This window comes from Nocardia sp. NPDC059691, assembly GCF_042733915.1.
Taxonomy (GTDB): domain Bacteria; phylum Actinomycetota; class Actinomycetes; order Mycobacteriales; family Mycobacteriaceae; genus Nocardia; species Nocardia sichangensis.
In genome coordinates, this window is record NZ_JBHWFB010000002.1 from 1 (window position 1) to 226,276 (window position 226,276).

Below are 226,276 nucleotides of genomic sequence, written 5' to 3' on the forward strand. Positions count from 1 at the left end.
GCGAAGACGACGGAGTGGGTCAGCCCGAGGCGAGCGCAGGCGAGCATGGCGACGATGGCTTCCGGCACCATCGGCATGTAGATCGCCACCCGGTCACCGGTCTCCAGGCCCAGGTCGGTGAACGCGTTGGCGGCCCGGCAGACCTCGTCCCGCAGTTGTTCGTAGGTGATGGCGCGTGAGTCGCCGGGTTCGCCTTCCCAGTGGATGGCGACCTGGTCGCCGTGTCCGTCCAGGACGTGGCGGTCCACGCAGTTGTAGGCGACGTTGAGCTTTCCGCCGACGAACCATTTCGCCACCGGAGCCTCGCTCCAGTCCAGCACCTGGGTGAACGGTTCGTGCCAGTGCAGCCGCCCGGCCTGTTCGGCCCAGAACGCGTCGCGATCGGCCGCCGCCCGCTCGTAGAGTCCGGCGTCGGCGTTCGCCTGGGCGGTGAACTCCGCGTTCGGCGGATACGAGTCCCTGTGTTCGGCGCTGGTTTCGGTCATCTCGTCTCTTCTTTCCACGTAGCCTGAGCGCACGATTCGACGCAGCCGAGTTCGACAGTAATCAACTGTGACCCATGCCGCGTGCGGTGTGTCGATCGGGTTTCGCCCGCGTCACGCCGCCGCGCCTGCCTCCCGCGGCGAACGCGATGCTCCGGCCGCGCGGCCGTTTCCGCACGAAACTCGGGGTGTTTCGGCGATGTTGCCGGATCGGTAACAAGTACAACGAACTCGGATCAATCAGGTGACAGTGCCCGCGCCGGTGGTTACTCTGCCAACCACACAGGGGGATCGCGTCGGCATGCGCTGACGGGCCTCCTGCGGGTGCCGATCGGCTACCCCCTTCTCGCACCGGGAGGACGCGTTGAAATTCCACAGAGCGATGGCGCTGACCGCGGCGGTCGTACTGGCCACGAGCCTCGGGCTGTCCGCATGTTCCTCGGGCGACGGCGCCGATGCCGACCTCGTCACGGTCAACGGTGGCGAGCCGCAGAATCCGCTGGTGCCTACCAACACCAACGAGAATATGGGCGGCCGCGTGGTCGACCGGCTGTTCGCGGGCCTGAAGTACTACGACGGGAGCGGCAAGGCGCACGACGAGATGGCGGAGTCGATCCAGACCACGGATCGGAAGAGCTACCGGGTGACCATCAAACCCGGCTGGAAGTTCACCGACGGCACCCCGGTGACGGCGAAGTCGTTCGTCGACGCGTGGAACTACGGCGCGCTCGGCACCAACGCCCAGTTGCAGAGCTATGTGTTCAGTCCCATCGTCGGTTTCGACGAGGTGTCCGCGGAAAAGCCTACGGCACAGACGATGTCGGGCTTGAAGGTGATCGACGACCGCACCTTCACCATCGAGCTGAAGGCGCCCTCGATCGATTTCGAGACCGAGCTCGGGTACGCGCCGTTCTATCCGCTGCCGGAGGCCGCGTTCAAGGACGTGAAAGCGTTCGGAGAGAACCCGATCGGCAACGGCCCCTACAAGTTCGCCCGGTCCGGGGCGTGGGAGCACAACGTCAAGATCGATCTGGCGCCCAACCCGGACTATCCCGGCGGCCGCCCGGCCAAGAACAAAGGGCTGCGATTCGTGATGTATCAGTCCTTCGACACCGCCTACGCCGACCTGCAAGCGGGCAATCTGGACGCGCTCGACACCGTGCCCGACAGCGCGCTCACCTCCTACGAACGGGATCTCGGTGACCGCGCGATCACCAAGCCGACCGCCCAGAACCAGCACATCGGCATCCAGTCCAACGTCGCGCACTTCGCCGGCCAGGAAGGGCTGTTGCGGCGCCGGGCGATCTCGATGGCGATCAACCGGGAACAGATCGCGCAGAACATCTTCCACGGCACCCGGATCCCGGCGCGCGACTTCACCGCGAGCACGCTGCCCGGCTTCGACCCGAACCTGCCCGGCTCGGAGGTGTTGAAGTACAACCCCGACGAGGCCAAGAAGGTCTGGGCACAGGCCGACGCGATCTCGCCGTGGTCGGGCCGCTACGAGATCGCCTACAACTCCGACGGCGGCCACCAGGCCTGGGTGGAGGCGGTGGCCAACAGCGTGAAGAACACCCTCGGTGTCGACGCCATCGGCGTGCCGTACCCGACGTTCAAGAACATCCGCGACGAAGTGAACGCGCGCACCATCAACAAGGCCTTCCGCTACGGCTGGCAGGGTGACTACCCGACCATGCTGCAGTTCCTCACTTCGCAGTACTACAGCTACTCCGACACCAACAACGTCGACTACAAGAACCCGGAATTCGATCGCCTGCTCGATGCCGCCTTGGCCGCGCCGAGCCAGGACGAGTCCTACAAGATCATCGCGCAGGCCCAGTCCCTGCTGATCAAGGACCTGGCCGACGTCCCGGTGTTCGACTATGTGGCCGCCGCGGGCCGCTCCGACCGGGTGCGCAAGGCCGAACTCGCCTGGAACGGACTGTTCGACTTCGAGAACATCGAGAAGTAGCCGCCGGCCGCCGGGCGTCCGGGTGACGCTCGGCGGTCCTGTTCAGGAGGCGAAATGGCCTGGTATGTCGGGCGGCGTCTGCTCCAGATGATCCCCGTGTTCCTCGGTGCGACCCTGCTCGTCTACGCACTGGTGTTCCTCGTCCCTGGCGACCCGATCCACGCGCTGGCGGGTGACAAACCCATGACGCCCGCGGTGGAGGCGCAACTGCGGGCGCGCTACCACCTCGACGAGCCGTTCCTCGTGCAGTACCTGTTGTATCTGAAAGGCATCGTCACGCTGGACTTCGGCACGGCCTTCTCCGGCAGGCCTGTGCGGGACGAACTCGCGCGCGCGTTCCCGATCACGATCAAGTTGGCCTTCATGGCGGTGCTGATCGAGTCGGTCTTCGGCGTGCTGTTCGGCCTGATCGCCGGACTGCGCAAAGGCAAGCTGTTCGACTCCGCGATGCTCGTGATCAGCCTGGTCGTGATCGCGGTCCCGGTCTTCGTGGTGGGCTTTCTCGCCCAATTCCTGCTCGGCGTGAAGTGGGGCATCGCGCCCGTGACGGTCTCCGGGAAGGCGACCGTCGGCGAACTGCTGGTGCCCGCGATCGTGCTCGGCTCGCTGTCGTTCGCCTACGTCCTGCGCTTGACCCGGAATTCGGTGGCGGAGAACATGTCCGCCGACTACGTGCGCACCGCGACCGCCAAAGGCCTGCGCAGGCCACGCGTGGTGACCGTGCACATCCTGCGCAACTCGATGATTCCGGTGGTCACGTTCGTCGGCGCTGATCTGGGCGCCCTGATGGGCGGCGCGATCGTCACCGAGGGCATCTTCAACATTCCCGGCGTGGGCGGCACGCTCTACCAGGCCATCACCAGGGGGGAGCCGCCGACCGTCGTCTCCTTCGTCACGGTGCTGATCGTCATCTTCCTGCTCACCAATCTGCTCGTGGACCTGCTCTACGCCGCACTCGACCCGAGGATCCGCTATGCCTGACCGCACCGAGGCCGCGAGTCCGCGCCGCGGCCAGGAGCATTTCGTCGCGCCGCCCGACGAGGTCGAGGTGCTCGCCACCGACGCCGTGCTGGATGCGGGCGCGCCGACCAGCATCTGGCGCGACGCGTGGCGGCAGCTGCGGCGCAACCCGATCTTCATCGTCGCGGCGGTGCTGATCGTGTTCGTGCTGATCGTGGTGATCTGGCCGGGGCTGTTCACCGATCAGGACCCGCGGTACTGCAACGGCGACTTCAGCATGGACCCGCGCGGCGCGGGGCACCCGTTCGGTTTCGACAAGCAGGGGTGCGACATCTACGCCCGCACCGTCTACGGAGCGCGGGCTTCCGTGCTCGCCGGAGTCGGCGCGACGCTGCTGTTCGTGCTGATCGGGGGAACGCTCGGCGCGCTGGCGGGCTTCTACGGCGGGCCGCTGGACTCGATCGTCTCGCGGGTCGCGGAGGTCTTCTACGCGATTCCGTTGATGCTGGCCGCCATCGTGATCATGCAGCTGCTGGACGCAAGGACGATCTGGACCGTGATCGTCATCCTCGCCTCGTTCACCTGGCCGCAGGCGGCGCGGATCGCCCGTAGCGCGGTGATCCAAGCGAAGAACAGTGACTATGTCACGGCCGCGAAAGCATTGGGCGTCTCTCGACCGCAGACGCTTGTGCGCCACGTGTTGCCCAACGCGGCGGGGCCGCTGATCGTGGTGACCACGCTGTGGCTGGGCGTCTTCATCGTCACCGAGGCGACGCTGTCCTATCTCGGCGTCGGTCTCCCGCGCACCGTGGTGTCCTGGGGCGCGGACATCGCCACGGGGCAGAAGGAGATCCGCACTTCCGCCATCCTGTTCTATCCGGCGACGGCGCTGGCGCTGACCGTGCTGAGCTTCATCATGCTGGGCGACGCCGTGCGCGACGCCCTCGATCCGAAGGCGAGGAAGCGATGAGCGAGGCCGACCGGCCGTTGCTGGAGATCACCGATCTGAACGTGAGCTTCACCGCCGACGGCAAGCCGGTGCCCGCGGTCCGGGACGTGAGCCTGTCGGTGTATCCGGGGCAGACCGTGGCCATCGTCGGGGAATCGGGCTCGGGAAAGTCGACCACCGCGCACGCGATCATCGACTTGCTGCCCGGCACGGGCCGGGTCACCTCCGGTTCGATCAGGTTCGACGGCAAGGAACTCACGGCGGCCTCGAAACGAGAGATCGTCGCGGTCCGCGGCAGCGGCATCGGCCTGGTCCCGCAGGACCCGATGTCGAATCTGAATCCGGTGTGGAAGATCGGTTTCCAGATCCGCGAGACGCTCGAAGCCAACGGCATCGCGAAGGGCAAGGCCGCCGAGAAGCGAGCGGTGGAACTGCTCGAGGAAGCGGGCATGCCCGACGCCGAACGCCGGGTGAACCAGTATCCGCACGAGTTCTCCGGCGGCATGCGCCAGCGTGCGTTGATCGCGATCGGCCTGTCCTGCCGGCCGCAACTGCTCATCGCCGACGAGCCGACCTCGGCGCTCGACGTGACCGTACAGCGGCAGATCCTCGATCATCTCGAGCGGCTCACCGCCGAACTCGGCACCGCGGTGCTGCTGATCACCCATGACTTGGGTTTGGCGGCGGAGCGTGCCGAACACCTGGTGGTGATGTATCGCGGCCGTGTCGTGGAGTCCGGGCCCGCTTTGCGGATTCTGCGTGATCCGCAGCACCTGTACACCAAACGGCTGGTGAGTTCGGCGCCGTCGCTGGCCGCGCAGCGGCGGTCGGCGGTGCGGCGTCGGGCCGAGATCCACGCGCAAGCCGTGCAGGTGGCGGCAGCCGAAACGGTGGTGCCGGACGACGTGCTGGTAGCCGAGCATCTGACGAAGACGTTTCACATCCGCGATCGCACGCCGTGGAAGTCGACCGAGTTCGTCGCGGTGGACGATGTGTCGTTCCGGCTGCGGCGCGGGTCGACCACGGCGATCGTCGGCGAATCCGGCTCGGGCAAGACCACGGTGGCGCAGATGGTCCTCGGACTGCTCGCGCCCACCTCCGGCGCCGTCACATTCGACGGCAAGGACGTGACCACCCTGGACCGTAAGGAATCCTTCGCCTTCCGCCGCCGGGTGCAGCCGATCTTCCAGGATCCCTACGGCTCGCTCGATCCGATGTACACGATCTACCGCACCATCGAGGAGCCGTTGCGCACCCACCGGATCGGTACCGCCGAGGAAAGGGAGGCGACCGTGCGGGAACTGCTCGACAAGGTCGCGCTGCCTGCCGGTGTGCTGCGGCGCTACCCCAACGAACTGTCCGGTGGACAGCGTCAGCGCGTGGCGGTCGCGCGGGCGCTCGCCCTACGGCCCGAAGTGGTGGTGTGCGACGAGGCGGTGTCCGCGCTCGACGTGCTGGTGCAGGCCCAGATCCTCCGCCTGCTCAACGAGCTGCAAGCCGAGCTCGGGCTGGCGTATCTATTCATCACCCACGATCTGGCCGTGGTGCGGCAGATCGCCGACGACGTGCTCGTCATGCAGCGCGGCAAGGTGGTCGAGGCGGCGACGACCGACGAGGTGTTCGACGATCCCCGGCAGGAGTACACGCGCAAACTGCTCGACGCGATACCGGGACGCGATCTGCTGGCCGGATAGCGAGCCGGGCGCGCGGATCGGTCCGCGCGAGCGCAAGTAGCCTCGTATGCCGTGACCGATCCGCTACAGCCCCTCGTCGATCTTCCCGGTGTCCGGGACGCGGCCGACCGTGCCCGCGACGCGCTCGCCGAGGTGCACCGGCACAAGGCGAACCGCCGTGGGTGGCCCACCACGGCGGCCGAGGCCGCGGTGCGTGCGGCCCGGTCCTCGGCGGCCATCGACGGCGGCAGCACGGATATTCCCGCCGACGGCCGGGTAGCCGACCCGATCCTGGCCGGCTCGCTGCGCGTCGGGCAGGCGTTGGACGGGGACGCGCTGCGGAATCTGGTGGGCACCTGGCAGCGTGCCCCGCTGCAGGCGCTGGCGCGGCTGCATCTGCTCGCCGCGGCCGATCTGATCCCGGAGCAAGAGGCGCTCGGCAGGCCGCGCGGCGACTCGGGCGTCGCGCAGCGGCTCGATCTGCTGGCGCAGACGGTGCTCGGTTCGCGAGCGCCCGCGCCGGTGCTCGCCGCCGTAGTACACGGTGAGCTACTGGCGCTGCGGCCGTTCGGCACGGCCGATGGCGTAGTCGCGCGGGCGGCCTCCCGGCTGGTCGCGGTGTCGAGTGGGCTGGATCCGCACAGCCTCGGCGTACCGGAGGTGTTCTGGTTGCGCAGGCGTCAGGCGTATCTGGACGCGGCCGCGGGATTCGGAACCGGGCAGGCGGAGGCGGTCGGCGGCTGGGTGATCCTCTGTTGCGGGGCGTTCGAGGACGGCGCGCGCGAGGCCACGTCGATCGCAGACTCGGCGGCGGGATAACCCCGTACACGTCAAAGCGGGCGGCGTTGTCTCTCGACCTCACCGCCCGCTAGCACGGACTACCCGGTTACCAAGCGTGCTAGGTGGGTTGTGTTCTGCGGCCTCGGCGACAATCCGGACATCGGCCGGTTCATCCCCGCAACCTGTGCGAGGCCTTCGCCGTCGACTATCCGAATTTCGCAGGCCCACAACGCTTCTGCCCTTGTCGCGGCGCGCTCCGCGTGGGTGCCTGGTGCCCGTGCTGGGAAGAAGGGTCGGGAGACAGTGCCTTCTCTTCCGGTGCTGCCTTGGCCTTCCGTCCTTCCGTAGTTACCTTTCTACACCTGTGACTGCACTCACATCAAGGGATGCGAGAACATTGAACAATCGGCGTTTTTCTCGGCGTTTCGTGGTTAAATGCCTGGTCCGCAGCGCCATCGGTCAAGTTGGCTGAGTTAACGGCAAGCCGCTGGCGACCCGGATGGGACGGGCTGCTCGAGCGTCCGATCTCAGCGTCGGCGGCGCAGCATCCGGTAGCTGATCGCGCCGGCCACGACCGCGCTCAAGCCGACCGCCGCGGTGGCCGCGAGCGTCGTCGAGGACGGCGCTTGGAAGCGCGCCCACAGCGACACCGGGTTGGAGAAGGTCAGGATCGGCCAGCCCCGCGTGGTGGCCTCACGGCGCAGATTGCGATCCGGATTGACCGCAGTGGGGTGGCCCACCGCGCCGAGCAGCGGCAGGTCGGTGATCGAGTCGGAGTAGGCGTAGCAGCGGGACAGGTCGTACCCCTCGTCTGCGGCGAGTTTCTCGATGGCGGCGACCTTGCCCTCGCCGTAGCAGTAGAACTCGACCTCGCCGGTGTACTTTCCGTCCGCCACGACCATCTGGGTGGCGGCGGTATGTGAGGCGCCGAGCGCTTCGGCGATCGGGCCGACGATTTCCTCGCCGGAGGCCGAGACGATCACCACATCGTGCCCCCGGATCTTGTGGTCGGCGATCAAGTCGGCCGCCTCCGCGTAGATCAGCGGATCGACCAACTCGTGCAACGTCTCTGCCACAATGGATTTCACCTGCTCGACGTCCCAGCCCGCGCACATGCTGGTCAGGTGGGCGCGCATCCGTTCCATCTGATCGTGATCGGCTCCCGACAGCAGGAACAGGAAGTGGGCGTAACTGCTTTCCAGTACGGCGCGGCGGTTCAAAAGCCCCTGCGCGTAGAAGGGCTTGCTGAATACGAACGTGCTCGACTTCGCGATCACGGTCTTGTCCAGATCGAAGAAGGCCGCGACGCGTCCACCCGCAGTGGCTGACTTGTCCACCCGACCAGGATAGGCGGCGGTATGGTCTCCGCTCGGCCAGGCGTCAGGTGTGGTGCGGCTGCTGTGTCCCCGTGGTCGGTCCGACCGCGGGTTGTGGCAGCGCTCTCCGGCCACCGCGCCTGTTGTGTGGCCGTCCTGCCTTCGATCGGCCGCAGCTGGGCGGCGACTGCACCACGGCTGCCGCTGGTCGGCACGCGTGTTCCCCGCCGTGGCGCGGCTGCGGCCGGTGCGGCGATGAAGTTTGCCCCGCAGACGCCGAAGCCACGACGGCCACAAAGATGTCCGTCGGCAGACTTGCGTGGTGGCCGGGGCTTAGGTGTAGTATTGCTGGCACCTGGACATGGTCCAGGCGCGTTCAGCCCGACCCCCCGGGGCTGAACCCCGACGGCCCCAGCCTCCTCCCCCCCCGGCTGGGGCCGTCCTCTATTTCAGGGACAGTGCGGTACGGCATCGGGTTCGGATAGCTGTCCACAACCCCGGAGTTGTCCACATTCGGCATATCGCCCCTTCTGTCCCTGCTTTCGTTCCGCGACGCTGACCTGCATGAACCTCGATGCATCGGAGCCGATCGGGCCGACGCCCGCCCTTGTGCTCATCGATGACGACCGTCTGCGCGACGAAGTCCGGCGTATCGCGGCGGCCGCCGAACGGCCACTCGATGAGCGGACGCGACTCGTCGGCCGACATGCCTGGACCGGCGCTCCACTGGTCATCCTGGACACCGACAAGGCGCGCGAAGCGGCCGCCGCGGGCTACCTGCGCCGCGCCGGCGTCGTGGTGGTAACCGATGGTGAGCCAGGTTTGCTCGACTGGCAGGCCGCCGCCGCGGTCGGCGCGGAGCGGGCTATCGCCTTGCCCGGCGCGGCGGTGGGGCTCATCGAGATGTTTGCTGAATACGGCGAGCGGCGTGCGGATGACGGCGTGGTGCTCGCCGTCGTCGGCGCGGGCGGCGGGGCCGGCGCGTCCACCCTCGCCGTCGCGGTCGCGCTGCGCGCCGCCGCGGAGGGGTTCCGGCGCGAGACCTTGCTGGTCGATGGCGCACCCTTCGCGGGGGGTCTCGACCTGCTGCTCGGTGTCGAGAACGCGGCGGGCCTGCGCTGGCCCGACCTGGTGGTGGAGGACGGGCGCGTCTCAGCGACCGCGCTGCACGGCGCCCTACCCGTCGCGGCGCCCGGGCTCGCGGTGCTGTCCTGTGGGCGCTGCGGTGCGGGACGATTGCCACGTGAGCTCGGCGCGCCCGCGGTCCGCGCTGTCATCGAAGCGGGCCGTGTCGCAGGCGATTTCATAGTTTGCGATATTTCCGGTGAGCGCGGGCCGCATGCCGACCAGATGCTCGACTCCGCGGATCTCGTGGTTCTGGTCGTTCCGGCGCGGCTGCGTGCGGTCGCCGCCGCCGAAGCGGTGTCCGCCCATATCGCGCGGCGAAACCCGAACCAGGGCCTGGTCGTTCGCGGTCCGGCGCCCGGCGGCCTGCGCGGAGCCGAGGTCGCCGAAGTGCTCGATCTCCCGCTGCTCGCCGCCGTTCGCGCCCAGTCCGGTCTCGCGCACCGGCTGGAGCGCGGCGGGATGTCGGTAGGCCGCCGCGGGCCGCTGCGCGATGCGGCCGACGCCGTCCTCGGCGTACTGAGTGCACCACCGGGACAACGGCGGTGAGGAGGGGGCGATGAGCGCGATACTGACCAGCGAGCTGCTGGACCGGGTGCGGGAGCGCCTGGCTGGCGAGACCGGCGACCCGGATCCGGCGCAGGTCGCCGCCGCGATCCGGGCCGAAGCGGGCGGGGTGCTCGGCGACACCGACCTGCTGCGGGCTCTGCGACTGCTGCAGACCGAACTCACCGGCGCGGGTGTACTCGAACCGCTGTTGCACGATCCGCGAGTGGCCGATGTCCTGGTGACCGGTCCGGACGCGGTGTGGATCGATCGCGGGCACGGTCTGGAGAAGACCTCGATCACCTTCTCCGACGAGGCCGCGGTCCGGCGGCTGGCGCAGCGCCTGGCACTGTCGGCGGGTCGCCGACTCGACGACGCACAACCATGGGTGGACGGTCGGCTGTCCGGAATCGCTGCGGCATCAGGGGATTCGTTCGGGGTCCGCTTGCACGCGGTCCTCGCGCCGGTCGCGCACGGCGGCACTTGTCTGTCGTTGCGGGTACTCCGTCCGGCCACCCAAGGGCTGTCCGCGCTCGCCGTGGCGGGCTCGGTGCCCGCCGACGCGAAGCTCCTGCTGGAACGAATCATCCAGGCGAGGCTGGCGTTCCTGATCGTCGGCGGTACCGGAGCCGGGAAGACGACGCTGCTGTCGGCCCTGCTCGCCACGGTGGGCCCGTCCGAGCGGATCGTCTGCGTCGAGGACGCGGCGGAGCTCGCGCCACCGCATCCCCACGTGGTCCGGCTGGTGGCCAGGACCGCGAATGTGGAAGGCGTCGGCGAGGTCACCGTCCGTGACCTGGTCCGTCAAGCGCTGCGCATGCGGCCGGACCGGATCGTGGTCGGTGAGGTCAGGGGCGCCGAGGTGGTCGACCTGCTGACCGCGTTGAACACCGGACACGACGGCGGGGCGGGCACCGTGCACGCCAACTCGCCGCAAGAAGTCCCCGCCCGGCTGGAAGCCCTCGCCGCTCTGGGCGGCATGGATCGAGCGGCCTTGCACAGTCAACTGGCCGCCGCGGTGCAGGTTGTCCTGCACGTGCACCGCCGATCCGACGGCTCGCGGGGGCTGCGCGAGGTCGGCCTCGTGCACCGCAACGGCGATGGGGGCGTGCGGATCACGCCCGCCTGGCATACCACGGGTGCGGCCCCCGCCGCCGCGGACCTGTCCAACCTGCTCGCCGAACGGCTCGACCGTTGAGCGGCGCGGTGTTGTGTCTCGCGCTGGCGTTGGTCCTGGTTCCGGCGCCCCGGTCGCAGCGCCGGTTCGGGCAGCTGTTCACCGCGCGCGTCGAGTATCGAATACCGGACCGCGGCAGGCTGTTCCGCGTCTGTGCCTGCGTAGGCGTGGTGATCGTGCTCACCGTCTTCGGTACGGGTGCTTTCCTCGCGGCCGGCCTGGTCGCCGGAACAGCCGGGCTACGGGCTCGCCGGGCGGTACGGGACCGGCGCGGGAAAGCCGAGCAAGGGTACCTACTCGATGCCTTGGAGGCTGTGATCGCGGAATTGCGGGTGGGGGCGCATCCGAGCGCCGCCGCCGAGGCCGCCGCACATGAGGTGTGGGGCGAGTCGTCCCGCGCGTTCACCGTTGGCGCCGCCCGCAGCCGACTCGGTGGCTCGGTGGCCGAGGGCCTGCGCCGGCCGGATTCCCCGATCGCCGCGGAGCTCGCCCGGGTTGCCGGGGCGTGGCAAGTGGCCGAGCAGCACGGCTTGGCACTGGCGGAGTTGCTGTCCGCGGCCCGAACGGATCTCGCGGGACGCATCCGATTCCACGGCCGCACCACTGCCGCGCTGGCCGGCGCACGGGCCACCGCCGGTGTCCTGGCGTGTTTGCCGCTCCTCGGCATCGCTCTCGGCCAAATGATGGGCGCCGCGCCGCTGCACGTCCTGTTCGCCTCGTCCGCGGGGGCGGTGCTGTTGCCGGTAGGCGCGGGCCTGGCCTGCGCGGGCCTGCTGTGGACCGATGCCATCACCCGAAAGGTGCTGATATGAAGTCTTCTTCGATGGCTGGTCGCGGCCGGCCAAAGCAGTTGTCGAACTCGAAGCCGGTTGCGATCGGCGGGGAGATGCGGTTTGCGCGCACGCCGGTTCGAAGGGTTGTGTGTGCCGTAATCGCAGGCGGTGCGGCCCTGCGAAGCCGCCGCCCCGTCGGCGATCCAATCGGACTGCAGCGCATGGCGGATGCGCACCACCTCGACGGCGCGTTCAACCCTGGCCACCCGCAGACCGGCCGAATCTACGGTCGCGCTGCTGAGCGACGACGGGTCAGCCTCATCGGTTCGCTCTCCGGCGACGGCACGCAGGTGACGCGTGGTGTGCCGTCGCATGGCCCGACTGTGGGCCGTGCACGAGGTCATCGCACAACAGGATCGCTGAGGAAGGCTGCTGATGGCGTTCACTTCTGGTGCGGCACTGCCGTTGCTGCTGATGGCGGCCGCACTCGCATCGCTGCCGGGACGAGTGGCCGTGAGCAGGCGGTTGCATGCCCTCGGCCGGACGCGCAACGCACCGGCCGAGACGTCGCGCCGGGTGAACCGGGAGACCGATCCGCTGGCTGTCGCCTCGGTGCTCGACCTGCTGGCCGCCTGCCTGCGTGCTGGGCTTCCCATGGCAGGGGCGGCGCGCGCCGTGGCGCAGGAGGCGCCGGAACCACTCGGCGAAGCACTGCGACGGGCGGCGGACCTGCTCGCGCTCGGCGCCGACGCGGCCACGGCCTGGCACCAAGTGGCGCGGGATGCGAAGGGGCGCCCAAGAGCCGACGAGATCGAGTCGCTGGCCCGGATGGCGCGCCGTTCCGCGCGGTCCGGATCGTCGCTGGCGGCAGCGGTCATGGAACTGGCCGAGCAGCGCAGGGCCGCGGTGGAAGACATCGCGGCCGCGAAGGCGGAACGCGCGGGCGTCCTGATCGGCGGCCCCTTGGGGCTGTGCTTCCTCCCGGCCTTCGTCTGCCTCGGCATAGTGCCGGTGGTCATCGGCTTGGCGGGCCGAGTCCTAGGCGGTGGGCTGCTGTAACCCCGCACGGGGCAGTGGCCACGCCGCCCATGGTGTCCGCACGGAAGCGTTCACGCGGAGTTTTCGCGCAGGTTCGGCGGACCGTGACCGGGCGGCCCGCGCTCGCGGACCCGCCTGGAATCGCATCGGGAGAACGGCGGACGGCCGGGCCCACGTCGTTCACGAGAGCGCGTCAGGTGGATCGCTCGGAGCCCCCGCACCGTCGCTGCCGCCACCGGTCGGGAAGGCCGTCGCGGGGCTGGTCGGTCCGCCTATGGCCCGGCAGCTCGGCGGTGTGCCGCACACTCGGCGCTTCGGTGGCTGCTTTGCGTGCTGAGCCGTATCCAGCGTTCGGTCGCTCATGGAACCCGTCGCTGCCGCTGATCGGCACCCGCCGGCGGTTCGTCGTGGACCGCAGCGAAAGCGACCGTGCTCGGGCGGCAGCGTCGCGCACTGCATCGGAGGAAGCGTGCTCGTGCGGATCGGCCGCACGGGCCGGAAAGGAGGAATCGGGTGCGTATCCAGGGGGTTGTGAGGTCCGTGGGCCGCAGGGTGCGGGCTGTATATATAAGCCTGCGTGCGCGGGCGCTGCGGGCGATGGTCGCGGAGGACGGCATGAGCACGGCGGAGTACGCGATCGGCACGATCGCGGCGGCGGCCTTCGGCGCCGTGCTGTACGGGGTGGTGACGGGCGACAGCATCGTGAACGCGCTGACGAAGATCATCGACCGGGCACTGAACACATCGGTGTAGTTGTCGCCACACCGTGGCTCGGCGACGATCGGGGAGGGGTGACGATCGAGGCCGCGCTCGCCCTGACCTCGGTCGTCGCTACCGTCGTGCTCTGTCTCGGGGCCCTGCTGGCGGCATCGACCCAGGTCCGCTGTGTCGATGCCGCCGGCGAGGCCGCCCGCCTCGCCGCGCGGGGCGACCACGCGAACGCCCGCCCGGCGGCGGAGCGCATCGCCCCGCCGTCGGCCGACATCGCACTCCGCACCGAGGGCACTCGTGTGATCGCCGTGGTTTCCGCGCGGACCCCGCTTCTGCCGCTGCTCACCCTCCGCGCGGAGGCGGTCGCGACCATCGAGCCCGGAGCCACCGAATGAAGGCGGTGCCGATGGTGGTCTGGCTTCTCGCGGGCGGCGGTGCCCGTCACGGGCGGATTCCGGTTCGCGACGCTGCCCGGAGCGAGACATGACAGGGAACGGTGAGCGGGTTCGGATCAGCGAGCGCAGCCCGCGGCGTGTCCCTCGCATGCTGCGGGTTCGGGTAAGCGACGAACAGGGGTTGGCCACCGTTTTCGCTTGCTTGGCGCTCGTGGCCCTCATCGCGGTGACGCTCTTGATCGCGCAGGTGGGGGCCGTGGTGGTGGCGCGGCATCGGGCGCAGGCGGCCGCCGATTCGGCGGCGCTGACCGCGGCGGGAGCTTTGGTCGATGGCGTCGACGTCGCATGTGCTGAGGCGGACGAGGTGGCACGGCGGATGGGTGCGCGAATCCGTGTTTGCGAGGCGGTGGAGTGGGACGCCACGGTGGCTGTGGAAAGGAATGTACCAATAGGTCTGTACGGCGATCGGATCGTTCGGGCGAGCGCACGGGCCGGACCGGTTGAAGAGTGATGGAGTTCGATACACGGTCGGCCCCGCGTCGCTTCCAGTGGCGGAAATCGGAAACTTAACTGGCGGGTTTAAAAGCGGACTCAGGGAAATGCCCGCGTGGACCCGGGATATCTAAAAGGGAGGAATGCGCATGTCCACAAACTATGCAGTGGCAATAGTCTAGTTAACATGAATCTAATCCTCTTTATTCGGCCGGGGTGAAGCGGCGGCATTCCACTGGGAGGTCTCCCAACCTTCCCAGCGTGCGCGCTGGCAAGGTCGACAATTGGTCACGTGTCCGACTCTGCGCCGTCACGAATCGAGCGGTGCGTCCGCACCAGCGGACAGTTCGGCGAGTACGGCGGTGAGCAGGCGCGCCGCTGCCGCCTTGTCCAGTGGGTGGTTCCCGTTGCCGCACTTGGGTGATTGGACGCAGGAGGGGCAGCCCGCCGCGCAGCCGCACGACTCGATGGCCGACAAGGTCGCCGTAAGCCACTGGCGCAGTTGGGCGAACCCGCGCTCGGCGAATCCCGCCCCGCCGGCTTGGCCGTCGTAGACGAAGACGGTGGGCAGTCCGGTATCCGGGTGCTCGGCGGTGGAGACACCGCCGATGTCCCACCGGTCGCAGGTCGCCACCAGGGGCAACAGCCCGATCGCCGCGTGCTCGGCCGCGTGCAGCGCCCCGGGGACGTCCTGAGGCGCGATCCCCGCCAGCGCCAGCAATTCCGGTGTCACCGTGTACATGACCGCCTTGGTCGGCAGCGTCTGCGGCGGCAGGTCGAGTTCGACCAGGTCGAGCACTTCGCCGGTGAGCAGCGTGCGCAGATAGCCGATCACCTGGCTGGTGACCCGCACCCGGGCCAGGCCGGCCGTCACGTGACCGTGGGCACGGTGCTCGGTCACCGCGTCGATCACGACCGAGGTCACCTGGCGCGCGCTGGTGGTCCACCCGGGCTCGGCGGTGTGCACGAAGGCCACGCCGTCGACGAGATCCAGCTCGTCGACGACATAGGTCTCGCTCTGGTGCAGGTGCACGGCGCCCGGGTGCAGCGTCGCCCTGGCCCGCCCCGCATCGGCGGTGCCGAGCAGCCTGCCGGTCTCGCCGTCCACGATGGCCACCGGTGCGCCGATTCCGCCCCGGACGTCCACCGCGTCGTGCGGCTGCGTCTCCGCGGTCACGTACCAGCGCGCGCGATCTCCCGTTCCACGCCGCCTGATCAGTCCTTTCACGGTCAGCTCGGCCAGTACTTCGCGGGCGCCCAGTTCGTCCACCTCGGCGGCGGTGAGCGGCAACTCCAGCGCGGCGCACAGTAGTTGCGGACCCAGCACATAGGGGTTGCGCGGGTCGGTGATGGTGGCCTCGACGGGCTTGCCGAGCAGCGCTTCGGGGTGATGGACCAGGTAGGTGTCCAACGGATCGTCCCGCGCCACGAGCAGCACCAGTGACCCTTGGGTGCGCCGTCCCGCCCGCCCGGCCTGCTGCCAGAACGACGCGACCGTTCCGGGAAAACCCGAGATGACCACGGCATCCAGTCCCGCGATGTCGACGCCGAGTTCCAGTGCGCTGGTCGTCGCGGCGCCGAGCAGCGATCCGTCCGACAAGGCGGCTTCCAGCTCACGCCGATCCTCCGCGAGATAACCCGCCCGGTAGGACGCCACGCGTGCGGCGAGGTCCGGATCGACCTCGCCCAAGAGCCTTTTGGCATCCATCGCGGTCAGCTCCGCGGCTCGGCGGGAGCGCACGAAGGTCAAGGTCCGCGCGCCTTCGGCCACCAGATCCGCCATGATCCGCGCCGCCTCCGCGGTGGCGGACCTGCGTACCGGCGCACCGTTCTCGCCGGTCACGGCGGTGAGCAACGGTGGCTCCCAGAGCGCGATCGTCCGCGGTCCCTGCGGCGATCCGTCGCGAGTGACCGCGGTGCACGGCGCGCCGATCAGGCGCGACGCGGCCTCCGCCGGTTCGGCGGAGGTCGCCGAGCAGAGCACGAACACGGGATCGGCGCCGTATCGTGCGGCGATCCGCCGCAGCCTGCGCAACACCAGCGCGACGTGCGAGCCGAAAACACCGCGATAGGCGTGGCATTCGTCGACCACCACGTAACGCAGCCTGCGCAGCACCCGCGCCCAGCGCTGGTGCGATCGAAGTATGCCGAGGTGGAGCATGTCCGGATTGGTGAAGATCCAGCGCGCGTTGGCGCGTACCCACTGCCGGATCTCGGCAGGCGTATCGCCGTCGTAAGTGGCCGGATGTATATCGCGCAACGGACCTTCGTGGGTGAGCTCGCCGACCGCGCGCAGCTGATCGGCGCCGAGCGCCTTCGTCGGCGACAGATACAACGCGGTGGCCTTCGGATCGGCTTGCAGCGTCGTGAGCACCGGAAGCTGATAGCCGAGCGATTTGCCCGAGGCGGTCCCGGTGCTCACGACGACGTGCCGTCCGCGGAACGCCTGCTCCGCGGTGTCCACCTGATGCCGCCATGGCGCCGCCACACCCGTCTCACGCAATGCCGCAATCACTTCCGGCGATGCCCACACGGGCCATTCGGAGTGTTCGGCGGCTCGTGCGGGCAACTCGGCCACATGCGTGAGCCGGGGGTCGCCATCGAGGCCTCCGGCTAGGACACGATTCAGCAACGATGTCCCGTAGCCGAGCTCGGTCCCCGGCCGTCCGCGCAGCGCGAAGTCGGGCGGATTCACGATCGGAACCCCGCAACACGCTCGGGGAGTGTGAAACGTGTGTGTCCGGGAACCTCCACCTGCCTTTTCGATACCAAATAGCGACCTGGGTCACAGCTTCTTTGCTGAACGTCGACTCGGTTATCACCAGGCAAACGAACCCCAAGTCTGGATTCCGCCATTGTGTCCCTCACCTGCGCATTCGCAAGATCAACTTTTTTGCAAATTGTCGGTAACTCGACTGTTGAATTGCCCGAAGACATGGTTCACTGGTTCCTGGTCGCAAGCTTCTGTGTTCGAGGGACGGATCCAAAGTCCAAACCGTCAGCAGGATCGATGTTGCGAACGGTGTGCTTGGTGCTTTCCTGCAGGGGGAACCAACAGTACAGCGGTCACAACGGACCCGGTGGACGAACCCAGTTGTCCGCCGTTCCGGTAAGAAAAGAGAAGGAACAGAATGGCACAGGGAACTGTGAAGTGGTTCAACGCGGAGAAGGGGTTCGGCTTCATCGCGCCGGAGGACGGCTCCGCTGACGTCTTCGTCCACTACTCCGAGATCCAGGGTTCGGGTTTCCGCACCCTCGAGGAGAACCAGAAGGTCGAGTTCGAGGTCGGCCAGGGCACCAAGGGCCCGCAGGCCACCGGAGTGCGTGCGCTCAGCTGAGCGGCGCAAGGATCCACAGCTCGTCCCTCACCACCGGCAACGGGGTGAGGGACGAGCTATATCTGGGGTAGTCACGGCCCGTGTGCGCCGGCGGAAGGGTCCGCCGAGCATGCCGCGGCGCAGGTGTGGCGAAACGGCAAGGCATACTGATTCGAACTCACGGGCGTACGCTCGGTGGTTCGAGTCGCAAGCACTCGACCACACGCGGCGTCACGGTATAAACGTGTCTGGTGCGATGTTCAGCCGTCGCAGCCGCTCACCCCAGCCGCGCGCAGCGGGAAAAGACGCAGCGCGGGTCGATCAGGAAAGGTGTATTCGCCGGTGGCAACACGAGACCTCGGTGCAGCCGACCAGGGCCGTCCCCTGCGTCGTCTCGTGATCGTCGAGTCCCCGACCAAGGCCCGCAAGATCGCGCCGTACCTCGGTCGTAACTACACGGTCGAGGCGTCGGTCGGCCATATCCGGGATCTGCCGCGTGGTGCGGCCGATGTCCCGGCCAAGTACAAGGGCCAGTCCTGGGCGCGTCTCGGCGTGGACGTCGACAACGACTTCGAACCCATCTACGTCGTGAGCCCGGACAAGAAGGCCAAGGTCACCGAGCTCAAGAGTCTGCTGAAGGACGCCGACGAGCTCTACCTGGCCACCGACCCCGACCGCGAGGGCGAGGCGATCGCCTGGCACCTGCTGGAGACGCTCAAACCCAAGGTGCCGGTCCGGCGGATGGTCTTCCACGAGATCACCGAACCCGCCATCCAAGCCGCCGCCGCGGACACCCGTGACCTCGACAACGATCTGGTCGACGCCCAGGAGACCCGCCGCATCCTGGACCGGCTCTACGGCTACGAGGTCAGTCCCGTGCTGTGGAAGAAGGTCATGCCGCGGCTGTCGGCCGGTCGCGTGCAGTCGGTGGCCACCCGGGTGATCGTGCAGCGTGAACGCGAGCGGATGTCGTTCCGTTCGGCCGAGTACTGGGACATCGCCGCCAAGCTCGACGCGGGCAACGGCCAGGCGAGCGACGCCACCAACCCGAGAACCTTCGGCGCGCGACTGGTCACCGTCGACGGCGCGCGGGTCGCCACCGGACGCGATTTCGGATCGGACGGACGGCTCAAGTCCACCAACGGCGTCGTCGTGCTGGACGAGGGCTACGCGCGGCGGCTGGCCGAGGCGCTGGACGGCGCCGACCTGGTGGTCTCCTCGGCGGAGGCCAAGCCGTACACCCGCAAGCCCTATCCGCCGTTCATGACCTCGACGTTGCAGCAGGAGGCGGGGCGCAAACTCCGTTTCACCTCCGAGCGGACCATGCGGGTGGCGCAGCGACTGTACGAGAACGGCTATATCACCTATATGCGCACCGACTCGACGACGCTGTCGGAGTCGGCCATCGCGGCGGCGCGCGCGCAGGCGACCCAGCTCTACGGCTCGGAGTACGTGCACCCGACCGCGCGGCAATACAACCGCAAGGTGAAGAACGCGCAGGAGGCGCACGAGGCCATCCGCCCAGCGGGCGACACCTTCGCCACGCCCGGCCAACTGCACGCGCGGTTGGACAACGACGAGTTCCGCCTCTACGAACTCATCTGGCAGCGCACGGTCGCCTCCCAGATGGCCGACGCCAGGGGCACCACGCTGACGTTGCGCATAACCGGCGTCGCTGGCACCGGCGAAGAGTGCGTGTTCTCCGCTTCCGGCCGCACCATCACGTTCCCCGGCTTCCTGAAGGCCTATGTGGAGAGCGTCGACGAGGAGGCGGGCGGCCAGTCCGACGACGCCGAGTCCAGGCTGCCCGCACTCGAGGAAGGCCAGGCGGTCACCGCGGTCGAGCTGAATCCCGATGGGCACAGCACGAATCCGCCCGCGCGCTACACCGAGGCGTCGCTGATCAAGACGCTCGAAGAGCTCGGCATCGGCCGCCCGTCGACGTATTCGTCGATCATCAAGACGATCCTCGATCGCGGCTACGTCTACAAGCGCGGCAGCGCACTGGTGCCGTCGTGGGTGGCGTTCGCGGTGATCGGCCTGCTCGAAGAGCATTTCGGCCGACTGGTCGATTTCGACTTCACCGCCGCCATGGAGGACGACCTCGACGCCATCGCCGGCGGCCGCGAGCAGCGCGGAAACTGGTTGTCCAGCTTCTACTTCGGCGGCGATCACGGCGTGGAGGGCTCGGTCGCGCGGTCCGGCGGTCTGAAGAAGATGGTGGGGGAGCGGCTCGATGACATCGACGCCCGCGAGATCAACTCCATCAAGCTGTTCAGCGATGCCGCCGATCGAGACGTCGTCGTCCGGGTCGGCAAGTATGGGCCCTATCTGGAGCGGATGGTCACCGATCCCGATGACCCAGAAGGCAATGCGGTGTCTCAGCGGGCCAATCTCCCCGACGATCTCCCGCCGGACGAGCTGACCCCTGAGGTCGCCGAAAAGCTGTTCGCCACTCCGCAGGAGGGCCGTTCGCTCGGCGTCGATCCCGAGTCGGGGCACGAGATCGTCGCCAAGGAAGGACGTTTCGGTCCGTACGTCACCGAGGTCCTGCCCGAACCGCAGGCCGAGGAGGGACAAGAGCCCGCCAAGAAGACCGCGAAGAAGGCCGCGGCGCCCAAGCCGCGCACCGGTTCGCTGTTCAAGTCCATGGATCTGGCCACCATCACACTCGACGACGCGCTGAAGTTGCTGTCGTTGCCGCGTGTGGTCGGCACCGACCCGGCCAGCGGCGAGGAAATCACCGCGCAGAACGGACGTTACGGGCCGTACCTGAAGAAGGGCACCGACTCGCGTTCGCTGAACACCGAGGATCAGATCTTCACCGTCACGCTGGACGAGGCGCTGAAGATCTACGCCGAGCCGAAGCGCCGTGGACGGCAGGCATCGAGCGCCGCTCCGCTGCGGGAACTCGGAAACGATTCCGCCACCGGCAAGCCGATGGTGATCAAGGACGGCCGCTTCGGCCCGTACGTCACCGACGGCGAGACCAACGCGACACTGCGCAAGGGTGACGAGATCGAATCGATCACCCCGGAGCGGGCGATGGAACTGCTCGCCGACCGGCGTGCGCGGGGACCGGTGAAGAAGACCGCGAAGAAGGCCGCGGCGAAGAAGGCGCCCGCCAAGAAGACCGCGGCGAAGAAGACCGCCGCCAAGAAGGCGACCACCACCAAGACGGTGGCCAAGAAGACCACGGCGCAGAAGGCGGCGGCGAAGAAGACCGGCGTCGGGAAGTCGTGAGTTCCCGGCTCGTGGCCACAGCCGTAGCCTGAGCGCCATGAGTACCGAACAGGAGCGCGAGGATCTGATCGCGATGCTCGCCGACCAGCGCGAGCTTTTCCGGATCACGCTGCGCGGCATCGATGACGAGCAGGCGCGGCGGCGGACCACGGTCAGCGAGCTGACCCTCGGCGGGCTGTTGCACCACTTGGTCAGCTGCGAACGGCACTGGACCTCGGTGATCGTGCGACGGGACGAGAACGCGGAGCTGGATGTCTCGAAGTTCGGCGGCGAGTACGTCATGGCGGAAGCGGAGACCGTGACCGGCCTGCTGGCCAGCTGGGACGAGGTGGCGGCGGAGACGGCCGAGCTGATCCGTTCGGTGGACAGTCTCGACACCTCGATTCCCACGCCCACGGCGCCGTGGGCTCCGGAGCGGATCTGGCAGTCGGTGCGCTACACGGTGCTGCACATCTTGCGGGAGATCGCGCATCACTCCGGGCACGCCGACATCATCCGGGAGGAGCTGGACGGGGCGAACAGCACGCAGCAGCGCGCCTCCTAGTTCCGGAACAGGGCTTGCGGCCGCATGGGCCGACAAGTAGATAGCGGTCCGACTCAGCCCGCTCCCGCCGAGCTGCGTGTGCACGGCTCAGTCGGACAGCGTGTGACCGGCCGAGCGGTGCGTGGCGGAGTCGGGTGGTGTGGGCTGGCCGGGCCGTGCGGGGGCGAGCCGGACGGTGTGTCCGGGCCTGGTGTATGTGGGCCGTCGACGGTGGCGAGCGTGGTGTCCGAGACCGTCCGGGATCTGTCGGGAGGGGCGGCTAGGGTGTACGACGTGGCGGGAGTCTTCGATCGGTTGGTCGGCCAGGAGGCGGTCGAGTCCGAGTTGACGGCTGCCGCGGTCGCTGCGCGCGGGGGCGTGGTCGAGGGCGCGATGACGCACTCCTGGTTGTTCACCGGCCCGCCCGGATCGGGCAGATCCGTTGCCGCGCTGTGTTTCGCGGCGGCGCTGCAGTGCACGGATCCGGCGACGCCCGGGTGCGGTAGGTGTCACGCCTGCACCACGACTATGGCGGGCACGCACGGCGACGTTCGCCGGGTGGTGCCGGAGGGGCTGAGCATCAGTACCAAGGAGATGCGCGAGATCGTGCAGGTGGCCTCGCGCAGGCCCAGCACGGGGCGCTGGCAGGTGGTGGTCATCGAGGATGCCGACCGCTTGACCGAGGCGGCGGGCAACGTGCTGCTCAAGGTCGTCGAGGAGCCGCCGGACCGGACGGTGTTCCTGCTCTGTGCACCCTCGGTGGACCCGGAGGACATCTCGATCACGTTGCGTTCCCGCTGCCGCCACGTGCATCTGGTGACGCCATCGGTGCCCGCCATCGCGCGAGTGCTCCGCGAGCGCGACAACCTCGACGAGAAGACCGCTACCTGGGCCGCGTCCATCAGCGGCGGACATGTCGGCCGTGCCCGCAGGCTCGCCACCGACGAGGAGGCACGCGCCCGCCGTCAGCGTGCCCTGGCCTTGGTCACCGCGGCCGGGAAGCCCGGTGCGGCCTATGCCGCCGCCGACGAACTGGTGCGCGCGGCCGACGACGAGGCCAAGCAGATGAGCGCGGCCCGCGACGAACGCGAGCGCGAGGAACTCGCGACCGCGCTGGGCGCGGGCGGCACCGGCAAGGGCGCGGCGAGCGCCACCCGCGGTTCCGCGGGCGTACTCAAGGATCTCGAGCGGCGGCAGAAGTCCCGCGCGACCCGCACCGGCCGCGACGCCCTCGATCGTGCCCTGATCGATGTCGCGGGCGTCTATCGGGACGCGCTGGCCGTGCGGTTCGGGGCCACCCGGCTCGGCTCCGGCGTCGCGCTCACCCACCCCGACCTGTCCGACGAGATTCACGATCTGGCCGACCGCGTGCGCCCGGAGGGCCTGCTGAAGTCCATCGAGGCCGTTCTGGCCTGCCGTACCGCGCTCGACCAGAACGTCAAACCCCGTTTCGCCCTCGCGGCCATGGCCGCCGCGCTCATCGCGGCCCGCGCCCAGTGACCGTGACCACCCGTTTTCGCGATCGGGCCCGCGAGACGATAGACTTCCCTGGCCGAAAGGCACGCCGCCTTAGCTCAGTCGGTAGAGCGCTTCACTCGTAATGAAAAGGTCGGGGGTTCGATTCCCCCAGGCGGCTCCATCATTCCAGGTACAAGACGTTTTCTTCGCTTGCGGGATCAACCCTGACTGCCTCGACCCGAATGGCCGTGCCGCAGCCAACACGGCCTCGTTGCCCGAGAACCGTTGTGGTCCTGGTTCGGTCGTCGCCGTACGTCGAGCTTCTGCGCAGTGCGGGGTGAGGAAGCAGCCAGCTGCTGCGGGTACCGAGCAGCCGCCGAATAACCTCGGGTACACCGACGATACCGCCTGACTATCGAGCCTCGGCCTGGCTGAATCGATTAGTGTGGAGCTACCTGCTCGCGGGTGCAACTGCAAGCGAGTACGCCGTTAGCCAGACAAGTGGTCACGGGACGGCATCATGGATGACACGTCAGTGAATGGCGGGGACACCGCCCGGGGGTCGGGGCCAGCCGAGGTGTTCGGGCGCTATCGGCTGTTATCGCTGCTGGGTCAGGGCGGCATGGGTCAGGTGTGGCGGGCGCATGATTCGCTGACCAATCGGGTGGTGGCGCTGAAGGTGTTGCCCGAGCGCTTCGCCGATGACGAGCAGCTGCGCGAGCGGTTCCGCCGGGAGTGCCGGGCGGTGGCGCAGTTGACCGAGCCGCATGTGATACCCATCCACGACTTCGGCGATATCGACGGTCGGCTCTATCTGAATATGCGCTTGATCGAGGGCACCGACCTGCGCACGTTGATCGCGCGGGAAGGCGCCTTGTCGCCGCGGCGGGCAGTGGCGATCATCGTCCAGGTGGCCGGTGCGCTGCAGGCGGCTCACGACGCCGGGCTGGTCCACCGCGATGTCAAACCCACCAATATCCTGCTCGGGACCGATGAGTTCGCCTCCCTGATCGACTTCGGGATCGCCCACGCCGCCGATGACCGTACGCTGACCGCGACCGGCGAGACCATCGGCACCCTCGCCTACATGGCGCCGGAGGAGATCGATGCCCAGGTCAAGGCCGACGCCCGAGTGGACGTGTACGCGTTGACGTGCGTGTTGTTCGAATGCCTGACCGGCAGGCCGCCGTTCGCGAGCGAATTCGGGATGCAGGGTGTGATCGCCCATCACCTGCACAGCCCGCCGCCGCGTCCCAGCGCCACCACACCCGACGTACCGACTGCGTTCGATGCGGTCATCGCGAAGGGGATGGCCAAGAACCCCCGCGATCGTTACCAGACTGTGCGTGAACTGGCCGCGGCCGCCCGCGCCGCGCTGGGCGATTCGCTTGTCAGTCCCACCGTGGGCGTGGCTACGCGCCATGGGCGGCGAATCAGGTTGTCGCGCCAGACCGCCGGACTGCTCGCGGTCGCGGTCGCCGTGGTGGTGGCCGCCGTAGCTGTCGTCGTCGGTGTCCAACGGGGATCAGGCGGCGGTGGCAACTCGCCCACACCTATCGCCCCGGGCTATTCAGCACAGACTGTGCTGCCGTTCACCGGCGTCAGCCTGCCTACCGGTGTGGCGGTCGACCCGGCGGGCAACGTATACGTCACCGACATGGGTAGCGATCGGGTGCTGAAATTGGCGGTGGGGGCGTCGACGCCGACCCCGCTGCCCATCACCGGCCTGAAGAATCCCCAGGATGTGGCGGTCGACCCGGCGGGCAATGTATACGTCAGCGACACGAGTAACGATCGGGTGCTGAAATTGGCGGTGGGCGCGTCGACACCTGCCCCGCTGCCGTTCACCGGGCTGAAGGATCCCCATGGTGTGGCGGTCGACAACGCTGGCGACGTATACGTCGCCGACCGGGGGAATGATCGGGTGCTGAAATTGGCGGCGGGCGCGGCGGCGCCGACGACGCTGCCGTTGACGGGGCTCCAAGGTCCCGATGGTGTGGCGGTCGACCCGGCGGGCAACCTATACGTCACCGAATTGGGTACCGAGCAGGTGAGGATGTTGGCCGCGGGCGCGTCGGCACCGACCATGTTGCCATTCACCGGTCTCAAAGATCCCCAGGGCTTGGCGGTCGACACGGCGGGAGATGTGTACGTCGTGGACTGGGGTAACAAATGGGTGGTGAGGTTGGCGGCCGGCGCGTCGACGCCCACCCCACTGCCGTTCACCGGCTTGAAGAATCCCCAGGGCGTGGCGGTCGATTCGGCGGGCAACGTATACATCACCGATCTGGGCCTCGATCCGGTGGTGAAACTTCAGGCCGGCTGACCCCCAGACCGTCCAACGCGGATTCCACCAACCAGAAGCCGAAGCGCCTCACTCCTTCGACGACCCCGCCGGACAGGACCGACGCCGTCGCAGAACCCGGTATCTAGTCGACAAGGAGCTTGGCGGGCATGGAGCGGTAGGCGTGCAGATTCCGCAAGGGATGGGGGACCGGCGGGCCGTCCAGGCTCAAATTCGGGTACCTCTCGAAAAGGGTTCGCAGCGCGACGGCGCCTTCCAGCCGGGCCAGCCTGGCTCCCAGGCAGCCGTGTATCCCGCTGCTGAACGCGAGATGTTCCGTGGCGTTGTCCCTGGTCACGTCGAATTGCTGGGGATATGGGAAGACCGCGGGGTCGTTGTTGGCGCCGGCCAACGACAGCAGGACCAGGGAACCCGATTTGATGCGCTCACCGGCGATGTCGACGTCGCAGTTCGCAACCCGGCCGGTCATCCGCACGGGACCGTCGTAGCGCAGGATTTCCTCGACTGCGTTAGGCCACAAGTCCGGCTGCGCGATGAGCGATTCCAGCTGGTCTGGATGGCCTGTCAGTAGGACGATTCCGTTGCCGAGCATGTTCACTGTCGTCAAGAAGCCGGCGTCCAGCAGCAGGGCCGCGTTGGCCACCTGCTCGCGACGGGTGGTTTCGCCGTCTGTCGCCAGCATGCTGAGTACGTCGTTGTTCGGTTCGGCGGCGAGTTCGTCGAGGTAGTGGTCGAAGTACTGATTGACCTCGACCAAGTCTTCGATGGCGTGGCGGTAGGTGTTCCAGCTCAGGCCACGTTCGAGCAGTGGCGCACCCGTGTCTCCCCATTTCAGCAGGGTCGGATGCATGTCGGCGGGCAATCCGAGGATCTCGGCGATGACCGTGACGGGCAGCTGTGCGGAAAAGTCCTCGATCAGATCAGGGTGAGGCTTCGATTCCAGGCGATCGAGTAAGTCGTTGGTCGCTTCGGTGACTCGTCCCTCCAGCGCCGCGATCGCCTTCGGACCGAATGCGTGCCGGACCAGGCGTCGGTACCGGGTGTGATCCGGCGGATCGGTCACGAGCATCGAAGGCGGCTCCCCGAGGTTGGGAAGCCCCAGATCCGTTTTGTCCAGCGCCCGGCGGATCGGCTTCGGCAGGGCTGGATGGAATGGGGTGACCACACCGAAGCGTCGATCGCGCAAGATGAGGCGGCACAGTTCGTAGTCTGCCGTCACGTGTACGCCCGACATGCTGGGAATACGGCCGCGCCGCCGGATCTCCTCGATATATGGCGATGAGCCGAGCAAGCGATCCTGGCCGACAGCGATTTGCCCGAGCGGGTCACCCCGGCGTGCCGCCCATCGGAGATAGGTCCGTAACAGGCCATGAGTGAGTAGCCACCGAATCCAGGCGCGAGTCAACATCGCCACCTCCTCACTCCCGACCCACTCCTCATGATAAAGAGTAGCTATTACATTGCTGAACTATTAGCGTTAACGGATGTCGCCGACTAGGCGGTGCCGATGAGCTGGGCCAGGAACGTACTGCGCATGGTCGTCCATGCGGATGCTGAAGTGTTGTGGAGCGACGTTCGGATCGAACGAGGGGCACGATGGACCGGCGTGGTTTCGTCAAGAGTGCCGGCTTGGCCGCGACGATGCTCGGTGTCGCCGGTGCGAGCACGGCCGCGTCTGCGGCGTGGGCCGACGATTTCAGCCCGAGCCCGAGAACATCGATGTACCGCATGTTGGTGCCGGAGATCTTCGCGCCGTTGCCGGATCCCGCCGATCATGTGCCCGCGATAGTCATCGGATCGGGGTTCGGGGCGTCGGTCACCGCGCTGCGTCTGGCGCAGTCGGGGATCGAGGTCGCGGTGCTCGAGCGCGGGTCGCGCTGGCCGAACGATCCGTGGCGTGACATCTTCGCCACCGACACGATTCCCGATGGCCGCGGCTTCTGGCATCGCACGACCTTTACCGGGGTGAACCGGATCCCACTGCAGATCGATCCGTTCGGTGGGGTCCTCGATGTCACGAATTACCCGGGCATCGACGTGTGGCGCGGTGCGTGTGTGGGCGGTGGCTCGGTGGTGTTCACCGGGGTGATGATCGAGCCGGAGCAGCGATTCTTCGACCATGTGTTCCGCGGCGTGGTCGACTATCGCGAGATGCACGACGTCTATTACCCCAAGGTCCGAGAAGTATTGCGGCCCAGCGTGATACCCGACGATGTCTACAACTCTTTCGCGTTCGTGCACTCGCGGGCCTGGGACGAACAGGTCCGCGTGGCCGGTTATACGCCGCAACGCATCGACGGCACCTGGAATTGGGATGTCATCCGCGCCGAACTGGCCGGGCGATCGAGGCCGTCGGCGACGGTCGGCTGCTCGAACCTGGGCAACTCCAACGGCGCGAAATTCGATCTGAACCAGAATTACCTGCGCTACGCCGAGGGCACCGGCCGTGCCCGGATCTACCCCGGCCATCGCGTGGATGCCATCGCCGAGGAACCGGGAGCGTCGGGTCGCTATAGCGTCGCGGTGACCAAACTGGACCCGACCGGTGAAGTGCTCCGCACCCGGACGCTGACCTGCGACATGCTGTTCCTGGCCGCGGGCTCCATCGGCACCTCCGAACTGCTGGTGCGTGCGCGGGAAACCGGCGCGCTGCCGAACCTGAACGAGCACGTCGGGGAAGGCTGGGGCAGCAACGGCGATGTCGCCTTGGCGCGGCCGCTCAGCACGCTCGAGGTGGGCACGCAGGGCACACCGTCGGCGAGCCGAATTCTGGACGAGGCGGGCACACCCGTGTCGCTGGAGAACTGGTACATCCCCGGCACGACGCCCTTCGACACCACCCTTCTCGCATCGTTGGGCATCGTGCTCGACGACACCCGCGGCCGGTTCGTCTGCGACCCGGCCGACGGGCGCGTGGATCTGCGGTGGCCGGCCGACGGCGCTGCCGGCTATCTCGCGCGAGCGAGGGAAGTCAACAACAACGCGGCCTGCAACTGTCAGCCCATCTCTCGACCCGCCTTCGACGCGGACGCCTCGTTCACCTCCCATCCGTTGGGCGGAGCGGTGATCGGGCGCGCAACGGACGGATACGGCCGGGTGCGTGGCTATCGGAACCTGTACGTAATGGACGGAGCAGCAGTGCCGGGTAGCACCGGAACGGTGAATCCTTCATTGACGATCAGCGCGCTGGCTGAGCGCAATATCGAAGAGATCATTCGTTCCGGCGGGTAAAGGGCGAGCGCGCCTATCGACGCCGACTCGGGTCCAGTTCGCCATGACACGTGAGTTCTCGGATCAGCCCTTATACAGTCGAGCTGTGAACGAGACTCCGGCCACGAACAGTGGACGGTCACTCGCCGAACGGCTGGCGATCCGGTTGCTGTATCCGACAGCCCGGCCCACCGAGGAAGCGCTGCGGGCGGCTGTCGCAGGCAAGGTGGTGCTGGTGACCGGGGCCTCGCACGGTATCGGCAAGGCCAGTGCGCGGAAGCTGGCCGCGGCGGGCGCGGTGGTGCCGCTGGTGGCCCGGTCCCGCCCGGAACTGGAACAGCTGGCCGCCGACATCGCGGCCGACGGTGGCACGGCCCACGCGTACACGACCGACCTGACCGACCTGGATGCCGTCGACCTGCTCGGCCGCACACTGCTGACCGAGTACGGACGCATAGATGCCGTGATCAGCAATGCGGGAAAGTCGATTCGGCGCCCCATCGCCGAGTCCTACGATCGCTTCCACGATTTCACCCGCACCATCGACATCAACTATCTCGGCCCGGTGCGGCTGCTGCTTACTCTGTTGCCCCATATGCGTGCACGCAAGCAGGGGCATATCGTGAATATCTCCACTTGGGGCGTGCTCCTGCCGCCGAGTCCACGCTGGTCGGCCTACATCGCCTCGAAAGCGGCCTTCGACGTCTGGCTGCGCAGCGTGGCCGCCGAAATCGCCTGCGACGATGTCACCACTACATCGATCTACATGCCCCTGGTCCACACCAGGATGAGCGCCCCCACCGACTTCAGCCGTACTCCCGGTCTGACCGTCGACGAAGCCTCCGACCTCGTCTCGCACGCCGTCACGACCAAACCCCGCGACATCGCCCCCTGGTGGGCGATCCGGGTCCAAGCCTGGTCTGCCGTCCACCGCAACCAAGCCCAGCGCATTCTGGAACGTAGGTTCCGCCGCTGAACACCGGACCGGAGGTGCGGGCCGGGCCTCGGGTGCTACGAACGGGTCACCGAGATCTCGCCCTGGTCGCTGATCACTTCGACAAGCACATCCTTCGAGTGAAGGTACGTCCAGGCCTGACATTTGAACTGGTTGCCTACCTGGACCACAACAGAACCGGGGCAGGTCACTCGACCGGCAGGTTGATCCCCCACGCCTTGCAGCCTGTTCGCCACCTGCTGCTCCAACGCTGTCTGATCGAACACCCGCGGTTGTTGGACCGGGTCGAGATCGGCGCCCATCAGCTTCACCGTTACCGCCACCGCGCAGACGGCGACCACGGCCGAGGAAACCGCCATGACAGTGCGGGCTACGTTCTGTTGATCAACCACGCCGATAGTCCTATCCACCCCTGAAGGACTTGGCAAGACCATCGATTGATCAGTCAGAAAGCGGCCGATCGCGCCAGTGCGCGAGGCGGCGGTCCGCCGTGCCGGATGTCATCCACTCCGCTGCTGCCCGGGAGCCTCACCCGAGCGGGAAAGTATTCCGGCAACCCGGCAAATGATCGGTGCTGGGCGTCAGCGCAGATTTTCTGCGAAGGTGTCTGTGTGGCGGTGTTGAGCAGGAACCACGTGATCGTGCGCGGCAAGATCGGCGCACCGGTGGTCGTGCTCGCCCACGGATTCGGGTGTGACCAGCACATGTGGCGCCTGGTCACACCGGTTCTGGAGCGTGACTTCACCGTCGTCCTGTTCGACCACGTGGGTGCGGGCCGCTCGGATCTCTCGGCGTGGACGCCGTCGCGTTACTCCAGCATGGACGGCTACGTGGAGGATGTGCTGGCGCTACTTCGCGAGCTGGAACTGGGGCCGGTGGTCTTCGTAGGGCATTCGGTCAGTGCGACGATAGGAGTGCTGGCTGCCGCACGCGAGCCCGCGGCATTCGCCGGACTGGTACTGGTGACTCCCTCGCCGTGTTTCATCGATGATCCGGCCACCGGGTACCGAGGCGGTTTCAGCGCCGCCGACATCGAGGAACTGCTGGAGGCGCTCGATGCGAACTATCTGGGCTGGTCGGGCGCGATGGCGCCGGTAATCATGGGCAACCCGGACCGGCCGGAGCTGGCCGAGGAACTCACCAATAGTTTCTGCCGCACCGACCCCGAGATCGCGCGCGTCTTCGCACGCGTCACGTTCCTCTCCGACAACCGGGACGATCTGGACGCGGTGGGTGTACCCACGCTGGTTCTGCAGTGCTCGGCCGACGCCATCGCCCCACCCGAGGTCGGGGCGTTCGTCCATGAACGGATCAGGGGCAGTCGGCTGGTTACGCTCGCCGCGACCGGACACTGCCCGCAGCTCAGTTCTCCCGACGAGACCGCCGCCGCCATCGCCGCCTTCGCCGCGGAAACCGGATGACGAGCGCGGCGGGCGACCGAGACGGCGCCAGCGCTCTCGGAGCGGGGGCGGATGACGACGCGGTGTTCGCCGCGCTACTGGAGGACAGCGCCGAGGACCTGTACGAGAACGCCCCCTGCGGATACCTCTCCACCTCGCTGGACGGCCGCATCGCCAAAGTGAACGCCACGCTGCTGGACTGGCTTGGCTGGCGGCGCGACGAACTGGTGGGACGCAAACACTTCTCCGACCTGCTCACCGTGGGCGGTCGCCTCTATCACGAAACCCACTTCGCGCCTCTGCTGCGGATGCAGGGCGATATCAGTGGCATTGCCCTGGAAATGAAGACCGCCGACGGTCGGCGACTACCCGTCCTGGTGAGCTCACATGTCAAAACCGGCGGGGAGGGGCAACCGCTACTGATTCGCACCACCGTCTTCGACGCCCGCGAGCGCCGGGCTTATGAGACGGAGCTGCTGCGGGCACGGCGCGAAGCCGAGCAAGAGCGCGAACGCCTCCAGCGTCTGAACGCCACTTTGCAGACCACCCTGCTACCACCCGAACTGCCTCAGGTTCCCGGCGTCGAAGTCGCCGCGTACTACCACATCGCCTCTGCCGACGAGGTCGGCGGCGACTTCTACGATCTGTTCCCCATCACTGCCGACACCTGGGGAATGTTCCTGGGCGACGTCTGTGGCAAAGGAGCTCCTGCCGCGGCACTCACTTCACTGGCCCGTTACACACTCCGCACTGCCACCGCCTACACCCACGACCCGGCCGCAGTTCTCGACACGCTCAACACCACGCTCACCGAGCGATACCACGGTCACCGCCCCCGGTTCTGCACGATCATCTTCGGGCTCATCCGTCCCACTGCCGATCGCGGCGGTTGCGACATCACATTGGCAGGCGGCGGGCACCCGCCGGCGCTGCTCCTGCGTTCCGACGGCGATGTGGAAGAGATGCACACCCAGGGTGGCCAGCTGATCGGGGCGATCCCGCACGCCCGGATCGTCACAAGAAGCTTCCGGCTGGAGGCCGGGGACACGCTGCTGCTCTATACGGACGGACTCACCGAAGCTCGCGTCACGGAGAACGGCGGTCGTTACGGCGACCAAGCCCTCGTCGAATTCGTTCGCGCGCTGGCGCCCGTGACGGCGTCCGGCGGTATCGAAGCCATCCGGGAATTGCTCGACTCTTTCGGACCAGGGGTGGAGGACGACACCGCCCTCCTCGCCATCCACGCGCTACCTCCGCCCCAGGCGTGACGCACTGGAACGCTGCCGCACAGCGCCAGGAAAGTAGGGTCGGCACCGCAATGACAGAATGACGGGCCGGCCATTACAGACCAGAGGAGTTATCCCGGGTGGAACTGCCCGTCGAACTTGTCGAGGCCCTCGACCGGGCATGCGCGGGCGTTCCCCAGCGGCAGCTTGCCACCTCGGTCGACCGGCTGATCTCGCGCTACCGGGACCCGCGCCCGGCGGCGGCGCCGATTCTCGCTTCGACCGCAGATGTCACCGCCTACGCCGCCTATCGCATGCCCGCGACGTGGGCCGCTGTGCACAGTGCGCTCGAGCGGTTCGCCGAGCGGGCGCCCGGCTTTCGGCCGGAGACACTGCTCGACGTCGGCGGGGGCACCGGCGCGGCGCTATGGGCAGCGAGCGAACTGTTCCCCTCCCTGGCCGAGGCGACCGTACTGGATCAGGTGGACGAAGCACTGCTTTTAGGGCGCAAGCTCGCGTCCGACGCCACCGCCGCGGCGATGCGCTCCGCCGTGTGGCGGCGGACCTCCTTCGCCGCTCAGGAAGCATTCGGCGGGGCGGACCTCGTCACGATTTCCTATGTGCTGAGCGAACTCTCCGAGGCAGACCAAGCCGATCTGGTGGCCCGGGCGACCGAGGGGGCGGAAGTGGTGGCCGTCATCGAGCCGGGAACTCCGGACGGCCATCGCAGAATCCTCGCCGCCCGCGACGTCTTGATCGAAGCCGGTCTGACGGTCGTGGCCCCCTGCCCGCACCAACAGATGTGCCCGCTCGCCGCGGGGACGGACTGGTGCCATTTCAGCACGCGAATCAACCGGACGTCCCTGCACCGGCGGTTGAAGGGCGGCGAACTCGGCCATGAAGACGAGAAGTTCTCCTATGTGATCGCCTCTCGGACCGCGCACGCCCCCGCCGCGGGTCGAATCCTGCGACATCCGCTCAAACGTAAGGGCCTGGTCACGCTGGAAGTCTGCACGGCCGACGACGGCGTGCGGCAAACCCTCGTCTCGAAGCGACAGGGCGAGGCGTACCGCGAGGCAAGGGACGCGGAATGGGGCGACGCCTGGCCATCATCCCACCGCTCGGCGGACTGATCGCCACTGCCCGAAGATTGATCCCCGCCTGACCCACCGCTCGGCAAGCTGCGCCGAGCGTCGCCTGGGGGCGGGAAGGATGCCGGGCTTTAATGAGCCGCCAACTAGTGGCACAATTCACAACGATCCAATATTTACGTAAATCGGGCGTAACCGTGTTCCGCTCAGGCCGTTGAGGAGCGACACCAGTGCAGATGTCGAGGCGCGATCCCGGCTCACGACCGCGCTGTGCTGGGGCTTCCGCGTTCCGGGCGTCGGTCCCGCCCACTGGTCGAGTTCGTGAGGGGGCGAGGTGATCCCTATGTGGCGCTCGGTCGGGGGCTCGGCGCAGGCCCCTCGACGGTCCGGCCTTCTTCTGAAATCGAGGTGATCCGTCAAGTGCTGGAAACGCAAACCAAGGTCGTACGAAGTCTGGTTCCCGCTCGGATGGACCGGCTTCCGTGGACCAAGTTCCACTGGCTCATCGTCGTCGGGCTCGGGGTCTCCTGGGTCCTGGACGGAATCGAGATCCAGATCGTCAGCAGCATGGGTGGACCGCTGCAAGACGTCGAAACGCTGCATCTGACCTCCGGGCAGGTCGGCGCGATGGCCTCGTGGTACCTGGCCGGTCAGGTCGTCGGCGCACTCGTGTTCGGCAGGCTCACCGACCGGCTCGGTCGCAAGAAGCTGTTCATCCTGACCCTGGCGATCTATCTGATCGGTAGTGGGTTGGCCGGTTTCTCCTGGAACGCATGGTCGCTGTACTTGTTCCGCTTCATCGCGGGCACCGGAATCGGTGGCGAATACACGGCGATCAATTCGGCGATCGACGAGATCATGCCCTCCAGATATCGGGGCCGGGTCGACATCGCGATCAACGGCACCTACTGGGGTGGCGCGGCATTGGGAGCGGCGGCGAGCCTGATCCTGTTCAACGAGCGATTCGTCCCGACCGGCTTGGGATGGCGTATCGGATTCTTCATCGGACCCGTCCTCGGCTTCATCATCATCTTCCTGCGCAGGCACATTCCGGAGAGCCCGCGCTGGCTGCTCACCCACGGGCGGGCCGAGGAAGCGGAGCGGACCGTCGACGAGATCGAAGGGCAGTTGCGGAGTCGGGGGATCGAGCTCCCCGCGGTCGACGAGAGCAAAGCCTTGGACATCGTGGACGCGGATCGGCTCTCCTACCTGCGGATGGCCCGGATCTTCTTCGGACGATACCCATCGCGTTCCTTTCTCGGATTCACGATGATGGCTACGCAGGCTTTTCTCTACAATGCGATCTTCTTCACCGTCGGCCTGGTGCTGATCAATTTCTACAACGTGCCGGCCGATCACACGGGCTATTATTTCTTCCCGTTCGCGGTCGGCAATCTGATCGGCCCACTGGTACTCGGCCCGCTCTTCGACAGTATCGGCCGCCGGAAGATGATCTGTGCCACCTATGTGGGCTCCGGTTTGTTGCTCTTCGTTTCCGCGTGGGCATTCAATGCGGGCATTCTCAACGCCACCACCCAGACCATCTTCTGGTGTGTCATCTTCTTCTTCGCCTCGGCGGGCGCGTCGTCTGCTTATCTCACGGTCAGCGAGATCTTCCCGCTGGAACTGCGTGGTCAGGCCATCTCGTTCTTCTTCGCCATCGCGCAGGGCGCGGGCGGAGTCGTCGCGCCGTTCCTCTTCGGGCATCTGGTCGGCGGCGCGGACAACCCGAGCCCCGACCGGTTCCCGCTCACGGTGGGGTACCTCATCGGCGCCGGGTTCATGATCTTCGGTGGCCTGGTCGCCTGGTTCTTCGGAGTGAACGCCGAGGGGCAGTCCTTGGAGGACATCGCGGATCCGCTGTCCGTGGCGAAACCAACGGCGACTGCCCCAGGGGCGGCCGTCGACGGTCGACACGAGGAGCCGCCCACGCAAGAGCCGCTGCTCAGCGAGCCGATATCTGGCGGTCCATCAGTTGTCGAATCGATGAAGGGCGATTAGCGACATGGTGCAGCCAACTCCTTGGCGAGCGAACCGAGATCGGCACCAACAGGCGGCGGCGACGAGCCGCTCGCCGGGCGGTACTCGGAGACGCCGGGTAGACGTCGCCAAACTCCGGTCGCGGTTGCCGAAACTTCGGGGGCGGCCGCCGAAACTCCAGACCCGGTTGCCGCAAATCCGGGCGGCAGCGCAACCGCTGGTGGTCTTGCTCCGGGACAACTCGGGTTATCTGTGTGCCGCGGTCGGAAGCATCGTCACGTTCACCCTGCTGTTCAAGCCGTGGCTCGCCACCGGCGGACCGGATGGCACGATCTGGAGCAACGCCTTCGGCCAGACCCACATCACCACCACGCTCGTGGGGCTCTGGTCGAAGAATCCGCCCGCGCACTCCAATCTCAGCGGTACATGGGCCATTTTCGCCACCATCGCGATCTTCCTCACGGTGCTCGCGGCGTTGGCCAATCTATGGTCCCGCACCGAGGCACTCGCGCGTCTGACGACCGGTTCGGCGGTGGCGGTGGCGCTTTTCATCGCCTTCACGCTGGTCTATCTCAACAGCAAGGGGCCGGAGTTGCGCTCCATGATCGGCTCCGGCCCGCCCACCGACCTCGGCACGCAGGTCGGCTACGTGATCCGATGGGCTTCAGGCAACGGGCAATATCCGCTGCCAGGGCTGCGAAAGGTCGAGTTCGAGACCGCGAAACTCACCGGTACCGCGCTGTTCGCCGGTGCGACGGCGATGTTCTCGGCCGTGGCGGCCATCGCCCAATGGGTTCGGAAAATGAAGTCACGCCGCGGCACCGGCTGAGCCGCCGACTACGTCACGACGAAGACTCCCTTTCCGGGAACGTGGGGAGCGTCCGTCGCGATCAGGACTTCCACGCGGCCCAGACCGGAGGGAATGGGCACCGGTATCCATGAGCCTGCCGCGTTCTCCTCGGCCGGCGTGCTGTCGTCGACCCGGATCGGTGGCAGGGTGCCGTACACGCCGGTGTCGGAATTTCGCCAGGAAACCGTGACTTCCACGCCGCAGGAGCCGCCGGGCCGGTCGGGCGCGAAGACGAACTCGGGGCGGATCCACAGCGTGGGCAGACCGGAGTAGTTGCGGTCGGGGTCGTAGTAGGCGGCGATCATGCCGATGCCCGCGCCGCCGCCGTCGCAGAGCGTTCGTGCCGGGGGGACGCCGAGAGGAAGCGCGGATACCACCGGGGCGGTCACACCGAGTGTGCCGATGGCCAGAGCTATGACCGCTACACCATGCCGGACATCCACCGCTGCTCCCTTCGTCGGACTCGAACTGTCTGCCTGCTGTGTCGACATGAGTTCGCCGAGTGTTAACGGGAGCGTACGAAGGGTGCGGTGGGCGGCGGCGATCCGGTGTCGGCGCGCCGGAAATTCACGATGCGCGACAGCGTTTTTCGCGGGCGCGAGTCTCCGGGGTCAGCCAGCGGCTGCGGAGCGCAGGTGGGCGCGCTCGGCGATGGCGGCCAATTCCGCGTTGAAGCGGTCGGCGGCTTCGATATTGCCCAGATGCCCGGTGGGCCAGACGTGGTAGGCGGCCAAATGACCGGCTTCCGCGAGCGCGTCGGCGATGCGGCGCGACATGCGCTCGGGCAGCAAACGGTCGTGGGCGCCCGCGATCACCGTGGTGGGCACGGTGAGGGAGGCGGCCGCTTCGGCGAGATCCATGTCGGCGAGTGCGGCGGCGTGCCTGCCACGGGTGAGTGGTCGGCACGAGCGCACGATGCCGAGCGCGAATTCGACCTGGTCCGCGGTTGCGTGCGGGTTCATCACCCGCGCCTTGAGCAGCGCGCTCGTCGGCCAGCCGCCCGGCAGCGGGACGGGGGCGGTGAGCAGCGTCTCGGCGACGATCATGGGCATCCGTACCGTGGCGCCGAACACCGTGATCGGGCGGTCCGCCAAGGTCAACGGCTTGTTCAGCAGGGGAAGCAGATCGGTGTCGTAGCGGATGTTGCCCGACGTACTGTTCAACAGGACGGCGGCCGCAGCCTGCTTGCGGACCTGCTCCGGATAGCGAGCGGCCCACGCCTGCACGGTGATACCGCCCATGCTGTGGCCGACCAGCACGGCCCGCTGTCCGGGACGCAGCGTGGCGTTCAGCACGGCCGACAGATCGTCGGCCAGCGACTCCTTGCTGAGGACGGACTTGCCGAGTTCGCTCGCGCCGTGCCCGCGCTGGTCGTAGCAGACCACGCGGTACCGGTCGGCGAACGCGTTGATCTGCGGGTTCCAGTACTCGATGCTGCAACTCCAGCCGTGGATCAGGACGATGACATCGCCCTGTGCCGGGCCGTACGCGTGTACTCGCAAGCGAGCGCCGTCTTTGGTGGTGACCGGAATGACCGCGTGGCGAGCGGTCGGCGCGTTCAACGACGCGGTACGGAAGGTGCGGGACCGCAGTCCGGCACGGTAATCGGCGGTGAGCGCACCGTTATGCGCGTCCGCCAGCGTCCTCATCGACTTCACCAGCATCAGGCACTCCTTTGTGTCCACCGTCACCGTACAGTGCAAGCAGCGGTGCTTGCTAGTGTTAGCGCCGTACGACGGTATTCCTGGTCTATATCGGGGAGTACCCCCGGATTCGGTACGGCAAAAGATCATTTCGAAAGAAAAAGTCAGACGCGCTTCGTTTGGGATGTCGGACCGCGATGCCAAGATCGCGGCATGACCGCTATCGAGTTCGCCGCGCCGATTCCCGTGCTGCGCATGTTCGACGTCGTGCGGACCTACGAGTTCTACCGGGACTACCTGGGCTTCGCAGTGGACTGGGAGCATCGATTCGGTGCTGACTTCCCGCTCTACGCGCAGTTCTCCCGGGCCGAGGCGACCCTTCACCTGAGCGAACACCACGGGGACGGCACCCCGGGCAGCGTCGTGTGGATCGCGGTCGGCGATGTCTTCGCCTGGCATGCCGAGCTCGCCGCGAAGAGTTATCGCTACGCCGACCCTGGTCGTCCGGAAGACGGTCCGGGCGGTCCGGGATTCGACCTTGCCGACCCGTCCGGCAATGTGCTGCGGTTCGCGCAGCCGAAGTAGCGGGGCGCTGCCGTGGCGGCGCGCCTCATCGCCCGGTTACGGTTGACTCGTGGACATCGCGCACCCTGCCTCCGGGCCCGTGACGGACCCGGGAACCGAGCCGAAGACCGGGTGGCGCGGGGCGGCGCTTCCGCTGTTGGTGGCGGGTATCGGGGTGGGCGTCGGCGTATTGCTGCACCTGCGCGATCCGCACGTCGAGGGCTCCTACGGCACCTGTCCGGTGTACGCGCTGACCGGCTTTTACTGCCCCGGCTGCGGCGGGATGCGCGCCGTGCACAACCTCACCGACGGGCACGTCATCGATGCTCTGCACAGCAACTTGCTCGCGCTTCCGCTGGTTCTCGCGTTCGCGGTGTGGGTGCTGGACTGGACGGTTCAGGGGTGGCGCGGCCGGAAGATGCGGTTGCCGTCGATCAGCCGGACGACCATGTGGACGTTCTTCGCATTGCTGGCGATCTACACGGTGGTACGCAATACGCCGTGGGGAACCCTGTTCACACCGGTGTAACACGCGAATGTACGGGCAGCCCCCAGGTATGAGAGATTCGCTGAAGACCAGGGTGCAGCAGAAACTGCTGCGCCAGCTCATCGAGGACCCGCGCGACACCGAGCACGACGACCCCCGGCAGATCGCCGTGGAGACCGATCTGGACGCGCTGGCCAACGTGCCGGAGGACGATCCGCTGGTCGAGGAACTCGCCGCGCGTTATCTGGTCTTCTGATCAGGCCGTCGATGCGCCGCCGTAGGGAGGCAGCTGCGGTAGTCGCTCGGCGAGCAGCCAGCTGTCCCACAGTGGGCGTAGCGACACCAGGCTGTAGTGCCCGGCCAGGTCGGTGAATTCCTCGGTGGTCACCGACGAGTGGCGGTAGCGAATGGTCCATTCCCGGAGCAGGTCGAAGAAGGTCGAGTCGCCGAGTTCCAGGCGCAAAGCGTGCAGGGTGAGCGCACCCCGCTTGTAGACGCGGTCATCGAACATCCGCTGCGGTCCCGGATCGCCGATGACGATGTCCTGGGGCTCGCGGGCCAGGTTGTGCCGTGCGGCGCGGGCCAGCTGATCGGCGGTCGGCCCGCCTGCGGCCTCCGACCAGATCCATTCCGCGTAGCAGGCGAAGCCTTCGTGCAGCCAGATGTCCCGCCACTGCCGGATGGTCAGGCTGTTGCCGAACCACTGGTGGGCCAGCTCGTGCGCGACCAGCCGTTCCGCGCCGCGGCGGCCGTCGCAGTGGTTGGCGCCGAATATGGAGATGCCCTGCGCCTCGATCGGGATCTCCAGTTCGTCGTCGGTGACGACGACGGTGTAGTCCGCGAAAGGGTAGGGGCCGAATTTCTCGCTGAAGACCTCGAGCATCCTCGGCTGACGAGCGAAGTCGTGGTCGAAGTTGGCGCGCAGCCGCGCAGGCAGGATCGCCTGCATCGGCACCGCGTGCGAAGGACCGATGCGGTGCTTGCGATAGTGACCGATCTGGATGGTGGCCAGGTAGCTCGACATCGGCTCGGCCTGCTCGTACACCCACGTGGTCTGACTGGACTTCGTCTGCTTGCGCAGCAAGGTTCCGTTGGCCACCGCGTAGTAGGGCGAATCGGTGGTGATCGAGATCCGGTAGCTGGCCTTGGAACTCGGGTGGTCGTCACACGGGAACCAGGACGCCGCGCCATTGGGCTGACTGGCCACGATCGCGCCTTCGGTGAGTTCTTCCCACCCGACCTCGCCCCACGGCCCGCGCACCGGTTTCGGGGTGCCGCCGTACTGCACCACCAGCGCGAGCACGCCGCCCGCCGGAATCCGCTGTTGCGGCGTCACGACCAACTTGCCGTGCTGATGGGCGAATTTCGCGGCCTTGATCCCGTTGACGGACACCTTCGACACGCTCAGCGCCTGGCCGAGATCGAGTGCGAACCTGGTGCGCGCCTCGGTGGTCACGGCGGTGATCTCGGCGCGCCCGGTGAGCCGGTTGGCGGACACCCGATAGGCCAGTTCCAGCTCGTACCGGGAAACGCGATACCCCCGGTTGCCGTTCTGCGGGAGGTACTCGTCGATGGGGGCTTCGTAGAACTTGCCCGCCATCAGCGTGCCCCGGGATCGCCCGTGAACCAGGGCGCGATCGGGTTGCCCCACCAGCGCGTCGAGGCGGGCACCGCGTCGCCGCGCATGACCAGGGAAGCCGGGCCGATGGTCGCGCCGTCGCCGAGCGTCGAGGCGGGCAGTGCCACGCAGTGCGGACCGAGGGTGGCGCCCGCGCCGAGGGTGACGGTGTCCATGGCCATGATCCGGTCGTGGAACAGGTGGGTCTGCACCACACATCCGCGTTCCACGGTCGCGCCGTCGCCGAGAGTCACCAGGTCCGCCTCCGGTAGCCAGTAGGACTCGCACCATACCCCGCGCCCGATGCCTGCGCCGAGACCGCGAAGCCAGAGGTTCAGGACGGGCGTCCCGGTCGCCGCGCGCGCGAACCATGGTGCGGCAACCGTTTCCACGAACGTGTCGGAGACCTCGTTGCGCCAGACGAACGAACTCCACAGCGGATGCTCCTCGGCGCGGATCCGCCCCACCAGCAACCACTTGGCGGCCACCGAGGTCGCCCCCGCGACGCCGCCCGCCGCCAGCAGCACCAGTCCGCTGAGCAGCCCGGCGGTCAGGTGGCCGAAGGTTTGCGCGAGCCACGCGAGGGTGCACAGCACGCCGAGACCGATCGCGAAGGTCACCAGAACCGGGATCAAGCGGCACGTCTCGACGATGCCGCGGGCGACGCGCAGGCGGGCAGGCGGATCGAAGGTGCGCGCCGTGTCGGCGTTCTCCGCGGCGCGGCGCAGCCGGACCGGTGGGCTGCCCAGCCAGGACGAGCCGGGTTTCGCCTTGGACGGCGCCGCCGACAGCACCGCGACCAGCCCGTTCTTCGGGACCCGTCGCCCGGGGGCGGTCATGCCGGAGTTGCCGAGGAAGGCGCGCTTGCCGACCTTGGCCGCACCGATGTGCAGCCAGCCGCCGCCGAGTTCGTAACCGGCGATCATGGTGTCGTCGGCCAGGAACGCTCCGTCGGCGACGGTGGTGAACTTCGGCAGCAGCAGCACCGTGGAGGCCTCGACGCTCTTGCCCACCTTCGCGCCGAGCAAGCGCAGCCACAGCGGGGTGAGCAGGCTGGCATACAGCGGGAACAGGAAAGTGCGTGCGGAATCCAGCAGGCGCTCGGTGGCCCATGCCTGCCAGCCGACCCGGCTGCGCACCGGGTGATAGCCCTCGGTCAGGCCGATGCTCAGCAGCCGGACCGCGACGATGGTCGCCGCGGCGTAGACGCCCAGGCTGAGCAGGGTCGCGAAAGGAAGCACGGCGAATGCGCGCGCGACGCCGCCCGCGAGCGTGCGGGTGTCGCGAACGAACCAGGCGAGGAACGCGCCACCGGCGCCGATGCCGAGAATCGGCATGGCGGCCAGCGCCATCGATGTGACACCGAAGACGCCGACCCAGCGCCGGGCTCGAGCCGGCGTGTGCGCGGGCCAGCGGTGCTGGGCCTTGCCCACCTTCACCGCGGGCGAACCGGCCCACTCCTGTTCCGCCTTCACCTTGCCCGCCACCGCGGAGCCGGGCGCCACCTCGGCGTTCCTGCCGATCTTCGTGCCGGGCAACAAGATCGAGCGCGAGCCGACCACCGCGCCGGGGCCGACGGTGATCGGGCCGAGATGCACCACGTCGCCGTCGATCCAGTAGCCGGACAGGTCGACCTCCGGCTCCACGCTGCAACCGTCGCCCAGTTCGAGCATCCCCGTCACCGGCGGGAGGCTGTGCAGGTCGACCCCCTTGCCGATCTTCGCGCCGAGCGCGCGGGCGAACGGCACCATCCAGGGGGCGCCGGACAGATTCTCCGCGCCGCTGGCCTCGGACAGGCGCACGGCCGCCCACAACCGCAGATGCACCGAGCCCCCGCGCGGATAGCGCCCCGGCCGGACGCCGCGCAGCAGCAGCCGCGCGCCCGCCACGCAGATCGTCATCCGGCCGAGCGGCGAGATGAACAGCAGGAACGCGACCAGCGTCCACCACCAGGACAGCTGTGGCAGCCATGGCAGCGACCCGGACCAGGCCGCGATGTTGCCGACGATCGCCAGCCAGGTGAGCCACTGCAGGCCGGTGAGGGTGGTGAGCGGGATGGTGGCGAGTACCTGCGCGGCTTGCGCGAGCGGTGGCGTCGGCCGCACCGTCCGGTCGGCGACGGCCACGGTGGGCGTGGTCTGCTCCAGCAGCTCGGCGAGCGCGCCCAGGCGGGGATGGTCGTAGACGTCCGCGACGGCGATCTGCGGATACCGTTCGCGCAAGGCGGTGACCAGCTGGGCCGCCGCGAGTGAACCGCCGCCCAGGTCGAAGAAGTCCGCGTCGAGATCGCCGACCTCCGCGCCGAGGATGGCGTCCCAGAGTCCGGCGATCCACAGGGCCGTGCCGGTCAGGTCGTTGTCGTCGTCGTCCTCGGCGGCGTTGGGCAGCGGCCAGGGCAGCGCGTCGCGGTCGACCTTGCCGGAGGTGCGGGTGGGCAGTTCGTCGACCACCGCGAGCCGGGGCACCAGCGGTGCGGGCAACTGTCCGGCGAGGACCGCGCGCGCGGCCTTGGCATCGAAATCCGGTCCGGGTCCGGTCAGATAGCCGACCAGTAGCTTGTTGCCCGCTTTTGTGGTGCGGATGGCCGTCGCGGCGCCGGTGACTCCGGGCAGGCGTTGCAGAGCGTTATCGATCTCGCCGAGTTCGATGCGCCGCCCGCCCAGCTTGATCTGATCGTCGGCGCGGCCGAGGAAGACCAGACCTGCGCTGTCGTTGCGCACCAGGTCGCCGCTGCGATACGCGCGCTCCCAGCCGACGGAGGCCAGCGGCGCGTACTTCTCGGCGTCCTTGGCCGGGTCGAGGTAGCGGGCCAGCCCGACGCCGCCGATCACCAGTTCGCCGGATTCCCCCTCGGCCACCGGGTTACCCGCCGCATCGACGACGACCAGATCCCAGCCGTTGAGCGGCAATCCGATTCGGATCGGCCACTGACCGTCCAACCGCGCGGCGCAGGCGACGACCGTGGCTTCGGTGGGGCCGTAGGTGTTCCACACCTCGCGCGCCACATCACCGTTTCCGGCGAGACGCTCGGCGAGTTCCGGCGGGACGGCCTCGCCGCCGAAGATGAGCAGGCGCACCGCCTCCAGCGCCTCGACCGGCCAGGTCGCCGCCAGGGTCGGGACGGTCGAGACCACGGTGATCCGCCGCCGCACCAGCCAGGGACCGAGATCGGCGCCGGTGCGCACCAGCTCACGCGGGGCGGGCACCAAGCAGGCGCCGTTGCGCCAGGCCAGCCACATCTCCTCGCAGGACGCGTCGAAGGCGACCGACAATCCGGCGAGCACACGGTCACTCGGGCCGATCGGGGCGTCCTGAAGGAACAGGTCGGCTTCCGCGTCGACGAAGGCGGCCGCGTTGCGGTGGGTGACGGCAACGCCTTTCGGGGTGCCGGTGGAACCCGAGGTGAAGATGATCCAGGCGTCGTCGCGGGGAGTCGGCAGCGTCGACCAGCTTTCCTCGCGCTGCTCTTCCGCCGCGCGTATGCCCGCGGCGGTGGTCTCGATGCCCGCCGCGGTCACGATCGCGGTGACCTGCGCCTCGCCGAAGACCAGTTGGGCGCGCTCGTCCGGGTCGTCCGCGTCGACCGGCACGTAGGCCGCGCCGGAGTACAGGACGGCGAGGATGGTCACGTAGAGCTCACGGGTGCCCGACGGTATGCGTACGCCGACCCGGTCGCCCGGTCGCACACCAGCGGTGGCGAGACGGGCCATGGTCTTCTCGATCTCGACGACCAGCTCCAGGTAGGAGAGCACTACTCGGCCGTCATCGATGGCAGGGGCGTCGGGGTGGGCGAGCGCCGTCGCGGTCAGGATGTCGACCAGTGTCCTGGCCTCCGGCGCTCGGTCACCGCGCGACAACGGGCCCGCGGGCGCGTCGACGTCTATCTCGAGCATGGTGCTCTGCGCACCTCCCATCGACTCGCCTCACACTTTCCCGTTGTTGTGTCATAGCTGGGTTACCAAAGGGCAAACGCCACGATGGCCAGTTGTCCACGGTACCCGGGGTTGTCGTCGTTCGTTGTTCACCGGAGCGGACGCCGGATCGGCGGGCACCGTGCGCGTTGTTGCAGGTGGGATCGATATTCGCCGCCGCGACAGGGCAATCGCTGGTCGGTCCGTCGACCCTCGGGTTCGCCGGGAGATCGCTCGTGTGCGGGTGTGATTCCGCTCATCGAAGCGGTGCGGACCTCGGGATGGGCGCGTGCGGCGTCGAGGCTCGTGGCGCCTGCGACCGGTCCGCCGCCTCGGAGCGCGGTCGAAGGCGTCAGTTGCCGAGGGGCGGGTGGGATCCCGAGGCAGCGGCGCGCGTGCTGTCGTCGGGATGCTTGTAAAGGCGCACGCCTGGTGGTTATCTCCACGCGGTGCTCCTGGGGACTCGGGGTCGAACGTGGTTGACAGCGCCGGGGCGCTTCTGCCACCCTCGGGTCAGGTCATGAGTGCCAGCGCGAAGCCCCGGCTTGCTGGCCGGCAACCCTCCTCCGCGGTGGGGTGCTCCGGGTGACGACCCGGCCGCCGCCCGACCGGGCGCGGCAAGCGCGGACTCGACGAATCATGCGATTGCGGGTCCCTGAGCCGACGGGATTCACGTGATGACTACCACTGTCGACAACACCTGTGCCGCTCTCGCCCGGGTCTCCGGCGACGAATTGCTCGTTCCGCTGGTGCAAGGCGGAACGGCCACCTACGCCAACTTCGACTACGCGGCGAGCGCACCGGCGTTGACGCAGGTCACCGACCGGGTGCAGCAGTTGCTGCCGTACTACGCGAGCGTGCATCGCGGCGCGGGCTACGCCTCCCGGATCTCCACCGAGTGCTACGAGGCCGCCCGCGGATCGGTCTCCCGGTTCCTCGACGCCGCCGACGATCAAGTGGTGGTGTTCACCCGCAACACCACCGACTCGCTGAACCTGCTCGCGTCCTGCGTGCCCGGCGACACCGTGGTGCTCGACATCGAGCACCACGCCAACTTCCTGCCCTGGACCAGGCAGGGCAGACGGGTCGTGCAGGCCGCCGACACGGTGGAGGAGACCATCGGCAGGCTGGTGGCCGAACTGTGTAGCAGGCCCGCCGCACTGCTCGCGGTGACCGGTGCGTCGAATGTGACCGGCGAGGTGCTTCCGCTGGAGCGACTGGCCACCGTCGCGCACCAGTGCGGCGCCCGAATCCTGGTGGACGCGGCCCAGCTGGCTCCGCATCGTCGAATCAGCCTGCGCGCCAGCGGAATCGACTATCTGGCGTTCTCCGGCCACAAGCTGTACGCGCCGTTCGGCTCGGGTGTGCTGGTGGGCAGACGGGATTGGCTCGACACGGCGCGGCCCTACCTCGCGGGCGGGGGCGCGGTGCGTGAGGTGAGTACCGACGCGGCCGAGTGGGCGCCCGCTCCGCAGCGGCACGAAGCCGGGTCGCCGAACGTGCTCGGCGCCGCCGCGCTGGCCGCCGCCTGCGACGCGCTCAGCGCCATCGACGCCGAAACCCTTGCCGCGCACGAACATCGACTCGCCGACCGTCTCCGCGACGGCTTGGCCGAGATTCCTGGCGTTCGGCTGTTGCGCATTTGGGCCGACAGCCCCGACTCCGTCGGCATCGTCGCGTTCACGCTGGACGATTTCGCTCCCGGCCAGGTCGCCGCCTATCTTTCCGCCGAACACGGTATCGGTGTCCGCGACGGACGCTTCTGCGCCCACCCGCTGCTCACCCGCCTCGGCTTGGACGGCGCACTGCGCGCGAGCATCGGCCTCGGCACCACCTCCGCCGACGTGGACCGCCTGATCGATGCGATCGCCACCCTCGTGACGACGGGCCCCACCTGGGACTACGCCGCCGAGAACGGCGTATGGAACCCGACCCCGGAAACGCGCCCCTTCACCTCCACCGCCCCCACCGGCGCGGCTCCCTGCTTGGTGGGCTGAAACCACACCGCACCTGATCCGCGCGGTCACGGCGGATACTATCGCCGTATCCGGCAACCCGACCTCGAGGCGGACTCATGAGCACCCTGCCCGTGTGGGCCACCGATCCGGGCGCCCTTCTCATCACAGAGGAGGGCTACACCGCGCTCCCGGAGGACATCCAGCGGCAGATCGAGGTGGTGGACGGCCACGTGATCGTCTGCCGCAGCGGAACTTTCGAGCACAACAATGTGGCCAGGCGACTAGCGAACGCGTTGGAGCAGGCCGCCCCCGAGGAGCCGTGCACCGGTGTGGTGACCGACTTCGAGATGCATTACGTGCGGAGTCGTCCGGCGAGCCCCGGGTTCTCTTTTCGCCGCCCGGACGTCGCCTTACATCGCTGTATCGACGGGGACCGGAAATTGGCGACGGCGGATGTGCTGTTGGTGGTCGAGGTGGTCTCGCCCGGGTCCGAATACACCGACACCGTGGACAAGTGCGCGGAGTACGCGAACGAGGGAATCCCGATCTATCTGATCGTGCATTTGGCCGCTGATCGCAAGGTCAAGATCATCCAGGAATATCGCCTCGACTGGGCCAGCCGAAGCTATCGATTGGCGGAGACGCACCAGGAAGTGCTTCGTCTGACCGACCCGTTCCCGGTCAACGTCGATTTCGCCGTGCTGGACGGGGCCTGAGACGCCCGGCGAGCACAGCCCATCGATGCGTGAAATGGTGCCGAGTCTTCCTGTGGTGAATCGGCTGGCCCGTGTGCTCGACCCGGAGCCGACGGTGCAAGTACGCAAAGAGGGAGCGGAACTTCGGGATCAGTCGCCGAGGGCGGTCGGCCGGTAGTAGCGGCCGTTGTAGTACAGCAGCGGAGCGGCGGACGGCTTCTCGTCGGTGTTGTCGTGTACCCGGGTGACCAACCCGACTACGAAGGTGTGGTCGCCGATGGGGATCAGTTGGTGCACGGTGGCGCGCAGCCAGATCGGGGTGCCGTGCAGGACCGGTTCGCCGGTGTCGAGGGCGGTCCACAGAGACCGGTCGGTGAAGCGCTCCTCCGCGCTGCGGGAGAACCGGTGGGCGAGGTGCTGCTGGTGCTCGCCGAGGAAATGGATTACGACGGACTCGGCGTCCAATATGCCGGACAGGCTGGAGGAGGTGTGCGCGATGTTGAACGACACCAGCGGCGGGTCCAGCGACAGCGAGGCGAAGGAAGTCGCGGTGAAGCCGACCGGCCCCTGCGGAGAACGCAGCGTGACGACGGTGACGCCGGCCGGATAGTGGCGCATCGACGCGCGATATTGCTCCGCGGTGATGCCGCTCAGATCGTCCGGAACCTGTAGTTCCGTCTCGGGCCGCGGTGCTTCGGTCACAACACGAAACTACGCGGGTCTCACGGCCCGCGGCGGTGGCACATGTCGAACGCGACCCCGGTCGTCGCTGGACCGGGCGGACATCGAGTATCGAAGTTTCGCGGCCTCCGGCACGATCTCGCGACGCCGGCGCCAGTTAGTCGACGTCGATCGGCAAGCCCGCGGTGATCCGCAGCAATTCCGGGAACGACGTGCGGAAAATGGTGTTCGGATGCCCGCCCGCCGCCCATACCTCCCGATGGTGCGCCAGCGCGTTGTCGACCCAAGTGGGCAGGTTGGTCGGGTGGCCGACCGGCGCGACGCCGCCGATGGGCTGACCGGTCACCTGGCGCACCATGTCGGCGGGGGCGCGGGTCAGCGTCCCTTCCAGACGCGCGCCGGTCTTCACCAGGTCGACCTGGTGCGCCCCCGAGACCAGCAGCAACACCGGGTCGTCGTCGAGCAGGAACACCAGTGACTTCGTGATCGCGCCCACGTCGACGCCGAGCGCCCGCGCGGCGTCGTCGGCGGTGTGGGTGGGCTCCGGCTGGGCCACGATGAGACCGTGATGGCCCCGGGAGATGAGGGTGTCCGCGACCCGGCAGGCGACCGGTGGCAATGACGACCTGCGCATCCCACCAGGGTAGAGCGATTGCGGTCGGGACGCCGGGGAAGTCACGCGGTCGGCTCAGTATTCCGGATAGCCCTCGGCCGGGCCGAGCATCCCGTCGATCCGCCCACGGGTTATCCGCGCGAGTTCGGTCACGTCTCGCGCCGAGACCGGTTCGTGCGCAATCCCTTCGAAGGCGCGGTCGACGTCCCGCTGGGACAGCGCGAGCAGTTCGACATCGGCCTTGCTCAGCAGCGCGTCCCGATCGGAATAGGGGCGAGCGTCGGCCAGTGTCGCGGCCCACGTGACGTTGCAGCAGCACTCGTACAGCGCGTGCACCGCGCGGCCGCGTGGCATTTCGTTGAAGCGGTCGAGACCGATCCCGCGATGCATCAGCATGACGTCCTCCGAAGCCGGTGAATGAGGTTTGCTGACTTGCTCATGATCCGCTGTTCTGTCCACCGCGGACCAGTACACCATTGCGAATTTGCGCAGGGTTTACACGCGGCGGGGTTTTCTTTCCGAGTCGCGCATCACCGGGTCGGGACACGGGCTCCGATTTGTCTCGATACGCTGTACAAATGACAGATTGGCAGGCTTTCACCGTCGAAACGAAGGATCACGTCGCGCAGGTGACGTTGATCGGCCCCGGCAAGGGCAACGCGATGGGTCCCGACTTCTGGCGCGAGCTGCCGGAAGTGTTCCAGGCGCTGGACGCCGATCCGGAGGTGCGCGCGATCGTGCTGACCGGCTCCGGCAAACACTTCTCCTACGGTCTGGACCTGCCCGCGATGAGCGGCACGTTCGGCCCGTTGCTGGCCGATCGCGCGCTGGCCGCCCTTCGCACCGACTTCCTCGTCGACGTGCGCAAGATGCAGGCCGCGATCACGGCCGTGGCGGACTGCCGCAAGCCGGTGATCGCGGCGGTGTCCGGCTGGTGCATCGGAGGCGGGCTGGATCTCATCGCGGCGGCCGACATCCGCTACGCCAGCGCGGAGGCGAAGTTCAGTCTGCGCGAGGCGAAGGTCGCGATCGTCGCCGACGTCGGCTCGCTGCAACGGCTGCCCGGCATCATCGGTGAGGGACACCTGCGCGAACTCGCCTACACCGCCAAAGACATCGACGCCGCGCGCGCGGAGAAGATCGGCCTGGTCAACGACGTCTTCCCCGACCAAGAGGCGGTGCTGGACGCGGCGCACGCCACCGCGCGGGAGATCGCAGCGAACCCGCCGCTGGTGGTGCAGGGCGTCAAGGACGTGCTGGAGCAGCGGCGCAAGGACGAGATCGCCGCGGGCCTGCGCTACGTCTCCGCGTGGAACGCCGCGTTCCTGCCGTCGGAGGACCTCGCCGAGGCGGTCAAGGCCGTCTTCGAGAAGCGCGCGCCCGAATTCCGCGGCCACTGACACCGGCGGCGCGCTCGCATCCGGGCGAGTGCGCCGTCACCGACCCCAAGGGTGGGTATCGAGGGTGGGCAAGGTGATTCGCCTCAGGGTTGCGTTGCCCTCACCCTAGGGGTGGCTGTGCGAGATGCCGATCGCCCATATCGTTTGAGGTGTCAAAAATTTCATCTCGCATTCAGGAGCAAGAGCGATGCGTATCAAGTCCTTTTTCGCCGCTGGTCTGCTGGCCACCGCTGCCGTCGCCGGGGTGTCGACGGCCGCTTCGGCCTCCGCCGCACCGGTTTACCAGGAGGTCGCCTACGGCGGCACCTACGTCGGCACCTACGCCACGCTGAGCGCGTGCCGGGCCGACGGCGAGTCGCCGAGCACCGGCGGCTACTACTGGGAGTGCATCGAGACCTGGGACGGCTACGACCTGTACATCTACTACTGAGCCACCTGTCACAGAGAAGGGGCATCCGGATTCCGGGTGTCCCTTTTCGCCTTTCGTGACCCCGACCGCGAAGCGGGGAGTCCGGTATCTGCCGGACTCCCCGCTTTCGTTGTGCCCGAAGGGCTTCAGTGCCCGCCCTGGTCCTTCAACCGCTGGATGGACGCCTGCACCTCGGCCTCGGCCTCGGCCCGCCCGACCCACTCCGAGCCCTTGACGAACTTGCCGGGCTCGAGATCCTTGTAGCGCTCGAAGAAGTGCTTGATCGCGGCCAGCTCGAACTCCGGGACATCCTTCAGATCCTGGATGTGGTCCCAGCGCGGGTCGCCCGCGGGCACGCACAGGATCTTGTCGTCGCCGCCCGCCTCGTCGGTCATCTTGTACATGGCGACCGGCCTGGCCTCCACGATCACGCCGGGGAACACCGAATCGGGCAGCAGGACCAGCGCGTCCAGCGGGTCGCCGTCCTCGCCGAGGGTGTTCTCGATGTAGCCGTAGTCGGCGGGATAGACCATGGACGTGTACAGGAACCGGTCGAGCCGGACCCGGCCGGTCTCGTGATCGACCTCGTACTTGTTCCGGGAACCCTTGGGGATCTCGATCGTGACGTCGAACTCCACGCCATCTCCTTCGTGCATCGGTGCCGAGTTCTGCCACTCGGCTGCTATTCGGCGACTGCCGACTCGGCCGCTGCGGAGTGCGCCGACTCGCCAGGTTGTTCAGGGGAACGGTTGCGCAACGAGGATAGTGTGGTCGTCGGGGACATGGGTGCGGCAGGCGGCTGCTGCGGGAATCGGTCAGGAGAGCGGCGGCGACGTGTTTGGTGGCAACGAGAACATCGGTGGGCTGGCCGCCCGGCGGCGCCGCAACAGATGGCTGTTGATCTCGACCGTGCTTGTCGTGCTGGCCGTGGCCGCCGCGGTGGCACTGCTCGCGGTGCGGCCGTGGACCGAGGAGTTCCGGCACGGTGGCCTGACCATCGCCGCCCCGCCCGCGCCGACCGAGCCGTCCGGGCAGGTCGCCCCGGCCCGGCCCACCGGTTCCGCGCCGAGTTCCGCCGGGATCGCCGCCGCGCTGGCCCCGGTGATCGCCAATCCGGACCTCGGCGCGTTCGCGGGCCAGGTGACCGACGCCGACAGCGGGACGGTGCTGTGGAGCGGTGACGCGAACCGGCCGATGATCCCGTCGTCCACCGCCAAGATCCTCACCACCGCCGCCGCTCTGCTCACGCTGCCCGCCGAGCAACGGGTGACCACGAAGGTGGTCGCCGGTGCCGCGCCGAACGAACTGGTGCTGGTCGGCGGCGGCGATCCGACGCTCACCGCGCAGCCGGACGGCAAGGGGTACTACCCGAACGGACCGCGTCTGTCCGACCTGGTCGCCCAGATCAAGTCCGCGGGCCGCGCGGTGGACACGATCGTCGTCGACCTCTCCGCCTACACCGGCCCGACCATGGCGCAGGGCTGGGACCCGGTCGACATCCCCGAGGGTTCCATCGCCCCGATCGAGCCGGTGATGATCGACGGCGGCCGGTTGCAACCGCTCGTCGAGTACTCGCCGCGCACCGCGACGCCCGCTCTGGACGCGGGACGGCGGCTGGCCACCGAACTGGGGCTCGACCCGGCGCGGGTCCGGGCGGGCGCCGCACCCGCGGGCGCGGCCGAGGTCGCCTCGGTGCGTTCGGCGCCGCTGCGCGACCGGCTGCGCGACATGATGGTCTACTCCGACAACGTGCTCGCCGAGGCGATCGGCCGGGAGATCGCGACCGCCACCGGCGGCGAGGCCTCCTTCACCGGCGGGGTCACCGCGGTGCGCACGGCGCTGAGCCAGGCCGGTTTCGATCTGTCCGGCCTGGATATGCACGACAGCAGCGGGCTTTCGGTAGACGACCGGATTCCCGCGCGCTTGCTCGACCGGGTCGTGGCGACCGCGGCCCAGCCCACCGGCGCCACGGCGGTGCGACCGGCAGGCGCCAAGGCCCAGCCCGAGAACGGCCGGGTCGCGGCGACCTTGACGCCGATGCTCGACAACCTGCCGGTCGCCGGCGCCACGGGCTCGCTGACCAGCCGCTACGTCACCCGGGATCGTCAGGCGGCGGGCTGGGTGCGAGCCAAGACCGGAACTCTGTCGGTCTCCAGCGCGTTGGTCGGATATGTGCTGGACGCCGATGGGCGGGTGCTGACCTTCGCACTGATGTCGAACGATCGACCACCGGAGGTGAGCAGGCCCGCGTTGGACGCGATCGCAGGCACGCTGCGAAACTGTGGATGCTCGTGACGGGTGGTTGATCATGACCCAGCAAGGTTCCGAGACAGCCGATTTCGGCTCCGCCGGTGCGGTCGAGCGGCGAAAACTCCGCTCGGGCCTGTCCGGCGTGGTCGACTGGCGTTTGGCCGCGCGGACCGGCTCCGTTCTGGTGCCCGCGGGTCCGCGCACGTCGCGCTATTCGGCCGAGCAGGTGGTCGCCGAGCTCGCCGATGCCTCCGTGCGGGCCGAGGCGCCGGTGCGCGAGGTCAGCGGGTTGCTGGACGACCGGCCGGTCCCGGCGGCCAGAATCGTCGACCGGCCGGGGTGGATCACGGCCGCCGCCGACTCGATGGCCCAGCTCACCGGGGCGGATGAGGCACAGGGCGACCGCAAGCTCTTCGCGGGCAAACCCGCCGGGGTGCAGGCGGGCGCCATGCTCGCCTTCCTGTCCACCGCGATCCTCGGTCAATACGACCCGTTCACGGGGCCGGACGGCACTCTATTGCTTGTCGCGCCGAACATCGTCGCGGTGGAGCGGGCGCTCGGGGTGTCGGCGAGCGATTTCCGGCTGTGGGTGTGCTTGCACGAGGTGACCCACCGGGTGCAGTTCTCCTCCGCGCCCTGGCTCGGCGAATACATGCGCGCGAACGTCGAGGTACTCGGCGAGGCCGGTGACGAGCCGGTGAGCGACATGCTGTCCCGGCTGGTCGACGAGGTGCGCGACCGTCGTCGCGGAACCGCCCCCGACGATCCGGCCGCGCGCGGTGTGGTCGGGCTGCTGCGTGCCACCCAGGCGCCGCCGCAGCGTGCGGCGCTGGACCGGCTGCTCATGCTCGGCACCCTGTTGGAGGGGCACGCCGATCACGTCATGGACGCGGTCGGTCCCGCGGTCGTTCCGTCGGTCGAGCAGATCCGCACCGCGTTCGACCAGCGCCGCAGGCGTCCGACCAACCCGGTGCAGCGACTCCTGCGCGCGCTGCTCGGCGTGGACGCGAAGGTCGCCCAGTACGTGCGTGGCAAGAAATTCGTCGATGAGGTGGTCGCCACCGTCGGGATGACGCGGTTCAACACGGTGTGGACCGAAGCCGACACGCTGCCGCGCACCGACGAGATCGAGCAGCCGCAGCGCTGGATCGAACGAGTACTGGACTGAACGAGGGTTTCCGGCTCGGCGGCGACTCGCCGTGCGCGGTCGGCCGGTAGGCTGCGCCCATGGGGCGTGCGCCAGGAACGACACCCGGGCGCTTCGGGCCGGAGAGCGGGACATCCGGATCCGGGCGGCCGTCCGCCGCCCGGCGATTGCCCGAGACCGCCGCTGTGCTGGCCGTCCGTAGAGCGGTCCGGGATTGGCTGAGCAGGTTCGGGCCGCGTGAGACCGAGGAGCAGGCGGTCGCGGTGGCGCTGTCCGGCGGCGCGGATTCGCTGGCCCTCACCGCGGCGGCAGTGGTCGAGACGAGCGCGGTCGACGCCTTGGTGGTGGATCATCGCCTGCAACCCGGTTCCGGCGCCGTCGCCGCCGAGGCCGCGGCACACGCGCTCGCCCTCGGCTGCCGGTCCGCGCGCGTGCTCGCGGTCCGAGTCGGCACCGAGGGCGGTGTGGAAGCCGCCGCGCGCCGGGCGCGCTATGCCGCGCTGGACTCCGCGCGCCACGGTCTTCCGGTGCTGCTCGGGCACACCCTCGACGACCAGGCCGAAACGGTGCTGCTCGGGCTCGCACGCGGCTCCGGTGGCCGCTCGATCCAAGGGATGTCCGCGTACGCCGAGCCGTGGGGGCGGCCGTTGCTCGGCTTGCGCCGGGAGACCACCCGGCGCGTGTGCGCCGATCTGGGCGTGACGCCGCACGACGACCCGCACAACGCGGCGCCGGAGTTCACCAGGGTCCGGCTACGCACCGAGGCGTTGCCGCTGTTGGAGCAGATCCTCGGCGGCGGGGTGGCCCCGGCGCTGGCGCGTACGGCCGAACAACTGCGGGAGGACGGGGCGGTTCTCGACGCGCTCGCCGCCGAGCTGCGGCACACCGCCGGTGATGGGCGGGCGCTGGTGATCGAGACCCTCGCCACTGCACCCGCGGCTCTGCGGAAACGGGCGATTCGGGCATGGCTGCTCGAGCATGGTGCGAAAGCCCTGACCACCAAGCATTTACAGGCAGTCGACGAACTGGTTACGGCTTGGCGCGGGCAGGGCGGCGTCGCGGTCGGCGGCGGCAGGCCGGGTAGCAGGTTGGTCGCGGGGCGCGAACATGGCAGGCTGACACTGCGGCTGGGTGAGGCTGGCATCGGACCGATGACGCAGACCGAACCGGCCGAACGGGCTCACCACCACGGAAGGGAATCCAGCTGACGTGTACGGGGATGACATCGCGTCGGTGCTGATCACCGCGGAACAGATCGCCGCCAAGACCCAGGAGCTGGCCGAACTCATCGCCAAGCGGTATCCACCCGACGCTCCGGAGGGCGATCTGCTGTTGGTGGGCGTGCTCAAGGGCGCGATCTTCTTCATGACCGACCTGGCCAAGGCCCTGCCGATCCCGACCCAGATGGAGTTCATGGCCGTCTCGTCCTACGGGTCGTCGACCTCGTCCTCGGGTGTGGTGCGCATCATGAAGGACTTGGACAAGGACATCGCGGGCCGCAACGTCCTGATCGTCGAGGACATCATCGACTCCGGGCTCACGCTGTCGTGGCTCAAGCGCAACCTGTCCACCCGTAACCCGGCTTCGCTCGAGGTGGTCACTTTGCTACGCAAGCCCGACGCGCTACGCACGCCGGTGGAGGTCGCGCACGTCGGCTTCGACATCCCGAACGAATTCGTCGTCGGCTACGGCCTCGACTACGCGGAGCGCTACCGCGACCTGCCCTACATCGGCACCCTCAACCCCAAGGTCTACGGCGGCTGAGACCTCATCCGGGCAGGATGCCGAAAATCGTTGCCGGCGAACCGGAACCGCCGCGATAGAGCGGTCCGCCCACCAGCACCCACGCCCCGGTTGCGGGCAGTGCCGCCAGGTTCGCCAAGCATTCCAAGCTGATCCGGTGCTCGCCGTAGAGCAGCTTCGACACCGCGTACGTCTCGTCGGTGCCCACGTCGGGGCCGAACGTGTCGATGCCCAGCGCGCCGCGGCGACCGAGCCTGCCGCCGCGCAGCAGCCATTCCACCGTCTGCACCGCGAAACCGGGTTGCCGACCGGCTGATTCGCCCGTGCCGACGAACTCCGGCGTGCCCCACTTGGCGTCCCACCCGGTCCAGGCGACGATCGCGGCGCTGTCCGGGATCCGGCCGTGCTCGGCCTCCCACCGCTTCAGATCGTCGACCGTGATCGCGTAGTCGCGATCGTTCGCGCAGCGCTGCCGGAGATCGATCTTCACCGCGGGCAGCAGCAGATCGTCGAGGTCGAGTTCGTCGGCGGCCAGTCCGTCCGCACGGAAATGAATCGGCGCACCCCAATGGGTTCCGGTGTGTTCGCCCTGCCGGATATAGCGCAGGAGGTAGCCGTCGTTCGCGATCGTGGCCACGATGTCGGTGCGGAATTCCGGATCCTCCGGGTACAGCGGTGTGGTGACCGGATCGTGGACGTGCGACAGGTTCACCAGCCGTCCCAGCGGGCGGGGTGTGGTCATCGCGTCCGCTGGGGGATCGCCCTGGCCAGAGCGAGCAGATCTGCTTCCAGGAGCCGGAACAGTCGATAGGTCAGCACGAATGCCAGGATGCCACCCACGCTCAGCACACGCACCGGAACGATCACCAGCTCCAGGTCGTCGGCCTCGACGAAGGTCGCGCTCGCCACGCCGAGCAGCGGAACCGATGCCGCCACACCGAGGTAGAAGCTGCCGCGCCTGGCCAGCGCGCGGAGCTGGCGTTCGTCGTCGGGACCGATACCGCCGCGCACCAGCAACTGTGGATAGATCGCGCGCACCGAGTAGACCATGATCGGAAAGAACGGATAGGCGAGCGCGATCGCCGCGCACACGATCTGCGCGGCGAAGAAGTGCAAAAAGGTGCCGCGCGGCAGGTCGACACCGGAGAAAGCCAGCCCGAGCGGCCAGACGATGCCCGCGACCAGCCAGAAGCCGAAGGGTATCCACACCGCCCAGTCACCCATCAGCAAGGTGTCGCGGCGTGCTTTCGCGAGCGTGCGCGCGGAGTAGCCGTCGCCACGGCCGAGGCGGTAGGAGATGGCGAGCGGCCGCCGGGTCATGAACAACAGCAGCAGCGCGGCGACCGGGAACGCGATGAGGTTGTTGATCAATCCGACCGCCGTGAACTTCTCCTGGTCCGCAGTCGACATCCGGTCGATGATCAGGGTCTGGTTCAGCTGGATGTTGTAGAAGCTGGCCAGCACGTTCGGCACGCCGACGCACAGCGCCGCGACCGGAAGCAGCCACCCGCGGGCGCGATGGGCGAGACTGCCGGGCGGGGGATCGACCAGGTCGCGCGCGCGGGTGTCCAGGCAGAGGTCGAGTTGTCCCGCGAGTTCGGCGCCGCCGCGCCAGCGCCGCTGCGGGTCTTCGTGCAGACAGTCCAGCAGTACGCGACGCAGCGTGGCCGGCGTGTCTTCCGGCAGGCGCGCGAGCGCCGCGGCCGAGACGCCGCCGCGGCGCTCCGCGAGCATCCGCGTGTACGTCTCGGTGCCGGGGCCGCCCTGCTCCGGTGGCGGATCGTCGAAGGGGGTTGCGCCCGTCAGCATTTCCCAGAGCAGCACACCGAGGGAGTAGACGTCGCTGGCGTCGCCGGGGGCTGGCGCGTCGGGGTCGAGGTAGCGGCTCAGCTGCTCCGGAGAGCGGTAGACCAGTGCGTCGGTCCCGCCGGGACCGTGCGACGCGGTGCGCCCAGGTACCTCACCGAGGGCGAAATCGGCCAGCTTGGGAATGCCCTCCGCGGTGAACAGCACGTTCGCCGGTTTGATGTCGTGGTGCAGCACGCCATGGTGTGCGGCGTAATCCAGCGCGTCGGCCAGCCGCCTGCCCACCCACGCCACGGTCTCCGGCCAGTTCAGCCGCGCGATCTCGGCGCGCACGCTCGAATCCGACGGCCGGATCTCGCCCTTGGCCTCCATGGCGGTGTCCACCGCGCGCAGCAGCAGGGCGCCGCCGTCGGTCACGGGGCCGCGACGGCGTTGCTCGAGCAGGTCGACCGCCGTGCCGCCGGGGAGGTATTGCATGTAGACCAGACGCGGGAGGGCGGTCGTCCTGGAATCCGGTGCGAGGGGCGGTCGCGGGGGCGCGGATGCGATGTCGTCCGGAGGGACCGCGATGGTCGCGTCCGGATCGCTCGATCGCTCGGTCACCGCGTCCGGATGAGCCGGAACCGCGGCGGCGTCACGAGGTTCGGCCGATCGTCCGGAATCGGGAATCAGAGCACTGCGTGGGCGGACCGCAGCGGTCGTATCGGGCGCGCTGACCACGGTCTCGTCATCGATACCTTCTGGCGCGGTGGCTGTCGCATCACCCGTGACGGTCGGGGCGCGCCTCTCGGCGCCGTGCGTGCGCGGGCCGGGGACCGTTTCGTCGTCGCTGGGGTGGCTCGTCGTTCGGGTTGTCGGCGCCACGATGGTGTCGTCGTCGCCGGGGCGGCTCGTCCGGCTGGACGGGACGGCCGCGGCGTCGAGGTCGCGGCGCGGCGCGGCGATGGCGGCGTTCGCCGCGGTGTGGCGGCCGTTCGCGGGAGGACCCGCGATGGTCAGGGCCTGCGCGGCGTCGGCGCTGAGTACTCGCTGGTCGAAGACCCGCACGATGTGGGCGTGGTCGAGCTGGGCCATCGTGTGCGCCGCGCCCGCCCGGCCCGCCGAGAACCGGACGGCGACCAGCCGTTGCATGGAACGCTGCCTGGCCAGGAAGACCCGGCCGAGCAGTCCCGCGCCCAGGTCGGTGAGCAGGTCGAAGTCATCGATCCGCAGGCCCGGCGCGAGATCGGCGAGCGCGGCGACGGCTTCGCTCGAGTCGGCGTCCGGGTGGGCGTCGTCGGCGGCGAGATCGGCGAGGTGCTCGCGGACCGCGCCGGCGAGGTCCGGGTATTCGGCGAGGAAGTCCTCCAGCGCCAGCGGTCCGCGTCCGCGACGCGCCAGAAATTCCTCGCACAACAGATCGACCAACTCGGGGCTGGTCTCCACATCGGGGAATTCCTCGCGATAGTCGGCGATCCGTTTGCCGATCCCTTCGCGCTCCCAGCGTCGCCGCAGATCCACCCGGATCAGATCGACGAGTACCCCCAAGCGAACTTGCGTGCCGTCGGGTACGTAGTCGCGGATCTGCGGCGGCAAGCGATCACCATGGAGACTGCGCTGCCAGTCGGCGGAGAAACGGGCGACGGCATCGGTGCGGGGCAAACTCACCTGTCGGTCTCCACGACGGTCGCGTGAGCGGTCGATCGGGCGGATCGGCCCTCGTCGGCCCCCGATTCGGCGGATTCCGGATCGACCACCCGCTCCAGCGCCCGTAGGTCCGCTTCCAGCGCACGGAACAGCAGATAGGTGCCCACGAACGCGATTATGCCGCCCACACAGAGCAACCGAACCGCGACGATGACCGAGGGGATGTCGGACGGGGGCAGGAAGGTCACTCCGGTGACCGCGAGCAGCGGCACCGAGGCGGCCACCGCGAGGTAACCGTTGCAGCGCCGGTCCAGGCCGCGCAGCCAGACCGCGTCCTCAGGGCTGATGTCCCCGTGCCGGAGGAACAGGGGATAGACGCACCGCACCAGGTAGAACGTCAGCAGGAAGAAGGGATAGGCGAGCGCGATCGCGCCGCACACCACCAACGAGGAGAAGAAGTGCACCACGGCCTGTGCCGATATATCTCCCGTCGACACCTGTAGCGCGATCGGGAAGATCAGTCCCGCCAGCACCCACAGCGAGAAGGCCACGGCCACGGCCCGATCGCCCATCAGCAACGCGTCGCGTCTGGCGCGCCGCAGGGTTCCCGGATCGTATCTTCGTCCTTTGCGTAGACCGCGCGTCACCGTCAGCACGTATCTCGCCATATACAGCACGAGCGCGATGCCGGTCGGGAAGAAGATCGCGTTCACCACGCCGGTGATGATGAGGAAGGTCTGCTGGGCCTCCTCGGTCATCCGGCTGATGATCAGGTGCTGGTTGTGCTGGATGTTGTACAGCGAGGCGAGCACATTCGGCAGCGCCATCGCCACCAGCGCCACCGGAACGATGTAGGGGCGCAGCCGCAGCCGCCAGCTGTTCGGCGCGGGGTCGACCAATTCTCGCGCGCGTTCGTCCAGGCACATCTCCAGCTGCCTGGCCAGGATCGCGCCGCTGGACCACCGGTCGGCCCGCTCGGGGGCCAGGCAGGTCAGAAGGATGCGCCGCAACGCGGCGGGACAGTCGGCCGGAACCCGCTGCAGCGCGGCCTCGTCCACGCCGCTGCTGCGCCGCTCCAGCATGGCCTCCAGCGTGGTGTCGTCGCCTTGGTCACCCGCCCCCGCCGTGCGGTCGTCGAACGGCTTCGCACCGGTGAGCAGCTCCCACAGCACCACGCCGAGCGAATAGATGTCCGCACGGGTATCCAGGTCCGCGGCACTGCGGCCGAAACTGGGATGGCAGGCCTCCAGTTGTTCCGGTGACATGTAGGCCAGTGATCCGCCGAAGTAGGCCACCGGGCTGGTGCCCTCCACGTTGCGGCTGAAGCTGATATTGAAGTCGGCGAGTTTCGGCACGCCTTCGGCGGTGAGCAGGACATTGGCCGGTTTGACGTCGCGGTGCAACACGCCGTGCGAGGAGGCGTAGTCCAGCGCCTCGGCCAGCCTGCGGCCCAGCCACGCCACCGTCTCCGGCCAGCTCAGCGCCGCGATCTCGGCGCGCACGCTGGAGTCGGTCGGCCGGATCTCGCCCTTCTCCTCCATCGCCGCGTCCACGGCGTCCAGCAGAAGCCTGCCGCTGCGCTCCTCGGGTGGGGTCGCGCGCACCCAGCGCAGCACGCCGAGCAGCGTGCCTCCGGGCAGGAACTGCATGTAGAGCAGCCGCAGCCGGCGCGCGGCGCCCTCGGCGTCGTCCAGCAGCCGCTGGTCGAAGACCCGCACGATGTAGTCGTGGTCGAGCTGGGCCAGCGTCTGCGGCTCGGTGCCGTGATCGCTGGAGATCTTCACCGCGACCAGCCGTTGCAGCGAGCGCTGCCGCGCGAGGAAGACCCGGGCGAACGCACCGCTGCCCAGACCGGTCAGCAGATCGAAGTCGTCGATCCGCTGACCGATCTCGATCCGGTCGAGCGGGTCGGAGCGGCCCGGCCCGGTCCCGATCGTCGTGGGCACGGCGGTGGCCGTACCCGTCAGATCGGCGGCGGTCGTTCTGGTCACCTCGGAATCACGAGCAGACCCCGCGGTTCGGTTCAATACGGTGTCGGCGAGAACGGAGTCGCTGTGCGCGACCGCGGTCAAGACGGAATCCTCCGGCGTCGCGCGACGGGTGCTCTGGTCGATTTCGTCGGCGTTCAGCAACTCGCGCAGTTGCTCCGCCTGCCGCGGATATTCGCGCAGGCATTCGCGCGGATCGACCCGCTCGCCGCTCTGGCGGCGGATGACGAACTCCTCGTACACCAAGCCGGCCGGAATATCGTCGGAAGCGAGTTCGGGGAATTCGGCGCAGTAATCGGTCAGGCGCATGCGCGCGGCCGGTTCCGGCGCGGTGCCCGCGCCTTTACCGCGGCGAAGCAGCCAGCGATGGCGCAGGTCGACGCGGATCAGCTCCAGCAATGCCTCACGACGCAAGGTACTGGCGTCCGGTAGATATTCGGCGATCGCCGGTGGGCGCCGGGTGGATTCCCACTCCGCTGTGAACGCGGCCACCGCGTCGGATTCGGCACGCGACAGGTCGCCACTCCTCGGCCGGGTGGAAATACCCGTGTCGGGGTCGGACCTTCTCTCAGAGTTCGCACTCATGCTCGGACCTAGTGGCTCGGCGGACGCCGCGGAATCCGCACCGGTTGTCGTCCGATGTGCCGAAAATTTTCGCCACACCCGACACCATCATCCCCCGTGCCGTATTCGAAATGATAACTTGCGGCTCGACAGTGGATCACCCGATTTCGACAACGACGCGACGGGGGATGACCAGCACATGTCCGACGAGGCCGCAATCATGGCGGACGGCTCGATCTCAGCGGGAAACGCCGCTCCGCACACCGCCGTTCCGAACGCGAAGACCAGCGAGCCGATGCCCGCCCGACTGCTGGGAGCCGTCGCAGACGCGCGGCCCGACGGAGCTCCGGAAGCCGAGACCGCACTCGAACGAGGCCCGGCCGCCACGATCGCGGCGTGCGTGCGAGACGGCCTGCTGCACCCCGGGCAAGTGGCCGCGGATGCTGGGACGCGGATCGCGGCGGCGGACCGGAAACGACATGCCTTCAGCGTCCTGCGTGCCGAACAGGCGACGGCCGAGTCGGTCGGCCTGATGGAACGCGACGACCTCGACGTGCTGCCCCTGGCCGGTGTACCGGTCGTGGTCGAGCACGGTGTTCCCCTCGCGGGCGAGCCGATGCCGTGGGGGCCGGTGGCCGCCGCGGATCACCCCGTGGTGGCCAGGCTGCGCGCCGCGGGAGCGGTGGTCATGGGCCTCGTCGCGGCTCCCGAGCCGAGTCGGTGGGTGACCAGCGCGGGCACCGAGCGTGTCATCCGCAATCCGTGGAACCCCACGCGCTACGCGGGTAGCGCGGCCGGAGCCGCGATCGCGGCCGGACTGGTTCCGGTGGCGCACGGCTGCGACGGCCTCGGGGAGGTGCGGGTCGCGGCCGCGTGCTGTGGGATCTTCGGGATCAAGCCGGGGCAGTACACGGTCCCCGCTGCGGGCCCGTGGTCGAGCCTGGTCGAGCACGGTGTCCTCGCGACAAGCGTCGACGACGCCGCGCTGGCGTTGTCGGTCCTGGCGGCGCGACCGGACCTAGCCGAGGTGGATCCACCCGGCCGACTACGTATCGGGCTGGCGGTGGATCCACCTTCTCGCCTGTTGCGCGTCGACCGCCGCTGGACCGCCGCGGCGCGCAGGGCGGCCTCGGTGGCCGCGGCGGCAGGCCATTCGGTGGAACCGACCGCGCTACCTTACGGAAACGCCCTGCTCGCGGCCTCGCTACGCTGGCTGGCCCTCGGCGCCCGTGAGGCCCCCGCGCTACTCCAACCCGGCCGACTATCACGGAGAGCCCGGCACCGCCTGGCTCTGGGCCGGACGGTGCATCGGTTGAGGCTCGCGCGTCCCGCCCAGATCGACGGGGTGGAGGCGCGACTACTGGAGTTCTTCGAGCGTTACGACGTGGTGATCACTCCCACGCTCGCCGCCCCGCCGCCGACGGCGCGGGCCTGGCACTTCCGCAATCGTCCGGCCACTCTGCTCGCCGGCGCGCGGTTCGCACCCTTCACTCCGCTGTGGAATCTGGTCGGCTGGCCCGCCGCCTCCGTTCCCATGGGCATGCACTCCTGGTCGGGTACGCCGGTGGCCGCTCAGCTCGCGGGACCACCCGGTAGCGAATCCACCCTGCTACGGCTGGCCGCCCAATTGGAGACGCGCCGTCCGTGGCAGCGCACCGCCCCCGAGACCCCGCCGGGCCGGTTCAGACGCTGACCGGCGACTGCTGCGCCGCGAACCCGCCATCGACGGCCCGTCCGGCGAACTCCAGGATGGTCGGCCGGTTGTCGTCGGCCCGCCAGGCCACGGCGAGCTCGCACGGCGCCAACCCCGACACGGGACGCGCGGTCAGCCCGGGCCAGCGGTACATCGGCACGTTGTTCTCGGCGAGCAGGCACACGCCGAGGCCGAGGCTCACGGCTTCCAGTTTGTCCTCCGCGGTCGCGGCTTCGGCGCCGATCTTCGGCGGACGGCCGCCGCGTCCGTCGTTGCCGAGCCAGAAATCGCGCACCGCACCGGCTTCGGTGGGCAGTGCGACGAACGGTTCGTCGAGCAGATCGGCGAATTCGATGGTCTCCGAGATCGCCAGCGGGTGGTTTTCCGGAAGCAGCACCCAGCGCGGTTCGGTGCGCAGCACCTGCCACCGGTAGCGGCTCTGGTCCGGCAACGGCAGCCAGACCAGGGCGAGATCGGCCTGCCGACCCGCCAGGCCGCTGGAGGGATCGGTCCAGGAAGCCGCGTGCAGTGCGAGACGATGTCCGCTCGCGCTCTCCAGATCGCTGAGCAGACCGCGCCCGAGTGTGGATTGGATGCCGACGCGCAACACCTCGCCCGCCTCCTGCAGCGAGACGTTGGTGACCTCCCACAACTCCAGGATCTTGCGTGCGCCTTCGAGCAGTTCCTTGCCCGCGACGGTCAGCGCGACACTGCGCTGGTTGCGGTCGAACAGGACCACGTCGAGCTGACGTTCCAGCTGCCGGATCTGACGCGACAGGGTGGGTTGAGCGATGTGCAGCCGCTGGGCGGCGTTGGTGAAATGCAGTTCCTCAGCGACGGCGACGAAATACCGCAGGTCGCGCAAATGCGGGTCCATAGCCCCTTGCTATCAGAATCGGTCCGGAATTTCCAGCCTTATCAGGCCGAAAAGTTCGGATACGGGCGCCGAAACAGTCGGCAGGTTTGTTAGGGACAGCATATTGCCTGCGATGGTGCTGCGCACCAGGCGGATAGCGAATTTTCGGCATGCCGTGGCCGTTTACCGTCGGGTTCTTCGATTTGGGCAGTTGACCAGCATGAACGAGAGTGAACCGGGAGTCTTTGTGGCGGATTGTGGACGCGTTTGTGGCCGCCGAGTATGGGCTGAGAATTTGCCGCTGACCGGCTTCGGGATGTCAGCGAGTGCGCGCGTGATTTTCATCACAATGCCGTCGGTGTGTGGGGCTCCCGATGTGCCCCCGAACACGACGGGGCGCCGCGGCCGAGACGAATCCCAGCCGCGGCGCCCCTGCTTCCCGCCGCGCTCACGCGCCGCGCACGCGCTCCTCGTAGGCCTTGCGCTTCTCGGCGTCGACGTCGTCGAGGAAGGCGCGGCCGGATCCGAGCGCGCGGCCGATGCCGTCACCGAGCGATTCCGGCAGCAGGCCGACGAACTGTGCGATGAACCCGGCCACCGCGGTCACCCTGACCTTCGACTTCGGCGCGACGATCAGCTTCGCGACGGCGTCGGCGATCTCCTCCGGCTCCGCGGCCCGCAGCAGCTTGGGCGCGGTGACGCCGGATCCGAGCTCGGTGTTGGTCAGCGTGGGCAGTACCGAGGAGAAGCGCACGCCGGTGCCGCGGTACTCCTCCCGCAGCGTGTCGGTGAAGCCGAGCACCGCGTGCTTGCTGGCGTTGTACGTGGCCAGGCCGGGGATATGGGTCTCGCCGGCCAGTGAGGCGATGTTGATGATGTGCCCGCCGCCGCGCGGCAGCATCCGGCGCAGCGCCAGCTTGCAGCCCAGGATCACGCCGTAGACGTTGATGTCCAGGATCCGGCGGGTCAGCGGGTCCGGCTCGTCCACCAGCTTGCCGGTCGGCATGATGCCCGCGTTGTTGATCAGCACGTCGATCGGGCCGAGGGTGCGCTCCACCTCGTCGAGGAAGCCGTCGAACGACTCCTGATCGGTAACGTCGAGCTTGCCGTAGAGCTCGAAACCTCGTGCCGTGCCCGACTCCTTCACCATGGTCTCGTCGATATCGCCGATCGCGATCTGCGCGCCGAGAGCCTGTAGCGCGGTCGCGGTGGCGAGTCCGATGCCGCGTGCACCACCGGTGATCACCACGACCTTGCCGCGGATCTGCTTCGCTTCGGTCACTTGTCGCCCCCTTTGAGCTTCAGCAGGGCCGGAAGGTCGAGGCGGCGCAGCCCGCGGGCGCCTGCCGCGCGCATGGCGCCGAGCGCGAACAGCAGCTTCGGCATCGAGTACGGGTACCAGAACAGTTCCTTCTGCTGCGTCGGCAGGATCGGCGTGGTGATCGCCTGCTGGCGGCAGTACTTGCGCACGCCGTTCGCGCCGCCCCAGCGGGCGCCGACGCCGGACAGCCCCCAGCCGCCCATGGGCAGGGCGTAGCTGAACAGGTTGGCGAAGACGTCGTTGATGTTGACCGCGCCCGCGTTCAGCTGCCGTGCGATCCGTTCGCCGCGCTCTTTGTCGCCGGTCCACACGGAGGCCGACAGGCCGTACACCGAGTCGTTGGCCAGCCGGATCGCCTCGGACTCGTCGGCCACCTTCATCACCGGGAGCGTCGGGCCGAAGGTCTCCTCGGTGACGCAGGACATGGTGTGGTCGACATCGACCAGCACGGTCGGCTCGAAGGCGGTGCCGAATCCGGCCCGCTTGCCCCCGGTGAGCACCTTGGCGCCCGCCGCGACGGCCTCGTCGACGTGGCGCTGCACGATGGCCGCCTGATTCTCGTTGGCAAGCGCTCCCACGTCGTATTTCGACTCGCGCCCGTCCAGGCCTTGGCGTAGCGCCTGCACATTGGCGGTGAGTTTGGCGACGAACTCGTCGTACACCGGCGCTTCGACGTACACCCGCTCCACGGAGATGCAGACCTGGCCGGAGTTGAACATGCCACCGAAGGCGATGCCGTGCGCGGCGCGATCCAGGTCGGCGTCGGCCAGGACGATCGCCGGATCCTTGCCGCCGAGTTCCAGGCTGTAGGGCACCATCCGTTCCACGCAGGCGGCGGCGATCTTGCGGCCGGTCGCGGTGGAACCGGTGAACTGGATGTAGTCGGCGTTGCCCACCACGGCCGCTCCGGTCGCGCCCGCGCCGGTGACCACCGCGAAGATCGGCGGCGCGCCGATCTCCGCCCAGCCTTTGGCCAGTTCGATCGCGGAGAGCGGGGTCACCTCGGAGGGCTTGAGGATGACGGCCGCCCCGGCCGCGAGCGCCGGGATCACGTCCATCACCGGCATGGCCAGCGGGAAGTTCCACGGCGTGATGACGCCGACCACCGGATAGGGTCGGTAGACCGTGGTCAAGCGCTTGACGCGGGCCAGCGGGCTGTGCGGCGACGGGTGGTCGTCGGCGAGGAACTTGGCCGCGCGGCGGGCGTAGTAGCCGATCAGATCGGTCGCGAAACCCGGATCGATCAGGGCGTCCACCCGGGGCTTGGCGGTCTCCGACTGCAGCACGGCGGCAAGGCGGTCGGTGTTGTCGATCAACCAGTCCTGAAACTTCAGCAGCCAGACCTTGCGCCCTTCGGGGCCGATCGCCTCCCACTCCGGCTGGTACAGCCGCAGTTCGCGGACCTTGGCCGCGACCGCGTCCGCGGTCTCGTCCGGCACCGTGCCGACGACCTCGCCCGTGCCGGGATTGCGCACTTCGATGACGGCGGGACCGTCTTTCTTCGCGGTCGTTTCGCGTGCCCGCGCCTTCTCGGTCGCGGGCGCTGGTTCGGTGTTGGTCACTGCTGTTCTCCCACTGACGTCGTGTTGAACCGCGGTCTGCTGACTGCTGTGAGGCAGGCCACTGAACTATGATCGTGACACAATCCGAACAGACTTTCTTGGCCCAGATCGTCAAGGAAAACGGGTGATTTTGTGTCCATGAGACAAGCGGTGGTTCGGTATCCGCCGAGCCGAAGGAGAGGGCGATGACCGCTGGGCCTTCGCCGGGCGCCGCGGCCAGGCCGAGCCCCGCATCCGACGAAGTTCGCGACTGGCTCGCGGAGTACGTCTACGAGACGACGCGCGCCGAAGTGCTCGAACGCATCGTCACCCGGCTCGACGACGTGATCGTCGCGCGCATCCCCGAACTCGCCGATCGCGATATGCGCCGCGACCTCGCGGCCAGCACCAGGGCGCACGCCAGGATCGTGCTCAGCCGCCTGGCCAGCGATACCTTCGAGTTCTCACTCCCGGAGGAGGCGCACGCGTTCGCGCGCAGCGTGGCCAGGCGTGGTTTCGAGCTGCGGTTGCTGCTGCGGGTCTATCACGTGGGCATGGAGGCGGTGCTGGACTACATGACCGAGGTCGTCGAGCAGCGGCGGGCGACGCCGGAACTCGAACGCATGGTGCTGCTGCGGCTGTTCGAGCGGGCCACCAAGTGGATCAGCACGTCGGTCGAGTTGCTCACCGACACCTACATGGAGGAGCGCGAGCAGGTGCTGCGCGCCGCCTTCAACCGTCGCGCCGAGACCGTCCGAGCGCTGCTGGACGGCGAGCACGTGGACGTCGATCAGGCATCGGTGCGGCTCGGCTACCGGCTCTCCCAGCGGCACCTGGCCTTCGTGCTGTGGACCGACGAGCCGACCGGAGAACCCGCAGGCGCGGAGGCGGAGGCGACCGGACTGCTGGATCGGGTCGCGGCGCGGCTGGCCGCGGCACTTGGCAGCGCGCGGCTGCTCACCGTTCCCTCCGGCGCCAGCGCGATGTGGGCGTGGGCCGGATCGGACGACGGGGAACACGGCGCCGAACTCGCGGTGCCGGGCGAAGCGGAGCGGCTCACCGCGGCGCAGGTCGAGGCGCCGGTACGGGTGGCGTTCGGTGTGCCCGCCGCGGGGATCGCCGGTTTCCGTCGCAGTCATCGCGAAGCGGTCGCCGCGCGGCAGGTCGCGGAGCGCGCACCCGCGGGCGGGCTGCGCGTCACCGGGTATCGAACGGTGGAGATCGCCTATCTGGCCGGTGCGGACGAAGCGGCCATGCGAGGACTGGTCGAGCGGGAACTGGGCGCGCTGGCGGCGCGCGACGGGAACGCCGCACGGCTGCGCGAGACGCTGCACGCCTATCTGCGCAGCCAACGCAGCCCGGAGGCCACCGCGAAGGTGCTCGGCGTACACAAGAACACGGTCCGCTACCGCGTGCAGCGGATCGAACAGCTATTGGGATATCCGATCGAAGAGCGCGGGCTGCCGCTGGAGATCGCGCTGGTGTGCGTCGCCGTCTACGGCGCCGACGCACTGCCCTGAACCGGCCGCCTGTCTACTCTCCCGCCGCGGCCTCCCGTGCGGCGATCCGGCGCAGCGGCGGTTCGGTGGTCGGGGCCACCCTGCGGTCGGGTAACTCGGCGAGCAAGGTGGTGGTCGCGTTTGCGATGGCCGCGACGGCCTTGTCGACGGCCGGTTTGGTGGTCGAGCTCAGGCCGGACACGCCACCGACCTTGCGCACGTACTGCAGTGCGGCGGCATAGATTTCCTGCTCGGTTGCGGCAGGCTCCAGACCACGCAGGACGGTGATGTTTCTACACATGCGAGCACACTAGCCCCAGATCACGACATGCGTCAGCGCAAGAACCAACCGAGTCCGAAATCGATTCGCCCGGCGGACGCGCCCGCGGTCCGGCGTCGCGACCGACAAAGGTGGCCATCCGCGAATCCCGCGCGTACCCCGCGCGGGATGGGGAACAATCGGGGCATGTCTTCGCGCGGCGTACCCACCTTGACGACCTTTCCGTACGCGGAGCTGGACGAGCGGGAGGAAGACCACTGGTCCGGCGCCGCGGTATCCGACGACGAACTGCGGGCGCTGGCCCTCGGCGCCTTCTACTCCGCGCGCTGGGACGCCTTCCACGACGCGCTGCTGCTCGGCCCGGAACGCGCGCATCCGCTCGGTGACCGGCGTGAACTGGCCATCGACACACTCACCGGCGCGTGGGGCATCACCGATGGCACCGAGGCGCAGGCGTCGATGGAGCAGTTGCTCGACGGCATGCACGCCCCGCTCTACGCGCTGGTGCACCCGCTGGTGACGGCCTCGATCAACGCAAGTGAGCGCGATCGCTTCGGTGAGCGCGCCGACCGGCACCGGGCGTTCCTGCGGCAGGTCGGAGCGTTCCGGGGGATGGACAATCCCGAGGCGCTGGTCCGCGACTACGACATCTGGTCGCAGGCGATCAAGATCGGATTCACCGACCATCTGGCCCGGCCGCTGCCGGGTGACATCCACGCCTGGGATCTGGCCAGGGTCGTCGCGGTGGCCAGGATGGCCTACACGGCCGGGTACCTCGACGCCGACGTGGCCTGGAGTTATCTGGCGCGCGCCCTGCCACTGGCTCAGAGCAAGTACCGCAACTGGCGCCAGTTCGGCGACGCCTACCTCACCGGCTGGACCTATTGGCAGGCCTGCGAGGACTTGGCCGAGCTGAAGAACGGCGGCGTCGACCGCCGCAAGGAGCTGCTGCGGCTGTGGCTGCGTCCGACCAGCCCGTGGCGGCGGATCGCGCTGAACTCAGCTCCCGTCGGGGAGTGAACGCAGGATTCCGCGACCGTAACGTTGGAACTGCGCGTCGTCGACCATGCCGAGGGAGTGTCGCTCGACCAGCAGTTCCCACTCCGAATACAGCTGCGCCACACCGGGATCCGCAGGGCCCGCGGCGCCGTCGGCGGACTCCCGGCGTACCGCGAAGTTCACCGCGCAGATGACCCGCTCGGTGTCGGCGCGGTCGGCGCCCGCGAATTGCAGCGTGCGGCTGCCGTCGTGTACCTCGGCGCCGGTCGCGCCGCGCCCGGGGCCGATCTCGCCGCGCCCCGCGGTGGGGGTATCGGTCACGCGCGCCCATACGACCACGGGAATCGGGAGTTCGTACGCGTACCGGCTGTCGCCGATCGCGATGAACAGCAGCCGCGTCGTCGTGGCGGCGAGCAGGCCGGAGCCGCTGCCCGCCGGAGGGTGCGCGACCGCGACGGCGGTCTCCAGGACGTACTCGTCCGGCGTCACGTAACGATGCAGAGCCGCTATCGCATGCTTCGCCTCACGGCGCGGCGACATCCTGCGCGTCGCCCGTTCCACGTCCGCGCGGGTGGGGCCGCCACGTCCCCAGGTGGGGGTGGGCGGGCGCAGGTCCGGCGCCGCCACGTCGATGCGCTGGGTGGCCAGGATGTGCGCGTTGATGCGGTCGACGATCTCGGTGGCCGCGGGAACGTCGTGCTCGGCGATGATCACCGGAAGGGGCGTGCGGTCCGCGGGGACGCCGGTGAGCACGGGCGTCGGGTAGCGCAGATAGATCTCGATCACCACCGCGTCGTCCGCGCGCCGGTTCAGCCGGACCTTCAGCAGGTCGGAGACCGGGACATCGAGCACGCGCTCGCCGTCGGACCCGGGTCGCAAGACGATCAACCTGCCGCGGCCGTGACGCAGTATCGCTGTGGGTGTTCGTAACTCGACTATGTCCATACCCCCTGCGCTCGTGTCTGGTCTGCGGCGCTCCCGGGGCCTTTCGTGGTGTGCGAGCTACCGCCTACGTGCCCGTCGCTCGCGCCGCGATGTTGTGTCGTCGCTCACGATAGGCCGAACATGCCATGATTGTTGCCACTTGGAGGAAGCCGAACCGGAGACATCGGGAACCACCGTCGATCCCCGGCCGTTTACCTCTTTAACTGCACCTGCAGCCGAACTACGCGATGTATCGAGTAGACCGTACGCGGTAACGTGGCTTGTCCGCATCCGAACCCCTGCGGAACCGGACGCGCCAGACGCATCGCTAGGCAAGAACCGGAGACACCGGAAAGGACTGGCCGCCCCGGCCGACGCTCTATGAACCGCAAGACAGTGTTTCGCACCCTGGCCATAGTCTCGGGCATCTTGCTCGTGATCTATGCGTTCAGCTACTTCGGCAACGACACGCGGGGCTGGAAGAGCGTCGATACATCGGTTGCCCTGAGCCAGCTCGAGAACAAGAGCAACGTCCAGAACGTCCAGATCGATGATCGCGAGCAGCAGCTGCGCATCGAGCTGAAGGACGGCAACGACGCCACCGGCGGACAGAACAAGATCATCGCGAAGTATCCGGGCGGTAGCGAGACCTCCGCCCAGATCTTCTCGGCCGTGAAGAACTCCGGCGCCCCGTACAACACCGTGGTCAAGCAGGAGAGCTGGTTCACCCAGATCCTGCTGTTCGTGCTGCCGATGGTCATCCTGCTCGGCCTGTTCATCTTCGTGATGGCCCGCATGCAGGGCGGCGGCCGCGGCGGCATGATGGGCTTCGGCAAGTCGAAGGCCAAGCAGCTGTCCAAGGACATGCCCAAGACCACGTTCGCCGACGTGGCCGGAGCCGACGAGGCGGTCGAGGAACTCTACGAGATCAAGGACTTCCTGCAGAACCCGGTCCGCTACCAGGCCCTCGGCGCCAAGATCCCCAAGGGCGTCCTGCTCTACGGTCCGCCGGGCACCGGTAAGACCCTGCTGGCCCGTGCCGTCGCGGGCGAGGCAGGCGTGCCGTTCTTCACCATCTCCGGTTCGGACTTCGTGGAGATGTTCGTCGGCGTCGGCGCCTCCCGCGTGCGCGACCTGTTCGAGCAGGCCAAGCAGAACAGCCCCTGCATCATCTTCGTCGACGAGATCGACGCGGTCGGCCGCCAGCGCGGCGCGGGCCTCGGCGGCGGTCACGACGAGCGCGAGCAGACCCTCAACCAGCTGCTGGTGGAGATGGACGGCTTCGGCGACCGCACCGGCATCATCCTGATCGCCGCCACCAACCGCCCCGACATCCTCGACCCGGCGCTGCTGCGTCCCGGCCGTTTCGACCGGCAGATTCCGGTCGGCAATCCGGACCTCGCCGGTCGCCGCGCCATCCTGCGCGTGCACTCGCAGGGCAAGCCGATCTCCCCGGATGCCGATCTGGACGGCCTGGCCAAGCGCACCGTCGGCATGTCCGGCGCGGACCTCGCCAACGTCATCAACGAGGCCGCGCTGCTCACCGCCCGGGAGCACGGCGCGGTGATCACCGGCGAATCGCTGGAAGAGTCGGTCGACCGCGTGATCGGTGGCCCGCGCCGCAAGAGCCGGATCATCAGCGAGCACGAGAAGAAGATCACCGCTTATCACGAGGGCGGCCACACCTTGGCCGCCTGGGCGATGCCGGACATCGAGCCGGTCTACAAGGTCACCATCCTGGCGCGCGGTCGCACCGGCGGCCACGCCATGACGGTGCCCGAGGACGACAAGGGCCTGATGACCCGCTCGGAGATGATCGCCCGCCTGGTCATGGCGATGGGCGGCCGCGCGGCCGAGGAACTGGTGTTCCACGAGCCGACCACCGGCGCGTCCTCCGATATCGACCAGGCAACCAAGATCGCCCGGGCGATGGTCACCGAGTACGGCATGAGCGCCCGGCTCGGCGCGGTCCGCTACGGCCAGGAGCAGGGCGACCCGTTCCTCGGCCGCTCGATGGGCATGGGTTCGGAGTACTCGCACGAGGTGGCGGGCGCGATCGACGTGGAGGTGCGCAACCTGATCGAGGCCGCGCACACCGAGGCGTGGGCGATCCTGAACGAGTACCGCGACGTGCTCGACGACCTGGCCACCGCGTTGTTGGAGCGGGAGACGCTGCACCGCAAGGATCTCGAGCAGATCCTCGCCTCCGTGCAGAAGCGCCCGCGGATCACCGCGTTCAACGATTTCGGCGAGCGCGTCCCCTCGGACAAGCCGCCGGTGAAGACCCCGGGCGAGCTGGCCGCCGAGCGCGGCGAGTCGTGGCCGCCGGAGCCGGTGGTGAAACCGGTGGCCGCGTCCGCGCAGCGCGAGCCGCAGCCCGCCAACGGGTATCCGCCGCACGAGAGCGGTTACGGCGCTCCGCCGCAGTACCCCCGCCCGTCCGCGCCCGGCTACCCGCTGCCGCAGGCGCCCGCTCCGGCCTATCCGCGCCAGGGCACGCACGGTTCGCGGCCGGACTACGGCGCTCCGGCGGGCTGGTCCGCTCCCGGCTGGCCGCCGCGCGACGAGCCGCAGCAGGGTCAGCCCGGCTGGGGCGATCCGCAGCAGCCGCGGCACGGCTATCAGCCGTGGGGTCCGCAGGGTTCGCCCGAAGGCGGCTACGACAGGGACGGGTACGGCGACCACGGCGGTTACGACGAGCCGCGCCGGACGAATCCGAACGGCGAGGGCGACGGTGATTGGGATGGACCGAACGGTCGTCACTGACCTGTGACGATTAGGCTCGACCATCTGGGGTGCCGAGAGATTGCCGGCGCCCGGGGAGTTTGGAGGTGTCCTCGATTGTCGGCCAACGAGTATGGCGGTGGTCACACCCTCGCCGAACTGGACAGTGCGGAGCACAACGGCATCGACATCGGCCTGTCGGAGCCGGGCCTCGTGGCACTGGAAACGGGCAGGTCGTTCGATCAGGCGCGAGCCGAAGCGGCGGTACGGGAGTTGCTGATCGCCGTCGGTGAGGACCCGGACCGGCCCGGCCTGCTCGACACGCCCGCCCGGGTCGCGCGGGCCTACCGGGAGACGTTCGCCGGGCTCTATGTGGAACCGGATTCCGTGCTCAACACCACGTTCGACGAGGGCCATCAGGAACTCGTACTGGTCAGGGACATTCCGATGTACTCCACCTGTGAGCACCACTTGGTGTCCTTCCACGGTGTCGCCCATGTCGGGTACATCCCCGGTCCGCACGGCCGGGTCACCGGCCTGTCCAAACTCGCCCGCCTGGTCGACCTGTACGCCAAGCGCCCGCAGGTGCAGGAGCGGCTGACCAGCCAGATCGCCGACGCGGTGATGCGCAAGCTGGACCCGAGGGGAGCGATCGTCGTGGTCGAGGCCGAGCACCTCTGCATGGCGATGCGCGGCATCCGCAAGCCGGGCGCGAGCACGACCACCTCCGCGGTGCGTGGACTGCTGCAGTCCAACGCCGCCTCGCGCGCCGAGGCGCTCGATCTGATCCTGCGGAAGTGAGCGGGCCCGCGGTGTCCGAACCGAGGCGCTTCGAGAGCCTCGCCGCCCGCGACGGGCGCTCGTGTGTGGTGATGGGTGTGGTGAACGTCACCAGCGATTCGTTCTCCGACGGCGGGCGATACCTCGATCCCGAGCTGGCCATCGCGCACGGCGTTCGGCTGCACGCCGCGGGCGCGGACGTCATCGACGTCGGCGGCGAGTCGACCAGGCCGGGCGCGGTCCGCGTCGACGCGGCGACCGAGACCGCACGGGTGACACCGGTCATCCGCGGACTGGTCGCGGCGGGCGTGCCGACCAGCGTGGACACCATGCGCGCCGCCGTCGCCGAAGCCGCGATCGAAGCCGGGGTGTCGGTGGTGAACGACGTCTCCGGCGGCCGCGCCGATGCCGACATGGTGCGCGTGGTCGCCTCCGCGCGGGTCCCGTGGATCCTCATGCACTGGCGGGCGGGCGCCGACTACCGGCACACCGGACCGGCGGACCACTACGACGACGTGGTCGCGGAAGTGCTCGCCGAGTTGACCGCGCAAGTGGACTCGGCCGTCGCCGCGGGCGTGGAGTCGTCCCGGCTGATTCTCGACCCCGGCTTGGGCTTCGCGAAGAACGCCGAACACAACTGGGCTCTGCTCGGCGCGCTGCCGGAATTGGTCGCGCAGGGGCTCCCGGTCCTGATCGGGGCGTCTCGCAAGCGTTTTCTCGGCTCCCTGCTCGCCGACGAGGCGGGGCCGCGTCCACCGGACGGCAGGGAGACGGCCACCGCGACCATCTCGGCGCTCGCCGCGGTGCACGGCGCGTGGGGTGTGCGGGTGCACGACGTGCGCGCCTCGCTGGACGCCATCACGGTCACCGACGCGTGGCAGAATGCCGCACGGCAGCGCGCCGAACAGCACGACACCGCCCGATCCAGTGCGCAAGGAGCTCGACGATGAGCCGGTCCCCGATCCACGCCGAAGACGAGGCGCCGCCGGGTGATTCGGCGATCCGGCGCGGCGCCGACCGCATCGAGTTGCGCGGCCTGCGCGCCTACGGGCACCACGGCGTGTTCGAGCACGAGCGCCGCGACGGCCAGGAGTTCCTGGTCGACCTGACGGTATGGGTGGACTTCGACGTGGCCGCGGCGTCCGACGACCTGGCGGCCACCGTGGACTACGGCGCGTTGGCCGAACGCGCGGTGCGCATCGTCCAGGGTCCGCCGCGCAATCTCATCGAGACGGTGGTCTCGGAGATCGCCGACGATGTCATGACCGATCCGCGGATCCGGTCGGTCGAGGTGGTGTTGCACAAGCCGTCCGCGCCGATCCCGCACACGTTCGCCGATGTGCGGGTGATCACCTCGCGTCACCGGGGGGAGCCCGTCGGATGAGCGAGCGGAACTGCGGCGCGGTGTTTTTCACCGTGCCGGGCGCCGCGGAGGTGCGCCGATGACCCGTGCCGTGCTGTCCATCGGTTCCAATCTGGGTGATCGGCTCGCGCATCTGCGCAGCGTCCTGGACGGGTTCGGCCATCGCGTGCTGGCGGTCTCCGCCGTGTATTCGACCGCGCCCTGGGGTGGTGTCCCGCAGGGGGACTATCTCAATGCCGCTGTGCTGGTAGAGGATCCGGCCTTCGGCTGCGCCGACTGGCTGCGTCGCGGGCAGGAGCTGGAGCAGGCCTCGGGACGGGTGCGTGAAGTGCGCTGGGGCGCACGCACACTCGACGTGGACGTGGTGTGGTGCGCCGAACTGCGCGGCGGTGAGCCGGTCGCGTGCCGTAGCGCCGACCCGGATCTCATCCTGCCGCACCCGCAGGCGCATCGGCGCGCCTTCGTGCTGGCGCCGTGGCTGGACGTGATGCCGGACGCGGTGCTCGAGGTCGACGGCGTGCCGCACGCTGTCGCGGATCTGCTGGCCGGGCTCGATCCGGACGAACGCGCCGGGGTGCGTCGCACCGAGTTCTCGCTGACGGGCGCGCCGTCGTGAAACTGAAGCCGACTCGCGTACTCGACCTCGTGGCGAACGTGCTGATCGCCGCGATCGTCGCGTGGATCGCCACCCGGGTGGCCTATGACAGCTTCCCGCCGATCTCGATCTTCGCGGGCGCCTCGCTGTATCCGGTGGCCGCGATCGAAGCTGTGCTCGCTTTCGTCATCCGGGCGCGGGTCAACGATCACCAGATCGGCGATGGACGTCACCAGTTGCATCCGATCACGGCGGCCCGCGCCGTCGCGTTGGCCAAGGCGTCGGCGCAGGTCGGTTCGATCGCCGCGGGTATCTGGCTCGGATTCCTGTGCTGGGTCCTCCCGCAGCGCGGCACCTTGCGCGCGGCCGCGGCCGACAGTCCCGGCGCGATCGTCGGGATGCTGGCGGGCTTCGCTTTGGTTGCTGCGGCCCTCTGGCTGGAGTACTGCTGCCGGGCGCCGGAGGATCCCACCGACGATGCGGCAACTACATAGCTAGTTTCACGAACTTAATCACAAAACCGGAATCTGGGCGTGGCCGAAGCAATTGGCTACCCTGGCTGGCATGGTTTCACCCTCCCGTAGCAGCACTTACCGTGGACGGCGGGACGACGCGGGAAAATTATTCGTCGGCGTCCTGATCGTGCTCGGTCTGGTTGCCAGTGTTTTCCTGATCTTCAGCAACAGTGTCGAGTTCGTACGGGTAGGTCTGGTCGCGGCCCTGTGGGCCGCGGCGATCGGGGCTCTTGCTGCGACGAAGTACCGCAAAGAGGCGACGATCGACAAGGCGAAGGTCCGCGATCTGCAAACCGTCTACGCGTTGCAGCTGGAGCGTGAGGTCACCGCGCGCCGCGAGTACGAGCTCGGTGTGGAGGCGCGGGTCCGCGAGGAGGTGGGCGCCGACGCGACCGAACTCGCGGCCTTGCGCGCGGAGCTCACCGTGCTGCGGCAGAGCCTGCAGCGGCTGTTCGACGGCGATCTGCCGATGGATCGCCCCGCGTTGCGCGCCGACGCGACCAGGATCCAGGAGCTGACCAGCTCCGGCACGGAATCGGGGAACAATAGCTCCGCGAATGCCGGGATGTGGTCGATGTTCGCCGACCAGCAACCGCGTAGCAGTATGACGCCGATCTTCGAGCCCGACCATCCCGAGCCACCGGTCTTCGCCAGCCCCTTCGATGATCCGGTCACCGCGGAGACCGCCGTCGTCTCCCTCGACGACGCCGACCAGGCCGACGCTGAGCGGGCGCGCTACGCCGAGCCGCGCGGCTGGGCCGACGCCTTCACCGAGACGGTGGACGAGGAGCCGCTGGACGAGCCACCCACCCAGCCCGCCGCACGGCCCCAGCCGACGCCGGAACCGGCCTCTCGGCCGGCCTCAGCGCCCGCCATGGGCACGCCGAGCGCGCGCAGGCGCCGCCGGGCGGAAAGCGACGACGAGACGCCGTCGCGTCGTCTCTCGGTCGCGGAGATCATGGCCAACCTGCAATCGGAGGAGCGGGACCGCCGGTGAGCGGAGCCGGGGCCCGGCCCGGCACTGCGGCCTAGATCACGCGGACACCCCGTGGCGGCGGCGAAGCACCTGTAGATATCCTCTTGGCGTACCGTCCGGTACCCGCATGGCGGGACTGGAACGACATCGAGAGGACAACGTTGACCTCGAGAAGCGTGAATTCCGACAACGCTGATTCGGGCTACGACCCCGCGCCCGCACGCCTGACGGTGGGAATCGTCTCGGCGGGACGCGTGGGCTCGGCATTGGGCGTCGCACTCGAGCGAGCCGGACACGTCGTGTTCGGCGTCTGCGCGATCTCCGACGCGTCGGTGCGGCGTGCCCGGACCCGGCTGCCCGATTCGGAGATCCTGCCGATCGAACAGGTGGCCGCCCGCAGCGAGCTGCTGTTGCTGGCCGTGCCCGACGCCGAGCTTCCCGGCCTGGTTCGCGGTCTGGCCGGTGCGGAAGTCGTCCGTCCCGGCACCATCGTCGCGCACACGTCCGGCGCGAACGGCGTCGGCGTACTCGCGCCCCTGGCCGAGATCGGCGCGCTTCCGCTGGCCATCCACCCGGCCATGACCTTCACCGGGCACGACGAGGACGTGAACCGCCTCGGCAACGCGTGCTTCGGCATCACCGCCGCCGATGAGGTCGGCTACGCCATCGCGCAGTCGCTGGTGATCGAGATGGGCGGCGAGCCGGTGCGGGTGCCGGAGGAGAACCGGCCGCTGTACCACGCCGCGCTCGCGCACGGCAGCAATCACCTGGTCACGGTGATCGTCGACGCGGTGGCCGCGTTGCGCGCCGCCCTGGCCGGCCCCGGCTTGATGGGCCAGCAGCTGGTGGACGAGCAGCCCAACGGCCTGGCCGAGCGTCTGCTCGCGCCCCTGGCATCGGCGGCGCTGGACAACGCGTTGCGGCGCGGCCAGTCCGCGCTGACCGGCCCGGTCGCCCGTGGTGACGCGGACGCGGTGGCCGCGCACCTGACCGCGCTGGCGTCGGTCGACGCCAGGCTGGCCGAGGCGTATCGCGCGCTGTCGCTGCGCACGGCGGAACGCGCGGGCACCGCCCCCGCCGTCATCGAACTGCTGGAAGGACGCTGATGTTGGACCCGAAACTGCGCGGCGCCTACCGGCCCGGTGCGCTGACCGTCCACCACGATCCCGCCGTGCTCGGCGCGGTGTCCGCCGCGCTGCGCGGCGTCGGCCGTACCGTCGCGCTGGTGCCGACCATGGGTGCGCTGCACGAGGGCCACCTGGAGATCGTGCGGCTGGCCAAGCGGACCAACCAGGTGGTCATCGTCTCGATCTTCGTCAACCCGTTGCAGTTCGGGGCGAACGAAGACCTGGACAAGTACCCACGCACGCTGGACGCCGACGTCGAGTTGTTGCGCGCGGAGGGTGTCGAGCTGGTGTTCGCGCCCAGCGCGTCCGACATGTATCCGGACGGCCCGCGGACCACGGTGCAGCCAGGCCCGCTCGGCGCGGAGCTGGAAGGGGCGAGCCGCCCGACCCATTTCGCGGGCATGCTCACCGTGGTCGCCAAGCTCCTGCAGATCGCGCGGCCGACCGAGGCGTTCTTCGGCGAGAAGGACTACCAGCAGCTCACGTTGATCCGGCAGATGGTCCGCGACCTGAACTTCGACGTGAAGATCACGCCGGTGGTCACCGTCCGTGAGGCCGACGGCCTGGCCATGTCCTCACGGAACCGTTATCTCGACCCCGTGCAGCGCGAATCGGCGCTCGCCTTGTCGGCCGCCCTGTCGGCGGGCAAGCACGCGGGCGGACTCGGCGGCGACGCGGTGCTCGCGGCCGCCCGTCAGGTGCTCGACGCCGTGCCCGGCGTGGACGTCGACTACCTGGAATTGCGCTCGGCCACCCTGGGCCCCGCCCCGGCCGCGGGCAACGCCAGATTGCTGATCGCGGCCAGGGTGGGCACTACCCGGCTCATCGACAACATCGCCGTCACGCTCGGCGCTCCGATCGACGGCCATCCCAACGTCTCCGGTTCGCGGCCCGCCGTGGACCCCCGGTCCGTTCCGGCGGTGTCGAATCCCGCCCCGCTTCCTCCCGCGAACTAGAAAGGTCGACGCAATGCTGCGCACCATGATGAAGTCGAAGATCCACCGTGCCACCGTGACGCACGCCGACCTGCACTACGTCGGTTCGGTCACCGTGGACCAGGACCTGCTCGACGCCGCCGATCTGCTGGAAGGCGAGCAGGTCTGCATCGTCGACATCGACAACGGCGCCCGCCTGGAGACCTACGTGATCGCCGGTGAGCGGGGTTCGGGGGTGATCGGGATCAACGGCGCCGCGGCCCACCTGGTGCATCCCGGCGACCTCGTCATCCTGATCGCCTACGGCCAGCTGAACGAGCAGGAGCTGAAGGAATACGACCCCAAGGTCGTCTTCGTCGACGAGCGCAACCGCCCGGTCGAGCTCGGTTCGGACCCGGCGCACGCACCGGAGGGCTCGGGCCTGACCTCGCCGCGCTCGCTGTCGTTCGTCTGAACAGCGGCGACCGGACATGTTGCTGACCATCGATGTCCGCAATACGAGTATCGAACTCGGCTTGTTCTCCGGTTCCGGAGAGCATTCGAAACTGGTGCGCCACTGGCGTATCCACACCAATCCGTTGCTGACCGCCGACGAATTCGCCATGCAGGTGCGCGGGTTGGTCGGCGCGCAACTGGACGAGGTGATCGGCGTCTCGGCGCTTTCGACGGTGCCGCCCGTGCTGCGCGAACTGCGCGGCATGCTCGGCCAATACTGGGCACACGTTCCGCACGTGTTGGTGGAACCCGGTGTGCGCACCGGGATTCCGCTGCTGGTGGACAATCCGAAAGAAGTCGGCGCCGACCGCATCGTCAATTGCCTGGCCGCCTACCAGCGGTATTCCGGGCCCGCGATCGTCGTCGATTTCGGCACGGCGATCTGCGTCGATCTGGTGTCGAAGAAGGGTGAGTTTCTCGGCGGGATCATCGCACCCGGTGTGGAGATCTCCACGGAAGCCCTGGTAGAACGCAGTGCGCTGCGGCGGGCGGAGTTGACCAGGCCACGGTCGGTGCTGGGGAAGAACAGCATGGAATGCATGCAGTCCGGCGCGGTATTCGGTTTCGCCGGACTGGTCGACGGCCTGATCGATCGGATTCGTGACGAGTTCGACGCCTTTGCCGGCGACGATGTCGCGGTGGTGGCGACCGGCGCGACCGCGCCGCTGATCGTCCCGGAATCGGAAACGATCGACGACCACGATCCGCATCTCACGTTGACCGGGCTGCGGCTCGTATACGAACGCAACCAGCGGCGCAAGGGAAATGTCTGATATGCGCGGTGTTGGATTCGTCGCAGGCCAGGGACTTGTCGACACCGCGTCGCATGCTGTTAAACTCCCTCTCGTGACTTTCTTCGTGAGCACCCAGGAGTGTTGTCGAGGCTGACGTGCCTCGACCGATCGAGGCTGAGTTCCCGCCCTCGACCGTTACCTTCCTCCTGGAGATTCGCTCATGCGTTCTTCTGTTCTTTCCCTTTCTTCCGCGCGTACGGCGCTGTCGGCTACTCCGCCGGTGGAACGCTCGGTGGCACCCGCTCTGCCCACTCGGCTGCGCCCGGCCGATCTGCTGCGGCTGACCGACGAGGGCGCCGAGGACGTGCTCGCCGGTCGCTATGACCACCTGCTTCCAGCTGACGGGACATGGCCGCACGACGAGCGCTGGGCGACCAGGCTGCTCTCCGACGACGAGGTCGACGTCTGGTTGATCAGCTGGACGCCGGGCAAGTCGACCGAGCTGCACGACCATGCCGGGTCGCTCGGCGCGCTCACCGTGCTCAGCGGCGCGTTATCCGAATACCGCTGGAACGGAACGGAATTGCGTTGCCGTACGCTCGCGGCGGGTGACCAGGCCTCGTTCCCGATCGGCTGGGTGCACGACGTCATGCGGGCGCCCGCCGACGTGCCCGGCGCCGTCGAATCCGCGGGCCCGCTCGATCCGACGCTCAGCGTGCACGCCTATTCCCCGCCGCTCACCGCCATGTCGTATTACGAGGTGACCGGCCACGGCACCCTGCGGCGCACCCGAACCGTCCTCACCGACCAGCCCGAAGGTGACATGTGATGACCCGTTTGACCATCGATCAGATGCTCGAGAACGCACGGGCGCAACTCGACCGGATCTATGCCTTCGAATTGCCGGAAGCCATCGAGCGGGGCGCCATTCTGGTGGATATCCGGCCGCAGGCGCAACGCGGACGCGAGGGCACCTTGCCCGGCGCCTTGGTGATCGAGCGCAATGTCCTGGAATGGCGGCTGGACCCCACCAGTTCGGCCCGCTTGGCGCTGGCCGCCGATCACGACGTGGAATGGATCGTCGTCTGCTCCGAGGGCTATACCTCCAGCTTGGCCGCCGCCGCCCTGCAGCAACTCGGGCTGCACCGGGCGACCGATCTGGTGGGCGGTTACCAGGCGTTGAAGGCGGCCGGGCTGTTGAACGTCGCCGTCGGGGCGTCGCACTTCGTGCGTGAGGCCGAGGCGCTCGCCTCGCTGTAATTTCCCCGCCAACACTTCCATCTCGAAATAGCCGGGCGCGCAGGTGTTTTCGCACACACTATGATGCGCACCGGCTATTTCGGGTCTCCGGGACGTGGACCGGGACGTCCCGGGCGGTGCGCCGCATCGATACCGTTTCGTTACTCCGGGTCGGAGTCCGGGCGGCGCGCAAAACGATTTCCGGTGCACGCTAGGGTTGTTCGATGTGAGCACCCCGAACTCTGCCTCTTCGACCGCATCGACATCGGATTCGCGGCCCGCTGTGGCGCCCGCCGCCGACGATGCCCCGGAGCAGATACGGATTCGCCGGGAGAAGCGGGAGCGGCTGCTCGCGGCCGGTGGCGAGGCGTATCCCGTCGTCGTGCCGCGTACGCATACCCTGGCGGAAATTCGGGCCGCATATCCGGACCTGGCCGCCGACACCTCCACCGGACAAGAGGTGGGCGTCGCCGGGCGCGTCATATTCCTGCGTAATACCGGCAAGTTGTGTTTCGCGAGACTGCAGGAAGGCGACGGCACCAAGCTGCAGGCGATGATCAGTCTGAACGGGGTCGGCGCGGACGCGCTTGCCGCCTGGAAGGCGGACGTCGACCTCGGTGACTTCGTTTTCGTGCACGGTGAGGTCATCTCTTCGCGAACCGGGGAACTGAGCGTCATGGCCGATTCCTGGTTCATGGCGGCGAAGGCTCTGCGGCCGCTGCCGGTGGCGCACAAGGAGATGAACGAGGAGTCGCGGGTCCGGCAGCGTTATGTCGACTTGATCGTGCGCCCTGAGGCCAGGGAGATGGCCCGTACCCGCATCGCCGTGGTGCGCGCGCTGCGCAACGCGCTCGAGCGCAGGGGCTTTCTCGAGGTGGAGACGCCGATGCTGCAGACGCTGCACGGCGGCGCCGCGGCCCGGCCGTTCGTCACCCATTCCAATGCCCTCGACATGGACCTCTTCCTGCGCATCGCGCCCGAGTTGTTCCTGAAGCGCTGCGTGGTCGGCGGCATGGAGCGGGTCTTCGAGATCAACCGGAACTTCCGCAACGAGGGGGCGGACTCCACGCATTCCCCCGAGTTCGCGATGCTGGAGACGTACCAGGCTTACGGCACCTATGACGACTCGGCGGTGATGACCCGGGAATTGGTGCAGGAAGTGGCGCAGGAGGCGTTCGGCACGCAGGTGGTGACCCTGGCCGACGGCACCGAATACGATCTCCGTGGCGAGTGGGCCACCGTCGAGATGTACCCGTCGCTGTCCGATGCGCTGGGTGTGCAGGTCACTCCGGAAACATCGGTCGCCGAATTGCGCGCACTCGCGGATCGGGTCGGTCTGGAAATTCCGGAGGGCAAGGGCTACGGTCACGGGAAACTCGTCGAGGAACTTTGGGAACACCAGTATGGTGACAAGCTGTACGCACCGACTTTCGTGCGCGACTTCCCGGTGGAGACATCCCCGTTGACCAGGCAGCATCGCAGCACCGCCGGCGTCACGGAGAAGTGGGACCTCTATGTGCGCGGCTTCGAGTTGGCCACGGGCTATTCGGAGTTGGTCGACCCGGTGATCCAGCGGGAGCGGTTCGTCGACCAGGCCAGGTTGGCCGCGCAGGGTGACGACGAGGCGATGGTGCTGGACGAGGACTTCCTCGCCGCGATGGAGCACGGCATGCCGCCGACGACCGGAACGGGTATGGGAATCGATCGGTTGTTGATGGCGTTGACGGGTTTGGGAATCCGAGAAACGATACTGTTCCCAATTGTGCGTCCGGTCACCAGGTGACCACTGGATTGCAAAGCAGCGGCTCCGTCTTGGAATTTCCGGAATTCGAGGTATTCTTGCCTCGGGTAATCGGCCTAGTATGCGGGTCGCACGATTTCGAGAGGACGTTCATCTCATGGCAAAGAAGGTCACCGTTAGCCTGATCGACGATGTCGACGGTGAGTCCATCGCAGACGAGACCATCGAGTTTGCGATCGACGGTGTGTCGTACGAGATCGACCTGTCGTCGGCAAATGCGGCGAAGCTGCGCGACGGTTTGGAGGAGTGGGTTTCGAATGCGCGCCGGGTCAGCGGCCGGCGCCGGGTCAAGGCCGCCGCGGCCGCAACGGGCACTCCGAAGAGCCGGGTCTCGATCGATCGGGAACAAAGCGCCGCAATTCGTGAGTGGGCGCGCCGTAATGGACACAAGGTGTCCGCGCGGGGCCGCATCTCCGCCGACATCACCGACGCGTACAACAAGGCCGCGAAGGGATAGTTCTTTTTCCGGCCGCCGTCCCGGCGAATCGTGCGACGTCGGGACGGCGGTCTTGTTTGTGATAGGGCTTCGATATAGCAGCGAGACCGGTTCGCACGGTGGCCCGTCACGGCGGATGAATCGATCTTGCTCGTGGTACCGGGAAGCGGCACCATGGAAGCGTGCGAAGGTCACTGGCGGTATGGAGAGGTGAGGTATCGGCGCAGTGACAGGATTCGTCGGATCATTCTTGCGGTTCACCGATGACGCCGGTCGGCAGCAGGAGCTCACGCTCACGCCCGACCGCGGCCGCGTCACCATCGGTCGCTCCCCGCATGCCGATCTCGCCCTGAGCTGGGACGCAGAAGTGTCCCGGCTACACGCGGCGGTCGAATACCTGGGTGCGCACTGGACCATCGTGGACGACGGCCTCTCCCGCAACGGCACTTTCGTCAACGGGGACCGGCTGATCGGCCGCCGCAGACTGATGGCGGGCGACGTCATCCGGGTCGGTACGTCTCGGGTGTCCTTTCACGACTTCGGCGGCGTGTCCGACGACATCACCCGCACCTCCACCGGCTCGATACCCACCGCGCGGTCGCTCACCGAAACGCAGCGCTCGGTCCTGGTCGCGCTGTGCCGCCCGTACAAGCACGGCGCGGGTTTCGCCACTCCCGCCTCGAATCAGCAGATCGCCGAGGAGTTGTTCCTCAGCGTCGACGCGATCAAGACCCATCTACGCGCGTTGTTCGCCAAGTTCGGGGTGGAGGATCTGCCGCAGAACCAGAAGCGGGTGCGGCTGGCTGGACTGGCCATGCAGAGTGGGCTCATTTCCGATCGGGACCTGTGAGACGTCCACCGTAGACGCTCGCTCATCCGATCGAGCTTCTCGACCATGGAGAGTCACGGCGGCGACGGCTTGACTCGGAGACGAGCGACCGGGGCGATGGCTCCGGCCGGTTTCCGAAGCAGGAGGAAGTCATGACCGCCACACGTCTCGCCGCACTGGTGCTCGCCACACTGGCTACGGGCCTGGTCGCGGGCCTTTTCTACGCGTACGCCAATTCGGTGATGCCCGCGCTGGCCCGCACCGACGATCGCGCGATGATCGACGCGATGCAGAAGATCAACGTGGTGATCATCAATCCCTGGTTCATGATCGGCTTCCTCGGCACGGTGGGGTTCACCATCCTGGCCGCGGCGCTGCATCTGGGACGTGAGCACCGGAGCACGCTGATCTGGATCGGCCTGGCTCTGGTGCTCAACGTGATCGCCTTCGCCGTGACCTCCGGGCTGAATGTTCCGCTCAACGACCAACTGGCCGCCGCCGGCGACCCGGCGTCGATCGCCGACCCGGCGGCGGTGCGCGCCGATTTCGAATCCGCCTGGGTGCGTTGGAACATCGTGCGTGGCGTCTTCCACACGCTGGCCTTCCTGGTGCTGTGCGGTGCGCTGTTCGTCGCGGGAATCCAGCAGGGGAAGGCATCCGCCGCGGCGGCGCCGGGCCGGATCGCCGCAGGCGAGTACGCGGCGCCGTACCCGTCCGGCGCGTCGGCCTTCGGTCAGAGCTAGTTTCCGCAACGACCCGCCGGAATCTGCGCCGTCTGGGCCACTCCGTGCGGTAGCTTCCCCGAAGACGATCCGGACCGGGAGGCTATCGTGCGGCGTGTCCCAGGCTTTTCGTTGTTCATCGTTCTGCTCGCCGCGGTGTGCGCCACCGCGGGCGCTGCGCACGCGCAGGAGCGATATCCGGTCGAGTTCAACTTCTTCGCGGGCATTCCCGCCGAACTGTCCAATCCGGGTGGTTCGCTGCCCGGCACCAACGACTGGTCGTGCCGGCCGAACTCCGAGCACCCGAACCCCGTGGTCCTCGTCCACGGCACGGGCGGTGGCGCACAGACGAATTGGGGCGTGTACGCGCCGCTGCTGGCCAACGAGGGCTACTGCGTGTACTCGGCCACGTTCGGCGCTTACGACCTGCCGTGGCCCGCGTCGGCCATCGGGGGCATGCTCCCGATCGAGCAGAGCGCGGCCCAGCTCGCCGCCTTCGTAGACCGGGTGCGCGCCGCGACCGGTGCGCACAAGGTCGACCTCATCGGCCATTCCCAGGGCAACTTCATCGGCAACTACTTCGTCAAACGGCTCGCGGGCGCGGGCAAGGTGGACAAGATGGTCGGTCTGGCCCCGCCGTGGCAAGGCTCGAACGCGTACGGCATGGCGGACCTGAACGCGTTCGGCACACGCCTCGGCCTCGGTCCGCTGTTCGACGCCGTGGCCGGATCGCCGTGCAATGCCTGCAGGCAGGTGTTGCAAGGGTCGGAGTTCGTTCGCGAACTCAACGCGGACGGCGTCTACCACCCCGACGTGACCTACACCAATATCGCGACCCAGCTGGACGAACTGGTGGTGCCGTATACCTCCGGCCTGGTCACCGGCCCCCATGTGACCAACATCGTGGTTCAGGACGGCTGCGCGACGGACTACTCTGGGCATACGGGCATAGCGGGCAGCAAGAGGGCCGCGACCTACGTGCTCAACGCGCTCGATCCCGCTCATCAACGCCCGGTGCCCTGCGGTTTCGTCGACCCGTACACGGGGTAGGCAGCCGAGGTCGTACGTGTGCGGCGCAGATCCGGTCGGCGGACGGTTTGTTCGCTGAGGGCAAAACCCGGCCGGAAACGAATCCCGCGACGCCCACGTTATGAGTGAATGACCGTGCTGTCGCCGGTCGGCAATAGGGTGGACCGGCGGCGGTGGCATCCCCCGCCAACTAGAGTGGAGGCGGGGGCCGCAACCCCCGGGCTTCATGGCAGGCTGACGCCCACGGTTGTTGTACACAGCACACTGCGGCGTCTGTTGCCAGAATGTCGGAGCAGGAGAGTGAGGGAGCGATGTTCGAGAGGTTCACCGACCGCGCGAGGCGTGTCGTTGTCCTGGCCCAGGAAGAGGCCCGGATGCTCAACCACAACTACATCGGCACCGAGCACATCCTGCTGGGGCTGATTCACGAGGGTGAGGGCGTCGCGGCCAAGTCGCTGGAGTCGCTCGGCATTTCGCTGGAAGGCGTGCGTAGCCAGGTGGAGGAGATCATCGGCCAGGGCCAGCAGGCCCCGTCCGGTCATATCCCGTTCACCCCGCGCGCCAAGAAGGTGCTGGAGCTGAGCCTTCGCGAAGCGCTGCAGCTCGGCCACAACTACATCGGCACCGAGCACATCCTGCTCGGCCTCATCCGTGAGGGCGAGGGCGTGGCGGCGCAGGTGCTGGTGAAGCTGGGCGCCGATCTCAACCGTGTGCGCCAGCAGGTCATCCAGTTGCTGTCGGGATATCAGGGCAAGGAGCCGGTCGAATCCGGTTCGCGCGGCGAGGCGGGCACACCGTCGACCTCGCTCGTGCTCGACCAGTTCGGTCGCAACCTGACCCAGGCCGCGCTCGAGGGCAAGCTCGATCCGGTCATCGGCCGCTCGAAAGAGATCGAGCGGGTCATGCAGGTGCTCAGCCGCCGTACCAAGAACAACCCGGTGCTGATCGGCGAGCCCGGCGTCGGCAAGACCGCTGTCGTCGAAGGGCTCGCGCAGGCCATCGTCAACGGCGAGGTCCCCGAGACGCTGAAGGACAAGCAGCTCTACACCCTCGACCTGGGCTCCCTGGTCGCGGGCAGCCGCTACCGCGGTGACTTCGAAGAGCGCCTGAAGAAGGTGCTCAAGGAGATCAACACCCGCGGCGACATCATCCTGTTCATCGACGAGCTGCACACGCTGGTCGGTGCGGGCGCCGCCGAGGGCGCCATCGACGCGGCCTCGATCCTGAAGCCGAAGCTGGCCCGCGGCGAGCTGCAGACCATCGGCGCGACCACCCTCGACGAGTACCGCAAGTACATCGAGAAGGACGCCGCCCTGGAGCGCCGGTTCCAGCCGGTGCAGGTGGGTGAGCCGACCGTCGAGCACACCATCAACATCCTCAAGGGTCTGCGCGACCGCTACGAGGCGCACCACCGGGTCTCCATCACCGACGGCGCGTTGGTGGCCGCCGCCACCCTGGCCGACCGCTACATCAACGACCGGTTCCTGCCGGACAAGGCGATCGACCTGATCGACGAGGCGGGCGCGCGGATGCGCATCCGTCGCATGACCGCTCCGCCGGACCTGCGCGAGTTCGACGACAAGATCGCCGAGGCGCGCCGGGAGAAGGAGTCCGCGATCGACGCGCAGGACTTCGAGAAGGCCGCGCGGCTGCGCGACAAGGAGAAGCAGCTCGTCGCCAAGCGGGCAGAGCGGGAGAAGCAGTGGCGTTCGGGTGATCTGGACGTCGTGGCCGAGGTCGACGATGAGCAGATCGCCGAGGTGCTGGCGAACTGGACCGGTATTCCGGTGTTCAAGCTCACCGAGGAGGAGACCACCCGTCTGCTCCGTATGGAAGACGAGCTGCACAAGCGGATCATCGGCCAGGAGGACGCGGTCAAGGCCGTCTCCAAGGCCATCCGCCGCACTCGTGCCGGCCTGAAGGATCCGAAGCGTCCGTCCGGCTCGTTCATCTTCGCCGGCCCGTCCGGCGTCGGTAAGACCGAGCTGTCCAAGGCGCTGGCGAACTTCCTGTTCGGCGACGACGACGCGCTCATCCAGATCGACATGGGCGAGTTCCACGACCGCTTCACCGCTTCGCGGCTGTTCGGTGCCCCTCCGGGCTACGTCGGCTACGAAGAGGGCGGCCAGCTCACCGAGAAGGTGCGCCGCAAGCCGTTCTCGGTCGTGCTGTTCGACGAGATCGAGAAGGCCCACCAGGAGATCTACAACACCCTGTTGCAGGTCCTGGAGGATGGCCGCCTGACCGATGGCCAGGGCCGTACCGTGGACTTCAAGAACACGGTGCTGATCTTCACCTCGAACCTCGGCACCTCGGACATCTCGAAGGCCGTCGGTCTCGGCTTCACCCAGTCGAACAACGAGGGCTCGAACTACGAGCGGATGAAGCTCAAGGTCAACGACGAGCTGAAGAAGCACTTCCGGCCGGAGTTCCTCAACCGCATCGACGATGTGATCGTCTTCCACCAGCTCACCAACGAGCAGATCGTCGAGATGGTGGACCTGATGATCGGCCGCGTCGCCACGCAGCTGAAGAACAAGGACATGGCGATCGAGCTCACCCCGAACGCCAAGAACCTGCTGGCGAAGCGTGGCTTCGATCCCGTGCTCGGTGCCCGGCCGCTGCGCCGCACCATCCAGCGCGAGATCGAGGACCAGCTGTCGGAGAAGATCCTCTTCGGCGAGATCGGGCCGGGCCAGACCATCCAGGTCGACGTCGAGGGCTGGGACGGCGAGGGCTCCGGCGAAGACGCGAAGTTCACCTTCACCGGTAAGGCGAAGCTGACCAAGGCCGCGAGCGAGGAGAAGCCCGAAGTCGTGCTGACGGGCGCGACGGAAGGCTCCACCGAGGCCGCCTCGGGCGAGTAAGCCGCAACCGAAAAGCCCGTGCCCACCTGTGGGCACGGGCTTTTTCGTATTCGGTGTCGCTCGCTGCGCCGGGTCAGGAATCGTGGTCGGCGAAGTAGGCGAGGATCGGTGCGAAGTCAGCGGCGAGTTCAGCGGGCACGATCACCTCGTCGATGCCGTACTTTTCCCGGCGTCGCTCGAGGATTTCGGCGGCGGCGGACGGTTCCGCGGGAATCATGCCCGCTGCGCCCGCGTCCGCGAGGGCGGCGGCGGTCAGGCCGAGCTTCGTCGCGGTCCAGATCGGTAGCCGCTGCCCGATGCCGACCACCTGATGGGTGAAGCGCAGGGTGCGGTCGGTACCGTCCCGCGCGGTGCGGACCAGCTCGGCCAGCTCCGACTCGGTGGCCCCGGGTGCCGCGGCCAGCAGGATGCGGTCGGCGAATTCCGCCGCGGTCGCCAGCATTCTGGGTCCGTTGGCGGCGACCACGACCGGTGGGGTGGGGTTCACTCCAGCCCGCACGGCGGCGATGGTGGCGACCAGCTGCGCGCGCCGTTGCGCGGGCGAACCCCAGGACGTGCCGAGCCACTGTGCTTCGGCGGCGGCGTCCGGGCGTCCCGAGCCGATTCCGAGTTCGAAACGTCCGTCCGACAGCAGCTGCAATGCCGCGGTCTCCCTGACCGTGGCGGCCGCTGTGCGCAGCGGTGCGGCGAGTACGTTCGGGCGCAGCCGAATGGTGGTGGTGACGGCGGCCGCCGCGGCGAGGGCCGGAAACGGCGAGGGGGTGAACCGGGTGTCCGGCAACAGGATGGTCCGGTAGCCCTGCTGTTCGACGGCGGCTGCCTCGCGCGCCCAGTCCGCTCCCGAACGCGGAGTGAGAACGATGCCGAAGGTCATGCTCATGGTGGGATCTCCCGATCGTGAAGGCAGGCCGGTCAGCGCTTGCGTCGCGGTTCGCTCAGGACGGCGAGCCTGCTGCGGTACTGCTCCTCGGTGATCTCGCCACGGGCGAACGCGATGCGCAGCGCGCCGATACCGCTCACACCTCCGATGAACCGCCTCCGGGCGAAGACCAGCACTGTGACGACGGTCAGCCAGAACAACAGCGGGAAAATCCAGAAGAACGGCCAGGGGTGCCATCCGCCGTCGTAGTGGTCGGCCAGAAAACTCACGGCCTCGGGTCGAGTGAAAATATTCATGACGAAAGACTGCGCCGAAGGGCATGCCGGGGGCATCGGTCGCGCGTCGGCACTCGGAATACGCCTGGATACGTACGCCCAGAGCCCGAAGGCTCTGCCCGCGGTGATTTACCAGTTATTTGCTAATCGGCAGCAGGCTGGACAATTAGTGTTCGCTGAGAAATTGCTATCGGCTGATACCGGGAGAAGTCGGACCGTGTCGCCCTGCGCTGGCGCGCCGCGCGAGGAGGAAGAATCTCCGGCTGGGCTGCGGCTGCGCCTGGTCCTGGCCGTAGTCGCGCCGAAGAACACGCAAGAAGGGGCGGGACGTTCATTCTGCCGGATGGTCCTACCGCGAATCACGGAATTCGGCGCGGGTTTGCTCACTGACTGGTCGCCGTCCTGCGTCTTTATTCGGAGGATGGGTGCCTGGGTCGCTTGGTTCCCATGGCAGTGCTGCGAAGCAGTCCGGCTCCTGGGCAACGATCGGCGGCTCACTGCCAGCCTGGGCGGACGAGTCCGGATTCGTAGGCCATGACCACCAGTTGGGTGCGGTCTCTGGCGTGCAGTTTGGTGAGAATGCGGCTGACATGGGTACGGGCGGTCGCCGGGCTCATGTAGAGCCGTTCGCCGATCTCGGCGTTGGTGAGACCCTCGGCGACCAGCGTCATCACCTCGCGTTCGCGGTCGGTGAGTTCGGCGAGCGTGGCCGTCGGCGGCGTTTTCGCGCGTGTGGAGAATTCCGCGATCAGTGTGCGGGTCACGCCGGGGGACAGCAGCGCGTCGCCGGCGGCGACCACCCGGACGGCGCGAACCAGATCGGCCGGTTCGGTGTGCTTCACCAGGAACCCGGTCGCGCCGGAGCGCATCGCCTCGAAGACGTACTCGTCGAGTTCGAAAGTGGTCAGCACGACCACGCGCACCGCGGCCAGCAGGGGGTCCTCGGCGATCACGCGGGTGGCGGCCAAGCCGTCCAGGACGGGCATGCGGACGTCCATCAGCACCACGTCGGGACGCAGATCGCGGGTCATGCGCACGGCCTGCTCCCCGTTGTCCGCCTCGCCGACCACTTCGATGCCGTCCTGGGCATCCAGCAACGCCACGAACCCGCCACGCACCAACGCCTGGTCGTCGGCCACCAGCACCCGGATGCCGCCGGATGGAGCGTGGGCTGGAACCGAATCGTGGTGGTCGTGCATCGGATCTCCTCTGCCGTCGGCCGGCGATCCCGTCAGCGCTGCGCGCGACCGGCCGAGGTGCTCGGTCGTTCGGCCGTATCAGCGGGTCGGTCCGGTGTGGCACGCGACTCGCTCTCGCTCGGGCCGGTCGTGCTCGATGTGGCCTTGCCGGCAGTCTTCGATCCCGCGGCGCTCGATTCGGGTGCGTCTGATGTCGTGCCGCTCTGTTCGGTTTTCGTCGCAGCCGCGACGCCGCGTCTCGGCGTACTCGTCGTCGCGGTGTCCTGATCCGGTGCTTGCGCTGCCGCGTTTTTCCGGCTCGCTGCTGCCGCCCCGGCGCCTCGCACTCCCGGTGACGCCGTGGCCGCGTCGGGTCCGGGTGTTCGCGTGGGCAGCCGGGCGGCGACGCGGAACCCGCCGCTGGGGCGGGGGCCCGCGGTGAGGGCGCCGCCGAGGGCGTGCGTGCGCTCGCGCATGCCGATGATGCCGTTGCCGCCGCCGTTGCCGGAGCGCGACGGGGCACTGGTCGGGCGGCTGTTGTCGACGGTGATGTCGACCGAGTCCGGGGTGTAGCGCACGGTCACCGTTGCGTCGGCGCCGGGTGCGTGCCGGAGCACGTTGGTCAGCGACTCCTGGATGATTCGCGCCGCTGCCACGTCGATGACGCTGGGCAATTGCTGCGGGGTGCCGAGCACTCGCGTGGTGACGGTCAGTCCGGTGCTGCGCGGGCGCTGCAACAGGTCGTCCAAATCGCCGATGCTCGGCGCGGGGGTACGCGGGGCGGGTGGCGGCTCGGCCTCGGTCGTGCGGCCGGTCTCCTCGGCGTTCGCCTCGGCTGTGGGTGATTGCTCGCTGGGCGTCGCGGGTGCGCTTCCGGACCGAATCGTGTGCAGGAGCGCGTGCACCTCGGCGAGGGCGTCGCGACTGGCGTTCTTGATCGCCGTGAGCGCCGTCTCGGCCTGCTCCGGGCGCTTGTCGAGCAGTTCCAGCGCCACCGAGGACTGCACGTTGATCATCGACAGACTGTGCGCCAGCACGTCGTGCAGCTCGCGGGCGATGGCGAGCCGCTCTTCGCTGGCCCGCCGCTCACGCTGCGCTTCCTCGTCCCGGCGCGCGGCCTCGGCGCGCTGCCCGCGCGCGACGAGCACGGCCTTGCGCTGCCGGATGCCCTCGGCCACCAGCAGCAGCACGGCCAGCCACGCCATCAGCGCGAACACCTGCCACAGGTTGGCGGGGCGGTCGAGCAGTGCGGGCAGCGGCCAGACCAGCGCCAGGTACCCGAGCGGGACGAGCGGATAAGTCCACCATCGTGATCCGCTGCTCGCGGCGGTCAAGAAGGCGACGACCAACGAGACGAAGATCGGACCGTATCCGTAGCCGCGCAGGAAGTACGCCAGGCACACGGCGAGCACGACGATCAGCACGGGCAGTGGCTGCGCGCGCCGCCGGATCAGCGCCACCGGGCCGGCGAGCAACAGGAGGTAACCGAGCGCGTCGAGGGAGTGCACTCCGGTCTGCCGCATGTTCGCGAAAGTGCCTCCGACCAACTGAACCGCGGCGACGACGAGCGCGACGCCCCAATCCCAGCCGACCGAACTCCGATCTGTCATCCCTGCCACCCGCACCCACGTAGCCTATGCGGCTCGGTCGTGATTCGACGTCCGCCTGGAAACGTATTTCGCGGAAATTGCACCGATTCGGGTGTTCGCAGACCATGGAAGCGGCTGCGCACCAGCTGATCCGACACGGCCACGGATCGATCCGTCGTTCCAGCTACGTATGCGGATCGTCGCCCGGCGACGGATGTCCGCAGGGGGTCGGCGGCGGATTCTCGGTGCATGGCAGATTCGATCGTGGTCACCCGAGGGCTGACCAAACGCTACGGGGAGCACACCGCTGTCGACGACGTGAGCATGAGCGTCACGTACGGCGAGATCTATGGCTTCCTCGGCCCGAACGGTGCGGGCAAGACCACCACCCTGCGGATGCTGGCCGGGCTGATCCGTCCGAGCGAGGGTACGGCCACCGTCGCGGGGCATCGGCCCGGCGATCCAGCGGTGGTGCGCCGGATCGGCGTGCTCATCGAGGGTCCCGGGTTCTATCCCTACCTTTCCGGCCGGGACAACCTGCGCGTGCTCGCCGAATATCGCGGGCTCGGGCGCCCGGAGGTGGAGGACGCGCTCGAGCGAGTCGGGCTGGCGGGCCGCGCCGAGGACAAGTACCGGACCTACTCGCTGGGTATGAAACAGCGCCTCGGCGTGGGCGCGGCATTGCTGGGCAACCCCGACCTGCTCATCCTGGACGAGCCGACCAACGGCCTCGACCCCGCCGGTATGGCCGAGATGCGGGAGTTGATCACCGCTTTGGCCGCCGAGGGACGCACGGTGCTGCTGTCGAGTCACATGCTCAGCGAAGTCCAGGCGATCTGCGACCGGGTCGGCGTGATCTCGCAGGGCAGGCTGCGCACCGAGGCGACGGTCGCGCAGTTGCGCGGCAACTCGTCGCTGGTGGTGCGGGCCGAGCCGGTGAAGGTGGCCCTGCCCGCGGTGCGCGGGCTGGTGGGTGGACGTTCGGCGCTGTTGACCGCGAGCGGCATCCGGATCGAGTCGGACACCGTCACCGCGCCCGCCGTGGCGCGTGCGGTCGTGGCGGCGGGCGCGGATCTACTGGAGCTGCGGGTCGAGGAGAAGTCCTTGGAAGAAGTGTTCTTCGAGATGACGCGACGGGAGGCAGTGCGATGAACGGCATGGCGATCCGGGACCTGATCGCGAGCACGAATGCCGAAATGCTGCGGCTGCGAAAGTGGCCGGCATTCTGGATCGTTCTCGGAACCTGGATTCTGCTGAACCTCACGTTCGCGTATCTGTTCAACTATCTGGCCTACACCTCCGGGGAATCGAGCCGGATGTCCAACGGGCTGCCGCGCGAGGCATTGCTGCGACAGCTGCTGCCCGCGGCGGTTCCCGAAGTATTCACCCAAGGCATGGCCATGTTCGGCGGCGCGCTGATGCTCATCCTCGGCGCGCTGACCGTGGGTAGCGGATACGGCTGGGGAACCTGGAAAACCATTTACACCCAAGGGCCTTCGCGCGTGCAAGCGGTCGCCGCGGTGGTGGTGAGTCTCGCGACCGTGGTGGTGGCGCTGGTGTGTGCGGCATTCGTCGTCGACATCGCGGTCGCCGCGCTGATCGCGGCGTCCCAGTCGCAGGCGCTCACCATGCCCGCACTGGATCGGTCGCTGCTCGGAATTTCCACCGGCGTGGCCATTCTCGGTATGTGGACGTTGGCGGGGGCGCTGATCGGCGCGATCGCCCGTGGGCCCGCGCTCGCGGTGGGGCTCGGCCTGGTCTGGGTGCTGGTGGTGGAGAACCTGTTGCGCGGCGTGGCCGGGATCTTCGCGCCGATCCAGGTGGTGACCGATCATCTGCCCGGCACGGCGGCCGGGTCGCTGGCCGGAGCGATGCGCACCGTTGACGGTCCCGCCACGCCCGGTGTGCTGCAGATTCTTTCGCGGACGGAATCGCTGGTCGTGCTGGCCGTCTATTCGGTGCTGTTCGCGGTCGGCACGATTCGGCTGATGCGCAGACGCGATCTGGTGTGAGCGACGAGGGGTATCGAAACCGGTGGTTGTCCACCGCCGGTTTCGTCTTTCGTGGAATCACCCTGGACCGAGAACGGTTTCGGCGATCATTCGCAACGCGTGGGCGATCTGTCCGGAGGTCAAGCCGCGCTCACGTTGTTGCCGGTAGACCTCCGCTGCCAGCGGCGCGAGCAGCGGGTCGACCAATGCGTCCGGTTCGTGCAGGCCCGCCGCGACCAGCAGTCCTCGTACATGCGCGTACCAGAAGCCGTAAGCACCGGTCGTGAAGCGTGCGCCGCCGATCTCGGCGCCCAGCACCAGATGCGCGTGTGTGTCGAGCAATTCGACCATCGCGGCGTAGAACGCGGCCAGCCGCTGTGCGGGGGGAGCTCCGGGGCCGAGCGGCGGAGGACCGGAAAGCAGTTTCTCTTGCAACGCTCGTTCGTGTTCGTCCAGCAGGGCCACCGCCACCGAGTTGGTGTCCGGATAACGCCGGTAGAGGGTGCCTCGGCCGACGCAGGCGGCCTTCGCGATGTCGTCCATCGTCACCGTGCGGGGATCTCGGGCGGCGAACAACTCCGCGGCGGCGGCGAGCACTTTGGCCCGGTTGCGTGCGGCGTCCGCGCGTTCCGGCGGGGTCGCCGACCGGCCCGGCCCGTGACCGGCGAGCAGGTCGGATCGGGGTTCCATGCCCGTGACTGTAGCCGATCCGGCAATAAGTGGACAATCTGTCCACATTCACCGTATCGTCGATCCCGGAAGAAATCGGACGCTATGTCCACTTAATCGGAGGTCGGTCATGAGAACCTTGTTGCATCTGGATGCCAGCGCCCGGCGACGGTCGATCAGCCGGGAATTGAGCGCCGCCTTCGCGGACGCGTGGCGCGCACGGCACCCGGACGGCGGCTACCACTACCGTGACCTCGCGGCCGAGCCGGTGCCGTTCATCGGGGAGGGGTGGACTCAGCTGTGTGACGCTGTGCTCACCCTGCCGAACACGGATGTCGAACGTATCGGTGAATTGGTGCGCACTCCCGAACATGCCGCCGCGTGGGAGATCGTCGAGCCACTGCTTGCCGAGTTGCTTGCAGCGGATGTGATCCTGATCGGCACCCCGATGTACAACTACTCGATTCCGGCTTCGCTCAAGGCCTGGCTGGACCAGGTGACATTTCCGCGAATGTCGCTCGGCCACCGAAAGTTCGTCGTGACCAGCGCACGCGGCGGCGCCTACTCGCCCGGTGCGCCGAAAGCGGCCTACGACTATCAAGAGCGCTTCCTGCGCGACTTCTTCGCGGGCCATTTCGCGGTTTCCGACACCGTTTTCGTGCACGCGGAGCTAGCCAATTCCCGCCAGGACCCAGCGCTGGCACACCTGCGTGCCGAGCACGACACGTCCTACGCCCGCGCTCTGGCCGCCGCGCGCGCTCTGGCCGGGGAGCACTGACGTGAACTGGGTAGTCCTCGCCGCCGCCGGAGTGGTGGAGATCGTCTGGTCGCAGAGCATCAAACCGACCGAGAACTTCACCAGGCTCGTCCCGACCCTGATCTGCTTCGTTCTCGGCGTCACCGCCGTGTATCTGCTGTCGCGCGCCATGCAGACGTTGCCGGTGGGCACCGCCTACGCCGTGTTCACCGGCATCGGCGCGCTCGGCGCGATCACCCTCGGCATCGTCGTCCACAAGGACCCGCTCGGTGCGGGGCGCTTGCTGGCCCTGGCGTTGATCCTCGGCGGCATCGTGCTGGCGAGGATCACGAATCCGGAGTAGAACTCCGCGCGGATTCGTTTGGCGCGCCGCTGCTTTACCGCGCGGCGCGCGTGCCCGGAGCGTCGGGCGAACCCGATCGGCGAACAGGTGGGCCGGGACGAATCGGCCGGGGTAGGTTCGTGCTGAATCGTGAAACGATCATCGGCGAAAGGACCGTGATGCCCACACGTACCGCGCGTACCGCCTGGACCGGCACCCTGCAGGAGGGTTCGGGGCAGGTCGAACTGGCCAGTTCGGGGGTCGGTAAGTACGACGTGTCGTTCCCCAAGCGCTCCGCCGAGGAGGCCGACGGCACCACCAGCCCGGAGGAACTGATCGCGGCCGCGCACTCCTCGTGCTACGCGATGGCGCTGTCGGCGCAGATCGGCAACGCGGGCGGCACCCCGGACAGCCTGGACGTCACCGCCGACGTGACCCTCGGCCCCGATCCGGCGGGCGGCTTTCGGATCACCGGGATCAAGCTGACCGTTCGCGGTCGCGTCTCCGGCATCGACGCCGACGCCTTCCAGGCCGCCGCCGAGGCCGCCAAGGCGGGCTGTCCCGTCAGCAAGGCCCTCGCCGGCGTCGACCACATCACCCTCGACGCCGCCCTCGCGTAGTCCGCGCAGGTTTCGTGCCCCGCACTGTGACAGGTGCGGGGCACGAAACCGTTGGGGGCAGTCAGCGTTTGCGGAAGTAGCGCCGGGCGTGGCGGGTGTAGAGAGCCGGGATGGCGATCAGCACGGCTGTCACGTGCACGGTGCGGAACGTCGCGAGCAGCAAGGACGCGGGTGCGGCGTCCCGGACCAGATCGCGCAATTGGTTCGCCGACATAGCCGCGGCCAGCGGCTCGATGATCAGGGACAGCAGGCCGAACACGCCGATGCCGACGGTGATCAGCAGGCGTGCCCAGCGGTCGCCGTAGGTCATGCGCACCGCGACGGCCAGCACCAGAAGGTAGAGCGCCGCGCGGAACCCCAACCCCGTCGCGAGGCTCGCCGGGTCGGCAGTCGAGAAGGCGCGGACGGCTCGCGTGATCGCCTCGGCGCCACCCGCGACCAACGCGACGACCAGCGCGACGAACGCGACGCGGACGGCGCGCGGCGGTCCACCCGGGTGGACACGCGGCGAAGCGGGCCAGACGGAAAAGGCAGTGCCGGTCATGGGACCGACACTGCCTGAAGGTTTCCGGACGCGAATCACTCCCCGGTAGCGGCGGCTACCGGTACCCGGGTATCGGTCCGCGTCGCGAACTCGGTGAGCGCCGCGAAACCGAGAGCAAGGCAGGCCCACAGGGTCGCGGTCTCGGCCAGCGACGCCACCCGGAACTGCCACAGCAGGGTGGCCGGGAAATCCGCGCTCACCTCGTTCACGCCGGGCAGCAGGACATAGCCGAGGGTGGTGACCAGTACGAACGCGGCGACGCCACCGATCAGCCGGAAAGTGTGCAGTTGCGCGCGCAGCGCGGTGAACGCCGCCACCGCCGCACCGACCGCCACGATGCCGAGCACGACGGCCGCCACCCACAGCAGGGTGCGTTCGTTGATGGTGTCCGGGTCGCCCACCGCCGGTGGGTTGGCCGGGTACTTGAAGAAAGGCACCGCGACGATCGCGGCCCAACCGGCCACACCGAGCGTCAGCGCGAGCCGCGGCCCGGACAGCGTGGTGTGGCGCCGCGCGAAATGCGCGACCGAGGCGTAGATGGCGCCGAGAGCGAGACCGGCCAACCCCAGGGCGAGAAACTGTCCGAACTTCTGGCCGCCGCGGCTCACCAGCGGTTCTTCCTCGTCACCGTGGGAATGCCCGCCAGGAGATTCGGCGTGCTCGCCGTGAGAGTGCCCGTCAGGGGCTCCGGCGTGTTCGCTGTGCGCTTCCTCAATGGCGATGGCCGCTTCCACCTTGGGTTCGCCGACGAAATAACCGACTGTGGCGGCCAGCAGCCCGGCGATCAGACCGGCCAGCAGGCCGCGCAACAGCAGTGTTCGGAGTGAACCGATCAGTGGCACGGAAGCCCCAGCAGGTGGCGTCCGTCGTGCATCAGCTCATGCAGATACATCCCGCTGCGCGAGATGACGCCCTGGTCGAAACCGACCAGGTACAGCGTGAGCAGTGCGAGAAGAACGACACCGACCGTGACGAGCACGGTGGCCAGGGAACCGGTTGCCCGGCTGGGTGAATGCGCGATGGCCATTCGAGTCCTCCTTGGGATACGCGTCCCGTAGGGTGGTGGCGCGACGGTGCCGGTGTCTGGCTTTCCGGCACCGGACTCGGTGCGTGGAACACAGTGGCGCGACCGCTCCGGAATCGCACCGGAATTACCGCGTCACCCTCGCGTTTGTCCTTCGAACTGTGACACCCGCACACCCTCGGCGTCAACCGGGTCCGGCACGGGCGTACCACGGCGTCGGGCGAGTCGCCGGGCAGGCGGGCCTGCCCGGCGGTGAGCCCCGGACTCAGTCGGCGGGCTTCGCGTCCACGTCGAGCACGACCTCGAACTCGAGCAGCGAAGCACCCGTCGATACCGGCTTCTGGCGCTCGCCCGCGTGCGCCTCGCGCGCAGGTCCGTCCCGCCAGGCCGCGAAGGACTCTTCCGAATCCCATTGGGTGACCACGAAATACCGCTTCTCTCCGGCCACCGGGCGCAGCAGCTGGAAGCCGAGGAAGCCGGGGGAGTTCTCGACCGCGTGCGCACGGTGGGCGAACCGCTTCTCCAGCTCGGGGCCCGCGCCCTCGGGAACCTCGATCGCGTTGATCTTCACAACAGCCATGTGTCCAAGCTAGCGGCTGATGCCGAGCAGATGCTCGGTGCCTCGTATTGTCGAACCGATGTTGCACGACGAAGGCGGAGCAGGCGCGCCGATCCTGCTGTTGCACGGCCTGATGGGCAGCGCGCGCACCTGGCGCGATCAGCTGGACTGGCTGCGCGAGCACGGCCACGTCTACACCTTCGACGCCGCCGGGCACGGCAGGCCCGCACCCGAGGAACTGACGACCGAGGCCTTCATCGCGGACCTCGCCGCGGGCACCGCCGCGATCGCGGAACCGATGGTGGTGATCGGGCATTCGATGGGTGCGCTGCACGGCTGGGTGTTCGCGGCGACTCACCCCGACCGGGTGCGGGCGCTGGTGATCGAGGACATCGCGCCGGATTTCACCGGCCGCACCGCGACGCACTGGGCGGCGATGATCGAGGCCTGGCCGCAGCCGTTCCCTGACGACGAAGCCGTGCTGTCCTTCTTCGGGCCGGTCGCCGGGCGATATTTCCTGAACTCTTTCGAACGCGGGCCGGAGGGATACCGGCTGCACGGGCCGGTCGCCACTTTCCGCGATATCTCCGAGGAGTGGGGGACGCGGGATTTCTGGCAGCACTGGCATGCGGTGCGGGTGCCCGCCCTGCTGCTGGAGGGCGAGCACAGCATCACACCGCCGGGGCAGATGTGGCAGATGGCCGCCGCCCATCCGGGCGCCGACTATGTCTTGGTGCCCGGTGCGGGACACCTCGTGCACGACGACCAACCGGAGCGCTACCGAGCGGAGGTCGAGCGCTTCCTGCGGCGGGTCCTGGGCAGCTAGGGCAGGAACCCGTCTCGACGTTCAGCTGTCGGCCCCGGGAGTCCCGCCCTCGCCCGCCAGTGCGAACAACCCGCCGGGCGTTTGTTCGATCAGTCCGTCCACCAGCAGCGAGTCCAACGCGCGGTCGCGCTGGCCCGGGTCGCGAGTCCAGGCCAGATCCAGGCGCACCCGCTCCACCGGACCGCTCGCGGCGCGCAGCACGTCCAACAGCCGACCGCGCGCTTGGCGATCGGTGCCCTCGTACTTCTGCGTGCGGCGGACCACTTCGCTCACCGGCCGCCCGGCGGTGACCCACGCGCAGCTCGGCAGCGGGCAGCGCGAGCAATCGGGGGTGCGGGCGGTGCACACGGTCGCACCCAGTTCCATGAGGGCGGCGGAGAACACCGCGGCGCGATCGATCCGCAGCGGCAGCAGCGCCTCGGTCTCGGGGAGATCGCGCGACGACGGGTTGCCCGCTTCCGCGCGCCCGTGCACCGCCCTGGCAACCACCCGGCGGACGTTCGTGTCCACCACCGGAACGCGTTGTCCGTAGGCGAAACAGGCGACGGCGCGCGCGGTGTACGCGCCGATGCCCGGTAGCCCGAGCAGTACCTCCACGTCGGCGGGCACCTCGTCGCCGTGCTCGCTCGCCAGCACCCTCGCGCACTCGTGCAGCCGCAGCGCACGGCGCGGGTACCCGAGCTTGCCCCAGGCACGCAGCACTTCCGCCTGCGACGAGGCGGCCATCGCCGAAGGGACCGGCCAGCGCGCCACCCATTCCCGCCAGATCGGCTCGACCCGGACCACGGGCGTTTGCTGAAGCATGATCTCGCTCATCAGGATCTGCCACGCCGTGACGCCGGGGCGGCGCCACGGCAGATCCCGGGCGGTCTCCTGGTACCAGTCCAGCAACGTGTCGGCGTCGATGCCGTTCGGTGCGCCGTTCCGCACTGTCCTCACCATCCCCGTACTACTGCCGCCAGACGGTATTTGCCCGCCTGTAACCGGCCGAACTCGCTGGTAACCGTAACTGTCCTGCACAATGGTCGGTATGCCGGATTCCAACCCGATCAGTGCCTGGAAGTCCCTGCGCGAAGGCAACGAGCGCTTCGTCAGCGGTGCGCTGCTGCATCCTAGCCAGGGTGCCGCAGACCGGGCCAAACTCGTCAGCGGCCAGCACCCGCACGCGATCCTGTTCGGTTGCGGTGACTCCAGGGTCGCCGCCGAATTGATCTTCGACCAGGGCCTCGGCGACATGTTCGTGGTGCGTACCGCGGGCCATGTGGTCGACAGCTCGGTGCTCGGCTCGATCGAGTACGGGGTGCAGGTGCTCAACGTGCCGCTCATCGTAGTGCTCGGGCACGACAGCTGCGGAGCCGTGAAGGCCACCATCGACGCGCTCGACGGCGGCGAGGTGCCCGGCGGATTCATCCGCAGCGTGGTCGAGCGGGTCGCGCCGTCCATCCTGGTCGGACGGCGCGAAGGCCTGTCCACCGTCGACGAGATGGAGGCCAGGCACGTGGTGGAGACCAGCCGCCTGCTCATGCAGCGGTCGATGATCATCTCGCAGCGGGTCGCGACCGGTGAGTGCGCCATCGCCTGCGTGACCTACAAGCTGGCCGAGGGCAAAGTGCAGCTGCACCGGGTTGTCGGCAACATCGGCGAGGTGGTCTGAGGCTGCCGCGCGCCCGCCATCGGCCCAGCGTGCCGGCGGAATGTACTCGTCGCCCTCGGGTGCGGGCGGCCGACACGCCGTGCCCCTGAGACGATGCGCCCGATGGTGCCCTTACCGTTGAGGCGTGCTGGAACCGAATGGACCGCTGCCACCGGAGATCTACTGGCGTCGACGCGTGTTCGCCATCGGGATCCTGGTGGTGGCCCTGGCGCTGGTGATCTGGGTCGTGCTCGCGGTCGCGCGTGGCGGCGACTCGCCCGGTGACACCGCGGCCGCCGGGACCAGCTCGGTCGTGACCAAGTCCGCCGACGCGGCGGCCAAGCCGTCGGGCGAGTCCGGCGCGCCGAAGTCCTCCGCGGCGGCCACCAGCGTCGCGGCAGGCCCGTGCCCGGACCAATCGCTGGCGATCAAGGTGACCGTCGAGCAGCCCACCTACAAGACGGGCGAGCAGCCGGTGTTCGGGATCGTCATCACCAACATCTCGGCGGTGGCCTGCACCCGCGATATGGGTTCCGGCCTGCAACAGGTGTCGGTGCACACGCTAGACGGCCAGCGGCGCCTGTGGTCGAGCACCGACTGCTACCCGGACGGCCAGCCCGACGTCCGCACGATGAGCCGCGGCGAGCAGGCCGCGTTCACGGTGACCTGGTCGGGCACCACATCCCAGCCCAACTGCGCGGGCGAACGCGTCCAAGTCCCACCGGGTGCGTACAGCGTTGTCGCGCAATTGGGTTCGGTACGCAGCATGGCCGAGCCGTTCAACATCGCGTGAGAGGGTAGGTCAGCTGGCGGCCTCCTCAGGGGCGGCGCGTAGTTTGCGCAGGCCCGCTATGCGGATGGCGGAGCGGAGGTCGGTGACCTCGTGAATCTTCATGGTGCTTTTCACTGGGGCGAGGCCGGGGGGTACCAGGGCGGTGGTGAAGCCGAGGCGTTCGGCTTCGGCCAGTCTGCGGTTGAGGCCGGTTACCTTGCGGACCTCACCGGCGAGTCCGACCTCCCCGAGGATCACCCAGCCCGGGGGGATCGGGACGTCGGACTCGGCGCTGGCGATGGCGAGCGCGATGGCCAGGTCGGCGGACGGCTCGACCAGGCGCATGCCGCCGACCGTCGCGGCGTAGACGTCGCTCTTGCCGAGGAACACCCGGCCGCGGCTCTGCAGGACGGCCAGCACCATGGCGACCCGGTTGTAGTCCAGACCGCTCACCGCGCGGCGCGGCTGCGGAATCTCGGTCTTCACGGTCAGGCCCTGCACCTCGCCGACCAGTGGACGCTTGCCGTCCATCGCGACGGTCACCGCCGTGCCCGGCACGGAATCCGTTCGATGGTGCAGGAACAGGCCGGACGGGTCGTCGACACAGGCGATGCCGTCCTCGTGCAACTCGAAGCAGCCCACCTCGTCGGCGCTGCCGAAGCGGTTCTTGATGCCGCGCACCATGCGCAGCGTGGAGTTCTTGTCGCCTTCGAACTGGAGGACGACGTCGACCAGGTGCTCGAGCGTGCGCGGGCCCGCGACGTTGCCGTCCTTGGTGACGTGCCCGACCAGCAGCACCGCGATCCCGCTCGCCTTGGCCAGCGAGGTCAGCGCGGCGGTCACCTCGCGCACCTGGGTGACGCCGCCGATCACGCCGTCCACCTCCGGGGCGAGCATGGTCTGCACCGAGTCGACCACCAGGAGCGTCGGCCGCACCTGCTCGACGTGTCCCAGCACGATCGACAGGTCCGATTCCGCCGCCAGATAGACCCGGTCGTGCACCGCGCCGGTGCGATCGGCCCGCAGCCGGACCTGCCCCGCCGACTCCTCGGCGGTGACGTACAGCGACTTCTCGTCGCGCTGAGCCGCCCAGCGATGCGCCACCTCGAGCAGCAGCGTCGACTTGCCCACCCCCGGCTCGCCGGACAGCAACACCACCGATCCCGGCACCACCCCGCCGCCGAGCACGCGGTCCAACTCGGTGACGCCCGTCGGCCGCGCTCTGGTGACCTTGGAATCGATCTGCGTAATCGGCGCGGCCGCGGTGCTCGGCAACATCGCCTTGCGCCCAGGAGACCCGACCGCGCCCGCCGCGGCGACTACTTCGTCGACGGTGCCCCAAGCCCCGCATTCGGGGCACTTGCCCACCCATTTGGCGACTTCATGCGAACAGGCGGAGCAGCGGAAGGTCGGCTTGGTCTTTGCCACACGGGCACCATACGCACCAGGGCCGACAGTGTTGGATTTGCCGCGACTGCGTCGCGAACACGCAGCGCCGCAGGCGCTGCGAATCGGACACAGCCTCAGTGACCGCCGGTGTGCTCGGCTTCGGCCGGGCCCGACTTATCGGACTCGTGGCGCTCGGTGTGCTGGCCCGCGTCGACCGGGACCTGGACCTGGACGGTGCCGTTCTGCTTGAAGTTGAACGAGACGTTGTAGGTCAGGCCGGGGGCGATGTCCTTGGTCAGGCCGGTGATCTCGATCAGGATCGGGTTGGCCTCCGGGTCCTCGGCGGCGGCCGGGGAGCCGTGCGACTCGGCGGTGGTGGTCGGCGCGGCGGAGCGCGGCGCTGAGGTGGGCGCACCGGCGCTCGTGGTCGGCGCGGCGCTGGTGGTGGTCGACGCGGCCTCGCGCTTGACCGGCTGGCTCGCCGCGACGACGGTCTGCTGCGGGGCGAGTTCGACGACCGACTTGCCGGAGGCGGGGGTGATCTTGACGGTGCCGAGGTCGGTCGTGATGCTGGTCAGCTCGTCGGGGACGGACTCGCCGTTGTTGATGATGGACAGCGCGATGAGCGCCTTGCCGCCCTTGGCGTTGTTGTACGCGGTGCCCTCGGACGGGTACACGATGTGCACGTTGCGCAGCGCGATGCGGCCCACGTCGGCGTGGTTGCCGTTCACGGCGGCGACCTGTTCGGCGGTCTGCGCGATCTGGCCCGCGCCGCAGCCGGACAGCGCGATCGCCGCTCCGGCGGCGAGTGCGGCAACCGTCACCATGCGACGTCGCGCCCCCTTCGGGGCGGTCACAGCTTTCAGGGCAGTCACGGGTTGTCCCTCCATGTCGACCGGGCTCTGGCTCCGCGCGGGAGCGTAGTAACTAGGCAGCGTAGTAGTTCCCTCGAGAGCCCGGGCGCGGGGGCCGGGTCGAACTCGGGGTTCGGCCCGGGCGCATGCGACGGGGCCACGGGGGCGTCCGCGCCGACACCCGGCGTGTCGATAACGGTTCGATCGAACTTCGGAGGTTGCCACGAAGGTGCCGGCGTGTGGGCGGCGAGCGGCGCCGACTCCAGCCGGGAGATAACCCGTTCTGGCACAACGTAATGCACACAGCCTGGCATCTGTCAAGCCCCACGGTTGCCTCGTTGTGGCCCTGACCTGCACAGTTGATCGCGCCGTTATCGAGTCGCATGTTAAACTGTGAACATCGAAAGGGGCACGGGACACATGATTTTTAAGGTCGGAGACACCGTCGTTTACCCCCACCACGGAGCGGCGCTGATCGAAGCAATCGAGACTCGCACCATCAAGGGTGAGCAAAAAGAGTATCTGGTCCTGAAGGTCGCCCAAGGCGATCTCACTGTTCGGGTTCCCGCGGAGAACGCCGAATACGTCGGCGTGCGTGACGTCGTGGGTCAGGAGGGTCTCGATCGGGTCTTCCAGGTGCTTCGCGCGCCGCATACGGAGGAGCCGACCAACTGGTCCCGCCGCTACAAGGCCAACCTCGAGAAGCTCGCTTCCGGCGATGTGAACAAGGTGGCCGAGGTCGTCCGCGATCTGTGGCGCCGGGAACAGGACCGCGGCCTGTCCGCGGGTGAGAAGCGCATGCTCGCCAAGGCTCGGCAGATTCTTGTCGGTGAGCTCGCGCTGGCCGAAGGCACCGATGACGGCAAGGCCGAGACCCTGCTCGATGAGGTCCTCGCAGCGGCTTCCTGACCGTGAACACACCTGACAACGGTGTCCGTTCCACCGACGGACCCGTCGTTGCTCTGGTGCCTGCCGCCGGTCGTGGCGTGCGTCTGGGTGAATCCGCACCCAAGGCGTTCGTCCCGGTCGGCGGCACACCCATGGTCCGGCTCGCCGTCGAAGGCTTGATCGCCTCCGGCGCGGTCGAGCGGATCATCGTGATGGTTCCCGCCGAACTCGTCGACAGCGCCGTTGCCCTGCTGCCGCCCACGAATTCGGTCCAGGTGGTCGTCGGCGGCGCCGAACGCATCGACTCGGTGCGGGCGGGTATCGCCGCGGCGCCCGACGCCGCCTACTTTCTGGTGCACGACGCCGCCCGAGCTCTCACGCCGCCCGAGCTCATCGCCCGGGTCGCGGCGGAACTGCGGGCGGGCCGCCCCGCCGTGGTCCCCGGGCTCCCGGTGGCCGACACCATCAAGTCCGTCGACGCGGTCGGCGCGGTGACCGGCACGCCCGACCGCGCCCGGTTGCGCGCGATCCAGACGCCGCAGGGTTTCGCGGCCGACTTGCTGCGCTCCGCCTACGCGCCCGAGGGCATCCAGGCGACCGATGACGCGGGCCTGGTCGAGCGGCTGGGCGTCGCGGTCCACACCATTCCCGGCGATCCGCTCGCCTTCAAGATCACCACTCCACTCGACCTCCGGCTCGCTGACGCGGTACTCGACGGCGCGGGCATCGGACGGGCGGTGACGCCGTGACCATGCGTGTCGGCATCGGCAGCGACGTCCATCCGATCGAAGCGGGCAGGCCCTGCTGGATGGCCGGTCTTCTGTTCGACGGCGACGACGGCTGCGCGGGCCACTCGGACGGCGACGTCGCCGCGCACGCCCTCTGCGACGCGCTGCTGTCCGCGGCGGGCCTCGGCGATGTCGGCGCGGTATTCGGCACCGGACGCCCCGAATGGGCGGGCGTCTCCGGCGCGGCCATGCTGAAGGAAGTGCGCAGGCTGCTGGACGAGGCGGGCTTCGAGGTGGTCAATGCCGCGGTGCAGGTGATCGGCAATCGCCCCAAGATCGGGCCTCGGCGCGCCGAGGCGCAACAGGTACTCGGCGAGCTGCTCGACGCCCCGGTCTCGGTGTCCGGCACCACCACCGACGGGCTCGGCCTGACCGGTCGCGGCGAGGGCGTCGCTGCCGTGGCGACGGCCTTGCTGCAAGGCTGTCGTTGATCCAGCTCCGACGGACCCGAGCCGGTCCGTGAACGACCTTATACACCAGCTAGGATCGACTGCCGTGACGCTGCGCCTCTTTGACACCGACACGCGGACCGTGCGCGATTTCGCGCCCTTGGTCCCCGGCCGTGCTTCGGTGTACCTCTGTGGCGCTACCGTGCAGGGCGAGCCGCACATCGGCCATGTGCGTAGCGGAGTCGCGTTCGACGTGCTGCGACGCTGGCTGCTCGCGCATGACATCGACGTCTTCTTCATCCGCAACGTCACCGATATCGAGGACAAGATCCTCACCAAGGCCGCCGAGGCGGGCAGGCCGTGGTGGGAGTGGGCCGCCACGCACGAGCGCGCCTTCGATCGCGCCTACGAACGGCTCGGTGTGCTGCCGCCGTCCGCGGAGCCCAGGGCCACCGGCCACATCACGCAGATGGTCGAGATGATGCAGCGGCTGATCGATCGCGGTCACGCCTACGCTTCGGAGGGCAACGTCTACTTCGACGTGGTCAGTTACCCCGATTACGGCAAGCTGTCCGGCCACAAACTCGACGACGTGCATCAAGGCGAGAGCGCGGGCGAAGGCAAACGCGATCCGCGTGACTTCACCTTGTGGAAGGCGGCCAAGCCGGGCGAGCCGACCTGGCCGTCCCCGTGGGGCCCCGGCCGCCCCGGCTGGCACCTGGAGTGCTCCGCGATGGCCGAGTTCTATCTCGGTGCGGAGTTCGACATCCATTGCGGCGGAATGGATCTGGTGTTCCCGCACCACGAGAACGAGATCGCTCAGTCGAAGGGCGCCGGTGACGGCTTCGCCAGGTACTGGCTGCACAACGGCTGGGTGACCATGGGCGGGGAGAAGATGTCCAAGTCGCTGGGCAACGTGCTCTCCGTGCCGAACGTGCTGAAGCAGGTGCGGGCCGTCGAACTGCGGTTCTACCTGGGCAGCGCGCACTACCGCTCGATGCTGGAGTACTCGGACAAGGCGCTGCACGACGCGGCGCAGTCCTATCAGCGCATCGAGGCGTTCGTGAACCGGGTGGTGGACCGGGCCGGTGAGATCCCGGTGGGCAAGTGGACCGACGCGTTCGCCGCCGCACTCGACGACGATCTCGCGGTGCCGAAGGCGCTGGCGGAGATCCATCGCGCGGTGCACGAGGGCAACAAGGCGCTGGAGGTCGGCGCGATCGACTCCGCGCGCGACCTGGCGAGCCAGGTGCGCGCCATGCTCGCCATTCTCGGTGTCGACCCGCTCGATCCGCATTGGTACGCCCCGAGCGATTCCTCGGCCGCGCTCGGCGCTCTTGACGTGCTGGTGCGTGCGGAACTCGACCGCCGCCAGGAGGCGCGGGCCGCGAAGGACTGGGCGGCCGCCGACGCCGTGCGCGATCGTCTACAGTCCGCGGGGATCGAGGTCACCGACACGGCCGGCGGTCCCGAATGGGCGCTCGGTGCGCCGCAATCCGGAAAGGCCAAGTGATGGCAGGCAATTCACAGCGCCGCGGCGCGGTCCGCAAGAGCGGCAGCAAGAAGGGCGCCGTGGTCGGCTCCGGCGGCAAGCGCAGGCGCGGACTGGAGGGGCGTGGCGCGACCCCGCCCGCGGAGATGCGCACCAAGCATCCCGCCGCCAAGCGCGCGGCCGCGAAAACCAAAGCCGCGCAGGGCCGTCCGTCCGCTCGCGGCGCGGCGGCACGGCCCGCCGGACGCAAGACCGAGGACGGGCCGGAGTTGGTGCTCGGGCGCAACCCGGTGGTCGAGTGCTTGCGTGCCGGCGTGCCCGCGACGGCACTGTACGTCGCGGTCGGCACCGAGAACGACGACCGGCTGACCGAGAGCGTGCGGCTGGCCGCCGACACCGGTATCTCCATCCTGGAGGTGCCGCGCACCGACTTGGATCGGTTGAGCGCCAACGGTTTGCACCAGGGTGTGGCGCTCCAAGTGCCGCCGTATCGCTACGCCCACCCGGACGATCTGCTCGACCGGGTGCGCAACGCCGCCGAGCCCGCGTTGCTGGTGGCGCTGGACAACATCTCCGATCCGCGCAATCTGGGCGCGGTGGTGCGTTCCGTGGCGGCTTTCGGTGGCCACGGCGTCCTGATCCCGCAGCGGCGCAGCGCGAGCGTCACCGCGGTGGCCTGGCGCACCAGCGCGGGCGCCGCCGCTCGGCTTCCGGTCGCCCGCGCGACCAATCTCACTCGCACGCTGAAGGATTGGGCGGCCAAGGGCATTCAGGTCGTCGGCTTGGATGCCGGTGGCGATACCACGCTGGACGATTTCGACGGTCGCGAGCCGACCGTGATCGTGGTCGGCTCGGAGGGCAAGGGACTGTCCCGCCTGGTGCGGGAGTCCTGTGACTCGATCTTGTCGATTCCGATGGCGGGCCCGGTGGAATCGTTGAACGCGTCGGTCGCCGCCGGTGTGGTGCTGTCCGAAGTCGCCCGCCAACGCCGCGCCTGAGCACGTTCCCGTGCTGGACTCCCGTTGCCCGGCCCCGGGTATCCCACGTCGTACTGGCACGCTCCGAGCTGCGGACGGCTCGTGGTTCGCGACGAAAAACGCAGCGCAACAATTGATCTAGCCCGAACATGGGTAGCTCACCGGGCACGCCCGGAACCCGGGTACCGCTGAACGCAGGACCTGACCCCGAATCTCGCGACTCCCGACCCGTACGGCCTAAAAACCCGGAGAGGCGGAGGAGCCCAGTAGAATTCGGCTGGTGGTGATACCCAATCAGCCCATTGGCACGCCGGTCGAGCATCCGAATGCGACGGCGGTGTTGTTTCTCGGCGCGGCGAGCGTCCTCTGCTGCGGAGTGCTGGGGCCGGTGGCGTGGGCGCTGGGACGGCGCGCGCTCGACCAGATCGAGGAATCCGGCGGCGCGTACGGTGGTCGCGCTCAGGTGCTGGTCGGCTACATCCTCGGCGTCATCGGCACCGTCCTGATGATCGTCTTCGCGCTGCTGTTCCTGTTCATCGTGCTCGGCGGTAATGCTTGAGCGGCGCTGACCGAGTCCCGCGTGGGGCGAAGGGGCGCTACCGCCGGCGGTGACATTCGCGGCATCGCACTCAGCCGGGCGAGCCGCCTAGTCCAGACTGGGCCGTTCGCGCCCGGCGGTGTCCCAGGCGGGCCATTCCGTGCTGACGCTGCCCGACCAGCTGGGCTGCCTGCGATCCCGGAACGCGGCCATGGCCTCGCCGCCGTCGATGCTCTTGGTCGCGTGCTGGTTGAGATCGGTTTCCAGTTGACCGACCATGGCCGGGTTCATCCCGAGCCCCTCCCAGAGCAGCCGCTTGGACAGTGCCACCGGTAGCGGCGCCGAGCCGTTCGCGATGTCGTGCGCGACGGCCAGCGCCGTCGGTAGCACCTCGCCCGCGGGTAGCGAGCTGTTGGCCACGCCCATCGCCTTCGCCTCGTCGCCGTCGAAGGTGCGCCCCGTCAGCATGATGTCGGCGGCGTTGGCCATGCCGACCAGCCTGGGTAGCGTCCAGTGCGCGTAGCCGTCGGCCAGCACGCCGCGGCGGACCTGATTCAGCCCGTACACCGCGTCACGTGCCATGTACCGCAGATCGCACTGCAAGGCCAGGGCCAAGCCGATGCCGACCGCGTGGCCGTTGACGGCCGCGATCACCGGTTTGCGCACCCGCCACGGCGGCGGATCGATGGTGGCGCTGACCTCGCCCACCCGATTGGACAGGTCCGCGCCCGCGCAGAACGCGGGCGGGGTGCCGGTGATGATCACGGCACGGATGGCGTCTTCCGAATCGCAGCGCTGCAACGCGGCGCCCAACTCGGCGGCCATCGTGGGGGTGAAGGCGTTCTGCTGGGCGGGCCGGTTGAGCGTGAGCACGGCGACGCCCCGGGAGACGTCGACGTGCAGTTCCGAACTCATGCCACAGGATGTTAGCCGACGCGCGCGGAGCTGACCCGGGGCCGAAAGTCCTCGGCTATCCGCGCAGCACCTTGCGCCCGATGGCGTACTTGTGCACCTCGGTGGGCCCGTCGTAGAGGCGGAAGGCGCGCATGTCCCGGAAGATCATCTCGACGACTGTCTCGTCGCTGATGCCGATGCCGCCGAGCACCTGCACGCAGCGGTCGGCGACCTTGAACAACTCCTCGGACACGAACGATTTGGCGATCGAACTCTCGTGCCGTGCCTTCTCGCCGTTGTCCATCAGCCAGCACGCGTGCCAGATGGTCAGCCTGCACTGGTGCAGGGCGATCTCGTTGTCGGCGAGCATGAACGACACGCCCTCGTGTTCGCCGATCGGCTTGCCGAACGCGGTGCGGGTGCGCGCGTGCTCGACGGCGATGTGCTGGGCGCGTTCGGCCGCGCCGAGCCACCGCATGCAATGGGTCAGGCGGGCGGGGGCGAGCCGGAGCTGGGCGTAGCGCAGCGCCTGGCCCGCCTCGCCGAGCAGCGCTTCCCTGGGCAGAGTCAGGTTGTCGAAGCGGACCACACCGTGCCCGGCGACGTAGTTGCGGTCCATCGTGTTCATCGTGCGTTCGATGACGATGCCGGGTTCCGCGCCGTCGGCCAGGAACAGCGTTGGGCCCTCGGGCAGATGCGGGTTGGCGGCGAGGCGGGCCATGATGATCCAGGTCTTCGCGCCGTTCGCCCCCGTGATCAGCCATTTGCGGCCGTTGATGGTGAAGTTCTCGCCGTCGAAGGTGGCGCTGGTGGCCAGCTGGCCCGGGTCGGAGCCGGCCCCCTCGGGCTCGGTCATGGCGAAGACCGAACGCTGGTGGCCCGCGACCACGGGGGCCAGGTAACGCTGGACCTGGTCGGGATCGGCCACCTTGGACAGCAGGAACATGTTGCCCTCGTCGGGCGCCGCGCAGTTCATCGCGACCGGGCCGAGCGTTGACCAGCCCGCCGCCTCGTAGATCACCGCCTGCTCGATGTGGGTCAGTCCGCGTCCGCCGAGCGACTCGGGCGCCTGCACGGTGAGCAGCTTCTCGGCGCGAGCGAGTTCGACGAGTTCCTGCCGCAGCTCGTCGGTCGGCCCGTGCGCGGTCAGGCGCGGGTCGCGCTCGTAGGGGACGACCTTATCGATGACGAAGCGGCGCACTCGGTCGCGTTCGGCGGCGAGGTCGGCGGGAATCGCGAAGTCGATCATCGTTGGTCACCATTCGTTCGGGGGCGCGATGAGTCGAGCATACGAAAGCATTTGCCAATGACTGAAGGCGGCTGCCATCAAAATCGGTCCGGTTTGCGAGCTAGGCGCTGATCAGCACTGATAGCCGCTGGACTGGCGGTCGCGGCACCGCTGGCCGGCGTTGCGCTCGCCATGAGGTCACCGCCATCACCCGGACGTCGATCGCGAGAACTTTTCGACATGCCGGTGCACCGTCAGTAGACCGGCGCGCGACGCCTTCAGCGGGCGTGCGCGAGCCTGCGGTTGCGGGTGCCGAGCAGGCGGCAGGCGAGGTAGATCAGGAACGAGATCGTGGTGACGAAGGTCGAGACGGGGACGCCTGGCGCGAGCGACAGCAGGATGCCGCCGACGGCGGCGATCTCCGCGAACACCACGGCGAGCACGGTCGCTCGAACCGGGTCCGCGGTGAGCTGGGCGGCCGCGGCGGCCGGGGTGATCAGCAGGGCGAGGACCAGCAGCGCGCCGACGATCTGCACGCCGAACGCCGCCGTGATGCCCAGCAGGACGGCGAACACGATGGACAGCGCCCGCACCGGGACACCGCGCGCCACGGCCACTTCCGGGTCGGAACTGGCGAACAGTAGCGGCCGGTAGACGAAGGCCAGCACCGCGATCACTCCGGCGGTGCAGACGGCGAGCAGGCCGAGCCCGTTGTTGCCGACGCTGACCACTTGGCCGGTCAGCAGGGAGAATTTCGATCCCGCGCGATCGGGGCCCAACCACAGGAACAGCACCGAGAGTCCGAGCCCGAACGAGAGCACCACGGCGATCACCGAATCGCGTTCCCGCGCCCGCGCGCCGAGCAGGCCGAACAACACCGCCGCGACCACCGACCCCGCGATGGCGCCCAGACCGACGCCGACACCGGCCAGCAGCGCGGCGGCGGCTCCGGTCAACGAAAGCTCGCTGGTGCCGTGCACTGCGAACGACATCTGCCTGCTGATGATCAGCGGACCGATCACGCCGGACAGCAGCCCCAGCAGGGCCGCCGCGAGCAGCGCCTGCTGGACGAAACCGTAGGACAGCAGGTTCGCCGTGGTGCCGAAGTCGAGCATCTTGCCGAGGACGCTGGAGAGCTTGTCGGTCACGAACGCGCTCCGCTCTGCTCGGGATCCGCCGTCGGACGGTCGCCGTCGCCTTGGACACGCTCCGCCGACGAGAGGGCCGCCGTCGAACCGTTGCCGGGTATCGAGTGGCCGGACACCGCGTCGCCCGTTGGCGCATTGCCGTTCGCGGGGCTGGGCGAGGTGTCGACTGCGGATGCCAGGCCGCTCGATGTCGGTTCGGTCACCGACGCGCTGCGCATCGCCGGTTCGTTCGTCTTCGGGTCGATCGGCGTCGAGCCACCACTCGCCACCTCGGTGGTCGAGGGTGGGCCCGAGTTCGGGCGCATGGCGGTCGTCGGGACCGCCGGTGTTCGTTCGGCAGGAGCGGTGCCGTGGGTCGCCGCGCGGCCGACTCGTGTGCCGGTTCCCGTGTCGGTCGAGGTCGCATCGACGCGTGCCTCGTCGGTGGTCGATGATCGGCCTGAAGTGGGGGCGGCGGTCGTCGGGACTGCCGGTGTTCGTTCGGTTGCGGCGCTGCCGTTGGTTGCCGCGCGGCTGGTTCGTGTGCCGGTTTCCGTGTCGGTCGAGGTGGCGGCGACGGCGGCATGCGCTGATGACGGCGCTGCGGGGGTCGACTCTTCGACGGATCCCGTGGTCGAGGTGGAGTCATCGTCCGGTGCGGGGCTACCGGCGGAATCGCCGTGGGCGAACTCGTCGCCGGCCGGGCCGTGGCAGTGGCCGCCCGCGGTGCCGAGCGCGTCCATGGTGTCGCCGGTGCCGACGACCACCAGACGCCCGCGTACCCGTAGTACGTCCACCTGGGTGCGGTACAACTCCGACAGCACCGCCGAGGTCATCACCTCTTCCGGTGTCCCGATCCGGAACCTGCCGTCGACCAGGTACAGCACCCGGTCCACCAGGGGCAGGATCGGGTTGATCTCGTGCGTCACGAAGAGCACCGCGGTGTCGTGGGTGCGCCTGCGGCGATCGATGAGCTCGGCGACGAGTCGCTGATTCGCCAGGTCCAGGCTGAGCAACGGTTCGTCGCACAGCAGCACCTTCGGATCGCCGACCAGCGCCTGCGCCACCCGCAGTCGCTGCTGTTCCCCGCCGGACATGGATTCCAGTGGCGCGTGGGCGAATCGCTCGGCGCCCACGTCGGCGATGGCCGCGGCCACCTTCCGCCTGCGTTCGGCGCGGGAGCGCAGCCCGAGCCCCCAGCGATGCCCGTCGACGCCGAGGCCGACGAGATCGACGCCGCGCAACTGCACCCCGGCGTCGATCGTCTTCTGTTGCGGTATGTAGCCGATGTCGTGATTGCCGGTGCGCGCGGGAGAGCCCGCGATCCGAGCCGCGCCCGAACTCAGGCCGACCTGACCCAACAGCACCTTCAGCAGCGAGGTCTTGCCCGAACCGTTCGGCCCGAGGACCGCGACGAATTCACCCGGCGCGACAGTGAGATCCAGCCCCTCCCAAAGGGTTCGGTCTCCGAACGACAAGCGGGCGGCCTCCAGTCGCACCGCGGCCGATTCGCCGATGGTCGAGCGCCGTTCCACCTCGTCGGCGTGTGCGGTCAGCGCGGCTCCCTTGTTCATCTGCTCAGCCCAGCGCGGCGGCGAGCGCCTGCGCGTTCTTCGTCTGCCACTGAATGTAATCCACGCCGTCGGGCAGGGTCTCGGTCACCTCGACGACGGCGACGCCCGCGCTCCGCGCGGTCGCGCGCAGGTCTTTGGTGATCTTGTCCTCGGTCTGCACGTTGTAGATCAGGGCGCGGACCCGCTTGCCGGTGAGCAGGTCCTGCGTCGCCGCGACGGCCGCGGGGGCCGGGTCGGTCTCCTGCTCGATGGCTTCCTGGAACTCGTGCGGAGTCCGGTCGTCGGCTCCGGTGGCGACCAGGAGATAGTGCGCGAGGGGCTCGGTCTGCAGCACCGGCGTTTTCGGATGCTCGGCGGCGAGTGCGCCGGTGATGGCGGTAACCGCGGCGAGCCGGTTCTTGAACGTCGTCGCGCGCTCGGCGTAGGCCGCGGCCTTGCCCGGGTCCAGTTCGCCGAGTTGGGCGGCGATCCGGTCGGCGACCACGTCGACGGTGCGCACGTCGTACCAGACGTGCTCGTTGTCGTCGCTCTGATCGGCCCGCAGGGCGAACGCGTCCACGGTGCGCTTGTTCGTGCCCGCCACCGCCTTCTCGGCGAACCGGTCGTAGCCGCCGCCGTTGTAGACCACGAGGTCGGCATCGCTGAGCGCCGCCGACTCGACCGCGGAGGTCTCGTGCGAGTGCGGGTCGGCGGACGGATCGGTGATCAGCGACCGGACGGCGGCGTCGGGGCCCGCGACGGCGGCGGCGATATCGCCCCAGACGTCGGTGGAGGCGACGACGGTCGGGCGCCCGTCGTCGTTGGAGCCGCCGCAGGCGGTCAGCGTCAGGGCGGAGACGACTCCCACGGCGATACCTGCGCAACTGATGGCGAATCGGGTTCTCACGTGGGGTACTCCTGGCCGTGCTCTAGATCATAATGGAAATCGTTCCCGTTAACTCTAGCAGGGGCCGTCAAGCGTTCGGATGCGACGCCCACCTGGAAACCTAATGCGAAGGGCCCGTGAACGATTCCTCGTTCGCGGGCCCTCGGCTCCTACGTGGTCAGACCAGCGCGGCCTCCACCGGCTGCCCCAGCAGCTGCGCGCAGCGCAACAGGCCCAGATGGCTGTACGCCTGCGGATGGTTGCCGAGCGACCGTTCGGCCACCGGGTCGTATTCCTCGCTGAGCAGACCGGTCGGGCCCGCCACGTCGACCAGCTGGGCGAACAGCGCCTCGGCGTCGGAGCGCTTGCCGATCAGCAGGTACGCCTCGACCAGCCAGGCCGCACACAGATGGAATCCGCCCTCGCCGCCGGGCAGGCCGTCGTCGTGGTGGTAGCGGTATACCGTCGAGCCGCTGCGCAGCTCGGCCTCGGTCGCCACGACCGTCGCCGCGAAGCGCGGGTCGGACGGGTCGATCAGGCCGCTCAGCCCGATGTGCAGCGTCGCCGCGTCCAGGTCGGTGCCGTCGTACGCCGCGGTGTAGGACTGCACCTCGTCGTTCCAGCCCTTGGCCTTCACCTCGTCGGCGATGGTGTCGCGCAGCACCGGCCAGGCCGGATCGGCCTCGCGATCGAACTTCTGCGCCAGGGTGAGCGCCCGGTCGACGGTCAGCCAGCCCATCACCTTCGAGTACACGTGGTGGCGGGGGTTGCCGCGGATCTCCCAGATGCCGTGGTCGGGCTCTTGCCAGCGTCGCTGCACCGCCGAGACCATGGCGCACACCAGCTCCCAGTCGGCGTCGGGCAGCACGTTCGCCGGATCGGTGACGCCGCGCAACTCCCTGGCGTGCGCCAGGGTCGCGATGAGGTCCACGATCGGACCGAAGACGTCCAGCTGCACCTGCATGTTGGCCGCGTTGCCGACGCGCACCGGGCGGGAGCCTGCGTAGCCGGGTAGCTGGTCGATCGAGGCCTCCGGCGGCAGGGTCTCGCCGTACAGCGTGTACAGCGGGTGCAGCCGCTCGGGGCCGGGCAAGGTCTCCAGCACGCGGTGCACCCAGCCCAGGTAGTCCTCCGCCTCGGCGAGCGAGCCGAGCGAGACCAGCGACTGCGCGGTCAGCGCCGCGTCGCGCAGCCAGCAGTAGCGGTAGTCCCAGTTGCGCACGCCGCCGATGTCCTCGGGCAGCGAGGTGGTGGCGGCCGCGAGGATCGAGCCGGACGGCGCGTGCACCAGGCCGCGCAGGGTCAGCGCCGAGCGCTTCATCAGGTCGGGCTTGAGCGGCGGCAGTGTGAGCGTCCCCGCCCAATCCGACCAGTACCGCTGCGCCTCCCGCCGCCGCTCCGCCTCACTGGCCGGGGCGGGATCGAGATCGGCGGTGCCGCAGCGCAGTTCGAGCACGACCGGCCCCTTGGACGGATCCACGACGGCCCGCGCCGACTCGTGGGTACCGTCCGAGACGATCTCCCACCGCACGCCGGGTGAACGCAGCACGATCGGGTCGTTGGTGCCGTACACCCGCAGCCCGCCCTCCTGCGCCTCGAGATTCACCGGCACCTGGCCGAACTCCGGGCGCGGGGCGAAGGTGACCACGGCCTTCGCGTCGCCGGTGATCACCCGGGTGAGGTCGGTGCGGGTCGGGGCTACGTCGTGCGGCAGGTAGTCCGTGACTTGCAGTTTGGCCCAACGGGTTTCGACGGTCATCGTGCCGTCGACGTAACGCTGCGACAGCGGCAGGCCCGGCCGCTCCGGCTCGATGGTGAAGTGGCCGCCCTGCGGGCCGCCGAGCAGGTGGGCGAACACCGCGGCCGAATCGGGCTCCGGATGGCAGAACCAGGTCACCGTGGCGTCCGGGGTGAGCAGCGCGACCGAGCGCGGGCTGGCCAGCATGGTCAGCCGCTCGATGCGCGGCGCGCTCGCGCCCGCCAGCCAGGTCCGGCGCTCCTCCAGCAGGTAGGCCAGCGCGCACGCCACGGCCTCGGTGCTGTCCACCCGGAACTTGGCCAGGCTCTCGCCGTCGCCGACCTTGATGCCGACGTCCGGGCCGGACAGCACGCGGAACGCCTTCTCATCGGTGACGTCGTCACCGAAGAACACCGCGGCCGAGGCCCCCGCCTGATGCCGAACGGTGTCCAGTGCGGTGCCCTTGTCGGTCTGCACCACGGCCAGTTCGATGACCGCCTTGCCCTCGGTGACCTGCACGCCGAACCAGCACGCCGGACCGAGCCGGACCTGCGACAGCGCGCGATGACCGATCTCCGGGCTGGCGTTGCGCACATGCAACGCGACACTGGCCGGTTTGATCTCGACGGTGACGCCGGGGTTGTCCGCGGCGATCTGGTTCAGGGCCGTCTGCACCTCTTGGAGCAGATGCTTGGCGTCGTTGTCGATCGCGTGCACGAAGCCCACGTCGAATTCCGAGCCGTGACTGCCGATCAGTTGCACCTCGACCGGAAGGCGGGACAGCGCCGCGAGATCTCGCAGCGCGCGGCCGGAGATCACGGCGGCAGTGGTCCCGGTCAGGCCGGCGAGGGCTCGTAACGCGCTCACCGATTCCCGATGGGGAAAGGCTTTGGTCGGGTCGGACACGATGGGCGCGAGTGTCCCGTCGTAGTCCGATGCGACCAACAGCCGTGGCACGCGCGCGACCGTCGACAGTGCACGGCGAAGTTCCAGTGGCAGATCCTGTGCGCTCACGCATCCAACCTAGTGATCGGAGGAGTTTTTTCAGGGGGCGGGCAAAACAATACTGTGTTGAATTTGCCGCACAGAAGCGCGCCGGTTCGCGTGCGCACGATAACGCACACCTGAACCGGTGTCCGGTAGATCTGCCCAGCTAACGGCAACGGGATCCGAGCGGGTGAGCTTCGTCGCAGCACAACGAGCTATTCGGGCCCGGTGGGGTGACCGGGCGCTGATTCGCTCGCTGTGTGCTGAGAGATCCCGCTAGAGCTTACTGGTTGCGTTCGCCCAGGAGGAGGTCGACGGTCAGTTCCAGTCGTTCGGTCACGTCGGTGGCCGAGGCGCGCCGGGTCAGCCACGCGACCAGATTCGACAGCCACACGTCGCTGATCACCCGCGCGATGGCCAGCTGGCGTTCGGTGGGCTCGCCGTCGTTCATCGCGCGGGCGAAGACGCGATCCATCACCTTGCCGACCCGGTCCACCTCGGCGGCGGCCGAGGCGTCGGCGAACATGAACGCGCGGGTCATGGCCTCGGTGAGCAGCGGGTCGCGCTGCATCATCCGGGTGATCTGGGTGAGCAGCAGGTGCATGCGCTCCTGTGGGGACTGCCCGGCAAGCGGCTTTCGTTTGCCCTCGATCTGCTCGAACTCGCGCGACAGCGCCGAGACCAGCAGATGCACCTTCGACGGGAAGTAGCGGTACAGCGTGCCGACCGCGACATCGGCGCGCTCGGCCACCGCGCGCATCTGCACCGCGTCGTAACCGCCCTTGGACGCGAGCGCCAAGGTCGCGTCCAGGATCCGCTTGCGCCGCTCGCGCTGCGCCGCCGAGCTCAGCTCGTCCTCGCTGAGCGTGGTGACCGTGGCGGCGGGCCGTCCCGCGCTCGGGTCGGCTGGCTGCGATCGGGACGGACTGGCCATTGATGAAAGTCCTTTCCGGAAACGTCGTTTCGTCGGCTGCGTGCGCGGTGTGGCCGCGGCGGCGATGGTCTCTTGACTTCCGCCCGGCTAGGATATTAGAACATGTTCTAGGTGTGGGAGTCACGCCGGAAAGGCGGTATGGAGTGTGACCATCGCCACCACTGACGAGCATAAAGCCGTTCAGGAGTCGATGCGCGGATGGGCCGCTTCGGTCCGTCCGATTGCAACAATGCGGGCCGGCGCGGCCGACTTCTGGCGCGCCTACTGGCCCGCGCTGGCCGAGATCGGGATCTTCCGGGTCGCGGTGGCCGAGGACGCGGGAGGTGCGGGCGGGTCGGTCTCCGATCTGGCCGTGCTGGTGGAACAGGCGGCGCACGATCTCGTCGGCGGCCCGGTACTCACGACGGCTCTGGCCAATCTGCTCACCGCCGGACAGCTCGACGAGGACCTGCCGTGCGGTGTGGCGCTCGACTTCGTCGTCGGTTCGACGGTGAGCGTACCCGTCGCGAGCGACGGCGTGTTGCTCACGGGTACCTGGGATTCCGTCGTCGGCGCCGCCCCCGGCACCGCCGTGCTGCTGCCGATCGACCAACCGCAAGGACAGCGGTGGTGCCTGGTCGCGCCCGACGCCGATGGCCTGCGGGTGGAAGCGCTCGCGCCGCTGGATCCGAGCACGCCGCTCGCGCGGGTGCACTGCGCCGACCTGCGCGTGCCCGCCGAACGCGTATTCGTCGCGCCGCACGCGGCAGGGGACCTGCTGGTCGCGCTGGTCACCGCCGAACTGTCCGGCCTCGCGGGCTGGTGCCTCGAGACCGCGGTCGAGTACGCGAAGGTGCGCGAGCAGTTCGGCCGCAAGATCGGTTCGTTCCAAGCGGTCAAGCACATCTGTGCCTGGATGCTGTGCCGCACCGAACTCATCCGCGCCGCCGCGGCCGACGTCGCGGCTGCCGTGGACGACGGCGGAGCCGAACTGCCGATCGCGGCCGCCGTCGCGGCCGCCATCGCCCTGGACGCGGCGGTGGAGACCGCCAAGGACTGTATTCAGGTGCTCGGTGGCATCGGCTTCACCTGGGAGCACGACGCGCACCTGTATCTGCGCCGGGCCACGGCCTTGCGCCAACTGCTCGGCGGGTCGGCGCACTGGCGGGCGCGGGTCACCGAACTGACCCGCAGGGGCCTGCGGCGCACCACCGGGGCCGATCGGGTCTTCGCCGAGGAAGGCGTGGCCGCCGTGGACGGCGACAGCGCGCACGAACTCGCCGCCGAGGTCGCGCGGATCGCGGCGCTGCCCGCCGACCGGCAGCGTGCCGCGCTGGTGGACGCGGGCCTGGTCATGCCGCACTGGCCGCGGCCATACGGACGCGCCGCGGACCCGATGACCGGCCTGGTGATCTCCGAGGAGCTGCGCCGTGCCGGACTCACCGCGCCGGACCTGGCCATCGGCGGCTGGGCGATCCCCACGCTGTTGCAGCACGGGACGCCGGAACAGATCGAGCGCTTCGCCTGGCCGACCTTGCGCGGCGAAGTGGTCTGGTGCCAGCTGTTCAGCGAACCAGAGGCGGGTTCCGATTTGGCGGCGTTGCGCACCACCGCGAAAAAGGCCGACGGCGGCTGGGTGCTGCGCGGGCAAAAGGTGTGGACATCGCTGGGCGACAAGGCGAACTGGGCGATCTGCCTGGCGCGCACCGATCCCGACGCGCCCAAACACCGCGGCATCACGTACTTCTTGGTCGATATGCACAGCGCCGGGCTCGAGGTGCGCCCGCTGGTGCAGATCACCGGAGAGGCGCGTTTCAGCGAGGTCTTCCTCGACGATGTGTTCGTGCCGGACGATTGCGTGGTCGGCGCGCTGAACAACGGATGGAAGATCGCCCGCTCCACGCTGTCGACGGAGCGAGTCGCCATGGGCGGCAACGGCATCGGTCCGGTACTCGAAGAGCTGATCGCGAAATCGCCCGCCACCGGCCCGGGCACCGAGCTGGTGAACGACCGGCTCGGTGGATTCGTGGCCGAGGCGATCGCGGGTCTGCTGCTCGAGCAACGCGCCGCGGTGAAGATGCTCGCGGGCGGGGACCCCGGCGCGCAGAGCAGCGTGCGCAAGCTGGTCGGCGTGCGCCACCGCCAAGCGGTCGCGGAATTCGCCGCGGAGGCGGCGGGCCCGCTCGGCGCGCAGGACTCCGAGGTGACCAAGGAGTTCCTGCTCACGCGTTGCCTGTCGATCGCGGGCGGAACCGAGCAGATCCTGCTCACCGTGGCCGCCGAGCGGATTCTGGGGCTGCCTCGTGACGCGGACAGCTAGCCCTACAGCCAATCGGGAGACAAGCGTGGACTTCACCAGGGACGAGGGCCAGGACGCGGTGGCCGAGGTCGTCGTGAGCTTGCTGGAGCGCGAACCGGCGCGCGACATGCGATTGTGGCCGAAGCTGGCCGACTCCGGTCTGCTCGTCGTCGCGTTGCCGGAACGGTTCGGCGGCGATGGGATGGGGCTGCTCGAGGTGTCGGCGCTGCTCACCGAACTGGCCACCGACGCGGTGGCGGTGCCGGCGCTGTCGACGCTGGGGTTGGGCGTGCTGCCGCTGGTGGCCTGCGCGCCGGAGCGCGTGCAGTCGCTCGTGCTGCCGGGGGTCGCCGAGGGCGCGGTGCTCACCGCGGCGCTGAGCGAACCGGGGGCGCCGTTCGTCCTCGAGCCGGAGACCACCGCCGTCGTCAGCGGCGACACGGTGCGCATCACCGGGCACAAGGTGGCGGTGCCGTACGCGGAGGAGGCGAGCTGGCTGCTCGTGCCGACCGACGCCGGTATCGCCGTGGTGGACGCGCAGGCCGTCGGCCTGACCCGCACGCCGACGCCGGTCTCCGGCGGCATTCCCGAGTACACGGTCCGGCTGGACCAGGTGCAGATTCCGGCCGACCAGCTGTGGCCGGTCGGTCTCGCCGATCTGCACCGGCTGGCGCTCGCCTCGATCGGATCGGTGGCCGACGGATTGCTCAAAGGCGCGATCACGCTCACCGCCGAGCATCTGCGCACCCGGCATCAGTTCGGCAGGCCGCTGGCCGAGTTCCAGGCGGTGGCCCAGCAGATCGCGGACCTGTACGTCGTCTCGCGGACCCTGCACGTGGCCGCGGTCTCGGCGAACTGGGCGCTGGCGCAGCCCGACGCGAGCCGGGAGCATCGCGAGCGCACCGACGACGACCTGGAGATTCTCGCCTACACCGTCGCCGCGGAACTGCCCGCGGCCATGCAGAAGTGCCATCACCTGCACGGCGGCCTCGGTGTGGACGTGACCCACCCGATGCATCGCTACTACTCACAAGCCAAGGACATCGCTCGCTGGCTCGGCGGCGCGTCGTTCCGGCTCGACCGATTGGGGGCGAGATGTTCATCGACCTGACCACCGAGCAACGCGGGCTGCGCGACGAATTGCGTGCCTACTTCGCCGATCTCGTGACTCCCGAGGAGGAGGCCGAGATGGCGGTGAACCGGCACGGTGACGCCTATCGCGCCGTGGTGCGCCGGATGGGCCACGACGGCTGGCTCGGCGTCGGCTGGCCCAAGGAATACGGCGGCCAAGGCTTCGGGCCGGTCGAGCAGCAGATCTTCTTCAACGAGGCGGTCCGGGCCGACGTCCCGCTCCCGCTGGTGACGCTGCTGACCGTCGGACCGACTTTGCAGCAGTTCGGCACCGAGGAACAGAAGCGGCGGTTCTTGCCCGGAATCCTCTCCGGCGACGTCCATTTCGCGATCGGCTACTCCGAGCCGGACGCGGGCACCGACCTCGCCTCGCTGCGCACCTCGGCGGTGCGTGACGAGTCCGGTGACTGGATCGTCAACGGGCAGAAGATCTTCACCACGGGCGCGCACGAGGCCGACTTCGTCTGGCTGGCCTGCCGCACCGGCTCGACCGAGTCGCGCCACCGCGGCATCACGATCCTGATCGTGGACACCACCGACCCCGGCTACTCGTGGACGCCGATCATCACCTGCGACGGCGCTCACCACACCAACGCGACCTACTTCGACAACGTGCGCGTCCCGGCGAACATGCTGGTCGGCGAGGAGAACCGGGGCTGGAAGCTGATCACGACGCAGCTCAACCACGAGCGGGTGAGCCTGGGGCCGTCCGGCAAGATCGAGCAGCTCTACGACCGGGTGCGCGACTGGGCGCAACCGCGCGGCGTGCTCGCCGAACTCGACGTGCGCAGGGCGCTGGGCCGCATCCACGCCATGGTCCGGTTGAACGAACTGCTGAACTGGCAGGTCGCCGCGACTGTGGACGGCGACCAGGCGCAAGTGATCGCCGACGCGTCCGCGACCAAGGTCTACTCCACCGAATCGCTCCAGGAGGCGGGCAGGCTCGCCGAGGAGATCGTCGGCCGCTACGGCGACCCGGCCGACCCGGCCACCGGCGAGCTGCTGACCTGGCTGGACCGTAGGACCAAGCAGAACCTCGTGGTCACCTTCGGCGGTGGCGTCAACGAGGTGATGCGCGAACTGGTCGCCTCGTCCGGTCTGCGGTTGCCGCGAGTACCCCGATAACGAGTGAAGGAGCCGCGCGTGCCGGAAACCACTACTCCGGAAGCGATCGTCGCCGCAGCCGAGGCCATCAAGGCGGCGGGTGCGAGCGCGCCCCGTTTCGGGCGCGATCCGGTGAACCAGCCGATGATCAACAACTGGGTCGAGGCGCTCGGCGACGCCAATCCGATCTATGTCGACGAGGAGGCGGCGCGCGCGGCGGGACATCCAGGCATCGTCGCGCCGCCCGCCATGGCCCAGGTGTGGACCATGTTCGGGCTCAACGGTTCTCGTCCCGCCGACGACCCGATGGGGTCGGCCACGGAACTGCTCGACGCCGCGGGCTACACCTCCGTGGTCGCCACGGATTGTCAGCAGACCTACCACCGCTACCTCGCGGTCGGCGAACAGGTCTCGGTCACCAGCACGCTGTCGGACATCCGCGGCCCGAAGCGCACCGCGCTGGGTGAGGGATGGTTCGTCACCTTCCAGACCACCTGGCGGGTCGGCGACGAGGTGGTCGCCGAGATGCTGTTCCGGCTGCTGAAATTCGCTCCCGGCACCGCCGCGCCGAAAGCCGCGGAGGGCGCGCGGGTCAAGCCGCTGGTCTCCTGGGACACCGAATTCTTCTGGGAAGGGACGAAAGCGGGCGAGTTGCGCATCCAGCGGCTGCCGGACGGCTCGCTGCGGCATCCGCCCATTCCGGCCATCTGGCAGGACAAGTCGAAACCGACCGATTACGTCGTCGCCTCCGGGCGCGGCACCGTGTTCAGTTACGTCGTGCACCACGCGCCGAAGGTGCCGGGGCGGCAGTTGCCGTTCGTGGTGGCGCTGGTCGAACTGGAGGAAGGCGTGCGCATGCTCGGTGAACTGCGCGGCATCGACCCGGCCGAGGTGCGGATCGGTCTGCCGGTCGAGGTGGGCTTCGAGAAGCTCGACGACGAGGCGACACTGCCGGTCTGGCAGGTGGTCTCGTGAGCGCCGCCGTGCGCGTGGGCACGGTGCTGCCCGAGCTGGTGATCGACGCCGACCCCACGTTCGTGATCAGCACCGCCCTGGCCACCAGGGACTTCCAGGACGTGCACCACGACAGGGACAAGGCCGTCGCCCGCGGCTCGAAGGACATCTTCGTCAACATCCTCACCGACACCGGCTTGGTGCAGCGTTTCGTCACCGACTGGGCGGGCCCGCGCGCCGTCGTCAAGTCGATCGCGCTGCGCCTCGGCGTGCCGCTGTACGCCGGGGACACGCTGACGCTGACCGGCACGGTGACCGCGCTGGAGGGCGACGACGTACACATCGACGTGGTCGGCAAGGACAGCCTCGGCGACCACATCACGGCTACGGCCGTCATCGCGTTGCGGAGGGCCGATGTCTGAGCAGAAGATTTCCGGCCGTGCGGCCATCGTCGGCATCGGCGCCACGGATTTCTCCAAGGACTCCGGACGCAGCGAACTGCGCCTGGCCGCCGAGGCGGTCACCGCCGCACTGGCCGACGCGGGCCTGACGCCCGCCGACGTGGACGGCCTGACCACGTTCACCATGGACACCAACACCCAGGCCGCCGTGGCCAGGGCGGTCGGCATTCCGCAGCTGAAGTTCTTCAGCCACATCGGCTACGGCGGCGGCGCGGCCTGCGCCACCATTCAGCAGGCCGCCATGGCGGTGGCCACCGGCGTCGCGGACGTCGTGGTGGCCTACCGCGCGTTCAACGAGCGCTCGGTGTCGCGGTTCGGGCAGTTCTCCACGGCGCTGGCCACCGCGCCCACCTCGTCGGGCATCGACGCGGGCTGGTCCTACCCGCAGGGGCTGGGCACCCCGGCCGCGCAGGTCGCGATGGTCGCCCGGCGCTACATGCACGTCTACGGGGCCACCAGCGAGGACTTCGGCCGCGTGGCCGTCGCCGACCGCAAGCATGCCGCGGTGAACCCCGCGGCCTTCTTCTACGGCAAGCCGATCACACTGGCGGATCATCAGAATTCCCGCTGGATCGCCGAGCCGCTGCACCTGCTGGATTGCTGCCAGGAGTCCGACGGCGGCGTCGCGATCGTGGTCACCAGCGTCGAGCGGGCTCGCGACCTGCCGCAGCGGCCAGCCGTCATCGCCGCGGCCGCCCAGGGTTCCGGCGCCGACCAGTACGTGATGACCAGCTACTACCGCGACGCCATGACCGGCCTGCCGGAGATGGGCCTGGTCGGTGAGCAGCTGTGGGCGCAGAGCGGGTTGCGTCCGGAGGACATGCAGGCCGCCATCCTGTACGACCACTTCACCCCGTTCGTCCTCATGCAACTGGAGGAACTCGGGTTCTGCGGCCGGGGCGAGGCGAAGGAGTTCATCGCCGACGGCGCCATCGAGGTCGGCGGACGCCTGCCCCTCAACACGCACGGCGGCCAGCTCGGCGAGGCGTACATCCACGGCATGAACGGCATCGCCGAGGCGGTGCGTCAGATCCGCGGCGTCTCGGTCAACCCGGTCGCCGACCTGACCAACATCCTGGTCACCGCGGGCACCGGCGTGCCGACCTCCGGCCTCGTCCTCAGTGCGGACTGATCAGGTCGGCCGCGCCTGCCTGCTTCAGCACTCCGGCACCCGTCATGGTGGGTCCGGAGTGCTGACGGGTGTGCGAACCGCCGCCGGTGCGGGGGGTGGCGCGTAACTTGGGGCAAGTGGTGGCCAGGCATTTGGTGGATGTGCATGTGTTGCTGCTGCGCGGCGTGGAATTATTGCTGAGCAGGCGGCGCAGCGCGGACGAGTTCGACGGGCTGTGGCACCTGCCCGCCGGGAAGCTCGAGGTGGGGGAGTCGGTGCTCGCCGCGGTGGTCCGCGAAGCGCACGAAGAGGTCGGCGTGGTGATCGATCCGGCGGATCTGCGGCACGTCCATTCCGCGCATGTCGTCGAGTCCGAACGGGAAGCCCGGGTCGGGTTGTTCTTCGAGACGCGCCGCTGGTCGGGCGAGCCGGTCAACCGCGAGCCGGACAAGTCCTACGAGCTGCGGTGGTTCTCGCTCGCGAACCTTCCGGAAACCCTCATTCCGTATCCGGCCGCCGGTATCCACGGCTACCTCACCGGCGTGACCTACAGCCAGCGGGGCTGGCCCAGCTGATCACACACGCAAGTGCGCGGCGAGAACGCGGGCGAGCTGCTGGACGCTCTCCGGCGTGTCCGGGCGCAGGGCGGTGCGATTGCCCGCGAAGCGGTCGAAGACGGCTCCCTCGATGACAGCGACGAAATCCGCGGCCCGGATATCCGGATCGGGCGCGCCCATGGCGCGGAACAGGTCGCGGGCGCGGTCGACGGAGAACAGGCTGCGCACCAGCCGGGGATGCAGGTCGGGATCGTCCAGCAGATCGATCAGCAGAGCGTGCCGTGCGATCAGGTGACCGCGCCGTTGCGCGAGTAGCCGGTCCAGCCAGGCCGCGATGGCTTCCGCGACCGGTGGCCGGTCGGCGGTCGGCGTCAACGCGGCAGCGGCGAAATCGTCGCGGGAGCGGGTGGTGATCCGCTCCACGATGGCCTCGATGAGGGCGCGTTTGGTGCGGAAGTAATAGGAAGCCGAACCGGCGGGCAGGCCCAGTTCGGTGTCCAGCGCGCGGTGGGTGAGCGCGCGCAGGCCGCGTGCCGCGATCACTTCGATGGCCGTGTCGACGAGGAGCACGCGCCGGTCGCCTGTGGACATGATCACCCTTCCTGGCCGCCGCGCGGCCTCCTCCTCTACAAATGTAGAGGACTTTGGAGGTGCCGTGGAACTACGGTGGGATGCCGAGCAGGCGCGGGCGGCGGCGCGGTTGCGCGAGTTGGTCGATCGGCGCGGCAGGCCGAGCCGACGGAGCCGTGGCGTCTACCTCCACGGCAGGCCCGGGCGCGGCAAGACCATGCTCATGGACCGGTTCTTCGCCGAGGTGGCATCGGAACGCAAGCGGCGCTACCACTTTCACCAGTTCTTCGCGAGCCTGCACGCCGCGGCGCACGCGTCCGGCTCGATCGATGCCGCGGTGGACGCGCTGCTCGGCGACGCCCTGCTGGTCTGCTTCGACGAATTCCACGTCCACGACATCGGCGACGCGATGCTGTTCGCCCGGCTGCTCGACGCGCTGTTCGCCCGCCGCGTCGCGCTGGTGGTGACGTCGAACTATCCGCCCGCCGAGCTGCTGCCGAATCCGTTGTTCCACGACCGGTTCGTGCCGACGATCGAGCGAATTCTCGCGAACATGGACGTGGTCGCTGTCGACGGCGCGATCGACTATCGGACCCTCGGTTCCAGGGGCGCCGGTACCGGATTCGCGGCCGGGCGATACGTCGTGGCGCCCCGATGGCACATGGCCGTGGAAGCGTTGTCGGCTTCGTCCTCCCGCAATAATGATGCGGCACAACAGGAAATCGAATCGATCGTCGAGATATCTCTCGGTGCTAGAAGTTTGCGGGCGATTGCGACGGACGGAGGCGCACTCGTCATCGACTTCGCCGCATTGTGCGGGACCCCAACTTCCGCGGCGGATTATGTTGCGCTGGCCCAACGTTTTCCGCGGTGGGAAATCCGGGATGTACCACCGCTGCGTGCGGTTCCGCCCGACTGGACGATGCGTTTCGTGAACGTCGTCGACGTGCTCTACGACGCCGATCGTGCACTCACCGTCATCGCGTCCGCAGCGCTCGGCGAGCTGGTGCGGGAGGTGCGGGAAGTGCCGGATATCTCACGTTTGACGAGTCGGCTTTGTGCATTGTCCCAATCCTCGGCCGAAATCGTCCGGTAGTCACCGTCGCGATGGCCGACCCGCCGCCTCCCCGCACAGTTGCGGTTTAGGAGCAGGGACTGCGAAGTATTCCATTCCATCCCGAGCGGACCGCCCGGCATGTAACTATGTGGCTGTTTTGTGGAGTACTCAGATTTGGTGGTAACGCAGTGGCCAGGGCGCGAGCGCCGATATCGCGCGTGATCGTGCTGATCACGCTGCTGGCTTTTGCCGCCATCGCATTGCACGGATACATCCCAGGAATCACGGAGAGCGAGTCGCGCAGGCAAGTCCCGTCCGCGTTGTCGGTCGCTCTGATGCCCGTGTTGCTGACCGTATCGATCGTCATCCTGCTGGCGGGCGTCATCGCGAGCCAGCACCGGTTGCCGCTGGCCATGCCGGAGCCCGAACGCGCGGACGAGCGCAAGCAGTGGCGGCTGGGGCGCGTGGGCCTGGCAGTGCTCGGTGCGCTCGCGCTGCTCGGCGTGCTGTTCGCGGCCGTGACGGCGATCTACTTCATCGGCGCGGGCAGGCCGAGCGAACCCGCGCGCCCGGCGACCCCCGCCACCACCACGGGCGCCGCGCCGGAGCAGGGGACCCCGCCGCCCGCCGAACGCGAGCCCAGGTCGGCGGAGTTGACCGGAACGGCGCTGGTGCTGGCCGGAATCGCGGCCGCGGGCCTGGTGACGGTGGCGATGAGCGGTTTGGTCGTGGTCGCGGTGTCGTCCCGGCGCAAGCCCGTCCCGGCGCAGGCTCCCGGGGTCGCGCCGACGCCCACCGTGGCCGACTCGCTGGCCCGCGCGGCCGAGCTGGGCTTGGCCGCGATGAACGCCCCGGGCCAGGACCCGCGCACCGCGATCATCGCCTGCTACGTCGCGATGGAGCGCGGCCTCGCCTCCGACCGCGCCGCCGCTCCGCTCGCCTCGGACACCCCGATGGAAGTGCTGGCCCGCGCGTTCGAACGCGGCGCGCTGCACGACGCGTCCGCCCGCGAACTGGTCGCCTTGTTCGAGGAGGCCAGGTTCAGCCCGCACGCCATGCTCGAATGGCAGCGCATGCGAGCCGAGCAACTGCTGCGCATCGTGCTCGCCGATCTCCAAGGGGAGGTGCCCGCGTGACCGGCCGGGTGAGAAAGGACATCGCGTGAATCGGATGGGGGTGGTGATCACCGGGGTGATCGTCATCGCGGTGATCGAGCTGGTCGCCGTCGAGCGCGCCCGCGGGCTGCTGCTGATCGTCGCGGGCATCCCGGTCGCGGTGGCGCTGGGCTGGCTGATCTGGTCGCTGCTCGAGCGCGCCGAGGCCGGGGACGCCGACGAGTTCGACGACATGGAGAACGGCCCGGCCGAGATGTTGCAGCGCTGGCACGCCAGGGCGGAGATGCTCGCCGACCGGGCGGACGGCAGTCGTGCCGATTGGGACCGGCACCTGCGTCCTCTGCTGGCCAAGGAGTTCGAGCTGTCCAGCGGCCAGCGGGTGGCGAAGAACCGCAGAGCGGTCGAGGCGGCGGGTGTCCACCAGTTCGGGCCGGAACTGTGGCGCTGGGTGGACCCGGCCAATTCGGCCCTTCGTGATCAAGCCGGCAGGGCACCGGGACGTGCGGCGCTGGACGAGATCCTGAGCCGCCTGCAGAGAATGTGAAATGGGTTGAGGCAAGTGCGGGTACACACATGACCATGCCGATGGACATGACCATCCAGCGCAGCGAGGCCGTGCTCCGGGAGTTGTCCCGGGTCGTGGTCGGCAAGCAGGACGAGTTGCAGTTGATCATGATCGCGGTGCTGTCCGGTGGGCATGTGCTGATCGAGGACTTACCCGGTCTCGGCAAGACGCTCATCGCGAGATCGTTCGCGGCCGCGCTCGGGTTGCAGTTCACCCGGGTGCAGTTCACCCCGGACCTGCTGCCCGCGGATCTGCTCGGTTCGACGATCTACGACATGTCCTCGGGCCGGTTCACCTTCCGTCGCGGGCCGGTGTTCACCAACGTGCTGCTGGCCGACGAGGTGAACCGCACACCGCCGAAGACACAGGCCGCGCTGCTGGAGGCGATGGCCGAGGGACAGGTCAGCATCGACGGCGAGACGTTCCTGCTGCCGCAACCGTTCGTCGTGCTGGCCACCGACAACCCGATCGAGTACGAGGGCACCTACCCGCTGCCGGAAGCGCAGCTCGACCGCTTCGCCATCCAGCTGCGGTTGGGCTACCTGTCCGAGCACGACGAGACGCAGATGATCCGCCGCAGGCTGGAGCGCGGGGCGCAGGTGCCGCAGGTCAACCAGGTCGTCGACGCCAACGGTTTGCTGGAGATGCGGCAATCCGTCGAGTACGTGACCGTGCACCCCGACGTGGTGAGCTATGTCGTCGCGCTGGCGTCGGCGACCCGAGGGCATCCTCAGGTCGAGGTCGGCGCCAGCCCTCGCGCGGAACTGGACCTGGTGCAGATGTCCCGGGCGCGGGCTCTGCTGCTCGGCCGCGACTACGTGATTCCCGAAGACGTCAAGGCGCTGGCGATCCCGGCCATGGCGCACCGGATCACGCTGCGGCCGGAGATGTGGGTGCGCCGCATCCGCGGCGAGGACGTGATCACCGAACTGCTGCGCCGTCTGCCGGTACCGCGCGCCACCGTGACATGAGGCACCGCGACGCCAGCTCCGCGGTCGACGCCGAATTGCGGTGGCGACCCGCACCGCTGGTCTTCATGCTCGCGGGCTGCGCCGCCGCGGCCCTGGTGCTCGCGGTGGTCCTCGGCCGGTGGCAACTGCTCGTGTTCGCCGCGCCGCTGCTCGGCGTGCTGGCAACCGCGCCGTGGCAGCAGTCCTCGACCAGGATCCAGGTCGACGGCGGCGGCACGCTGCGCTGTTTCGAGACCGAGGAAGTGACGCTGACCGTCGCCGCCTTCGTGGAGAAAGGGCATGCGCTGCTGCGCTTGAAGCCGGAGCGTTCGGCCGGCTTGGAGATCCAGGTCGAGGAGGCCGGCGATTCCGGAATCGCGCCCGCCGGGTTGCGGCTCGCGCTCTCGGCGGCCAGGTGGGGGCGCTACCCGATGTCGGTGCGGGTCTCGGCCCTGAGCCCCGCCGGGCTCGCCGTCGCCACCGCGGTGCTGCCCGCGGGGCAGCTGTTCGTGTACCCGATCACCGATCCGCAGCGAATGCGGTTGCCGCGCACCGAACTTCCCGAGCGGCTCGGCACCCACCTGACCCGCAGGCACGGTCCCGGCGTCGAGTACGCGGACATCCGCGCCTACGCCCCCGGCGACCAGTTGCGCATCGTGAACTGGCCGGTGAGCGCGCGGCGCGGGCGGCTGTACGTCACCGAGCGGCTGACCAATCGTTCGGCGGACGTCGTTGTGCTGGTGGACACCTCGCAGCAAGCGCCGGGACCGGCGACCGATTCGCTGGAGCTGTCGGTGCGCGGCGCGGCGCAGGTGGTGCAGTCGACCTTGCAGGCGGGCGACCGGACCGCGGTGGTCTGCTTGGGCCAGGCGCCGCGCTGGCTGCGGCCGGACATCGGGCGGCGTCAGTTCTACCGCATCGTGGACACCGTGCTCGACGTGGGCGACGAACACATCCCGACCACCGGCACCCTCGCGCCGCACTCGGCCGTGCCGCTCGGCGCGATCGTCGTGGCCTTCTCCACCCTGCTGGACACACAGTTCGCGCTCGCGCTGATCGATCTGCGCAAGCGCGGGCACGTGGTGGTCGTGGTGGACGTCCTGCGCGGCACGCCGTTCCGCGAGGACCTCGACCCGATCCTGGCCAAGATGTGGCAGCTCGAGCGCGCGGCGATGTACCGGGACATGGGCACCGTCGGCGTCGACATCGTCGCGTGGCCGGAAGACGCGCGCCTGGACCAGATCATGCGGGTGCTGCCGGAGCACCGCAGGACCGTACGGGTGCGCCGATGACCAGATTCCTCGCCGTTCTCTCCGGGGTGCTGCTGGTGGCCTCGGTGGCGCTGCTCGAGCCGTGGATCGGCATTCCCGCCCTGGTCTTCGTCGCGCTCGGCTGGTGGCTGCGGCCGCTGGCGGTCTGCGCGGTGCTGCTCGCGCTCGCCGTGCTCGCGGTCGCCGACGCGGGTGTGCTCGCTTCCGCGGCGACGGGTCTGGTGGCCACGACCTATCTGCTCAACGCCGCCACGGTGACCGCGCCGCACGGCGTGGTGCCGACCACGATCCCGTCCGTGACCGGTGCGGTCGGTTTCACGGCGGTCGCCGTCGTCGCCGCTCTCGTCCCGCTGCGCTTGGCTTGGGCGCCGCTGGCCGCGCCGGTGCTCGTGCTGCTTTTGTACGCGCTGGTGATCCAGGGCGCCGCGGCCCGGCGCGGGCGCGGCGATCGCGAACTTCCGGCGACGGGCGAAACCTGACGCGGAGGCGACAGCCCTCGGCGCCGAGACCGTGCCGGTATGAACCGCGAAAGCCACACGGTCGTGCGCGTACCGTTCGGTAGTGCGAGGGCGGTCCCGACGGACGAGGTCCCCCCGCTGGGGCTCCGCAGGCGTGATCGAGGGAGATGGACAACCGCGGGAGGTCTTATGACGTTCGCCGAGTTCGATCGAATGACCGCCACGTCCACGACCTTGTGCGGGCCGCGTCGGTCGCCTGGGCGCGCAGCGCTGTCGGCTCGGCTTCGGAGCGGCTCGTGGTGACATTGGACCGGTTGGCGAACGTGCTGAGCGGCTACGGAATCCGCTTGCGGTTGGGTTCGGTGCCCCGGTCCACCCGATTGCGCAGCGTGGTGATCCACGGGGCCGATCAGGGGCCCGTGGAGGCGGGCGACGTGCTGCTGGGGATCGGGGCACGCTCGCTGTCGGAGGTGGTGGAATGGGCGGTCTCGGCGGGTGCTGTCGTCGCAGTCCTTCGTGGGGGTGCGGAGACCGAGCACGAGCCGGATATCGATGGCGTGGCGGTGCTTGTCGTCGATCCCGCGGTGGCCTGGAGCGAGCTGGCCGCGGTGGTTTACGGATTGGTGCTGGAAGGACGCGAGACCGAGGCCGGTCGCGGCCCGACCGATTTGTTCGCCTTGGCCGACAGCGTGGCCGACGCTGTCGGGGGCGCGGTGACGATCGAGGACCGGCGGTCTCGGGTGCTGGCGTATTCGAAGCCGAAGCAGCACCCCGATCCCGCCCGCGTCGAGACGATCCTCGGTAGGGAGATGCCGCCGTGGTTGCGGGCCCTGTTCGACGCGCGCGGTGTCTTCGCGCATTTGGCCGCCTCGGATGAGCCGTTGTTCGTCGCCGCGGACGCCGAACGCGGTGTGACGGGGCGGATGGTCGTGGCCGTGCGGGTGGGCGGGCAACTGCTGGGGTCGATATGGGTGTCGTGCCCGGCGCCGTTGCGCGGGGCCCGGCGCACGGCCTTGGCCGATGGTGCGCGCACGGTGGCCTTGCACCTGTTGCGGTCGCGAGCCAGCGCCGACCTGGAGCGTCAGGTGGAAGCCGATCTGGTCATTCGTCTACTGGAGGGTGCGGCGGACGCGGCGACGGTGGCCAGCAGACTGGGGCTGGCGCCGGAGAACTTGCGGGTGATCGCGCTGCGGGATCGAGACGCGCACGAGCGGCACGCCGCGCTGCTGTTGATCTTCGAGCGAGCGACGACCGGATTCGGCTGGTCCCGTTCGACCCGCAGCGCCTTGGTCGGCGACACGGTCTACACCGTGCTCCCCGCGGATTCCGCTGCGGCGGCACGCCGCTGGGTCGGTGAGTTACAGGCCGCGCTGCCCGTGGGAATGACATTGACGGCCGGCGTCAGCGGTCTCGCACGGGCCACGGAATTGGCGTCGGCGCGCCGAGAAGCCGACGAGTGCCTGGCGCTGCACGAGGCCCGGCCCGCGGCGGCCGAGCCTCCCGCCTACGACGAGTCGTGGGACGAGATCCTGCTACAGCGATTGCGCACCGCAGGACTTTCCGGACGCACCCCGGCGCGGGGACCGGTGTCGGAATTACGGCGCCACGACCGCGCGCACTCCACCCAGTACGTGGCTACGCTGCGCGCCTGGTTGCAGGCGCAGGGCGACTCGGCCCAGGCGAGCGCGCGGCTCGGCGTGCACGAGAACACCGTCCGCAACCGGCTGCGCAAGATGGCGGAGGTGACCGATCTCGGCTTGGACGATCCGCGCAAACGTCTCGCCATGATGATCGAACTCGCCGTCGCCGACACCGACTGACCCGGCCCGCTGTGCCGTCGCCACAAATCTCCGCCCTCCGATTGTCCGATCAGCGCAAGCGATCGCCTTGCCGCCACGCCACCATGGGGTTGAGCCGGAAAGGAGGTATCGGAGTGAGGAACATGCAGGTACGTGAGGTGATGCGGAGGCCGGTCACCACCGTCCGGCGCGAGGATACGGCGCGCGAGGCGGCGCTGATGCTCGCCGAACTGCGGTACGCGGCGCTGCCCGTGCTCGACGGGGACGACCGCCTCATCGGAATGCTCACCAGCGGTGACCTCTTGCGGTCCGGAGAACTCGACGACGCGGTCGGCGCGGTGATGACCACGCCGGCGGTCGCCCTGCCCCAGACCGCGGCACTGGCCGAGGGTATGAGCAGGCTGGTGACCCACGGACTGCGCAGCCTGCCGGTCGTCGACGCCGAGGACCGCGTGGTCGGCATGTTCAGCCGCGGCGACGCGCTGCGGCTCATGCTCACCCCGGACGACGCGCTCGCGGCCGATGCGCAGCGCCTGCTCGATCAATATCGCGGCGCGCGGCGCTGGCAGGTCACCGTCGACGACGGCGACGCCACCGTCTACGGCCGGTTCGCCGACGAATCCGAACGACGCATCGCCGTCGCCTTGACCCGCACCGTGCCCGGCATCCGCACCGCGAGCATCGCGGTCACACCCGCCGCGGCCGAGCATTGACCACCAACCAGCCCTGGAGTCGACGATGACCCACGCACACCCCGTTTCACGCGCAAGCCTCAGCGAACAGCTACCCGTGCTGCGCGCCGCCCTGTTGCAGCAACGCCGCTTCCGCCTGCAACAGCTGGCCGAACTCGAAGCCGCAATCGCCCGCGCAGGTGAACCCGCCGACACGGCTGAGGCGGCCAGACGCGAGGTCGACAGCAAACTGGCCGCGGCAGCACGGCAAGCGCTGGCGGACATCGAGGCAGCTCTGCTCATCGCCACCGGAGGTTACGGCCGCTGCCGCCGCTGTGACGCCGAGATCTCGGTTCGCCTGCTGCGCACCATTCCCACTACACAGTGGTGCTTGCGGTGCCGTCGGCATCTCCCTTCCGCCGACGGATCCCGCGTGATACGCGGACAGCGGCCGGGGCAACCCTCCCCAGCGCCGCGACGCGACCTGCCGACGAAACGTGAGACGCTCGCGTGCCGTTGACCGCCCGCCGTTCGGGCGAGTGCTGCCGGACGCGCCCCGCCGGGCGCCGCTCGAGTGAAGCTGTGTAGTGATTCCTCAGGCGGAGCGGAATCGCAGCTTGACGTCGCCGAGGACCGCTGCGTCGTCGCGTTCGACCACGGTGGCGGCGATGGTGAGTTCGTCGTCCTCCCGCCAGATCCGGGTGCGGATCGTCTCGCCCGGGTAGAGCACCCCGGCGAACCGGGCGCGGAAACCGGTGACGCGGCTCGTGTCGGAGTCGAGCACGATGTCGGTCGCGGTCTTGCAGACGATGCCGTAGGTGCACAACCCGTGCAGGATGGGCGCGGGAAATCCGGCGGCGCGGGCGAATTCGGGGTCGGAGTGCAGCGGGTTGCGGTCGCCGGACATCCGGTAGAGCAGCGCCTGCTGCGGCAGCGTCGGGGTGGTGACGTCGAAATCCGGGGCGCGGTCGGGCAGTTCGGTCTTGGTGCTCGGTCCGCGCTCGCCGCCGAAGCCGCCCTCGCCCTTGGCGAAGATCGAGGAGCGCTCGGTCCACAGCGGCGCTCCGTCGGAGCCGGTGACGGTGTGCTCCTGCACGATGACCGCGGCCGAGCCCTTGTCCCAGATCTCGGCGATCCGGCTGACCTTGGTCGCCTTGCCCGCGGCCGGGATCGGCCGGTGCACCTCGACCTCCTGATGACCGTGCACCACCTTCGCCAGATCGATCTCGACGCCGGGGAAGCTCACCCTGGGCGGCTCGGTCTCGTGCACGGTGGCCGCGACGGTGGCGAAGGTCGGCAGCACCTGGGGTTCCCGATCGTCGAGGTAGCGCAACTCGGCAGGCTCGGTCCAGCGCGTGCCGGCGCCGAGGCCCAGTTGGTAGAGCTGCACGTCCGACGGGGTCCAGGCGAACTCCCGACTCGGCAGTTCCGCGCCGAGCGCGATCTTCGGGTCGATGGGCATCAGTTCTCCTTGTGCATGAATGTGGATCGATCCGGATCTACCGCGCCGCGCCCGAGTCCGCGCCGGAAATAGCTGCGCCTTCGGTTCGATCCTGCTCGGCGCGCCCGCGGCTCGCCAGTGCGCCGTCCGGTCGGTGGGATGGGCGTCGCGGTATGGCTCGTGCTCGGCGCCCCAGTTGTGGCCGAGGGCGACCGTCAGGCCTCTGCCGCGGCGACTGCGGGCTGCTCCTTCTTGCGCTTGACGATGTCCAGCACCGCGAGGTAGCCGAAGGCGATCGCGGGACCGATGGTGGCGCCGGGCCCGGCATAGGTGTGGCCCATCACCGGTGTGGAGCAGTTGCCGGAGGCGTACAGCCCCTCGATGACGCTGCCGTCCTCGCGCAGCACCCGCCCGGCGGTGTCGGCCACCAGTCCGCCCTTGGTGCCCAGATCGCCCGGCACGATCTTGGCGGCGTAGTACGGGCCCTCCACCAGCGCGGCCAGGCACGGGTTGGGCCGCACGGTCGGATCGCCGTAGTACCGGTCGTAATGGCTGTCGCCGCGGCCGAAGTCCTCGTCCTTCCCGGTCTCGGCGAAGCCGTTGAAGCGGGTGACGGTAGCGGCCAACTCGTCGGCGGGCACGTCGATCTTGCCTGCCAATTCCTCGATGCTGTCGGCCTTGACGATGTAGTCGTTTTCCATCCACCGGGACGGAAAACGCTGACCGGGCTGTAGCCCGGCGAAGATGTAGCGGTTCCGGTAGCGCTGGTCGAACACCAGCCACGCGGGGATGTTCTCGCCCGGCCCCTCGCCCTGCCCGTACTCGCCGCCGTACATGGTGTGCACCGCCTCGACGTAAGGAGCGGACTCATTTCCGAATCGCTTGCCGTCGGCGTTCACCATGATGCTGCCGGGCAGGTTCCGTTCGGCCAGCGCGAACCACGGTTTGCCGCCCTTGAAGATGGTCGGCCCCCACCAGGCGTCCTCCATGAAACCGATGGCCGCGCCCGCCGCCATGCCCGCTTGGATGCCGTCTCCGGTATTGGCGGCCGCGCCGGTGGTCCACTCGGTGGTGATGGGCTGGCGCTGGTATTTGGTGCGCATTTCCGCGTTGTGCTCGAAACCGCCGCTGCCCAGGACGACGCCGTAGCGGGCGGTGAAGGTGACCGGCTCGCCGTCGTGCAGCGCGTTGACGCCGGTGACGACGCCGTTCGTCACCACGAGGTCGGTCATCGGGGTGTTCAGCAACAGCGGCACGTTCGCGTCCATGAGCCCCTTGCGCATGCCCGCGATGATGGCCTGCCCCATGCCGACGATGTGTTTGCGGGTGAACTTGGCCCAGTAGGTGCGCGCGCCGACGCGCATCGCCCGGAGCATGCCCTTCGGATGCCGCCGAATCAGATTGAGCCGGACGAAGTCGGCCTGCATGACCACCACGTTCAGCGGAGCCTTCGCGTACGGCGGCTCCAGGTTGAACCGCTCGTCGCCGAGGATCTTCGTGTCGAACGGCTTGGGCTCGCACGAGCGTCCCTCGGGCCGCCCGCCCGGCGCTTCGGGATGGTAGTCGGAGTAGCCGGGCACCCACGTCATCTTCAGGGGCGAGTGATCGAGCACGAAGTCCAGCGCTTCGGCCCCGCGATCGATGAAGGTGTCGACCCGTTCGGAGGGGACGACGTCGCCGATGATGCTGTGCAGGTAGGTCCGTGCGTCCTCGCGGTCGTCGGGCCGACCGGACGCGCGCAGCGCCTTGTTGCCCGGGATCCACACGCCGCCGCCGGAGCGCGCGGTCGACCCGCCGTAGTGCGCGGCCTTCTCGATGACCACCACGCTCAGGCCGTTGTGGGCCGCGGTGAGGGCGGCGGTCATGCCGGCGGCGCCGCTGCCGACCACCACCACGTCGTATTCCCGATCAGTCATGTAGAACACGTTATAGAATGGACGCGCCATTGGTCTATGTTGTGTGGCAGAAGACTTGCTCGACGTTCCGTTTGTCGAGGAAACTTGTTTCAGTTTCAGACCGGAGTTAAGAACATGGGCCTCGAATGGGACCTGGCCACCGACGTTGTCGTGGTCGGATACGGCGCCGCGGGGGCGGCGGCCGCGCTGGAAGCGACCGAGGCGGGCGCGCAGGTGCTCGTGCTCGAACGCTTCGCCGGAGGCGGGACGTCGGCGCTTTCGGGCGGCATCATCTACGCGGGCGGCGGCACCTCCGTGCAGCGGGAGGCCGGGGTGGAGGACACCCCGGAGGCCATGTACGCCTACCTCGAGCGCGAGGTCGGCGACGCGGTCGCCCCCGAGACGTTGCGCCGGTTCGTCGACGAGAGCCCGGAACTGATCGAGTGGCTGAAGGCGCACGGCGTTCCGTTCGAAGCCTCGCTGTGCCCGTACAAGACTTCCTACCCCAACGACCGCTACTACCTGTACTACTCCGGCAGCGAGATCTCCGGCGCGTTCCGCGACATCCCGCCCGCCCAGCGCGGACATCGGGTGAAGGGAAGGGGCACTTCGGGAAAGAAGCTCACCGGCCCGCTCGCCGCCGCCGCGTCCAGGGCGGGCGTGCGCGTGGAGACCCTCACCCGGGTGACCCGACTGATCACCGACGGCGCGGGCGCGGTGATCGGCGTCGAGTGCCGCACCCTGCGCGACGCGCCCGGCCGGGTCCGCGACCGTTACACCCGCATGGCGAAGGTCGCGGCAAAGCCCGGCATCTACTACCCGCCGCTGCGACGGGCACTGGAACAGCGGCTGGACCTGCTGGAACGCCGGTACGGCAGCACGATCCGGGTCCTCGCGCGGCGCGCAGTGGTGCTCAGCGCGGGCGGGTTCATCGCCAATCGCGAGTTGGTGCGGCAGTACGCGCCCGCCTTCCACGGCGGTCTCGCCCTCGGCACCACCGCCGACGACGGCAGCGGCATCCTGATGGCCGAGCAGGTCGGCGCGGCCGTGGATCACATGGACAACGTCTCCGCATGGCGATTCCTGCTCCCGCCCAGCGCGTTCACCGCGGCGCTGCTGGTGGACGCCGATGGCAGGCGGGTGATCGATGAGACGCGCTACGGCGCCGCGGTCGGCAACAAGCTGATCACCGAGCACGGCGGCAAGGGGTGGCTGCTGGCCGACAACCCACTCATGCGCACCGCGATCGGGCAGATCGGCAAGCAAGGAGCCTGGTTCCAGCGCGGGCAGTTCGAGACCATGCGTCGCACCGCGATTCGCGGCGGCACGCTGGAGGAAGCCGCGGCGAGGGCGGGCATCGACCCGGCCGGGCTGCGCGCGACGGTCGACGCGCACAACACCGCGATCGAGACCGGCGCCCCCGATCCGGTCGGGAAACCCGCCGAGTTCACCGAACCGGTCCTTACCGGCCCCTTCTGGTTGTTGGATGTGGGCATCAAACCGAGCCTGACCAACCCGTGCCCCATGCTCACCCTCGGCGGCGTCGTCGTGGACGAGCGCACCGGCGCGGTCAAGACGACCGAGGGCGCCGACATCCCTGGGCTCTTCGCGGCCGGGCGCACCGCGGTCGGCGTCTGCTCCAAGTCCTACGTCAGCGGGCTGTCGCTGGCCGACTGCGTCTTCTCCGGCCGCAGGGCGGGGCGGTCGGCCGCGGGCGAGCAGGTCTCGGCGCTGGAAAACGCAACAGTGGAAGGAAATTAGCGTGCTGTCCGACGCGGTACGAACCGAACTGGCCGACGAACTCGAGCGCGCCGAGCGCGACCGGGTGGCGATCGATCCGCTGATCGCCCGCCACCCCGACATCGACGTGGTCGACGCCTACGAGATCCAGCTGATCAACATCCGCCGCAGGCTCGACGCGGGCGCGCGCGTGGTCGGGCACAAGGTGGGCCTGTCCTCGAAGGCCATGCAGCAGATGATGGGCGTGGACGAGCCCGACTACGGGCATCTGCTCGCGGAAATGGAAGTCTACGAGGACGTTCCGGTGGAAGCGGGCCGGTATCTGTTCCCCCGGGTCGAGGTGGAGGTCGGGTTCGTGCTCGGCGCCGACCTGCCCGGCGCGGAGTGCACCGAGGAGGACGTGCTCGCCGCCACGGTCGCCTTCGCGCCCGCGATCGAGCTGATCGACTCGCGGATCAAGGACTGGAACATCGGCCTGGCCGACACCATCTCCGACAATGCGTCGTCGGCGGGCTTCGTGCTCGGCGCGCAGCGTGTCGCGCCGAGGGACATCGACATCAAGGCCATCGACGCGGTGCTCACCCGCAACGGCGAGGTGGTCGCCGAGGGCCGCAGCGACGCGGTGCTGGGTGATCCGGTGATCGCGGTGGCCTGGCTGGCGCGCAAGGTCGCGAGCTTCGGTGTCCGGTTGAAGGCAGGTGACATCGTGCTGCCCGGCTCGTGCACCCGCGCCATCGACGCCCGTCCGGGCGATGACTTCCACGCCGAGTTCGCCGGACTCGGCTCTGTCCGTTTGCAATTCACCTAGGGAGGCTGTCGTGTCCAACGGGACCGTCACCGCCGCGATCGTCGGGTCCGGCAACATCAGCACCGATCTGCTCTACAAACTGCTGCGCTCGCAGAAGATTCAGCCGCGCTGGATGATCGGGATCGACCCGGACAGCGAGGGGCTGAAGCGGGCGCGCGGGCTCGGGCTGGAGACCTCGCACGAAGGCGTGGACTGGCTGCTCGGACAATCCGAACTGCCCGACCTGATCTTCGAGGCGACCTCGGCGTATGTCCACCGCGCCGCCGCGCCGCGCTACGCCGAAGCGGGCATCCGCGCCGTCGACCTCACCCCCGCCGCCGTCGGCCCCGCCGTCGTGCCGCCGGTGAACCTGGGCGCGAATATCGACGCGCCGAACGTCAACATGATCACCTGCGGCGGCCAGGCCACGATCCCGATCGTCGCCGCGGTGTCGCGGGTCGTCCCGGTGCCGTACGCGGAGATCGTCGCGTCGGTGTCGTCGGTCTCCGCGGGCCCCGGCACCCGTGCGAACATCGACGAGTTCACCAAGACCACCAGTCGCGGCGTCGAGACCATCGGCGGGGCGCGGCGCGGCAAGGCCATCATCATCCTGAATCCGGCCGAGCCGCCGATGATCATGCGCGACACCATCTTCTGCGCCATCCCCGACGACGCCGACACCGACGCGATCGCCGACTCGATCCACCGGATGGTCGCCGACATCCAGCAGTACGTGCCCGGCTACCGGCTGCTCAACGAGCCGCAGTTCGACGAGCCCTCGGTGGTCTCCGGCGGCATGGCCAAGGTGTCGGTGTTCGTCGAGGTGGAGGGCGCGGGCGACTTCCTGCCCCCGTACGCGGGCAACCTCGACATCATGACCGCCGCCGCTACGCAGGTCGGCGAGGTCATCGCCGAGCAGATCGTCACGGCCCGGGTGTAAGGAGCTTTCGACATGGCCTACTCAGCAGAACTCGACATCCGCGTCACCGACACCTCGCTGCGCGACGGATCCCACCACAAGCGCCACCAGTTCACCGCCACCGAGGTCCGCGACATCGTGGCCGCGCTGGACGGCGCGGGCGTGCCGGTGATCGAGGTGACCCACGGCGACGGTCTCGGCGGTTCGTCGTTCAACTACGGCTTCTCCAAGACGCCGGAGCAGGAACTGGTCACCATCGCCGCCGAGACGGCGAAGCGGGCGAAGATCGCCGTGCTGATGCTGCCCGGCGTCGGGGTGAAGGAAGACATCAAGATCTCCCAGGACAACGGCGCGTCCATCTGCCGGATCGCCACACACTGCACCGAGGCCGACGTGTCGATCCAGCACTTCGGTCTGGCGCGGGAACTCGGTCTGGAGACGGTCGGGTTCCTGATGATGTCGCACACCCAGCCGCCGGAGGTGCTCGCCAAGCAGGCGCGCATCATGGCCGACGCCGGCTGCCAGTGCGTCTACATCGTCGACTCGGCCGGTGCGCTGGTGCTCGAGCAGGTTTCCGACCGCGTCGCGGCACTGGTGGCCGAACTCGGCGACGACGCGCAGGTCGGCTTCCACGGTCACGAGAACCTCGATTTGGCCGTCGCCAACTCGATCTACGCCATCCGCGCGGGCGCCAAGCAGATCGACGGCAGCGCACGGCGTTTCGGCGCGGGCGCGGGCAACACCCCGGTCGAGGCGCTGGTCGGCGTGTGCGACAAGCTGGGCGTGAAGACGGGCATCGATTTCTTCGCCATCGCCGACGCCGCCGAAGACGTCGTCCGCCCCGCCATGCCCCAGGAATGCCTGCTCGATCGCCAGGCCCTGATGATGGGCTACGCCGGCGTCTACTCCAGCTTCCTCAAGCACGCCGAACGGCAAGCCGAGCGCTACGGCGTCTCCGCCGCCGAGATGCTCGTGCGAGCGGGCAAGCGCAAACTGGTCGGCGGCCAGGAGGATCAGCTGATCGACATCGCGCTGGAATTGCAGCGGGAGAAGGCGACCGTCACCGCCTGAGCGGGCGAACGCAGCGGGGTCGCGGACGGAGGTTCGCGACCCCGTTCGTCTGCGCTCGAGTAAGGCTCTGCCGGTCGACGGCGGTCGAGTGGGTCGACTACGCGGGGCCGAGAACTGCGGCGACGAAGGAGAGCGCGTTCGGCCAAGCGGCGGCGACGATTCCTTCGTGATCGGTGTCGTAGCTGCGGAATTCGTATTTCGTTCCGGCGAGCGTGTATTGGGTGAGCAACAACCGGGTGAGCGCGATGGGGACGACGTTGTCGGCGGTGCCGTGCGCGATGAACAGCGGGCCGCGATACCCCGAGGTCGGTACCCTCAGGTAGCCGGTGAGGGCGTCGGCCAAAGGGCTGCCCGCCACAGGTCGCTGGAGCATCGATCCGATCGTTGTGCCGCGAACCGCCGATTGCCACTCCCGTTGGCACCGCTGGTCGATTCGAGCGACCACGTCCGCACCCACGGGTGTGAGTGCGGCCGTCACCGTGTCGGGTGCGGCGAGTCGCAACCCGTTCAGCATGGCGGCGAACAGGGCGGAGGAGCCTTCGAAGCCGGGGACCTCCGGCACATACGGCCCGGCGAGGGCGAGAACTCCTTCGATGTTCGACGGTGGCGCGAGCGCCGCGGTGCCACGGAATTCGAGTTCGGGAGCGTAGATGTCGGCGATGCCACCCGTGTTGAGCGCGGCGTGCCCGCCCTGGGACACACCCGTCACCGCCCACCTGCGCGCGAGCGCGGCATCGACGTGGCGGGCGGCGCGGACGAGGTCGACGGTCGCCGTGGCCTCGGTGCGCGACTGGAGATAGGGGTGCGTGGTGGCCGCGCCCGCGCCGAGGCCGACGTAGTCCGGCGCGACGACCGCGTACCCCTGGTCCAGCAGCCGCCGGACGATGGGCGCGTCGTAGCGCGGGTTCGTGCTGATCCCGCACGTCGCGCCGAGCCCGCTGGTCCCGTGCTCCCATGCGACGATCGGCCAGCCACCGGCGGGCGGTGTTCCATCAGGTGTCGCGAGCACGCCGGTCGCCGTGGTCGGCGCGCCGGTCGGTCCCTCGGTGATGTACTCGACGAAACGGGCGGACTCGATGCCACCCCATCCGCCCGGGAACCCGTGCGAGCTGACCACCGAGCCCGGTTCCGCTGTCGGCCAAGCGGTCTCGTCGGCGTGCGCGATCGTTCCCGCCGCGCCGGTGCACAGCACGGCGAGCGAGCAGAGCGCTACCGCCATCGCGCGCCGAGGCTTCGGGATGGCGGCGGCAGGACGGAACCAGTTGGCGAACATCGGCTTCCTTCGTCGACCAAGCCCGAATTGCTCTGCTGCATCATAAAGTCATCGGTCACCCAGAACGGTGATCAGCTCCTCGGCCGGAATGGTCCGTGGACGGTCGCTGACCTGGCTGTCACCGAGTTCGACCAAGCGCCAGCCTCCGTCGTCGCGCAGTGCGAAGTCGGCGGTGACGAAGGGAAGGCCGAGGGCGGCGATGCGGTCCTCGACGGTGGCCGGATCGAAGTCGGCGTCGGGCATCTCGTCCGGAGTGTCCGGGTGTGGGCCGATCAACCGGCACTTGCCGTCCGCCCACCAGGTGCGCACTTCGGCCGATCGGAAATGTTCGAAGCGGCGCAGGACGAATCCGCCGGTCAGGTCTTCGCCGCGGAGTTCACGGAATCTGCTCGCGACCCGCCAGGCGGCGTCCGGGTCCGCCGCGTCGGGGATGAACGCCGCTTCGTGCCAGTAGTGCTTCATCGACTTGGTGTAGTCGCGCAGGACGACGGGGCCGGTTCCCAGCTCCCGACGCGCGTGATCGAACGCGGCGCGATCGCCCCCGCTGGTCCATACCGATCGAGGCGTCATCTCGGCGAGTGCGGAATACCACCCCGGCAACTCGTGCGCCCGCCGGTATTGTTCGGCGCTCGTGCGCAGCGTGACGCCCCGCTGCCGCAAGCTACGTTCGAACGCGGCGTACTCAGCACTGCGCAACATCCAGCCGCGGTAGACAGCCACCCCGCTGGAACGGACGCATCGAACGGCCTCTTCCGCGCCGTCAGCGCGGGTCAGCGCGTCGTGATCGACCACGGCGACTTCCAATCCGACGGCACGAGCCGCGTCCGCCTCCGGGGCGAAATGCTCGTCGACGCGTTGGGGGCGAAGTACATCGGCCGGAAAAAGAAGCAGCACAACACATATCCTCGCGTCGGCACACACGATTCCCAACCGATTTTCGCCTCGCCGCTATCGGTGATCATCAATGCCGCAGTCGACTTGGACTACGCCGCTGGCTGATTCAACTCATCGAGCATGCGCCGCAGTTGCCCAGCCCGCTCGGCGGAACTCCGTGTCTTCATCAGCCGCAGGAAGCGCGCATACTGCGCGGTGCGGTCGAGCAGTTCGAATCTCCTCCGTGCGCGTGGATTCGCGCTGAGCGCTTCGAGCAAGTCGGCCGGACAGGTGGCGGTCCGCTGGGATTCATAGGCGGCCGCCCAGCGTCCATCGGACTGCGCGGCGGCGATGGCCGCGAAACCGGGGGCCCGCATGCGACCTGCGGCGACGAGAGCTTCGGCTTTGGCGACATTGATCTGCGACCACGGACTCCTCGGACGGCGCGGCGAGTATCGCTGCAGGTAGTGCTCGGCGTCGAGGCCGCGGCGGTGACTGTCGATCCAGCCGAAGCAGAGCGCGCCGTCGAGGGCCTCCCCGTTGCTGATCGTCCGGTCCGCTGCCCCCTTCTTGGCGATCTTCAGCCAGACATCGGAGGCCCCGTGATGATTGGCCGCCAGCCACTCCTCCCACTGCGCGCCGTCGGCACAAGTGAGGATTCCTGTCCCATCGAACTGACCCATGATGCCCTCCAAAAACGCGGTGCTGCCTGCGCACCTCATCCTCCGCCCCAAAGTGCTCATCAATTGAGCACTTCACGAGTGGCACATGAGCGTGTGGCGCTCTCGCGTTTCGCCGCGCTCATGTGCCACTCGCGAAGCCGCCATCTACCGCGGACGTCAGACGGGCCGTGGAGGCTGGGTCGGGGTGGCTGGAGTGGAAGGACTGTACGGTCGCTTGTGAGAGCACGACGTCGGATACCAGTCCGGATCGTCGCGGGCTTCTTCGCAACAGTCGAGAGGAGAGACGAATGACCATCGACATTCGCAAGGTGACCGTCCTGGGCACCGGGGTGCTTGGTTCGCAGATCGCCTTCCAGACGGCCTTCCACGGTTTCGAGGTGACGGCTTACGACATCGACGACAAGGCGCTGGCCGCGGCCAGGGAGCGACTCGACAAGCTGGTGGCGGTCTACCGTGAGCAGGTACCCGGCGGCGGGGACGGCAAGGCGGAGCAGACGGCGGCGGGCATCGCGCTGACTTCCGATCTGGCTCGCGCGGCGCAGGACGCGGATCTGGTCATCGAGGCCATTCCCGAGGTGCTGACCATCAAGCAGCAGACGTACGAGAAGCTCGGCCAGGTCGCACCGGAGCGCACCATCTTCGCCACCAACTCCTCCACCCTGCTGCCCAGCGCCATCAAAGACTTCACCGGCCGCCCGGACCGATTCCTCGCGCTGCACTTCGCGAATCAGGTGTGGCACTTCAACACCGCCGAGATCATGGGCACCGCCGACACCGACCCGAACGTGTACCAGGCCGTGGTCGACTTCGCCTCGAAGATCGGCATGGTACCGATCGAAATCCACAAGGAGAAGGCCGGTTACGTCCTGAACTCGCTACTGGTGCCGTTGCTCAACGCGGGCATGAACTTGGCGGCGGGCGGCTACGCCGATCCCGAAGCGGTGGACAAGACCTGGCAGATCGGCACCGGCGCACCGGCCGGGCCGTTCCGCATCCTCGACATCATCGGCCTGACCACGCCTTACAACATCCTCGTCAACAACGAGGACGAGGAGTCCCAACGGCTGGCCCAGTGGTTGAAGGAGAACTACATCGACAAGGGAAAGCTCGGCATCGCCACCGGCGAGGGTTTCTACAAGTACTGACCCGCGAGGGCGCCGAGCGCCACGGAATATGGAGGCGTCGAAGTGACAGCACTCGTCGGAGGTGTGTCATGACTTGGACCGTAATCGACCTCGATGTCCAGCTGGTGGCTGATGTCTCGAAGGTGCTGGGCACCGGAACGAAAACGGAGACGGTGAACGCGTCGCTTCGTGAGGTGCTGGAGACCCGCCGCCGCGCGCTTGCCCGCACCCGTCTGCAGGATGGGTAGTTTCCGCCGGCCCGGGTCGCTTACCACGGATCGATTCGGCTCGGTCAGCGCTGACCATCTGTTTCGCTGTCGGTATGTCCGACCAACCGGTCACGACCCATCTCCACTACGGCGCACGTCTTCAACAGCGGCACGATCTCGCAAAGATGCGCTGTGCACAGCTCGAGCAGCGCCGCGTTGGTGATGTTCCCGGTGGCGATGATAAGCAGCGACCGGGGGGACCCGCGCAGGACATGGCTGACCCAGAAATCACGGTCCTTCGTGACGACCACGCGGTCTTCCCGATCCGCTCGCATCGCGATCTGATGATCCGTAGTGCGATTTCCGAGCAGGAAGTCGGAAGTATGCACCGCATCGTGACCTGCCTCGGACAACAGCACGGCGAGCCGGCGCGGCAGCTGCGCATCGACCAGGAACTTCACGCTGCGTCGAAGGGGATCGTGGTCCGTTGCGCAGTCACCACGGCAGCGTATTCGAGCGCTGCCAGAATGTCCTCGTGTTCTAGATCCGGATAGTCGCCCAAGATCTCATCGGGCCGCATCCCTGAGGCGAGCAGTTCCAGCAGCATCTCGACCGGATACCGCAAACCCCGCACCACGGGCTTGCCGTGGCAAATTTCGGGGTCCGTGGTGATACGGCCTAATAGCGACATGTCTCTACTGTATCCAGTGCCCTCGATCAGCGCGTCCATTGCCGATCGCGGCGCGGGCGAAGGACGCGAGCCGCACCGGATTGCAGCTACAACCAGGTGTCCAACGTCGTCGTGGTGAGGAAGTGCTCCAGGTCCGCGCGCCACGGGGCAGGTGTGGTCTTCTCCGGTTCGATGGCGGTGTACTGGCCGCGGTAGAAGAGCAGGGGGCGGCCGGTAGTGGTCGATTCGGAGAGGGTTTGGACGCGGCCGATCACGATGTAGTGGTCGCCGCCGTCGATGACGTTGTCCACCTTGCACTCGATGGTGGCCAACGCTTCGTCCAGCACCGGGAGTTCCAGGTCGGAGGTGTGCCAGGCGGCGCCGGCGAACTTGTCGGGTTCGCGGGAGCCGAAGCGGGCGCACAGTTCGCGCTGCTGTTCGGCGAGGACGTTCACGCAGAAGCGTCCGGATTTCTCGATCGCCGCCCAGGACCGGGACGCCTTGGTGGGGCAGAACAGCACCAGCGGGGGTTCGAGGGAGAGGGCGGCGAAAGACTGGCACGCGAAGCCGATCGGCACTCCGTCGTCGCCGGAAGTGGTGATCACGGTGATGCCGGTGCAGAACTGCCCCAGCACATTCCGGAACTGCCGTGGATCGATCTCGGATCCGTCCGCGGTCATCGCTTCGCTCGCCCTCTCGGTCACTGCTGCCGTTGCCCGACGGTGAAGTCGTGGCCCCACAGGCTCACCGCGGTCGATTCTCGCGCGATCCAGTCGTGGTCGTCCACTTCCAAGCCCTCGCAGCCGAATTCGACGTCGAATCCGCCCGGCGTCTTCATGTAGAAGGAGAGCATCTTGTCGTTGACGTGCCGTCCGAGCGTCGCCGACATCTTGACCTTCTTGCGCAGCGCGCGGTCCAGGGTCAGGCCGACGTCGTCGGCGTTCTCCACCTCGAGCATCAGATGCACAATGCCGCTCGGCGTCGGCATGGGCAGGAACGCCAGCGAGTGGTGGCGCGGATTGCAGCCGAAGAAGCGCAGCCAGGCGGGCTCGCCGTCGGCCGGGCGACCGACCATCTGCGGTGGCAGCCGCATCGAGTCGCGCAGCCGGAAGCCCAGCACGTCGCGGTAGAACTCCAGTGCCGCTTTGTCGTCCTTGGTGCTGAGCACCACGTGCCCGAGCCCCTGCTCCTCGGTGACGAACCGGTGCCCGTATGGACTGACGACCCGGCGATGCTCCAGCGCCGCGCCGTGGAAAGCCTCGAGCGTGTTGCCGGACGGGTCGTCGAACTTGATCAGCTCGTACACCCGGCGATCGGCCAGTTCGGTGGCCGTGCCCTCCTTGTAGGGCACGCCCGCCGCGTCGAGTCGGTTGCGGACGTCCTGCAACTCCTCGGCGTTGGCGGTCTCCCAGCCCGAGACCTGTAGCCGGTCCTTCTCGCCGGGAACGATCACCAGCCGGGCCGGGAACTCGTCCATGCGCAAGTACAGCGCTTCGGGGTCGGTGCCCTTGCCCTCGACCATGCCGAGGACCTTCAGGCCGTACTCCCGCCAGGCGGCCATGTCGGTCGCCTCGATACGCAGATATCCCAGTGAGCGGATGCCCATCACTTCTCCTTGACGCCCGCGAGGAAATCGATCGCGAGCCGGTTGAATTCGTGGAACTTCTCCAGCTGTGCCCAGTGCCCGCAGCCACCGAAGACGTGCAGCTGCGCGCGCGGGATCACCTTGGTCGCCACCAGCGCGCCGTCGAGCGGGTTGACCCGGTCCTCCCGGCCCCAGATCAGCAGCACGGGCTGACGCAGTTTGTAGGCGTCGCGCCAGAGCATGCCCTTCTCGAAGTCCGGGCTCGCGAACGACTTGCCCATCGCCCTGGTCGCGGCCAGCGCCTCGGGCGTGCTCGCCGAGGCGAACCGCTCCTCGATCAGCTCCTCGGTGATGAGCGACTGGTCGAACACCATGATGCGCAGGAACGCCTCCAGGTTCTCCCTGGTCGGCTCGAAATTGAACTTGGAGAGCAGCTTCACGCCCTCGGTCGGGTCGGGCGCGAACAGGTTGGTGCTCAGCCCGCCCGGCCCCATCAGGATCAGCTTCCCGGCCCGATCCGGGTAGTCCAGTGCGAACCGGACCGCCGCGCCGCCGCCGAGCGAGTTGCCCAGCAGGTGCACCCGGGACGTGATCTCCAAATGGTCGAGCAGGTCCTTCAGCGCCGAGGCGCTGTGCACGAAGTACTGCGGATGCTCGGTGGGTTTGTCCGAGCGGCCGTAGCCCGGCTGGTCGACCGCGATCACGTGGAAGTGCTCGGCCAGCACCGGGATGTTGCGCGCGAAGTTCGACCAGGAGGACGCGCCAGGCCCGCCGCCGTGCAGCAGGACGATCGTCGGCCCGCTGCCGACGCCCGCCTCGTGGTAGTGCAGCCGCAGATCGGGCCGCACCTGCGCGTAGCGCGAGGTCGATTCGGCGGTGAGTTCCGCGGTAGAGGTCACGGTCGTCCTCCTAGACCATGCCGTCGGTGACGGGCAGGCCGAACTCGTGCGTGCCGTACATCAGGTAGGCGCGCTCGGGATCGTTGGCCGCGTGCACCCGGCCCGCGTGCGCGTCACGCCAGAAGCGTTGCAGCGGTGTGCCGTTGGCCAGTGCGGTGGCGCCGGAGCTCTCGAACAGCTTGTCGATCGCGGCGATCGAGCGGCCGGTGGCGCGCACCTGGTCGCGCCGCGCCCGCACGCGCAGGTCGAACGGGATCTCCTTGCCCGCCGCCAGCAGTGCGTACTCGTCGGCGACGTTGCCCGACAGCTGCCGCCACGCGGCGTCGATGTCGCTGGCGGCCTCCGCGATGCGCACCTTGGCGAACGGGTCCTCCTTGGCCTTCTCGCCCGCGTAGGCCGCGCGCACCCGCTTGCCCTGGTGCTCGACGTGCGCCGCGTAGGCGCCGTAGGCCATGCCGACGATCGGCGTGGAGATGGTAGTGGGATGGATTGTGCCCCAAGGCATCTTGTAGACCGGATCGGTATTCTGCTCCAGACCGGGCGATTTCAGTTCGCTCATGGCACGGAAGCTGAGGAACCGGTGCGAGGGCACGAAGACGTCCTTCACCACGACGGTGTTGGAGCCGGTGCCGCGCAGGCCGACCACGTTCCACACGTCGTCGATGCGGTAGTCGTCGCGCGGGATGAGGAAGCTGCCGAAGTCCACCGGCTTGCCGTCCTTGATCACCGGGCCGCCGAGCACCGCCCAGGTGGCGTGATCGCAGCCGGACGACCAGGCCCACGCGCCGTTGACGAGGTAGCCGCCGTCGACGACCGTGCCAGCGCCCATGGGCGCGTAGGAGGAGGAGATCCGCACTTCGGTGTCCTCGCCCCAGACGTCCTCCTGCGCCTGCTGCGCGAACAGCGCGAGGTGCCAGTTGTGCACGCCGACAATACCGGCCACCCAGCCGGTGGAGCCGCACGCGCCGGCGATCTTGCGCACGGTGTCGTAGAAGACCACCGGATCGGCGGCGTGACCGCCCCACTGCTTGGGCTGGAGCAACCGGAAGAAGCCGGTCTCCTGCAACGCCTTCATGCTTTCGTCGGGGATGCGCCGCAGGTCCTCGGCCTCCTGTGCGCGTTCGCGCAACGTCGGCAACAGCGCTTCGACCCGTTCGGTCACTTCTTGCGTCATCTCGGGACCTGCTCCTGCCTGGTCGGTTGATGTCCGGAATCTCATTTGCCTCTGAGACTAGAACACGTTCCTATTTATGTCGAGAACCGGTGTTCACCCTCGCGCGGACATGCGCTCATGCAGGAAGTGAGGTGAATCGCTGGCGTCGAGGACGCCAGTTTTGTAACGTGTTCTAGTACAGATGGAGGAGGAAACGCGATGGCAGTTACCCCACAGGGCGGCGCGAAGGTCCGGGAGCTGGATGTCGGCACCGCACCGACCCGCTATGCGCGGGGATGGCATTGCCTGGGTCTGGCCAAGACGTTCCGCGACGGCAAGCCGCACGCGGTGAACGTTTTCGGCACCAAGCTCGTCGTCTGGGCCGACAGCAGTGGTGAATTGCGGGTGCTCGACGCCTACTGCAGGCACATGGGCGGCGACCTGAGCATGGGTGAGGTCAAGGGCGACGACATCGCCTGTCCGTTCCACGACTGGCGCTGGTCGGGGACCAACGGCAAGTGCACCGCGATTCCGTACGCGCGGCGGGTGCCGCCGCTGGCGCGCACCAGGAAGTGGACCACGCTGGAGCGCAACGGCCAGCTGTTCGTCTGGCACGACCACGAGGGCAGCCAGCCGCCGCCCGAGGTCACGATCCCGCACATCAAGGGCCCCTACACCGACGCCGACGGCAACCCCAGCGAGCAACTCGACAGCGGGTGGACCGACTGGACCTGGAATTCGATGCTGATCGAGGGCGCCAACTGCCGCGAGATCATCGACAACGTGGTCGACATGGCCCACTTCTTCTACATCCATTTCGCCTTCCCGACGTACTTCAAGAACGTCTTCGAGGGTCACATCGCCACCCAGTTCCTGGAGACCAAGGGCAGGCCGGACATCGGCATGGCCTCCAAATACGGCGGTGACACGCTGCTGAAGTCCGAGGCCTCGTACTTCGGGCCCTCGTACATGATCAACCCGCTGATCAACATCTACAGCGGTTACGAGGTCAAAAGCGTCCTGATCAACTGCCACTACCCGGTCACGCAGGACTCCTTCGTCCTGCAATGGGGCATCACGCTGGAGAAGCCCAAGGGCGTCGAGGGCGAGATGGCGACCAAGCTGGCCGAGAAGATGACCGAGGGCATCAGCGTCGGCTTCCTGCAGGACGTCGAGATCTGGAAGCACAAGTCCAAGGTCGAGAACCCGCTGCTGTGCGAGGAGGACGGGCCGGTCTACCAGCTGCGTCGCTGGTACGACCAGTTCTACGTCGACCTGGCCGACGTCACCGAGAAGATGACCCAGCGCTTCGAGTTCGAGGTCGATACCACCAAGGCGAACGAGGCGTGGGAAGCCGAGGTCGCCGAGAACCTGCGGCGCAAGCGCGAGTCCGAGGAAGCCGAGGCGAGCGTCTGATGGCGGCCACCTGGGCGAAGGCACCCGATTTCGCCGATCAGCCCGCTCGGCGAGCCGAAGTGCGCGCCCAGACGGTGGTCGACAAGCAGCGGTATCTGGAGGACGGCCTGACACCCCTGCGGTGCCGGGCCTGCCAAAGTCATGTGCTGGTGCGCAAGAGCAGCACCCACCAGACGTCGGTGCAGTGGACCGGCAACCCCGCCGAGCACTGCCCGGTTTTCGCCGCACTGAGCGCGACCGGTCACGGGCCGGGTCGCCCTGACTCGTGTCCGGATCTCGAGCGCACCATCGCCTGGGCCGTGGACGAGGGCGTGCTCGAAATTCCTGAGTGATCAGGCTGTTCGGGATCGGCGGGCGGCGATCGATTCGCCCGCCGATTACCGCGGCGGTGACCGCGCTGTCGCGGCCGAGTCGTGCTCCGACTACGTTGACGGGAACAAAAGAGACCTTCGTGCCGAAACGGATCAGTCCGATTCGGCGCCGCAGGAGGGAGTTTCCGCGATGCTGGTGCGGCATCTGGACTGCGCGACCATGTGCCCGGTCGGCGGACGAGCGCTGCTCGGCAGCGGTGGTCTGCTGACCGGCGGGCTGGTCGGCCATTGCCTGCTCGTCGAGTCCGATGACGGGCTGGTGCTGGTGGACACGGGCTTCGGCATGGCCGACGTGCTCGACCGGGGCAGGCTCGGTTTCGGTACCTCGCGGTTGCTGCGTCCCCGGTTGCGCCCGGAACACACCGCGCTGCACCAGATCCGCGCGCTGGGCTATCGGCGCGAGGACGTCCGGCACATCGTGCTCACCCATCTCGATCTCGATCACGCGGGCGGGCTGTCCGACTTCCCCGACGCCACCGTGCACGTCTTCGCCGACGAACTCGACGCCGCGACCCAGCGCCCCACCCTCGGGGAGAAGATGCGGTATCAGCCGCGCCAGTGGGAACACGGCCCCCGCTGGCTGGCCCACGAGACCGGCGCGGACACCTGGTTCGGCTTCACCGCCGTCCCGGTGCTCGAGGACATCATGCTGATCCCGCTGGTCGGCCACACGCGCGGGCACAGCGGCGTCGCGGTCCGGCAGAGCGACGGATGGTTGCTGCACTGCGGCGACGCCTATTTCCACCACCGGCAGCTGGCGGCGGGGAAGGCGCGTCCCCCGGTCGGCCTCGGCGTGTTCGAGGTGTTCGCGAGCACGCTCGGACGAGAGCGGGTGGAGAACCTGGAACGGCTGCGCACGCTGCACGCCGACCATGGCGAGCGGGTGCGAATGTTCTGCGCGCACGATCCGCATGAGCTCGAGCGATTCGCCGCCGTGCCGGTGCGCTGAGCCCGGTCAGTCCAGCCGGAAATCCGCGAAGTCGAATCCCGGCGCGACGATGCAGCTGACCAGCACGTATTCCGCAGTCGCAGGCCGCGCCGACTGGCTGACCCCGCCCGGCACCACCGCTTGGAGCGCCTGACCGTGCTCCAGGTCGGGGCCGAGGATCACCTCCTCGCCGCCGATCTCCAGTGCCAGCGGTCCGCCACGGTGCCAGAGCCACAGCTCGTCGGAGCGCACCGTGTGCGGGGCGGACCGCTCGCCCGGCAGCAGCAGGAAATGGATCGCGGTGGCGGCGGCGCGCGGGCCCGGATAACCCTCCGGTGTGAATTCCACCGGGCTGCGCCAGGTTTGGCGGTACCAGCCGCCTTCGGGATGCGGCGCGAGATCGAGGGCGACAGCGAGCGGCGGTCGATTGTCGGTCATCGTTCGACTATGCCCGATCCTTCGCCGACGCTCGGCTTTCCTCGATACGCCAGGTGATACCGAAAGGCGCCAGCGCGTCCAGGAAATCGGCGGGGTCGAACGCCTCCGCCGGCGCGAGGGCGCCGGGCGCCGCGGCTCCGCCGGCCAAGCGGACCGCCGACTCCACCGCCATCAACGCCGAATCGCGGTAGGAGTCGACGCCGCTGAGCACGCCGCGGACCTGCCGCCCGTCCGCGCCGAACGCGTCGACGACGAGGTCGTAGCGCAGGTCCGCGCCGGGCGCGTCGGGCAGCGTGTCGATCAGTTCGGCGGTGAACCCGCTGAGTGTGTCGAGGATCGAGGTGGCGAGGACGCCCTCGACGTAGGAGACGTCCGAGTGCCGCGGGATGGTCAGGACCGGGGGCTGCGGGAATTTGGCGACGGTGGTCGGCTCGGTGTCACCGGGGAAGGTCATCTTCTCGCGGCGCGCCGTCGCGCCGGTGCGCAGTTCGCCGTCGGCGTAGTGCCAGCCGCCGCCGCGGAACCAATCCAAACTGGCGAGCACCGTCTTCGCGCTGCCTTTGGAACCATTGCCGCCGCTCTTGCTCAGATGGCTCAACACCACCTCGGCCGGCCCGGGCACCCGGCGCGTGATGAGGTGTGCCAGCAGGTCGCCGGGGAGGTTGCTGTCGGTGACGCCGGAGACCACGGTGACGCCGGCCGCCGCCACGCGCGGTCCGAACTCGTCGAGCACGCGCTTCAGGAAAAGCTGCTCGCCGGACATGTCGGTGTAGTGCGCACCCGCGTCGATCGCGGCGGCCAGCACCGCCGAGCCGTGCTCGACATAGGCGGGCAAGCTGCTGATCACCACATCCGCTCCGGTGAACGCGGTGACCAGAGCCGTGTGATCGGACAGGTCGGCTACCCGGATGTCGGCTTCGGGCAGGTCCGCGGCATCGGCAGCGGCTCGGACGCGATCGGCGTCGCGGCCCACGAGGATCGGGTCGACGCCGCGGCGGCGCAGTTCGGCGAGCAGGTAGCCGCCGGTGTGTCCGGTCGCGCCGTAGACGGCGATGGTGGCGGTGGTTTCGGTCGATGTCATGAATAGAAAGCTATTGGCTTCTTGTGAGCCGGACAATGCGTAGAGCGCTCGATACTTTGTCCGAAACACTCAAATGTAGAGTGCTACGGTGAACGGGTGGATATTCTCAGCGAGACCATCGCGGCCATCCGCACCGGCAGTCCCACCTCCGGCCTGTTCATCCGGCACGCTCCGTGGGGTCGGCGGTACCCGGTAGTGCCGGGCGCGGGTTTCCACGTGGTCTTACAGGGCTCTTGCTGGGTGGTGCCGCCGGACGGCGAACCCATTGCACTCGGCGTGGGGGACGTGCTGTTCATGCCGCGCGGGGCCGACCACGACTTGGTGGACAGTCTGGACACCCCGGTCACCGAGAGCGCGCAGCCCGGTGAGCCACGGGAGATCGTAGGGCCGGGCGTGCGGACCGCCTTGCTTTGCGGCGCTTATGAACTCGGCCGCAGCCGCACCCATCCGATCCTCGACGAGCTGCCCGAGTTCATCCATCTGCCCGCGCGTCCGGGGCGACATCCCGCGCTGCGCGGCGCGGTCGACCTGCTGGCCGCGGAGATCGCCGAGCCCCGTCCGGGCAGCGACGCGGCCGTGCCCGCGATCCTCGAGACGTTGCTGCTGTTCATCCTGCGCGCCTGGTTCGACGAGCAGTCCGACCTGTGCTCCTCCGGCTGGGCGGGCGCCTTCGCCGATCCCGCGGTCGCGGCGGCGCTGCGCGCGGTGCACGAGGAACCCGCCCGCGCCTGGACCGTCGCCGACCTCGGTGACATCGCGGGCGTCTCCCGCGCCACCCTCGCGCGTCGCTTCATCGCGACGGTCGGCGAACCGCCGCTGGCTTACGTGACCCGCTGGCGCATGCTGACCGCCGCTCGCCTGCTCCGCGACACCGACAGCAGTCTCGGCGCGCTGGCGCGGCGGGTCGGATACACCTCGGAGTTCGCCTTCGCGAAGGCCTTCAAACGCGAATACGGCGTGGCGCCGGGCCAATACCGCCGTGCGGCCGACAGTCCGCCATTGGTCGCGGTCTGACCGGGCCGCCGCCGCATATCGCTCGACCGGACCGGCAAGTGCGCGGTCACGGCGCGAGGACTGATCCCTGCCCGCGCCGTATGACGTGGTGACCGAGGGGAACGCCGCCGAAAGGGGCGAGACTCGCGGGCTGTCGCCGAACTCAGCTGAACGGCGAGCGTGGCCTTTCCTGGAGTTCACCGTCGACGTAGATGTCGACCTTCTCGTTGTAGAAGCAGACCAGCCCGGCGACCTTCTGGCTCTCCGGAAGCGGCGTGCGGTAGCCCCACACATAGTCGGGATACTCGTTGCCGCCGACGCGGACGGTCCAGTAGTCGGCGGTGCCCTTGTACGGGCAGCTGGTGTGGGTGGCCGACGGATACAGCAGATCCATGCGGACGTCCGTCATCGGCAGGTAGTACCGCGCGGGCAGACCCGTTTCGAAGAGGATGCGCGGCCCGTGCGAGTCGGCCACGGTGACCCCGTCGATCTCCACCCGCACATGCCGGGAGCTGGCCAGGATGTCGACGCGCGAGTACGGGTTGCGCGGGTGGACGTAGATCGGTTCGTCCTCCTCGAACCACTCGTCCATCGCGCCCCACTCCAAGCGAACCAGCTCGCGCAATTCGGTCAGCGGCGAGTCGTGGTAGCGCAGCGCCGCCCCGCCCGCTGTCGTGCCGTCGACCACGAGGTCGTAGACCGTCGCGTCGCCGCGGCTGGTGGAGTGCTGGGTCTGCCCGTTCGGTTCGAGCTTGGCGCGCAGGTCGGTGACGGGCAGATAGTAGGTCGGATAGTGCGGGTTCTCCCAGACCAGCACCGGCCGCACGCTGTCGGCCACCAAGTGCCCGCCCAGATAGACGCGCACACGCTTCTGGCTGGTCTCGACGCTGACGCGCCCCCGCTTCGCTTCGGTCATATCTCCTGACCGTACTCCTCGCACCGGCCCGCGCCAGGGTGCGGAAACGGCGAAGGCAGCCACGCTGGCGGCTGCCTTCGGTGCGCTCGGGGATCAGTCGTCGCCGACCGTGATGGCCTGGGCTTCCTCGACGCTGTGCGGTGCGGGATCGTGGTCGTCGAGGTGGGCCAAGGCGGCGCGCCCGGCGAGCAGGACGACGACCGCGGCGGCGGTGCACGCCGCGCCCACCCAGAACGGCAGCGAGACGCTGTGCTCGCCGAGCTTGCCCGCGAGGTAGGGCGCCGCGGCGCCGCCCGCGAAGCGGACGAAGCTGTAGGCCGCCGAGGCGGTGGACCGCTCCACCGGCGCGGAGATCATCACGGCCTCGGTGATCAGCGTGTTGTTCACGCCGAGGAACAGGCCTGCCAGCACGGTGCCGACGATCAACACCGGCTTGTGCTCGGCGAACACGGCCATCATCGCCAGGTCGGCGGCGAACAGGCCCAGGGAGAGTCCCATCATCGGCAGCGAACCGAACCGGCGCTGCAACCGGGGAGCGAGGAAGACCGACGCGATCGCCAGCAGTACACCCCAGCCGCAGAAGATGAAGCCGATCGCATAGGTGCCCATATCCAGCGGGAACGGGGTGTAGGCGAGCAGGGTGAAGAAGCCGAAGTTGTACAGCAGGGCGGTGATGCTCACGATCAGCAGCCCCCGATAACGCAAGGCGCGGAACGGCGCGGCGATCGAGGTGTGATGCGTCGGCTTGGGCCCGTCCGGCAGCAGGACGACGATGCTCACCAGCGCGATGGCCATCAGCACCGATACGCCGAAGAACGGTCCGCGCCAGCTGATTCCGCCGAGCACGCCGCCGACCAGCGGGCCGGTCGCGATGCCGATGCCGAGCGCCGCCTCGTAGAGGATGATCGCGCGGGCCACGCCGCCGCTGGCCGCGCCGACGATGGTGGCCAGCGCCGTGGCGATGAACAGCGCGTTGCCCAGGCCCCAGCCCGCGCGGAAGCCGACGATCTGCGCCACCGTATTCGACATACCGGCCAGCGCCGCGAACACGATGATGATCGTCAACCCTGCCAGCAGCGTCTTCTTCGCGCCGAAGCGGCTGGACACCACGCCGGTGACCAGCATGGCCACGCCGGTCACCAGCATGTAGCTGGTGAACAGCAGCGACACCTGGGACGGGGACGCGTTCAGTTGCTCGCCGATCGGTTTGAGAATGGGATCGACCAGGCCGATGCCCATGAACGCGATCACGCTCGCGAACGCGACCGCCCAGACGGCTTTCGGTTGCTTGGTGTTGTCCGCGACCGGTGCGCGGGTGGGAGCCAAAGTGCTCATCAGTGTTCCCTCGAGATCGGATCGTGCTGTCGCGTAGCCGTTTTCAGGGCCTCCAGCAGGTCGTGCAGTTCGGTGTCCAGCCGGGCCAGTCGCTCGGTGTCGAAGCCGGGCAGGTGTTCGCCGATCGCGGTGGCGAATGCGCGGCGGAACTCGGCCAGCCGGGTCCGCCCGGCCGGGGTGAGTTCGACGATCACGGCCCGGAAGTCCTCCGGGTCCTTGCGCCGGGTCGCGTAGCCTTCCGCGACCAGCTTGCCGATCAGCGCCGTTGCCGCCGGCTGTGAACATCGGTCGATCCTGGCGAATTCGCTGACGCGCAGCGCGCCGTGTTCGTCGAGCACCGCCAGCGCCCGCAACATGGCCCGCGGCAGGTCGTCGCCGCTGATCACCCCGGCCAGCCGAGTGAGCCTGCCCGCGGTGACGAGGAGGTCGACGACGATGTCATCCGCTACGTTCACCTGAGCTTGCCGCACGAGGAATATTATTACATAGGCTAACTATCTATTTACGGTGAAGTCGGCCACATGAGGTGGATCCCGGCGGAACGGTGGGTTCGGCCGGGTTGCCCAAGTCGGCGGTGAGGGAGTCAATCCACCTGTCCAGCAACGGTATTCGTCGATTCTTCGTAGTGGATGTCATATGCCGCCGCGATGGGATTGATCTTCACCGGATCCAGCACGCCCTCGGTCAGCACCGATGCTCCGGCTTCGAAAAGGTCCTCCAGATAGCACTCCCAGCCGCCGGGTGAGGAGATCTGCAGCACTCGTGGCGGCGGCTGCGATCCGCAGCGCAGGGCATGCGGCACGCCGTGTGGCAGCAACACGAACATGCCTTCCGTCGCGGAAAGGGTTCGGTCGTCGAACTCGACGTCGAGGGTTCCTTCGAGCACGTAGACGCATTCGTCCGCGATGTGGTGTGTGTGCCGGGGGATATCGCGCGCGAGGGTCACTTCCAGCAGGGAGAACCTGCCCTCGGTGTCGGCGGTGGTGGCCTTCACCGCGAACGCGGGCGGCAGCGGCACTCGGCCGGGCCGTGCCTCGCCGGGGGTCAGAACGCGGAAACGATTGTGGGACATGAAGTGCTACCCTTCGAAGCGATGAAACGGAACCGGAATCCGATTCCGTTTGAAGCGTAAACACGGAGGGATCGTCAGTGTCAAGGCCACCATCGGCCCGCAAGCAGCGCGCCGACGCCACGCTCAACCGCGCCCGCATCGTGTCCGTGGCGCGCACGCTGTTCGCCGAGCACGGCAGTGCCGTGCCACTGACCGAGATCGCGCGCGCCGCCGGAGTCGGCGTCGGAACCGTCTACCGTCATTTCCCCACCCATGCCGACCTCATCGAGGCCGCGGCCGAGCAGCGCTTCGCCGAGATCGAGGAGTTCGCCCGCACCGAATGCCTGCGCGCCGAGCCCGGCGAGGGGCTCGCACGCTACCTGCTTCATGTCGGCGAGGTGCTGGCGGCCGACCGGGGCTTGTCGGCGGCGATCGAGACGGCGCGGCAGTCGGCGGGCAGCGAGCCGAGGGGCGAATCCCGCGGCAGGCTCGAGGACGTGATCGGCGAGCTCGTCGAGCGGGACCGAGCCGCGGGAACATTGCGTGACGACTGCACGGTGGCGGACGTCTACATGATCGTCGGCGCGTTGTCCGCCACCATCGGCAGCGGCAGCGGTGATTGGCGCAGGCTCGTGCGGATCGTTCTGCACGGCCTGCGCCCCGATGCGGCCCGTGGACGCTCGGAGGAGTGAACTCGGAGGTCAGCCGGGGGCTATGTTGGCGTTGCGGTGGAAGACGTTGCCCGGGTCGTAGTCGGCTTTGATGTGCGCCAGCTTCGCGTATTTCGTGCGTCCGTACGATTCGCGAACCCGGGCATGGTCCGGGTCGGCCATGAAATTGACATACCCGCCCTGGTTGGAAGCCAATGGACGCAGCGCATCCCACGTCGTACGCACCCATTCCCGGTCCAGCGCGAGCGTCTCGGTGTCGGGAGTGATCGCGGTGATGTTGCACTCGTAATGCGAACGGCGCGTGCCGCCGAATGCCGTGTCGTCCTCACCGACAGTGCTGAACGTGCCGCTGAGCGGGAAGATCGGCATGAACGACAGCGGCGCGGTTTTCCTGGCCGCGTTCGCGATCAGCACCGCGATGGCGTCGTTGGAGAAATCGTCGAGGTCGAGCGCCTTCTCGTAGCCGTACAGGCCCCACGGCGCTGCCGCGTCGAGCATTCGCTGCAATCCGGCATACGGCATCGGGGTGCGGAATTCGAACAGCGGCGGCAGGGCGTTCCGGATCGGCGCCACCGCGGCGGCGTGCTCCTCGGCCGTGCCGAAACCGGCGACGATCAGGGCATGGCCCGCGTGGCCGTGGTATCGCTCCGGGACGAAATGCGCGGGCGGCGCCGACATCGCCAGCGCGATCAACGCTCCCGACCGGCGCGGCAGAGTGGGGATGAACTCACGGATCAAGCGGAGTGCGTCGGTGCCGTCCGGCATGTCCCAGAAGAGCAAGCCGAGGTGGATTTCCGGCCCGACGTGATGCAGGCGGTACTCGAATTCGGTGACCACTCCGAAATTTCCGCCGCCGCCGCGCAACGCCCAGAACAATTCCGCGTTCTCGGTCTCCGACGCCCGTACCACCTGGCCGTCGGCGAGCACCACCTGCGCCGAGACGAGGTTGTCGATGGCCAGCCCCGCCATGCGGGTCAGCCAGCCCATGCCGCCGCCGAGGGTGAGGCCGCCGACGCCGGTATCGCTGATCACTCCGCCGGTCACCGCCAACCCGTACTTCTGGGTCGCGGCGTCCATGTCCGCCATCGTCGCTCCGCCGCCGACCCGGGCCCGCTCGGCTTCCGGATTCACCACGACGCCCTTGAGGGCGCTCAGGTTGATCATCAGGCCGCCTTCGCCGACCGCGGTCCCACTGTAGGAGTGGCCGCCGCCGCGAACGGATATCTCCAGCCCCCGGTCCCGGCCGAAGGCCAACGCCGCGGCCACGTCACGCGGTGACAGGCACTGGGCGATCACGGCGGGGTGCCGGTCTATGTCCCCGTTCCAGATGGCGCGGGCCCGGTCGTACCCGGTATCCGCTGGGCCGTACACCGGCCCGTCCATGGTGGACCGTAATGCTTCGAGATCGGAATGCACTGTTTGCGTCATGGCATCCTCCCGGCTGGTGGGCCCCGACGACTTTTGGGAGGCGAGCCGGCATATCGACTCGCTACGGCACCGATTCCGACCTGCGGTGCCACTCGAAAACGCATCCCCCGGCATGCGCGTGTGGCGCTTGTCACATCTTAGTGCATCGGGACCATGCCGGACAGCCTATCGAGGAAGGGCGCGCCGCCGACCAGGTCGGCGCGCCCTGACCCGGCTCAGGCGGGCTGCGTCATCGGGCGGTGCGCGGCCCCGAACAGCTGCGCGTCCGCGTGGGCGCGCTTGAAGAACAGATGCGCGTCGTGTTCCCAGGTGATCGCGATGCCACCGTGCAACTGGACGGTCTCGGCCGCGATGGCGGTGAGCGCCTCCGAGCAGTGCACGCGGGCGACCCAGACGTCCTCGGCGGCCGACGGGCTGTCCGCCGCCACCGCCGCGGTCGCCGCGACGGACGCGGACCGGGCCGATTCCAGCAGCACGTACATGTCCGCCATGCGGTGCTTGAGCGCCTGGAAACTGCCGATCACCCGGCCGAACTGCACGCGGGATTTGGCGTAGTCGACCGTCGTCTCCAGGCAGCGGTCGGCGGCGCCGACCTGCTCCGCCGCCACCGCCGCCCACGCGATCTCGCGCAGCCGGGCGACCGTCCCGGACTGGTCACCCGAGCCGAGCCGTCGCGCGTGCGCGTCGGCGAAACCGACTTCGGCCAGTTTGCGGGTGGGGTCCATGGTGGGCGCGGGCCTGCGGGTGACGCCCGGCGCGGTGGGTTCGATCTCGAACAGACCGGTCGGCGTGACGACGACGAAGGTGTCGGCCGACATACCGTCGAGCACGTAGTGCGCGGTCCCGGTGAGGGCGCCGTCCTTCTCGTGCACACCCGGCTCGTCCCAGCCGCGCTCGTCGGCCCAGCAGACCGCGATCGTGCGCGTGCCCTCCGCCACCTCGGGCAGTAGCCGTGCGCACGCTTCGTCGTCGCCCGAAAGCAGCACCGCCTGTCCACCGAGAACGGCGGAGCCGAGCATCGGAACCCCGGCGAGCGTGCGACCCAATTCGCCCACCACCAGCAGGGATTCGACCAGGCTCGCACCGAAGCCGCCGTATTCCTCGGGAATCGCCAGCGCCGCGACGCCGATCTGCTCGCACAGCAGCCGCCACAGCGCCGGGTCGTAGCCGAGTTCGCTGTCCATCGCGGCGCGCACCGCCGCGGACCCGGCGTGCTTGGTCAGCAGTGCACGCACCGAGGCGAGGAATTCCTGGTGTTCGGCGGTCATGCGATGCCTCGCTCGGCGCGTTCCCGGTCGGTGTCCTCCCGCAGCGCCCGTGCGATCCGGGCGCGATGCAGGTCCGGTGTGCCCCAGGCCGAACGCAGCGCGGTCACCTTGGTCAGCCACAGCGACAGGTCGTACTCGGCGGTGTAACCGATCGCGCCGTGTACCTGGAGCGCGGTGCGGGCCGCGCGGTAGGCGGCGTCGCCGCAGGCGATCACGGCGGCCGAGACGTCGCGGCTCCGAGTTGGTCCGGTCATGGTCAGCGCGGCCCGGTAGAGCAGCGGCTCGGCCAGGTCCAGCGCGATGAGCACGTCGGCCAGCTTCTGCTTCACAGCCTGGAACTCGCCGATCGGTTTACCGAATTGCTTGCGCTGCTTGGCGTATTCGGTGGACGCGTGCAGCAGGGCCTTTCCCGCGCCGAGCAGCTGGGCCGCGCAGGCCAGCGCGCCGGTGTCGAAACCGGCGGCCACGGCCGCGGCGACCTGCCCACCCTCGGCGACGGGCTCGGCCGCGGCGACCGTGAACAGGCGGCGGGCGGGATCGACCGATCGCACCAGGCCGCTGCGGTGCCCGAGGGACAGCTGCTCACCGGCCAGCAGGACCACCTCGGCGGTGTCGGCGTCCAGCGCGACACCGCTCGCGAAGGCGACGGTGCCCAGCGCCGTGCCCTCCGCGAAGCCGGGCAGCCAGCGCTCGGCCGGATCACGGTCAGGAAGCGCTTGCAGCAGAGCCGGAATCGCGGCGGCGGTCTCCAGCACCGGTCCCGGCACGGCTGCCCGGCCGATCTCCTGGAACGCCACGACCAGATCGATCGGTTCGGCGCCGATGCCGCCGTGCTCCTCCGCCACGGCCAGACCCAGCACACCGGCCTCGGCCAGTTGCCGGATCAACGCGCGACCGGGCCCGCTGTCGCCGGACGCCCACGCGCGCACGGCGGAGGGCGCGCGGCCCGCCTCCAGCAGTTTGCGCAGGCTGGCGGCGAAATCGAGTTGTTCGGGGCTGAGCGCGAATCTCATCGGCTGCTTCCTCTCGGTAGTCCGAGCAGCCGCTCGGCGATGATGTTGCGCTGGATCTCGTTGGTGCCCGCGTAGATCGGTCCCGACAGCGCGAACAGGTATCCGTCCGTCCACGGCCCGGAACGTTCCGCCGCCGGACCGAGCACCTCGAGCGCGGTCTCGTGCATGGCGATGTCGAGTTCGGACCAGAACACCTTCGTGATCGAGGATTCCGCGCCGAGCTTGCCGCCTTCGTTGAGCCGGGTGACCGTGCCGAACGTGTGCAGCCGGTAGGCCTCGCTGCCGATCCAGGCGTCCACCACCGCGTCGCGCTGCGCGGTGTTGTCCTCGTCGCCCGCCTCGCGCCACAAATCGATCAGCCGTCGCGCGGTGGCGCTGAACCGCCCGGGGCTGCGCAGCGAGAGGCCGCGTTCGTTGCTGGAGGTGCTCATCGCGACGCGCCAGCCCTCGCCGGGCGCGCCTATGACGTCGCGGTCGGGCACGAACACGTCGTCGAGGAAGATCTCCGCGAAGCCGGGTTCGCCGTCCAGCTGCGGGATCGGGCGCACCGAGACCCCGTCGGCGGTCAGCGGGAACATCACGTAGGTGAGGCCCTTGTGCCGCTCGGCCTCCGGGTCGCTGCGGAACAGTCCGAAGGCCCAGTCCGCGAAGGCGGCGCGCGAACTCCACGTCTTCTGGCCGCTCAGCAGCCAGCCGCCGTTGGTGCGCCGGGCGGTCGAGCGGATACCGGCCAGGTCGCTGCCCGCTTCGGGCTCCGACCACGCCTGCGCCCAGATGTCGTCGCCGCGCGCCATCCGCGGCATGATCCGTTCCAGCTGTTCCGTGGTGCCGTGCTCGAAAAGGGTTGGCGCCAGCAGGAATATGCCGTTCTGGCTGACCCGCCCCGGCGCGCCCGCCGCGTAGTACTCCTGCTCGAACAGCACCCACTCCAGCAGCGACGCATCGCGCCCGCCGAACTCCTCCGGCCATGCCACCACCGAGAGCCGGGCGTCGGCGAGGGTGCGCTCCCACGCGCGATGCGCCTCGAATCCCGCCTTGGTGTCCATGGAGGGCAGCGGTTTCGCGGGTTTGTTCGCGGCCAGGAATTCGCGGACCTCCCGCTGGAATTCCTGGGTCGTCAGATCGAGATCCAGATCCACTAGGTCGTTCCGTTCTGTTCTGCGGTGCTCGCGGAGGCCTTCATCGACTTGGCGTTCATGCCGCCCAGCGAGTCGGCGCCGACCTCGGCGTTGTGCGCGTGCGCGAAGTGGTGCAGGCCGAAGACCGAATCCATGCCCGAGCGCATGCCCATCAGGTCCTCGGCCTGATTGACCGCTTTCTTCGTCAGCGCGAGACCGAATTGCGGCATGGTGGCGATCTTCTCGGCCAGCGCGAGGGTTTCGGCCTCCAGTTCGGCGCGCGGCACCACCCGGTTGACCATGCCCCACTCCTTGGCCTGCGCGGCTCCGAACCGGTCGCCGGTGAACAGGAACTCCTTGGCCGCGCGCGGACCCATCACCCACGGGTGCGCGAAGTACTCGACGCCCGGAATGCCCATGCGGACCACGGGATCGGAGAAGAACGCGTCGTCGGAGGCGATGATCAGATCGCACACCCAGGCCAGCATGAGCCCGCCCGCGATGCAGGCGCCCTGCACCATGGCGATGGTCGGCTTGGGGATCTCCCGCCAGCGCCTGCACATGCCGAGGTAGACCTCGAGCTCGCGGGCGAAGCGCTGGTCGCCGCCGGCCCGGTCCACGTGGTCCCACCACAGCGCGGCCTTGTTCTGGTACCGCACGTGGTGGTCGCGGCCGGGCGTGCCGATGTCGTGCCCGGCGCTGAAGTGTTTGCCGTTGCCCGCGAGCACGATCACTCCGACCTCGGGGTCCTCCACGGCGCGCTCGAACGCGGCGTCGAGGGCGTAGGTCATCACCGAGTTCTGCGCGTTGCGGTAGTCCGGCCGGTTCAGCGTGACGATCGCGACGCGTCCGCGCCGCTCGTAGGTGACGACCTCACCTTCGTCCGGGATCGCCGGACCCTCGTCCGGGGTTGCCGGTTCCGACATTACGACTTCTCCTCACGTAGTTGACGCTTGAGCACTTTCCCGGCGGCGCTGTAGGGCAGCTGGTCGCGGAACTCGACGAACCGCGGCACTTTGAAATTGGCCAGCACGGTGGTGGCGTGGGCGAGCACCTGGTCCTCGGTGAGGCCCGAGCCGGGCTTGCGCACCACGTACGCCTTGCCCACCTCGCCCATCCTGGTGTCGGGCACGCCGATGACCGCCGACTCCGCGACGCCGTCCAGCCGGGCCAGCGCCTGTTCCACTTCGGCGGGGTAGACGTTGAAGCCGCCGGAGATGTACATGTCCTTGAGCCGGTCGGTGATCGTCAGGTATCCGCGGTCGTCGACCGTGCCGATGTCGCCGGTGTGCAGCCAGCCGTCCTCGTCGATCGTCTCCGCGGTGCTTTCCGGGTCGTCCAGGTATCCGAGCATCACGTTCGGCCCGCGCAGCAGGACCTCGCCCGCCTCGCCGAGGCGCAACTCGAAATCCGCGATCGGCCTGCCGCAGGTGTTCGCGATGGTCTCGGCGTCGTCGTCGACGCGGCACATGGTGCCGAAACCCGCGCTCTCGGACAGGCCGTAGGCGGTGATGACGACGTCGAAGGCCAGTTCCGAGCGCATCCGCTCGATCAGCACCACCGGCACCGTCGCCGCTCCGGTGACGGCCACGCGCAGGGAGCTCAAGTCGAATTCGGCGCGGCGCGGGAAATCCAGGATCGTCTGGTAGATCGTCGGCGGACCGGGCAGCACGGTGATCCGCTCCGCGCCGATCCGCCGCATCGTCTCCGGTACGTCGAAGGTGACCTGCGGGATGATCGTGGCGCCCGTGACCAGGCAGGCGAGGATGCCCGCCTTGTATCCGAAGTTGTGGAAGAACGGGTTCACCACCAGATACCGGTCGTCGCCCCGCAAGGTGGCGCACTCCGCCCAGGCCCGCACCACCGAAAGCGCCTGCCGGTGCGCGACCAGCGTGCCCTTGCTGCGGCCGGTGGTTCCGGAGGTGAACAGGATGTCGGAGATGTCGTCGGGGCGGACCGACTCGGCGCGTTCCTCGGCTTCGGCCACGGTGACCGGCGCGGCGACGGTCGCGAGTTCCGACCAGTCCAGCGCGGCGATGTCGGTGTTCTCCGTGCCGGGTTCGACCGGGATCACCACCACCGTGTCGATGGCCAGATCGGACGTGCGCAGTTCGGCCAAGCGGTCGCGGCCGAGGAAGGGCCCCGCGATGAACAGGGCTTTCGCGTCCACCCGTCCGAGCACGTCGGCGGCCTCGTCGGCCACGTAGCGGGTGTTCAGCGGCACCAGCGCCGCGCCCGCGTAGTGCGCGGCGAGCGCGGCGATCACCCAGTGGTGGGTATTGGGCGCCCACATGGCCACCCGGTCGCCCGTCCGCACCCCGCGTGCGATGAGCGCCCGTGCCACTTCCTGGACCGCCTCGAGCAACTGGGCCCAGTTCAGCCGCACCTCGCCGTCGGCGATCGCCGGGGCGTCGCCGAAGGTCCGAGCGGCGTGGTGCAGTGCCATCGGTGTCGTCTGTGCAGGGGTTGTCACGGTTGTCCTTACCGTCCGCGAGCGAGTTATGCGTGCACTCTACAAAGCAAGTGCTTGGTAGGTTATCCTACCGGCGTGGGTGCGATCCAGACCTCAGAATCCGACACCGCCGCTCCGGACGGGCGGTTTTCCGCTGTGCAGGACGAGCGATTCGCCGCCGAAGTGCGCGAGTGGCTGGAGGAGAACCTCAACGGCGAATTCCGCGCGCTGCGCGGCCTCGGCGGTCCCGGCCGCGAACACGAGGCGTTCGACGAACGCCTGGCCTGGGACCGGCACCTGGCCGCGGCCGGGTGGACCTGCCTGGGCTGGCCGAAGGAGTACGGCGGCCGCGAGGCCACGGTGCGCCAGCAGGTCATCTTCCACGAGGAGTACGCCAAGGCGAACGCCCCCGCGCGGGTGTCGCACGTCGGCGAGGAACTGCTCGGCCCGACCTTGCTCGCGTTCGGCACCCAGGCCCAGAAGGACCGCTTCCTGCCCGGCATCCGCAACGTCAGCGAACTGTGGTGCCAGGGTTATTCGGAGCCCGGCGCAGGCTCCGACCTGGCCGCCATCACCACCTCGGCGCACCTGGACGGCGACGAGTGGTCGATCAACGGGCAGAAGATCTGGACCTCGCTGGCTCACGTGGCCGACTGGTGCTTCGTCGTCGCCCGCACCGAGCGCGGCTCCGCCAGGCACAAGGGTCTGTCCTACCTGCTGGTCCCGATGCGGCAGCCGGGCATCGATGTGCGTCCGATCATTCAGCTGACCGGGACCTCGGAATTCAACGAGGTCTTCTTCGACAACGCCCGCACCGCGGCCGACCTGGTGGTCGGCGAGCCGGGCGACGGCTGGCGGATCGCCATGGGCACGCTCACCTTCGAGCGCGGCATCTCCACCTTGGGTCAGCAGATCCGGTTCGCCCGCGAACTGGCCGACATCGAGGCTCTGGCCCGCCGCACCGGCGCGGCCGACGACCCGCTGATCGCCGACCGGATCGACCGCGCCTGGGTCGGGTTGCGCGTGCTGCGCGCGCACGCCATGCGCACGATGGAGGGCGCGGGCGTGGACGACGGCGCTGGCCAGGCCTCGGTGGCGAAACTGCTGTGGGCCAATTGGCATCGCGGGCTGGGGGAGCTGGCGATGGCCGTGCTCGGCGCCCGCGGCCTGGTGGCGGGCGAGAACGATCTCAACGAATGGCAGCGGCTGTATCTGTTCACCCGCGCCGACACCATCTACGGAGGTTCGAACGAAGTGCAGCGCAACATCATCGCCGAGCGGGTGCTCGGCCTGCCGCGCGAGGCCCGCCCGTGACCGGGCCGCTGTCGGTCGCCCCCGCGCCCGTTCCTGGGCACGGCCTGCTGACCGGACGTTCGGCCGTGATCACCGCGGCGGCGGGCACCGGCATCGGCTCGGCCACCGCGCGCAGGCTGCTGGCCGAGGGCGCGGACGTGGTGGTCTCCGACTGGCACGAGCGGCGTCTGGCCGAGACCGCGACCGAGCTGGCCGCCGAGTTCCCGGACCGGCGGGTCGCCTCGATCCCGTGCGACGTGCAGAGCACCGAACAGGTGAACGCGCTGATCCGCGGCGCCGCCGAGGCCGTCGGCCGCATCGACGTCATGGTCAACAACGCCGGGCTGGGCGGGGAGACGCCCGTGGTCGACATGACCGACGAGCAGTGGGACCGCGTCCTCGACATCACCCTCAACGGCACCTTCCGCTGCACCAGGGCCGCCCTCGGTTACTTCCGCGACGCGGGCCACGGCGGCGTGATCGTGAACAACGCCAGCGTGCTCGGCTGGCGCGCGCAGTACGGCCAGGCGCACTACGCGGCGGCCAAGGCGGGCGTCATGGCGTTGACCAGGTGCAGCGCAATCGAGGCTGCCGAACTCGGCGTCCGGATCAATGCGGTGGCCCCGAGCATCGCCAGGCACGCCTTCCTGGACAAGGTCAGCTCGACCGAGCTGCTCGACCGGCTGTCGGAGCGCGAGGCGTTCGGCCGCGCGGCCGAGCCCTGGGAGGTCGCCGCCACGATCGCGATGCTGGCCAGTGGCTACACCACTTACCTGACCGGCGAGGTGGTCTCGATCAGCAGCCAACGCGCCTGAGCCACGGGCTTTTCGGGCTCGTCCGCTCTGCATGAGGCGGACGAGCGCACCCCGGCGACCATCGAGCAGCCGTTCGTCCGCCACGCCCGGAGAGATCTTCCACGCCGTATTGCGATCGCCTTCTCGCATCGCGGCTGCCGCGTGAAATGGGCGGCTGATCAGGTGGAAAAGGACGAGCCGGAGCGCGGCGCGGTGTGCCATGCTGGATGAGATCGGATCAGCGCTCTTCAAGGGGGCGATGGCTATGGGTCGCGATCGCCCACCTGCCCGCGAACAACTGGAACTCGATGTGGTGCGCGAAGTCGTGCTGGCCAGGCGACGGCTCGACAGCCTCGTCCTCTCGGCCCTCACCCTCGGCGCCGAGCTCATCGAGCACACCTCCGAAAGCGCGGTCGCCACGGCCGCCGAGCGGATTCTCGAGCAGCACGCCGTCGACGAGGGAGAGGTCGCCCGCGATCCGCGGGGCGCCCTGCGGGCCGATCTGGCGCGCGATCGCGAGCGCGCCCGGCGCATCGGACTCAGCGCCGACAGCACGGAGAGCGAGCAGGAGCAGCGCAGGCAGCGCCAGACGGACTTGCTGTGCGAGGTGCGCGCCGACTTGCTCGCGGTGGTCGCGAAATGCCGGAAATTCCGCTTCGACCAGGTGACCTTCTCGGACGAGATCGCGCAGGGCCTGTGCGCGGCCACCGACAAACTGGTGATCGGGGCCGACATGGACACCTACCACGCCTGGCAGCGCGGCATGGTGCTCAAGCTGAGCGAGGAGCCGGTGCGCGGCGGCCCGCCACGGGTGATGGCCACGGTGGACGCCGGTCCCGATCGCGGTCAGCTCACCGTGGAGTGGGACAGCTGCGAACGTCGTCTCGCGCTCGTCGCCAGGATGGCGCGCGCGGGCGTCTCGCCGGTGATCATCTGCGATCGCCTGCTCGCCGATCTCTCGGTGTCCTCGCCGCTGCGCTATTCGGCCCGTTGAACGGGGCCGCTGTACCAAGCAAATGCTTGGTTGTATGATGGCCGTGTGCCCGCACCAGACGCCTCTAAATCAGCACGGCGCAGCGAGTTGCTCGCCTTGGCGGCCGAATTGTTCGCCGAGCGGGGATTGCGCGCGACCACAGTGCGCGACATCGCCGACGCGGCCGGGATCCTATCGGGGAGCCTCTATCACCACTTCGATTCCAAGGAGTCGATGGTGGACGAGATCCTGCGCGGGTTCTTGGACGAACTGTTCGGCCGCTACCGCGAGATCGTCGCCTCCGGTCTGAGTTCGCGAGACACCTTGGAAGCCTTGGTGCTCGCGTCCTACGAGTCGTTCGACCGCTGGCACGCCGCGGTGGCGATCTACCAGGCCGAGGCGAAGCGGCTGCGCGACTCGGAGCGGTTCACCTACATCGCCGCGTACAACCGCGAATTCCGCGAGCTGTGGCACCGGGTGCTGACCAACGGCGTCCAGGACGGCAGTTTCCGGCCGGAGCTGGATGTCGAACTGGCCTACCGGTTCCTGCGTGACACGGTGTGGGTCGCGGTGCGGTGGTACCGCCCCGGCGGCTCGGTCACCGTCGAGAACCTCGCGAAGCAGTACCTGACCATCGTGCTCGACGGGCTCACCGCCGGCGAGCGCACCACGTAGGAGTCCTTACATGTCAGCACCTTCCGCGTCCCGTCGTCCGTATGCCCCGCTGCGGGACGCCTACGTGATCGATGCGGTACGCACCCCGGTCGGCAAGCGCGGCGGCGCACTGGCGGGCGTGCACCCGGCCGATCTGGGCGCGGCCGCGCTGCGCGGCCTGCTGGACCGCAACCCGATCGACCCGGGGAATGTGGACGACGTCATCGTCGGCTGCGTCGACAACGTCGGCCCCCAGGCGGGCAACATCGGCCGCACCATGTGGCTGGCCGCGGGCTATCCCGAAGAGGTGCCCGGCGTCACGGTGGACCGGCAGTGCGGATCCAGCCAGCAGGCCATCAATTTCGGCGCCCAAGCCATCATGAGCGGCACCGCCGAGGTGATCGTCGCGGGCGGCGTGCAGAACATGAGCGCGATCCCGATCTCCGCGGCCATGTTCGCGGGCAAGGAGTACGGCTTCGACTCGCCGTTCGTCGGATCGCAGGGCTGGGATCACCGCTACGGCACCGCCGAGGTGACCCAGTTCCGCGCCGCCCAGCTGATCGCCGAGAAGTGGGACATCAGCCGGGCGGAAATGGAACGATGGGCGCTGCGCAGCCACGAGCGGGCCCGCGACGCGATCAAGAACGGCCGCTTCGACAACGAGATCGTGCCGGTCGGCGATTTCTGGATCGACCAGGGCCCGCGCGAGACCAGCCTGGAGAAGATGGCTTCGCTGCCCCCGCTGGCCGAGGGCAGCCCGCTGACCGCCGCGGTGGCCAGCCAGATCTCCGACGGCGCCAGCGCCACCCTGCTCGCTTCGGACTGGGCGGTGCGGGAGTACGGCTTGACGCCGCGAGCGCGCATCCACCACGTGAGCGCGCGCGGCGCGGACCCGATCTACATGCTCACCGCGCCGATCCCGGCGACCAAGTGGGCGCTGGAGAAGTCCGGTCTCACCATCGATGACATCGACGTGATCGAGATCAACGAGGCGTTCGCGCCCGTGGTGCTGTCCTGGCTGAAGGAGACCGGCGCGAATCCCGAGAAGGTCAACGTCAACGGCGGCGCCATCGCCCTCGGTCACCCGCTCGGCGCGACCGGCGCGAAGCTTTTCGCGACGCTGCTCAACGAGCTCGAACGGATCGAGGGCCGCTACGGCCTGCTCACCATCTGCGAGGGCGGCGGCACCGCCAACGCCACCATCATCGAGCGCCTGCCGCGCTGATCCGCGCGAGCGAGCGGCACGCCGAGAAGTTCGACGTGCCGCTCGTATGTCGCGGATGGCGACGGGTCGTGGTCAGTCGGATTGCACCTCGTGATCCGACTGCCCCTGAGTCGACCCATCATTGATGGCGCCACGGCTCTGGTGGACCCGCCGTTCGCGCGGTCCTTATCGCTGTGAGCGCAGGTACTCGTCGTGTTCGCGGTCCTCGCGGTAGTAACGCTGGGTCAGCACGGTGAGACGGTTGATCTCGGCCGCCATAGCGGCGGGGGCGAGCGGTTTGGCGACGATGGGGTCGCCCGTTCTCACGTAGTAGCGGCCATCCGTGTAGTCCATCCACCAGAAACCGCGCCCGAAACTCGGGCGGGCGTCGACGGCCGGGCCGGCGAACACCGTGACCTCGCCCAGCCCGAGGCGTTCCCGCTTGAAGATCTGGTCCAGCCGCGCCACGGTGCCGACCTCGTACGGCTTGCGCACCGGCCGTTCCCGATCGGCGGTTACTTCTTCGCGGCGCACTTCGATCGGCGGATGCGTGCCCGCAGGCATCTTCGGCAGCGCGGCCACCGCTTTGGCGGCGACTCGCCCCGCGGCGCAATAACTCACGATCACGTCAGCTCCGGTGTCCGGTGCGTGGCCGGGGAGCTGGACCAGGGTGGCCCCGGCCTGCCCGCGTACCGCGCCGTGGAAACGGAACACGATCGACATGTCCGGGCCGCCCATGCCTTTGGACTCGACCCGTACCTCCGGCTCCAGCAATACGTCCAGCGCCTGTTCCAGCTCGACGGCGTATCGCCCGAGCAGCGCGTCGACCGCTTCCTCGCGTTGACGCTTCAGATCGGCGAAATCCATCTCTTCCGGACGATATTGCAGCGGGTACGGCAGACGGTCGCGACCATAGGCGGACCAAAGGATTTCGAATTCCTGCCCGGTGAAGCGCCAGTCAGCCATGCGGGTTGTCTCCGATGACCGGAGGAACGGCCTTCGGCAAGGAATCCAGACCGGTGAGTTCCTCGCCGTTGTGCTGGTTGACCAGGTAGTCCTTGACGCCCGATGTCTCGCGTTCGTCGTCCTTGCCGCGAGACCCCATCCCCGGGGCGATGCCGCTCGTTCCGGTCGTGCCGGTTCGCGCCGTCTGGGCTCCGGTCGCCGTGGCGGCCCGCAGCGCGTTCGGCTGCTGCGGACCGGCCGGGACGTTGCGGCCTGGTGCGGGAGTTCCGGTGATGTTCGGTGCGCCGGATACGACGGGGGTGCCCGGACGCCCGGGCGTATTCGGGCTCGTCGTCCCGGGCCGACCAGGCGTCGCCGGAGCGGTGGTGAAGTTCGGGCTCGGCGTAGTGGTGCTGCTCGGTGTCGTCGACGGCGTGTTCGATGTCGTCGGTTGTACGCCGGTCGACTGGTCCGCACCCGCCGGGGTGACTGCCTGCGGAGTGGTGGCGGGGTTGTTCTCGGGCGATTGTCGCGTGCCGCCGTCGGATCGGTCGGTGGTCTCCGGTTGCGCGGCTTCGGGCTGGTCCGACTCGGTAGTCGTCGTCTGCGGTGCGGAGGTATTCGGAGCGCCAGGTGACGAGATACCCGGCTGCTGCCCGGGATCTGCCACGATCTGCGGGGCCGTGGGCAGGACGGGCACACCGTGGTCGGTCTGATTCGCGACTTGGCCGTACACCGTCCGCAGGATCCGCCTCGCTTCCTGCGTCGCCTCCTCTTCGGTGTAATCGCCCGCCTTCATGACACCGTCTTGGGGCAGCGTCTTATCCCTCAGGTCCGGGCGTTCGGTGGCCTGCGGCATCAATGCCTGCGTCTGCTCGAGACCGGTATGCATCTCCGACAGCTTGAAACTCACCAGACACGCGGCATCCGCGAGATTCCCCGACTGATTCCGGTAGTTCGTCACCGCGTCCGCCGCCGCTTTCCCGGATTGCCCGGTCCAGCCCGGATTCGTGCCGTCCCCGGTCACGGTGCGGCCGAACTGCTCGTTGAACGCCTGAATCGCACCGGTCAGATTCATCCCGATGTTCAACCAGGCCTCCGACGCCTCGCGCACCGTACCCGGCCGCATCGCGTTCACGGCGTCGACCATCTGCGCCAACGTCATGCTGTCGTAGTTGTCCGGTCCCGGAATTCGCGGCGGTTCGTACTCCCCTTGAAACGATGTGCCCAACCGGCTGGTGAAGTCGTAGATCGTGTCGCGCTCCCGATTCCACTGCTCCTGCGCGGCGATGATCCGGGCGCGGTACTCCTCGTAGGTCATGGTTGCGCGTCCAAGCCGGTGAACTGGTCGGCTCTCGACTGGTCCAGCTCGACGAAGTTGGCGATTGCTTTGGAGACAACCTCTTTCGCGATCTTTACCGCGTCGATGTGCTGCATGAGTACGGCGTCCAAGGATTGCTCGGTGCCGGCAGCCTTGCTGGAGAATTTCTCCCGGAGAACCTGACCTGAGGGAAAGGGGCCGAAACCGTCGATAATCTTGACCCGGTCCGCCATTTGCAGGATGGCGTCCAGCCGATCCAAGTAGTCGTCGCAGGCTTTGTCCAACCCCTTGCCGATCTCGGGATGTAGCACTATCTCACCGGAATTGGCCAGGTCGAGAACTCTCCGCCACTCTGTTGCGTCGACTCCGACAGACACAACCCCTCCTTAGTTTTTCGGCAGGTACTGCGCCAGATCGGAGGCATGGCGACGGACCTCTGCGCATGGATCGCCTTGTTTGCCAACGGAGTAGCGAGTTACGACCCGGAACAAGACCGTGCCCTGTGCCGCTTCGACGGCGATGCTGCACTTGAGTTGCTTGGCGTCGCCCACATCGAGGAACTCGACGGCGTTGTGGGCACCGACCGGATGCGGTGTGAAGGACTCGAAATCACGACGCTTCTGAACGTCCTGAAGAGTGGGCGTACCGGAGAAGATCGTCAAGTCGTACCAGCGAGAGACGGCTCGCCACCCGCATACCTTCCATCCGGTGAAGTCCACGCCAGCCGCGTCCTTGTTCTTGCTGGCGGCATCCAGCCCAGTCCCCGATATCGCAGCTTCCGGCAGGTCACATGGATTCCAGAGTGCCGCGTCCGGGTCGGCAGACTTCGTGGCGGCGGTAGTCGCCGGGGCCGCCGCCGTTGTGGAGGCCGGTGTGCCCCTGGTGGTGTCACCACACCCAGCCAGCGCCACCACCGCACCGGTCGCGAGCACGGCACCGCGTAACAGCTTCCCCCAGCTCGTCATCGGTTCCTCACCGCCGGGGCCGTAACGCATCGACGGGGGCCGGACCGGCTCCTCCGCCCCCTGCAAGCTGGGATCGACGCTACTGGGCGGTTCACGGGGTCGCAACAGTCGCCGACGGGTGAGGCCGAGCGCGGCGGAAACCGGAGCATAGTGGCGCAGGTGAGCGGAATCCTGACACGCTCGCGCTTCCGGGCGGTCGATGACGCCGAATTGGAAGTTCCACGTATTCGAAATGTTCGTAACGTTCGACTGTTCAATTATTAGTGACCATCTTTTCTGTACAGTTCGGGGGTGGCGAACATCGTTGAGCTCGTGCTGCTTTGGCTCGATGATGCTGCCCTGCATCCGATCGGTGGCAGTGGAGCGCTGATTAGATGAGGGGTCCGGGGGCCAATGCTGTCAGGGAGTTGTTCAGGCGAGTCCGTGACGATCTGCGCGGAATGCTGCGGCGCCAAGCCGAGGGTCACAATGCCTGGATACACGGCAAAGCCGAAGGCGTCAGAGAAACCGACCGCGTCATCCGAAGAAGCGACCAGGACGGATACGACCGGATCGCGGGCACCCGAGAACCGAGCGAGGCCGCGGGCGGTTCGGCTCCTGTCGCCGCACGCTCCGGGCGGACACCGCTCACCGATCTGTCGCATATGCGGCCGCTGGGTGACCTCTTCGACGGCGCTCGGCGCGGCGATCTCGACGACTACGACCTGACCCGGGAGCTGGGAGGACTACAGCGCAAGTACGGTCCCTATCACCTCGAGGATCTCGGCGCCTGGTACGAACGGCCTTGGGAACGCGAGGACGGAAGCATTCACCCCGACAACGTGGGGTTCACCGCGAAGATCTCCGGTCCAGGCGGAGAAGACGCCGGCTCGCTGCTCTACAGCTTCACGCGCGACAACGACGGGAGGCTCGTAGTCACCCATGACCTCACCGAACTGAACGAAGGCTTCACGGGCAAGGGATTCTCCACTGCCTTCGCCGCATCCACAGAGGACTACTTCCGTCGATCGGGTGTGGACAGAATAGAGTTGACCGCCACGAGACTGCGGCAAGACGACTCACTCGACGGCGCGGTCGCCTGGGCCAAGGCCGGCTACGACTGGAACCCGGATCCGGTGAAACTGGCGAAGTCCGTCAACAGCATGAGATCGAGGATCGACTCACTGCTCGACGGGGAAATTGGCACGCTGAGCCCCGCCGACACAGCGCTACTTCAGGACATGCGCACACGATTCGACGGACCGCCGGTGGGATATCCCTCACCCCAGGAACTGGTCATGCTCACCGGTGACAAGCTGAAACTCGGCGAGGAACTGATGAAAGGATCGTCATGGCACGGGATGAAGAAACTGTGACTCCCACCCCGGAAGAACGTGAGTTCATCGAGGCCCGCGGCAAAGCCACCTCCACCCACTTCATGCGGTTCGTCACCGAACGTGGCCTCGACACCGACCCCGATACTTGGCCAGCGGCCGACCGGGAAGAATTCGACCGGCAAGCACGCCGACTCATCGAGGAATGGAAAAACCGCGCACGCGAAACCTTCGGCCTGTGAACGTCACCCGGCCCGCCTACAGCGCGGCGCCCCACCGTGGGTGACGCACGAGTTCGCTCACGGCACGGCGGTGAACAACTCGTAGCCGAGTACCCGGATCTGATGCTCCGGTTCACAGCGCACACATAGACACGGCCCAGCGCACACACGGCATGCAAGCCTCCGCTGTGGGCCTCTCGCGCCGATCGAAGGCGGAGAGCGCCGCAAGGTAGGCACCCGTCAGTCGAGTGGTACATGGCTGAGGCGAACCGCGAGTAGACCCTCCGTTATGTGCCACTCGACGAGGCGTCAGGCGGGGCGCACCCTCGCCTGGCGGGTGAGGTGGCTAGTCGACGGTATAGGTGCCGATGAGCTGGCCGTCTCCGATGCTCGCGTCGACGATCGCGGACCTCGCGTCGTTCGCCGACGTCCGCGCGTCCACCTTCACGGGACGCGAGAGCGCGTAGACGATGAATCGGTAATGGTGGACGCCGGTGCCCGCGGGTGGGCACGGTCCGAAGTATTCGGCGCGCTTCGCGCTGTTGAGGCTGACCACCCCGCCCGCGGGTGTCTGCCCCTCCGCGCTGGACGTGGTGGTCGTCGGTATATTGCTGACCACCCAATGGGTGAACAGGCCGCTCGGGGCGTCCGGGTCGTCGACGATCAGCGCCGAGGTGGCGGCTTCCGGGGGAATCGTCCAGTTCAGCGGCGGCGGCTCGTTCCTGCCCTTGCAGGTGTAGACCACTGGAATCGGGTCGCCATGGTCGAAAGCGGTACTGCGCACGGAGATCTCGTTCGTCGCGGGCATCGCGGCCTCCGCTCGAGTCGAGGGATGGTGATCGAGTCCGACGGTTCGCCTGTCGCACGGCGGGCCGGCGCAATGTGGCGATCGACAGGCGAACCCTTTTATGTCGTTGTCAGTCCAGCGTAAGACGCCGTTGCGGGACCATCCAGATTATGGGCAAATCAGCCGTTATCACTGCATGTAGGCGGTCGGCCACCGCGAGGTCGGCTTCGAGGTCATGGCTCGCTTCGCCCGGCCGGCTATGCGGGGGGTCGCCCGATGTCGGTCCCTTTCGAGTTGGACACGGGCAGGGCGGCACCAGGGCGAACCGGCGGCCGCCATCCCTCAGTCCGACCCTGTACCCGCCGACTGCTTGTCTCCGGCCAGCGCCGCAATCGTCTCGATCCGCTCCACCGCGTCGGTGACGATCCGATCGATCAGTTCCTTGCACGTGGGCAGGTCGTCGATGATCCCCGTGACCTGTCCCGCCGCGAGCACGCCCGCCTGGGTGTTGCCCTCGACCAATCCGGCGCGCAGGAGCATCGGCGTGTTCGCGGCCATGACGACCTGAGACCAGCTGAGGTCCTTGGTCTTTCGCATGGCCAAGCCGTCGCGGACCATCGTGGACCACTTCATGCCGGTCATGCTCTTGAACCGGGCCGCGTTGCCCACCGCGGCGGTGAGGCCGCGCCAACGGCCCGAATGCTCCAGCCGCTGAACCAGTTCGGTGTTCAGCACGCGGTGCGGCATGCCGTCGACCTTGAGCGACACCACCGTATCCTGGAGCTGTCGCCGCAGGTACTCCTGCTTGACCGCATCGGGGACGGTGCTCTCCTGGGTGAGCAGGAACCGCGTGCCCATCGCGACACCCGCCGCGCCGTAGGCCAGGGCGGCGGCCAGACCGCGCCCGTCGAAGAATCCGCCCGCGGCGACCACGGGAATGTCCACCGCGTCCAGCACCGAGGGCAGCAGCAGGGTGGTGGCCACCGGGCCCGTGTGTCCGCCGCCCTCGCCGCCCTGCACGATCACGGCGTCCGCACCCCACGATGCGACTTTGACCGCGTGCTTGGCCGCGCCGATCGACGGAATGACCACCATCCCGGCGTCTTTCAGCTTCGCGATCAGGTCCTGCTTCGGCGCGAGCGCGAACGACGCGACCGCCACCTTCTCCCGGATCAGCAGATCGATCCGCTCTGACGCGTCCGCGGCGTCGGCGCGGATGTTCACGCCGAACGGTTTCGCGGTGTGCGCTTTGGTCTTCGCGATGGCCGCCTCGAGCTCGGCGAAGGTCATGGTGGCGGAGGCGAGGATGCCGAGTCCGCCCGCTTCGGCGGTGGCCGACACCAGGCTCGGGCCCGCGACCCAGCCCATGCCGGTCTGCACGATCGGGTGTTCGATGCCGACCAGATCGGTCAGCGGGGTACGCAAGCGCGGGCTCATGACGGGACCTCGGTTTCGCGAATCTTCTTGGGGTCGAGCACCTCACGGATCAACCGCAGCTCCTCGGCCGTCGGCTGCCGCGTCTCGCCCGCTTCGGCGAGCCCGGCGATCTCGAACGAGGTGTTCTCCGCGACCTCGTCGGCGGTGACGCCGGGGTGCAGGCTGCGTGCGCGCATGGTGTGGCCTGGGCCTTCGAAATCGAAGACGCCCAGATTGGTCACCACGCGGTGCAGGTGATGGAAGCGGTAGGCCGGGTCGGCCGCGTCGACCTTGTCGTATCCCACCCCGGAGACGATGTCGACCTTCTCGGTGAACACGCGCTCGGTGTGCCGCGCGACCCAGTAGCTGGTGGCGTGATTGATCGTGTTTCCCGGCGCGCCCCGCACACCGAACATCTGCCGGGTCGGCTGCTGCAATGAGCCGAACGCCGAAAGGTTCTGGTTGCCGAACCGGTCGATCTGATTGGCGCCCATCACCACGTGCCTGCGCCCGGACGCCACCACGTCGAAGACTCTCCGGAACGGGATCCAGCCTTCGATCGGCGCTTTGCCGCCCAGCGGGGGAGTCTCGGCGAACAGCAGCGCCTCGCCGTCGGACAGCAGCAGATCCGGTTCGGTGGTGAGCTTGGCCAGCCGCGCGCCGATGATGGACATGGGCGACATGGGGCTGGCCATGATCTCGCCCGCGCCGCTGAAGATCTCCGCGCAGGCGATGGCGCAGATCTCGGCGCGGGTGACGGTCTCGGTGCTGGTCATCACGCCTCCTCGGCGAATCGGCGGACGGCGGCCTGGTACTGCTCCTCGGAGCCGGCCAGATAGGTGTCGACGAACCGCTGCCACGACTCCGGCGTCTTCGCGGACTCCACGTAGTGCTTTTGGAACTTCTCGTCCCGGCCGTAGTCGTCGGCCGCCAGGGTGAAGTGCGCGCCGCCGGGGGCCTCGACCACGCCGTCCACCATCATGCGGTTGAGCAGCAGCGATTGCAGCGGAACGGTTTTCACCAGTTCGTCGGTCTCTACGACGCGCTCGACCGAGACGTAGCGGCGCTGCGCCGCCAGGCAGAACAGATCGTCGAAGTAGGGGTCGACGCCGGTGTAGGCGGCGTTGCCGTGCGCGTCGCCGAGATTCAGATGTACCAGCGCCGCGTCGAGATTCAGGGCGGGCATGGCGATCAGGGTCTCCGGCGTGCCGTCGACGGGGTAGGGCGATTCGACCGTCTTCAACTCGCCCTCCCAGAAGTTCGGGACGTCCGAGCCGAGCCCGGCGCGGATCGGCAGGAACGGCAGTCGCGCCGCCGCGGCCTCCAGCCCGCACTTGAGCATGCCTTCGTCCATCTCGCGGGCGGCCAGCGCACCCGAGGTGCGCGCCTTGGCGAACCACGGGTCGTAGAACGGCGCCGAATCCAGCGACACGAAGCCGTAGTACGCCTTGCGCACCTTCCCCGCCGAACACAACAGCCCGAGATCTGGCCCGCCGTAACCGACCACGGTCAGGTCCGTGAGGTCCGAACGCAGAATGGCTCGCACCAGCGCCATCGGCTTGCGCCGTGACCCCCAGCCACCGATGCCGATGGTCATCCCGCTGCGCAGCTCGCCAACGACCTCGTCGAGCGACATCCGCTTGTCTCGCATGGGTAATTCCTCTCTCACTGCCCGCTCTTGCGCGCCGCGAGGTCGTCGTCGAACCGGGCGCGGATCTCGTCGGCGACGCCGGCGAGGTTGAGTTCGAAGGTGAATCCCTGCTCGTACCGGTAGCTGCGGTGCACGTCCTGCACGTCGATGCCGTTCAGCGCCCGCTTGGCCGCCCGGATCACCCGGCCGTCCTTGGCCGCGATGTTCTTGGCCAGCTCCAAGGCGGCGGCGTCGAGTTCGGCGCGCGGCACCACCTGGTACACCGAGCCGTAGTGGTGCAGCTGCTGGGCGGTGATGGTGCTCGCGGTGTAGAACAGCGCGCGCATCAGGTGCTGCGGCACCAGCCGTGCCAAGTGGGTGGCCGCGCCGAGCGCGCCGCGATCGACCTCGGGCAGCCCGAAGGTCGCGTCGTCGGAGGCGATCACGACATCCGCGTTGCCCACCAGGCCGATGCCGCCGCCGAGGCAGAAGCCCTGTACCACCGCGATCACCGGAACCTGGCACTCGTACACCGCCGCGAACGCCTCGAAGCAGCCGTGATTGGCGTCGATGAGCGCCTGATGGCCGGGCTTGCTCTGGATCTCCTTGATGTCCACACCCGCGTTGAAACCGCGGTTCTCCGCGCGCAGCACCACCACCTTGGTGTCCGGGTCGCGGCCCGCCGCGCGCACTTCGTCGGCGATGGCGAACCAACCGTCCGTGGGGATGGCGTTGACCGGCGGATAGTCGACCGTGACCACGCTGATTCCGGTCGATTCGGAGTGGCGGTTGATCCCCATGGCAAGTCCCATCGTGTGTGAACGCATTGGCAAAGCAAGCAGTTGCTTGGTAGGTTAGCACGGTGCCACTCGAAATCGATCTGTCCGGCCGCGTCGTTCTGGTGACGGGCGGTGTGCGCGGTGTGGGCGCGGGCGTGAGCAAGGCGTTCCTTGCCGCCGGCGCCACCGTCGTGGCCTGTGCGCGGCGACCGGCTGACGCGCCCGTCGAAGTCGACGGCCGCTCGATCGACTACGTGCCGTGCGATGTGCGGGACGAGGACGCGGTGCGCGCCCTGATCGACACGATCACCGAGCGCTACGGCCGCCTCGACCATCTGGTGAACAACGCGGGCGGCGCTCCGTTCGCACTCGCCGCCGAGGCGAGCAAGAAGTTCCACGCCAAGATCGTCGAGCTGAACCTGCTCGCTCCGCTGCTGCTGGCGCAGGCCGCCAACGCGGTGATGCAGCGGCAGGACGAGGGCGGTTCCATCGTGAACATCTCCAGCGTCAGCGGGCACCGTCCGTCGCCGGGCACCGCCGCCTACGGCGCGGCGAAAGCTGGCGTGGACAGTCTCACCGGCTCGCTCGCCGTCGAGTGGGCGCCGAGGGTTCGGGTGAACTCGCTGGTGGTGGGACCGGTCGACACCGAGCTGAGCCGACTGCACTACGGCGATCAGGACGGCGTCGACGCGGTGGGCCGGACCATTCCCCTGGGTCGCATGGCCCGACCCGACGACGTCGGCCGCTGCGCCGTCTTCCTGGCCTCGCCGCTGGCCGCATACGTCAGCGGCGCGACCCTGCTGGTGCACGGCGGCGGCGAACGGCCCGCCTTCCTCGCCGCTTCCAATGCCGACCAGCAGTCCTGAACAAGACCGCACACGAAGAAGGACACATATGGACACCGAGCAGATCTGCGCCGGGCGCGTCGTCATCGTCACCGGCGCGGGCCGGGGCATCGGCCGCGCGCACGCCCTCGCTTTCGCCGCGGCGGGCGCCAGCGTGGTGGTCAACGACATCGGTTCGACCCTCGACGGCGCGGCCACCGCGGAAACGCCCGCCGCGCAGGTGGTCGCCGAGATCGAGGCGCTGGGCGGCCGGGCGGTGGCCAACGGCGACGACGTCGCCGACTGGGAAGGCGCCCGCAGGCTCGTCCGCCAGGCCGTCGATACCTTCGGCAAGCTGGACGTGCTGGTCAACAACGCCGGGTTCGTGCGCGACCGGATGTTGGTCAATCTCAGCGAGGACGAGTGGGACGCGGTGGTCCGCGTGCACCTGAAAGGCCACTTCGCGACCATGCGGCACGCGATCGAATACTGGCGTGCGGAGGCCAAGGCGGGTCGTCCGGTCGACGGACGGATCATCAACACCAGCTCCGGCGCCGGACTGCAGGGCAGCGTCGGACAGAGCAATTACGGGGCGGCCAAGGCCGGTATCGCGGGCCTGACGCTGACCGCCGCCGCCGAATTCGCCCGCTACGGCGTGACGGTGAACGCGATCGCCCCGTCCGCGCGCACCAGGATGACCGAGACGGTGTTCGCGGACATGATGGCGGCGCCGGAAAGCGGCTTCGACGCGATGGCGCCGGAGAACGTGTCTCCGCTGGTCGTATGGCTGGGCAGTGCGCAGTCGGCGGCGGTGACGGGGCGGGTCTTCGAGGTGGAAGGCGGCAAGGTGGCGCTGGCCGACGGCTGGCGGCACGGTGAGCCCGCCGACCGCGGCGCCCGCTGGGATCCGGCCGAGCTCGGACCGGTCGTGGCCGACCTGATCGCCAAAGCGACTCCGCCGGAGCCGGTATACGGCGCCTGAGCGGCCTCGGCCCGTCGACGGGCGCGTTCGCGGGCCGGGGTCTAGTATGGGCACCCGTCCGTTCGGAAAGTCCCGTGTGAGAGTGGCGACCGGGCACAGAACTGCGCTTCGACTGATGAGGGGAAGGCTCGGCGCATGAGAGTAGGTCGCGCGTTCCGTGTGCAGGCAGCGTCCGGCGCCGTCGCGGGCCGCGCTCTGCGCGGCGGCAGGGTTTCCGCCCACGTGCCACTTTCCCGCCCATCGTGCGCGGTGGATCCCGAGTCGCTGCGCGACGACAGCGGCGATCCCTGGCTTCCGCTGGCCGTGCCGGGGCAGCGGTCGGAGGTCGATGCGGCCCCTGCCCGGTCGACCGCTGAAACGGGTTCGGCCGCAGGGGGTTCGGCGGCCGCCGGGTCGTCCGGTCTGGGCGTGCGCTCGGCAGCGGGTCGGCCGTGCAATCGCGCTCTACCCGGCGGGCATCGTGGTGCTCGCGGTACCGGCCGTGGATCGGATCCGGCGCGCGGCCCGGGTCGCGACCGGCAGTCCGGCCTTGGCTCGGCCCGCGTGGAAGGTCGCGAGCCTGCTCATCGCAGGTCGGCGACATGCTGACTCGCCGCCCGGCGGCGGCCTCGTGCTGGCGGAACGCGCACCGACCGCCTCGGTGGTGGTCCGGACCGACCGGGTGAGCGCGGTGGATTACTCCGTCCGAAGGCTTTAGTCCGGGCGGAGCGTGCAGGCACGTCTCGCGCGCCTATCGGACCACCGCGCCCGGCTGCGCTCGAAATTGATCGACCTCGCGCAAATACGATCAATCCGGCGCAATAGCCGAACGCGGACTATTCGGACAGACCGGTTGGGCCGGGAATCCTCTTCGACATGAACGACTGTCGGCGAACCGCGCCGAAAGTGCATATGTAAGCACATCATAGGGAGGGCGGCACTAACCGGCCTGCGGTGGCGGCCCCAATTTCTCTGGGCACGACCGCACGCCGGTTGCGTGCTTCGCCCGCTTACGCGTGCGCAAAACACAGCACAGTGCGACCCGATGGGTCGCACTGTGCTGCCGTGCAGAAGAACCTATTCGGTTCCATCCGGAGGAATTTCGGGCAAGCCCTCGCTTGCCCGCAACTTCTCCGCCATGGATGTGAGGAGGTTCTGTGATTCTTCGGACAAGTCGAACGCTCTACTCGACAGCCGTCGCAGTCCATAGCCCTGCAGCTGGGACAGCAGCTCCAGATCGTGATCGATCTTGGCGGCATAGATGTCGTTGAAGAAGTAGTCCGGCTTGACTTTGAAGAACTTCGCCAGGGCGGCCACCGTCTCATCGGACGGGTTCGTCCGTTGTCCCGACCGCAACTGCGACAGGTACGGTTTCGAGATCGGATGTCCGGAGGCCGTCAGCGCCGCCGCGACCTCCGCGTTGGTGTGCGGCTTACGCCCCGGGGGATGCACGGTTTCGAACAGCTTGTTCAGCCGCGCCGCGAAATCAGCCATTGTGAGCCGCCCAATTCCCTTCGCTGTACTAACAGTCGTTATCTCGGATACGTATCATTGATATTAGCGGCTCAGTAACTGAAAACCTACGCCTGATTCCGGATTTCCTTGAAGCTTCTAGGTCGGAAGGCGGCGAAGGCACTGGGACGGTCGCGTTTGCGGGTCACGCCAAGGCCTCTCGAGAAGCCGCGGTACGAACCGGTTCTGGCCCGTCGCTGCGGTCTCTACGCAAGGGGTCTTGATAGCCGCAAGATAGCTGACATCTCATGGACTCGGCGGTACATGGGTTTGTGTGGCGTACGACACGTTTGCGCGCCCAGGGGATGAACGTTCAACAAACGCGCATGAAATGGTTGAACTCACAAACGTTCGATGATCGTTCCTGTCGCGAGTGCGCCACCGGCGCACATGAGAACCATTGCGGTGCTGCGGTCGGAGCGCTCCAGTTCGTGCAAAGCCGTTGTGATCAGGCGGGATCCGGTGGAGCCGACCGGATGCCCGAGAGCGATGGCGCCGCCGTTGACATTAACCCGATCCATGTCCGGCTGGTGTACAGAAGCCCAGGAAAGTGCGACCGACGCGAACGCTTCGTTGATCTCGAAAAGGTCGATGTCGCCGATATTCATGCCGGACCGCTCCAGCAGCCTGGCGCACGCCTGCACAGGGCCGTCGAGGTGGAACTCCGGCTCCGCGCCGACCACCGCCTGTGTGACGATCCGCGCCCGCGGACGCAAACCCGCTCGCTGCGCGGCCTTCTCGTCCATCAGCAGCACCGCGGCGGCGCCGTCGGAGATCTGTGAGGAGGATCCGGCGGTGTGCACGCCGCCCTCCAGGACCGGCTTCAGCTTCGCCAGGCCTTCGACAGTGGTCTCGCGCAGGCCCTGATCCCGTGACACATCGAGCTTTTCGCCGGTGAGGTTGCCCTCTTTGTCGGCTGCGGGGGCGGTGACGGTGAGCACCTCGCGATCGAACCGGCCCTCTGCCCACGCCTGCGCGGCCAGGCGCTGCGAGCGTGCGCCGAACGCGTCCACGTCCGCGCGGGTGATGCCGCGCCGCTTGGCGATTCGCTCGGCCGCCTCGAACTGGTTGGGCAGGTCGATGTTCCACGACGCGGGCCTGCGCGGCCCCGCGTTCTCGCCGACATTGGCGCCCAGCGGAACCCGGCTCATCGCCTCCACGCCACAGGCCATGCCGATGTCGATGGCGCCGGCCGCGATCAGGCCCGCGATCAGATGATTGGCCTGCTGAGCGGAGCCGCACTGGGTGTCGATCGTGGTGGCGCCGACCTGCCACGGCAGGCCCGCGTGCAGCCACGCGACCCGGGTGACGTTGTTGGACTGCTCGCCCGCCTGGGTGACGCAGCCGCCGATGACCTGTTCGACCTGCGCGGGGTCCAGGTGTGCGCGCTCGAGCAGCCCGCGCTGGGCCGCGCCGAGCAGTTCGGCCGCGTGCAGGCCCGACAGCCAGCCGCCGCGCTTGCCGATCGGGGTCCGTGCGGCCTCGACGATCACGGGTGTGCCCATGTCCAACCTCTCTTTATGGGACAGAAAACTGAAACGCGTTCATAGCACTTGTCGGGGGCGGATCTATCCGGTTTCTTTCCTCGTTCTCCCGCCTGTGCTTCAATGATTATAGAACGTGTTTCAGTTTGTCGAAGGAGACATCTGGTGGTAGACACTCGGAATGCCCGGCCGAATCTTCCGGACGGGTTCGACGTCACGGACCCGGACATCTACGCCGAGCGTGTTCCGGTCGAGGAGTTCGCCGAACTGCGCCGGACGGCGCCGATCTGGTGGAACCCGCAGTCCCCGGACGTCAGCGGCTTCCACGACGACGGCTTCTGGGTGGTGAGCAAGCACGCCGACGTCAAAGAGGTCTCGCGGCGCAGCGACGTGTTCTCCAGTTACGAGAACACCGCCATCCCGCGGTTCAACGACGACATCGCCCGGGAGCAGATCGAGCTGCAGCGGATCGTTCTGCTGAACATGGACGCGCCGGAGCACACCAAGCTGCGCAAGATCATCTCGCGCGGCTTCACCCCGCGCGCCATCAACGGACTGCGCGCGGAGCTGTCGGCCCGTGCGGAGTCCATCGTGAAGGCGGCGGCCGAGTCGGGTTCCGGCGACTTCGTCACCCAGATCGCGTGCGAACTGCCGCTACAGGCCATCGCCGAGCTGATCGGCGTCCCGCAGGAAGACCGGATGAAGGTCTTCTCCTGGTCCAACGACATGACCGGCTACGACGACCCGGAGAGCACCGCCGACCCGGTCGCGGCTTCCGCCGAGATCCTGGGCTACGCCTACCAGATGGCGGCCGCGCGCAAGCAGTGCCCGGCCGACGACATCGTCACGACGCTGATCGAAGCCGATGTCGACGGTGACAAGCTCACCGAAGAGGAGTTCGGCTTCTTCGTGATCATGCTCGCCGTCGCGGGCAACGAGACCACGCGCAACGCCATCTCGCACGGCATGATCGCGTTCCTGGAGAACCCGGACCAGTGGGAGCTGTTCAAGAAGGAACGTCCCGCCACGGCCGCCGACGAGATCATCCGGTGGGCCACTCCGGTCACCTCGTTCCAGCGGACCGCGCTGGAGGACACGGAACTCGGCGGCGTGCAGATCAAGAAGGGCCAGCGGGTGGTCATGCTGTACCGCGCGGCCAACTTCGACGAAGAGGTCTTCGACCAGCCGGAGAAGTTCGACATCATGCGCGCGGACAACCCGCACCTGGCCTTCGGCGGCACCGGGGCGCACTTCTGCATCGGGGCGAACCTGGCCCGGCTGGAGATCGACCTGATCTTCAACGCCATCGCCGACCACCTGCCCGACATCACCAAGGTCGCCGACGCCAAGCGGCTGCGTTCGGGCTGGCTCAACGGGATCAAGGAGTTCCCGGTCGACTACAAGACCTGCCCGGTCGCGCACTGAGACATGGAAAAGGCCCTCGCACTTCGGTGCGAGGGCCTTTTCGTCCGGTACCGAGTCAGTCGACCGGACGCGCGGTCTTCATGGCGCGATCGACCTCCCAGAACGCCCGCAGCGCGGCGATCTTGCCGTCCTCGTTCACCCGGTACGTGAACACGCCGTCGGCGTCGATCCGGTGCCCGCCGAGGGTGCTGCGGATCGTGCCGGTGAAGGCGACCTCGTTGCCGCAGGCGAACGAGTCGCCGAAGAGGAACTCGATCAGATCGGTCTTCGCGATCGCCTTGTCCCAGAACGCGGCGATGGCCTCCGTGCCGCGGTGACCCTTGCCCTCCGGGTCGAAGCCCGACGGGCCGATGGGGTCCTCCACGATGCCGTCCTCGGCGAACAGCGCGACCCAGGCTCGCTTGTCCCGTGCTCGCACGGCGGCCTGTGACGCAAGGCCCGCGGCCCGGGCCGGATGCTCGGCGGTGGTCATACGGCCTCCTTCGACCGATTGAAGGGTCTCACCGCGCGGCGAGCACGGGTTCGGCTATGTACTGTCGCGCGAACTCGCGCAGCGAGTCCTGTTTGGCGGCGAGCTCACCGTCGAATCCGATGCCGTCGGCCAGCCAGGGCACCACGATCGCGTCGGTGACGCCCGCGTCCGCGAGGTCCTGATAGCCCGACCGTCCGAAGCGATCGACGCACACCGCCTGGATCTCGAACGGCTCGTCGGCCCGGTCGTACTCGGCGCGCAGCGTGCCGAGCTTGCCGATGGTGCTCCGGAGTTCGCCATAGGTCATCATGGCCGAGGTCCAGCCGTCGCCGACCCGTGCGGCGCGGCGCAATGCCGCGTCGGTGTGCCCGCCGATATAGAACGGCACCGGCTCGCTCGGGGCCGGGCTGATCTGCAGCGGATCGAAGTCGAAGAACTCGCCGTGGTATTCGACCATGCCACCGGCGAGCACCAGCTTGATCACCTCGATCATCTCGTCCACCCGCGCGCCGCGGCGTGCGAAGGGCACGCCGCACCACTCGAACTCCTCCGGCGCCCAGCCGATTCCGACGCCGAAACCGAAGCGGTTGCCCGACAGGTTGGCCACCGAGCCGACCTGCCGGGCCAGCAGCAGCGGATTGCGCGAACCCAGCTTCAGCACGTTCGTGTAGAAGCGGATGCGGCTGGTGACGGCCGCCATGGCGGTCGCGCCGATGAGCGGGTCGACCCACGGGGTCTCCGGCCCCCAGAACCGGCTGCCGTCGGCGGTGTAGGGGTACTTCGCCGCCGCCGACTTCATGTAGAACAACGAATCCGGCAGGGCGATGGACGAGAAACCGCACTCTTCGGCGGTTTTCGCGAGCTCCGGCAGCTGGTCCAGCGGACTCAGCGCGATGCCGACGGTGAACTTCAGCGCAGTCACCGCCGCTCCGATCCGACCACCCACATCGAGAAGTACTGCGAACCGCCGCCGTACGCGTGTCCCAGCGCCTTGCGCGCGCCCTCGACCTGGTAGTCCCCGGCCCGCTGCATGACCTGCTTGGCCGCCTCGGCGAACCGGATGAGCCCGGAGGCGCCGATCGGGTTGGACGACAGCACGCCGCCGGACGGATTGACCGGAAGAGTGCCGCCGATTTCGGTCTCGCCCTTGTCGGTGAGCTTCCACCCGTCGCCCTGCGGCACGAAGCCCAGGTTCTCCAGCCACATCGGTTCGAACCAGGAGAACGGGACGTAGATCTCGGCTACGTCGATCTCCTCGAGCGGGTTGGTGATGCCGGCCGCCTGCCACAGCGCCGCCGCCGCGTCGCGGCCCGCCTGCGGGTTGACCTGGTCGCGCCCGGAGAATGTGGTCGGTTCGGTACGCATCGCGGTGCCGTGCACCCAGGCGACCTTGCGGCCGGTGGCCTCGACCGCCTCGGCGGCGTCCGCGTCGCCCAGCACGATCGCGCACGCGCCGTCGGAAGAGGGGCAGGTCTCGTCGAAGCGGATCGGGTCCCACAGCATCTGCGAGGCGAGCACCGATTCCAGCGTGATGTCGGGCTGCTTCAGGTGGGCCAGCGGGTTCTTGGCGCCGTTGCGGCGATCCTTCACCGCCACCATGGCGCCGATGTGACCCGGGGCGTTGGAGCGCCGGATGTAGGAACGTACGTGCGGCGCGAAGTAGCCGCCCGCGCCCGCGCCGACCGGCATGGTGAACGGCACCGGAATCGACAACGCCCACATGGCGTTCGACTCCGACTGCTTCTCCCACGCCACCGCGAGCACGCGCTTGTGCACACCCGCCTGCACCAGATTGGTCGCGACGATGCCGGTGGAGCCGCCGACGGAACCGGCGGTGTGCACCCGCAGCAGCGGCTTGCCGGTGGCGCCGAGCGCGTCCGCCATGAACAGCTCGGGCATCATGACGCCCTCGAACCCGTCGGGCGCCTTGCCGACCACGACCGCGTCGATATCGGCGATGGTGAGACCGGCGTCGGCGAGGGCGCGATCGATGGCCTCGCGGCACATCCCCGACATGGAGACGTCGGTCCGTTTCGTCACGTGATGGGTCTGTCCGGTGCCGAGCACCGCAGCTGGCAAGCTCATCGGTTCTCCGATCCCAAGACGGTCACAAGGTTCTGCTGGAGCGCGGGGCCGCTGGTGGCGTGGGCCAGGGCGCGATTCGCCGAGCCCGCGATGATCGCCTCGGCCGCGAAGCCGATGCGCTCCAGGCCCGCGGCGAACATCGGGTTGGCCGCGAGCGCGCCGCCGGACGGATTCACCTTCGTACCGTTCTTCAGCCCGATCGCCTCGGCGAGGATCAGCTGCTGATGGCTGAACGGCGCGTGCAGCTCGGCGATGTCGAAGCCGCTGACGTCGCCGCCGGTGACCGCGCGGGCGGCGGCGGCCGTCGAAGGCGAGACGGTGAGGTCACGCGCACCGAGCACGGGAGTATCGATCCGATGCGCCATGCCGGTGATCCACGCGGGGCGTTCGCACAGTTCGCGGGCGCGGTCGCCCACGGCGAGCACGATGGCGGCCGCACCGTCGGTGATCGGCGCGATGTCGTGCGCGCGCAGCGGATCCGCGACGTAGGGCTGGTCGAGCAGGCTGTCGGCGTCACCGTCGCCTGCCACGACGGCCGCCATGTCCCGCTCGGTCCAGCGGCCCGCGTCCAGACCGGCGCGCGCCTGCAGGCCGGCGATGGACCAGGCGTCCGGCCACAGCGGCGCGACCAGGTAGGGGTCCAGCTGCATGGTGAGCACCTGGCGCTGCGTGCCCGCGGAGGACTTGCCGAAGCCGTACACCAGTGCCGTCGTCGCCTGCCCGGAGCGCAGTTTCACCCACGCCTCGTACAGCGCCCATGCGGCGTCCATCTCCACGTGCGATTCGTTGATCGGCGGCACCGCGCCGATGGCGTCGATCGCCGAGATGAACGAGAAGGCCCGTCCGGCAAGGTAATCGGACGAGCCGGAGCACCAGAAGTCGATATCGGACTTGGTGATGCCGAGTCGGTCGTAGAGCTGCTGGAAGCAGGGCACCAGCATCTCGACACCGTTGGTGGTGCCGAAGGTCTCCGGCACGTGCGGCGCGTGGGCGAAGCCCACGACCGCGATGTCGGTGGCGTTGTCAGTCAACGTGCGCCTCTCTCAGAGGTGGTGCTTATAGGTCTCGTAGTCGGCGTCCGGCTCGCCGGAGGGACGGAAGTGGTCCACGTTCTCCAGCCCGTAGCCCCACTCCTCGCGCGGCTTCCACACCGCCTGCACCCGCATGCCCATCCGCACCTCGCTCGCGTCGCAGCCGAGCACCAGGTGCAGCACCGGGATGTCCGCGCCGTCCAGCAGCACGTAGGCCGCGACGTAGGGCGGCTTGATCCGCTGGCCCATGAACGGCACATTGACGATGCAGAAGGTGGTCACGGTGCCGTGATCGGACAGTTCGATGAACTCGTCGGTCGGCCTGCCGTCGGTCGGATTCGCGCCGCGCGGCGGGAAGTACACCTTGCCCGCGGCGTCGGTGCGCGCGCCGATCAGCTTGCCTTCGGCGAGTCCGCGCAGGTACACGGTCTCCTGCGGCGAGGCGGTGTGCTTGTAGGACAGGTCGACCGGCGTCGTGATCATGGTGACCGGATCGGCCGAGGCGGACTCCACCGGTGCCGAAGCATGCTCGCCCGGCTCGAAGCAGAGGATGTCGCGAATGCTGCCCTCGGTCTGCTCGGCCCAGCGGGCGGTCACCCGTAAGCCTTTGCGGATGTCCTCGGGTGCGGCGACGTCGACGGCGTGCAGCAGCGTCGTGTCCGCGCCGTCCAACCGGATCAGCGCCCAGGCGAACGGGCGGTCGAACGGCTGGCCCGGCAGCGGCTCGCGCACCCAGGTCCAGGATTCGACGGTGCCGGTCTCGGCGACGTCGACGAACTCGGTCAGCGGTTCGGCGGTGATCGGATCGTATTCCGGCGGCGGCACGATCACCCGGCCGTCCGACCCGCGCGCGCCGACGATTTTGTGGTCGCGCAATCGGGTCAGAAAGGTTCCGATGGTGGTGCCGACGGAGCGGGTGTAATCGAAACGCACCCGCAGGGGCGCGCTGAGTACCTCGGGCACGGCGTCCGTGTTCAATGCCGTGCCGCTACCACCAGCGATTGCCGTGGATGCAGTATTCCCCTGAGTCACGATATCGAGTAGAACAGGTTCTAACTCTGGTGGCAAGCAGTTGATCGGAAAGGGGTCCGGCGTGAAGTTCGGATTGCAACTCGGGTACTGGATGGCCCAGCCGCCCGCGAACGCGGGGGAGCTGGTGGTGGCGGCCGAGGAAGCCGGATTCGACGCCGTCTTCGCCGCCGAGTCATGGGGGTCGGACGCCTTCGGGCCGCTCACCTGGTGGGGTTCGGCCACGCGTCGGGTGCGCCTGGGCACGTCGGTGGTGCAGATGTCGGCGCGCACGCCTGCGGCGACCGCCATGCACGCGCTCACCCTGGACCATCTCAGCGGTGGCCGCGCCATTCTCGGCTTGGGCGTCTCGGGTCCGCAGGTGGTGGAGGGCTGGTATGGCCAGCCGTTCGCCAAGCCGTTGCAGCGCACCCGTGAGTACGTCGGGATCGTGCGCCAGGTGCTGGCCAGGCAGGCGCCGGTCACCAGCGACGGCCCGCACTACCCGCTGCCCTACACCGGGCCGGGTTCGATCGGGCTCGGCAAGCCGCTGAAGCCGATCGTCCATCCGCTACGTGCGGATTTGCCGATCTGGCTTGGCGCGGAGGGGCCGAAGAACGTGGCGCTCACCGCCGAGATCGCCGACGGCTGGCTGGCCATCTACTACGCGCCCCGGCTGGCCGGTATGTACGACGAGTGGCTCGACGAGGGCTTCGCGCGGGCGGGCGCGCGGCGCAGTAGGGAGGACTTCGAGATCGCCGCGAGTTGTCAGGTGGTGATCACCGACGACCCGGCGGGCGAGCTGGAGCGGATGCGCTGGATCATGGCGCTCTACATCGGCGGCATGGGAGCGCCGGAGTTGAACTTCCACGCCCAGGTGTACCGGCGCATGGGGTACGACCGCGAGGTCGACGAGATCGGCAAGTTGTTCCAGTCGGGCAAGAAGGCGGAGGCCGCGGCGGCGGTGCCGGACGAGCTGATTCTGGACACCGCGATCATCGGAGACGAGGAGCATGTCCGCAAACAGCTGCGGGTCTGGGAGGCCGCGGGCGTCACGATGATGCTGGTGTCGGTTCCCGATGTCGCCCAATTGCATCGGCTCGCACCCCTTGTCGAACAGTAGAACACGTTCTAGATTCAATGGGGTGACTGCCTCACCCGCCCCGTCGGCTCCGCACAATCCCCCCGTACCGGAGCCAGTGAAAATTCTCGGTCTGTGGAACATCGCCGAAGCCGAACCCGATCGGATCGCGATGGTCGATCCCTGGGGCCGGGAGGTGACGTATCGCGAATTGGCCACGCTCGCCAATCGTTACGCCACCGGCTTGCGCGGGCTCGGCCTGAAAACCGGTGACGTGCTGGTGAGCATGGTGCACAACTGCGTGGAGGCGATCGCGGCGTACTTCGCGGCCTACCAGTCGGGGTTGTACATCGTCGCGGTGAACTGGCATCTCACCGGTCCGGAGGTCGCCTACATCCTGGCCGACAGCGAGGCGAAGGCGTTCATCGCCAGCGATCGTTTCGCCGCCGCCGCCAAGGCCGCCGCCGACGAGGCGGGGTTGCCCGCGACGGCGCGCTTCGCGGTGGGCGAGATCGAGGGCTTCAAGTCGGTGGCCTGGCTCGGCGCGGCCGACACCGGCCGTCCCTCCGACCGCAGCACCGGCGCGCCGATGCTCTACACCTCGGGAACCACCGGACGGCCCAAGGGCGTCCGGCGGCCGCTCACCGGCGCGGACCCGGACGTCGTCCCGCCGCACACCACCGCGTTCTTCGGCCTGTTCGAACTCGCGCCCTACGACGACCACGTGCACATCTGCGGCTCGCCGCTCTACCACACGGCGGTGCTGAACTTCGCCACCATCTCGATCAACCTGGGCCACAAGCTGGTTCTGATGGACCGCTGGGACGCCGAGGAGATGCTGCGGCTGATCGACAAGCACCGGGTGACGCACAGCCACATGGTGCCCACCCAGTTCCACCGGCTGCTGGCCTTGCCGGAGGAGGTGCGCGCCAAGTACGACGTGTCCTCCCTGCGCAGCATGGTGCACGGCGCAGCGCCCTGCCCGCAGGAGACCAAGCGGCAGATGCTCGAGTGGTGGGGGCCGACGGTCACCGAGTACTACGCGGCCACCGAGGGCGGCGGCACGGTGATCAACGGCACCGACTGGCTGCGCAAGCCGGGCTCGGTCGGCAAGGCGTGGCCGTGGTCGGTGATCAAGGTGCTCAGCGAGGAGGACGGCTCCGAGGTGCCCGCGGGCGAGACCGGCCTGGTCTACATGCGCATGGGCGCTTCGAGTTTCGAGTACCACCACGACAAGGCCAAGACCGAGGACTCGCGCGTCGGTGACCTGTTCACCGTCGGCGACATCGGGCACCTCGACGAGGACGGCTACCTCTACCTGCACGACCGGCGCTCGGACCTGATCCTGTCCGGCGGGGTGAACATCTACCCGGCGGAGGTCGAGAACGTCCTGATCACCCACCCGAAGGTCGCCGACGTCGCGGTCTTCGGCATCCCGCATCCGGATTGGGGCCAGGAGGTGAAGGCGGTCGTACAGCCCGCCGACGGAACCGAGGGCGACGACGCGCTCACCGAGGAACTGCTCGCCTTCGCCGCCACCCAATTGGCGAAGTACAAGATGCCCAAGTCGATCGATTATCTGCCCGAGCTGCCGCGCGATCCCAACGGCAAGCTCTACAAGCGCAAGCTGCGGGAGCGGTACATTCCCGCCTCCTGAGAGCCGCCGCCCGACGGACGGACGGCGCGACGCCCGCCCCAGGTCCGGCGGAGGCGAGGCTCGCCGTGTAACCGGGCCGCTGGGGCTGTGACCCGGCCACGCGACGACGCCGAAAGCGAGTGTACCGGTGCCCCCAGATCGGACTCTGGAGGATGCTCAAGCCTGTATGCCACCGACCAGGGCAGTTACATAGTCCAGGGTGGGAATCACCCCCACTGGGACGGTGGAGATTCCGCACCTTCTGACCGGGTTCGCCGAGCCGGATACGTTCATCAGCTCCACTATGACCGACACCGGCCGGGGTACCTTGACCGTATCCCGGTCGGTGTCGGTCACCGAGCCGGATGGTTTGGGCATGTTGACCTTGGCAGAGGACGAAACTGCTATCGAGGTCCCGAAGCTAGGAAGGACGTTCTACGGCAATGCTGCTGCGGCCCAATGATGAACCGGACCTGTGGCCGAATCTGTTCCGTGAGCTGAAATGGGACGCGTTCCATCTCGAAGTGCGGGACGAATATCACGTAGCCGACGAGGACACCCGGATACGTGCCTTCCTCGCTGGCGAACCAGCCCCGTACACCCGGACGCCGTGGCAAGACCTCATGCTGGAAACCACTAGCCGGGGCGTATCGGTGACCCGTGTTCGGGTGGTCACAGAACCACTGTCGGACTATCAGCGATGGTTGCTGTCGGTCACCGGGTACAACGTGGAAGCTGGGGACGACATCCGTTATGTGCCGAGAAATATCGCGGGAACGGTGCCACCAGACGACTGGTGGTTGATGGATGGCGAGAGGGTTGTTTACAACCTCACCGATCCGGCCGGGGCGCCGGCCGGTCTGGCAGTGACCACAGACCCCGGAATCGTGGCGTACTGCCAAGAGGTACGGGGGCGGCTCTGGAAGCTGGCTATCCCTTATGCGGAGTATGTTCAGCGGTGACCAACTCCGTTCATAAAGCGCGACAAGCCCTTGGGGCAACTCTCCGGGGGCTTCGTCATGATGCCGGGCTGTCCGGCTGTCAGCTTTCCTCTCTCGCGGTTGGCATGAGTCGGTGGTGTCGAAGATTGAAACCGGGGACCGTAGCCCACGGAGGCGCGGTTAACGAGGTTGCCTCAAATGACTCTCCACCGATTCGACTTTCGATGTGATCGCGTTTGTTGATCCAGGTCGGACATCGCCCTTGAGAACGATGCTGCATCGTGGCGCGACTTCCATTACGGCATCGACCGCTTGCTTGATCACCGCCATTACCTCATCCCATTCACCTTCGATGGTTGTGAACAGGGCGTTCGTCTCATTCGGCAATCCGCTGGCGCGTATAACGCGCACCGCTTCGGCCACTGCGGCACCGACGCTTTCGCCTACTCCAACCGGTGTTACCGAGAAGGCGATGATCACTATGACTCCTTTGTTAGAATATCTGAAATGCCCCGCCGTAATTCGGGCACGCCTGATGCATTCCTGATGCGGTCTTCGCCCGTCACCTGATAGATCTTTGCCAGCTCGTTCAGCACTCGCGCCGACGTTGTGCCCAAAGCGCCTTGGACGGCTCTGGTTCCCAGGGTGACCCCATCGTCCAAGTCTCCGTGTCGGAGCTGCAGCGCAGCAAGGCGCGCGGTGTTCAATTGCCGCGAGCGAGCGTGGTCGTCCGACAGCTTCAACGCGGCGTGGAGACGTTCAACCGTGTTGGCTATTCGGATGTTTCGCTGATATGCGAGCTCGAATAATCCATGTGTGGCGTCACTGTTCATCAGTTGCTCGTTGTAATAGCCTTTGAAGCCTTCGTACTCCGTATCGGGGTGTTCTTGCCCGGCGGCCTCCGCAAAGAGCTGCTCGGCTTGGCATACAGCTCGAATGCATTCGATATCGTTGCCTAGCTTGCCGAAGGCGCGGGCCTGCACTGCGGCAATATCTGCGCGGCGCAGCAGCGAAATACGATCGGACCGCACCGAGGCAAGGCCGAGCATGGTGAGTGCATCATCGGCATTGCCGAGGAATATTGCCTGACGCGCCATGCAGGTCAGGATTGCGGCGCGTAGCCACCATTCACCAGCCTGTTCCGCGCATTGCCAACCCATATGAAAGTGAGCTCTGGCCGGATCGTGCTGCCCGCGATCGAAATAGGCCCATCCGACGACCCTGAAGAACGTTCCGACCGCCGATTGCATCGCGGTGCGAACGTGTGATGGCATGTCGGCGCGGAGGAATAAGACTGCTGTCCGTAGTTGGGTGGTCATGGCGTCACCCACCCGCAGTCCCGCATCGTCCGCTGCACGGAACAGTCCCGCCCACGCCCGAACCTGATCGACGTGATCCATCCCCACCTTGGCCGGGGCGGATGGCTCCATAGGAGCGCTGGCCACCGTAATGAGATCGTTCGCAAGGGTAGCGGCGGGGAGAGCCAACAATCCGCGTAGGAATTCATTGCGGTTCACGTCGTCCTCAGCTTCCGCGTCAGGTATGCGAAGATCGCTACTGCCTTCGGCCGCGATGATAGGACGATCTTCCGGACCTTCGCTGGGTGCAATCGGCCGCACCGAAACAGCCAGTTCGGCTTGGAACCGTGCCGACTGGTCATCGTCCAGTCGCTTCAGCATGATGTCCATGGCAGCGGCGAAGTCACCAGACAGAGTGATCGTCTCGCCACGTCTTTCCCACTTGCTTACAACCGCTTCGGAGAAACCAGTCATCTCGGCGAACCGAGACTGACTGACTCGCAGAGCTACCCGGCGCAACGCTCGGACTTCCAAGCCGGTCCAACGGGTCACCACGAACATCGCGTACGCCCCTCCGTGTCTGTTGTTCGCGTATTGGAAGCGTAAGCGCTCCGTATGCACCGTGTGACTGCAACAACGTCAAGGGTGACGCCACGCTGATAACCAGCCCCGCCGCCGGGTTGATGCGGTGCCTACATCGACTCCCCGGCGTCGGGTGCTCACCAGCAAAAGCCGACAGACAGGGGTGAAGTGGTGGGGTTCAACTGGTGGAGGGAAGCCGAACCGGACGAGACATCGCCGCAGGCGATCATCGATCGCGTACAGGCCGAGTGGCGAGCCGAACGGCGACATGACCGTATCCGCGCCGCCCAGGCCGCCGAATCCGCCGACATGGGCCTATGGCCGACAGGCTGGCCGCATGAGGCACCAGAGCACCCGCTGAGCGTGCCCGAAGCGCACGCAACGATGCAGCGCCATCGCGGATGCCGCGCCGATGGCTGCCCCCGGAAGGCAGCCGCACGGCAAACCTTGATCGACGCCGGACGGATGGTGCCGGATACCGCGCGTCTGTATCCGGACTCGCCACGCATGCACTGAGCAGCGCTTTGAGCATCCCGCACGCAGTTCGCGTCTTCCGACGCTCACCGGTCGGCGTGCGGGAGGGGCCACCGCCCCCCCACAGCGTCAACTTCGGTCGGGGCGCAGAGATGCACCTCGACGTGGATCACACCGGCGATCACAGCGCACAGCACCGGGACCGCTGGAGTAGCCGCAGCTCCGGCTCCCCCACGCAAGCAGGGTTATCGGGTCTGCAACGACGAAACCCCCGGACCTTCTCGGCCCGGGGGGGTCGTGGTTCGCGAGTCGGGTCAGCGGGCCGACAGCGCGATATGTTCCTGCCGGATGTCGCCACTGACGACGGCGACGAGACGCTCCTGGTCATCGAGCGGCATCGCGAAAAATCGCATCCCATAGTGCGGTTCACCGAGCTCAGCGGCATCGACCTCGATGGACCGCCGCGTCGTCTCGACCAGGATGCCCGCCCGATCCTGCGCCACCCGGACGGCAACGATCTCAGGGAAACCGTCACGACCGCCGACGCAGTACCGCAGTTGCTCGCCGGGCTCGCGAACACCGCCGATGCCGCCGGAATCCAGGCGGCCCTCGCCGTTGGTGACCTCCACGAAGGTTGCCAGGAAATCTGCATCCTCCGGCCAGCCCATGAGATCGGCTTCCGGTGGCCGTCGTGCGTCGCACCAGACGCGCCATGTGAATTCACCGCGGGAACCAACCGGCGTGACCGGCTCCCAACCTTGATCGCGGAGGGTCATTCGTGCGTTCCGGATCAAACGTTCTCGCGCAGTTCAGGCGCGAGGCCGAACAGGGGGAACAGCTTCTCGGTGTCGAGGAAGAAGTTCAGTCCGGCGATGGTGTCGCCGTCGAGTTCCAGCACCGTGATCGACCACGGCACCCACACGCCCGGCTCGTCGCTCGGCTTGTAGTGGCCGAAGGCGGGCAGGCCGTTGGCGCCTTCCAGCCGGACCAGTCGCGAATCGCGGCAGGCGCTTCCGTGGCCGAGCATGAACGCGGCCACGTTCTCCGGGCCGGAGATCCACAGCTCGATCGGCGGCATGGACAGCGCCACATCGGCTTTCAGCAGCGAGGTGAGGGTGTCCATGTCGTAGGCCTCGAACGCCTTGACGAAACCGTCGACGAGTTTGCGCTGGTCCTCGTCGGTCTCGTCGTAGGTGTCGTTGGCCGCGGGCTGGACCTTCGACATGGTGGCGCGCGCTCGTTGCAGCGCGCTGTTGACCGACGCGGGCGACATGGTGAGCGCCTCGGCGGTCTCGTTGGCGGAGAAACGCAGCACCTCGCGCATGATCAGGATCGCGCGCTGGGTGGCGGGCAGGTGCTGGCAGGCGGCGACGAAGGCCAGGCGCAGCGTGTCCTTGGCGCTGGCGTGCTCGGCCGGATCGGCGCCGAAGGCCAGCGCGTTCGGGATCGGCTCGATCCAGACGTAATCCGGTTGGGGCGCGGGCAACGGCGAATCCGGCCGCGACGGACCGGACAGATCCATCGGCCGGGCGCGGCGCTGCGGACCGTCGAGCATGTCCAGGCAGACGTTCGTGGTGATCTTGTACAGCCAGGAGCGGAGGCTGGCGCGGCCCTCGAACGAGTCGTAGGACTTCCACGCCCTGGTGAGGGTCTCCTGCACCGCGTCCTCCGCTTCGAAGGACGAGCCGAGCATGCGGTAGGCGTACGCGCAGAGTTCCCTGCGATGGGTCTCGAACGCGGCGAGCAGATCGGGAGCGAGGCCGGCGGGGGAGGCTGGCGAGTCGGTCATGGGGGTCACCCTGCCACAGGCCACCGACAAGAAACAGGCTCTTCAACTCGAGCGCCGCGCTGATCAAGATCATTAAACCTGTGCGGCCTGTGGGACGTGTCACGGTCGTCGCGGCGATGAATCGACCGCTCGCGGACCGTCATATCCGGTGACACGAAAAGAATTTGCTCGAGAGGAAGAGGCCATGAGCAGCAAGATGATCTTCATCAATCTCCCGGTCGCCGATCTGCACCGATCGATGGCGTTCTACGAGGCGCTGGGCTGGAAGGTCAACCAGGAGTTCACCGACGACAACGCGGCCTGCATCGTGGTGGATGACAACATCTGCCTGATGCTGCTCATCAGGGATTTCTTCACCACGTTCAGCAAGCGTCCGGTGGCGGACACGAAGGCGGCGATCAACGCCGCGTACGCGCTCGCGCTGGGCAGCGCCGAGGAGGTCGACAGCCTGACCGAGGCCGCGCTGGCCGCGGGCGCGACCGAAGAGGTGAACGAGGACAAGCGGGCGCAGGAGGCGCAGGTGGGCATGCACGGCCGCACCTTCATCGACCCGGACGGTCACCAGTGGGAGCCGTTCTGGATGGATTACCCGGGCGCGAACTGAGCCCGGCGAGGGGTCGCCCCCGATGCGCGTGCACTGGTCGCGCATCGGGGGCGTAGGGCTCGATCCGGGAATTCAGTTCCCGGTGAAAGAGGGCTTGCGCTTCTCCGCGAACGCGCGCGGCCCTTCCTTGGCATCGGCCGAGCGGAATACGGACATGCCGAGCTTGGCGTCGATCTGGAAGGCGTCCTCCTCCGGCATGGCCTCCGTCTCGCGGATGGTGCGCAGGATGGCCTGCACGGCCAGCGGGCCGTTGGCGGCGATCTGCCCCGCGATCTCCAGCGCTTTGTCCAGCGCCGTGCCGTCCGGCACCACGTGCCCGATCAGGCCGATCTCCTTGGCCTCGGCGGCGGTCAGGTGCCGTCCGGTGAGCAGAATCTCGGCGGCGACGGTGTAAGGGATCTGGCGGACCAGCCGCACCGCCGAGCCGCCCAGCGGGAACAGGCCCCAACGCGCCTCGGACACGCCGAATTTCGCGCTCTCTCCGGCCACGCGGATGTCGGTGCCTTGCAGGATCTCGGTGCCGCCCGCGATGGCGGGGCCTTCGACCGCCGCGATCAGCGGCTTGGTCAGCCTGCGTCCTTTGAGCAGCGCCTCGAGCTTGGCCGGATTCCAGCCGCCGCCGTCGATGGTGTCGCCGGGGTGCTCGGAGGTCATGCCCTTGAGATCGGCGCCCGCGCAGAACGCGCCACCCGCGCCGGTCAGGATCGCGACCCGGATGTCCGGATCGTCGTCCACCTGGTTCCAGGCGTCTTTCATGATCGCCATCATCTCGCCGGACAGCGCGTTGCGCGCCTCGGGCCGGTTCATGGTGACGATGAGGACGTGGTCGCGCTTCTCGACGAGGCAGTGCGGCATCGCTGATTCTCCTGACTTCGAGCCTTGTCAGAAACAGTAACACGTTCTATTTTTATGGCTGTGAGCTACAACATAGCGGACCTTGTCGAACATGCCATCGACCTGATGCCCGACCGCGTCGCGCTGGCCGACGACGGCCGCGAGGTCACCTACGCCCAGTTGGAGGAGCGGGCCAACAGTCTCGCTCACTACCTGCAAGAACAGGGAGTCCAGCCGGGCGACAAGGTGGGTATCTACTCACGCAACACGATCGAGGCCGTCGAGGCCATGGTCGCGGTCTTCAAGGCGCGGGCCGTGATGATCAACGTGAACTTCCGTTACGTCGAGAACGAGTTGCAATACATCTTCGACAACTCGGACATGGTCGCGCTGATCCACGAGCGGCGCTACAGCGACCGGGTCGCCGCCGTTCGTTCCAAGACCCCGCAGCTGCGCACCGTCATCGTCGTCGACGACGATACGACCGGCACCATTCCCACCGCAGCCGATTCGGTGGAATACGAAGCGGTGATCGCGCAGTCCTCCGGCGAGCGCGACTTCGGTGAACGCTCCCCGGACGACCTGTACATGGTCTACACCGGCGGCACCACCGGCATGCCCAAAGGCGTGATGTGGCGTCAGGAGGACGTCTGGCGCGTGCTCGGCGCGGGCATCAACTTCATCACCGGTGAATACGTCCAGGACGAGTGGGAGCTGGCCAAGGTGGGTGCGGGCAGTCCGCCGATGGTGCGGTTCCCCATCCCGCCGATGATTCACGGCGGGGCGCAGTGGGCCACGTTTCACAGCCTGTTCGGCGGCGGCAAGGCCGTGATGCTCCCGGAGTTCTCCGGGCACGGCGTGTGGCGGGCCATCGACAAGCACAAGATCAACCTGATCTTCATCACCGGTGACGCCATGGCGCGCCCGATGCTCGACGCGCTGATCGAGGGCAATCCGGAAACCGGTCAGCCCTACGATCTTTCGAGCCTGTACGTGATGGCCAGCAGCGCGGCGCTGTTCTCGCCCGCGCTCAAGGACCAGTTCCTCGAGCTGCTGCCCAACCGGATGATCTCCGATTCGATCGGCTCCTCGGAGACCGGTTTCGGCGGTATCGCCATCGTCGCCAAGGGCGCGACGCACACCGGAGGGCCGCGCGTGAAGATCGACGCGTCCACCGAGGTGCTCGACGAGGACGGCAATCCCGTGCAGCCCGGCTCCGGTGCGGTCGGCATCCTGGCCCGGCGCGGGCACATCCCGCTCGGCTACTACAAGGACGAGGTCAAGACCGCGGCGACCTTCAAGGAGTTCAACGGCGTCCGCTACGCCATCCCCGGCGACTTCGCCCGCGTCGAGGAGGACGGCACGGTCACCATGCTCGGCCGCGGCTCGGTCAGCATCAACAGCGGCGGCGAGAAGATCTACCCCGAGGAGGTCGAGGGCGCGCTCAAGACCCACCCGGAGATCTTCGACGCGCTCGTGGTCGGCATCGACGACGAGCGCTGGGGCCAGCGCGTGGTCGCGGTCGTGCAGTGCCGCGGCGATTCCCGCCCCACCCTCGAGGAGCTGCGCCCCATGCTCACCCAGGAGATCGCGCCCTACAAACTCCCCCGCAGCCTGTGGTTCGTCGACGAGATCAAGCGCTCACCCGCGGGCAAGCCCGACTACCGCTGGGCCAAGGAACAGGCCCTCTCCCGTCCCGCCGACGACAACGCCGTGGCGAGCGGGAAGTAGGTTCATCCGCCCGGTCGGCCACCGTTGTCCGCAACGGTGGCCGACTACGTTTCGCGCCGAATCAGCGGTTGGCGAGTTCGGACAGTTGGTAGGCGAGGCGGTGGCGGAAGGTGGGGATGCGGGACAGAGTGCTGAGGACCAGGTTGCGCACGGTGCGGGCGGGGCGGGCGTGCAGCGTTGCCATCTTGGTCATGCGGTCGGTGAACGAGACGACGCCCAGCGCGACGGGGCGGCGGGTGGTTTCGTAGTCGTCCAGCAAGGTGTCCGGCTCGCCGGCCAGCACGCGGGTCAGGAGCGGGCCGAGGGTGGCGGCGTCCTGGATGCCGGTGTTCATGCCCTGGCCGCCCGCCGGGCTGTGCACGTGGGCGGCGTCGCCCGCGAGCAGGATGCGGCCGCTGCGGTAGTGGTCGGCGACGCGGTGGTGCACGCGGAAGCGCGAGCTCCACAGCACTTCGTGCACGCCCACCGTGCCGCCGGGGCCGCGGGCGTCCAGAAGCTTCTGGATGTCCTCCGCGGTCGAGTGCTCGGGCGCCGTTTCCAGGGTGGCGACCACGCGGAAGCGGTTCGGCTCCTTCTCGTCGGGCAGCGGCGCGACCACCATGACGCCCTCCGGTGAAAGGTGCAGGGCCACTTCGTCGCGCGCGATCGGCCAGTCCATCCGCACGTCGGCGAGGACGAAGGATTCCGGGTAGGTCGCGCCGGTGAATCCGATGCCCGCCTGCTCGCGGACGATGCTGTGCATGCCGTCGGTTCCGATGACGTAGTCCGCGCGGATGCTGCCCGGCGCGCCCGCCTCGTCGGTGTATTCGACCGTGACGCCGTCGTTCTCCTCCGCCACCCGGGTGACCTGGTATGGGCGCTGGACCTCCCCGCCCGCCTGCCGCAGTCGCTTCAGCAGCACCGCCTCGGTGGTGTCCTGCGGTGTCATCAAGGTGTAGGGGTAGCGGGTCGGCAGCCCGTCGAACCCGATGGTCGCCAGGGTGTGCCCGCCGTCGTGGACGGTGAAGCGCGCGACGATGTCGCCCGTCGCGACCAGTTCGTCCGCGATGCCGAGCTGCTCGAGTACTTCCAGCGTCCTGGCGTGCACGACCGCGGCGCGCGAGGTGTTCGCGCCTTCGCTCAGCCGGTCCAGCAGGACGAAATCCACCCCCGCGTCGGCCAGGGTGATGGCGGCGGTGAGTCCGGCGGGACCCGCGCCGACGATCACGACGGAGGTGGCGGCGGGCAGCGGGTTCGGGGTGGCGTTCATCGGAACTCCTCAGGTCAACGTTTGTAGGCCAACGTTTGTTGACATAACCGTAGCGCGGCTGGCGCTAGGAAGTCAACAGTTGTTGGCCTACACTTGTTGGCATGACCGTAGAGCCTGATCAACCCCCTGCTCGCCGCTCGGACGCGACGCGTGCGGCGATTCTGGAGGCGGCCCGCGCGCGGTTCGCCGCCGAAGGTTTCCGCAAGGCGACCATCCGCGCCATCGCCGCGGACGCGGACATAGACCCGTCCATGGTCATGCGGTACTTCGGCAGCAAAGACGGCCTCTTCGCGGCGGCGGTCGACGTCCGTCTCGATCTGCCCGACCTCGGCTCCGCGGACCCGGACACCCTGGGGGAGCAGTTGGTGCGCCGCTTCTTCGAGATCTGGGAAGAGCAGCCGAACAGGGAGGTGCTGCTGACGCTGCTGCGCTCGTCGATCACCGACGAGGCCGTGGCCGAACGCGTCCGCGCCATCTTCACCCAGCAGATACTGCCCGCCGTCCTGCGTTTCGGGGATCCCGCCGACGCTCCACGCAGGGGAGGTCTGATCGTCACGCAGATGCTCGGCCTCGCCCTGTGCCGCTATGTCCTGTGCCTGCCCCCGGTCGTAGCCTTGACCCGCGACCAGATCATCGCCGAGGTCGCGCCCACCCTCCAGCGCTACCTGACGTCCATCCCGACTGAGTGAAATCAGCTGGTACGGGGCGGTACGGTCGAATGACGGCCGACGATCCCTGCTGCTCCGCGACAGAGTGGCCGCATGTCCATGGCTGCGGCGCGAATGCGCTCGACCAGCGCCGAGCGGCGTTCGAAGACGCCGCCGACCACGTATTGCGGGTCAGCGCGGAGCTGAACCGGCGAGTCGCCTGAGGCGCAACGAAATCGGCCCGCACGACGTGCTGTCGTGCGGGCCGATCGGTCTGCCGTGCCGCGCTCAGCCTGCCAGCAACGCGCCGAGGGCGCGGAGGTGGTCGGTGCCCGCGCCGAGGGCGAACTCGTTGTGTTTGGCGGCGGTGAAGTAGTTGTGCGCGATGTGGTCGCGGTCGATGCCGACGCCGCCGTGCACGTGGACGACGGTGTGCGCGACGCGGTGGCCCGCGTCGGCGGCCCAGAACTTGGCGGTGTGCACCGCTTCGGCGGCGGGCAGGTCCTCCGACAGCAGCCATGCCGCTTGGGTGACCGCCAGGCGCAGGCCTTGGACGTCGATGTAGGCGTCGGCGAGCCGCTGCGCCACCGCCTGGAAGCTGCCGACCGCCTTGCCGAACTGCTCACGCTCCCTGGCGTAGTCGGCGACCAGCTCGAGCGCCCGTTCCAGAGTGCCGAGCTGTAGGGCGCTCAGACCGAGCCAGGCGCGAGTGAGGATCCAGTCCAGGATCTCCACGCCACTGTCCACCGTGCCGACGAGTTCGGCGGGGGTATCGGTGAGTTCGACCGCGAATTCGGGGCTACGGTCGACCACCTGCTGCGCGGTCACGGTCGCCGCCGCGGGATCGACCAGGAACACCGCGGTGATCCCTGAGACGGTGGCGGGCACCAGAATTCGCTCGGCCCGGTTCGCGAAGGGCACGGTGGTCTTCGCGCCGGTCAGCCGCCAGCCGTCCTCGGTCTCCACCGCGGTGGTGGTGGGTGCGGCGGGTTCCCAGTTGCGCTCCTCGGCCAGCGCGACCGTCAGGATGACGCTGCCCGCGCCCGCCCGGGTGGCCAGCTCCTGTTGCGCCGCGGAACCGAACCGCGCCAGCGCGCCCGCGCCGAGCGCGATCGACCACAGGTACGGCACGGCCGCGAGGTGCTTGCCCAGCTCGCGCAGGATGGCGGTCTGCTCGAGCGAGCCGAGGTCACTGCCGCCGACCGCCTCGGGCAGCGCGGCCGCGAGCACGCCGGTCTCGGCCAGCGAGTTCCACAGCTGCTGATCGAATCGCTCGTCTGCGGTGTCGAGTTCGCGCAGCCGGTCGGCGGTGACGAGCTTGCCGCACACCTCGCCGGTCAGCCGGCCGAGATCGAGTTGGGCTTCGGTGGGGGTGAAATCCATAGCGTTCTACCTGCTTTCGATCAGCGCGCCGCGGCAGGCTGCTTGAGGGCGGTCATGGCGATGATGTCGCGCTGCACCTCGTTGGTGCCGCCGCCGAAGGTCAGGATGAGCGCGGCGCGGTGCATGCGCTCCAGACGGCCGCGCAGTTCCGCGCCGGGGGAGTCCTGGCGCAGGTAGGCCTGCGGCCCGAGCACCTCCATGAGCAACCGGTACGCCTCGGTGGCCAGCTCGGTGCCGTACACCTTGCAGGTGGAGGCATCCCACGGGCGCGGAGCCGCGTCGCCGCCCGCGTCGGCCCGGCTGGCGATCTCCCAGTTCAGCAGCTTGAGGTACTCGACCTTGGCGTGCACCTTGGCCAGGTTGAGCTGCACCCATTCGCGATCGATCACGCGGGAGCCGTCACCGGCCTTGGTGTTGCTCGCCCACTCGACGGTCTGGCGCAGGGCCAGCGCGAGCGGCGCGGCCGAGGTGAGCGCGACGCGCTCGTGGTTGAGCTGATTGGTGATCAGCGCCCAGCCGCCGTTCTCCTGGCCGACCAGCGCGCTCGCGGGCACCCGCACGTCCTGGTAGTAGGTGGCGCTGGTGTCCGGCCCAGCCATGGTGTGCACGGGCGTCCAGGAGAAGCCCTCGGCGGTGGTCGGCACGATGAGCATGCTGATGCCCTTGTGCTTCTTGGCGGTCGGGTCGGTGCGCACCGCCAGCCAGACGTAGTCGGCGTAGGCGATCAGGCTGGTCCACATCTTCTGGCCGTTGATCACGTAGTCGTCGCCGTCGCGCACCGCGGTGGTGCGCAGGCTGGCCAGATCGGTGCCCGCGCCCGGCTCCGAGTAGCCGATGGAGAAGTGCAGTTCACCGGCCGCGATCTTGGGCAGGAAGAACTTCTTCTGCTCCTCACTGCCGTAGTGCATGATCGTGGGCGCCACCGAGTTGATGGTCAGGAACGGCACCGGCGCGCCCGCGATCGCGGCCTCGTCGGTGAAGATCAGCTGATCCATGGTGGGGCGATCCTGGCCGCCGTACTCCTTGGGCCAGCCCAGCGCCAGCCAGCCGTCGTGGCCCATCTGCTGGACCACCTCGCGGTAGACGTTGCCCTGCCCGTACTCGCCGGTCTGCGCGCTCAGGGCCTCCCGGCGCTCGGGGGTGATGAGCCGCGCGAAGTAGTCGCGCAGTTCCGCGCGCAGCTGCTCCTGTTGCGGCGTGTACGCAATGCGCATGGCTATACCTCATGCTTCGTTGGATCGGGTTCCCCCGATCATTGCATATGGACTGAAACATGTTCCAGTATTGATACTGAATCCTCCCGATGACGCCCCGGTGGAGCGGATCGGCTTGTTAGGCTTCGGCCAGAGTGGTGGTATAGGAGTTGCCATGAAGATCAGTGTCGATCCAGACCAGTGCGAAGCTAATGGAATATGTGTCGGAATCGCCCCCGACGTGTTCGAACTCGATGACGAGGACGTGCTGCACATCGCGAACGCCGATGTGCCCGCCGATCGGCTCGCCGATGTCCAGGATGCCGTCGCGCAGTGCCCCAAGGCGGCGCTGCGGCTGCAGTGAAGGACTCTTGCCGTAAGTTGGAACACGTTCTAGAGTCGGCCGCGTGAGCAATGATCTGAGCCTGGCGGGCCGAGTAGCGATCGTGACCGGCGGCGGCGCCGGACTTGGGCGGGCCGAAGCCCTCGCGCTGGCCGGGGCCGGCGCGTCCGTGGTGGTCAACGATCTCGCGGAGTCCGACGCGGTCGCCGACACGCTCGGCGCGATCCGGGCGCTCGGCGCCAAGGCGGAGTTCGTCGCGGGCAGCATCGCCGAGCGCGCCACCGCCGACGCGCTGATCCGCGCCGCGGAGGAGTCGTTCGGCTCGGTCGACATCGTGGTCAACAACGCGGGCATCACCCGCGACCGGATGCTGTTCAACATGTCCGACGAGGACTTCGACGCGGTGCTCGCGGTGCACCTGCGCGGCCATTTCCTGCTGTCGCGCAATGCCGCCGCCTACTGGCGCGGCAAGTCGAAGCAGGCGGGCGCGCCGGTCTACGGCAGGTTGGTCAACACCTCCTCGGAAGCCGGCTTGCTGGGCCCGGAGGGGCAGGCCAACTACGGCGCCGCGAAGGCGGGCATCACCGCGCTGACCCTTTCGGCAGCGCGGGCGCTGTCGCGCTACGGCGTGCGCGCCAACGCGATCGCGCCCCGGGCGCGCACGGCGATGACCGAGACGGTGTTCAGTCCCGCGCCGGAGGGGGAGCCCGATCCGCTGTCGCCCGATCACGTGGCCCGGCTCGTGGCCTATCTGGCCTCGCCCGCGGCCGACGCGGTCAATGGGCAACTGTTCGTCGTCTACGGGGGGATGGTGGCGCTCATGGCGGCGCCCGTCGTCGAGCATCGGTTCGACGCGGCCGCGGGGGAGTGGTCGCCGCGGGATCTGGCCGACACGCTGGGCGGCTACTTCGCCGATCGCCCCGATGGGCGGACCTTCTCGGCCTCTTCGCTGACCGAGTTGGGGTGAGCCGCGGCGGCTCGCCGCGAGCGCGCAACTGATCAGCTGTCCAACTGTTGATCATGGGATCGGTGCTTGGTAGACATAGGGACGGGTTATGTCTCACCTCACAAAGGTGGGATCATCACTCGCTGACACCGGTTCCAAATTTATATGCCGATCTTTCGAAAAATTGCACTTCAAATGTGTGAAAAGTGCTACCGGCAACACGGTGAACATGTTCTAATCGTTCCGGCGGTGCGGCCACGGTGAGATTCGCGCCGTGTGCTGTGTCGCCGGTGAGCAAGGAGGATCGCGGATGAACGAGGTCCTTGCCGTGCCGTTGCGGGCCGTCGGCGGATTCTTCGAACTCACCGCCGATGTCGCACGCGCCAGCGTGCGCAGACCCTTTCAATGGCGCGAGTTCATCGATCAGTCGTGGTTCATCGCGCGAGTATCGATCGTGCCGACATTGCTGGTGGCCATTCCGTTCACCGTTCTGGTGAGCTTCACGCTGAACATTCTGTTGCGGGAGATCGGCGCGGCCGACCTCAGCGGAGCGGGTGCGGCGTTCGGTGCGGTCACCCAGGTGGGGCCGATCGTCACCGTGCTCATTGTCGCGGGGGCGGGCGCGACCGCGATCTGCGCCGACCTCGGCGCACGCACCATCCGCGAGGAAATCGACGCCATGCGGGTGCTGGGCATCGATCCGGTGCACCGCTTGGTGGTGCCCCGAGTGCTCGCCTCGATGTTCGTCGCACTGATGCTCAACAGCCTGGTGTGCACCATCGGCATCGTCGGCGGATTTCTCTTCTCGGTGTTTCTGCAGGACGTGAACCCCGGCGCGTTCGTCAATGGCATCACGCTGCTCACCCATCTGCCCGAGCTGATCATTTCGGAGGTGAAAGCCGGATTGTTCGGGCTGATCGCCGGACTGGTCGCCTGCTATCTGGGCCTTAATGTCAAAGGCGGACCCAAGAGTGTCGGTGATGCGGTGAATCAGACCGTAGTCTTCGCTTTTATGGCCTTGTTCGTCGTGAACGTGGTGGTCACCGCCGTCGGCATCAAGTTCACGGCGCGGTGATCCGATGGCCTTCGTAATCGAATCCCGCTTCCCCCGTACCGTTCGACGGGTGCGTCGGATGTCGGACTCGCTCGATTCGGTGGGAAAGCATGCCGTTTTCTATGCCCAGGCGCTCGGCGCCATTCCACGGGCGCTGGTGCACTACCGGACCGAGACCATCCGGCTGATCGCCGAGATCAGCATGGGCACGGGCGCGCTGGCGGTGATCGGCGGCACGGTGGTGATCGTCGGGTTCCTGACCCTCTTCGCGGGCGGCACCATCGCCGTGCAGGGCTACAGTTCGCTGGGCAATATCGGCGTCGAGGCGCTGACCGGCTTCTTCGCGGCGTTCATCAATGTCAGGATCGCGGCGCCGGTGATCTCCGGCATCGGCCTGGCGGCCACCATCGGGGCCGGTTCGACCGCGCAATTGGGCGCGATGCGGGTCGCCGAGGAGATCGACGCGCTGGAGTCGATGGCGATCCGGCCGGTGCCCTACCTGGTGGGCACCCGCGTATTGGCCGGGATGATCGCGATCGTCCCGCTCTACGCGCTGGCGGTAATCGCCTCGTTCCTGGCCAGCCGGTTCGCCACCGTGGTGATCTACGGGCAGTCGGCGGGCGTCTACGACCACTACTTCTCCACGTTCCTCATCCCGAGCGACATCCTCTGGTCCTTCGCCCAGGCGATCTTCATGGCACTGGCGGTCATGTTGATCCACACCTACTACGGCTACAACGCCGCGGGCGGGCCGGTCGGCGTGGGTGTCGCGGTGGGCAACGCGGTGCGTACCTCGCTGGTCGCGGTGGTCACGGTGACCTTGTTGATCTCGCTGGCCATCTACGGCACCTCCGGCAACTTCCATCTCTCCGGATAAGACATGGCGGAATCGAAGCAAACGGAAAACCGCCTGGTGCGGGCGCTGCGCGGCGGGCTCGGCCTGAAACTGGCCGGGGCGGCGATGGTGCTGTCGCTGGTCGCGATCATGGCGGTCGCGCTGGTCATGTTCGTCGGCGGGTTCACGCCCACCGCCACCGTCACGGTGGACGCGCCGCGCAGCGGCCTGGTGCTGGACCCGGACGCCAAGGTGAAGGTGCGCGGTGTCGAGATCGGCCGGGTGGCCTCGGTCGACCACACCGACGAGGGCGCCAGGCTGAAGCTGGCCCTCGATCCGGAACTGCTGAAGCTGGTGCCCTCCAACGCGGACGTCGACATCAGGTCCACCACGGTGTTCGGCGCGAAGTACGTCAACTTCATCGTCCCGCAGCAGCCGGCGGCCACTTCGCTGCAACCTGGCGCGGTCGTCACCGCGCAGCGGGTGACCGTCGAGTTCAACACGCTGTTCCAGCACCTGTCCGACGTGCTCGCCAAGATCGAGCCGGAGAAGCTGAACGCGACGTTGTCCGCGCTGGGCACCGCGCTACAGGGCCGCGGGGAGAAACTGGGCGAACTGCTCGAGCAGAGCGACGCCTACCTGCGCGACATCAACCCGTATCTGCCGACGCTGCAACAGGATCTGGCGAAGACCGGCCAGGTCACCGACCTGTACGCGGACTCGGTGAACGACCTGCTGCGCACCGTGGACAACTTCACGGTCACCAGCAAGACCCTGACCCAGGAACAGGACAGCCTGGACAACGTGCTGGTGAATCTCACCGGCTTGGCCGACACCACCGGATCGGTCCTGCGCGACAACGAGAATCAGCTCGGCACGGCGCTGGATCTGCTGCGCCCGACCACCGGATTGCTCGACGAGTACGCGCCCGCGCTGTACTGCCTGATCGGCGGCCTTGGCAAGGCGCTGCCGATGGGTGAGGCGGTCTTCGGTGGCCTGCAGGAAGGCGTCGCGCTGAACACCGGCTTCATGTACGGCGCGAAGCCGTACACCTACCCGGAGGATCTGCCCAAGGTCAACGCGACCGGCGGCCCGCAGTGCGGAGGCATCCTGGACCGGGTGCCGGGCAGCCACTCGGACTATGTCGTCACCGACACCTCGGAGGGGCATGTGTACACACCGTCGACGACACTGAGTGTCAACCCGCCGAAGATCTTCCAGATCCTGTTCGCCGGACTACCGGGGGTGCCGCGCCCGTGAAGAACACCGCGACCACCGTCAAACTGGCCATCTTCACCCTGGTGATGACGCTGATCTTCGCAGGCCTGGCGGTCGTGTTCAGTCAGATGCGCTTCGCGCGGGAGAACGGCTACCACGCCGTGTTCACCAGTTCCTCCGGCATGCTGCCCGGGGCGAAGGTGCGCATCGCGGGCGTGCCGGTCGGCTCCGTCAAGTCGGTGAAGGTGGGCAAGGACTATCTCGCGCACGTCGAGTTCGATGTCGACCGCAAGTACCGGCTGCTCACCAGCACTCGTGCGGCGATCAAATACGAGAACCTGGTGGGCGACCGCTATCTCGAGCTGTCGGAGGGCCCCGGCTCCAACCGCGTCTTGCAGCCGGGCGGCACCATCGCCAAGGAACAGACCGCGCCCGCCCTCGATCTGGACATGTTGCTCGGCGGTTTCCGGCCGCTGCTGCGCGGACTCGACCCCGGCCAGGTGAACGACCTGACCAACGCGCTGCTGCAGATCTTCCAGGGCCAAGGCGGCACGCTGGTGTCGCTGCTCAACAGCGGCGGCTCGTTCGCCAAGACGCTCGCCGACCGGGACGCCCTGATCGGCAGCGTGATCAACAACCTCAACGCGGTCCTGCAGACCATCGATGAGCGCGGCGACCAGTTCGCCACCACGATCGCCGAATTACAGCGCTTGATCAGCGGATTGGCCGCCGACAAGGACCAGATCGGCGACGCGATCCCGCGCATCGCAGGCGCCACCGGTGACCTGACCGATCTGCTCTCCCAAGCCCGCCCCGATCTGCGGGGCACCATCGAGCAGACCGGGCGCCTGGCCACGAATCTCGACGCCGGGTCGGACACGGTCCAGTGGGTGCTGGACCGGCTGCCGTCGACCTATCGCCAGCTGATCCGCATCGGCTCATACGGCTCCTTCCTCCAGCTCTACGTCTGCTCGACGAACTTCCTGGTGGACGGCCCGAACGGCCAGACGATGAAGATCAACATGCCCGGGGCGCAGACGACCGGAAGGTGTGCGGACAACCGATGAAAGAGCAGCGATCACCCGCCATCACCATCGGCATCGTCGGCCTCGTGCTCGCGGTGGCGGTGGCGCTGTCGGCCCTGCAATTCGACCGGCTGCCGTTCATCCGTTCCGGCGCGACGTTCACCGCCTACTTCGCCGACGCGGGCGGCCTGCTGCCCGGCGACCCGGTCCAGGTGGCGGGCGTTCGATCCGGTCGCGTGGAGGACGTCAGCCTGGACGGCGCGAAAGTGCTCGTCCGGTTCACTCTCGCGGAGTCGATCGTGCTCGGTGAGAAGACTTCGGCGGCGATCAAGACCAACACGGTGCTCGGCCGCAAGTCGCTGGAGCTGACGCCGTCGGGCACCGGCGCGCTGCGCGTCGACGACACCATCCCGCTCGAGCGCACCACATCGCCGTATTCGCTCAACGAGGCGCTGAGCGACCTGGCGGGCACGGTGCACGACCTGGACCTGGACCGGGTCGACCAAACCCTCGACGCGCTCTCGGCGACCTTCGCCGACACGCCCGCGCCGTTGCGCTCGGCGCTGGACGGCGTCACCGCGCTCTCCCGCAGCATCAACGCGCGCGATCAAGCGCTGACGGACTTGCTGAAGCGGGCGCAGAACGTGACGAAGATCCTCGCCGACCGGGGCAACCAGATCAGCGCGCTGCTGCTGGACGGCAACGAGCTGCTCGGCGAGCTGGACCGGCGGCGCACCGCCCTCGGGCAGCTGATCGTCTACGTCAACGGACTCGCCCAGCAGCTCTCCGGCCTGGTCGCCGACAACGAGGCGCAGTTGAAACCCGCCCTGGACAAACTGAATTCGGTGCTGGCGCTGTTGCAGCGCAACAAGCAGAATCTCGCGGAGGCGCTGGACGGGCTCGGACCGTTCGCCGCGGCCCTGGGTGAGCAGGTCGGCAGCGGTCCCTACTTCCAGGCCTACGTGATCAACGCGGCGAGCAAGACGCTGCAACCGCTGGTGGACGCGCTGGTGTGGCCGCAGCACCTGCCGAGTGATCTGCAGAGCTACCTCACGCCGTCCCCATCGATCGAACCCGCGATACAGGAGCCGCCGCGGTGAATATCGTACGGAAACTACCTCGCTGGGCGTTGGTGCTGGCCGGAGTGGTCGTCGCGGCGCTCGTGGTCGCCGTCGCGTGGAACGGCATAACCCGGATCGGGACCACCAAGGTCACCGCCTATTTCACCTCCACATCCGGCCTGTACGCGGGCGACGACGTGCGGGTGCTCGGCGTCAAGGTCGGCCGCATCGACGCGATAGAGCCCGGCGCGGATCGGGTGAAGGTGTCCATGACCCTGAATCGCGGAGTCGACGTCCCCGCCGACCCGAAAGCGGTGATCATCTCGCCTTCGCTGGTCTCGGCGCGTTTCATCCAGATCGCGCCCGCCTACGTCGGCGGTCCGAAATTGAAGGACAACAGCGTGATCCCGGTCGAGCACACCGCGGTGCCGGTCGAATGGGACGACATCAAGGCCGAGCTGTCCAAGCTGGCCACCGCGCTCGGCCCGGTCGGCGACGACAAACAGGGGTCGTTCGGCCGCTTCGTCGACACCGCCGCGAACAACCTCGACGGCAACGGGCAGCGGTTCCGCGACACCCTGCGGGAGCTGTCGGCCACCTTGAACACGCTGTCGGACGGCCGCACCGACCTGTTCGGCACCGTGCGCAACCTGCAGAAGTTCGTCGACGTGCTGTCGGCGAGCAACGAGCAGATCGTGCAGTTCGAAGGCAGGCTCGCGTCGGTGTCCTCGGTGCTGGCCGGGGTCTCCTCGGATCTCGGCGCGGGCCTGGACAACCTGGACGCGGCGATCGTCGACGTGCGCCGGTTCATCGCGGGCAGCGGAGCGGAACTCACCGAGGGCGTGCAGCGGCTGGCCGACGCCACCCAAGTGCTGGTCGACAAGCGACCGGAATTGGAGCGCGTCCTGCACTCCGGCCCGACCGCGCTGGTGAACTTCTACCAGATCTACAAACCGGCCCAAGGCACCCTGACCGGCGCGATCGCGCTGAACAACCCGGCCGACCCGCTCGGCTTCCTGTGCGGCTCGGTCCGCGCGCTGGAGACCAACGACTCCGATCGCAGCGCCGACCTGTGCGCGCAATACCTCGCGCCGGTGATCAACAGCCTGAGCATGAACTACGTGCCGATCATGACGAACCCGGCCAGCGGCGTGACCGCGTTCCCCGACCAGCTGGTGTACTCCGATCCCAGCCTGGCCGGGCGGGTGGCGAGCCAGAATCCGGCGCAGCCGCAGCCCGCTCCGGTGAGCATCCCGGACGGCCTCGCCGGGCTGGCCATCCCTGGCCTGACAGGAGGAGGGCGATGATGCCGAGGCGGCGGATGCGCGGCACCGCCGCCGTCGCGGCGGGGCTGGCGGTGGCGCTCGGCGTCACGGGCTGTCAGTGGGACGGATTGAATTCGCTGCCCATGCCCGGCACCGAGGGCACCGCGCCCGGCTCCTACGAGGTGCGCGTCCAGATGCCGAACGTCACCACGCTGACCAGGAATTCGCCGGTGCGGGTGCACGACGTCGCGGTCGGCACCGTCTCGAGGATCGAGGTGGAGGACTGGCACGCGCTGGTCACCGTCTCGCTGAACCCGGACGTGCACCTGCCCGCGAACGCCGTCGCCAAGATCGGGCAGACCAGTCTGCTCGGCTCCAACCATCTCGAGCTCTCCGAGCCGACCGATCAGCCCCCCGAAGGCCAGTTGAAGGCGGGCGACGTCATCCCGCTCGCGCGCGCCGGAACCTATCCGACCACCGAGCAGGTGCTGTCCTCGCTGTCGGTGGTGCTCAACGGCGGTGGCGTCGCGCAATTGGAAACCATCACCCACGAGCTGAATTCCGCGCTCACCGGGCGGGAGGACGCCATCAGGGACCTGCTGCCGCAGCTGAACGAGCTGACCACGAACCTGGACCGCCAGACCGGCGACATCATCGCCGCGATGAGCGGACTGGACCGGCTCGGCGGTCAGCTCGCCGAGCAGCGCGACGTGGTGGCGGAGGCGATCGAGCAGATCCATCCGGCGTTGACCGTGCTGGCCGATCGCCGCGCGAACATCACCAGGGCGATCACCGCGCTGGGCGAGCTGAGCGACGTCGTGCGGCGCATCGTCGCGGCGAGCGGCGACGACTTGAAGGCCAACCTGCACAGCCTCGTGCCGGTGCTGAAGTCGCTGTCGGACACCGGCAGCGATCTGACCGAGGCGCTGAAGATCCTGGCCACCTTCCCGTTCCCGATGAAGAACCTGGACCACGCGATCAAGGGTGACTACCTCAACCTGTTCATGACCGTGGACATCACCGGCAAGCGGCTGGATTCGAACTTCCTCACCGGAACGCCGCTGGGCGGACGGTTCGGCGGCGTGGAAGGCGCGCTCGGCAGTTTCGCGCCCGGCACGGCAGCGCAGAACGGCGACCCGGCCACGGGTCCGTTGCAGGCGCCGCCGCCCGCGGCGAGCCAGCCCGCCCCGACCATCCCGGGACTCCCGCCGATCCCCGGCATTCCCGCCATTCCCGGGTTGACCGTGCCCATGCCGGGCAACACCGCGCCGCAAGGGGGTCCGGGACAGTGACACTCACCCGGTTCGTCCGTACCCAGCTGATCATCTTCTCCGTGCTGACGGTGATCGGCCTGGTGGTCATGGGCGGCACCTACGTCAAACTGCCCGCGATGTTCGGCATCGGGCGCTACGAGGTCACCGTGCGGCTGGCCGCGACCGGTGGTCTCTACCCGACGGCCAACGTCGCCTATCGCGGCACGAACGTCGGTGTGGTGAAGGAGGTCCGGCTGACGCCGGTCGGCGTGGACGCGAAGCTGTCCATCGCCAGCGACTACAAGATTCCCTCGGATGTCGACGCGTGGGTGCGCAGCGTCTCCGCGGTCGGCGAGCAGTACGTGGACCTGGTGCCCGCGCAGAACCGCACGGGCGGAAACCTGCGCGACGGCAGCGTGATCCCGGTGGAGCGCACCAAGCTGCCGCAAGACGTCGGCTCGCTGCTCGACCAGGCCGACCGGCTGCTGTCGAGCGTCGCGGACACCCGGCTGAAACAGGTCATCGACGAGGCGTTCCTCGCGTTCAACGGCGCGGGACCGGACCTGCAACGGTTCATCGATTCCGCGTCGTTGCTGGTGCAGGAAGCACAGGCCAACGCGGAACCGACGAAACAGCTGCTCGACCGGATCGGGCCGCTGCTGGACACCCAGACCCGCTCGGACGCCGCGATCCGTTCCTGGACCGCTGATCTCGCCACGGTCACCGACCAGTTACGCGGTCACGACCCCGCGCTGCGTGGAATCCTGCGCGAGGGCCCGTCCTCGATGCAGCGGGTGACCAACCTGTTCGAGGACCTGCGCCCGACGCTGCCGCTGCTGCTGTCGAATCTGGTCAGCGTCGGTCAGGTCGCCGTCACGTATCACGCGGGGCTGGAGCAGATCCTGGTGGTGTATCCGCCGCTGGTCGCCGCGCTGCTGACCGCCGTCCGCGGTCCGCTGGAATACGGCGCGCTGGTCGACTTCATGGCGCTGGTCAACGACCCGCCCGCGTGCACGACCGGCTTCCTCCCGCCCGACCAGCGGCGCTCGCCGAGCGAGCTCGACACCCCGGACACGCCGCCGGGCCTGTACTGCAAGGTGCCACAGGACGCACCCGAAGCGGTGCGCGGCATCCGCAACACGCCGTGCGCCGAGGTGCCCGGTGTGCGCGCCCCGACGCCGGAACTATGCCGCACGGGGTACGTTCCGATCGGTGACAACCCGCCGTTCGGGCCGCCGCGTCCGGTGGCGCCCGCCGCCGCGCCCGCGAGCGAGCCCCCGGTCGTCGCACCCGCGAGTTACGGTGGCGGCACACCAGCCGCCGCACGGTCGTACGACCCGGCCACCGGCGTGTACATCGGCACCGACGGGCGTACCTACCGACAGGGCGATATCGGACCGGGCGGTTCGGGCGCGGTACCGTCGAGCTGGCAGGCGATGCTCGAGGAGCAGCAACGATGAGTGAGAGCAACGGAGAAGGTCACCGCGCGCGACGGCGTGCGGTGCGCTCGGCCGGGCCGCCGGTCGAGGAGAACGCGACCGGTGGCGTGCGGACCGTGGTCGCGAAGGACCCTGCCGCCGCGACCGAAACCGGCGTCGCGGGCGGCGGTACGAGTTCGGTTGCGGCCGAGCCGGAGCTCTCGTCCGCTTCGGCGCCGGTCACGGACGACTCGAGCGTCGATGCGGCGAAGCTATCCGTGACGAAAACCGACGCCCAACCCGACTCCGAGGCAACACCGGCCGAGCCCGAAGGGAACAAACGGCGCGGAGTGCCGCGTGTCCTCGCCGCGGCCGCCGCGGCCTTGCTGGTCGTGGCGCTCGTGGCCGGTGCGGTCGTGTCGGTTGTCGCGATGCACGCGACCCACGAACGTGACCAGCGCCGAGCCGAATACGTGGAAACCGCCAGGCAGGCGATCGTCAACCTGACCACCATCCGCGCGGATACGGCCAAGCAGGACATCGACCGGATCCTCTCGCTGGCCTCGGGGGAGTTCAAGACCGAGTTCGACGGCCGGGTCGACCCGTTCACCAGCATCGTGCAGCAGGCCAAAGTGGTCTCCAGCGGCGAGATCGTCGAGGCCGCGCTGGAAAGCGACGACGATCGCTCCGGACGGGTGCTGGTCGCCGCCAAGCAGACGCTGACCAACGCGGGCCAGGCCGAGCCGCAGACCAGGTACTACCGGTTCCGGGTCACCGTGTCGCGCGGCGATTCGGGGCTGTCGGTGTCCAACGTGGAGTTCGTGGCATGAACGGTCAGGCCCGGAGGCGGCAGCGGAGCGTGACCACGGAGGGCCCCGTTCATGCCGGAGTCGGACACAGCATGAACGGTCAGGCCCGGAGGCGGCAGCGGAGCGTGACCACGGAGGGCCCCGTTCATGCCGGAGAGGACACAGCATGAGTATGAACGGCATTCGCGCCAAGATCCTGCTAGCGGTCCTCGGTGTGGTCGTCGCGGCGGCCGCTGTGGTCGGCGGCGTGAACGGCTACCGCTATTGGGATGACCGGCAGGCCGAGCAATCGCGCAAGGACGCGGTCGCGACGGCGGGCCGCACTCTCGAGGCCATGTTCACCTACAACCCGCAGACCGTGGACACCGAGCTGCGCAAATCCGCCGACAACCTCAGCGGCGACTTCCGCGCCGACTACCTGACGCTGATCGAGAAGCAGATCGCTCCCGGCGCCAAGGAGAAGCAGCTCACCGTCACTGCGACCACCCAGGCGGCCGGCGTCATCTCCGCCGACCGCTCGCACGCGCAGGTCCTGCTGTTCCTCAACCAGGTGATGACGAGCAAGGACACCCCGCAGGGCACCACCACGGGCAGCCGGGTACGTGTCTCCTTGACGAAGTCCGATTCGCACTGGTTGGTGTCGGCGGTGACGCCGGTCTGACGCCGGTCCGCTGGATTCGCTAGGCCGATTCCGATGACACTGTGCGCGGCAGCCGCACCGTGAACGTCGTCCCGGCCTCGGGCGCACTGCGCACGCCCACCTCGCCGCCGTGCGCCGTCACCAGCGCTTGCACGATGGACAAGCCGAGACCCGTGCCGCCGCTGCTGCGGGCGCGGGAGGTGTCGGCACGGTAGAAGCGCTCGAAGACGCGCTCGGCGTCCTCCGCTGTCAGTCCTGGACCGGTATCCGCCACCTCGAGCAGCACATCGTCGGGGCCGGGGGTGAGCGATACCGTCACCTTCGCGTCGGGCGCGGTGTGGGTGAGGGCGTTGTTCAGCAGATTGCTCAGCACCTGGCGCAGCCTCGCCTCGTCCCCGATCACCTCGAGCGTCCCCTCGCCCGGCTCGATCCGCAGCTCGATGGTGCGGACGGGCCCGTCGGAGTGCCCAGCGGAGACCACGGCGCGCGCGTTGTGCACTCCGTCGCTGGCGACGGCGAGCAGGTCCACCGGGCCGAGTTCCAGCGGGCGCTGCGCGTCCAGCCGCGCGAGCATCAGCAGGTCTTCCACGAGCACGCCCATCCGCTGGGATTCGCGCTCGATGCGGTCCATGAACGCGGCGGGATCGTCGGTCGCGCCCTGCCGATACAGCTCCGCGAACCCGCGGATCGTCGTCAACGGGGTGCGCAACTCGTGACTGGCGTCGGCGATGAAACGGCGCATGCGGTCCTCGGACCGGCGGGCCGCCTCCTCGGACGCGGCGGTCGCGGTGAACGCGCGCTGGATCTGCGTCAGCATCCCGTTCAGCGATCTGGACAGCCGGTCGACCTCGGTGTTGGTGTCGCGCACCGGCACCCGGCGGTGCAGGTCGCCTTGGGCGATGGCCGCGGCGGTGCTCTCCACTCGGCGTAGCGGCCGCAAGCTGCGCCGCACCATGAAGTACGCGAGCACCGCCAGCACGGCCAGGACGACCGCCCCGACGATCAGCTCCAGCACCACGAGCCGGTGCACCGTGTCGGTGTTCTGCGTGAGCGGCAGCGCCACTGTCGTCGTGCCCTCCGGTGTGCGCAGCGTCAGCACCCGCCACCGGATCGCTCCTCCGTTCGCGGAGTCGACGGTGTACGGGCCCGTCGGCGGCGTGGCAGGCAGCACCGGCTCCGCGTCGACGGCGAACGCCGGGATGAGGAACGCGCGCCCGTCGGTGCGTATCGAACGCACCCAGAACTGGCTCGGGGCGTGGCGCGGGTCGGGTGGCAGCACCGGTGGCGGCGGCCCACGCCGGGACCATTCCATCGCGCCTCCGCGCAACTGCTGGTCGGTACGGGCGGTCAGCTGCTGTTCCAGGGCCGAGGTGACCACCATGCCGGAGACGAGCAAGCCGAGCCCCGCCGTGAGCACCAACAGAACCATCAGCGTCACGCGCAGCGGGACGGCGGACAGCCAGCCGGAAACCTTCGCGCGCGCGCCGACGATCCGGCCCCGGCTCATGAACCGCTCTTGCGGTGGGGCGCGCGCATCACGTAGCCGACGCCGCGCAACGTGTGGATCAGCCGGGTATCGCCGGTGTCGACCTTCTTGCGCAGGTAGGAGACGTAGGTTTCCACGACGCCGACCTCGCCGCCGAAGTCGTAGCGCCAGACGTGGTCGAGGATGCGCGGTTTGCTCAGCACGGTGCCCGCGTTGACCATGAAGTAACGCAGCAGTGTGAACTCGGTGGGCGACAGCGCGACCGGCTCGCCCGCCTTCCACACCTCGTGGGTGTCGTCGTCGAGTTCGATGTCCTCGAAACGGAGGCGCGAGCTTTCCCGCTGCGGCGCGGCGTGCCCGGCGCGGCGCAGGATCACCCGCAGCCGGGCCACCACTTCCTCCAGGCTGAACGGCTTGGTGACGTAGTCGTCGGCCCCGAGGGTGAGGCCGGTGATCTTGTCCTGCACGTCGTCGCGCGCGGTCAGAAACAGCACGGGCGCGTCGATGCCGTCGGCCCGCAACCTGCGCAGCAGGCCGAAGCCGTCCATGCCGGGCATCATCACGTCCACGATCAGCGCCTGCGGACGGAAGCTGCGCGCCTTGTCCAGCGCCTGCGCGCCGTCGGCCGCGGTGTCGACTTCGAAGCCCTGATAGCGCAGACTCACCGCGAGCAGTTCGACGATCATCGGCTCGTCGTCGACCACCAGCACCCTGGCCTCGGGTGTCTGCTGCACGGGGGCGCCACTCATGGCTTCATCGTCCGCTGTTCGCCTGCGAACTTCCTGGACCGAAGCTGGGTGATTCCTGTGAACGTCGGACTCAGCGGTCCTCGGGATAGACGTCGTCGTCGGTCAGCAGCGCGCTGCCGGCGACCTGGTCCTGTGCCAGCGCGTCGAGGAAGGCCCGCGCCCAGCGATCCACATCGTGCGCAAGCACCTGCCTGCGCAGCGAGCGCATCCGCCTGCGTTTGACGTCGCGCTCGTCCTCCAACGCCGCGACGATGGCGTCCTTCACGTCGTCCAGGTCGTGCGGGTTGCACAGGTACGCCTGCCGCAGTTCCGACGCGGCGCCGGTGAACTCGCTCAGCACCAAGGCGCCGTTGAGCCCGCTGTGGCACGCGACGTACTCCTTGGCGACGAGGTTCATGCCGTCGCGCAGCGGCGTGACCAGCATCACGTCGGCGGCGACGAAGAACGCGACCAGCTCGTCGCGCGGGATCGGACGGTGCAGGTAGTGCACCACCGGGTAGCCGACCCGGGCGAACTCGCCGTTGATCCGGCCGACCTGGCGTTCGATGTCGCCGCGCATCTGGATGTAGCTCTCCACCCGCTCGCGACTGGGCGTGGCCAGCTGGATCATGACCGTGTCGGCGGGGTCGATCCGGCCCTCGACGAGCAGCTCCTCGAGCGCGTTGAGGCGGATATCGATGCCCTTGGTGTAGTCCAGCCGGTCGACGCCGAGCAGGATGTTCTTCGGGTTGCCCAGCTCGGCCCGGATCTTGGCGGCGCGCTCGCGCACCGATCTGCGCCTGGAGTGCTCGTCCAGCTCGGCGGAGGCGATGGAGATCGGGAACGCGCCGACGCGCACCGTGCGGAAACCGACCTGGACGACGCCGAGCTTGGAGCGCACGCCGACCGACCCGCGCGAGGTCGGCTGACCGGCCAGCCTGCGCGCCAGATAGAGGAAGTTCTGCGCGCCGCCGGGCAGGTGGAAGCCGATGAGATCGGCGCCGAGCAGGCCCTCCACGATCTCCGTGCGCCACGGCATCTGCATGAACAGCTCGACCGGCGGGAACGGGATGTGCAGGAAGAACCCGATGGTGAGGTCGGGGCGCAGCATGCGCAGCATCTTGGGCACCAGCTGGAGCTGGTAGTCCTGTACCCACACCGTCGCGCCCTCGGCGGCCACCTTGGCGGTGGCCTCGGCGAAGCGCCGGTTCACGGTGACGTAGGCGCTCCACCACCTGCGGTCGTAGACCGGCCGCACGATGACGTCGTGGTACAGCGGCCACAGCGTGCCGTTGGAGAAGCCCTCGTAGTAGTCGGCCACCTCGTCGGCCGACAACGGGACCGGATGCAGTTCGAGGCCGTCCTCGATGATCGGATCCACGTCGACGTTGGGGACGCCCGCCCAGCCGACCCACGCCCCCTTGTTGTTGCGCAGGACCGATTCCAGCGCGGTCACCAGACCGCCCGGGCTGCGTTTCCACCTGGTGCTGCCGTCGGGCAGTCGTTCGAGGTCGACCGGCAGCCGGTTGGCGACGACGACGAAACCGGAGCCAGTACCGGAGCCGGTGGTCTCCGCCGCGGCGTCAGCAGTCGAGGTGTCTCTGGCGTGCTCGGAGTCGTCGGACGGATTCATCTGGTCCACTCACGCATCCTTTGCGCGTTGCTGTATCCCGCTGGAGTTGTGTAGTCGACGTCGCCGTTGGCGTCGAGAACGAGATTATTCGCCTCGAGCGTTCGGTCCAATACCCAACATAGACAACAACATCCGGCATTCGTCCGCGTCCTCGGCGTAGGCCGCGACCACTCGCTGCGCCTGACGCGCCGTTTCGTCGGCGAGTGGTTCCAGATCGTCGTCCGCAATGTCGTTGGCGCTGCCCTTCGCGGCCATCGTCAAGTCCTCCCGGCTCGTGCGCTCTTACCCTGCGAAAAGTCAATGGTATGCGACGCTGGGAGGCGCGCCCGCCGGGGCGTTGGCGCAATGGCGGCGCGCGCCGCCAGGACCACCCCGGTCGACGTGCCTTCCTCGCTGGTCCCTATACCGTGGGGAGCGCAGCACCAACTCCACGAAAGGGTCGACATGCCGCTGGCCACGGTGAACGGGATTTCCCTCAACTATCAGGTGAAGGGTGACCGCGCCAAGGGCTCCGCGCCGCTGGTGGTCATGATCATGGGCACCGGCAGTCCCGGCCGGGTGTGGGAGCTGCACCAGGTTCCTGCCCTGGTCGCGGCCGGTTACCGGGTGTGCACGTTCGACAACCGCGGGATCGCGCCGTCCTTCGAGGCCGCCTCCGGCATGACCATCGACGAGCTGGTCGCCGACACCGCCGCCCTGATCGAATTCCTGGACGAGGGCCCGGCGCTGGTGGTGGGCACCTCGATGGGGGCGCGCGTGGCGCAGGAGTTGGCACTGGCCCGCCCCGACCTGGTCCGCAAGGCCGTGTTCATGGCCGGGCACGGGCGGCTGGACCAGTTCCAGAAGACGCTCTCGCTCGGTGAACACGAACTCGACGCGGGCGGGGTGACACTGCCGCCGAAATACGAGGCGGCGATCACCGCGGTCATGAATCTCTCGCCTGCGACCATGGCCGAGCCGAACGCCGCGCGCGACTGGCTCGACCTGTTCGAGTTCACCGGCGGGCCGGTCTCGCCAGGCATTCGCGCCCAGCGCAGGATGGATCACGATTTCGACCGGGTGCAGGCCTACCGGGCGATCCGGGTGCCATGTCTTTCGGTCGGATTCGCCGACGACCGGATGATTCCGCCGTATCTGTCCAGGGAGATCGCCGAGGTCATTCCGGGTGCGCGGTACCAGGAGGTACCGGACGCCGGGCATTTCGGATATTTGGAGCGGCCGGAGGCGGTGAACAAGATTCTCCTGGACTTCTTTGCGTCCTGATTGCGAGTCGGCCGAGGTGCGGGCATAGGTAACCGCCCAGGCGTAACGTCTTGCTTGCTAGTGTCGAAACAACGCTCGGGTCTGTCGGCGCCAGGGGTTGGAAGCAACCCGGCACCGTGCGAACCAGGAGCGATCCCGTACATAGCGCCAGTATCCAGTGAGGTGAAATTGAGCACCAACCCCTTCGATGATGAAGACGGCCGCTTCTTCGTCCTGGTCAACGACGAGGAACAGCATTCCCTGTGGCCGGCCTTCGCAGAGGTTCCAGCCGGATGG

General features: G+C 68.4%; 221 protein-coding genes, 1 tRNA gene, 1 pseudogene and 2 riboswitches (1 of these 225 cut by a window edge). Of the genes and pseudogenes, 131 read left to right on the plus strand and 92 right to left on the minus strand.

Annotation, left to right across the window (positions count from 1 at the left end; all coding sequences use genetic code 11):
• A partial coding sequence (locus ACFV2O_RS04325; RefSeq protein WP_379250162.1) for an acetyl-coenzyme A synthetase N-terminal domain-containing protein occupies positions 1-485 on the minus strand: 485 nt, incomplete at its 3' end.
• Between the two features lie 379 nt (positions 486-864).
• On the opposite strand from ACFV2O_RS04325, the gene ACFV2O_RS04330 reads away from it, so the two are divergent.
• The 5 genes from ACFV2O_RS04330 to ACFV2O_RS04350 are packed head-to-tail and all read left to right on the plus strand — an operon-like array spanning position 865 to position 6,855.
• The gene (locus ACFV2O_RS04330) at positions 865-2,454 is read left to right on the plus strand and encodes an ABC transporter substrate-binding protein (RefSeq protein ID WP_379250814.1); all 1,590 of its coding nucleotides are present in this window, start codon (positions 865-867) and stop codon (positions 2,452-2,454) included.
• A 54-nt stretch (positions 2,455-2,508) separates the two neighbouring features.
• The gene (locus tag ACFV2O_RS04335; protein WP_355079253.1) at positions 2,509-3,435 is read left to right on the plus strand and encodes an ABC transporter permease; all 927 of its coding nucleotides are present in this window, start codon (positions 2,509-2,511) and stop codon (positions 3,433-3,435) included.
• On the plus strand, positions 3,428-4,384 hold the full coding sequence (locus ACFV2O_RS04340; protein WP_355079251.1) for an ABC transporter permease: 957 nt from the start codon (positions 3,428-3,430) through the stop codon (positions 4,382-4,384). Before ACFV2O_RS04335 ends, ACFV2O_RS04340 begins: the two co-directional genes overlap by 8 nt.
• The gene (locus ACFV2O_RS04345) at positions 4,381-6,057 is read left to right on the plus strand and encodes a dipeptide ABC transporter ATP-binding protein (RefSeq protein WP_379250165.1); all 1,677 of its coding nucleotides are present in this window, start codon (positions 4,381-4,383) and stop codon (positions 6,055-6,057) included. The genes ACFV2O_RS04340 and ACFV2O_RS04345 overlap by 4 nt, the downstream gene beginning before the upstream one ends.
• 51 nt (positions 6,058-6,108) lie before the next feature.
• Entirely contained in the window at positions 6,109-6,855 is a 747-nt protein-coding gene (locus ACFV2O_RS04350; protein ID WP_379250167.1) for an oxidoreductase, read from the plus strand.
• A gap of 488 nt (positions 6,856-7,343) precedes the next feature.
• On the opposite strand, the gene ACFV2O_RS04355 is transcribed toward ACFV2O_RS04350, so the two are convergent.
• Positions 7,344-8,153 carry an HAD family hydrolase gene (locus ACFV2O_RS04355; protein WP_379250169.1) on the minus strand — a complete coding sequence of 270 codons (810 nt, stop codon included), beginning with the start codon at positions 8,151-8,153 and terminating at the stop codon, positions 7,344-7,346.
• Positions 8,154-8,696: 543 nt separating this feature from the next.
• Between ACFV2O_RS04355 and ssd the strand changes: the two genes are divergently transcribed.
• From ssd to ACFV2O_RS04390, 7 genes are all read left to right on the plus strand, one after another.
• Positions 8,697-9,806 carry a septum site-determining protein Ssd gene (gene ssd, locus ACFV2O_RS04360; RefSeq protein WP_379250171.1) on the plus strand — a complete coding sequence of 370 codons (1,110 nt, stop codon included), beginning with the start codon at positions 8,697-8,699 and terminating at the stop codon, positions 9,804-9,806.
• Between the two features lie 10 nt (positions 9,807-9,816).
• Positions 9,817-11,001: a TadA family conjugal transfer-associated ATPase gene (locus ACFV2O_RS04365; RefSeq protein ID WP_379250173.1), complete on the plus strand. Its 1,185-nt coding sequence runs from the start codon at positions 9,817-9,819 to the stop codon at positions 10,999-11,001.
• Entirely contained in the window at positions 10,998-11,792 is a 795-nt protein-coding gene (locus ACFV2O_RS04370; RefSeq protein ID WP_379250175.1) for a type II secretion system F family protein, read from the plus strand. The genes ACFV2O_RS04365 and ACFV2O_RS04370 overlap by 4 nt, the downstream gene beginning before the upstream one ends.
• A 396-nt stretch (positions 11,793-12,188) precedes the next feature.
• Entirely contained in the window at positions 12,189-12,812 is a 624-nt protein-coding gene (locus tag ACFV2O_RS04375) for a type II secretion system F family protein (protein WP_379250177.1), read from the plus strand.
• A gap of 546 nt (positions 12,813-13,358) precedes the next feature.
• The gene (locus ACFV2O_RS04380) at positions 13,359-13,544 is read left to right on the plus strand and encodes a DUF4244 domain-containing protein (RefSeq protein ID WP_355079276.1); all 186 of its coding nucleotides are present in this window, start codon (positions 13,359-13,361) and stop codon (positions 13,542-13,544) included.
• Between the two features lie 38 nt (positions 13,545-13,582).
• Positions 13,583-13,897: a TadE family type IV pilus minor pilin gene (locus ACFV2O_RS04385; RefSeq protein WP_379250179.1), complete on the plus strand. Its 315-nt coding sequence runs from the start codon at positions 13,583-13,585 to the stop codon at positions 13,895-13,897.
• Positions 13,898-14,078: 181 nt separating this feature from the next.
• Positions 14,079-14,408 (plus strand): Rv3654c family TadE-like protein, encoded by a 330-nt coding sequence (locus ACFV2O_RS04390; protein ID WP_379250181.1) that lies wholly within the window; start codon positions 14,079-14,081, stop codon positions 14,406-14,408.
• Positions 14,409-14,699: 291 nt separating this feature from the next.
• Here ACFV2O_RS04390 and ACFV2O_RS04395 read toward each other — a convergent pair whose 3' ends face one another.
• The gene (locus ACFV2O_RS04395) at positions 14,700-17,021 is read right to left on the minus strand and encodes a DEAD/DEAH box helicase (protein WP_379250816.1); all 2,322 of its coding nucleotides are present in this window, start codon (positions 17,019-17,021) and stop codon (positions 14,700-14,702) included.
• Between the two features lie 499 nt (positions 17,022-17,520).
• On the opposite strand from ACFV2O_RS04395, the gene ACFV2O_RS04400 reads away from it, so the two are divergent.
• From ACFV2O_RS04400 to ACFV2O_RS04425, 6 genes are all read left to right on the plus strand, one after another.
• Positions 17,521-17,727, plus strand: a complete 207-nt coding sequence (locus ACFV2O_RS04400) for a cold-shock protein (protein ID WP_011206895.1) — start codon at positions 17,521-17,523, stop codon at positions 17,725-17,727.
• 375 nt (positions 17,728-18,102) lie between these two features.
• Entirely contained in the window at positions 18,103-20,949 is a 2,847-nt protein-coding gene (gene topA, locus ACFV2O_RS04405; RefSeq protein ID WP_379250818.1) for a type I DNA topoisomerase, read from the plus strand.
• Between the two features lie 37 nt (positions 20,950-20,986).
• Entirely contained in the window at positions 20,987-21,493 is a 507-nt protein-coding gene (locus tag ACFV2O_RS04410) for a DUF664 domain-containing protein (RefSeq protein WP_379250183.1), read from the plus strand.
• 273 nt (positions 21,494-21,766) lie between these two features.
• A complete protein-coding gene (locus tag ACFV2O_RS04415; protein WP_364438381.1) occupies positions 21,767-22,972 on the plus strand; it encodes a DNA polymerase III subunit delta' in 1,206 nt (401 codons plus the stop codon).
• Positions 22,973-23,035: 63 nt separating this feature from the next.
• Positions 23,036-23,111: transfer RNA gene (locus ACFV2O_RS04420), tRNA-Thr, on the plus strand.
• 339 nt (positions 23,112-23,450) lie between these two features.
• Entirely contained in the window at positions 23,451-25,256 is a 1,806-nt protein-coding gene (locus ACFV2O_RS04425) for a serine/threonine-protein kinase PknD (RefSeq protein ID WP_379250185.1), read from the plus strand.
• 103 nt (positions 25,257-25,359) lie between these two features.
• Here ACFV2O_RS04425 and ACFV2O_RS04430 read toward each other — a convergent pair whose 3' ends face one another.
• Positions 25,360-26,643: a cytochrome P450 gene (locus ACFV2O_RS04430; RefSeq protein ID WP_379250187.1), complete on the minus strand. Its 1,284-nt coding sequence runs from the start codon at positions 26,641-26,643 to the stop codon at positions 25,360-25,362.
• A gap of 188 nt (positions 26,644-26,831) precedes the next feature.
• On the opposite strand from ACFV2O_RS04430, the gene ACFV2O_RS04435 reads away from it, so the two are divergent.
• Positions 26,832-28,466, plus strand: coding sequence for a GMC oxidoreductase (locus ACFV2O_RS04435; RefSeq protein ID WP_379250189.1), 1,635 nt, complete (start codon positions 26,832-26,834; stop codon positions 28,464-28,466).
• 85 nt (positions 28,467-28,551) lie between these two features.
• Positions 28,552-29,421, plus strand: coding sequence for an SDR family NAD(P)-dependent oxidoreductase (locus tag ACFV2O_RS04440; RefSeq protein WP_379250191.1), 870 nt, complete (start codon positions 28,552-28,554; stop codon positions 29,419-29,421).
• 35 nt (positions 29,422-29,456) lie between these two features.
• On the opposite strand, the gene ACFV2O_RS04445 is transcribed toward ACFV2O_RS04440, so the two are convergent.
• Complete coding sequence (locus ACFV2O_RS04445; protein ID WP_355079223.1) at positions 29,457-29,792, minus strand: DUF4333 domain-containing protein; 336 nt, start codon at positions 29,790-29,792, stop codon at positions 29,457-29,459.
• A gap of 219 nt (positions 29,793-30,011) precedes the next feature.
• Between ACFV2O_RS04445 and ACFV2O_RS04450 the strand changes: the two genes are divergently transcribed.
• From ACFV2O_RS04450 to ACFV2O_RS04470, 5 genes are all read left to right on the plus strand, one after another.
• Positions 30,012-30,821, plus strand: a complete 810-nt coding sequence (locus tag ACFV2O_RS04450) for an alpha/beta fold hydrolase (RefSeq protein ID WP_379250193.1) — start codon at positions 30,012-30,014, stop codon at positions 30,819-30,821.
• On the plus strand, positions 30,818-32,068 hold the full coding sequence (locus ACFV2O_RS04455; protein ID WP_379250195.1) for a PP2C family protein-serine/threonine phosphatase: 1,251 nt from the start codon (positions 30,818-30,820) through the stop codon (positions 32,066-32,068). The genes ACFV2O_RS04450 and ACFV2O_RS04455 overlap by 4 nt, the downstream gene beginning before the upstream one ends.
• A gap of 98 nt (positions 32,069-32,166) precedes the next feature.
• Positions 32,167-33,159 (plus strand): small ribosomal subunit Rsm22 family protein, encoded by a 993-nt coding sequence (locus tag ACFV2O_RS04460; protein WP_379250196.1) that lies wholly within the window; start codon positions 32,167-32,169, stop codon positions 33,157-33,159.
• Between the two features lie 378 nt (positions 33,160-33,537).
• Entirely contained in the window at positions 33,538-35,118 is a 1,581-nt protein-coding gene (locus ACFV2O_RS04465; protein WP_379250198.1) for an MFS transporter, read from the plus strand.
• A 166-nt stretch (positions 35,119-35,284) separates the two neighbouring features.
• On the plus strand, positions 35,285-35,926 hold the full coding sequence (locus ACFV2O_RS04470) for a hypothetical protein (protein ID WP_379250200.1): 642 nt from the start codon (positions 35,285-35,287) through the stop codon (positions 35,924-35,926).
• A gap of 8 nt (positions 35,927-35,934) precedes the next feature.
• On the opposite strand, the gene ACFV2O_RS04475 is transcribed toward ACFV2O_RS04470, so the two are convergent.
• Together ACFV2O_RS04475 and ACFV2O_RS04480 are read right to left on the minus strand one after the other, a co-directional pair.
• A complete protein-coding gene (locus ACFV2O_RS04475; RefSeq protein ID WP_379250202.1) occupies positions 35,935-36,390 on the minus strand; it encodes a hypothetical protein in 456 nt (151 codons plus the stop codon).
• A gap of 168 nt (positions 36,391-36,558) precedes the next feature.
• A complete protein-coding gene (locus tag ACFV2O_RS04480) occupies positions 36,559-37,611 on the minus strand; it encodes an alpha/beta fold hydrolase (protein WP_379250204.1) in 1,053 nt (350 codons plus the stop codon).
• Positions 37,612-37,803: 192 nt separating this feature from the next.
• Here ACFV2O_RS04480 and ACFV2O_RS04485 point away from each other — a divergent pair, with 192 nt between their 5' ends.
• From ACFV2O_RS04485 to ACFV2O_RS04495, 3 genes are read left to right on the plus strand one after another with little or no spacing between them, the layout of a single operon-like run.
• A complete protein-coding gene (locus tag ACFV2O_RS04485) occupies positions 37,804-38,175 on the plus strand; it encodes a glyoxalase superfamily protein (protein ID WP_355079207.1) in 372 nt (123 codons plus the stop codon).
• Between the two features lie 49 nt (positions 38,176-38,224).
• Positions 38,225-38,683 (plus strand): DUF2752 domain-containing protein, encoded by a 459-nt coding sequence (locus tag ACFV2O_RS04490; RefSeq protein WP_379250206.1) that lies wholly within the window; start codon positions 38,225-38,227, stop codon positions 38,681-38,683.
• Between the two features lie 28 nt (positions 38,684-38,711).
• On the plus strand, positions 38,712-38,897 hold the full coding sequence (locus tag ACFV2O_RS04495) for a hypothetical protein (RefSeq protein WP_355079203.1): 186 nt from the start codon (positions 38,712-38,714) through the stop codon (positions 38,895-38,897).
• Here the strand turns inward: ACFV2O_RS04495 and ACFV2O_RS04500 are convergent, their stop codons facing one another.
• Positions 38,898-40,241: a M1 family metallopeptidase gene (locus ACFV2O_RS04500; RefSeq protein ID WP_379250208.1), complete on the minus strand. Its 1,344-nt coding sequence runs from the start codon at positions 40,239-40,241 to the stop codon at positions 38,898-38,900.
• A complete protein-coding gene (locus tag ACFV2O_RS04505; RefSeq protein ID WP_379250820.1) occupies positions 40,241-44,152 on the minus strand; it encodes a Pls/PosA family non-ribosomal peptide synthetase in 3,912 nt (1,303 codons plus the stop codon). The genes ACFV2O_RS04500 and ACFV2O_RS04505 overlap by 1 nt, the downstream gene beginning before the upstream one ends.
• Positions 44,153-44,686: 534 nt before the next feature.
• A riboswitch (SAM riboswitch) is annotated at positions 44,687-44,800 on the plus strand.
• 47 nt (positions 44,801-44,847) lie between these two features.
• On the opposite strand from ACFV2O_RS04505, the gene ACFV2O_RS04510 reads away from it, so the two are divergent.
• Positions 44,848-46,167 (plus strand): aminotransferase class V-fold PLP-dependent enzyme, encoded by a 1,320-nt coding sequence (locus ACFV2O_RS04510; protein WP_379250210.1) that lies wholly within the window; start codon positions 44,848-44,850, stop codon positions 46,165-46,167.
• Between the two features lie 77 nt (positions 46,168-46,244).
• Entirely contained in the window at positions 46,245-46,844 is a 600-nt protein-coding gene (locus ACFV2O_RS04515; protein WP_379250212.1) for a Uma2 family endonuclease, read from the plus strand.
• A 129-nt stretch (positions 46,845-46,973) separates the two neighbouring features.
• Here ACFV2O_RS04515 and ACFV2O_RS04520 read toward each other — a convergent pair whose 3' ends face one another.
• From ACFV2O_RS04520 to ACFV2O_RS04530, 3 genes are all read right to left on the minus strand, one after another.
• Positions 46,974-47,525, minus strand: coding sequence for a flavin reductase family protein (locus tag ACFV2O_RS04520; protein ID WP_379250214.1), 552 nt, complete (start codon positions 47,523-47,525; stop codon positions 46,974-46,976).
• Positions 47,526-47,661: 136 nt separating this feature from the next.
• Positions 47,662-48,138, minus strand: coding sequence for a YbaK/EbsC family protein (locus ACFV2O_RS04525; RefSeq protein ID WP_379250216.1), 477 nt, complete (start codon positions 48,136-48,138; stop codon positions 47,662-47,664).
• A 54-nt stretch (positions 48,139-48,192) separates the two neighbouring features.
• Positions 48,193-48,513, minus strand: coding sequence for a 2-oxo-4-hydroxy-4-carboxy-5-ureidoimidazoline decarboxylase (locus ACFV2O_RS04530; protein WP_379250218.1), 321 nt, complete (start codon positions 48,511-48,513; stop codon positions 48,193-48,195).
• 182 nt (positions 48,514-48,695) lie between these two features.
• Between ACFV2O_RS04530 and ACFV2O_RS04535 the strand changes: the two genes are divergently transcribed.
• Positions 48,696-49,517: a crotonase/enoyl-CoA hydratase family protein gene (locus tag ACFV2O_RS04535; RefSeq protein ID WP_379250220.1), complete on the plus strand. Its 822-nt coding sequence runs from the start codon at positions 48,696-48,698 to the stop codon at positions 49,515-49,517.
• A 187-nt stretch (positions 49,518-49,704) separates the two neighbouring features.
• On the plus strand, positions 49,705-49,947 hold the full coding sequence (locus ACFV2O_RS04540) for a hypothetical protein (protein ID WP_067794586.1): 243 nt from the start codon (positions 49,705-49,707) through the stop codon (positions 49,945-49,947).
• Between the two features lie 125 nt (positions 49,948-50,072).
• Here the strand turns inward: ACFV2O_RS04540 and ACFV2O_RS04545 are convergent, their stop codons facing one another.
• Positions 50,073-50,564 (minus strand): inorganic diphosphatase, encoded by a 492-nt coding sequence (locus ACFV2O_RS04545; protein ID WP_355079184.1) that lies wholly within the window; start codon positions 50,562-50,564, stop codon positions 50,073-50,075.
• A 217-nt stretch (positions 50,565-50,781) separates the two neighbouring features.
• Between ACFV2O_RS04545 and ACFV2O_RS04550 the strand changes: the two genes are divergently transcribed.
• Genes ACFV2O_RS04550 through hpt form a run of 4 tightly spaced genes read left to right on the plus strand, consistent with a single transcriptional unit; the run spans position 50,782 to position 55,087 of the window.
• The gene (locus tag ACFV2O_RS04550) at positions 50,782-52,221 is read left to right on the plus strand and encodes a D-alanyl-D-alanine carboxypeptidase/D-alanyl-D-alanine-endopeptidase (RefSeq protein WP_379250822.1); all 1,440 of its coding nucleotides are present in this window, start codon (positions 50,782-50,784) and stop codon (positions 52,219-52,221) included.
• A 13-nt stretch (positions 52,222-52,234) separates the two neighbouring features.
• The gene (locus ACFV2O_RS04555; protein ID WP_379250223.1) at positions 52,235-53,344 is read left to right on the plus strand and encodes a zinc-dependent metalloprotease; all 1,110 of its coding nucleotides are present in this window, start codon (positions 52,235-52,237) and stop codon (positions 53,342-53,344) included.
• Between the two features lie 59 nt (positions 53,345-53,403).
• A complete protein-coding gene (gene tilS / locus ACFV2O_RS04560) occupies positions 53,404-54,531 on the plus strand; it encodes a tRNA lysidine(34) synthetase TilS (protein ID WP_379250225.1) in 1,128 nt (375 codons plus the stop codon).
• Between the two features lies 1 nt (position 54,532).
• Positions 54,533-55,087: a hypoxanthine phosphoribosyltransferase gene (gene hpt, locus ACFV2O_RS04565; protein WP_039794624.1), complete on the plus strand. Its 555-nt coding sequence runs from the start codon at positions 54,533-54,535 to the stop codon at positions 55,085-55,087.
• 4 nt (positions 55,088-55,091) lie between these two features.
• Here hpt and ACFV2O_RS04570 read toward each other — a convergent pair whose 3' ends face one another.
• From ACFV2O_RS04570 to ACFV2O_RS04580, 3 genes are read right to left on the minus strand one after another with little or no spacing between them, the layout of a single operon-like run.
• On the minus strand, positions 55,092-55,808 hold the full coding sequence (locus tag ACFV2O_RS04570) for a cyclase family protein (protein ID WP_379250227.1): 717 nt from the start codon (positions 55,806-55,808) through the stop codon (positions 55,092-55,094).
• The gene (locus tag ACFV2O_RS04575) at positions 55,805-58,519 is read right to left on the minus strand and encodes a protein kinase (RefSeq protein ID WP_379250229.1); all 2,715 of its coding nucleotides are present in this window, start codon (positions 58,517-58,519) and stop codon (positions 55,805-55,807) included. The genes ACFV2O_RS04570 and ACFV2O_RS04575 overlap by 4 nt, the downstream gene beginning before the upstream one ends.
• On the minus strand, positions 58,516-61,071 hold the full coding sequence (locus tag ACFV2O_RS04580) for a serine/threonine-protein kinase (protein WP_379250231.1): 2,556 nt from the start codon (positions 61,069-61,071) through the stop codon (positions 58,516-58,518). The genes ACFV2O_RS04575 and ACFV2O_RS04580 overlap by 4 nt, the downstream gene beginning before the upstream one ends.
• 178 nt (positions 61,072-61,249) lie before the next feature.
• On the opposite strand from ACFV2O_RS04580, the gene ACFV2O_RS04585 reads away from it, so the two are divergent.
• Positions 61,250-62,743 carry an amidase gene (locus ACFV2O_RS04585; protein ID WP_379250233.1) on the plus strand — a complete coding sequence of 498 codons (1,494 nt, stop codon included), beginning with the start codon at positions 61,250-61,252 and terminating at the stop codon, positions 62,741-62,743.
• On the opposite strand, the gene ACFV2O_RS04590 is transcribed toward ACFV2O_RS04585, so the two are convergent.
• From ACFV2O_RS04590 to ACFV2O_RS04600, 3 genes are all read right to left on the minus strand, one after another.
• The gene (locus ACFV2O_RS04590; protein WP_355079169.1) at positions 62,733-63,620 is read right to left on the minus strand and encodes a LysR family transcriptional regulator; all 888 of its coding nucleotides are present in this window, start codon (positions 63,618-63,620) and stop codon (positions 62,733-62,735) included. The genes ACFV2O_RS04585 and ACFV2O_RS04590 overlap by 11 nt on opposite strands.
• A gap of 427 nt (positions 63,621-64,047) precedes the next feature.
• Positions 64,048-64,881, minus strand: coding sequence for an SDR family oxidoreductase (locus ACFV2O_RS04595; RefSeq protein ID WP_379250235.1), 834 nt, complete (start codon positions 64,879-64,881; stop codon positions 64,048-64,050).
• Positions 64,878-66,482, minus strand: coding sequence for an aldehyde dehydrogenase family protein (locus tag ACFV2O_RS04600; protein WP_355079165.1), 1,605 nt, complete (start codon positions 66,480-66,482; stop codon positions 64,878-64,880). Before ACFV2O_RS04600 ends, ACFV2O_RS04595 begins: the two co-directional genes overlap by 4 nt.
• Before the next feature lie 185 nt (positions 66,483-66,667).
• Here ACFV2O_RS04600 and ACFV2O_RS04605 point away from each other — a divergent pair, with 185 nt between their 5' ends.
• Complete coding sequence (locus tag ACFV2O_RS04605; protein WP_379250237.1) at positions 66,668-67,981, plus strand: PucR family transcriptional regulator; 1,314 nt, start codon at positions 66,668-66,670, stop codon at positions 67,979-67,981.
• 13 nt (positions 67,982-67,994) lie between these two features.
• On the opposite strand, the gene ACFV2O_RS04610 is transcribed toward ACFV2O_RS04605, so the two are convergent.
• A complete protein-coding gene (locus ACFV2O_RS04610) occupies positions 67,995-68,261 on the minus strand; it encodes a DUF2277 domain-containing protein (RefSeq protein WP_067794607.1) in 267 nt (88 codons plus the stop codon).
• A 165-nt stretch (positions 68,262-68,426) separates the two neighbouring features.
• On the opposite strand from ACFV2O_RS04610, the gene ACFV2O_RS04615 reads away from it, so the two are divergent.
• Entirely contained in the window at positions 68,427-69,260 is an 834-nt protein-coding gene (locus ACFV2O_RS04615) for a DUF1266 domain-containing protein (RefSeq protein WP_355079160.1), read from the plus strand.
• Here the strand turns inward: ACFV2O_RS04615 and ACFV2O_RS04620 are convergent.
• The gene (locus ACFV2O_RS04620) at positions 69,240-70,184 is read right to left on the minus strand and encodes a hypothetical protein (RefSeq protein ID WP_379250239.1); all 945 of its coding nucleotides are present in this window, start codon (positions 70,182-70,184) and stop codon (positions 69,240-69,242) included. The genes ACFV2O_RS04615 and ACFV2O_RS04620 overlap by 21 nt on opposite strands.
• A 360-nt stretch (positions 70,185-70,544) precedes the next feature.
• On the opposite strand from ACFV2O_RS04620, the gene ftsH reads away from it, so the two are divergent.
• The 19 genes from ftsH (at position 70,545) to ACFV2O_RS04715 (ending at position 89,330) form a co-directional block, all read left to right on the plus strand.
• Entirely contained in the window at positions 70,545-72,929 is a 2,385-nt protein-coding gene (gene ftsH, locus ACFV2O_RS04625; RefSeq protein WP_355079156.1) for an ATP-dependent zinc metalloprotease FtsH, read from the plus strand.
• 117 nt (positions 72,930-73,046) lie between these two features.
• Complete coding sequence (gene folE, locus ACFV2O_RS04630; protein WP_379250824.1) at positions 73,047-73,688, plus strand: GTP cyclohydrolase I FolE; 642 nt, start codon at positions 73,047-73,049, stop codon at positions 73,686-73,688.
• A 71-nt stretch (positions 73,689-73,759) separates the two neighbouring features.
• Positions 73,760-74,617, plus strand: a complete 858-nt coding sequence (gene folP, locus ACFV2O_RS04635) for a dihydropteroate synthase (protein ID WP_355079264.1) — start codon at positions 73,760-73,762, stop codon at positions 74,615-74,617.
• On the plus strand, positions 74,614-75,051 hold the full coding sequence (gene folB, locus ACFV2O_RS04640; RefSeq protein WP_356963547.1) for a dihydroneopterin aldolase: 438 nt from the start codon (positions 74,614-74,616) through the stop codon (positions 75,049-75,051). Before folP ends, folB begins: the two co-directional genes overlap by 4 nt.
• 58 nt (positions 75,052-75,109) lie before the next feature.
• Positions 75,110-75,646: a 2-amino-4-hydroxy-6-hydroxymethyldihydropteridine diphosphokinase gene (folK, locus tag ACFV2O_RS04645; protein ID WP_355079152.1), complete on the plus strand. Its 537-nt coding sequence runs from the start codon at positions 75,110-75,112 to the stop codon at positions 75,644-75,646.
• A gap of 2 nt (positions 75,647-75,648) precedes the next feature.
• The gene (locus tag ACFV2O_RS04650; RefSeq protein WP_379250826.1) at positions 75,649-76,119 is read left to right on the plus strand and encodes a DUF3180 domain-containing protein; all 471 of its coding nucleotides are present in this window, start codon (positions 75,649-75,651) and stop codon (positions 76,117-76,119) included.
• A 70-nt stretch (positions 76,120-76,189) separates the two neighbouring features.
• Positions 76,190-77,137 (plus strand): DUF6779 domain-containing protein, encoded by a 948-nt coding sequence (locus ACFV2O_RS04655; RefSeq protein WP_379250242.1) that lies wholly within the window; start codon positions 76,190-76,192, stop codon positions 77,135-77,137.
• Positions 77,138-77,292: 155 nt separating this feature from the next.
• Positions 77,293-78,222 (plus strand): DUF2520 domain-containing protein, encoded by a 930-nt coding sequence (locus ACFV2O_RS04660; RefSeq protein WP_355079148.1) that lies wholly within the window; start codon positions 77,293-77,295, stop codon positions 78,220-78,222.
• Positions 78,222-79,199 (plus strand): pantoate--beta-alanine ligase, encoded by a 978-nt coding sequence (panC, locus tag ACFV2O_RS04665; protein WP_356963551.1) that lies wholly within the window; start codon positions 78,222-78,224, stop codon positions 79,197-79,199. Before ACFV2O_RS04660 ends, panC begins: the two co-directional genes overlap by 1 nt.
• Before the next feature lie 13 nt (positions 79,200-79,212).
• The gene (gene panD, locus ACFV2O_RS04670) at positions 79,213-79,632 is read left to right on the plus strand and encodes an aspartate 1-decarboxylase (protein WP_355079144.1); all 420 of its coding nucleotides are present in this window, start codon (positions 79,213-79,215) and stop codon (positions 79,630-79,632) included.
• Positions 79,633-79,648: 16 nt separating this feature from the next.
• The gene (locus ACFV2O_RS04675; protein ID WP_379250245.1) at positions 79,649-80,446 is read left to right on the plus strand and encodes a type III pantothenate kinase; all 798 of its coding nucleotides are present in this window, start codon (positions 79,649-79,651) and stop codon (positions 80,444-80,446) included.
• Positions 80,447-80,627: 181 nt separating this feature from the next.
• On the plus strand, positions 80,628-81,236 hold the full coding sequence (locus ACFV2O_RS04680) for a cysteine dioxygenase family protein (protein WP_356963552.1): 609 nt from the start codon (positions 80,628-80,630) through the stop codon (positions 81,234-81,236).
• Positions 81,237-81,244: 8 nt separating this feature from the next.
• On the plus strand, positions 81,245-81,667 hold the full coding sequence (locus tag ACFV2O_RS04685) for a rhodanese-like domain-containing protein (RefSeq protein ID WP_355079260.1): 423 nt from the start codon (positions 81,245-81,247) through the stop codon (positions 81,665-81,667).
• Between the two features lie 262 nt (positions 81,668-81,929).
• The gene (lysS, locus tag ACFV2O_RS04690; protein ID WP_379250828.1) at positions 81,930-83,429 is read left to right on the plus strand and encodes a lysine--tRNA ligase; all 1,500 of its coding nucleotides are present in this window, start codon (positions 81,930-81,932) and stop codon (positions 83,427-83,429) included.
• Between the two features lie 115 nt (positions 83,430-83,544).
• Entirely contained in the window at positions 83,545-83,904 is a 360-nt protein-coding gene (locus tag ACFV2O_RS04695) for an Lsr2 family protein (RefSeq protein WP_039794672.1), read from the plus strand.
• A gap of 229 nt (positions 83,905-84,133) precedes the next feature.
• A complete protein-coding gene (locus tag ACFV2O_RS04700; RefSeq protein WP_379250248.1) occupies positions 84,134-84,733 on the plus strand; it encodes an FHA domain-containing protein in 600 nt (199 codons plus the stop codon).
• A 131-nt stretch (positions 84,734-84,864) separates the two neighbouring features.
• Positions 84,865-85,455 (plus strand): anthrone oxygenase family protein, encoded by a 591-nt coding sequence (locus tag ACFV2O_RS04705; protein ID WP_364436058.1) that lies wholly within the window; start codon positions 84,865-84,867, stop codon positions 85,453-85,455.
• Between the two features lie 87 nt (positions 85,456-85,542).
• Positions 85,543-86,484, plus strand: coding sequence for an esterase/lipase family protein (locus ACFV2O_RS04710; RefSeq protein ID WP_379250250.1), 942 nt, complete (start codon positions 85,543-85,545; stop codon positions 86,482-86,484).
• Positions 86,485-86,774: 290 nt separating this feature from the next.
• Entirely contained in the window at positions 86,775-89,330 is a 2,556-nt protein-coding gene (locus ACFV2O_RS04715; protein WP_379250252.1) for an ATP-dependent Clp protease ATP-binding subunit, read from the plus strand.
• Between the two features lie 73 nt (positions 89,331-89,403).
• Here ACFV2O_RS04715 and ACFV2O_RS04720 read toward each other — a convergent pair whose 3' ends face one another.
• From ACFV2O_RS04720 to ACFV2O_RS04735, 4 genes are all read right to left on the minus strand, one after another.
• Positions 89,404-90,210, minus strand: coding sequence for an LLM class flavin-dependent oxidoreductase (locus ACFV2O_RS04720; RefSeq protein WP_379250254.1), 807 nt, complete (start codon positions 90,208-90,210; stop codon positions 89,404-89,406).
• A gap of 32 nt (positions 90,211-90,242) precedes the next feature.
• Positions 90,243-90,506, minus strand: coding sequence for a hypothetical protein (locus ACFV2O_RS04725; RefSeq protein WP_379250256.1), 264 nt, complete (start codon positions 90,504-90,506; stop codon positions 90,243-90,245).
• Positions 90,507-90,979: 473 nt separating this feature from the next.
• Positions 90,980-91,684, minus strand: coding sequence for a response regulator (locus ACFV2O_RS04730; protein WP_379250258.1), 705 nt, complete (start codon positions 91,682-91,684; stop codon positions 90,980-90,982).
• A gap of 32 nt (positions 91,685-91,716) precedes the next feature.
• Entirely contained in the window at positions 91,717-93,273 is a 1,557-nt protein-coding gene (locus ACFV2O_RS04735; RefSeq protein ID WP_379250260.1) for a histidine kinase, read from the minus strand.
• Positions 93,274-93,501: 228 nt separating this feature from the next.
• On the opposite strand from ACFV2O_RS04735, the gene ACFV2O_RS04740 reads away from it, so the two are divergent.
• Together ACFV2O_RS04740 and ACFV2O_RS04745 are read left to right on the plus strand one after the other, a co-directional pair.
• Complete coding sequence (locus ACFV2O_RS04740) at positions 93,502-94,404, plus strand: ABC transporter ATP-binding protein (RefSeq protein ID WP_379250262.1); 903 nt, start codon at positions 93,502-93,504, stop codon at positions 94,402-94,404.
• A gap of 5 nt (positions 94,405-94,409) precedes the next feature.
• The gene (locus ACFV2O_RS04745) at positions 94,410-95,264 is read left to right on the plus strand and encodes an ABC transporter permease (protein WP_379250264.1); all 855 of its coding nucleotides are present in this window, start codon (positions 94,410-94,412) and stop codon (positions 95,262-95,264) included.
• 57 nt (positions 95,265-95,321) lie between these two features.
• Here the strand turns inward: ACFV2O_RS04745 and ACFV2O_RS04750 are convergent, their stop codons facing one another.
• Positions 95,322-95,933, minus strand: coding sequence for a TetR/AcrR family transcriptional regulator (locus tag ACFV2O_RS04750; RefSeq protein ID WP_379250265.1), 612 nt, complete (start codon positions 95,931-95,933; stop codon positions 95,322-95,324).
• 109 nt (positions 95,934-96,042) lie between these two features.
• On the opposite strand from ACFV2O_RS04750, the gene ACFV2O_RS04755 reads away from it, so the two are divergent.
• From ACFV2O_RS04755 to ACFV2O_RS04765, 3 genes are all read left to right on the plus strand, one after another.
• Complete coding sequence (locus ACFV2O_RS04755; RefSeq protein WP_379250267.1) at positions 96,043-96,690, plus strand: FMN-dependent NADH-azoreductase; 648 nt, start codon at positions 96,043-96,045, stop codon at positions 96,688-96,690.
• Position 96,691: 1 nt separating this feature from the next.
• Positions 96,692-97,012, plus strand: coding sequence for a multidrug efflux SMR transporter (locus ACFV2O_RS04760; protein ID WP_355081674.1), 321 nt, complete (start codon positions 96,692-96,694; stop codon positions 97,010-97,012).
• Between the two features lie 158 nt (positions 97,013-97,170).
• Positions 97,171-97,611, plus strand: coding sequence for an OsmC family peroxiredoxin (locus ACFV2O_RS04765; RefSeq protein WP_355076714.1), 441 nt, complete (start codon positions 97,171-97,173; stop codon positions 97,609-97,611).
• Positions 97,612-97,672: 61 nt separating this feature from the next.
• Here ACFV2O_RS04765 and ACFV2O_RS04770 read toward each other — a convergent pair whose 3' ends face one another.
• The 4 genes from ACFV2O_RS04770 to mhuD form a co-directional block, all read right to left on the minus strand.
• Positions 97,673-98,155 carry a hypothetical protein gene (locus ACFV2O_RS04770; RefSeq protein WP_379250269.1) on the minus strand — a complete coding sequence of 161 codons (483 nt, stop codon included), beginning with the start codon at positions 98,153-98,155 and terminating at the stop codon, positions 97,673-97,675.
• A gap of 35 nt (positions 98,156-98,190) precedes the next feature.
• Positions 98,191-98,997 carry a CbtA family protein gene (locus ACFV2O_RS04775; protein WP_379250271.1) on the minus strand — a complete coding sequence of 269 codons (807 nt, stop codon included), beginning with the start codon at positions 98,995-98,997 and terminating at the stop codon, positions 98,191-98,193.
• A complete protein-coding gene (locus ACFV2O_RS04780; protein WP_379250273.1) occupies positions 98,988-99,182 on the minus strand; it encodes a CbtB-domain containing protein in 195 nt (64 codons plus the stop codon). Before ACFV2O_RS04780 ends, ACFV2O_RS04775 begins: the two co-directional genes overlap by 10 nt.
• A 29-nt stretch (positions 99,183-99,211) precedes the next feature.
• Positions 99,212-99,364: riboswitch (cobalamin riboswitch) on the minus strand.
• 80 nt (positions 99,365-99,444) lie between these two features.
• Complete coding sequence (gene mhuD, locus ACFV2O_RS04785; RefSeq protein WP_355076719.1) at positions 99,445-99,759, minus strand: mycobilin-forming heme oxygenase MhuD; 315 nt, start codon at positions 99,757-99,759, stop codon at positions 99,445-99,447.
• A gap of 58 nt (positions 99,760-99,817) precedes the next feature.
• On the opposite strand from mhuD, the gene ACFV2O_RS04790 reads away from it, so the two are divergent.
• The gene (locus tag ACFV2O_RS04790; RefSeq protein WP_379250275.1) at positions 99,818-100,564 is read left to right on the plus strand and encodes an alpha/beta fold hydrolase; all 747 of its coding nucleotides are present in this window, start codon (positions 99,818-99,820) and stop codon (positions 100,562-100,564) included.
• Between the two features lie 21 nt (positions 100,565-100,585).
• On the opposite strand, the gene ACFV2O_RS04795 is transcribed toward ACFV2O_RS04790, so the two are convergent.
• Positions 100,586-101,506, minus strand: a complete 921-nt coding sequence (locus tag ACFV2O_RS04795; protein WP_355076722.1) for an A/G-specific adenine glycosylase — start codon at positions 101,504-101,506, stop codon at positions 100,586-100,588.
• Between the two features lie 88 nt (positions 101,507-101,594).
• On the opposite strand from ACFV2O_RS04795, the gene ACFV2O_RS04800 reads away from it, so the two are divergent.
• Together ACFV2O_RS04800 and ACFV2O_RS04805 are read left to right on the plus strand one after the other, a co-directional pair.
• Complete coding sequence (locus ACFV2O_RS04800) at positions 101,595-102,218, plus strand: carbonic anhydrase (RefSeq protein ID WP_355076724.1); 624 nt, start codon at positions 101,595-101,597, stop codon at positions 102,216-102,218.
• Between the two features lie 124 nt (positions 102,219-102,342).
• Positions 102,343-102,990 (plus strand): hypothetical protein, encoded by a 648-nt coding sequence (locus tag ACFV2O_RS04805; RefSeq protein ID WP_379250278.1) that lies wholly within the window; start codon positions 102,343-102,345, stop codon positions 102,988-102,990.
• A gap of 9 nt (positions 102,991-102,999) precedes the next feature.
• Here the strand turns inward: ACFV2O_RS04805 and radA are convergent, their stop codons facing one another.
• Positions 103,000-104,397: a DNA repair protein RadA gene (gene radA, locus ACFV2O_RS04810; protein ID WP_379250280.1), complete on the minus strand. Its 1,398-nt coding sequence runs from the start codon at positions 104,395-104,397 to the stop codon at positions 103,000-103,002.
• A gap of 95 nt (positions 104,398-104,492) precedes the next feature.
• The gene (locus ACFV2O_RS04815) at positions 104,493-105,233 is read right to left on the minus strand and encodes a hypothetical protein (RefSeq protein WP_355076730.1); all 741 of its coding nucleotides are present in this window, start codon (positions 105,231-105,233) and stop codon (positions 104,493-104,495) included.
• Between the two features lie 399 nt (positions 105,234-105,632).
• On the opposite strand from ACFV2O_RS04815, the gene carD reads away from it, so the two are divergent.
• The 6 genes from carD (at position 105,633) to ACFV2O_RS04845 (ending at position 110,305) form a co-directional block, all read left to right on the plus strand.
• Positions 105,633-106,121 (plus strand): RNA polymerase-binding transcription factor CarD, encoded by a 489-nt coding sequence (carD, locus tag ACFV2O_RS04820; RefSeq protein ID WP_011206964.1) that lies wholly within the window; start codon positions 105,633-105,635, stop codon positions 106,119-106,121.
• A 2-nt stretch (positions 106,122-106,123) separates the two neighbouring features.
• A complete protein-coding gene (gene ispD, locus ACFV2O_RS04825) occupies positions 106,124-106,849 on the plus strand; it encodes a 2-C-methyl-D-erythritol 4-phosphate cytidylyltransferase (protein ID WP_355076732.1) in 726 nt (241 codons plus the stop codon).
• A gap of 2 nt (positions 106,850-106,851) precedes the next feature.
• Positions 106,852-107,319 carry a 2-C-methyl-D-erythritol 2,4-cyclodiphosphate synthase gene (gene ispF / locus ACFV2O_RS04830; protein ID WP_379250831.1) on the plus strand — a complete coding sequence of 156 codons (468 nt, stop codon included), beginning with the start codon at positions 106,852-106,854 and terminating at the stop codon, positions 107,317-107,319.
• A gap of 64 nt (positions 107,320-107,383) precedes the next feature.
• Positions 107,384-108,790 carry a cysteine--tRNA ligase gene (gene cysS, locus ACFV2O_RS04835; protein ID WP_379250282.1) on the plus strand — a complete coding sequence of 469 codons (1,407 nt, stop codon included), beginning with the start codon at positions 107,384-107,386 and terminating at the stop codon, positions 108,788-108,790.
• Complete coding sequence (rlmB, locus tag ACFV2O_RS04840) at positions 108,790-109,767, plus strand: 23S rRNA (guanosine(2251)-2'-O)-methyltransferase RlmB (protein ID WP_379250284.1); 978 nt, start codon at positions 108,790-108,792, stop codon at positions 109,765-109,767. Before cysS ends, rlmB begins: the two co-directional genes overlap by 1 nt.
• Positions 109,768-110,026: 259 nt before the next feature.
• Entirely contained in the window at positions 110,027-110,305 is a 279-nt protein-coding gene (locus ACFV2O_RS04845; protein ID WP_379250286.1) for a DUF4190 domain-containing protein, read from the plus strand.
• An 87-nt stretch (positions 110,306-110,392) separates the two neighbouring features.
• Here the strand turns inward: ACFV2O_RS04845 and ACFV2O_RS04850 are convergent, their stop codons facing one another.
• From ACFV2O_RS04850 to kstR, 7 genes and pseudogenes are all read right to left on the minus strand, one after another.
• On the minus strand, positions 110,393-111,199 hold the full coding sequence (locus ACFV2O_RS04850; protein ID WP_355076739.1) for an enoyl-CoA hydratase-related protein: 807 nt from the start codon (positions 111,197-111,199) through the stop codon (positions 110,393-110,395).
• Positions 111,200-111,254: 55 nt separating this feature from the next.
• Positions 111,255-112,427, minus strand: a complete 1,173-nt coding sequence (locus ACFV2O_RS04855; RefSeq protein ID WP_379250288.1) for an acyl-CoA dehydrogenase family protein — start codon at positions 112,425-112,427, stop codon at positions 111,255-111,257.
• Between the two features lie 257 nt (positions 112,428-112,684).
• The gene (locus tag ACFV2O_RS04860; protein WP_379250290.1) at positions 112,685-113,554 is read right to left on the minus strand and encodes a metal ABC transporter permease; all 870 of its coding nucleotides are present in this window, start codon (positions 113,552-113,554) and stop codon (positions 112,685-112,687) included.
• Between the two features lie 695 nt (positions 113,555-114,249).
• Positions 114,250-115,107: pseudogene (locus ACFV2O_RS04865) on the minus strand (metal ABC transporter ATP-binding protein); the annotation flags it as partial.
• 4 nt (positions 115,108-115,111) lie between these two features.
• Positions 115,112-115,993: a metal ABC transporter solute-binding protein, Zn/Mn family gene (locus ACFV2O_RS04870; RefSeq protein ID WP_355076745.1), complete on the minus strand. Its 882-nt coding sequence runs from the start codon at positions 115,991-115,993 to the stop codon at positions 115,112-115,114.
• A 157-nt stretch (positions 115,994-116,150) separates the two neighbouring features.
• Positions 116,151-118,724 carry a trehalose-phosphatase gene (gene otsB / locus ACFV2O_RS04875; protein ID WP_379250292.1) on the minus strand — a complete coding sequence of 858 codons (2,574 nt, stop codon included), beginning with the start codon at positions 118,722-118,724 and terminating at the stop codon, positions 116,151-116,153.
• A gap of 256 nt (positions 118,725-118,980) precedes the next feature.
• Positions 118,981-119,631 (minus strand): cholesterol catabolism transcriptional regulator KstR, encoded by a 651-nt coding sequence (gene kstR, locus ACFV2O_RS04880; protein WP_039794748.1) that lies wholly within the window; start codon positions 119,629-119,631, stop codon positions 118,981-118,983.
• Between the two features lie 145 nt (positions 119,632-119,776).
• Between kstR and ACFV2O_RS04885 the strand changes: the two genes are divergently transcribed.
• From ACFV2O_RS04885 to ACFV2O_RS04915, 7 genes are all read left to right on the plus strand, one after another.
• Positions 119,777-121,930 (plus strand): acyl-CoA dehydrogenase family protein, encoded by a 2,154-nt coding sequence (locus ACFV2O_RS04885; RefSeq protein WP_379250295.1) that lies wholly within the window; start codon positions 119,777-119,779, stop codon positions 121,928-121,930.
• A 25-nt stretch (positions 121,931-121,955) separates the two neighbouring features.
• The gene (locus tag ACFV2O_RS04890) at positions 121,956-123,020 is read left to right on the plus strand and encodes an acyl-CoA dehydrogenase family protein (protein WP_379250297.1); all 1,065 of its coding nucleotides are present in this window, start codon (positions 121,956-121,958) and stop codon (positions 123,018-123,020) included.
• Positions 123,005-124,165, plus strand: a complete 1,161-nt coding sequence (locus tag ACFV2O_RS04895; RefSeq protein ID WP_379250299.1) for an acyl-CoA dehydrogenase family protein — start codon at positions 123,005-123,007, stop codon at positions 124,163-124,165. The genes ACFV2O_RS04890 and ACFV2O_RS04895 overlap by 16 nt, the downstream gene beginning before the upstream one ends.
• Positions 124,166-124,183: 18 nt before the next feature.
• On the plus strand, positions 124,184-125,119 hold the full coding sequence (locus tag ACFV2O_RS04900; protein WP_364436125.1) for a MaoC family dehydratase N-terminal domain-containing protein: 936 nt from the start codon (positions 124,184-124,186) through the stop codon (positions 125,117-125,119).
• Complete coding sequence (locus tag ACFV2O_RS04905; RefSeq protein ID WP_379250301.1) at positions 125,116-125,520, plus strand: MaoC family dehydratase; 405 nt, start codon at positions 125,116-125,118, stop codon at positions 125,518-125,520. The genes ACFV2O_RS04900 and ACFV2O_RS04905 overlap by 4 nt, the downstream gene beginning before the upstream one ends.
• Positions 125,513-126,691: a lipid-transfer protein gene (locus ACFV2O_RS04910; protein WP_355076758.1), complete on the plus strand. Its 1,179-nt coding sequence runs from the start codon at positions 125,513-125,515 to the stop codon at positions 126,689-126,691. The genes ACFV2O_RS04905 and ACFV2O_RS04910 overlap by 8 nt, the downstream gene beginning before the upstream one ends.
• A 95-nt stretch (positions 126,692-126,786) precedes the next feature.
• Positions 126,787-127,245: an NUDIX domain-containing protein gene (locus ACFV2O_RS04915; protein ID WP_379250303.1), complete on the plus strand. Its 459-nt coding sequence runs from the start codon at positions 126,787-126,789 to the stop codon at positions 127,243-127,245.
• Here the strand turns inward: ACFV2O_RS04915 and ACFV2O_RS04920 are convergent, their stop codons facing one another.
• On the minus strand, positions 127,246-127,818 hold the full coding sequence (locus ACFV2O_RS04920) for a TetR/AcrR family transcriptional regulator (protein WP_379250305.1): 573 nt from the start codon (positions 127,816-127,818) through the stop codon (positions 127,246-127,248).
• Here ACFV2O_RS04920 and zapE point away from each other — a divergent pair.
• The 9 genes from zapE to ACFV2O_RS04965 all read left to right on the plus strand — a co-directional run bounded on the left by zapE (position 127,817) and on the right by ACFV2O_RS04965 (position 136,203).
• Positions 127,817-128,893, plus strand: a complete 1,077-nt coding sequence (zapE, locus tag ACFV2O_RS04925) for a cell division protein ZapE (protein WP_379250307.1) — start codon at positions 127,817-127,819, stop codon at positions 128,891-128,893. The genes ACFV2O_RS04920 and zapE overlap by 2 nt on opposite strands.
• 179 nt (positions 128,894-129,072) lie before the next feature.
• Positions 129,073-129,990 carry a DUF4129 domain-containing protein gene (locus tag ACFV2O_RS04930; RefSeq protein WP_355076764.1) on the plus strand — a complete coding sequence of 306 codons (918 nt, stop codon included), beginning with the start codon at positions 129,073-129,075 and terminating at the stop codon, positions 129,988-129,990.
• Positions 129,991-130,024: 34 nt separating this feature from the next.
• Complete coding sequence (locus ACFV2O_RS04935) at positions 130,025-130,513, plus strand: hypothetical protein (protein ID WP_355077044.1); 489 nt, start codon at positions 130,025-130,027, stop codon at positions 130,511-130,513.
• A gap of 29 nt (positions 130,514-130,542) precedes the next feature.
• Complete coding sequence (locus ACFV2O_RS04940) at positions 130,543-131,505, plus strand: AAA family ATPase (protein WP_379250309.1); 963 nt, start codon at positions 130,543-130,545, stop codon at positions 131,503-131,505.
• Positions 131,502-132,776: a DUF58 domain-containing protein gene (locus ACFV2O_RS04945; RefSeq protein ID WP_379250311.1), complete on the plus strand. Its 1,275-nt coding sequence runs from the start codon at positions 131,502-131,504 to the stop codon at positions 132,774-132,776. The genes ACFV2O_RS04940 and ACFV2O_RS04945 overlap by 4 nt, the downstream gene beginning before the upstream one ends.
• Positions 132,773-133,234: a hypothetical protein gene (locus ACFV2O_RS04950; RefSeq protein WP_379250313.1), complete on the plus strand. Its 462-nt coding sequence runs from the start codon at positions 132,773-132,775 to the stop codon at positions 133,232-133,234. The genes ACFV2O_RS04945 and ACFV2O_RS04950 overlap by 4 nt, the downstream gene beginning before the upstream one ends.
• Before the next feature lie 275 nt (positions 133,235-133,509).
• Positions 133,510-135,033 (plus strand): PucR family transcriptional regulator, encoded by a 1,524-nt coding sequence (locus ACFV2O_RS04955; protein ID WP_379250314.1) that lies wholly within the window; start codon positions 133,510-133,512, stop codon positions 135,031-135,033.
• 122 nt (positions 135,034-135,155) lie between these two features.
• On the plus strand, positions 135,156-135,725 hold the full coding sequence (locus ACFV2O_RS04960; protein WP_379250833.1) for a CBS domain-containing protein: 570 nt from the start codon (positions 135,156-135,158) through the stop codon (positions 135,723-135,725).
• A gap of 25 nt (positions 135,726-135,750) precedes the next feature.
• Entirely contained in the window at positions 135,751-136,203 is a 453-nt protein-coding gene (locus ACFV2O_RS04965; RefSeq protein WP_379250316.1) for a TraR/DksA family transcriptional regulator, read from the plus strand.
• Positions 136,204-136,278: 75 nt separating this feature from the next.
• Here the strand turns inward: ACFV2O_RS04965 and ACFV2O_RS04970 are convergent, their stop codons facing one another.
• The gene (locus ACFV2O_RS04970) at positions 136,279-137,145 is read right to left on the minus strand and encodes a MaoC/PaaZ C-terminal domain-containing protein (RefSeq protein WP_356963584.1); all 867 of its coding nucleotides are present in this window, start codon (positions 137,143-137,145) and stop codon (positions 136,279-136,281) included.
• Between the two features lie 194 nt (positions 137,146-137,339).
• Positions 137,340-139,049 (minus strand): 3-oxosteroid 1-dehydrogenase, encoded by a 1,710-nt coding sequence (gene kstD, locus ACFV2O_RS04975; protein WP_356963585.1) that lies wholly within the window; start codon positions 139,047-139,049, stop codon positions 137,340-137,342.
• 105 nt (positions 139,050-139,154) lie between these two features.
• On the opposite strand from kstD, the gene ACFV2O_RS04980 reads away from it, so the two are divergent.
• From ACFV2O_RS04980 to dmpG, 4 genes are read left to right on the plus strand one after another with little or no spacing between them, the layout of a single operon-like run.
• Complete coding sequence (locus ACFV2O_RS04980) at positions 139,155-140,780, plus strand: FAD-binding protein (RefSeq protein WP_379250319.1); 1,626 nt, start codon at positions 139,155-139,157, stop codon at positions 140,778-140,780.
• A 1-nt stretch (position 140,781) separates the two neighbouring features.
• Entirely contained in the window at positions 140,782-141,567 is a 786-nt protein-coding gene (locus tag ACFV2O_RS04985; RefSeq protein ID WP_379250321.1) for a 2-keto-4-pentenoate hydratase, read from the plus strand.
• 10 nt (positions 141,568-141,577) lie between these two features.
• Positions 141,578-142,486 (plus strand): acetaldehyde dehydrogenase (acetylating), encoded by a 909-nt coding sequence (locus ACFV2O_RS04990; RefSeq protein ID WP_379250323.1) that lies wholly within the window; start codon positions 141,578-141,580, stop codon positions 142,484-142,486.
• 12 nt (positions 142,487-142,498) lie between these two features.
• Positions 142,499-143,536 carry a 4-hydroxy-2-oxovalerate aldolase gene (gene dmpG / locus ACFV2O_RS04995; protein ID WP_039794773.1) on the plus strand — a complete coding sequence of 346 codons (1,038 nt, stop codon included), beginning with the start codon at positions 142,499-142,501 and terminating at the stop codon, positions 143,534-143,536.
• Between the two features lie 97 nt (positions 143,537-143,633).
• Here the strand turns inward: dmpG and ACFV2O_RS05000 are convergent, their stop codons facing one another.
• The 3 genes from ACFV2O_RS05000 to ACFV2O_RS05010 all read right to left on the minus strand — a co-directional run bounded on the left by ACFV2O_RS05000 (position 143,634) and on the right by ACFV2O_RS05010 (position 146,365).
• Positions 143,634-144,809, minus strand: coding sequence for a lipase family protein (locus ACFV2O_RS05000; RefSeq protein WP_379250325.1), 1,176 nt, complete (start codon positions 144,807-144,809; stop codon positions 143,634-143,636).
• A 48-nt stretch (positions 144,810-144,857) separates the two neighbouring features.
• Complete coding sequence (locus ACFV2O_RS05005) at positions 144,858-145,703, minus strand: ATP-grasp domain-containing protein (protein WP_379250327.1); 846 nt, start codon at positions 145,701-145,703, stop codon at positions 144,858-144,860.
• Positions 145,704-145,792: 89 nt separating this feature from the next.
• A complete protein-coding gene (locus ACFV2O_RS05010) occupies positions 145,793-146,365 on the minus strand; it encodes a YdeI family protein (protein WP_379250329.1) in 573 nt (190 codons plus the stop codon).
• Positions 146,366-146,652: 287 nt separating this feature from the next.
• Here ACFV2O_RS05010 and ACFV2O_RS05015 point away from each other — a divergent pair, with 287 nt between their 5' ends.
• Positions 146,653-147,510 carry a 3-hydroxyacyl-CoA dehydrogenase gene (locus ACFV2O_RS05015; protein ID WP_355076795.1) on the plus strand — a complete coding sequence of 286 codons (858 nt, stop codon included), beginning with the start codon at positions 146,653-146,655 and terminating at the stop codon, positions 147,508-147,510.
• A gap of 68 nt (positions 147,511-147,578) precedes the next feature.
• On the plus strand, positions 147,579-147,737 hold the full coding sequence (locus ACFV2O_RS05020; RefSeq protein ID WP_355076796.1) for a type II toxin-antitoxin system VapB family antitoxin: 159 nt from the start codon (positions 147,579-147,581) through the stop codon (positions 147,735-147,737).
• 44 nt (positions 147,738-147,781) lie between these two features.
• Here the strand turns inward: ACFV2O_RS05020 and ACFV2O_RS05025 are convergent, their stop codons facing one another.
• The 6 genes from ACFV2O_RS05025 to hsaA form a co-directional block, all read right to left on the minus strand.
• Positions 147,782-148,159, minus strand: a complete 378-nt coding sequence (locus ACFV2O_RS05025; RefSeq protein WP_379250331.1) for a DUF5615 family PIN-like protein — start codon at positions 148,157-148,159, stop codon at positions 147,782-147,784.
• On the minus strand, positions 148,156-148,389 hold the full coding sequence (locus tag ACFV2O_RS05030) for a DUF433 domain-containing protein (RefSeq protein WP_040864688.1): 234 nt from the start codon (positions 148,387-148,389) through the stop codon (positions 148,156-148,158). The genes ACFV2O_RS05025 and ACFV2O_RS05030 overlap by 4 nt, the downstream gene beginning before the upstream one ends.
• Positions 148,390-148,475: 86 nt before the next feature.
• Positions 148,476-149,048: a 3-hydroxy-9,10-secoandrosta-1,3,5(10)-triene-9,17-dione monooxygenase reductase subunit gene (hsaB, locus tag ACFV2O_RS05035; RefSeq protein ID WP_379250333.1), complete on the minus strand. Its 573-nt coding sequence runs from the start codon at positions 149,046-149,048 to the stop codon at positions 148,476-148,478.
• Between the two features lie 20 nt (positions 149,049-149,068).
• Complete coding sequence (hsaC, locus tag ACFV2O_RS05040; RefSeq protein WP_356963595.1) at positions 149,069-149,974, minus strand: iron-dependent extradiol dioxygenase HsaC; 906 nt, start codon at positions 149,972-149,974, stop codon at positions 149,069-149,071.
• Complete coding sequence (gene hsaD, locus ACFV2O_RS05045) at positions 149,974-150,852, minus strand: 4,5:9,10-diseco-3-hydroxy-5,9,17-trioxoandrosta-1(10),2-diene-4-oate hydrolase (protein WP_379250336.1); 879 nt, start codon at positions 150,850-150,852, stop codon at positions 149,974-149,976. The genes hsaC and hsaD overlap by 1 nt, the downstream gene beginning before the upstream one ends.
• A gap of 10 nt (positions 150,853-150,862) precedes the next feature.
• Positions 150,863-152,026, minus strand: a complete 1,164-nt coding sequence (gene hsaA, locus ACFV2O_RS05050; protein ID WP_355076804.1) for a 3-hydroxy-9,10-secoandrosta-1,3,5(10)-triene-9,17-dione monooxygenase oxygenase subunit — start codon at positions 152,024-152,026, stop codon at positions 150,863-150,865.
• 198 nt (positions 152,027-152,224) lie between these two features.
• On the opposite strand from hsaA, the gene ACFV2O_RS05055 reads away from it, so the two are divergent.
• From ACFV2O_RS05055 to ACFV2O_RS05065, 3 genes are all read left to right on the plus strand, one after another.
• Complete coding sequence (locus tag ACFV2O_RS05055) at positions 152,225-153,421, plus strand: Rieske 2Fe-2S domain-containing protein (protein WP_356963597.1); 1,197 nt, start codon at positions 152,225-152,227, stop codon at positions 153,419-153,421.
• Positions 153,421-153,753 carry a hypothetical protein gene (locus ACFV2O_RS05060; RefSeq protein WP_379250339.1) on the plus strand — a complete coding sequence of 111 codons (333 nt, stop codon included), beginning with the start codon at positions 153,421-153,423 and terminating at the stop codon, positions 153,751-153,753. Before ACFV2O_RS05055 ends, ACFV2O_RS05060 begins: the two co-directional genes overlap by 1 nt.
• 169 nt (positions 153,754-153,922) lie before the next feature.
• Positions 153,923-154,741: an MBL fold metallo-hydrolase gene (locus tag ACFV2O_RS05065; protein WP_379250341.1), complete on the plus strand. Its 819-nt coding sequence runs from the start codon at positions 153,923-153,925 to the stop codon at positions 154,739-154,741.
• 6 nt (positions 154,742-154,747) lie between these two features.
• Here ACFV2O_RS05065 and ACFV2O_RS05070 read toward each other — a convergent pair whose 3' ends face one another.
• Positions 154,748-155,158: a cupin domain-containing protein gene (locus ACFV2O_RS05070; protein ID WP_355076809.1), complete on the minus strand. Its 411-nt coding sequence runs from the start codon at positions 155,156-155,158 to the stop codon at positions 154,748-154,750.
• A gap of 7 nt (positions 155,159-155,165) precedes the next feature.
• A complete protein-coding gene (locus ACFV2O_RS05075; protein WP_379250343.1) occupies positions 155,166-156,239 on the minus strand; it encodes a saccharopine dehydrogenase NADP-binding domain-containing protein in 1,074 nt (357 codons plus the stop codon).
• Positions 156,240-156,335: 96 nt separating this feature from the next.
• Between ACFV2O_RS05075 and ACFV2O_RS05080 the strand changes: the two genes are divergently transcribed.
• Complete coding sequence (locus ACFV2O_RS05080; RefSeq protein ID WP_379250345.1) at positions 156,336-157,253, plus strand: AraC family transcriptional regulator; 918 nt, start codon at positions 156,336-156,338, stop codon at positions 157,251-157,253.
• A gap of 142 nt (positions 157,254-157,395) precedes the next feature.
• On the opposite strand, the gene ACFV2O_RS05085 is transcribed toward ACFV2O_RS05080, so the two are convergent.
• From ACFV2O_RS05085 to ACFV2O_RS05100, 4 genes are all read right to left on the minus strand, one after another.
• Entirely contained in the window at positions 157,396-158,148 is a 753-nt protein-coding gene (locus ACFV2O_RS05085; protein ID WP_379250347.1) for a DUF427 domain-containing protein, read from the minus strand.
• A gap of 93 nt (positions 158,149-158,241) precedes the next feature.
• A complete protein-coding gene (locus tag ACFV2O_RS05090; RefSeq protein ID WP_379250349.1) occupies positions 158,242-159,483 on the minus strand; it encodes an MFS transporter in 1,242 nt (413 codons plus the stop codon).
• Positions 159,483-159,953 (minus strand): MarR family winged helix-turn-helix transcriptional regulator, encoded by a 471-nt coding sequence (locus ACFV2O_RS05095; RefSeq protein ID WP_379250351.1) that lies wholly within the window; start codon positions 159,951-159,953, stop codon positions 159,483-159,485. The genes ACFV2O_RS05090 and ACFV2O_RS05095 overlap by 1 nt, the downstream gene beginning before the upstream one ends.
• 113 nt (positions 159,954-160,066) lie before the next feature.
• Positions 160,067-160,555: a cupin domain-containing protein gene (locus ACFV2O_RS05100; RefSeq protein ID WP_379250353.1), complete on the minus strand. Its 489-nt coding sequence runs from the start codon at positions 160,553-160,555 to the stop codon at positions 160,067-160,069.
• Positions 160,556-160,632: 77 nt separating this feature from the next.
• On the opposite strand from ACFV2O_RS05100, the gene ACFV2O_RS05105 reads away from it, so the two are divergent.
• A complete protein-coding gene (locus ACFV2O_RS05105) occupies positions 160,633-161,226 on the plus strand; it encodes a TetR/AcrR family transcriptional regulator (protein ID WP_379250354.1) in 594 nt (197 codons plus the stop codon).
• 9 nt (positions 161,227-161,235) lie between these two features.
• Here the strand turns inward: ACFV2O_RS05105 and ACFV2O_RS05110 are convergent, their stop codons facing one another.
• The 6 genes from ACFV2O_RS05110 to ACFV2O_RS05135 form a co-directional block, all read right to left on the minus strand.
• Positions 161,236-162,633 carry an FAD-binding oxidoreductase gene (locus ACFV2O_RS05110; RefSeq protein ID WP_379250355.1) on the minus strand — a complete coding sequence of 466 codons (1,398 nt, stop codon included), beginning with the start codon at positions 162,631-162,633 and terminating at the stop codon, positions 161,236-161,238.
• A gap of 215 nt (positions 162,634-162,848) precedes the next feature.
• On the minus strand, positions 162,849-163,901 hold the full coding sequence (locus tag ACFV2O_RS05115) for an acyl-CoA dehydrogenase family protein (protein WP_379250356.1): 1,053 nt from the start codon (positions 163,899-163,901) through the stop codon (positions 162,849-162,851).
• Positions 163,898-164,914 (minus strand): acyl-CoA dehydrogenase family protein, encoded by a 1,017-nt coding sequence (locus tag ACFV2O_RS05120; RefSeq protein WP_379250357.1) that lies wholly within the window; start codon positions 164,912-164,914, stop codon positions 163,898-163,900. Before ACFV2O_RS05120 ends, ACFV2O_RS05115 begins: the two co-directional genes overlap by 4 nt.
• On the minus strand, positions 164,911-166,053 hold the full coding sequence (locus ACFV2O_RS05125) for an acyl-CoA dehydrogenase family protein (RefSeq protein ID WP_379250358.1): 1,143 nt from the start codon (positions 166,051-166,053) through the stop codon (positions 164,911-164,913). Before ACFV2O_RS05125 ends, ACFV2O_RS05120 begins: the two co-directional genes overlap by 4 nt.
• The gene (locus tag ACFV2O_RS05130; protein ID WP_379250359.1) at positions 166,053-166,958 is read right to left on the minus strand and encodes an enoyl-CoA hydratase; all 906 of its coding nucleotides are present in this window, start codon (positions 166,956-166,958) and stop codon (positions 166,053-166,055) included. Before ACFV2O_RS05130 ends, ACFV2O_RS05125 begins: the two co-directional genes overlap by 1 nt.
• Positions 166,958-168,505 (minus strand): FadD3 family acyl-CoA ligase, encoded by a 1,548-nt coding sequence (locus ACFV2O_RS05135; RefSeq protein ID WP_355076829.1) that lies wholly within the window; start codon positions 168,503-168,505, stop codon positions 166,958-166,960. The genes ACFV2O_RS05130 and ACFV2O_RS05135 overlap by 1 nt, the downstream gene beginning before the upstream one ends.
• A 75-nt stretch (positions 168,506-168,580) precedes the next feature.
• On the opposite strand from ACFV2O_RS05135, the gene ACFV2O_RS05140 reads away from it, so the two are divergent.
• From ACFV2O_RS05140 to ACFV2O_RS05160, 5 genes are all read left to right on the plus strand, one after another.
• The gene (locus ACFV2O_RS05140) at positions 168,581-169,798 is read left to right on the plus strand and encodes an acyl-CoA dehydrogenase family protein (RefSeq protein WP_364425164.1); all 1,218 of its coding nucleotides are present in this window, start codon (positions 168,581-168,583) and stop codon (positions 169,796-169,798) included.
• A complete protein-coding gene (locus ACFV2O_RS05145) occupies positions 169,795-170,592 on the plus strand; it encodes an SDR family oxidoreductase (RefSeq protein WP_379250360.1) in 798 nt (265 codons plus the stop codon). Before ACFV2O_RS05140 ends, ACFV2O_RS05145 begins: the two co-directional genes overlap by 4 nt.
• Before the next feature lie 199 nt (positions 170,593-170,791).
• Positions 170,792-171,565 carry a hypothetical protein gene (locus ACFV2O_RS05150; RefSeq protein WP_379250361.1) on the plus strand — a complete coding sequence of 258 codons (774 nt, stop codon included), beginning with the start codon at positions 170,792-170,794 and terminating at the stop codon, positions 171,563-171,565.
• A gap of 45 nt (positions 171,566-171,610) precedes the next feature.
• Complete coding sequence (locus ACFV2O_RS05155; protein WP_355076835.1) at positions 171,611-172,219, plus strand: TetR/AcrR family transcriptional regulator; 609 nt, start codon at positions 171,611-171,613, stop codon at positions 172,217-172,219.
• A gap of 10 nt (positions 172,220-172,229) precedes the next feature.
• Complete coding sequence (locus tag ACFV2O_RS05160) at positions 172,230-173,423, plus strand: acetyl-CoA C-acetyltransferase (protein WP_379250362.1); 1,194 nt, start codon at positions 172,230-172,232, stop codon at positions 173,421-173,423.
• Between the two features lie 165 nt (positions 173,424-173,588).
• On the opposite strand, the gene ACFV2O_RS05165 is transcribed toward ACFV2O_RS05160, so the two are convergent.
• The 4 genes from ACFV2O_RS05165 to ACFV2O_RS05180 are packed head-to-tail and all read right to left on the minus strand — an operon-like array spanning position 173,589 to position 176,978.
• Entirely contained in the window at positions 173,589-174,368 is a 780-nt protein-coding gene (locus ACFV2O_RS05165; RefSeq protein WP_355076837.1) for an ESX secretion-associated protein EspG, read from the minus strand.
• Positions 174,361-175,668: a hypothetical protein gene (locus tag ACFV2O_RS05170; protein WP_379250363.1), complete on the minus strand. Its 1,308-nt coding sequence runs from the start codon at positions 175,666-175,668 to the stop codon at positions 174,361-174,363. The genes ACFV2O_RS05165 and ACFV2O_RS05170 overlap by 8 nt, the downstream gene beginning before the upstream one ends.
• Positions 175,665-176,045 carry a hypothetical protein gene (locus tag ACFV2O_RS05175; protein ID WP_379250364.1) on the minus strand — a complete coding sequence of 127 codons (381 nt, stop codon included), beginning with the start codon at positions 176,043-176,045 and terminating at the stop codon, positions 175,665-175,667. Before ACFV2O_RS05175 ends, ACFV2O_RS05170 begins: the two co-directional genes overlap by 4 nt.
• A 9-nt stretch (positions 176,046-176,054) precedes the next feature.
• On the minus strand, positions 176,055-176,978 hold the full coding sequence (locus ACFV2O_RS05180) for a DUF3558 domain-containing protein (protein WP_379250365.1): 924 nt from the start codon (positions 176,976-176,978) through the stop codon (positions 176,055-176,057).
• Between the two features lie 62 nt (positions 176,979-177,040).
• On the opposite strand from ACFV2O_RS05180, the gene ACFV2O_RS05185 reads away from it, so the two are divergent.
• Both ACFV2O_RS05185 and ACFV2O_RS05190 read left to right on the plus strand, forming a co-directional pair.
• Positions 177,041-177,988, plus strand: coding sequence for a hypothetical protein (locus ACFV2O_RS05185; RefSeq protein ID WP_379250366.1), 948 nt, complete (start codon positions 177,041-177,043; stop codon positions 177,986-177,988).
• Complete coding sequence (locus ACFV2O_RS05190; protein ID WP_157106555.1) at positions 177,964-178,188, plus strand: hypothetical protein; 225 nt, start codon at positions 177,964-177,966, stop codon at positions 178,186-178,188. Before ACFV2O_RS05185 ends, ACFV2O_RS05190 begins: the two co-directional genes overlap by 25 nt.
• Before the next feature lie 325 nt (positions 178,189-178,513).
• Here the strand turns inward: ACFV2O_RS05190 and ACFV2O_RS05195 are convergent, their stop codons facing one another.
• The 5 genes from ACFV2O_RS05195 to ACFV2O_RS05215 all read right to left on the minus strand — a co-directional run bounded on the left by ACFV2O_RS05195 (position 178,514) and on the right by ACFV2O_RS05215 (position 182,800).
• Positions 178,514-178,975 (minus strand): YbhB/YbcL family Raf kinase inhibitor-like protein, encoded by a 462-nt coding sequence (locus ACFV2O_RS05195; RefSeq protein ID WP_379250367.1) that lies wholly within the window; start codon positions 178,973-178,975, stop codon positions 178,514-178,516.
• Between the two features lie 321 nt (positions 178,976-179,296).
• Positions 179,297-180,391: an NAD(P)H-dependent flavin oxidoreductase gene (locus ACFV2O_RS05200; RefSeq protein ID WP_379250368.1), complete on the minus strand. Its 1,095-nt coding sequence runs from the start codon at positions 180,389-180,391 to the stop codon at positions 179,297-179,299.
• Entirely contained in the window at positions 180,388-181,146 is a 759-nt protein-coding gene (locus ACFV2O_RS05205) for a CoA-transferase subunit beta (RefSeq protein ID WP_379250369.1), read from the minus strand. The genes ACFV2O_RS05200 and ACFV2O_RS05205 overlap by 4 nt, the downstream gene beginning before the upstream one ends.
• Positions 181,146-182,021 carry a CoA-transferase gene (locus ACFV2O_RS05210; RefSeq protein ID WP_355076850.1) on the minus strand — a complete coding sequence of 292 codons (876 nt, stop codon included), beginning with the start codon at positions 182,019-182,021 and terminating at the stop codon, positions 181,146-181,148. Before ACFV2O_RS05210 ends, ACFV2O_RS05205 begins: the two co-directional genes overlap by 1 nt.
• Before the next feature lie 14 nt (positions 182,022-182,035).
• Positions 182,036-182,800 (minus strand): enoyl-CoA hydratase family protein, encoded by a 765-nt coding sequence (locus tag ACFV2O_RS05215; protein WP_039794869.1) that lies wholly within the window; start codon positions 182,798-182,800, stop codon positions 182,036-182,038.
• A 62-nt stretch (positions 182,801-182,862) separates the two neighbouring features.
• On the opposite strand from ACFV2O_RS05215, the gene ACFV2O_RS05220 reads away from it, so the two are divergent.
• Both ACFV2O_RS05220 and ACFV2O_RS05225 read left to right on the plus strand, forming a co-directional pair.
• The gene (locus tag ACFV2O_RS05220) at positions 182,863-183,645 is read left to right on the plus strand and encodes an SDR family oxidoreductase (protein WP_379250370.1); all 783 of its coding nucleotides are present in this window, start codon (positions 182,863-182,865) and stop codon (positions 183,643-183,645) included.
• Positions 183,646-183,673: 28 nt separating this feature from the next.
• Complete coding sequence (locus tag ACFV2O_RS05225) at positions 183,674-184,585, plus strand: SDR family oxidoreductase (RefSeq protein ID WP_379250371.1); 912 nt, start codon at positions 183,674-183,676, stop codon at positions 184,583-184,585.
• 1,056 nt (positions 184,586-185,641) lie between these two features.
• Here ACFV2O_RS05225 and ACFV2O_RS05230 read toward each other — a convergent pair.
• Both ACFV2O_RS05230 and ACFV2O_RS05235 read right to left on the minus strand, forming a co-directional pair.
• The gene (locus ACFV2O_RS05230) at positions 185,642-186,058 is read right to left on the minus strand and encodes a helix-turn-helix domain-containing protein (protein ID WP_011207048.1); all 417 of its coding nucleotides are present in this window, start codon (positions 186,056-186,058) and stop codon (positions 185,642-185,644) included.
• A gap of 359 nt (positions 186,059-186,417) precedes the next feature.
• Positions 186,418-187,581 (minus strand): steroid 3-ketoacyl-CoA thiolase, encoded by a 1,164-nt coding sequence (locus tag ACFV2O_RS05235; protein WP_379250372.1) that lies wholly within the window; start codon positions 187,579-187,581, stop codon positions 186,418-186,420.
• Positions 187,582-187,683: 102 nt separating this feature from the next.
• Between ACFV2O_RS05235 and ACFV2O_RS05240 the strand changes: the two genes are divergently transcribed.
• Complete coding sequence (locus tag ACFV2O_RS05240; RefSeq protein WP_356963623.1) at positions 187,684-188,985, plus strand: cytochrome P450; 1,302 nt, start codon at positions 187,684-187,686, stop codon at positions 188,983-188,985.
• 55 nt (positions 188,986-189,040) lie between these two features.
• Here ACFV2O_RS05240 and ACFV2O_RS05245 read toward each other — a convergent pair whose 3' ends face one another.
• The 5 genes from ACFV2O_RS05245 to ACFV2O_RS05265 are packed head-to-tail and all read right to left on the minus strand — an operon-like array spanning position 189,041 to position 193,551.
• Positions 189,041-189,457, minus strand: coding sequence for a nuclear transport factor 2 family protein (locus ACFV2O_RS05245; protein WP_355076857.1), 417 nt, complete (start codon positions 189,455-189,457; stop codon positions 189,041-189,043).
• Between the two features lie 28 nt (positions 189,458-189,485).
• Positions 189,486-190,370: a TIGR03619 family F420-dependent LLM class oxidoreductase gene (locus ACFV2O_RS05250; RefSeq protein WP_379250835.1), complete on the minus strand. Its 885-nt coding sequence runs from the start codon at positions 190,368-190,370 to the stop codon at positions 189,486-189,488.
• A 5-nt stretch (positions 190,371-190,375) separates the two neighbouring features.
• A complete protein-coding gene (locus ACFV2O_RS05255) occupies positions 190,376-191,542 on the minus strand; it encodes a thiolase domain-containing protein (RefSeq protein ID WP_355076859.1) in 1,167 nt (388 codons plus the stop codon).
• On the minus strand, positions 191,539-192,573 hold the full coding sequence (locus ACFV2O_RS05260; RefSeq protein WP_379250373.1) for a thiolase domain-containing protein: 1,035 nt from the start codon (positions 192,571-192,573) through the stop codon (positions 191,539-191,541). The genes ACFV2O_RS05255 and ACFV2O_RS05260 overlap by 4 nt, the downstream gene beginning before the upstream one ends.
• Positions 192,574-192,585: 12 nt before the next feature.
• Positions 192,586-193,551: a Zn-ribbon domain-containing OB-fold protein gene (locus ACFV2O_RS05265; RefSeq protein ID WP_379250374.1), complete on the minus strand. Its 966-nt coding sequence runs from the start codon at positions 193,549-193,551 to the stop codon at positions 192,586-192,588.
• 115 nt (positions 193,552-193,666) lie between these two features.
• On the opposite strand from ACFV2O_RS05265, the gene ACFV2O_RS05270 reads away from it, so the two are divergent.
• The 4 genes from ACFV2O_RS05270 to ACFV2O_RS05285 all read left to right on the plus strand — a co-directional run bounded on the left by ACFV2O_RS05270 (position 193,667) and on the right by ACFV2O_RS05285 (position 197,260).
• Positions 193,667-194,704: an LLM class F420-dependent oxidoreductase gene (locus ACFV2O_RS05270; protein ID WP_355076864.1), complete on the plus strand. Its 1,038-nt coding sequence runs from the start codon at positions 193,667-193,669 to the stop codon at positions 194,702-194,704.
• A gap of 22 nt (positions 194,705-194,726) precedes the next feature.
• A complete protein-coding gene (locus ACFV2O_RS05275) occupies positions 194,727-196,319 on the plus strand; it encodes an acyl-CoA synthetase (RefSeq protein ID WP_379250375.1) in 1,593 nt (530 codons plus the stop codon).
• Positions 196,320-196,518: 199 nt separating this feature from the next.
• Complete coding sequence (locus ACFV2O_RS05280) at positions 196,519-196,761, plus strand: hypothetical protein (RefSeq protein ID WP_379250376.1); 243 nt, start codon at positions 196,519-196,521, stop codon at positions 196,759-196,761.
• Positions 196,742-197,260, plus strand: a complete 519-nt coding sequence (locus tag ACFV2O_RS05285) for a DUF6879 family protein (RefSeq protein WP_379250377.1) — start codon at positions 196,742-196,744, stop codon at positions 197,258-197,260. Before ACFV2O_RS05280 ends, ACFV2O_RS05285 begins: the two co-directional genes overlap by 20 nt.
• Positions 197,261-197,419: 159 nt before the next feature.
• On the opposite strand, the gene ACFV2O_RS05290 is transcribed toward ACFV2O_RS05285, so the two are convergent.
• Positions 197,420-197,719: an MTH1187 family thiamine-binding protein gene (locus ACFV2O_RS05290; RefSeq protein WP_379250378.1), complete on the minus strand. Its 300-nt coding sequence runs from the start codon at positions 197,717-197,719 to the stop codon at positions 197,420-197,422.
• Positions 197,719-199,098 (minus strand): hypothetical protein, encoded by a 1,380-nt coding sequence (locus ACFV2O_RS05295; RefSeq protein WP_379250379.1) that lies wholly within the window; start codon positions 199,096-199,098, stop codon positions 197,719-197,721. Before ACFV2O_RS05295 ends, ACFV2O_RS05290 begins: the two co-directional genes overlap by 1 nt.
• Before the next feature lie 192 nt (positions 199,099-199,290).
• Here ACFV2O_RS05295 and ACFV2O_RS05300 point away from each other — a divergent pair, with 192 nt between their 5' ends.
• Positions 199,291-199,635, plus strand: a complete 345-nt coding sequence (locus ACFV2O_RS05300) for a hypothetical protein (protein ID WP_157170689.1) — start codon at positions 199,291-199,293, stop codon at positions 199,633-199,635.
• Positions 199,636-199,907: 272 nt separating this feature from the next.
• Here ACFV2O_RS05300 and ACFV2O_RS05305 read toward each other — a convergent pair whose 3' ends face one another.
• Together ACFV2O_RS05305 and ACFV2O_RS05310 are read right to left on the minus strand one after the other, a co-directional pair.
• Positions 199,908-200,261, minus strand: a complete 354-nt coding sequence (locus tag ACFV2O_RS05305; protein WP_379250380.1) for a hypothetical protein — start codon at positions 200,259-200,261, stop codon at positions 199,908-199,910.
• Positions 200,262-200,383: 122 nt separating this feature from the next.
• Entirely contained in the window at positions 200,384-201,382 is a 999-nt protein-coding gene (locus ACFV2O_RS05310; RefSeq protein WP_379250381.1) for a sigma-70 family RNA polymerase sigma factor, read from the minus strand.
• 184 nt (positions 201,383-201,566) lie between these two features.
• Between ACFV2O_RS05310 and ACFV2O_RS05315 the strand changes: the two genes are divergently transcribed.
• Entirely contained in the window at positions 201,567-201,986 is a 420-nt protein-coding gene (locus ACFV2O_RS05315) for a VOC family protein (protein ID WP_379250382.1), read from the plus strand.
• Positions 201,987-202,058: 72 nt separating this feature from the next.
• On the opposite strand, the gene ACFV2O_RS05320 is transcribed toward ACFV2O_RS05315, so the two are convergent.
• A complete protein-coding gene (locus tag ACFV2O_RS05320; RefSeq protein ID WP_355076882.1) occupies positions 202,059-202,841 on the minus strand; it encodes a crotonase/enoyl-CoA hydratase family protein in 783 nt (260 codons plus the stop codon).
• Positions 202,842-202,901: 60 nt separating this feature from the next.
• Here ACFV2O_RS05320 and ACFV2O_RS05325 point away from each other — a divergent pair, with 60 nt between their 5' ends.
• A complete protein-coding gene (locus ACFV2O_RS05325) occupies positions 202,902-204,551 on the plus strand; it encodes an acyl-CoA synthetase (RefSeq protein ID WP_379250383.1) in 1,650 nt (549 codons plus the stop codon).
• Positions 204,552-204,612: 61 nt separating this feature from the next.
• On the opposite strand, the gene ACFV2O_RS05330 is transcribed toward ACFV2O_RS05325, so the two are convergent.
• Positions 204,613-205,800, minus strand: coding sequence for an FAD-dependent monooxygenase (locus ACFV2O_RS05330; RefSeq protein WP_379250384.1), 1,188 nt, complete (start codon positions 205,798-205,800; stop codon positions 204,613-204,615).
• A gap of 101 nt (positions 205,801-205,901) precedes the next feature.
• On the opposite strand from ACFV2O_RS05330, the gene ACFV2O_RS05335 reads away from it, so the two are divergent.
• Positions 205,902-206,489, plus strand: a complete 588-nt coding sequence (locus ACFV2O_RS05335; RefSeq protein WP_379250385.1) for a TetR family transcriptional regulator — start codon at positions 205,902-205,904, stop codon at positions 206,487-206,489.
• Between the two features lie 246 nt (positions 206,490-206,735).
• Here the strand turns inward: ACFV2O_RS05335 and ACFV2O_RS05340 are convergent, their stop codons facing one another.
• Together ACFV2O_RS05340 and ACFV2O_RS05345 are read right to left on the minus strand one after the other, a co-directional pair.
• Entirely contained in the window at positions 206,736-207,830 is a 1,095-nt protein-coding gene (locus ACFV2O_RS05340; RefSeq protein WP_355076893.1) for an acyl-CoA dehydrogenase family protein, read from the minus strand.
• 20 nt (positions 207,831-207,850) lie between these two features.
• A complete protein-coding gene (locus ACFV2O_RS05345) occupies positions 207,851-209,044 on the minus strand; it encodes an acyl-CoA dehydrogenase family protein (RefSeq protein WP_356963637.1) in 1,194 nt (397 codons plus the stop codon).
• Between the two features lie 154 nt (positions 209,045-209,198).
• Here ACFV2O_RS05345 and ACFV2O_RS05350 point away from each other — a divergent pair, with 154 nt between their 5' ends.
• The 12 genes from ACFV2O_RS05350 to ACFV2O_RS05405 all read left to right on the plus strand — a co-directional run bounded on the left by ACFV2O_RS05350 (position 209,199) and on the right by ACFV2O_RS05405 (position 220,911).
• Positions 209,199-209,387, plus strand: coding sequence for a ferredoxin (locus tag ACFV2O_RS05350; RefSeq protein ID WP_355076896.1), 189 nt, complete (start codon positions 209,199-209,201; stop codon positions 209,385-209,387).
• 43 nt (positions 209,388-209,430) lie between these two features.
• On the plus strand, positions 209,431-210,333 hold the full coding sequence (locus tag ACFV2O_RS05355) for a 3-oxoacyl-ACP reductase (protein WP_379250386.1): 903 nt from the start codon (positions 209,431-209,433) through the stop codon (positions 210,331-210,333).
• Positions 210,334-210,622: 289 nt separating this feature from the next.
• Positions 210,623-211,387: an ABC transporter permease gene (locus tag ACFV2O_RS05360; protein ID WP_355076899.1), complete on the plus strand. Its 765-nt coding sequence runs from the start codon at positions 210,623-210,625 to the stop codon at positions 211,385-211,387.
• A 4-nt stretch (positions 211,388-211,391) separates the two neighbouring features.
• On the plus strand, positions 211,392-212,243 hold the full coding sequence (locus tag ACFV2O_RS05365) for an ABC transporter permease (protein ID WP_355076901.1): 852 nt from the start codon (positions 211,392-211,394) through the stop codon (positions 212,241-212,243).
• Positions 212,244-212,246: 3 nt separating this feature from the next.
• Positions 212,247-213,461, plus strand: coding sequence for an MCE family protein (locus tag ACFV2O_RS05370; RefSeq protein ID WP_379250387.1), 1,215 nt, complete (start codon positions 212,247-212,249; stop codon positions 213,459-213,461).
• Positions 213,458-214,486 carry an MCE family protein gene (locus ACFV2O_RS05375; RefSeq protein WP_355076905.1) on the plus strand — a complete coding sequence of 343 codons (1,029 nt, stop codon included), beginning with the start codon at positions 213,458-213,460 and terminating at the stop codon, positions 214,484-214,486. The genes ACFV2O_RS05370 and ACFV2O_RS05375 overlap by 4 nt, the downstream gene beginning before the upstream one ends.
• On the plus strand, positions 214,483-215,544 hold the full coding sequence (locus tag ACFV2O_RS05380; RefSeq protein WP_379250388.1) for an MCE family protein: 1,062 nt from the start codon (positions 214,483-214,485) through the stop codon (positions 215,542-215,544). The genes ACFV2O_RS05375 and ACFV2O_RS05380 overlap by 4 nt, the downstream gene beginning before the upstream one ends.
• Positions 215,541-216,812, plus strand: coding sequence for an MCE family protein (locus ACFV2O_RS05385; RefSeq protein WP_379250389.1), 1,272 nt, complete (start codon positions 215,541-215,543; stop codon positions 216,810-216,812). The genes ACFV2O_RS05380 and ACFV2O_RS05385 overlap by 4 nt, the downstream gene beginning before the upstream one ends.
• Complete coding sequence (locus ACFV2O_RS05390) at positions 216,809-218,062, plus strand: MCE family protein (RefSeq protein WP_379250390.1); 1,254 nt, start codon at positions 216,809-216,811, stop codon at positions 218,060-218,062. The genes ACFV2O_RS05385 and ACFV2O_RS05390 overlap by 4 nt, the downstream gene beginning before the upstream one ends.
• The gene (locus ACFV2O_RS05395; RefSeq protein ID WP_379250391.1) at positions 218,059-219,483 is read left to right on the plus strand and encodes an MCE family protein; all 1,425 of its coding nucleotides are present in this window, start codon (positions 218,059-218,061) and stop codon (positions 219,481-219,483) included. Before ACFV2O_RS05390 ends, ACFV2O_RS05395 begins: the two co-directional genes overlap by 4 nt.
• A complete protein-coding gene (locus ACFV2O_RS05400; protein WP_379250392.1) occupies positions 219,480-220,271 on the plus strand; it encodes a hypothetical protein in 792 nt (263 codons plus the stop codon). The genes ACFV2O_RS05395 and ACFV2O_RS05400 overlap by 4 nt, the downstream gene beginning before the upstream one ends.
• Before the next feature lie 145 nt (positions 220,272-220,416).
• Positions 220,417-220,911 carry a h domain protein gene (locus ACFV2O_RS05405; protein ID WP_355076913.1) on the plus strand — a complete coding sequence of 165 codons (495 nt, stop codon included), beginning with the start codon at positions 220,417-220,419 and terminating at the stop codon, positions 220,909-220,911.
• A gap of 19 nt (positions 220,912-220,930) precedes the next feature.
• Here ACFV2O_RS05405 and ACFV2O_RS05410 read toward each other — a convergent pair whose 3' ends face one another.
• From ACFV2O_RS05410 to ACFV2O_RS05425, 4 genes are all read right to left on the minus strand, one after another.
• The gene (locus ACFV2O_RS05410) at positions 220,931-222,397 is read right to left on the minus strand and encodes a sensor histidine kinase (RefSeq protein WP_379250393.1); all 1,467 of its coding nucleotides are present in this window, start codon (positions 222,395-222,397) and stop codon (positions 220,931-220,933) included.
• Complete coding sequence (locus tag ACFV2O_RS05415) at positions 222,394-223,125, minus strand: response regulator transcription factor (RefSeq protein ID WP_067795068.1); 732 nt, start codon at positions 223,123-223,125, stop codon at positions 222,394-222,396. Before ACFV2O_RS05415 ends, ACFV2O_RS05410 begins: the two co-directional genes overlap by 4 nt.
• A 70-nt stretch (positions 223,126-223,195) precedes the next feature.
• Positions 223,196-224,737, minus strand: coding sequence for a trehalose-6-phosphate synthase (locus tag ACFV2O_RS05420; RefSeq protein WP_355077052.1), 1,542 nt, complete (start codon positions 224,735-224,737; stop codon positions 223,196-223,198).
• An 84-nt stretch (positions 224,738-224,821) separates the two neighbouring features.
• Positions 224,822-224,992 (minus strand): hypothetical protein, encoded by a 171-nt coding sequence (locus tag ACFV2O_RS05425; RefSeq protein WP_169334155.1) that lies wholly within the window; start codon positions 224,990-224,992, stop codon positions 224,822-224,824.
• 189 nt (positions 224,993-225,181) lie between these two features.
• On the opposite strand from ACFV2O_RS05425, the gene ACFV2O_RS05430 reads away from it, so the two are divergent.
• Together ACFV2O_RS05430 and ACFV2O_RS05435 are read left to right on the plus strand one after the other, a co-directional pair.
• Positions 225,182-226,000 (plus strand): alpha/beta fold hydrolase, encoded by an 819-nt coding sequence (locus ACFV2O_RS05430; protein WP_379250394.1) that lies wholly within the window; start codon positions 225,182-225,184, stop codon positions 225,998-226,000.
• Between the two features lie 168 nt (positions 226,001-226,168).
• Positions 226,169-226,276, plus strand: partial view of an MbtH family protein gene (locus ACFV2O_RS05435; protein WP_067795192.1) — the 5' portion only. 132 nt of this gene lie beyond the right edge of the window; the window shows 108 of its 240 coding nt (coding positions 1-108); the start codon lies at positions 226,169-226,171; its stop codon lies off the right edge, out of view.

Excerpts from the sequence above, each read along its gene's own strand:
- ACFV2O_RS04330 (WP_379250814.1), top strand. The coding sequence starts at position 865 with ATGGCGCTGACCGCGGCGGTCGTACTGGCCACGAGCCTCGGGCTGTCC.
- ACFV2O_RS04335 (WP_355079253.1), top strand. The coding sequence starts at position 2,509 with ATGGCCTGGTATGTCGGGCGGCGTCTGCTCCAGATGATCCCCGTGTTC.
- ACFV2O_RS04340 (WP_355079251.1), top strand. The coding sequence starts at position 3,428 with ATGCCTGACCGCACCGAGGCCGCGAGTCCGCGCCGCGGCCAGGAGCAT.
- ACFV2O_RS04345 (WP_379250165.1), top strand. The coding sequence starts at position 4,381 with ATGAGCGAGGCCGACCGGCCGTTGCTGGAGATCACCGATCTGAACGTG.
- ssd (WP_379250171.1), top strand. The coding sequence starts at position 8,697 with ATGAACCTCGATGCATCGGAGCCGATCGGGCCGACGCCCGCCCTTGTG.
- ACFV2O_RS04365 (WP_379250173.1), top strand. The coding sequence starts at position 9,817 with ATGAGCGCGATACTGACCAGCGAGCTGCTGGACCGGGTGCGGGAGCGC.
- ACFV2O_RS04375 (WP_379250177.1), top strand. The coding sequence starts at position 12,189 with ATGGCGTTCACTTCTGGTGCGGCACTGCCGTTGCTGCTGATGGCGGCC.
- ACFV2O_RS04400 (WP_011206895.1), top strand. The coding sequence starts at position 17,521 with ATGGCACAGGGAACTGTGAAGTGGTTCAACGCGGAGAAGGGGTTCGGC.
- ACFV2O_RS04410 (WP_379250183.1), top strand. The coding sequence starts at position 20,987 with ATGAGTACCGAACAGGAGCGCGAGGATCTGATCGCGATGCTCGCCGAC.
- ACFV2O_RS04425 (WP_379250185.1), top strand. The coding sequence starts at position 23,451 with ATGGATGACACGTCAGTGAATGGCGGGGACACCGCCCGGGGGTCGGGG.
- ACFV2O_RS04430 (WP_379250187.1), bottom strand. The coding sequence starts at position 26,643 with ATGTTGACTCGCGCCTGGATTCGGTGGCTACTCACTCATGGCCTGTTA.
- ACFV2O_RS04435 (WP_379250189.1), top strand. The coding sequence starts at position 26,832 with ATGGACCGGCGTGGTTTCGTCAAGAGTGCCGGCTTGGCCGCGACGATG.
- ACFV2O_RS04455 (WP_379250195.1), top strand. The coding sequence starts at position 30,818 with ATGACGAGCGCGGCGGGCGACCGAGACGGCGCCAGCGCTCTCGGAGCG.
- ACFV2O_RS04480 (WP_379250204.1), bottom strand. The coding sequence starts at position 37,611 with ATGCTGGTGAAGTCGATGAGGACGCTGGCGGACGCGCATAACGGTGCG.
- ACFV2O_RS04485 (WP_355079207.1), top strand. The coding sequence starts at position 37,804 with ATGACCGCTATCGAGTTCGCCGCGCCGATTCCCGTGCTGCGCATGTTC.
- ACFV2O_RS04495 (WP_355079203.1), top strand. The coding sequence starts at position 38,712 with ATGAGAGATTCGCTGAAGACCAGGGTGCAGCAGAAACTGCTGCGCCAG.
- ACFV2O_RS04500 (WP_379250208.1), bottom strand. The coding sequence starts at position 40,241 with ATGGCGGGCAAGTTCTACGAAGCCCCCATCGACGAGTACCTCCCGCAG.
- ACFV2O_RS04505 (WP_379250820.1), bottom strand. The coding sequence starts at position 44,152 with ATGCTCGAGATAGACGTCGACGCGCCCGCGGGCCCGTTGTCGCGCGGT.
- ACFV2O_RS04510 (WP_379250210.1), top strand. The coding sequence starts at position 44,848 with ATGACTACCACTGTCGACAACACCTGTGCCGCTCTCGCCCGGGTCTCC.
- ACFV2O_RS04515 (WP_379250212.1), top strand. The coding sequence starts at position 46,245 with ATGAGCACCCTGCCCGTGTGGGCCACCGATCCGGGCGCCCTTCTCATC.
- ACFV2O_RS04525 (WP_379250216.1), bottom strand. The coding sequence starts at position 48,138 with ATGCGCAGGTCGTCATTGCCACCGGTCGCCTGCCGGGTCGCGGACACC.
- ACFV2O_RS04530 (WP_379250218.1), bottom strand. The coding sequence starts at position 48,513 with ATGCTGATGCATCGCGGGATCGGTCTCGACCGCTTCAACGAAATGCCA.
- ACFV2O_RS04535 (WP_379250220.1), top strand. The coding sequence starts at position 48,696 with ATGACAGATTGGCAGGCTTTCACCGTCGAAACGAAGGATCACGTCGCG.
- ACFV2O_RS04540 (WP_067794586.1), top strand. The coding sequence starts at position 49,705 with ATGCGTATCAAGTCCTTTTTCGCCGCTGGTCTGCTGGCCACCGCTGCC.
- ACFV2O_RS04555 (WP_379250223.1), top strand. The coding sequence starts at position 52,235 with ATGACCCAGCAAGGTTCCGAGACAGCCGATTTCGGCTCCGCCGGTGCG.
- tilS (WP_379250225.1), top strand. The coding sequence starts at position 53,404 with ATGGGGCGTGCGCCAGGAACGACACCCGGGCGCTTCGGGCCGGAGAGC.
- ACFV2O_RS04570 (WP_379250227.1), bottom strand. The coding sequence starts at position 55,808 with ATGACCACACCCCGCCCGCTGGGACGGCTGGTGAACCTGTCGCACGTC.
- ACFV2O_RS04580 (WP_379250231.1), bottom strand. The coding sequence starts at position 61,071 with ATGAGTGCGAACTCTGAGAGAAGGTCCGACCCCGACACGGGTATTTCC.
- ACFV2O_RS04585 (WP_379250233.1), top strand. The coding sequence starts at position 61,250 with ATGTCCGACGAGGCCGCAATCATGGCGGACGGCTCGATCTCAGCGGGA.
- ACFV2O_RS04590 (WP_355079169.1), bottom strand. The coding sequence starts at position 63,620 with ATGGACCCGCATTTGCGCGACCTGCGGTATTTCGTCGCCGTCGCTGAG.
- ACFV2O_RS04605 (WP_379250237.1), top strand. The coding sequence starts at position 66,668 with ATGACCGCTGGGCCTTCGCCGGGCGCCGCGGCCAGGCCGAGCCCCGCA.
- ACFV2O_RS04610 (WP_067794607.1), bottom strand. The coding sequence starts at position 68,261 with ATGTGTAGAAACATCACCGTCCTGCGTGGTCTGGAGCCTGCCGCAACC.
- ACFV2O_RS04615 (WP_355079160.1), top strand. The coding sequence starts at position 68,427 with ATGTCTTCGCGCGGCGTACCCACCTTGACGACCTTTCCGTACGCGGAG.
- ACFV2O_RS04620 (WP_379250239.1), bottom strand. The coding sequence starts at position 70,184 with ATGGACATAGTCGAGTTACGAACACCCACAGCGATACTGCGTCACGGC.
- ftsH (WP_355079156.1), top strand. The coding sequence starts at position 70,545 with ATGAACCGCAAGACAGTGTTTCGCACCCTGGCCATAGTCTCGGGCATC.
- folP (WP_355079264.1), top strand. The coding sequence starts at position 73,760 with ATGGGTGTGGTGAACGTCACCAGCGATTCGTTCTCCGACGGCGGGCGA.
- folB (WP_356963547.1), top strand. The coding sequence starts at position 74,614 with ATGAGCCGGTCCCCGATCCACGCCGAAGACGAGGCGCCGCCGGGTGAT.
- folK (WP_355079152.1), top strand. The coding sequence starts at position 75,110 with ATGACCCGTGCCGTGCTGTCCATCGGTTCCAATCTGGGTGATCGGCTC.
- ACFV2O_RS04655 (WP_379250242.1), top strand. The coding sequence starts at position 76,190 with ATGGTTTCACCCTCCCGTAGCAGCACTTACCGTGGACGGCGGGACGAC.
- panC (WP_356963551.1), top strand. The coding sequence starts at position 78,222 with ATGTTGGACCCGAAACTGCGCGGCGCCTACCGGCCCGGTGCGCTGACC.
- panD (WP_355079144.1), top strand. The coding sequence starts at position 79,213 with ATGCTGCGCACCATGATGAAGTCGAAGATCCACCGTGCCACCGTGACG.
- ACFV2O_RS04675 (WP_379250245.1), top strand. The coding sequence starts at position 79,649 with ATGTTGCTGACCATCGATGTCCGCAATACGAGTATCGAACTCGGCTTG.
- ACFV2O_RS04680 (WP_356963552.1), top strand. The coding sequence starts at position 80,628 with ATGCGTTCTTCTGTTCTTTCCCTTTCTTCCGCGCGTACGGCGCTGTCG.
- ACFV2O_RS04695 (WP_039794672.1), top strand. The coding sequence starts at position 83,545 with ATGGCAAAGAAGGTCACCGTTAGCCTGATCGACGATGTCGACGGTGAG.
- ACFV2O_RS04705 (WP_364436058.1), top strand. The coding sequence starts at position 84,865 with ATGACCGCCACACGTCTCGCCGCACTGGTGCTCGCCACACTGGCTACG.
- ACFV2O_RS04715 (WP_379250252.1), top strand. The coding sequence starts at position 86,775 with ATGTTCGAGAGGTTCACCGACCGCGCGAGGCGTGTCGTTGTCCTGGCC.
- ACFV2O_RS04720 (WP_379250254.1), bottom strand. The coding sequence starts at position 90,210 with ATGAGCATGACCTTCGGCATCGTTCTCACTCCGCGTTCGGGAGCGGAC.
- ACFV2O_RS04725 (WP_379250256.1), bottom strand. The coding sequence starts at position 90,506 with ATGAATATTTTCACTCGACCCGAGGCCGTGAGTTTTCTGGCCGACCAC.
- ACFV2O_RS04730 (WP_379250258.1), bottom strand. The coding sequence starts at position 91,684 with ATGCACGACCACCACGATTCGGTTCCAGCCCACGCTCCATCCGGCGGC.
- ACFV2O_RS04735 (WP_379250260.1), bottom strand. The coding sequence starts at position 93,273 with ATGACAGATCGGAGTTCGGTCGGCTGGGATTGGGGCGTCGCGCTCGTC.
- ACFV2O_RS04740 (WP_379250262.1), top strand. The coding sequence starts at position 93,502 with ATGGCAGATTCGATCGTGGTCACCCGAGGGCTGACCAAACGCTACGGG.
- ACFV2O_RS04745 (WP_379250264.1), top strand. The coding sequence starts at position 94,410 with ATGGCGATCCGGGACCTGATCGCGAGCACGAATGCCGAAATGCTGCGG.
- ACFV2O_RS04750 (WP_379250265.1), bottom strand. The coding sequence starts at position 95,933 with ATGGAACCCCGATCCGACCTGCTCGCCGGTCACGGGCCGGGCCGGTCG.
- ACFV2O_RS04755 (WP_379250267.1), top strand. The coding sequence starts at position 96,043 with ATGAGAACCTTGTTGCATCTGGATGCCAGCGCCCGGCGACGGTCGATC.
- ACFV2O_RS04765 (WP_355076714.1), top strand. The coding sequence starts at position 97,171 with ATGCCCACACGTACCGCGCGTACCGCCTGGACCGGCACCCTGCAGGAG.
- ACFV2O_RS04770 (WP_379250269.1), bottom strand. The coding sequence starts at position 98,155 with ATGACCGGCACTGCCTTTTCCGTCTGGCCCGCTTCGCCGCGTGTCCAC.
- ACFV2O_RS04780 (WP_379250273.1), bottom strand. The coding sequence starts at position 99,182 with ATGGCCATCGCGCATTCACCCAGCCGGGCAACCGGTTCCCTGGCCACC.
- mhuD (WP_355076719.1), bottom strand. The coding sequence starts at position 99,759 with ATGGCTGTTGTGAAGATCAACGCGATCGAGGTTCCCGAGGGCGCGGGC.
- ACFV2O_RS04790 (WP_379250275.1), top strand. The coding sequence starts at position 99,818 with ATGTTGCACGACGAAGGCGGAGCAGGCGCGCCGATCCTGCTGTTGCAC.
- ACFV2O_RS04795 (WP_355076722.1), bottom strand. The coding sequence starts at position 101,506 with ATGGTGAGGACAGTGCGGAACGGCGCACCGAACGGCATCGACGCCGAC.
- ACFV2O_RS04800 (WP_355076724.1), top strand. The coding sequence starts at position 101,595 with ATGCCGGATTCCAACCCGATCAGTGCCTGGAAGTCCCTGCGCGAAGGC.
- carD (WP_011206964.1), top strand. The coding sequence starts at position 105,633 with ATGATTTTTAAGGTCGGAGACACCGTCGTTTACCCCCACCACGGAGCG.
- ispF (WP_379250831.1), top strand. The coding sequence starts at position 106,852 with ATGCGTGTCGGCATCGGCAGCGACGTCCATCCGATCGAAGCGGGCAGG.
- rlmB (WP_379250284.1), top strand. The coding sequence starts at position 108,790 with ATGGCAGGCAATTCACAGCGCCGCGGCGCGGTCCGCAAGAGCGGCAGC.
- ACFV2O_RS04850 (WP_355076739.1), bottom strand. The coding sequence starts at position 111,199 with ATGAGTTCGGAACTGCACGTCGACGTCTCCCGGGGCGTCGCCGTGCTC.
- ACFV2O_RS04855 (WP_379250288.1), bottom strand. The coding sequence starts at position 112,427 with ATGATCGACTTCGCGATTCCCGCCGACCTCGCCGCCGAACGCGACCGA.
- kstR (WP_039794748.1), bottom strand. The coding sequence starts at position 119,631 with ATGGCCAGTCCGTCCCGATCGCAGCCAGCCGACCCGAGCGCGGGACGG.
- ACFV2O_RS04895 (WP_379250299.1), top strand. The coding sequence starts at position 123,005 with ATGTTCATCGACCTGACCACCGAGCAACGCGGGCTGCGCGACGAATTG.
- ACFV2O_RS04910 (WP_355076758.1), top strand. The coding sequence starts at position 125,513 with ATGTCTGAGCAGAAGATTTCCGGCCGTGCGGCCATCGTCGGCATCGGC.
- zapE (WP_379250307.1), top strand. The coding sequence starts at position 127,817 with ATGATCACCCTTCCTGGCCGCCGCGCGGCCTCCTCCTCTACAAATGTA.
- ACFV2O_RS04920 (WP_379250305.1), bottom strand. The coding sequence starts at position 127,818 with ATGTCCACAGGCGACCGGCGCGTGCTCCTCGTCGACACGGCCATCGAA.
- ACFV2O_RS04935 (WP_355077044.1), top strand. The coding sequence starts at position 130,025 with ATGGGGGTGGTGATCACCGGGGTGATCGTCATCGCGGTGATCGAGCTG.
- ACFV2O_RS04940 (WP_379250309.1), top strand. The coding sequence starts at position 130,543 with ATGACCATGCCGATGGACATGACCATCCAGCGCAGCGAGGCCGTGCTC.
- ACFV2O_RS04945 (WP_379250311.1), top strand. The coding sequence starts at position 131,502 with ATGAGGCACCGCGACGCCAGCTCCGCGGTCGACGCCGAATTGCGGTGG.
- ACFV2O_RS04950 (WP_379250313.1), top strand. The coding sequence starts at position 132,773 with ATGACCAGATTCCTCGCCGTTCTCTCCGGGGTGCTGCTGGTGGCCTCG.
- ACFV2O_RS04960 (WP_379250833.1), top strand. The coding sequence starts at position 135,156 with ATGCAGGTACGTGAGGTGATGCGGAGGCCGGTCACCACCGTCCGGCGC.
- ACFV2O_RS04965 (WP_379250316.1), top strand. The coding sequence starts at position 135,751 with ATGACCCACGCACACCCCGTTTCACGCGCAAGCCTCAGCGAACAGCTA.
- ACFV2O_RS04970 (WP_356963584.1), bottom strand. The coding sequence starts at position 137,145 with ATGCCCATCGACCCGAAGATCGCGCTCGGCGCGGAACTGCCGAGTCGG.
- ACFV2O_RS04980 (WP_379250319.1), top strand. The coding sequence starts at position 139,155 with ATGGGCCTCGAATGGGACCTGGCCACCGACGTTGTCGTGGTCGGATAC.
- dmpG (WP_039794773.1), top strand. The coding sequence starts at position 142,499 with ATGGCCTACTCAGCAGAACTCGACATCCGCGTCACCGACACCTCGCTG.
- ACFV2O_RS05000 (WP_379250325.1), bottom strand. The coding sequence starts at position 144,809 with ATGTTCGCCAACTGGTTCCGTCCTGCCGCCGCCATCCCGAAGCCTCGG.
- ACFV2O_RS05010 (WP_379250329.1), bottom strand. The coding sequence starts at position 146,365 with ATGGGTCAGTTCGATGGGACAGGAATCCTCACTTGTGCCGACGGCGCG.
- ACFV2O_RS05015 (WP_355076795.1), top strand. The coding sequence starts at position 146,653 with ATGACCATCGACATTCGCAAGGTGACCGTCCTGGGCACCGGGGTGCTT.
- ACFV2O_RS05020 (WP_355076796.1), top strand. The coding sequence starts at position 147,579 with ATGACTTGGACCGTAATCGACCTCGATGTCCAGCTGGTGGCTGATGTC.
- ACFV2O_RS05030 (WP_040864688.1), bottom strand. The coding sequence starts at position 148,389 with ATGTCGCTATTAGGCCGTATCACCACGGACCCCGAAATTTGCCACGGC.
- hsaB (WP_379250333.1), bottom strand. The coding sequence starts at position 149,048 with ATGACCGCGGACGGATCCGAGATCGATCCACGGCAGTTCCGGAATGTG.
- hsaC (WP_356963595.1), bottom strand. The coding sequence starts at position 149,974 with ATGGGCATCCGCTCACTGGGATATCTGCGTATCGAGGCGACCGACATG.
- hsaA (WP_355076804.1), bottom strand. The coding sequence starts at position 152,026 with ATGACGCAAGAAGTGACCGAACGGGTCGAAGCGCTGTTGCCGACGTTG.
- ACFV2O_RS05055 (WP_356963597.1), top strand. The coding sequence starts at position 152,225 with ATGGCAGTTACCCCACAGGGCGGCGCGAAGGTCCGGGAGCTGGATGTC.
- ACFV2O_RS05060 (WP_379250339.1), top strand. The coding sequence starts at position 153,421 with ATGGCGGCCACCTGGGCGAAGGCACCCGATTTCGCCGATCAGCCCGCT.
- ACFV2O_RS05065 (WP_379250341.1), top strand. The coding sequence starts at position 153,923 with ATGCTGGTGCGGCATCTGGACTGCGCGACCATGTGCCCGGTCGGCGGA.
- ACFV2O_RS05070 (WP_355076809.1), bottom strand. The coding sequence starts at position 155,158 with ATGACCGACAATCGACCGCCGCTCGCTGTCGCCCTCGATCTCGCGCCG.
- ACFV2O_RS05075 (WP_379250343.1), bottom strand. The coding sequence starts at position 156,239 with ATGACATCGACCGAAACCACCGCCACCATCGCCGTCTACGGCGCGACC.
- ACFV2O_RS05085 (WP_379250347.1), bottom strand. The coding sequence starts at position 158,148 with ATGACCGAAGCGAAGCGGGGGCGCGTCAGCGTCGAGACCAGCCAGAAG.
- ACFV2O_RS05090 (WP_379250349.1), bottom strand. The coding sequence starts at position 159,483 with ATGAGCACTTTGGCTCCCACCCGCGCACCGGTCGCGGACAACACCAAG.
- ACFV2O_RS05100 (WP_379250353.1), bottom strand. The coding sequence starts at position 160,555 with ATGTCCCACAATCGTTTCCGCGTTCTGACCCCCGGCGAGGCACGGCCC.
- ACFV2O_RS05110 (WP_379250355.1), bottom strand. The coding sequence starts at position 162,633 with ATGACGCAAACAGTGCATTCCGATCTCGAAGCATTACGGTCCACCATG.
- ACFV2O_RS05115 (WP_379250356.1), bottom strand. The coding sequence starts at position 163,901 with ATGACCGCCGAACACCAGGAATTCCTCGCCTCGGTGCGTGCACTGCTG.
- ACFV2O_RS05120 (WP_379250357.1), bottom strand. The coding sequence starts at position 164,914 with ATGAGATTCGCGCTCAGCCCCGAACAACTCGATTTCGCCGCCAGCCTG.
- ACFV2O_RS05130 (WP_379250359.1), bottom strand. The coding sequence starts at position 166,958 with ATGTCGGAACCGGCAACCCCGGACGAGGGTCCGGCGATCCCGGACGAA.
- ACFV2O_RS05150 (WP_379250361.1), top strand. The coding sequence starts at position 170,792 with ATGCTGGATGAGATCGGATCAGCGCTCTTCAAGGGGGCGATGGCTATG.
- ACFV2O_RS05160 (WP_379250362.1), top strand. The coding sequence starts at position 172,230 with ATGTCAGCACCTTCCGCGTCCCGTCGTCCGTATGCCCCGCTGCGGGAC.
- ACFV2O_RS05165 (WP_355076837.1), bottom strand. The coding sequence starts at position 174,368 with ATGGCTGACTGGCGCTTCACCGGGCAGGAATTCGAAATCCTTTGGTCC.
- ACFV2O_RS05170 (WP_379250363.1), bottom strand. The coding sequence starts at position 175,668 with ATGACCTACGAGGAGTACCGCGCCCGGATCATCGCCGCGCAGGAGCAG.
- ACFV2O_RS05180 (WP_379250365.1), bottom strand. The coding sequence starts at position 176,978 with ATGCAGGGCAGCATCATCGAGCCAAAGCAGCACGAGCTCAACGATGTT.
- ACFV2O_RS05190 (WP_157106555.1), top strand. The coding sequence starts at position 177,964 with ATGGCACGGGATGAAGAAACTGTGACTCCCACCCCGGAAGAACGTGAG.
- ACFV2O_RS05195 (WP_379250367.1), bottom strand. The coding sequence starts at position 178,975 with ATGCCCGCGACGAACGAGATCTCCGTGCGCAGTACCGCTTTCGACCAT.
- ACFV2O_RS05200 (WP_379250368.1), bottom strand. The coding sequence starts at position 180,391 with ATGAGCCCGCGCTTGCGTACCCCGCTGACCGATCTGGTCGGCATCGAA.
- ACFV2O_RS05205 (WP_379250369.1), bottom strand. The coding sequence starts at position 181,146 with ATGACCAGCACCGAGACCGTCACCCGCGCCGAGATCTGCGCCATCGCC.
- ACFV2O_RS05210 (WP_355076850.1), bottom strand. The coding sequence starts at position 182,021 with ATGCGAGACAAGCGGATGTCGCTCGACGAGGTCGTTGGCGAGCTGCGC.
- ACFV2O_RS05215 (WP_039794869.1), bottom strand. The coding sequence starts at position 182,800 with ATGGGGATCAACCGCCACTCCGAATCGACCGGAATCAGCGTGGTCACG.
- ACFV2O_RS05225 (WP_379250371.1), top strand. The coding sequence starts at position 183,674 with ATGGACACCGAGCAGATCTGCGCCGGGCGCGTCGTCATCGTCACCGGC.
- ACFV2O_RS05230 (WP_011207048.1), bottom strand. The coding sequence starts at position 186,058 with ATGGCTGATTTCGCGGCGCGGCTGAACAAGCTGTTCGAAACCGTGCAT.
- ACFV2O_RS05235 (WP_379250372.1), bottom strand. The coding sequence starts at position 187,581 with ATGGGCACACCCGTGATCGTCGAGGCCGCACGGACCCCGATCGGCAAG.
- ACFV2O_RS05240 (WP_356963623.1), top strand. The coding sequence starts at position 187,684 with ATGATTATAGAACGTGTTTCAGTTTGTCGAAGGAGACATCTGGTGGTA.
- ACFV2O_RS05245 (WP_355076857.1), bottom strand. The coding sequence starts at position 189,457 with ATGACCACCGCCGAGCATCCGGCCCGGGCCGCGGGCCTTGCGTCACAG.
- ACFV2O_RS05255 (WP_355076859.1), bottom strand. The coding sequence starts at position 191,542 with ATGAGCTTGCCAGCTGCGGTGCTCGGCACCGGACAGACCCATCACGTG.
- ACFV2O_RS05285 (WP_379250377.1), top strand. The coding sequence starts at position 196,742 with ATGCTGCTGCGGCCCAATGATGAACCGGACCTGTGGCCGAATCTGTTC.
- ACFV2O_RS05295 (WP_379250379.1), bottom strand. The coding sequence starts at position 199,098 with ATGTTCGTGGTGACCCGTTGGACCGGCTTGGAAGTCCGAGCGTTGCGC.
- ACFV2O_RS05305 (WP_379250380.1), bottom strand. The coding sequence starts at position 200,261 with ATGGGCTGGCCGGAGGATGCAGATTTCCTGGCAACCTTCGTGGAGGTC.
- ACFV2O_RS05310 (WP_379250381.1), bottom strand. The coding sequence starts at position 201,382 with ATGACCGACTCGCCAGCCTCCCCCGCCGGCCTCGCTCCCGATCTGCTC.
- ACFV2O_RS05315 (WP_379250382.1), top strand. The coding sequence starts at position 201,567 with ATGAGCAGCAAGATGATCTTCATCAATCTCCCGGTCGCCGATCTGCAC.
- ACFV2O_RS05320 (WP_355076882.1), bottom strand. The coding sequence starts at position 202,841 with ATGCCGCACTGCCTCGTCGAGAAGCGCGACCACGTCCTCATCGTCACC.
- ACFV2O_RS05330 (WP_379250384.1), bottom strand. The coding sequence starts at position 205,800 with ATGAACGCCACCCCGAACCCGCTGCCCGCCGCCACCTCCGTCGTGATC.
- ACFV2O_RS05335 (WP_379250385.1), top strand. The coding sequence starts at position 205,902 with ATGACCGTAGAGCCTGATCAACCCCCTGCTCGCCGCTCGGACGCGACG.
- ACFV2O_RS05340 (WP_355076893.1), bottom strand. The coding sequence starts at position 207,830 with ATGGATTTCACCCCCACCGAAGCCCAACTCGATCTCGGCCGGCTGACC.
- ACFV2O_RS05345 (WP_356963637.1), bottom strand. The coding sequence starts at position 209,044 with ATGCGCATTGCGTACACGCCGCAACAGGAGCAGCTGCGCGCGGAACTG.
- ACFV2O_RS05350 (WP_355076896.1), top strand. The coding sequence starts at position 209,199 with ATGAAGATCAGTGTCGATCCAGACCAGTGCGAAGCTAATGGAATATGT.
- ACFV2O_RS05360 (WP_355076899.1), top strand. The coding sequence starts at position 210,623 with ATGAACGAGGTCCTTGCCGTGCCGTTGCGGGCCGTCGGCGGATTCTTC.
- ACFV2O_RS05365 (WP_355076901.1), top strand. The coding sequence starts at position 211,392 with ATGGCCTTCGTAATCGAATCCCGCTTCCCCCGTACCGTTCGACGGGTG.
- ACFV2O_RS05370 (WP_379250387.1), top strand. The coding sequence starts at position 212,247 with ATGGCGGAATCGAAGCAAACGGAAAACCGCCTGGTGCGGGCGCTGCGC.
- ACFV2O_RS05380 (WP_379250388.1), top strand. The coding sequence starts at position 214,483 with ATGAAAGAGCAGCGATCACCCGCCATCACCATCGGCATCGTCGGCCTC.
- ACFV2O_RS05390 (WP_379250390.1), top strand. The coding sequence starts at position 216,809 with ATGATGCCGAGGCGGCGGATGCGCGGCACCGCCGCCGTCGCGGCGGGG.
- ACFV2O_RS05400 (WP_379250392.1), top strand. The coding sequence starts at position 219,480 with ATGAGTGAGAGCAACGGAGAAGGTCACCGCGCGCGACGGCGTGCGGTG.
- ACFV2O_RS05405 (WP_355076913.1), top strand. The coding sequence starts at position 220,417 with ATGAGTATGAACGGCATTCGCGCCAAGATCCTGCTAGCGGTCCTCGGT.
- ACFV2O_RS05410 (WP_379250393.1), bottom strand. The coding sequence starts at position 222,397 with ATGAGCCGGGGCCGGATCGTCGGCGCGCGCGCGAAGGTTTCCGGCTGG.
- ACFV2O_RS05415 (WP_067795068.1), bottom strand. The coding sequence starts at position 223,125 with ATGAGTGGCGCCCCCGTGCAGCAGACACCCGAGGCCAGGGTGCTGGTG.
- ACFV2O_RS05420 (WP_355077052.1), bottom strand. The coding sequence starts at position 224,737 with ATGAATCCGTCCGACGACTCCGAGCACGCCAGAGACACCTCGACTGCT.
- ACFV2O_RS05425 (WP_169334155.1), bottom strand. The coding sequence starts at position 224,992 with ATGGCCGCGAAGGGCAGCGCCAACGACATTGCGGACGACGATCTGGAA.
- ACFV2O_RS05430 (WP_379250394.1), top strand. The coding sequence starts at position 225,182 with ATGCCGCTGGCCACGGTGAACGGGATTTCCCTCAACTATCAGGTGAAG.